The following is a 229,640-nucleotide window of genomic DNA, read 5'->3' as shown; positions in this document are numbered from 1 at the left end:
CACTGGCGAAAGAGAGTGTTGTCAGTAAAATAGTCAGAATAAGCGATGCTGTCGTTTTCATAAAACCTCATAATGTAGATGATAATAATTATCAGTTACATTATCACAGCCGGTCAGAGTTGCAACAACATTTTAAATAGGTTGCCGGCGATTAAGCCGGCTGATGTCTGATATGAGCTCAAAAACACGGGGGCTGTAGCAAATATTATTTGGCCAGCAAATGGTCAATTAATGCCAGATAGGCTTCCAGGCTGTTAATTTCAGCATGTGGAATAATCAGATAGCGACCATTGACTACCAGCGCTGGTACACCACCAATATCGTTGCTTTGCATTTCACTGACGCTAGTTTGCATTTTATTTATCACTTGTTCGCTGTTTTCCGCAATGTCAAAAAAAGTGGTCTGATCAACCTGATGGGTAGTTAAAAACTGTTGTAAATCTACCGGTGTCAGTTGTCGTTTCTCGCTGTACAGTTCAAGCAACGGTTTGGTTAAATGCTCCAGCTCCATTTGTTGCAGGGTATAAAAAATCCGGGCGTCGGTCTGCCAGTGTTTGGCGACAGCGGCATGTTTTCGCACCAGTGTTAATGCCGGCCGGCGTAATAATATTGTCTCCAGTACCGGTTCAAAGCGCTGACAATGCTGGCAACCAAACCAGAAGTATTCGACCAGATACGGCGGTTTGGCCTGTTCGGCATCGACATTCTCAACCAGTTTGTAGTGAACATCCTGTTGAAACTGGATGGCAGTTGATTGGTCAGTTTGCTGCTGTGCTTGTGGCTGATTGTTTGAGTTTTCGGGAGTTGCAGGCTCAGAGCAAGCCGTCAGCAAGCAGCACAGGCTGACAATGGTCAAAAGCTTAACCCTTTTTATTAGTGAGGAAACAAAATTGATATTAGTTAACATACAAGTGTGTTGAATTGGCAATAAAGTAGCGTTATAACAACAGGGCAGCTGTAGCTTGTCAACTGGCGATAACAGATAAGTAAAATGCCGGTGTTTAACTGAGAGCATACTATGGTAAGTGTTAGCCGTTGGTTTGTTGGTGTTGGATTATTGCTGGCTGCAGCGTCAGGCTCGGCGCAACAAGTAAGCCAGCTTAAGGTGGTAACTGAGATATCGCCTCCACACCAAACTATCATCGCTGGTGAGGTCGACGGCTACAGTACCCGGCTGGTAAAAGCGATCTTGTCGCAAGCAGGTATCAGCGCCACCATCGAGATTTATCCGTGGGCCAGGGCTTACAGGATGGCATTACAGCAACCCGATACCCTGATTTATAACATCGCCAGAACGGTCGAACGTGAGTCACAATTTCAATGGATCGGGCCCGTTGCCACCTACCGGCTTGGCTTTGTGAAGTTGGCTCACCGTCAAGATATACAGCTAAAATCACTGACAGAAGCACAGCAATACAGTATTGCTGTACAACGCCATGATGTTGCTGAAACTTTTTTAAAGCAGAATGGTTTTGGTCAGCCAGATCAGCTGGTACTTGCTGCGGATATAACCGAGTCCTGGCAGCTACTGCTGCATGGTAAGGTAGATTTGATTATTGATGATCCGATGGCGTTGGCGGCAATGGCGGCACACTTTGCTATCGAGCCTGCATATGTGAAGTTTGAGTTTGCAATAAAAGAACTGGAGCAGCAGACTTATCTGGCCGCAAACAAAACCATGCCAGCACAAATGGTTAATGCGTTGCAACAGGCACACCAAAAGGTGGCTGACAGCGAGCTTTTTAAAAAGGTTATGCGTTCAGATTTTGATTAACTGACAACAAACCGGCTGGTAGCCAGGCCGTGCAGGGAATCTGGCTACCAGTGTCAGCTTATATTTTTTTGTATTTTATCCGGTGTGGTTCCAGCGCTGCGGCGCCATAAGTGGCTTTAAGCCAGGCTTCATAGTCTGAATAGTTACCTTCAAAAAAGTTTACCTGCCCTTCGTCACGGTAATCCAGAATATGGGTTGCTATCCGGTCCAGAAACCAGCGGTCATGCGAAATTACCATGGCACAGCCAGGGAAGTCGAGCAGGGCATTTTCCAGCGCCCGCAGCGTTTCCACGTCTAAATCGTTGGTAGGTTCATCCAGTAGCAACATATTGCCACCTGCTTTTAACAGCGCTGCCAGATGCACCCGGTTGCGCTCACCACCGGACAATTCGCCGATAAATTTCTGCTGGTCATTGCCTTTGAAATTAAAACGACCAACATAGGCCCGGCTTGGGATCTGAAAATTACCAATTTGCAGCACATCCTGGCCGTTCGAAATTTCCTGCCAGACGGTGTTCTTCGGATCCATACTATCGCGGAACTGATCGACGCTCGCAACCTGCACGGTGTCACCAATTTCAATGCTGCCGCTGTCGGGTTGTTCGCTGCCGGTAATCATTTTGAACAGGGTGGATTTACCGGCACCATTGGGGCCAATAATACCAACAATAGCGCCTTTGGGCACACTAAAGCTCAAATCGTTAATTAACAGCCGGTCGGCAAAAGACTTACGTAAATGACTGACTTCCAGTACCTTATCGCCAAGTCTTGGTCCTGGCGGTATAAATAGCTCATTAGTTTCATTACGTTTCTGAAACTCCTGGCTTTGCAGTTCTTCAAACCGCGCCATCCGCGCCTTACTTTTTGCGTGGCGGCCTTTGGGGTTAGTGCGTACCCACTCCAGCTCCTGTTTAATGGAACGCTGGCGGGCATTTTCTGTTTTTTCTTCCTGTTGCAAGCGGGCCTCTTTCTGCTCCAGCCAGGATGAGTAGTTACCTTCCCATGGAATACCATAGCCACGGTCCAGCTCTAAAATCCAGCCGGCAACATTATCAAGGAAATAACGGTCGTGGGTAATGGCAACCACAGTGCCGGGATAGTCGTGCAAGAAGCGCTCGAGCCAGGCGACTGATTCAGCATCCAGGTGGTTGGTTGGCTCATCCAGCAGCAGCATATCGGGCCGCTCCAGCAACAACCGGCATATTGCTACGCGGCGCCGCTCACCGCCTGACAAATGGCCAATGTTGGCATCCCAGGGAGGCAGACGAAGTGCGTCGGCCGCCCGTTCCAGGGTGTTTTCAAGGTTGTGACCGTCTTTTGCCTGGATCAGGGCTTCCAGTTCACCTTGTTCGCGGGCCAGCGCATCAAAATCAGCATTTTCTTCAGCATATGCAGCGTAAACCTGATCGAGCCGGCTAAAGGCATCTTTCACGTCAGCGACTGCTTCTTCGACAATCTGGCGTACTGTTTTGCTGGTATCCAGCACCGGCTCCTGCGGTAAATAGCCAATTTTGGTGCCGGCCAATGGCCGGGCTTCACCTTCAAATTCGGTATCAACGCCGGCCATAATCCGCAGCAGGGTTGATTTACCGGCGCCGTTTAAACCCAGTACGCCAATTTTGGCTCCCGGGAAAAACGACAATGAAATATCTTTTAAGATGGTTTTTTTCGGCGGGACAACTTTTGACACCCGATGCATCGAATAAATATATTGCGCCATAGTGCTCTTGCTACCAGTTATTGAGGATGACGCAAATTGTACGTTATTTTCATGCATCAGGGAAAGCCGCTGGCTGGCGCAACGATAATGATGGCTTTTTACCCGTTAAATCTGTTCTAATAGCAGCCATTATTAGCGGAAGAAATGCAGGTATGTTATGGCCGAGTTTGAACACGATCCGAGTTATCAGAAATTTGTTGAAGAAGCCAAAACCCATGGTGTGGTCTGGACCCTGGCCGACGGCGAAGATTTACTGGTTGTCGAGTCTGTCGAGTTTGAAGAAACTGATGTGATGCCGTTCTGGTCGAACAAAGCCGATGCACAGGCACATTGTTCTGATGAATGGGCAGACTACAAGCCGGAAGCTATTCCGCTGGACGTGTTTTGTGAAGGTTGGTTAAAAGAAATGTACGAAGATGGCGTATTAATTGGCACTAACTGGGATGAGTCATTAAATGGCCCCGAAGTAGAGCCAAGAGAATTACTGGAATCGTTAGCAAGAGTGCAGTAACTGTACCTTGCTCCCAAAATGCAAGCAGTGAGCTAATAAAGTTTTATTAATTACTAAACTAAAGGTTTTGTTTTGTCGTAAAAGTGTGACATTACCTTAGTTGGATTCAAACTATGTTGTCAGATGAAGCAATTGCAGTGCGCAGCGCACTTGAAGCCCAGGGGTTGGAAACGCCAATGTTGGACAATGGCCTGTCCAGAGATGAAAAGTATCAGAAAATTTCGCAACTGATGACCGAGGTTGTCAGTGCTCTGGGTCTGGACTTAACCGACGACAGTTTAAGTGAAACCCCACACCGCATTGCAAAAATGTACGTTGACGAAATTTTTGGCGGTCTTAACTACAAGAACTTTCCAAAAATTGCCCTTATAGAAAATAAAATGCAGGTTCGGGAAATGGTTAAGGTAAAAGATATCAGCTTTACCAGCACCTGTGAGCACCATTTTGTGACTATTGATGGCAATGCAACCGTAGCATACATTCCGCAGGGCAGAATCATTGGCTTGTCAAAAATCAACCGTATTGTCCGGTTTTTTGCTCAGCGCCCACAAGTGCAGGAACGGCTAACCCAGCAAATTTTACTGGCGCTGCAAACTTTACTGCAGACGAATGATGTAGCAGTGACCATGGAAGCCGTTCATTACTGCGTAAAATCGCGGGGTGTGATGGATATGAATTCTAAAACCCAGACCACAGCACTTGGCGGTATTTTTAAGGATGACGGCCGTACCCGCGCTGAGTTTTTAGCCCGCTACTAGCAGATAATTCCGGCTCGCCAGTAACAGCAAATGGTAACAAAATCAGAAAAGGTGCTTCGGCACCTTTTTTGTGTCCTCAAACCGGTTACACTGCGCTGGTCCTGTAGCGGATGACGTTAGTCATCCAGCTCCCAGTCATCAAGCAACTGACGCAAGCGTTTTTGCTCCATTAAATCATCAATTCGCCGGCGTGCTTCGTACTTTTGTTTTGCCTTACTGTCTTTACTGACCTCTTTACGCAGTTCGATGTCAGTCGCCAGATCGTCTTCTTCTACTTCAGGGTTAACAGCTAACAACATAGACAATACCTCCGTTTTTTTGCCTATTTACCGTTATTTCGCCAGATACGACAGTGAATTTTTTTTAATTTTACGATAAAAAAATTTTACTTAAGATCAATGTGTAATTCAGCTGCCGCCAGTAACGGTTGAAAAACTTGTTTGCGTGGCGAAACGCCCTGCTTGCTTATGACAATATTTTCAATAAAATCAATTACCTTTTCTTGAAGTCGGACTTTGTTAAGTCGGTTAATTCGGGCAATACCTCCCGGGCTCATTACATTAACTTCAATCAGCTTACCGTTGATAACATCAATACCGGCAAAAAATAAGCCGTCCCGTGCCAGCTTCGGGCCAATATGGGCGCATAGCTTTTTTTCTTGTTCTGTTAGCTGATGTTTTACCACAGTGCCACCGGCATGGACATTGGATCGCATATCGTCTGCTGGTGGAATGCGTCGCATCGCGCCGATGGCTTTGCCGTTTAACATCAGGATCCGAATATCACCAAGCTCAGCCCCCTCAACATATTCCTGTAGGATAACGTAGTTGCCTTTATCACCATCACCAATATAAAAATCCAGCAATGAGCGGGCGCTTTGCACTGCTGATTTTTCCATGACGATAACGCCTTTACCGCCATAGCCATTAAGCGGTTTTAAAATCATTTTGTCGTTGGCGGATTCTGCCAAGACCCGGGCCAGGTAATCTTTGTTTTTAGAGACATGAGTGACCGGAATAAACTCGTTGGCCGGGTCGTGCAGGGAGGCGGTATACATTTTATTATTGGCGATTCGAATGCCATCTAAATCATTCATGATAAAAGTATCTTCCCGCACGGAGTCGAGAAAATTCAGCACAATCGGATCAAGTGGTGGATTCAGCCTGACAAAAATGGCATCGAAGGCAGCTAATGGCAGTTTTTGCTGGTTAAATTCTACTTTCTGGTAAAAGCTGGCGATATTGCTGGAGATTTTCTGACCTTTTATCACGACTTTACAAAAGGCCATTGCAATACTATCCCGCACCGTCAGATTGTTAGCGTGGGTAATGGCTACGCTGTGGCCACGGCTTACTGCCTCATGGATCATCCGGATGGTGCTGTCACCATCCGGCATCACTTTTTCCCACGGGTACATCAGAAAACAAATACGCATGCATTACTCATTTAATGGATTGTGTGCTAAGCATAAAGGGCTCGTACAAAAAAGGAAGGGCAGAATTGTGCGGCTGCATCCATTTAATAAATTCGCTCGTAGTTTAAAAAGAACAAAAACAAGGAATTTGACATGGAAACATCGCAACAACAATTGTTGGAGTGGCTTTACGCTACAGCCAATGGTAATCGCTCCGCCTTTGAAAAATTATATCAGGCTTGTTCAGGAAAGCTATTTTCAGTATCACTGCACCTGCTGCGCCGGCACGACTGGGCCGAGGACGTGCTGCAGGATGCCTTTGTCAGGATCTGGCATAACGCGGCAGATTACCATGCAGATAAAGGTACGGTGATGACCTGGATGATTAGCATTACCCGCTACCGGGCGCTTGATTTGTTAAAGTCGCGTCGGATTAAAGCTGAACATATTGACGTGACTGATGATTTAACGGCAGAGATAAAGCCGGGGGAGGTACTGGGCTTAACCAGGGAAAAGGTTAAGTTAGATGAATGTATGGAGGCGCTGGTACCAGAGCAGCGTCAGTCTATTCAGCTGGCTTACTTAAACGGCCTGAGCCATCACGAAATTACCGAGCATACCGGCTCGCCGCTCGGCACCGTAAAAAGCTGGATCCGTCGTGGTTTAACCCAGTTAAAGAGGTGCCTTGAAGGATGAACTATTTACTACAACAAAGGCTGGATGCGCTGGCAGTTAACTTTGTGTTGGGCGGGATGCGTGGCAAGGCAAGAATGCGATTTCAACGGTTAATTGCTACCAACAGTCAGGTACGCAGCACTGTATGGCGTTGGGAGCAGCATTTAAATCCACTGGCTGCCTCGTTACCCGCTACTTCTCCACGAGCTGAGGTATGGCAGAACATCCAGCGCCGTTTAGGCTGGCTGGCCCAGGAGCCTGTGGTCAGTCGCAGTAGCAGGCCGCTTTGGTTTAGTCTGGCAGCGGCAGCCTGTGTAATGCTGGCAGTAATATTTTTGCAGCCAATCTCAACCGCACCGGTGAAAACTGAAGTGGCGATTATTCAAACCGCTGAAGCCAAAGCGCTGTGGCTGGTATCACGGCAGGAGCAGCAGCTGGTATTAAAGGCGACGGCAGCGGTAACTGCAGCCACTGAAAATGATTATCAGCTCTGGATGTTGCCGGCGGATGGTCAGCCACCTGTGTCACTTGGCATTTTACCACAGCAAGGCGAAACAACAGTGCAATGGCCTTCCGCAGCATTGGGTATTGATATCGCCGCACTGGCAGTGAGCTTCGAGCCGCGGGGAGGCTCGCCTACCGGCCTGCCAACCGGGCCGGTGTTATTCACTGCTGAGATTATCGCAATCTGATTTCAGATATCGTCTGTTAACGTAAAAAACCGCTGCGGCGGTTTTTTTTTGCGTTTTTTTTAATTAGCTGCATCCACTAACAATGCTGAGTCGTTACTGGGTTGCAACTTCAATTAAAAAAGGATCCAGGTTATGCAACGTTCAATGTTATTTGTGGCGGTTACATCAGCCCTAAGTGCGGCAATTATTGTCAGTGATGTGCAGGCATCAAGCCACCGTGAAGCGCCCAGTATTACCCGCTCACCAACGGTGGATGCGACTGATTTTTATATTTTTAACAGTTACGAAACGGGCCGTGAAGGTTATGTCACGCTTATCGCCAATTATATTCCTTTGCAGGATGCGTATGGCGGGCCAAATTATTTTGCGATGGACCCATCAGCAGTGTACAGCATTCATATTGACAATGATGGCGACGCAATGCCGAACATGAGTTTTAACTTCCGCTTTAAAAACTCTCTGGCCAATGAAGGTGCCGGTGTTGAATTACCAATTGGGCCAGAAGGTAATCAACGGATGGTGGCGGTACCGCTGAAAAATGTGGGCGGTATCAGCAGTGGCAGCAGTGCTGCGCTTAATTTTATCGAAAATTATACGGTAGAGCTGACAAGCGGCAGCAGTAGCAACATGTTAATGCCGGGGGATGGTGCGATGCACTTCACCAAGCCTTATGACTTTGTTGGTACAAAAACCTTTACCAGCGCCACTGAGTATCAGGCTTATGCTGACCAGTATGTCTATGATGTTACGATGCCTGGCTGTGAAACCTCAGCCCGGATCTTTGTTGGCCAACGCAAAGACCCTTTTGTGGTAAACCTTGGTGAAACCTTTGATTTGGTAAATTACGTACCGGTTGAAGGTGATAGTGCACCGGGTGCTGGCGATGGCGGCGGCTTTCCGGGTGGTATTACCCAAAGCAGTGCGAATGATGACTTGCGTGATAAAAACGTTACGTCTCTGGCAGTTGAAGTACCTGCAAGCTGCATTACCGGTAGTGGCAATGGTGTAGTGGGCGCCTGGACAACAGCCAGCTTACCTCAGGCCCGAATTTTAAATCCTAATGCGACGTTTGAACGGCCGGAAGTGGCTGGCGGTGCCCTTGTTCAGGTTTCACGGTTGAGCAACCCGCTGGTCAATGAACTGGTAATCGGTTTGGCCGATAAAGATAAATTTAACAGCAGTAAACCTTCAGCTGATGGCCAGTTTGCTGATTACGTAACTCATCCCAGCCTGCCTGCACTGTTAAATATTCTGTTCAGAGATGCGGTAAATAGTACGCTAGGTACTGACATACAAGATTTGGCACCGTCAAACTTTCCACGTCTGGATTTAGTCAATGCATTCCTGACGGGGGTTGCAGGTGTTAATCAGTTAGCAACGGTAACGCCATCAGAAATGTTGCGGCTAAATACTGCAATTCCGGCCAAACCAGCAGCTATGCAATCGCCATTTGGTGTCGCTGGTAATGATCTGGCTGGGTTCCCTAACGGTCGTCGTCCGGGCGACGATGTAGTGGATATTGCACTACGGGTAGTAATGGGTGCACTGTGTCATGACATTCCGGTTAATGGCATACCGACCAACCTCGGTTACTGTATGCCTGAGGACGCACCCGTAGGTAATGTTCCCTTCACTGACGGTGCACCGTTAAATGCCTCTATGCTGAACAGTGAGTTTCCCTATTTATTGACCCCATTGGCAGGTTCACCTAATTAAGGAGGTCGACATGAAAAGCATAATATTGAAAACAGCGGTGACATTAGCTGTTATGACCGGCTTATCAGCCTGTAACAGTAGCAGCGATGATGAACCAAATTCGCCGCCACAGTTTCAGGGAACCAGTTTTGTCACTGAAACGGATGTAGCTATTTCCGATAGACTGACTGCAAGTGATCCTGACGGTGATCAGATAAGTTTTAATTTGTTGTCAGAAGCCGTCAGTGGCTCAGTGGTACTGCAGCGTAATGGTGATTTTGTTTACACACCGCCTGCGGAATTTACCGGTACTGATAGTTTCAGGGTACAAATTACCGACGGTAAAAACTTCGTTGAAAGCATGGTAAGTATCGATATACAGGTGGCGGTAGTCTCATTTCTGAATTACAGCCGTTCTGCGTTTGCTCAGGAAGCTGATGCTGCGCCGTTACCGGTTAATGGTCGTGAGTTTACTATGGATGCCATGTCTGAAGCTGATTATGCCGATCTGCTGCAAGGCTTATAACAGGAAATAAAGCGGGGCGGTTAACGTCCCTTTTTTAACCAGTCTATGAAAAAATACTTTGTTTTTTTTGCGTTTATGCTTTGCCTGCACGTGCAGGCAAACGTGTATCAGCCGGCGGCGACTGATAAATTAGCATTAGCCGCACCATTGCCATTAACCGCTGAAATGGCAGAGTTTACCTCATTGTTAGCTAATGAACCTGACCAAAACACGGTTCTGGAACTCAGTGCTTTGTACTTACAGGGGGCACGTAAACCGGGATTTGATGCCTGGTTCCACGAAGCTGAGCAATTACTTGATAGCCTGAATAAACCATATACCGGTTTGCTTCAATATCAATTGTTGATAGCCGATATTCAGCAGCAGCAGCATCAGTTCCAGGCTGCGCTTAAAACGTTGGATGCGGTTTTTAAAAAAGAGCCACAACATGTCACGGCCAGCCTGATGGCAGCAAGAATTTATCTTGCAATAGCCGAGCATGACGCTGCGCAACAAGCGTGTGCAAGGTTATGGCAGCAAGATTTATTTTTATTGTCCGTTTGCAGTTATGAAGTTGCCGGGCGTAAAGGTAACTGGGCAACCAGTTATCCGGCGCTGCTGAACCTTTTTAAACGTCAGGCTACCATGCCATTAGCCATTGAAATATGGGTTAGGGGTATTTTAGCTGAGCAGGCTGAACAATTGGGCAAAATTGAGGTTGCGCAGCAGTGGCTATCCCCGGTTTTGTCGCAAGCGCCAACCAGTTTGTGGCTGAAATGGGCTGATTTAAGCCTGCAGCTCGGAGACGCCGCCCTGGTGTTCGATAAGTTGGCAGCTTTGCAGCAGAATTTTGGCATAGCTGACAGCTTGCTGGTCAGGCTTGTCAGGGCCGGGCAGCAATTAACCTTGGCGCATGACAACGCTCAGGCGCTCACTTTTGCTACTGAGCTGACGCAGCGGGTTGCGGTTCGGGTAGCCCGTGGTGACAGCGATCATGCCGCTGATCTGGCGCATTATTTTTTACATATTGAACCGGATGCCGCAGCGGCATTGTATTGGGCGAAACTGAACTATCAAAGTGCTAAAGAGCCTGACGACCTTGCGCTGTTGGAGCAAAGCATCCGGGCACTGGCAAAAGCAAATCAAATAACGGAAGCGGATAAATGAAAAACAGTAAGCTGATAGCAGCTATAGCCTGCCTGACCGTATCACTACATGTGTGCGCCCATAAATTCAGTACCGCTTACATGGATGTGAAAGTGGTTAACAGTCAGCCGGTTTTACTGTGGAAAGTGGCGCTACATGATCTGGCTCAGGCCAGGCTGATTACCGCAGATAACAGCCACCAGGTGTCCTGGCAGCAGGTGATAGACAGTGCACCGGCGCTTAACACCTATTTAAATGAACATCTGGCCTTCAGCAGTGCTGGTTCGCCTTGTCTGCTTGAGCCAGCACCGGCCGGTAACTGGCAGTTACAGCAACTTCAGCGTGATCATTATTTAGTGCTTGCTGTTACGGTGAATTGTGACAGTGCCACCGATTGGCAAGTCAGTTACCGGGCATTATTTGCCAGTGAACCCAGCCATAAACTGTTGTTGTCATGGCAGGTACCCGGAGAGGCAGCCAATGGCGTGCTCTCTGCTGACTCAGACACCTTTCCGCTAAACTAAAATTTAAGTAACAGGATAATCCATGAACAACTATCGATACCGCCTGCTTGCCAGCGCCTTCGTTTTAGGCTGCTTACCGGTGGGGCTTGCAGCAGATCCGCTGTCGGCTCATATGATGGAGCAAATTACGATTAAGGGCCGGCAAACCGATTTACTCGGCCAGGCAAGTTCTGCCTCCGAAGGCGTAATTGGTGACGCAGAGATAAGTGACCGCCCATTACTTCGCACTGGCGAAGTGCTGGAGTTCATTCCTGGTATGGTGGTAACTCAGCATAGCGGTAGTGGTAAAGCAAACCAGTATTTTCTGAGGGGCTTTAATCTTGATCATGGCACCGACTTCAGCACCAGTATCGATGGCATGCCAATTAATATGCGAAGCCATGGTCATGGCCAGGGCTATACCGATTTAAGTTTTATTATGCCTGAGCTGATCAGTCAGATTGCTTATCAAAAAGGAGCTTATCAGGCGTACGATGGTGATTTTTCCGCTGCAGGTTCAGCCCGGTTCAGTATTCAGAACCGTACACCCACAGATATAATGCTCAGTGTTGGCCAGGACAATTTTCGTCGGTTAATGGCTAAAGGCAGCAGTAAACAGGGCAACGGCAACGTGCTGCTGGCAGGTGAGCTGCAGGAATATGACGGCCCCTGGACGGACATTAAAGAAGATGTTCAGAAGGTAAATGCTTTGGCGCGTTACAGCCAGCCATTGGGTATTGGACAGCTTTCGGTAACGGCAATGGCATACGATAACAGCTGGAACGCCGCTGATCAGATCCCTGGCCGTGCTGTGGCCAGCGGTCAGATTGCCAGACTGGGTTCACTTGATACCACCGTCGGCGGCCAGAGTAGTCGCTACAGTTTGTCGACAAGCTGGTACAGCGATGCCTGGCAGGCGAATGCTTATCTGATTGATTCTGAGATGGATTTATGGTCTAACTTCACCTATTTTCTGACAGATCCGGTTAATGGCGATCAGTTTCAACAAGTCGACAAACGGCAGATTTTCGGTGGTCAGTTAAGCCATCACTGGCATCACCGGGTTGGTCAGTTTGCTATAGAGCATGTTGTTGGTGTGCAGTTACGTTATGACGATATTGGTGAGGTAGGGCTTTACAACACTCGTGCCCGGCAACGTTTAAATACTGTGCGAAGCGATATGGTTGAGCAGGGTTCTGTGGGTGTTTTCAGCCAGTCAGATATTCAGCTTAATGCCGACTGGACTGCACATCTGGGTTTGCGTTACGACTATATGGATGCGTCCGTCGACAGTGCGTTAACAACAGCCAACTCTGGCAATGCGTCTGACGATATTCTGTCGCTGAAGGCAGGTATCAGTTATCAGTTTTCGCCAAACTGGCAGGCGTATCTTAATACCGGTCAGGGTTTTCATTCAAATGATGCCCGTGGCGCTACCACAGTTGCCGATCCGCTTACCCTGGAAGCAGTAGAGCCGGTCGATTTACTGGTAAAATCTGACGGTGCAGAACTTGGCTTACGCTTTTTTGATTACACTGCTTTTAATGCCTCCCTGGCAATCTGGTATCTTGAGCTTGATTCTGAGCTACTTTACGTTGGCGATGCCGGTACAAATGAGCCGAACAGGGGCAGTAAACGTTTTGGCGTTGAACTGGCTGCCTATTACTGGCTGGGCAGCAACTGGAGTTTGGATGCTGAGTTGGCCCTGACCCGTTCCCGTTTTACCGGCAACGTGGAGGGTGAGGGCAATTATGTGGATGGCTCACTGCCACTGGTAGCCAGCATGGGGTTAATTTATAAAGCAAACCGTCCCTGGCAAGCCAGTCTAAGGTTGCGGCATTTTGGTAAACGAACGTTAGATAGCTTCAATGAACAACGCTCTGCCGCAACCACGGTGCTGAATGCAGGGTATCAATATGCCTGGCGACAGTGGCAGTTTGGCGTTGATTTGTTAAATCTGCTCGATAGCAATGATAACGACATTGACTACTTTTACGCCTCGCGCCTGCCGGGTGAACCAGCAGAGGGCATCGAAGACCGCCATTCTCACCCATTAGAACCCAGAACACTGCGCCTGAAACTGACTTATCGTTTTTAATCGCACGCTGTTACTGTGACACAGATCGGTTTAGGCTAAGCTTACGTAACAGCTTAGCGTATATGCCAACATGTCTTCGGAGAATGAAAATGAATAAATGGTTAGGTGCCGCTGCGTTAGCAGGCTCGTTAATGTCCACTTCTGTGCTGGCTAACCAGTGTGGTGAAATACTGGGCCATGCTATGCAACAGCTAAATACCCGTGAAACGGTCGATTTGTGTGAACAGTATCAGGGTAAAACGGTACTGGTCGTCAATACTGCCAGTAAATGTGGCTTTACCAAGCAGTTTGAAGGGTTGGAAGCGTTATACCAGAAGTATCAGGATAAAGGCTTAGTGGTGCTGGGTTTCCCGTCTGACAGTTTTAAGCAGGAATATGATGATGCTGAAAAAACAGCAGAAGTTTGTTATCTGACTTATGGCGTTAAGTTTCCGATGTTTACCACTACCAAAGTAAAAGGTGATGAGGCGAACCCGGTATTTAAAGCGTTAATTGCCAAAACCGGTGAAACCCCGTCCTGGAATTTTAATAAGTATCTGGTAAGTAGCGATGAGCAGACAGTTAAGCATTTTGGCAGCCGCACCGCACCGGATGACAAAGATTTTATTGCTGAATTGGAAAAGATGCTGTCTGCGAACAACAGTAGTGAAAGTACAGTTAAATCTGGTGAATAATTGCATAACCAGAGGGGCAGCTGCGGCTAGAACCTCGATTTGGACATCACAGAGTGTCTGAGTGAGCGCGTAAGCGCGAGCGAGTTGCTGTGATGGGCCAAAGCGAGTGTTGTAGCTAAAGCAGCTGACCTTGCACCAGCCGCAGTTGCCTAATCAATTCTTGCGGTTAATTTGTGGCATAAAAACTTTGTACGTTTTTTGAAATCCACCTTCTTATTTATTTGCTTCAAACGCATGGTCGACTGTGGTTGGCTTGGCTTCAGCTGCGCTGCGGGCCAGAACGTCACAACGTTCATTCTCTGGGTGGCCGGCATGGCCTTTCACCCAGTGCCAGTTTACAGTATGTCTTGCTGCAGCTGCGTCTAACCGTTGCCATAAATCCTGATTTTTAACCGGCTGCTTCTGGCTGGTTTTCCAGTTATTGCGTTTCCAACCTGCCAGCCATTGCATTATACCCAGCCTCACGTACTGACTGTCAGTGGTTAAATCGACCTGGCAGGCGGATTTTAAACTCTCCAGGGCAATAATAGCGGCCAGCAGTTCCATCCGGTTATTGGTGGTAAGACGATAGCCGCCACTGAGCTCTTTGCGATGCTGGTTGTACACCAAAATAGCGCCGTAACCGCCGGGCCCGGGGTTACCGAGACAGGAGCCGTCGGTATAGATCGCAACACTTTTCTGCATAAAGCCTTTCCTCGAACCAAAACGGCGTATAATCTAACGTAATTGCAGTAAAAAGCGAAATCTATCATGGCAAAGCGACAAATCATTCTGGATACCGAAACCACCGGTATTAATCCGCGGGAAGGGCACCGTATTATCGAAATTGGTTGTGTAGAACTGGTAAACCGACGTTTTACCGGCAATAACTACCATGTTTATATTAACCCTGAACGGGAAATTGAAGCTGAAGCGATTGCAGTACATGGCATTACCAATGAGCGTCTGGCAAATGAGCCCAAGTTTCGGGATATAGCCAAAAGCTTCTTTGACTACATTCAGGGCGCAGAGCTGGTTATTCATAATGCCGCGTTCGACGTGGGTTTTATCGACCATGAATTTGCCAGACTTCGACCCGCATTGCCGCCGGTGCATGAGTATTGTGCGGTACTCGATACCCTTAAACTAGCGCGGGAGCTGCACCCGGGACAGAAAAACAATCTGGATGCATTGTGCCGTCGTTACGATATTAATAACAGTCATCGGACCTTACACGGTGCTTTACTGGATGCTGAAATCCTGGCCGATGTTTATTTGCTGATGACAGGTGGCCAGGTCAGTTTAAATCTGGCAGCAGAGCAGGAACAGGGGGAAGCCGGAGACAATGAGCAGACAACCTTGATCCGCAGCAACAAATTAAAGGTTATCAGGGCATCTGCCGATGAACTTCAGGCCCATGAAAGCCGGTTAGATTTGGTTCAGAAAAAAGGAGGAAGTTGCCTGTGGCGAACCTAAGGGGTCAATGGTGGTGTGTAGTGCTCATTGCAGCCATGCTCTGGCCTGCAATGGTACAGGCTCGTCAGGACAGCGAGCCTGCAGAACAGGCGTTAACCGCTGAGCAGGCCAGCGATCAGGCCGAAGGTTTTGCCCTGCTGGGCGATTTACCTACTAAAAATCAGATCCCCTTTTTCGAAAATCGCTTTCGGATCGACAGCGAAGTTGAAACCATTACATTACTTTTGTTTCGTCGCCCGGGCAGCGCCTCAGTGGTGTTGGTCAGGCCCGATGGCAGTAAGTTGCATTTTAATACCGCAGAAGAAAATCAGATACGCTGGCATGATGCCGCCACCTACGACTTAATAGAAATTAATAACCCTATGGCCGGGCCGTGGCAAGCTATTGGCCGGATCCTGCCAGAAAGCCGGATTATGGTGCTTACTGATATTAAACTTGACGTTGACCCACTGCCAGCCAATCTGATGGTAGGGGAAACCGTCAAAGTCACTGCACGGCTATTAAATGGCGATACAACGGTAAATGCCCGTGATTTTCGGGAAGTGCTAACGCTGGAAGTCATTTTCATCAGCACAAATAATGCAGAGTTTGATAATTTTGGCCGCGGTATTATTCAGGTAGCCACGTTCAGAGATGATGGCCGCGGTTTTGATGAGCGGGCCCGCGACGGTATTTTTACCGGTGAGTTCAAACTTGACTTTGTTGCGGGGCAATGGACCCCCAAATATATTGTCCGTACAGCACTCTATACCCGGGAAATTGAGCAAGAGCCCCTTATTTTAAAGCCGGCACCAATTAACCCGGAAGTTGTTATGGCAGCAACTGAAGCTGACAGCCATCAGGTAATATTTAATTTAACGGAGCCGGGTGTAGATGCGGCAAGTTTGCTTATCCAGGGACGAATTCGATATCCGGATGGCAGTGTTGACCAGTACGCATTGAATGCCGAGGCAAACCCTGATAATACCCTGGTTGTGCTAAATAAAGGGTTTGGTAGTTATATTCTTGAGACTGCGGTGTTTGGCAACTGGCAGGATGGTCGCGAGTTTATGTTAACAATGCCGGAATTAAGTTTTGTGGTAAATCAGCAAACATTTGCCGCGCCCGAACTGGAGCAGTTACCAGAACAAATGCGTGCTGACCTAAGCCCTGTTGAACCCGAAGTTGATCCGGGATTTCCATGGGCACTGGTTATTGGTATTAATGTGTTTATTCTGATCACAGGAAGCCTTGCCATCTGGTTTATTATGAGTGGTAAAAAGCCGGCTGCTTTGCTGTTTTGGCGGAACAAAACAGTTGCTGCAACTGGCAGTGTCAAGCCATCTGCTGCGGCTGCTGGTAGTACCAAAAATGAGCCTGCGCAGACAAAAGCACAAAAAAACAACGATCTGGATGATATTCTGGATCTTTCCCTGCCGGATGATTAAGGAATAGCCAAAAGCGACAAAAAAGAAGTTGACGGGCTATGGCCTTATCCGTATCATTCCCGCCGCACCAGACGATACCCAAATGAAATTGTCTGGTGTAATTAGCGCGGAGCGGTAGTTCAGTCGGTTAGAATACCGGCCTGTCACGCCGGGGGTCGCGGGTTCGAGTCCCGTCCGCTCCGCCAATTTTGTTGCTTCTTCGGAGCGGTAGTTCAGTCGGTTAGAATACCGGCCTGTCACGCCGGGGGTCGCGGGTTCGAGTCCCGTCCGCTCCGCCAATTTTGTTGCTTCTTCGGAGCGGTAGTTCAGTCGGTTAGAATACCGGCCTGTCACGCCGGGGGTCGCGGGTTCGAGTCCCGTCCGCTCCGCCATATATTCCTTCTTCAAATAACACCAGCTCAGATTACATCAGCTCAAATTCAAATAAAGCAATATGTTGGCAGTGTTCAGCATTATCATTTAGTGCCGGCTGCTGCGGGACAAATTGGCGGTAGGGTCAACCGAAAGCTGGTGCCAACCCCTGGGGTTGAATCGACGCTTATAGCACCTCCGAGGGTACTGGCTACCAGGTTATAGACAATTGCCAGCCCCAGCCCACTACCACCATTACTTCTTTTGGTGGTATAAAACGGTTCAAAAATCCGTTTCTGCTCTGCTTTGGCAATACCTTTGCCATTATCCCGCACGGTTAATTGTACTTTTCCCTGTTGCTGTTGTTCGATCAAAAACTCTACTTCATTGGCATTTTTATTTTGGTCAAAGGCGTGGACACAGGCATTAATAACAAGATTAGTAATAACCTGGGCAATAGCACCGGGATAAGTAGTAATGTTGACCGGCTGATGGCACTGAATAATATGATTGACATCGTATGCTTTGGTATAAGGTTTAAGCGTTGACACTAAAGTATGGATATAATCTGCCAGGTTAATTGTCTGAATATCATAGCTGGATTGATCAACCGCGGTTTTTTTAAAGTTAACAACCAGTTCAGCCGAACGGTTAAGGGTGCGTTCTATCACTGCATGACTATCGCGCAGTGCTGCTATGGTCGTTTCCAGTTTGCTTCGGCTTAACGTATTACTTTCCAGCAATTTCTGTAATTTATCTGTTAGTTCAACACAGTGAGAGTTAGCCGTAATGGCAATACCCAGCGGAGTATTAACCTCATGGGCAACCCCTGCAACCAGTGTTCCTAATGACGCCATTTTTTCAGATTCAACCAGCTGCGCCTGAGTTTGCTGCAGTTCACTAATGTGCTTTTCCAATTGCTCCGTACGCTCAACTACCCGGCGTTCAAGTTGCTGATTTAACTGCTCCAGTTGCTGCTGATATTGTTTTTTCTGACTGGCCGTCAGCGCTCTGCCGTAAAGATCGGCAAGGGCTGCAACAAAATGTGTTTCGTCGTCAGTCCAATGTTTTATGGTTTCTTTTTGTTCGCAGCAAATAATGCCGATCATTTCGCCACCGAAGCGGATAGGTACATCCAGCATAGACACTATATTAGCTGGAATAAGATAGCTTTCAGTGAATTCAGCTGTGGCAGGGTGGTTGCATGCGTCGCTGGCGCGGATCACCCGTTGATGGTCAAGTGCACTGAAATAAGCCGGTAAGTCGCGACGGTGAAAGGTGGCCTTTTCCGTGCTTAGCGGTAAATCCTTGTCCAGCAGTTGCTCACAGGTAATGAGGTTGCGTTTATCATCGAAACACCACAAGCTTACCCGGGCTATGGCTAAACCATTTAAACAGGCTTGCAATAACAGCAGCTCGGCAGCCTGACTGTCACCACTATCCAGTACCGGGCTTAATGAAACGTGGAGCAGAATATTTTCAAGCGTTGTATCCACATCAACCAACTCTGGGTTAGGGCAGATTAACCTGCCTGTTATGTTCATCGCATTTAGCTTATTGTTTACTATAGCAATGAATTTAACAGGAGACGAACAATCAGCCGCAGATCAGGATTTTTGCTGACGTTTGTTGATGGGTATCTTGCCTGCGATAAACCAGCCGAGCACCATCATGGCGACGAAACCTGCGGTGCCAGTGCTGGCAGCTGGCAGAGCAGCAATGGCTGGCCCCGGACAATAGCCAGTTAACCCCCAGCCGACACCAAAAATAGCAGCGCCGGCCAATAAAGAACGGTCCAGATGTTGTTTCGTCGGTAAATAGAAATTCTTGTCAAATAAAGGGGTGCTTTTGTTCAACACCAACCGGTAGCCCAGAGTATAAACCAACAGGGCTGCCGCCATTACCAGCGCCAGGCTCGGATCCCAGTTACCGCTAACGTCCAGAAAGCTCAAGACTTTTTGTGGGTCTATCATTTTGGAAACAGCAATTCCAGCAGAGATCAACATGCCTGACAACAGGGCAAAGAAAAGATGCATAAATAACCTCAAACGTTAAAACAAACTGGCTACAATTACGCCAGTAGTCATAAACATCATGGTTGCGACAATAGAACGCGGCGAAAAGCGGCCGATCCCGCAAATACCATGGCCGGAAGTACAACCACTACCCCAGGCAGTGCCAAGCCCGACTAGTAAACCTGCAATCAGGGTGCGACTGTTCAGATCCGGTGTACTGAAACTGAAATCATTTATCACAAGCGCAACCAGTAGCGGGCCGAGTAGCAACCCTGCCACGAAGGCCAGCCGCCAGCTTCGCCCCTCGCGTTGGAAAATTGCCAGGCTGACAATACCTGAGATACCAGCTATCCGCCCCAGGGTGACCAGCAGCAACAAGGTTCCCAACCCAATCAGACTTCCGCCTAGCAATGCCGAAAATGGTGTAAAGTTATCCATTTTTTATCTCTATTTTGATTCTGTAGTTTGTATTGCAAAGTTTGCAGCATGCCAGTCCTGCATACCACCCGCTACCGAGTAAACCTTAGTAAAGCCCATGCGCTGCAATGACTCTGCTGCCAGAGCGGAGCGGCCGCCGGATCGGCAAATCAGAAATAATGGAGCACTGGCCAACTGTTCTAAAGCAACATCTGCAGCGCAGCCACTGGCGGCGACAGCCGGATGATTGGCCAGTTGCATTTCCAATACCCCTCTTGGGTAGTTTATTGCACCAAAAATATGGCCCTGACTAAACTCTGCCGGTTCCCGTACATCAATAAGCCTTGGTTCCGGATGCTGATTTAAATAGGCTGCAAGATCAGTAACACTAACCTCTCTGACAGCCGCTCTGGCTTCTGCTATCAATTGTTGCGATGTTTTCATCCTGTGCTCCTTAACCCCTATTTTGCCAGTTTAAAAAACGGATTGCGTGATAACGACGATAGCCATTAGCGCTAAAAATATAGCAAAGCCCCGCTGTAGTTTTTCTTTGGGTAAGCGCCGGCCAACCCAGCCACCGAGATAACTGCCTGCAATACCGGCGATTGTCATTAACGCAATAACTGGCCAGTCAAATTGCAGTCCCTGACTACTAAACACCAGGTAATATTTAGCAAAACCAACAAAGGATTTCATGGCAATTATAAGTAAGCTGGTAGCGACACTGACAGCAATCGGTAAGCCTGCCAACAGCACTAACGCTGGAACAATTAAAAAGCCACCACCAACCCCGACAAAACCGGTAATGGCACCTACCAGCAAACCATCAGCTATCACCTTGGTTTTGTTAAAATCAGGCAGACTTATCATGTCCTGCAATTTACTGCGCCACATAAATACTGCTGCAACAATCATAAGCAACGCAAAAACCAATAATTGCCAGCGGCTGTCGATAAGGGTACCTGCCCAGGCTCCGCCGTAGGTACCAAGCATGCCCGGCACACCAAACCAGAGCACATGGCGCCAGCTAATCAGCCTTTTCATGCCATTGTGAACAGAGCCAAATAAACTGATACCTGCGACAATTAACAAGGAAGAGGCAATGGCTAATTCAGCAGACATACCAAGCAGGTACAGCAATACCGGCACTGTCAGAATAGAGCCGCCTGAGCCAAACAGGCCAAGGCTCAAACCAATAATTACTGCCCCAACAAATGCCAGCACCGCGCCTCCAGATATATCTAAAAGGAATAAGCTTATAACTCGATTTATTCTAAGGTGTTTTCAGTAAGCTGGCAATTAAAATTTAGAATAAACTAATTTAAATTTGTGCAGTATCAAATTTATATATCGGGTATAACAACAGGGCTTGGAAAATAAAGGTAGCTAACGAAACAGACTGTGTTTAGCAAGCACGCATAAACACAGTCCTAAAAGGGGGCAAATAAACTATCAGGAAATTTTTTGCTGGATCTCAGCGACAACAGAGGCAATATCAAGCATCACTTTTTCCCCTGTGCGCCTGTTCTTATATTCAACCTGCTGGTTATCAAGATTCCGTTCACCTATCACGATAGTATGCGGTACGCCAATCAGTTCCATATCGGCAAACATAACGCCCGGGCGCTCCCGGCGATCATCAAATAATACTTCAATGCCGGCAGCTGATAACTGCTGGTAGAGTTGTTCGGTAACTTCAGCAATACGAACTGATTTATGCATATTCATCGGGATCAGGGCTAGCTGAAAAGGGGCAATAGCATCTGGCCAGATAATACCGTTTTCATCATGGTTTTGTTCAATTGCCGCGGCGACAATGCGCGATACACCGACACCATAGCAACCCATGGTCATAATTTGATGCTTGCCATCTTCGTTCAACACGCCGGCTTTCAGTGCTTTAGAATATTTTTCACCCAGTTGAAAAATATGACCAACTTCAATCCCACGTTTAATGATCAGATTACCAAAACCACAAGGGCTCGGGTCGCCGGCCACAATATTACGGATATCTGCTACCTGATACTGCGTAATATCCCGCTCCCAGTTGGCACCGGCAAAATGAAAACCATCCTTATTTGCTCCTACTACAAAGTCAGCAAGATGGGCAGCACTGCGATCAGCGATAATTCTGATTTGTAAGCCAACAGGTCCTACTGAACCCGGGCCTGCCTTACACAGTGTGCGGATCTGCTCCTCTGAAGCAAATTGCAGGGGGCTGGCAACACCATCAAGTTTTTCGGCTTTAAGTTCATTTAACTCATGGTCACCACGAAGTACTAAAGCAATGAGCTGTTGCACGCCTTTTTCGTCAGGTTCAGCCAGTACAAATAACGTTTTGGCAATAGTTGCTTCTGCAACATTGAGTAGCGCAGCTACCTCCGCCACAGTGCCTGCGTCAGGAGTAGCAACTTCGGTTAGTGCTGATGCCGGTGCCGCCCTGTCGCCTTTAGGTGCCAGTGCTTCAGCCATTTCGATGTTCGCAGCGTAATCACTGCTGTCTGAGAAAGCGATAGCGTCCTCGCCAGACTCGGCCAGTACATGAAATTCGTGGGAAACACTGCCGCCAATAGCGCCACTGTCTGCCTGCACGGGCCGGTAATCCAGCCCTAACCGGTTAAAGATATTGCAATAAGCACTGTACATCGCGTCATAGGTTTGTTGCAGGCTTTGCTGGCTCAGGTGGAAAGAGTACGCATCTTTCATAATAAATTCGCGGGCGCGCATTACGCCAAAACGCGGCCGGCGTTCGTCGCGGAATTTAGTTTGAATTTGATACAAATTCAACGGTAATTGCTTGTAGCTGGTAATTTCCCGGCGAACCAGATCGGTGATCACTTCTTCATGAGTCGGCCCCAGCACATAGTCACGCTGATGGCGGTCCTGAAAACGCAGAAGCTCCGCGTCCATACTGAACCAGCGACCAGATTCCTGCCACAACTCAGCAGGTTGCACCATTGGCAGCAGCACTTCGATAGCGCCCGCTTTATTCATTTCCTGGCGAACAATCTCTTCAACTTTACGAAGCACCCTTACACCAGTAGGCAGATAGCTGAACATACCCGTGCCTAAGCGACGGATCATGCCGGCGCGAAGCATCAGTTTATGGCTGATTATTTCAGCGTCAGAGGGGGTTTCTTTTACTGTAGATAATAAATACTGGCTGGTGCGCATACCGCTCTCAGAAAATAGTCAGAAAATTGCCGTCATTCTAGCAAGTCATTTACTCTGGCAGAAGTTGAATCTGATGTTTTATTGGCTTATTTGTTACCTTTTGCTCTGGCAGCATGCCGCCAAGGGTATAAAATTCGCCATTTAATTCCAGCAATGTCCGGGCGTCCATCACCGGGACACTGTCTGCCGCCGTTCGCCATTGTTTTGTGGCAACAGAATATATCCAAACGCTGTTATCCGGGCTGACAACCTGGCCATTGAAGCTTATTCCGTTGTAATGATAGGGAAGTTTACTGCCGCCGGTAAAAATAATTACCTGCTCGCCGTTCAGTTCCGTCCCTGCTGCTGCCATTCTGAAACGGGCTTCGCCGGTGGGGTGCGGCACCGGTTGCCAGCTTATTTCGTTCGGATTGCTGGTGATTGTTCCCAACCAGCACGCGGGTTCACTGACAAAGTTGCGGGGTTTCGCCGGCGGGTACTCGATAGCGACGCCATCACATACCAGTAACTTATTGTCGATAATACCGCCAGATAAACCAAATACCGGTTTGCCCGGGAAAGGCGTCGCCTGGGTCCAGCGCTGGGTAAAATTATCAAACAGTTGTACCAGATTAACGTTGCCATGGTCACTCCAGCCACTGACCAGATAGATATAGCGATTCTGATAGGGCAGGGCAACGGCATCATCAACCGGCACGGGTATGTCGTTGATCCGGGTATAACGCCGGGTTACCGGGTCCAGCCGATAGCTGTCGGTGGCCGTTTGCCTGGTGCCATCAGCATTGACGGTAAAGCCGCCAAAAATGAAAAAATTATTGTTCAGTGCAACAGCACTGGCCGCTGCGCGACCAGTAAATCGTTGCTTGCTGGGTACCACAGGCAATTCAGACCAACCAAATTCTCCCAGGGTGTGCATCCATATTTTATTGTGTAAATCAGCGCTTTGCTTGCCAGGGCCAATGCCCATTGCACTGATAATATAAGTTTTTCCGCGCACTGTAGTGCTGGCAACACTATTGTTGCTAACGGGTTCGGGTAGCTCCGGTATCGCTATGCTACTGGCTGCAGCCATCAGTAAACTAAGGTAGCTGAGAGATTTCAGTAACATGATTGTGTTCTCCATTGACAGTCCATTTAATATTAAACTGGTACAACGACATACCATAGTGTTGTTCAGTTGTACGCTGTTTTTTATAAGATGGTCTAGGGTCTTGTTTCAGTACTTTTTCAATCAGTATCGCCAGATCAGGATAAGCCGTTTGCGCCTGACAAAAATCCATTGCATGTTCGCTAAAGCTCACCGTCATCATGGTTTGTGGCGCACTGTCGGCAAATCCCCCTGACGCGTTTGGCAGCGCATCAGCATAGGGTAAATAAGGTTTAATGTCTAAAATAGGCGTACCATCCAGCAAATCTATACCGCTCAACTCCAGTATCAGTTTGTCTTGCTGACGGTAAACCTTTTCCAGTTTTACGACAGACAGGCCAATTGGATTGGGCCGGAATGTTGCCCGGGTGGCAAAAACACCTTTGCGGGCGTTGCCACCCAGCCGTGGCGGCCTGACCAGAGGCGACCAGCCCTTGTCCGCGGTTTCATGAAATACAAACACCAGCCATAAATGGCTGAAACTTTCGATCCCCCTGATGATGTCATTTTCGGCATAGGGGGGCACAAGTATTAATTTGCCTCTGGCTTCAGGGATGAGCCCGGGCTGTCGTGGGATAGCAAATTTTTGTTTATATGGCGACTCAATCGTGCCAACAACATTAAACTGAAAAGCATTCATTAATAACAATACGCAGCGAGCTTTGATAAAGGAGCATTATGCAGTTGCAGTAACGAAACAACAAGCGGTAGTATAGCCGTCTGAATAGCTTTGACGCTATACGTATGTTAGGCCAGACTGGCGTTGCCCATGTTAATTTAAGAGTATGAGATGGAACGAAAAACCCTGTTAACAGAATGCCCTGATTCGAAAGGACTGATCGCCCAGATAACGAATATTTGCTATAAGCATCAACTGAATATTGTCCGCAATACTGAATATGTCGATCCGGTAACCGGGCAGTTTTACATGCGAACTGTTCTGGAAGGCGTATTTAATGATACCACCTTACTATTTGATTTAGACCGGGCGTTGCCAACCGGCAGTCGCCGTAGTTTATTAAGTGAAGGTGCCAAGCGGGTGGTAGTGCTGGTTACCCGGGAGGCACATTGTCTGGGTGATATTCTAATGAAAGTGTTCGATGGTTCACTGGCGTTAGATATTGCAGCAATAGTAGGCAACTACGCTGAGCTTAGTGCTTTGGCTGACAAATTTGCAATCCCATACCACCATATAAGCCATCACGGAGTAAGCAGAACCGATCATGAACAGCAAATTTTGGCGACAATAGCGCCTTATCAACCCGATTATCTGGTGTTGGCTAAGTTTATGCGGATTTTAAGTGCCGACTTTGTTGCCCATTATCGCAATCGGATTATTAATATTCATCACAGTTTTTTACCTGCATTTATTGGGGCTAACCCATATCAGCAGGCGTTTGAGCGCGGTGTGAAAATTATTGGTGCGACCGCTCATTTCGTGAATGAACAACTCGATGAAGGCCCGATAATTGAACAGATGGTGCGTACGGTGGACCATAATTTCAGTGCTGCTGACATGGCTAAGGCGGGCCGGGATGTTGAAAAAGCAGCGTTAAGCCGCGCGTTGCAACTGGTGGTAGAAAACCGGGTACTGGTACATGGCAATAAAACCGTAGTGTTATAAGCAGGGTTTTACTTTAAGCAGATTATCTTTAATACTTCAGCCATATTCTTAGCGTGCTTAAACGGGATAATTGTAATGAAAGTATTAGTTTTTATATGTTGCCTGTTTACAGGTTTTGCTCTGGCAGCCGAAGATAACCCAACTTTACACCCAAAACTGGAAGTATTCCGGCCGTATCTGGGCCAGTATTGGCAGGGCAATCTCGCTGAGCCCGGCAGTGACAAGCAAGTTATTGACCGCTCGCACTGGTTCCGGGCACTGAACGGCCAGGCAATTAAAACGGTACACTCAATAAACCATGGCGAATATGGTGGTGAGTCATTTATATTCTGGGACGATGCAAAAAACAGTCTGGCGTATTATTATTTCACCACTGCTGGTTTTTATACTTACGGCACCATGCAATTTAATCCGCAAAGCGGTGAAATTACCGCGCTGGAGAGCGTCGAAAATAATCAGAACGGCATCACTCAGGTAAAATCACTTAGCAAAATAATGCCAGACGGCAGTTTACAGGTCCGTTCCAGTTATTTGCAGAATAACAAATGGGTTGAAGGCCACAGCGCTGTCTATCAACCCGTTGCTCCGCAGGAAATTATATTTAAATAATGATCAACACGGCCTAGTTGTCGAGCGGATCCATTGCATATATATCGTCTATTTTATCGGCGCAGGAGTGACTGACCCTTAAGTCTTTCACCCTGCCATTTCGCAAACTGTAAACCCAACCGTGAATGGCCAGTGGCTGACCCCGCTCCCAGGCTTCCTGGACAAAACTGGTATGACACAAATTACGAACCTGCTCGATGACATTGAGTTCAATCAGCCGGTTCAGGCGTTCATTGTCATCTTCGAAGCTGTCCACTTCTTCCCGGTGCATCGCATAGACGTCTTTAACGTTTCTCAGCCAGTTATCAACAAAGCCTACCCGCTGCTTCATCATAGCTGCTTTTACACCGCCGCAACCATAATGTCCTACCACCAGGATATGTTTTACTTTCAGAACGTCAATTGCATACTGTAAAACAGATAAACAGTTCATATCTGAATGTAATACCAGGTTGGCAACGTTACGGTGAACAAAGAGCTCGCCAGGCAACAGCCCGACAATTTCATTGGCCGGTACTCTGCTGTCTGAACAGCCAATCCACAAGTATTCAGGGGTTTGCTGCTCAGACAATTGCTTAAAAAAGCCCGGTTGTTCGCGTTCTATCCGATCGGCCCAGTTTTTATTGTTGATAAAGAGTTCTTTAAATTTTGGCATAACACTTATCCTGAAAAAAGTCGCGTTAAGATAGCTGATTCTACCTTAATTATGAGCACCGACCAGCCCGATTCCAGTCATATAATTAATGGTGCAGCTGTTATCGATGTAAATATTCCGGGTGACGTTTGCTGGCAAAGCTGGCTATACTAAGCTTAGCTAACTATTTTATTCTTATGGAAAGTATCGCAAGGAGTAGCAATGATCCCGGTTATTTTATCTGGTGGGTCGGGTACCCGGCTCTGGCCATTGTCCCGCGCAAAAAAGCCCAAACAATTTTTGTCCCTGGTTAACGAAAAAAGTATGCTGCAAAATACCCTGCTCCGGTTAAAGGGTATCGAGCAGCTCGCACCGCCATTGGTGGTATGCAACGAAGACCATCGTTTTATGGTGGCTGAACAGTTGCGTGAGTTACAAATCAGTAACGCAGGTATTTTGCTGGAGCCGGTGGGTAGAAACACCGCACCTGCTATCGCCATCGCCGCAATTCAGGCACTTCAGACAGAACAAGATCCGGTACTGCTGGTATTGGCTGCTGATCATGTTATTCAGGACATTCCCGCGTTTCAGCAGGCTGTTGCTGAGGCAATGGTGGCTGCCACAGCGGGTAAATTGGTAACTTTTGGTATTGTACCAGTGAGTGCCCATACCGGTTATGGTTATATTCGACACAATACCAATAGTATTGCAGATATGCCAAATACGTTTGCGGTAACCGAATTTAAAGAAAAACCAGACAAAAGTATGGCAGAGCACTATCTTGCATCTGGAGAATATTGCTGGAACAGCGGCATGTTTATGTTTAAAGCCAGTAGTTTATTGGCAGAACTCGAAAAATTTGCGCCGGATATTGTTAAGGCATGCCGGTTAGCGGTGAGTGAAGCAAGCCAGGATCTGGATTTTGTCCGGGTAGACAAAACTGCGTTTAGCACCAGCCCGGCCGATTCCCTTGATTATGCCGTGTTAGAAAAATCCGACAACACGGTGATGGTACCACTGAATGCTGGCTGGAGTGATGTTGGCAGTTACGATGCGCTATGGGAAGTGATGGCAAAAGATGCTCAGGGCAATGCCTGTCGTGGTGATGTGATGTTAGAAGCAACCTACAACAGTTATGTTAACGCCGAAGAAAAGCTGGTAGCAGTTATTGGCTTAGACAATGTTATTGTGGTTGAAACCAAAGACGCTGTGTTGGTTGCAGATAAAAATGATATTCAGCAGGTAAAAAACATTGTGCAGCGGTTACAAAGCTATGGCCGAACCGAGGTTGATTTGCATCGCGAGGTTTTCCGGCCGTGGGGTAAATATGATTCGGTCGATCAGGGAACCCGTTATCAGGTTAAACATATTACGGTTAAACCCGGCGCTAAACTGTCTGTTCAGAAACATCATCACCGGGCGGAGCACTGGGTTGTGGTCAGTGGCACTGCGCTGGTAAGAAACGGCGATGAAGAGTTTATGGTAACCGAAAATGAATCAACCTTTATTCCAATTGGTGTGGTTCACTCGTTAGAAAACCCCGGTAAAATCCCGTTGGAACTTATTGAAGTTCAGTCAGGCAGTTATCTGGGGGAGGATGATATTGTGCGTTATGCTGATAAATATGGCCGGGGGTAAGATGGCTATTTTATCCTGCTTTAAAGCTTACGATATCCGGGGAAAATTGGGTGAAGAGCTGAACGAACAAATTGCCTACAGCATTGGCCGGGCCTTCGCCAGAATTATAAAACCGGCTAGGGTAGCGGTGGGGGCTGATATCCGCCTTAGTTCTGAATCTCTGAAGCTGGCGCTGACACTGGGCTTGCTGACAGAAGGTGTAGACGTGCTTGATTTGGGCATGACTGGCACCGAAGAGGTTTACTTTGCTGCACAATACCTGGCAGTAGACGGGGCAATTGAAGTAACAGCCAGTCATAATCCGATAGATTATAACGGTATGAAACTGGTTCGTGCTCAGTCGCGACCCATTAGTGGTGATACCGGTTTATTTGCGATCCGCGATGAAGCACAGCGACTGCAGGCAGAGTTATTTTTGCCGTCAGCTTTAGCAGACTTGGCTAACCAAAGTAATACGATGACTGCAAATGACACCTGGCAGTATGGTAAGGCCAGCTATAAAAAACAAAGTATTCTTCAACCTTACATTACGCATTTGCTGAGTTATATCAACAGCGCCAATATTAAACCGTTAAATCTGGTTGTTAATGCGGGTAATGGTGCGGCCGGTCATGTAATTGATGCGCTTGAGCAAGCCTTTATACAGCATAAAATACCGATAAATTTTATTAAGATTAATCATCAACCTGATGGTCATTTCCCCAACGGGATCCCTAACCCGTTGTTAGTTGAAAACCGGCAAATGACAGCTGATGCCGTGCGTCATTGTCAAGCCGATTTTGGTATCGCCTGGGATGGCGATTTCGACCGTTGTTTTTTGTTTGATGAGCAGGGGAATTTTATAGAAGGCTATTATATTGTTGGTATTCTGGCTGCCGCTTTTCTGCAAAAAGAGCCGGGGGCAAAGATCATTCATGACCCCCGCTTATACTGGAATACAGAGGCGGTATGCCAACAACACAATGGTAAAGCTGTTTGCAGCAAAACAGGCCATGCTTTTATAAAAGAAAGAATGCGTTCTGAAGATGCTATTTATGGCGGTGAAATGAGTGCACATCATTACTTCCGCGATTTTGCATACTGTGACAGCGGAATGATTCCATGGCTGCTTGTTGCTGAATTATTATCTTTATCAGGTAAAAAGTTATCGCAGTTGGTTCAGAAAATGATTGCTGACTATCCCTCCTCCGGTGAATTAAACTTCAGTATTGGCCAACCTAAACAGGTGATTGCTAAATTAGCAGAACACTATGCTAGTCGGGCTGTGGCTGTAGATGATACGGATGGTTTAAGTATGGACTTTGGAACATGGCGTTTCAATCTTCGCGTTTCAAATACAGAAAATGTTGTCAGATTAAATGTTGAAACAAGAGGAGATTCAACATTAATGGAACAGAAAACAGCTGAAATAAAGTTATTCTTAACTGAGGCTGAATAGAATAAGTTATTTTATTTTATATCTTTCTGTTAAAACTCTGCGTCGCTTTATTTAATCAGTTAAATTGCTTATCCTTTGTTAAATTTTTATACACAGGAGAGAATTATGTCTTTATTGTTAGATAAAAAAGAGCTAAAGAAAGCAGCTAAAGAGCTGACACTGGTTAAACTGACAGATGTTATTGAAACATTGAATGGTGTGCTGGCAGAGCGGCAGCAGGAAGTTGAATTAATTGCCAGGCTTGAGCAGTTAGCTAAAGCTCAGGGTTATACAATGGAGCAATTAGGATATAGGCAAAGCAGTGATGTTGTTGTTGCTGAAAGTACAGATAGCGCCAGCTCCAGACGGCCCGTGAAGCCAAAGTTTAAAACGATAAATAAAGATAGCCAGTTTTTTTATGTTGAGAATGGTCAGTTGCAGTTGCTGCGTACTCATACGATGAAGAAAGGTTTGCAGCAACGTGGTATTCAGGTTGTGCCGCTGGCTAAGGTTGATAAAAAGTTTGCCAAAGATATCGACAAACTCATTGCTGAGGCAACAGCGCAGGCAATTAGCAATTTTAATAACAAAGTGGCTATCTGGAATGAGTGGGCAGTGGCTAACGGCGGTGAGATCCTGGAAAAACGCTGAAGAAGTTAGTGATAAAACCGGCGATAATGCCGGTTTTATCATGGAAAATTACCAGATTCGCTGGTTATCTATTTTGGTTGTGCATCAAGTGACTTACCATTTTCAGACTTACTGGCATCAGACATTAAATATAAATATAACCCCATCAATTCTTCTGGTGTTTTCAGGTTCATTGGATCTTCACCCGGATATGCTTTGGCTCGCATTGCGGTGCGGGTGGCACCCGGGTTAATGCAATTCACTCTGACTGACGTACCGGCGTACTCGTCGGCCATAACCTGCATTAGTCCCTCTGTCGCAAACTTTGATACTGCATAAGGTCCCCAATATGCGCGGCCGGTGCGGCCAACGCCTGATGAGGTGAAGACAACTGAAGCCGCAGGTGCTTTTTTTAAAACCGGCATTAAGGCCTGAGTCATCAACATAGCGCTGGTAACATTAATTTGCATAATGTCCTGCCAACTGGCCAGATTGATATGTTCAAACGGGCTAAGTACGCCAAGTAAACCGGCATTATGCAGTACACCATCCAGTTTGCCGAATTCCCGCTCAATGGTTGTTGCCATATCTTTATAATGGCTGGCTGTTGCGCCTTTTAAATCTAATGGCACAATGGCCGGCTCAGGAGCACCTGCAGCAACAATTTCATCATACACTGCCTCAAGCTTTTTTACTGTTCGCCCAAGCAGGATAACTGTTGCACCATAACGGGCAAAAGTCAGCGCGGCACAACGGCCAATGCCGTCGCCAGCACCGGTAACTAAAATAACTTTACTCTGCAGTGACCCGGCCGGGATAGGGTAGTTATTCATAAAATCTAACCTGTTAGCATTGAAAAACGGCGCAAGCATACGCTTAAAACAACTATTTTGCATCTTTCTTACTGCCAACCGTATTTTTACGCTAGCGATCTGACAGACTTTGAGTTAACTTTAACTGGTCGTAGCTGTTCGGAGAGAACAGCCACTTTAAACTAAAAAGAATTCGTAATAAGCAAAGCAAGGTTTTGCTTTGCAATAAAAAAATAAGTGTTAAGGACGGGGAGACATTATGAAAAAGCTTGCTATTAGTATCGCTGTTGCGGCAGCGGTCGGCCTGGCTGGTTGCGGTGATTCTTTAGAAGATATAAAACAGGAAGTTGCTGATCAGGGGCCAGTAGTTCCAGCATCAAGAGTGATATTTGACCCGACAGCAGGTCGGGTTTCAGTGCCAAACGACTTACTATTTCAGGGCACAACAGATGGCACTTTAACGCTTGATGGTGGTGCAAATCCGGATTATACCAATCCGCAAACTGCGCTTGGTGCATTGGACGGTTGGTCTACCCAGAACCCTTTTGCCATTGATCTTAGTTTTGCGCCTGGGGTTAGTTTAGATGCTGATTCAGCCCAAACGCCGGGTGCTGTCAGAGTGTTTAAAGCCCTGATGGGCGATCCGATGTCGCCAGAAGCATCCTGTACGGCAGTGCCTCGCGGTGCAGCATGCCAGATAACTGAAGAGTTGGTATTCGGCCAGGACTTTGTCACTGCAGCCCGCGGCAACAGTGTGGCAGTTATTCCGTTAAAACCATTGGACAGTGCGACAACGTATTTGCTTGCCCTTACCAATGTTTTGCAGGACAGCAATGGCGAATCAGTTAAACCGTCAACGACTTATGAACTGGTAAAGCAGGATATCAATACATTACCACTGGCCAGTGACTCACAGCGTGCACTACAGGGTGTGATTAACAGCTTTGAAAATGTGATGGTCAGAGATGAAGGGGTGAATAAAGATAATATTATTTATACCGCTGCAATTACCACTCAATCAGTGGGTGCTGTACTTTCTACCTTAAAACAGTTAATGGCGTCACCAACGCCAACAGGTTACGGCCCGTCACCTTTGGTTGTTACCAATACTGGTTTAACCGTATCTCAACTGAATCCGGCTTTCGCTGCCAACCCGGCTTTCGCTATTACCCGCTACTACACAGGAACCATGGATCTGCCTTATTACTTAGGTATGCCCAGCGAAGCTAATCCGACTGCGCCATTAAATACCCGTTGGATGGCGCGTTGTGACAGTGGCGCCATTATTGCAGCACTTCCACCAGCAATGAAACCTGAGACGCCGGTTTCTGAAAACGATGGTGCTTGTCAGGCATTTAGTGGTGGTGCGTTACGTGATTTAGGTGTTGACCCGGCCCGGCACTTAACGAAGTTTAATACTATTCCTAAAATTAACGGTTACCAGACGGTTGATGTACAAATGACCGTGCCGGATGAAAATGTTATTACCAAGCCCGCCGCTGGCTGGCCTGTGGTTATTCTGCAGCACGGTATCACCTCGCGTCGCAGTGATATGCTGGCCATTACCGGCACGCTTGCGTCTCAGGGTTTTGCAACTGTGGCAATTGACCATCCGTTACATGGTGATCGGGGCTTTGGTCAGTTAAATGCCAGTAGCGGCAACGCGACCGTATACATGAACCTGAGTAATTTACTGGTTACCCGTGACAATTTACGCCAGAGTATTGCAGATATGCTGGCGTTACGTTTAGCACTGAATTTTGCCCAGGGTGTTGAGTTAGATACCAGCCGGGTACAATTTTTAGGGCACTCACTGGGTGGCATAACGGGTACGTCAATGGTGGCACTGGCAAATACCAGTACCGGCAATGAGATGCTGGATGCACTTTACAGTGTTGAAACGGCAACGCTGGCAATGCCGGGTGGGGCAGTAGCAAACTTCCTGCTTGATTCTGCCGCCTTCGGACCATTAATTAAAGCCAGTGTTATGTTAGGCGCCGGTGGTGCGTTGACTGAGCATTTTGTTACTTATGTAGTGACTAATACTAATTGTGGCGTACCTACAGCTGAAACTGCTGCTACTTACCCGGCATGTGCGGCTCCGGTAGTTAATGCTTATTTAATGACGTTAACTGAGCCTGCCAATGCAGCCCAGCAGGCCCGGGTATCTGCCACACTGAGCCAGTTTGCATTCGCTGCGCAGACAGTAACCGATGCCGGCGACCCTAATAACTATGCTGAACGTATGGTAAACAGTGAAACGCCGGTTTACATGATTGAAGTAGTAGGCAATGCTGACGGTAACCTGCCAGACCAGGTTATTCCAAACGGTTATTTTAATCCGTTGGCTGCATTAGCTGCTGGTAAAATGCCATTAGCTGGTACTGAGCCACTGGCCAGGCTTATAGGCGCTGCAGGTGTACCTGCCAGTGCCGGCGGTATTGCACTGAACGGCGGCAATGCGATTGCCCGGTTCAGCGAGGGTGATCATGGTTCAATTTTGAGCCCTGCAGCCAGTCTGGCGGCAACTCAGGAAATGCAAACCCAGAGCGTCACCTTTTTCCTGAACAGAGGCCAGGGCCTGTTAGTTTCTAACCCTGCGGTATTAGCAAGCGGAAACTAAGCCTTTTAGTGTCATAAAGAGCCCGGCGGCTTCAGGCGCCGGGCTTTTTCTTTTGTATAATCAGGATAAAATACGCTTACTCAAGCAAAAAACAGGAGAGTAACTTTGGCATTTTTAACGGAATACGGCATGTTTCTGGCGAAGGCGGCAACTATTGTGTTCGCGATTGCCATGGTAATAGGCATTATAGTAAATGCCAGCCACAAGCCCAAAGCGAAGAAAGGCAACTTAGAGTTTACCGATCTGAGTAAACATTACCGCCAGCAAACAGAAGAGCTGCAGCAACGCTTAATGGAAAAAAAAGCGTTTAAGCAATGGCAGAAAGCCCGGCAAAAGTCTGAAAACAAGAAAGGGCCTGAACAACCCTGCTTGTTTGTACTTGAATTTAACGGTTCTATGGATGCCAGAGAGACGGAGTCACTGCGGGAGGAGGTAACAGCTGTACTGGCAGTAGCCAAGCCTGAAGATGAAGTTCTGCTGCGCTTAGAAAGTGGTGGTGGCGTGGTGCATGGCTACGGCCTGGCGGCATCACAACTTGACAGGTTTCGTCAGCAGGGCATCCCGTTAACCGTAGCGGTTGATAAAGTGGCTGCCAGTGGTGGCTATATGATGGCCTGTATTGGTAATAAAATTATTGCTGCACCGTTTGCGATATTAGGGTCGATAGGGGTAATAGCCCAATTGCCTAATTTCCATAAATTGCTACAGAAAAACCATGTTGATTTTGAACAGTTTACCGCAGGTGAGTTTAAGCGCACCGTTACGTTATTTGGTGAAAATACCGAGAAAGGCAGGCAAAAATTTCAACAGGAGCTGGAGCAAACCCATGTTTTGTTCAAATCTTTTGTGCAGCAGCACCGGCCGCAGTTGGATGTATCGCGGGTAGCAACCGGTGAGCATTGGTTTGGCTATCAGGCACTTGAATTGCAGCTGGTTGATGAAATTCAGACAAGTGATGACTACCTGATGACTAAAATTGCCGGACACCGGGTATACAAAGTAAATTATCAGCTGAAAAAAGGTCTGGCTGATAAAGTGGGTATTGGCTCAGCAAACGTGTTATTCCACTGGTGGCAAAAGCTGGTGCAACATAGCTGGCAGCGTTAAATTAATTGGCGGTCTGAGTTAAACCTGAAAACAGCAGGCCAATTAGAGCCTGCTGTTTTTTAATCCTGGGTCATCTCAGGTGTCTGAAATCAACACTTTCTTCCTTGACACCGGCAGCAGAATCGTTGAAAACGGCCTGATCAAACTGTTTTTCACTTTTACCAACTATGCAGGACACCATGGCATCACCAGTAACATTGACGGCGGTGCGGGTCATGTCCAGTAGTCTGTCCACCCCGATGATTAACGCTATGCCTTCAACCGGCAGCCCCACCTGTTGTAATACCATAGCCAGCATAATTAAGCCTACCCCCGGCACACCTGCCGTACCTATTGAAGCTAAGGTTGCGGTCAGAATCACCATCAGGTAATCAGCAACGGTAAGGTCAACCAGATACACCTGGGCAATAAACACTGTGGCTACGCCCTGCATGATAGCTGTGCCATCCATATTAATAGTGGCGCCCAGCGGCACGGTAAAAGAAGCAATACTGTTTTTTACCCCCAGCTTTTTGGTCACTGTTTCCATGGTAACCGGCATAGTGGCATTGCTGCTCGACGTGCTGAAACCAAATAAAGCAGCGTCGCGCATTTTACGTAAAAAAATCAGCGGATTTAAACCGGTAATCACTTTTAAGATAACGCTGTAACTTACCAGACCATGGAAAATAAGCACTGCTAACACGACACCAAAGTATTTGGCAAGGCTGACAATGGTTTCAAACCCGAGGGTGGTAAATAACTTTGCCATCAGAAAAAATACGCCGTAGGGCGCCAGATTCATCAAAATCGTTACCAGCTTCATAATGACTTCGCTAAGATCATTAAAAACAGCGGCCAAACGTTCACCTGGTTTACCGCTTAATGCCATTGCAATGCCGAACAATACCGCAAACACGATGATTTGCAGCATGTTGCCCTGAGCCATAGATTCAACCGGATTACTCGGGAAAATATTGATAAATACGTCGGCCAGTGACGGCGCTTCAGAAATATCAAAGTTGGCATCTGACTGACGGTCAACGCCTTTGCCCGGTCCTACCAATAAAGCGGCTGTCATCGCTAAACTAATAGCTACTGCGGTGGTAACCAGATACAAACCTATAGTCTTTCCACCAAGCCTGCCAAGGGTTGAAGTATCAGAAAGTGAGCAGGTGCCACAGACCAAAGAGACAAATACTAACGGCACCACCAGCATCTTTAAACTGGCGATAAAAATCTCGCCGCCTACATGAAAAATTCCATCGACGAAGAAGGCTTTCAGGGGTACTTCGAGGCTAAACAGTGAAAGGACACGCTCCTCCTGACCAGCTAATATTGCTTTGAACAGGAAACCTACTGCTATACCGGCAATCATGCCGATAACAATGCGGGCGGTTAAGCCCAACTTTCTATTATTGCTCATTGTTTTTTATATTTTTTCAGGGCTGAATATGGCTAAGACTATCAGTTTGCAGCGCCATTGGGCAGGCTTGGCAAAAATTTTTTTGAAAATTGCTGTGACGTAGTGATAATTAATGGTTTAAGATGCAATTAACAAAAACTATATATAAAAACAGCTAGGGAGAGTTTTCATGCGAAACATCCGGCAACTACTGGTTGCATTAATGATTACATCGCTGGCCGCCTGCGGCGGCGGCGGTACCTTGGACAACAGCGGCGGTGGCGGCGGTGGTGGTTCAGGTGGCAACACTCCGGTGTTCACGCTTGCTGTTACTCTGACAAATGCAGCTGGCACAGAATCAAATAATTTGTCGCAAGACACGCCTCTGGTTGTTACCGCAACCTTAACCGCAACCAATAATGGCAATGTTGCTAACCGGTTGATCAGTTTTGAAGTGTCTGGTGAAGGGCTTGCTACACTGGGTAACGATGCCGGTTCAGCATCTACCAATGCTGATGGTGTTGCAACGATCCCACTTAATGTGGGTAACCAGTCCGGTGCAGGCCAGGTTACTGCAACCTTTGGTGAAGTTTCTGCCAGTGCAGTATTTAACTCAGCTGGTGATGGCGGCGAGCAGGTTGATAACACTATTGGTAGTGTCCGCTTAATTGCTGACAAATTACAGCTTGGCTCCGGAGCAACTGACAAGGTTGAATTAAGTGCTTTGGTCAGAGATACCAATAATGTGACTTTAGCCGGCATACCGGTTACATTTTCTGCTGACTCCGGCGAAATCAATGTTATTGACACTGTGACAGGTTCCAATGGTATAGCCAAAGCGTCGCTGACAACTGTATCAGACAGCAACAATCGTGAAATTACCGTAGTGGCAAGGGTTCAGCAACAAACTGCTGAGTTGGTAATTGATGTTGCCGGTACTAATCTTCAAATTGCTGCACCGTCAGCAGTAGTGTTAAACGATAGTGCTACTATTGATGTTTTTGTCACTGATTCAAGTGGTAATGGTATTCAGGGCGTTGTACTGGATGTCACTTCAGCATTAGGTAATACCTTAAGTGAAACGAATCCGGAGACCGCAGGTTCGGGTGGCAAAGCATCTTTCAGTTATACCGGTGTAAACAGCGGTGTTGATACCTTGACGGTAACTGCACTGGGTATCTCAAGTAGTGTAGCGTTAAATGTAAGCCCGGATACTTTCGTTTTTGCTCAGGTGAACGGTGAAGAAGACGCTGTAGTGGAAATACCATTAAATACTGCGCAAGGGCTTGGTATTCAGTGGTTAATCGATGAATCTCCGAATGCGGGCGAGACTGTTCATTTTGCGACGTCCAGAGGTATTATTGCTACCTCTATGGCCGGCCTGGCTGATGAAAATGTATCTGTATCGCAAGTAACAGATGCAAGTGGTGAAGCTGAGGTGTTTGTTCAGTCAGAATATGCCGGTTTGGCGACTATAGCGGCTCAGGGTGGCGATGCGCAAAGCAGTGTTAACGCCCAGAAAATAGTTGAATTTGTTGCAACTATGCCAACTAAGGTTGAAGTGCAGGCATTCCCGGCTCAGGTTGGTTTGGGTGAGACTAGTGCGGTCAGAGCGATAGTTCGTGATGAAAATAATAATCCGGTTAAAAACCAGAACGTTGTGTTCACATTGGATAATGCTGCTGGTGGTCAACTTAGCGCGGTTTTAGCTCGTACCAACTCTCAGGGGGTAGCATCAACAGTGTTTACTGCTGACAGTGCTACAGGTGCGGGTGTTGACGGGCTTAATCTGGTTGTCAAAGGTGCGTTGGCCGCTGACGATTCTGTTGTTGGTGAAACTGATATAGCTATCGGTCGCAGAACATTATTTTTCCGTTTTGGTACGGGGAACGTAATTACTAAACCAAACGACAGCACTTATTCAAAAGAATTTTCAGTTATAGTAACTGATAGCTCGGGGAACCCTGTGCCAAATCAACAGTTAAACGTCGCAGTAGTTCCGTTAAGCTATTCAAAAGGTATTTGGGTTAAGTCACCAACACCGCCAGCTGCATTCAAAAACTGGGCTGCTGAGGTCTCAATTACCTGTCCAAATGAAGACGTTAATCTGGATGGTATTCTGGAAATATCTGAAGACACAAACGGTGATGGTCAGATAACTCCCGGTAACCGCGCTACCGTTCCTGCTACAGTCACTGCAGATGACAGCGGCATTGCAGTATTTAGCATTCAGTATCCGCAAGATGTTGGTGCCTGGATGGATGTTCGCCTACAAGTCTCAGGCACAGCATCTGGAACTGAAAATGTTGCTTCGCGCAATTATGGGTTGCCTGTAGCAAGTGAAGACGTTACTACCGAGACATCGCCGCCGCCAAGTAATCCGTTTGGCGTGGTTGGCGACTGTACGACTATTCAGTAGAGTAGACAACGACGTGATATTGCCTGCTATCAAGCAGGCAATAAAAAAACCGCCAGCTGGCGGTTTTTTTATTGCTCTTTCCTTCAGCGCTGGAAGGTATAAACCGAACCTAAGTTTAAAATCTTGGTCAGTTCATCCAGTGCCGTGCGTGATTCAGTTAGCAGCTGTGGATCTGCCAGGTCGGCTTCTGAAATCTGGTCACGATAGTGCTTATCAACCCAGCTGTTGAGGGTAGAGAATAACTGCTCGTTCATCAGCACATGTGGATTCACTGCCTGGCGTTCCTGCTCACTTAATGCCACCCGCAAGCGCAAACAAGCCGGGCCGCCACCGTTACGCATACTCTGTTTTACATCATAATAGTGTACGTGCTTTATCGGTGTGCCGCGACGTGTTAGCTCCGCCAGATAATGACTCACTGCCGGGCTGTCCTGGCATTCAGTTGGCGCTATGATAGCCATTTCGCCATTGGCCAGGGTAATAACCTGAGTATTGAATAAATACGTGTTAATCGCTTCCTGCACTGATACGTCGTTATCATTCACTTCTATCAGGAACAGCTCACTGTCGTTACCAAATTTTCGCTTCAGCTCATCAAGTTTACTTTGGGTATCAACAAAAGCCTGCTGGTGATAAAACAATACATTCTGGTTGCCTACAGCAATTACATCGTTGTGGAACACGCCCTGGTCAATCACATCAGGGTTTTGCTGCATATAGACGACGTGCTCATCACTCAAACCATGTAAGCGCGCCACAGCTTCACAGGCCTCCAGCGTGTGCCGTGCTGGAAAGCGTTTAGGTGCTGCTTTGCTCTGATCGAACGCATAACGACCAAACACAAACAACTCAACGCCTTTTTTGCCGTAGTCGCTGCATAATCTGGTATGATTTGCCGCACCTTCATCGCCAAAATGGTCGTTATCAGGTAAATGCTGGTGATGAGCAAAGTGCGTAGGATCAGCAAACATGGCCTGTAATATTCTGCCGGTAGTCTGAGGCTCAAGTGAACGGTGAAACTTATTGGTTAAGTTTGCCGGAGTGAAATGCACCTTGTTATCCGCAGTATCGGCACTGGGCGATATAGTGGCGGCGTTAGCGGTCCACATGCTGGATGCTGAACACACTGCTCGGAATACCGCGGGTGCCTGTTTTGCCGCAGTGGCAATGATGTCGCTATCTGAACCGGTAAAGCCAAGGCGGCGTAGGGTATACACGTCTGGCCGCTCCTGTGGAGCCAGCACGCCCTGCACTAAACCAAGGTCATGCAGCGCTTTCATTTTTTGCAAACCTTGCTTGGCTGCTTGTTTTGGGCTGGAAGTGTTGTTAGCGTTAGATAAAGAGGCGACATTGCCGACTGACAAGCCGGCATAGTTATGGGTTGGTCCTACCAGACCATCGAAATTTGCTTCAAAGTACTTCATTTTTGCTTTATATCCTTCTGTTGGAAGGGGCACTGTTTTTATTATTGTTGCGGCCGCTTATGTTTTTATATGCTTCATTTTGGAGTTGGCTATCAAATAGCCGCTGGGTCTGTAAAATGGCCCGGATTGCATAATAATGAGTTTATTCACTTGTCACAACTGCGGTTTGCGGATATATGTTAAAAAAGGGCGGCCAAAAGGCGGCTTCAGTTAGGGAAATCAGGTTTTAAGATGGCGAAATCACTGGTAATAGTCGAATCACCGGCAAAAGCAAAGACAATTAATAAATATTTAGGAAACGATTATGTCGTTAAGTCGAGCGTTGGCCACATTCGCGATCTGCCAACCAGCAGTAGCAAAGACAAAGCACGCACTACCGATAAAAGCCTGAGTAAAGAAGAGAAAGATTATAAAGCGCTGGTCGACAGAATGGGAATTGACCCGGCGCATGGCTGGAAAGCCCGCTATGAAATTCTGCCTGGTAAAGAAAAAGTGGTGAAGGAGCTGAAAGCCCTGGCTGATAAAGCTGATACGGTTTATCTGGCAACGGATTTGGACCGTGAAGGAGAAGCTATCGCCTGGCACTTACAGGAAATTATCGGTGGGCAGCCTGAAAAATTTAAGCGGGTTGTTTTTAACGAAATTACCAAATCAGCTATTACTAACGCATTTGTTGAACCAGGTCAGGTCAATGTTGATCAGGTTAACGCCCAGCAGGCCCGCCGCTTTCTGGACCGGGTTGTGGGTTTTATGGTATCGCCTCTGTTATGGAAAAAAGTGGCCAGGGGCTTATCAGCTGGACGCGTTCAGTCTGTCGCTGTGCGCTTAGTGGTAGAGCGGGAACGGGAAATAAAAGCCTTTGTCCCGGAAGAGTACTGGACCCTTGCTGCAGATACCTTAACTGATGATCAACATCCATTGCTGCTGGATGTAGTTCGCGAAAACGGTAAGACGTTTAAACCGGTTGATAAAGAACAGGCCGACAATGCAATAAAACGCTTACAGAATGCCCGTTTTGAAGTGATCGATCGGGAAGACAAGCCCAGCAGCAGTAAACCGCAGGCACCGTTTATTACTTCAACCCTGCAACAGGCTGCCAGTACCCGGTTGGGCTACGGCGTTAAGAAAACCATGATGCTGGCGCAGCGCCTGTATGAGGCAGGTCATATCACCTATATGCGTACCGATTCGACTAACCTCAGTACAGAGGCTGTCAACGCTTGTCGTGACTATATAAATGATAAATTTGGTAAAAAATACCTTACTGCTGAGCCGGTAAGTTACGGCAGTAAGGCTAATGCCCAGGAAGCGCACGAAGCTGTCCGGCCATCAAATGTCACGGTGCTGGCCAGCGATTTAAGCGATATGGAAGCCGATGCCAGAAAACTGTACGAATTAATCTGGCGCCAGTTTGTCGCCTGTCAGATGCCTCCGGCACAGTATGACGTAACAAATATTACGGTTGCTGCCGCAGATTTCGAATTAAAGGCCAAAGGGCGGGTACTGCGGTTTGACGGTTGGACCAGAGTGCAGCCGGCAGTTAAGCGCAAAGGCGAAGAAGACAACGAGCTGCCCGATGTGAAACAAGGTCAGCAATTGCAGCTGCAACAACTAAACAGTGCCCAGCATTTCACAAAGCCGGCCGCCCGCTTTAGTGAGGCAAGTCTGGTTAAAGAGCTGGAAAAGCGGGGCATTGGCAGGCCTTCTACTTATGCAGCTATTATTTCTACTATTCAGGATCGGGGCTATGTCCGGATTGAGAACAAGCGCTTTTATGCTGAAAAAATGGGTGAGATTGTTACCGATCGGCTGGTTGAGAATTTCGATGATTTAATGAATTACGACTTTACTGCCAATATGGAGCTAACCCTGGATGATATTGCCAAAGGGCAAAAACAATGGCGTAAAGAGCTGGATAATTTTTATACCGGTTTTTCCGACAAACTGAAAACGGCTGAGCAGGAACCGGAGCAAGGTGGCATGCGCGCCAACCAGTTTGTTCTAACCGATATCGACTGCCCGAGTTGTGGCCGTAAGATGGGGATCCGTACTGCCTCTACCGGGGTATTTCTGGGCTGTTCTGGCTATAACTTGCCACCGAAAGAGCGTTGCACTACCACGATGAACCTGTTGCCGGGTGATGAAGCGGTAAAAGTAACCGATGAAGACGAGCTTGAAACAGAAGCATTGCGCTCGAAAAAACGCTGTGCTAAATGCGGCACTGCAATGGACAGTTATCTGATTGACGAGCAGCGCAAGCTTCATGTCTGTGGTAACAACCCGGAATGTGATGGCTATGAACTGGAAACCGGCAACTTTAAGATTAAAGGCTATGAAGGGCCGCTAATCGAATGTGATAAGTGCGGTAGCGATATGCAGTTAAAATCGGGCCGCTTTGGTAAATACTTTGGCTGTACCAACAGCGAATGTAAAAATACCCGTAAGCTGTTACGCAATGGTGAAGCGGCACCACCAAAAGAAGATCCGGTACATTTGCCTGAATTAAAGTGCGAGAAATCTGATGCGTATTTTGTACTCAGAGATGGTGCTGCAGGCTTGTTTCTTGCTGCATCTACCTTTCCTAAATCACGGGAAACCAGAGCGCCATTAGTCAGTGAGCTCAAAATGTTCCGAGAACGGATTTCACCTAAGTTTTATTACCTTGCCGATGCTCCGGTAAAAGACAAAGAGGGTAACCCCAGTATTGTGCGCTGGAGCCGCAAAACCAAGCAGCAATATGTCATGACTGAGAAAGACGGCAAAGCAACGGGTTGGGCAGCCTGGTATGAAAACGGTAAATGGTTGGTTTCAACTAAAGATAAGCCGGCTGCAAAATAAACAATGTAGCTAAAAAAATGGCACCGCACGGTGCCATTTTTTTACCATTTTCGTTTGGGCGCAAACAGCTCATCAATATCTTTGTTTTCTTTTTCTTCTTTCTTTTCCCGGTCACGTAAATTGCCGGCTTTAAGTTCAGTGGCAATATCTTCAAGGGTTTGCACCACTTCGGCTTTACGACTGATCACGTATTCATCCTGATGGCTACTGCCATTTAATGAGGTTAGTGCTTTTTCAAAATACTGGCGGGCGGAGCCAAGCATGTTATTACTGCGGGCTTGCTTGCCCCGCTTAATCTGGCTTTCAACATTAATTCTTAATTGCAGGACCTCTAAACGTTTGTCTTCGGCAATGACGGTAGATGTATCAATATTGCCTCTGGCATGTTCACTACGTAAGGTGGTGCGTAATTTCTTAATGCCTCTGATCAACCCGATAAGTTGCTGGTCATTATCAGGCAAAGTAACAGAATCTGTGTTTGCTGCATCAGTATTAACCGGCTCGTTCAGTCGGGTTTCAATTTCCTTCAGCCGTTGCTTCAGCTCTCTGGTTGCCGGGTCCAGCTCTACCATTGCACGCAACGCGAATGCCATGCGTTTTAACAACATGGTGGTGATGGCGGGGGTGAAAGGGACATTAGCGGTGTTGGCCAGCATTTCCTCGGTATCATCAAATAAATGGCGTAGCTTAGTAAATTCAGCACGTTTCAGGCTGGCTATCCGTTCTTTATGTTGTTGCACAACGTTGACGACAACAGCAATAATCACCAGGGCTACAATTAGCGAGATGATAATGGGTAACAACATGCAGACCTCTGACTGGATTCGCTTTTATAAATTATAGTAATCTGATTTGACGACAATGAACAGTTTTCTGGTTGTCAGGGCAACGTTAACCTGAAGCTGCCACCAGTTAGCTCAACACCATTTTGTAAGCTCACCACGCCGCGCTGGTTTTTATTATGATGTGCGTGCGCTATTAATCTGGCAAAAAATATACCAAGCCCGGTATGGCCGTGGCGTAAATCTGGCTTATGCATCTGATTAGCAGCGTTATCTATCATAAAATCCGGAAAGCCAGGGCCATCATCAGCAACAACAACATGCAACTGATTGTCAGCAACCGTTGCACTGATACTAATCTGGGTATTGCTGTATCGCAGAGCATTGGCAATCGCATCGTTCAGAATATTCAGGATCAGGTCGCGGTCGAAAAACCAGCACAAATCATCATCTGCATTTATGGTTACCTTGATGCTGCGCTGTGTTGCATAATACTGATTTTTTAACAGCAGCTCTTCAAATACTTCATTAAGGTAATGCTGATCAATTTGTACCGGTAGTTGTTGTCTGTCCAGCCGATACAAAGACAATAGCTGCAATAAATTGGAATTCAGCCGGTTTGCTTCGTAATTCAGCAATGCCAGTTCTTCCCGGGCATCGTCAGATAACTTAGCACCTTCTGCCTGAATTAACTCGGCCGACTGGATCACCATGCACAGCGAGTTTTTCATATCATGGACACTGCAGGCCAATACGGTAGCAAAGTCAATTTCTGTCGAGTTGATCATAACGGCTCCGGACTGCTAATGGTAAAGTCTGTCATTAGTTTGTTAAGTTTTTTTTGCTACTAATAGTTATAGCATTTCCATTTATAAAAATTAGTTGGAATATCTGACAAGAGGGGTATATTGAACGATGATCATTCTTTACCGGACCTGGGCCAGATGAAATTACAGCAATTGCGTTACATTGTAGAAGTGTTAAATCATAACTTAAATGTGTCAGCAACGGCAGAAAGCCTTTATACCTCGCAACCTGGTATCAGTAAACAGGTGAGAATGCTGGAAGACGAGTTGGGTATTCAGGTATTTGGCCGCAGTGGTAAGCACCTTACCCATGTTACGCCAGCCGGGCGCGATGTAATTGAAATAGCTCAGCAAATTCTGGCAAAGGTCGAGAGTATTAAAGCGGTTGCTAAAGAGCACACCTTACCTGATCAAGGTAAATTAAATATTGCCACTACCCATACTCAGGCGCGCTATGCCTTACCCTCAGTTATCAGCGGCTTTATGCAAAAATACCCTAAAGTATCGTTGCATATGCATCAGGGGTCGCCACAACAAATTTCTGAAGCTGCATCACGCGGCGAAGCTGATTTTGCTATTGCAACCGAAGCACTGCATTTATACGGCGATTTGGTGATGTTGCCCTGCTATCACTGGAACCGTAGCGTTATCGTCAGGCAGGATCATCCTCTGGCCCAACTTGGCCGTAAAATTGCTGTCGAAGATGTGGCCCAGCATCCTATTGTTACTTATGTATTTGGTTTCACCGGCCGCTCTGAGCTGGATCGCGCTTTTGCTGCAAAAGGCCTGGAGCCACGGATTGTATTTACGGCGACTGATGCTGACGTGCTGAAAACTTATGTCAGGCTGGGGCTGGGTGTTGGTGTTATCGCCTCAATGGCAATTGACCCGCAATTAGATAAAGATCTGGTGGCGCTTGATGCAAGGCACTTGTTCGAAGCTTCAACCACTAAAATAGGCTTTCGAAAAGGCGCGTTTTTGCGCACTTACATGTATGACTTTATCCAGCGCTTTGCCCCCCATCTGACTAAAGACGTTGTAGAACGGGCGAATTTGCTGCGAAATCAGGAAGAAGTCGATCGCATGTTTGCCAGCTTTGAGCTGCCGGTTCGTTAAAACGGTTGCTAAGCCAATCCGTCCAATGCTGGATCAAGTTGATTAGCGTAACTTGTATTGAGCCCCTTGCTTAACGTAGTATTTGCCTTGGGTATCATCAGTAGCGATTAGCAATGCCACCAGTTGAATTAATATTATTATTGTTAAGTCCGGTATTTCTTATATGTGTGATACTGGAGTGGCGCTTTGCTGTGCTTAGAAAGCAGAACTGGTACCACTGGCGTGATACGCTGGCAAACGCCATGCTGGCATTGTTGCATCAGGGGGCTGATATGCTGGCGCTTTTGCTGTTAATGCCATTTTTTTACTGGCTATATCAGTATCGTCTGTTCACGATTGAACTGACGGCACTGAACTTGTTGCTGGCATTTATTCTGCAAGACTTTCTGTATTATTGGTTTCATCGTGGTTCTCACCATATTCGCTGGTTATGGGCTTCGCATGTGGCGCATCATAGCTCTCGCTTGATGAACTTCAGTACTGCTTTTCGGCAAAGCCTTACCTATCCGGTGTCGGGTATGTGGGTGTTCTGGCTGCCAATGATTTTAATCGGCTATGAACCCATGCTGGTGTTTGCCGTGGTGGCACTGAATTTAGCGTTTCAGTTTTTTGTGCACACTCAGGCAATTGGCCGGCTTGGTGTGCTGGAAAAGATCTTTAACACTCCGTCGCATCATAGGGTGCATCATGCTTGCAATGATATTTACATTGATCGCAATTTTGCCGGTGTTTTGATTATCTGGGATAAAATCTTTGGTACTTTTGTCTCGGAGCAGGCTGATGAGCCTTGTCGCTACGGCATTACCGACGATTTTAACTCGACCAACCCAATAACCATTACATTTTATGAGTGGCGACTAATGTGGCGCGAAGCTCGCAGCAATGAGCGAAAAATGCCGCTGTGGCAGGTATTGTTAAAAATGCCGGTAAAGTTAACGTCAGAACCGCCCGGAAAAAATGTCTGAATAAGTTTGGGCAGAGCCGCGCAAAAAAGACAATTTGCACTAAGCTTGTAGAACATCATAGCACCACGAGGTGATTTATGAAATCTATCAAGCTTTTACTGTTGTTAGCATTAATGTTAGTCATGGTTTCCTGCAAACCTGTTTCTGAACCAGAAATTGCAACGCCTGCCGAGCCGATAGCGCAGCGAATGTCTGCTGTGCCACCACAGTGTTCACTCACGATGGGGTTTGATGCATGGGAACCCTACCAGTATATGACGGTCGGTAATACTGTCACCGGGCTTGACGTTGAACTGGTAAGGGCGGTAGCCGCTGAAATGCAGTGTGAGCTGAACATTGTCCAGGGCAGCTGGGTTGAATTGCTGGGCCTGCTGCGTGAAGGTGACGTCGACTTTGTGCTGGGTGCATCCATTACAGAAGATCGCCAAACTTTTGCCTATTTTTCTGAGCCATATCGTCAGGAACAATTTTCGCTTTATGTGAGGGCTGAAGATGTTAATCTGCCTGTCGCCAGTGTTCAGGAGTTTATTAAAGCGGGCTACAAACTGGGCATCGTCAATGAGTATTACTACGGCGATGAAATTGCAAACTTGTATGCTTCTGCTGAATCACGTCCACAGTTTGTTGGTGCCATCATCAGTGAAATGAATATGGCAAGATTGCTGGACGAGGAAATTGACGGTTTTCTGGAGGACAGCTTTGTTGCAGCGTCAATACTGAGGCGTAAAGGACTTGATGATTTAATTAAGCCGCATCAGATTACCCTGGGTAATAATGATGTGTACGTAATGTTTAGCAAAGCCTCAGTAGAAGAACAGTTGGTTGCTGAGTTTAACCGTGGATTGGCTACCATTAAACAGAACGGTTTATATCAGCAAATTATGCAACGTTATCAAGACTGATAACAAGGCAGTTTTTACTCAGGGTGAGTTTGTCAGATTAAACTGGCGCTGAAGAATGGCGGCGGTAAAACTCGCTTTCAGATAAAACCCTCTGGGCAGAGTTTGGATGGGCTCGCCTCTGGCGCCGATTGCAGCGGTTAACGCTTTGCTGTCGGCTGCTTTAGGCCTTAGTTGTAATGCTTTGCCATGGGCACCTCTGATCTGATCAATTCCCCCTAGGGTTATTAACTCCATCAGCTCCTCCCAGTCTTGCTGCAATATCTGCATCTCTGCTGCACTGGGTTGCCATAGAAATGCCGACCCGATAACCCTCTCAGCCAATGGTATCTGCCGTTCAGCCAGAATTGGTACCCATAGTACTTGTTGCAGTTTCTGGCAGATCCACGATTGCGACCAGCTTTGGCTGGTAACACCGGTAAGTGGCGCTACACAAACATAGGTGCTTTCCAGCGGTTTACCTTGCTGGTCGATAGGCAGGCTTTTTAATTCAATGCCCAATGCAGGAAAATCGGGTAACGCTTTAGAGCCTGCCTCTGCACCCAACGCCAGTTCAAGCAACTGACCTACCCAACCTTTATCGCGCTTTAAATCAGCCGGCATCTTAACCTTTAACTGGCCAGCCAGCTGGCCAAGTGTCATTCCTGCAATATTGTGGCAACGTTGCAACAGTTGTTCGGTAGTAAGTAAAGGCATAGTGGTCAACGTAGTATTCGCAGTATTAAAAAAGCGGCTTGATCCGCGATTTACCCTAACATTTTTGCAGCTGTTGTGCTGCTTAAAAACGCAGCAAACTAACTTATGCACAGATGTAACATACCTATATAAGCAATTTTTTGCATGTAAGTTATTGTAATTTTGAGGCTTTAGTTGAATTTTGCTAGTCGTAAGTAACTATGCATAGTGATTACTCAACAACCTTTCGCAACTTAACAACAGTTTTATCCACAGAGTCTGTGAAGAAGTTCACATGGTAGTAGTAAACAAAATCATTAATGTGGATAACTTAGATTAGACTGTCTGGATAAGGTGGTTGAAATTCTGTTTGCTGTAACCGCGACTTTGTGAAAGAATCTTTGTTATAGCAGAAATAGACTCGCTTGAGGTTTGTGTGATCGATGCCGAAGGTTTTCGGGCCAATGTCGGCATAGTGATTTGTAACACCCAGGGACAGGTGTTTTGGGCAAAAAGATATGGTCAGCATTCCTGGCAGTATCCACAGGGTGGCATTGATGATGGCGAAACGCCGGAACAGGCCATGTATCGCGAACTGCATGAAGAAGTCGGGCTCCGGCCTGAAGATGTAGAAATAATCAGTGTTACAAAGCATTGGTTGCGCTATAAACTTCCTAAACGGTTAATTCGCAAAGACAGCAATCCTGTGTGTATCGGACAAAAGCAGAAGTGGTTTTTATTGCGTTTGACCTGTCGGGAAGAAGATGTAAATCTGGCTGTAACGTCGCATCCTGAATTTGATAACTGGCGTTGGGTTAGTTATTGGTATCCAGTGCGCCAGGTCGTGGCTTTTAAACGAGAAGTGTATCGAAAAGTCATGCGGGAATTTGCCCCGGTTGCTTTGCCGTTTACCCGTAGAGACGTGAAGAAAAAATATTAAGAAAAATTTAAGTTTGCTAAAACCGACAATACGATGAGGTTCTTATGCTAAGCCAGTTGCGGCGGATTGTTCAGGATGTGGCTCAGGAGCCAGCTCTAGACAATGCGCTGGCTGGCTTGGTTTCAAGTATTAAAACTGCCCTGGCGACTGAATGCTGTTCGGTATATCTGGCAGATTATCAGCAGCAGCATTTTATGCTGATGGCAACAGATGGTTTAAATCAGGATGCGGTAGGTAAAGTTGCTATCGGCTTTTCTGAGGGACTGATTGGCTGGGTTGGTCAGCGGGAAGAACCAATCAACCTTGCTCAGGCCCATCGTCATCCCAGGTTCAGGGTAACCCCTGAAGTTAGTGAAGACCGTTTTTCTGCTTTTCTTGGCTGTCCGATTATTCACCATCGCAAAGTGCTGGGCGTATTAACCATTCAGCAGTCTGCTGAGCGGGTGTTCAGCGAAGACGAAGAATCTTTTCTGGTTACTCTCGGTGCACAACTAGCCTCAGTCCTCGCTAATGCAGAGATGCGGGATGCGGCAAGTCAAAGCCCCTCAACTATGGCCAAATCAGGCCAACTTAGCGGATTGCCCGGAGCGCCAGGCATGGCAATCGGTGAAGCCTATGTGCTGCAGCCGTCCAGTGATTTTGATGCTATTTCCCTGAAAAAGTCTGATGAACCGGAGAAAGAGCTGGCGCTGTTTTACCGGGCTGTAAAGATCACCAAAGCAGAGTTTAACCGTTTGGCAGAAAGGATGGCTGGTCATATTCCTGCCGACGCCCTGGCGATATTCGATGTATATCATCAGCTGCTTGATGCCGCTAGTCTGGGCCAGGAAATTGAACTGCAAATTGCTGAAGGCTGGTGTGCTAAAAGCGCTTTAAAACGGGTAGTAGAAAAGTTTGCCCGTCAATTTGATGATATGGATGACCCCTATCTGCGCGAGCGGGGCACTGATATCCGGGACTTAGGGCAACGGGTGCTGAATAACCTGCTTGATTCTGAGCAGCGCAAAGTAAAATTGCCACAGCAGGTGGTGCTGGTGGCTGATAACGTTACTGCAACCATGTTGGCTGAAGTACCGCGAGAGCAGCTGGTGGCGATAGTCTCGCTCAGGGGCTCGGTGAACTCGCATGCGGCAATTATGGCCAGAGCTCTTGGTATCCCGGCCGTTATGGGAGTGAATGAGCTGCCACTGCTGCACTGGCAGAATCAGCAGGTTATTGTTGATGGCTATGAAGGCCACATTTTGCTTTCACCGGTTGAAGCTATTTGCGCTGAGTATCGCCGGCTTATTAACGAAGACGCAGAACTGTCAGCCAGGTATCAGCAAGAGGTAGCGTTACCGTCACAGTCCGCCTGCGGCAAGCCATTTAAACTGATGGTAAATTGCGGTCTGGCAATCGAATTGGAAACCAGCAATGCAGAATATACTGATGGCGTTGGCCTGTACCGGACTGAGTTTCCATTCATTATGCGTAATCGCTTTCCTACCGAGCAGGAACAGGTTGAGCTTTACCAAAAGGTGCTAAGCGGTTACGCCGATAAAGCCGTTGTCATGCGTACACTGGATGTCGGTGGTGATAAGGCCTTACCTTATTTCAGTATTATCGAAGAGAACCCATTCCTGGGCTGGCGCGGGATCAGACTGACCCTTGATCATCCGGAAATTTTTCTGGTGCAAATCAGGGCAATGTTAAAAGCGAATATAGGGCTGGATAACTTACATATTCTGCTACCCATGATTTCCGATTTAGCTGAAGTTGACGAAGCGATCCGGTTAATCCGACAAGCCAGTTTTGAAGTAAGTGATGAGCTCAATATCGCCCTGCCTAAGCCTAAAATCGGCGTAATGATTGAAGTACCGTCGATTATGTATCAACTGCCTGAACTTGCTGCCCGGGTGGATTTTTGCTCGGTTGGCACCAATGATCTTACCCAGTATTTATTGGCGGTAGATCGAAATAATGCCCGGGTTGCGAACCTTTACGATGCGCTGCATCCTTCGGTGCTGCGTGCCTTGCATCAGCTATCTGAACAAGCCCGGCAATTGCAGTTTCCTATCAGCATATGTGGTGAGCTTGGTGGCGAGCCTGCAGGAGTACTGGTACTGGCGGCAATGGGCTACAGCCGCTTTAGTATGAACAACAGTAATCTGGCGAAAATTAAGTGGCTGTTGCGCCGGGTTAAAGTAGCTGAACTGGAAGCAATATTGCCCGATGTGCTGGCCTGTCAGTCGCCAAAACAAGTGAAGCAGTTGGTGCAGCGTTTTCTTGAGCAAAAGCAGTTGCTTAGCCAGTTAAGAGCCTAAGTTCCTTTGCATTAATTTAACGGTTAAGTTTTTATGTTTATGCTGCCGTATTGATATTGAGATGTCCTTTGTTAACGATACTTCTGGTTTCTGCGCTTATAGGTTGTCTGGCTGGCTTTCTGGCCGGGTTGCTGGGTATTGGTGGTGGGCTGGTTATTGTGCCGGTACTGGTTGTGCTACTACCGGCTTTAGGTGTAGTGGGTATCGATGATGTAATGGTGGTTGCAGTAGCCACCTCACTGGCGTCAATCATTGTTACCTCCGGTTCCTCTATCCGGGCTCACCATAAACGCAGCAACGTAAGCTGGTCATTGGCGGGCACCGTGATGCTGGGGGCAGGAGTGGGCGCGGGGGTAATTGGGCTGGTAGCCCATCATATCAACGGCACTACTTTGCGGATATTTTTTGGAGTAGCCGTTTTTTTTCTGGCACTGCGAATGCTTGGTTCCCGCAGTGTTGTCGGGCGGGCCACGCTGCCGGTAAAACCAATACTGGCTGCTATTGCTGCGTTACTTGGGGCCATCTCCGGCTTGCTTGGGATCGGCGGTGGTGCGCTGGTGGTGCCGGTACTGAATTATTTTTCTGTTGAAATGCGCCGGGCAATAGGATGTGCCGCTGCCAGTGGTATTGCTATTGCTGTGCTTGGCACCCTGGGGTATGTTATTGCCGGCTGGCAGCACTATCAACTGACCGATGGTTTTGTTGGCTATATCTATCTGCCCGCATTAATAGGGATCGTATCTACTTCGGTATTTACTGCAACCTTAGGGGCAGCCATGACTCAGCGCTGGCCGGTGCTGACAATTAAAAGAATTTTTGGTGTATTTCTGATGCTGGTTGCTGCCAGAATGGTATTCAGTTAGCTATTTTGACCGTCATCATGGCGGGTTTTGATTTTTAAAGGATAATAATGACAAGTTCCTATCTCGATTTTCCTGATATTGACCCGGTACTCGTGTCTATTGGGCCCCTATTTGGCTATGGGCCGTTAAATATCCATTGGTACGGGGTGATGTATGCGGTCGCATTTGCTATTGCTTACTGGCTGGCTAACCGGGCCGCGGCTAAACCGGGCTCGGGCTGGAGCAAAGAGCAAGTTAGTGACTTACTGTTTTTCGGCTTTATCGGTGTGATTGTTGGCGGCAGACTGGGTTATGTATTTTTTTATAACTTTGATCAGTTGCTGGCTGAGCCACTTTATCTGTTTAAAACCTGGCAGGGCGGGATGTCTTTTCACGGTGGTTTGCTAGGTGTATTGCTGGCCATGGCCTGGTTTTCCAGACGGCATCAAAAATCTTTTTTAAAGCTGGGTGATTTTGTCGCCCCTTTGATCCCATTGGGGCTGGCAGCAGGCCGGCTGGGTAACTTTATCAATGGCGAGCTATGGGGCCGTACCACAGATGTGCCCTGGGCCATGGTGTTTCCGCATGCGGGCCCCGAGCCACGGCACCCTTCGCAGTTGTATCATGTGGCACTGGAAGGTGTGTTGCTGTTTATTATTATCATGCTTGTCAGGCGCTTAAAGCCCGTTACCGGAACCCTAGGCGGTGTGTTTCTGTTGGGTTACGGAGCCTTTCGCTTTTTTGTCGAGTTTTTCCGTCAGCCTGATGCGCAGCTGCGTGAGTTGGCCGAAGCTGGCATGACAATGGGCCAATGGTTATGTCTGCCAATGATGGCAGCAGGTCTTGGCCTGATCATATATGTAAATAGCAAATCTGCAACGAGTACACAGGAAGCAAAATGAAACAATATCTTGATTTAATGCGCCATGTGCTGGAGCACGGTCACAAAAAGACTGATCGTACCGGCACCGGCACTATTAGTGTGTTCGGCTATCAGATGCGTTTTGATTTACAGCAGGGCTTTCCGTTAATTACCACTAAAAAGTGCCACTTGCGTTCTATTATTCATGAATTGCTGTGGTTTTTAAAAGGTGAAACAAACATAGCTTACCTGCAGGATAATGGCGTTTCAATCTGGAACGAATGGGCAACCGAAAGCGGTGAGCTGGGGCCGGTTTATGGTGCCCAGTGGCGCAGCTGGGCCAGTCATGATGGCCGGGTTATTGATCAGATAAGCCAACTTATCAACGATATTAAACGCACGCCGGACTCGCGACGGTTAATTGTCAGTGCCTGGAACCCTGCAGTGCTGCCTGATACGCAATATTCTCCCAAAGAAAACGCAGCAATGGGTAAACAAGCATTGCCGCCTTGCCATACCTTGTTCCAGTTTTACGTAAATGATGGCCGGTTATCATGTCAGCTGTACCAGCGCAGTGCTGATATTTTTCTTGGCGTACCATTCAACATTGCCAGCTATGCGTTGCTTACTTTGATGGTGGCGCAGGTCTGCGATCTGCAGCCCGGAGATTTCGTGCATACCTTTGGCGATGCCCATTTATATCTGAATCATTTAGAGCAGGTGAATACTCAGTTAGGCCGGGAGCCATACCCGATGCCAACCATGCGGTTAAATCCTGAGATTAAAGATATTTTCGGGTTTAAAATTGAGGACTTTACTCTGGAAAACTATCAGGCACATCCTCACATTAAAGCGCCGGTGGCAATTTAATGACAATTTAGTCATTTCTTTCTGGCCTGGATCTTGCTTTTAATTTGGAAAAAGCAATCAGGCTTGGAAAGAGGTATATATGAATCGGCTTTGCTTGGTTACAGTAAGCCTGTTAACAGTGGCGTTGCTGGCTGGTTGTGTAAACCGGACGGCGCCTGCACAAACCACCACATCAATTTCTGAGTTGAGCTCTCAGCCGCTGGGGTTTTATACCGAACGGCTGGCGAGGCAATTATTTGCCCAGTTAGATGACAGCCCGTTGTGGCTTACCCGGCCTCAGATTGCAGTCAGCAGTTTTCTGCCTGTTACGGCTCTGCATTTAAATGATGCCGGTACAGAGCAACGTGACTTTGCCAATCAGTTAAGTGAAAGTATGCTTGCCCATAGCCGACAGTTTGGCTATGCCGTTTATGAGTATCGGCTGGCCAATGAAGTCATGCTGGCAGAGGGTTATGAACAGGCACTCAGCCGGCAACTGGCTGACATTAGTCGTAAAGGCGAAGCCAATACCCTGCTTACCGGTACCTACACCCTGCAACAGGATGCGGTGATAGTGAATGCACGCCTGATCCATATCCCATCGAAACAGGTGTTGGCTGCCGTGACAGATTATCTGCCGGCAAATGTATTGTGGAGTACCCAGCAAGTTAACAAACGTGGCGCAATGTTTTACCGGCAAAGTCCGGCAGGAGAAAATAAATGAATCGGTTATCAATTTTAGCAATATTGGCAGTTCTGACGGGTTGCGCCGTGCCTGAGCAAACCGTTACCGTAGCCGGTCAACGAGATGAAGCCCAGGACAACCGGGTGCAGCGGATTGAGCATTTACCCAGCTCAGCTGCTCCGGCAAGCCATGAAAAGCAAACCTCTGGGCGTTTACCGTTACTGACAGTCAATGATTACGTTCGCAATCTGGTGCATGAGTTAATGGCTTTGCAACACAATCTGGACAGTGACAGTCAGATTGGTGTAACAGACTTCAGTTATGTTGACTCTTCCCTCGATCAGGGGTCTGTTTTCAGTAATCATCTGAGTGAAGCGATGATTTATGATTTGCACAAATTTGGTGTGCCGGTGCTGGACTATAAAGTTACCGACTATATCCGGGTAACAGAAACCGGTGATTTTGTGTTAAGTCGCAACTATCAGGAACTTTCAGAAGAAGTGGCAATTCGTTATGTGGTAACCGGTACTCTTACTACTCATCAGCAGGGAATATTAGTGAATGCCAGGCTGGTACAAATTGATAACAAACGGGTGGTTTCAGCCGCCCGGACTTTTATTCCCCGTCATATTGTCCAGGCCGTTATTTCCCGTCAGGGCGAACAGGTAATGCGGATTAAATAGTTTTAATATGCCTTTTCAGCAGCTAAAGATAACGCAGTAAACGCCGATATACTAAAACAGACATTTAGTATATCGGGCTTTATTATGATAAAAAAAATTCTCCTGCCTACTTTGTGCGGCATGGTTTTAACGATCAGTGGCTGCAGCATATTTCCTTTTAGCAAGCATGAAACTTCGCAGCAAAACCAACCTTTACAGCAAAGCTCTTATATTATTACCGAACCCGGCTCCGCTGACTGGTCTGCTCAGGCAGACTATGAGCTTCCGTCATATCCTGCCAATAACCGGTTTTACGCCAGTCATAAGCAGCTTGACGACTATGTCGCCCAACTGGCAATGCAGCTTTATCATACAAGTGTTGCGCCAATGAACGATGCCACCGTCGCCGTCGCCGGGTTTGCCGAACTTACTCCCGCCCGCCATCATTTGCATCCGCTGGGCAACGAACTTGCGGAGCGCTTTTTACAGCAGCTTCCCCGCTACGGGCTTACTATGGTTGATCATAAACTGACTGGGGCAATAACACTCACCGCACAAGGTGACGCTGTGTTTAGCAACCGGGCAGGGCAGGTGGTAGCCAACCAGCGAATAGATTACGTATTAAGTGGCACAGTGCAGCATGGCCAGCAAGGCGTGCAGGTAAATGTGCGGATTATGAATTTAAAAAATAAAACCATCCTTGCCAGCGCCAGCCAGTTTATTCCGCAGTTTGTGTTAGAGAATGGCCAGACTGGCTGGTAGGTGTGAATTTAGAATAAAGTGGCTGCCCCAGCAGGAACCGACAAGCCGCTATTTTAGCGGCCTGTGCGGGTTGATCATTCGGCTGTAGTATCATCTGTAGTATCAAAAAGTTTTGCTGGCCGATCATGACTGCAGCGCTGTCAAATCATTGGCGGCTGGCTGGCGCTTCCTGATCCAGTCGTTGATCTGGTCTTCTGACCAGGCAACAGAACGGGGGCCCAGTTTATATGCTGCCGGCGCTTCGCCGCTTTTCACCATAGCATACCAGGTGGTTTTGCTGACAGGCACTTTCTTTAATACTTCAGGTAGCTTTAATAACTGCATAATGTCCTCCTGTTACCGGCCTTGGTTCTGCCGGCCCGCTGGCTGGCGTTGGTTGTTCTGTGCTGGCTGCTGGTACCCGCCTTGTTGTTGGCCATCTTGCTTACCATCAAGCATCTGCAGCTCGTTGGCCACTATCTCAGTGGTGTAACGTTTAATACCTTCTTTGTCGGTCCACTCCCGGTTGCGTAGCTTACCCTCGATATACACCTTGCTGCCTTTGCGCAGGTAGTCTCCGGCGATTTCAGCCAGGCGCTGGTATATAACAACCCGGTGCCATTCGGTTTGCTCTTTTTTCTGGTTGGTGGATTTGTCGGTCCAGCTTTCACTGGTGGCAATAGTCATGTTAGCCACTGCACCGCCTTGCGGCATGTAACGCACTTCAGGATCCGCGCCCAGGTTGCCAATTAAAATTACTTTGTTGATGCCTTTACTCATTTTATTCACCTTAAAAACTTATCACTTAACTGATTTAAGCCGGGCCCAGTCGTGTTCTTTAATTTTTTCGACTATGCCAGCCACTTCGTTCAATGTTTTCAGCGCCCGGGTAAAGTTGCTCAGCTGCACGCCGTTCATTGCCGCTGCAACGGTATCGCTAAGGCCGGTGCATAGATGATCTGTAAGTGCATCCTGCACGTTGTTGCTGGTTATTTTGGTCAGGCTAAACAGTAGCGCTAAACGTTGGCGGCTTTCACCGCCTTGGAGTAGGTATTTCATGGTTTGGCCCACATTTTTCTATCTATCTCTGCTGCAGTATTGGCAAGATCCTTAATTCTAATTATTAGATTGTCTGCATGAGTTTTCCCGCCAGCTGATGACTCTTTAACTGCATATTCGTTAAACAGAAGGCTGCTTTTATCCTCTTTGTTTTCTTCGTAAATTATTTCAACCTCGCCGACTCTTATGGCAATTTTCATGCTGCACCAGCCTTACCTGCATCAGTCAGCTTCCATACATAGTTGTTTTTTGAACTATAGCGCTGGCATTTTTCTACAAAGCCCAATGCCTCCAATTGCTTCATTATTCGCAAGCATTTACTGGTTGGTAATCCATTTTCGTGGGCTATGCCCCACGTTGACCTTTCATTCGCTCCAAAACCCACCAATATTCTTTTTTGTATATAAGTAAGCTGCATACATCACCCCACATGCGGCAGCAGAGGCGGCAGTTTGCCGGTGCGCTGCGCTTCGTTGATTTCAGGTAACAGGCGCTGGCCAACGGTTTCGCCGCCGGGCAGTACCAGATGCGCCATAAACTCTTCTTCAAAGGTGGTTATGCCGGCTTCTACTGCTTCCAGTTTGGCCTTAACTACCAGTGCCAGTGAACGGTACCGCTGGCGGCAGGCTTGGTCCCACTCTTTAAGTGCCGCTGTTTCGCTGCGGTCGCGGCCAGTATCAGTAAGCCAGAATTGCTTATCTGTTTTATCTGGCAGTGGCACGACAATGCGAACTTGCCGGCCGCCCATCACAAACCCGACAGCAACGCTGCCAGGCTTGGTGCCATACATGAACTGGTCAGCGCCGTATTTGGTTAACGTGCGCTCGATTTCCATAACGCTTTGGCTGGTGCCAACTGATGTTTTTTCTGCGTATGCCATTAGTTGCCTGCCTTAGCATTGGCTTCAGCCTTTGCAATCAGTTCTTTTAGTCTTGGCGTAATTTCTGGTAGCGGCATCCATAGCAGCGGTTTTGCTGCATGGTCAAAGCTACAGCCATTCCAGAAATACCAGCCTTCACCAATAGGCGGGTGATCGTCAATGCAATGCCCACCCGACATGTAATGACCAACTAAGCATCGGTGTGGAATGCCCGCGCGTTTTTGAACAAGAAGAATAACTTCTCGGCCATCCTTAGGTGCTGTATCCATAAACTCCCACTTATCATCAGGTAGGGGCTTACGCGCTTTGTCGCCAACAACCGCCGCGGCAGCTGGAAATACAACCATATTCTGGAACAGGCTTGGCCGGCACTTGTCTTTGCCGCTTAATCGGTTGAATACTTTCTCTGTGTTCTCTGCATTACTGCAGCCGATGAAAATATCGCCGTAGGTTCTGTGCCTCATAATGGTGCCAGTGATTTCAGCGCAGCGCTGCTTAGTGGGAACCTTGCCATACGTCATAGGGAAGTCTGTTTGCTTAGCCATCACTCACCACCCTTAGCCTGCTGGCGTAGTTGGTTGGCGTATCGCTCTATATCTTCAACTGAAAAGACAACGCCACGACTAGTCATCCAACCAATTTGTTTAGCGAGCAAATCTTCAACAGCCCTCGCCGCAACTTCTCTATCGTGTTCGGCTAGGTATTGGGCTGGTGTTGACTTGACTTCAATAAAATCAGACAGAAGCTTAGTGCCATAGTCAAAATGGTCTTTGCTCATCTCGCAGCAATTAACAACGAAATTAACAAACTCATAAAACCGCTCAACCTGCGCCATCAGTGCGTCACGCTCAGCCAGTAGCTTTTCATAGCCGCTATCGCTAGGTTTAGCTGCGAGTTTACTTCCAAGTAGTTTTGCTGTGCCGTAGAGCTCATTTAATTCATGAGTCAGCTCCGAATTCTGCCGCGTTAAATCGGCTATGCGCTCGGCTAAGACGGCGTTGCTTTCTGGCGTTAAATCAGCCCGGACATAACGGGTGGCATCTTCTTCGCGCATGCCTTCACCTGGGGCGGGGTCTTCACACCAAAGGGGATCGTGTTCGCCGTCGAATACAGGTACCAGGTATATTTCAGCCGGGTTGTCTTTATGGTTAGTCATTATCAGTGTCCTTTTCCTGCAGTAGCTTTTGTTGCTGTGGGCAGCTTTGTGGCGCCCAGCAGCTGCCGTTATGGTTATTTGTTTCGGTGCCAGCTGGTGCATAACACCAGCCAGAATCCCAGTAAGGACAGCGTTTTTGCTGTAGTTCTGTCATGCTGCTGCCCTCCTGCTTTTAAAGTATCTAACCAGTTCATTGCCCGCCCAGCGGCCCATATCAACAGGCACACCATTACCTATCTGGCGATAAGCTGCAGTATCAGAAACCGGAAATTTAAAGGTGTCAGGCAAGCCCTGCAGCCTTGCGTATTCCCGAACTGAGTAAGGGCGAACACCCATAGGGAAACGCTTATCAGCAATTAACCTGGTGCTTTTGTCTTTGGCATAATGCGCAACGCATGTTGGTGCTATATCACCTTTAGCTGGGTCAGATATAATTGGCAGGTCCCGGTACTGGCCGTTCATTCTGTTGGCAATAGCTGTTGGCAAAGTTACCAGTGGATCAGCTTCTACAATATCGGCCAGGCTAATTGCCCGGGTGTTTTCTGGTGGCCGGATAGCGAACTGGCGGCGGGTGCCAATAATAATTAAACGGTTCCGGCGCTGGGGTAGCCATGTTTCAGCTTTAATGGGGCAAAACACCTGCACGTAATAATCTGGTAGCCGGCACATTGCTTCCATTACAATTGGGAAAGCTTTCATGCCGGGCACGTTCTCTACCAGGTAAGCTTCTGGCCTTGCAATTGCTAAGTGCCGCAATGCATGCAAAAACAATTCATCTCCGGTTCTGGTGCTATGAATATCTGCTATTGGGCTGTACTTGGTGCAAGGGTAAGTAAATGCCATTAAGTCGCAGCTTTCTTGCTCCATAACAAGCTGCTGCGCAATGTCGCACTGAACCAATGTATGATCGTGGTTTGCCCGGTATGTTTGGCATGCGTCTTTATCAAGTTCAAATGCCTGATTTATTATTATGCCGGCCTGCATCAAACCTAAATCCAGCATGCCGACGCCACTGAAATAACTGTTCGCCGTGATCATGCTGCAGCTCCTGCTTTATCGTCCCGTTTTTTATCGCTGATTAGCGTGATAATGTGGTTAGAGGTACGCAGCTTTTGCGTTGGGTCGAGTAGCAGCATCATTTTGCATGACTTGCAAAGGCGTTCATAAAACGCTTCGTCAGCCTCATAACTCATAAAGCCCAGTGCGCTATCAACAATCTGCTTAACTTCGTATGGCCAGTGGTGCGCTTGTTCAGCTTGCTCAGGTTCTGGTGCTGGTTCGGTTTTGCTAATCATGTCCGGATCATCAAAAGCAATGATTGCCGCCTTAACCTGTTTGCTGGTGAATTTGGCTTTTTTGCCAAACATTTTTTCCAGCTGCAGTATTAAATCCAATGCGTCACCGCTAAATGGCAGCTTGCCACTTTCTATCTGGTCTTCCAGTTCGTCCCGGGTGAATTCCAGTGTGATCAGTTCGGGTGCTTTGGTTTGTGTTTCACTTTCAGCAGTCAAAGCTGGTTGAGTCTCACTTTCAGCGGTTTCTGAGTGGCAAGTTTGCTCGCTGCCATTAATATGCACCGAGTTATCAACTTCATTGCCGAATACGTCCCATCCTGGCGCTGCTACTCGAGCAAACATTTCCAGCCTTGGTACGTCACCGCACAATTTAACTATGTCGTCGCGGAATATGGCTGGCTTCTCTGAGTGGGCGCCTACAACTTCATCGCGCACCTGGCGAATGCTGCGGCACTCTGCTTTAGGTTTGCCGCGAGTAGCGATTAAGGCGCACTCAGCACCGGCCCGGGTCCAGTAACCCATACCAAAGTGCGGTATCAGATTGGTGGATAGCTTGCGCCAGATAAACGCATTCATGTTTTTTAGGGTGAAACCCCAGGCCTTTACTAAGTCCAGCGCTTCTTGTGGCTGACTGCTGACGTACCACATAACCAGAACACAATCCTTTTCACACAGTGCCGCAACGTCCAGCGCTTTAAGCTGATCCAGTGACATAACATCGTACTTAGCTGCTGCGCCTGACTTCATACTGCCGCCAGACTTAACGCTGTTGAACTGCCATGGTGGATCTGCGTAGATGATGTTGTATTTTTTGTTCATCATAATTCCTTATGGCCGATTGCTGACGCCGCAACGACTGCAGTCAGTTGCGTAATACTGGTATTCACTCATAAACACACCGCAGCAGCAGCGATAAACAGGCTTGCGTGGTTTTGGTGGTTTATTAAGAGTGAATCCGGCGAAGTCAGCGCAGGCCTGAGGCCGAACATGCGTTGCATCGATGGTTGTGCGAGCAATCGCGGCCATATCGTCGTATGGTTGGATCCGGTAATTAGGGTTAGTGGCAGCCAGCTCGCAGGCTTCTTCCAGTTCAAAGACAGCTGCGTCTTCAAAATCAAAAGTCCGGCCATGGTCGCCAATAAACAGAACATCGTTACCGTCCCAGCGGCCATTAAAAATGACAACGTGCTTATCGCCATCGCGCAGGGTTGGTGACTGGTCCACATTCTGGAAGTCAACGCGCTGGCGGGTTTTAAGGGCAACAAATTCAACTGCTACTGGCAGATCTGTTTCACGACTTTGGTGCTGGCGCAGCGCCCGTTCCTCTGTAAATACTTCAGCCGCTTTAAGGTTGGTGGTGTAACCGCCTTTGATAGCCCAGAACGATGCATTGCTGCCTGTGTTGCTGCGGGTGTCGCGCAGATAGAATAGCTTGCTCATATTGCACCGCCATTCCAGCTGCGCTGCTGTTGAGAATCCCACGCACAAAAGTGCATAAAGTTATCGAAGCTATCGCCATATTCCAGGAACCTTTTGTAACGGGCCTTTGCTGCAGCCTTGCGCTTTGGCAGTTTGCGGATAAAGCCCATTTCGCCGTAGGTAATGCGCCAAGTTGGGTGGCAGTGGCTAATGTGGCCCGGTTCGTCGGCATCAAAGTTAACGCCAATATAGTGGCCACAGTCAGCAGCAATAATGCCAGGCTTACCATTGACCACTACACGGCGGCCAATGTCGGCAGGAACGACATAGTATTGCTTTATGTAGGGGCAACTCATGCTGCCACCTCGGCAGCTTTAGCGGCGTCATAAAGCGCAATAGCGTGAACAAGGGCATAGCAACACCAGGTATACCGTTCAGTGAATACCTTGCAGTCGTTTTCCCAGAAGTCCCAGAAATTCAACCCGCCATCATCTTTCTGATGGTTGTTTAGCGCGGCAACAGCGTGGAACTCGTTTTGATGTGACTCGGCAATAATTTCATCTACCTTGTCTTTTTCTTCCTGAATAAAATCAGGATCAAGACCATCATCTGCCACTGCTTCCAACCAGTCGTTAAGCACTTCGGTAACAGCCCGCTCGAATTCATCGCGACAAAATTTTGTATGACCATCGCTGCGATCGGTCGCTTGCAGCTTTTCAGACCAGTAAGGTTCGTTGATCGTGCCTGGTGTTTTTCGGAAGAAACAAAACATATCTTCAACACGCTCAAATACAAATGTGCCCATGTCGCCGCAATAGCACAGGTAGCCTGGCCATGTGATGATCTCGTAGTGCATTTCAATGGTGCCTGGCTGCTTAACCAGCAGGTGGCGATATAAGCCATCATCTTTGATAGTGGTTAGCTGGTGATTCTTAACGTCTTTAGTGAACTGTTCAAAAGTTAGCTTGCTCATTATTCTGCCCCCAGCGTATAATCTTTGCTGCTATCCCATTCCATCCAGCGCTTGCTAACCTTGGCTCGGCCCTTTTTGTCTTTGGATTGCACCGGGGCTTTAATCATTACCTGCAACTGTTTGGCGCCGGACTTCTCAGCCATTGCGATAAATTCGTCGCATATGGTGGGCTGGCTGAATTCGCCAGATAAAATTACTGGCTTCATTTGCTGCATGTACTTTTCAGTTGCAGCGTTCAGCGCTTCGTCGTATTCAGCCGGAGTAAGCTGGCGCAGTTCTTTGCCCTTACCGGTGGTTTTTTTGGTTAGCTTTATTGCTTTGGCCCGGGCCTTTTTGTAACTAATTCCAAATACTGCAAACATGGTTAAGCCCTCCGGTTCTGGTGCAGGCAAATAACAGCCAGATCAGCTGCCAGCTGGTCCAGCACGTTTACCAGCTGTGGTGCATGGGGTTTGATGATTAACGAAATGCCAGATAAGGCGCGTTGCTTGTCGGCTATATCGTCGATAACAGGGTATTGATCTGGCTGCAGCAGGCCGGCCAGGTTGTCCAATTCTGCGGTAAAGCCACCAACATTGGCGCCTGGCTCTGGCTGTTCTGGCATATCCAGTTCGATAACTTCTTCATCCGGATCCGGTAAATCTGTTGGCTGCTGGGTTTCAGCCGCTGCCGCTGCTGTTTCACCGTCGGTGGCTTTGTTAGCCAGTGCCAGTAAGCTTTCATTGGCTGGCTGTGCATCTTTCAGCGTTTTGTACATGCCGTTTGGCTGTTTGCGTAACAGGCCGCGCTGTAATGCATCGGCCAGCAGCTGGTGTACAACTGCATCGGTAACGGCCAGATGCTTTTTCATGGCGCGAATGCTTTTAGCTTCGGTTTTGCAGTAAGCCATCATTTTTAATAGCTGGCTGCAGGGTTCGCCTGGTGATGACATTTTTAATGCTGCGTTAGTAGTTGCAGGCATGGTTAGCACTCCTGTTCGTTAATTGATAAAACCAGCTTCAGGCCAGCCGGGCTGAATTGATAACGGCCCTCGTGGTGCTGCAGCAGGCCAAGCTGGCGCAGTTCGTTAGCCAGGGCAGGGCCTTTGCCTTTTTCTGCTACTCCGTTAATTTCAAACTGCATTGGGTGCATTAAGGTGCAGCCGTCGCGGTTAAAAGCGCGGTGCCATTCGTACGCCACAGCCATGCCGGCTTTTTGTGCCGGGGTTAGTGTTTCGTAGCGGCTTACCAGCTCATAACCCACAGTGCGGTTTTTGATAACCAGCGGTATGGCTGATGCCTGGCGTATTTGTGCGGCCTGGGTAAGTGAATTGGCGATCATCGTGTAGCCTCCTGTTGGTGCTGCAGGTAGTTAATGCGACCTGCTACAGCACGCTGCAGGTATTCGTGAACGCTGGTTGCACCGCCGTGGCTGATCATCATGGCAATTTCTTGCTCAGTGATACTTTCTGCCAGGCGCTGCAGTTCGGTAATGGCGCTGGGTTGGTTCATGGCCGGCCCCAGGTGAACGCAGCAACAAACAACAGAGCGGCGATAACAGCCAGTGCCCAGATAAAGCGGTTGCTGTTGGTGGCTGTAGTGCGCTGGTTGATGTAGTCGGTTAGTGGCTTCATGATTGGTACTCAAAGTTCATATATTGGATAATATGAACCAAAGGTACACGATTGTAAAGTACCAAAAGTACATTTTATTTGATTTAGTGGTCTAGCTTTGGAATTGTGGTTGAAAGAAGGTTAAAACAGGTGGTGCGGATTCACGGTTATTTACGTTTTATTCTGGGAGGATTGAATTATCTATTTGCCGTAAATAGGTGTGAGCTTGTAAGGAGCGCTTTGGGTGAGTTTAAGCTGCTTCGGCTGAAATTATACGTTGTGCTGCTTCTTCGGCTGTAAAAGCTGGCACCACTCTTAATTGCTGTTTATCTCCGGTTTCTTCCAATTCTACAAACGCTTCGTTAAGCCTTCCTATCTCACGTTCTGAATAAGCTGGGTCGTTATCCTTTGGCCGGTAAAGTATCAGTTCATAGCTTGTGATGTTTTTAAACAGTTGGTTTTCGTTATGCTCGCGCAGAGTTTCTAAATCCCACAGCTTGGCTTTGGCTGTTTTAACTAAACCAGATATACCATGCCCAGGAATGATACGGCCAAGTTGTGCCGCCAGATGTCTGCCAACAAAGTCGAACCGGGTGTGTCCTTTACTGGTTAACTTTAACTGCCGGTTAAAGGCATCTACCAATGATGGTTTAATCAAGGTAGTGGCTTCTTTTACCATTGTGGCCCAGCGGTCGGTATTGGGTGAATCATCAGCAACGCTGTCATCGGCTGCGGTAAAGTCACTCATTGCTGATAGAAAGGCATGGTTTCTGGCAACAGTTCGAACCATCATAGTTAAGTCAGTTACATGGCCAGTGGTCACCTCGCCCAAGTTCACGCCGGGTATTGGTGATATCCAATCTGAAAAGTTCTTCTCTGATGCTGTAAAATTTCTAAGGCTACCTAATGCCATACCAACCAGGTTTATAAACTTAGGGGCTGCTGCACCCAACATACAGGCGGCCGCATCTTCTTTAATGGTTTGTATAACAACATTATCACCATCTTCGCCGTAAGCAACAACGCCAACACACACCCGTTCGCCAGAACCTACAATAGGCTCGATATAAACAGGGCAAGCTTTTGCGCTGTATTGAGGTAGGGCAGGAAAATGCTGTTCACTAATTTGCATTAGAATAGCTCTTGTTGGTCACTGTGCCTGGCAATTAGGGCTGGCATTGAGTTTATACGTGATACCAGAGATATTAGCTTACTTTGCGCTTCTGCAACACAACCTAATTCGGAACAGCGTGATGCTAGTAGTACTTTGGTAGTATCAACTTCCTGATACTTTACCAATTCACCAACCATTGTTTTCTTAAGCTGGGCTATGCCAATTTCCTGATATATGCCTTTAATAATGTCTGCCAATATATTTTGAAATGGTTCTGCCGGGTCATCTGCAGTTCTGGTTGTCCAAAGCGCCCGGCCGTGGTCAATAAGGTGCCACTGGTTGCCACCATCCCACAGAAAGTTACCAGTGTTTCTATCTGAGTTGCCTATCCATTCATCAAAAACTGCTGATTCATGCAACTGTCTCCATGTTACCAGCGCAGCTAATAATTCTTTTTGTTGTGATTTGTCCGCTAGCGATAGGTGCCTTTTGAAGGATGGCATTTCTGCATCTTCACTACCAAGTAGGTATTTAGCATTTAGCAGGTTTTGCGGATCCCTAACTACATAAGTTTGTAAAACGGGCAAGCCAATCACAGAGCCAACAGTGGTGCATAGGCATTCTGCAATTAATTCCTGGTATGTGACTTCTTTAAGATAAAGCCTGGCGTCACCATTATTGGTAACAGCGTCACCTAACCAAAGGGGGCATATATTACCCAAGTTAGTTATTTTTCTGGGGGTTGTATAAAGTGTAGCAAAACCTATTTGCAACAAAGGCTAATCCTTTTTGGCCAGTCTGTCTGCTATCGCTTTCAGCAGTTTTATGTCGTCTTCTGTAAGCCTGCCTTGCGCGGCCGCTTCTGCGATTTTTTCCAATTCAATTTGCGATCGGGGCGTAGCCTTAGTTAGTAGTGCTTCCAACGACGCGGGAATATCTTCATTAACCATGTCAGCTTGAGCATACTGGTTGGTCATTTGACCATTGCCAAATAGCAGCCATTCCGATCGAACTCCTGTATGCGCCGAAATTTTTTCAACTTTCTCACGCCGGGGAACTGATTCACCATTAAGCCATTTGTTTGCGGCTTTGACGGTTACATCAGTGAAAGAAGCAAGCCACTGGCCGGCGCCGTGGCGCTTAATTCCAGCCCTCTCCACTGCTTTTAATAAACGATCGCTGAAGTCTTTCAAGATGCTAATTCACTGTGAACTGATAATTCATTGTGCAATTCACTTGCAGAAAAGTCAGTTCATACTTAAAATGTACCAAAAGTACATTAAAGGGTATGAGAAGAACTGATGCAAAACCATGTGCAAAGTGACTTACCGAACAGCTTGGGGGTGATTGTTGATTGCGTGCCGGACAAAGTACGTGGCGCAGCAAAAGCCTGTGATGTAAGTGTAAGGGCGGTTTACAAGTGGCTTTCAGCTGGCCGGTTACCGCGAACTGATTACACAGGCGAGACCGAGTACGCCCAGAAACTGGCTGATGCAACAGGTGGTAGATACTCAGCATCTCAAATCCTTTTATGCAGTAAAAATAACGTTGATAAAGGATAGCAGCCCCATGAGCAATAACACGTTAAAGCAAAATACCATTCCACAGTGCCCGCAGGATGCGGCTTATATGCTGGGCAAACGCCATAACGTTAGCGACTTAGCGCGAAAGCTTGGTGTTAGCCCTAATGTGCTGGGTAACAAGCTGAACCCGGATCAGGAGTTTCACAAACTTACCCTGGGTGAAGCAGTGGCCATTACCGAACTGGCAGACGACAACGGCATTTTAGACGCCTGGTCGCACTTGCGGGGTGGGGTATTTGTAAAGCTGCCAGAGGCGGTTTGCTGTGACGAAGAACTGAGCGACCAGTTGATGCGGGTAAGCGAGGAACTGGGCAGCGCCATGGCTGAATTACGCCGCGCACGGGAAGATGGGGTAATTGACCCAATGGAGTTTGAGCGAATTAAAGCCCGGATAATGACCACGGTTACAGAAGCGCTGGCACTTAAAACGGTGGTGCATGGTCAGGTTCGTGACCTACCGCGCCATACCAGCACTGTAATAAGTAAGGCCTGAGCATGATTGAACTTACTTACACGCAAGCCGCTTTAATTGCCCTGGCATGGGCGTTCTTCTTGTCCGGTAAGTTTACCGGCAGCCGCCGGATGCAATCGGGTTTTGCCATGCGCCTGGTTAATACCGTTACCAAAACCATCGTTATTTTCTTTTATTGCTACTTCCCGTTTTTAGCGCTGGCCGCCTGGGGCTGGTTTAGTGAATTTATGGGGTATTTATAGCCGCTTCGGCGGCTGCAGTTTATTGATCTGGCGCTCCTGTGGAAAGCCCACCCCCAACCAATTGTACCAAGCGGGGCTCCAGATCAATGCGCTGCAGTAAAGCGCAGATAAGCAGCATGGGTGCTGCAATGTGTCCCGGCCACTGGGTTAAGTGGCAGCTCTGAATGAAACTTAGCGCGGAGCAGGCCATTGGCAGCGCGTAGTTCGGTGTGGCAAGCCGTTAATTCATAAGTTAGCCGCAATGATGAAGTGAAAAGCAGCGCAGGAAAGTATACGAACCCAAATAAGGCCTGCGCCCTTTTGAGGGTTCAGCCCGGCCACTGGGTTAAGTGGCAACGAATACCTGAGAGCCGCCCTTCGGGAATCCTAATACTGGAGCACTATCCGGTTGAATGGTAGGCAAATTTGATAGTGCTTATCAGCGTGAATCGCTGCACCCGGCGCCAATAGAGCGTCCCTGTAAGATGGTAAGCAGGGCTTTATTCGCATGCTGATTGCCCACAGGGTCTTGGTGGGGCGCAACAGTCAGCAGCCGAATGCAGTGAAGCCTGTAGCCAGGCAGTGTGATAAGCGTGAAAGCGTGTCGTACTAGTTAAGTTGCGTTGGTTGGCATGAAGCTGACCGGATGGGCCAATTTGCCCTGACGTGTAAGCGCACACCCGACGGGGTAGCCGGAGTTAGCGAACCGGCCGCTGCAGACTTATTTATGGAGTTAACAATGAAAAATTTAATTAACCAAAAAATAAAAGTATTAAACCCGCTACCAGAAGCACCGTCCTTGGATAGGAGGTTATCTTGTGCGGCTTACATCTCGGCAAGAGGTGCTCTTGCGGCTGGGATTTCAACAAAAAAACCGTTGATGTTTCCTTATAAGGAATTTACCGAAAATGACGTGGAGAACGTGGCGGCCCAATTGCTTACGCGTCTCCATATTGAGTTGCTAAAAGTATTGCCTCCTGAGGCGATTCAGCGGATTTCGACAGAGTTAGACGAATACCTGTCTTTAGCGCTTGGTGACTTATAACGTAGTAATAATTTCCATCGCCGGGCTCTATTACATCGCCGGCATTAACAGGAGTATCTGAACGGTAGTTTTTTATGTTGCTGTCTTGATTATCCCGAAGGTAATGCAGTCGGTATTTATACATAAAAGCCCCTTTTAGATAAAGAAAAGCCCGCTGTATCAGAGCGGGCCGCGGTAACCAACTGATAGGAGTTAATCACCGATGAAAAGTTTAAACAATAACCAGCCAGTCAGCAACAGGAATTAGTATGGCCAGATCAAGAAATATTAAGCCAGCGTTATTCCTGAATGATGATCTGGCAGAACGCAACTGCCCATTAGGCCGCCTGTTGTTTATTGGCCTGTGGACCCTGGCAGACTATAAGGGCGAACTGGAATGGCGTGCCGGTAAGATAAAGGCACAGCTTTTACCGTATGACGAGTGCGATATTAAACAACTCGCGATTAATCTGGATAAATCTGGATTTATACGGTTCTACTCGGACGGCGATAAAGTTCTGCTAAACATACCTAATTTTGAGAAACACCAGAACCCGCATAAGAATGAAAAGGCCGGTGGCAGTGATATACCGCCATACACTGAAACTATGCGCCAAGCTATTGATTTAACAACACTCACGATTAATCGCGATTTATCTGGATTAATACCAGAGCAAGACGGAACTGCTCCGGCTGATTCCCTCTTACTGATTCCTGATTCCCTTATCCCTGATCCCTCAAAAGATATTCGCACCGCTGAAGCGGATGCTGCCAAACCTGAACGAGCAAAAGCGGCTAAGGATCTGGATTACAGCAAATGGCCGTCAATGCCAAGTGACCAGGTAATGAAAGACTGGATAACTCTGCGCAAAGACAAAAAGATGCGTGTAACACAAACCGTTGTTGACCAGTTTGCTGACCAACTGAAATTAGCGTCTCAAGCTGGGTTCACCGTTGATGAATGTTTGGCACTAGCCATCAAAAAGGGCTGGGCCGGGTTCGAATACGAATGGATGGTTAACGCCAGAGCAAGCCCCAGCAAGCGAACTAGTAAACCGCACAGCTTTGAAGATCAAAATTATCAGCCGGGGGTTTTATGAATTTTGTAAGCAATATGCCAGAACAGGCAGAACAACTGCAGTGCGCTAAGCACGGCACGTATGAAACACGCTACACCCAGATGATGGGCCGTTACCTGATGAACGACCAGTGCCCGAAATGCGTGGCCGATGCCAACGCTGCAGCAAGGTTGCAGGAACAGGCCGAGCAGAAGCGCCAGAGTGCTGAACTGCTGCGCCGCCAGCGGCTGGATGCCGGTGTTAGCCTGCGCAACTGCGCCGTTAAGTTTGAAGATTACTTTCCGGCCGACAAAGACCAGGCTGCCAACCTGAAAGTGGTGCAGGACTTTACCGCCAACATTGCCGAGGGTGGCCGCGGCAATATCGTTATGTGTGGTGGTGTGGGTACCGGTAAAACCATGCTGGCCTGTGCTGCTGTGAATGCGCTGCTTAGCAAGGGCAAGCGCTGCCGGATTATTAAGCTCATTGACTTGATCCGTGAGCTTAAAGACACCTGGCGCCGTGGCGCTGAAACCAACGAAATTAAGCTGATTAAGCACTATTCCAACATCGATTTACTGGTGCTGGATGAAGTTGGTCTGCAGTTCGATAGCGACACCGAAAAGCTGTTTATTTTTGATGTTATCGACGGCCGGTACCAGAACATGCTGCCAACCATCCTGATCAGCAATTTGGATATCACAGGCGTTAAGCAGGCCATTGGCGAAAGGGTTGTTGACCGGTTGCGGGAAGATGGCGGCAAGGTGCTGGCGTTCCGTGGTGATAGCCAGCGCAAGCCATTTGACGGCGTTAGCAGTGGCGTTGTGGTGTCTTAATGGCGAATAAAGACGAATACCAACGCCGCTTGAAAGCGGCATTAAAAGAACTGGCAGCAGCACGGGCGGCATTGCTTCCAGTTCCTGCTGATGGTGATAAAGCCCCGTTTACGTTTTCTGATGAAATGGCGGATAAGTTGTTGTCGACCATCATCACTGTAATGGATTACCACAACGTGGTTGACCATATAAATCTGAACACTGAGGTGCATGTTTAATGGCAATCAGGGCTTTGGCTATTAACGACAAAGCAATTAAAGATTTAGCGGAAGATCTGGCTGTAACAGAGCTGCGTGATTTACGCAGCCGTGTTCAGCTTAGGTTTTATGCATGCCGAACCAGAGCAACCTGGTACTTAGTGCGTTATGAAAATGGTAAGCGGTTGAGGGATAAGATTGGTTCTTGGCCTGAGCTTAAGACTAAGGATGCTATGGCGTTAGTGCCGGTTCTTCTTAGCCGTATTGGTAATGGCGATAAACTTCATATAAGTGAATTTAAAACCGTTGGTGACATGCTCAACTGGTATTTGGCGCGCTTAGATGCAGAGCAGGTTAAAAGCCAAAGCCGCCGCAAAGGTGTTGCCAGCGCTATTAAAAAGCACCTGATGCCACGCCTGCAAAATATATTACTTTGTGATGTAAAGAAAATTACTATCGATGAACGATTAATGCTACCGCTGCAAAATGCCTCTCTTAGAACCTCAACAATTAAACAGTATTTCGCCACTTTAAAGCGCGTTTTTGCCAGTGCAACTGAATTAAGCTTGATCACGGTTAATCCAATGGCATCTATGCGGTTTCGTGATCATGTGCAAAAGCGAATTGAGCCTAAAAAGGGAAAGCTGCAAACAAGTGATGTTGGACGAATTGTTCAGCAGATCATGGCACTTCCGGAAAAGGTTAAGCACCTGCTGCTTTTAATGCTGTTATTTGCTACCCGTATTGGTGAGACACGTCAGCTGCGCTGGAACTACATTGACTTTGATGCAGGCCAAATTGTTATCCCTGGCCGCATTACTAAAACCGGCGTTACACACATTTTGCCATTAACTGGTTACGCAAAGAGTGTGCTTATCAATTACAAGCAGCAAGCCAGTGGCCCTTATCTTTTTGGCGGTAACCAGCCTATTTCATCGAGCGAGGCATACAAGCTTGTCAGGTCAGTATCTGGCCGCAAATGGAGTGCACACGACTTACGTAAGGTTGCCAGAAGTTGCTGGACAGAGCTTGCCATTGATTACTGGGTAGCAGAACGATTACTGAACCATGCGCAAAGAGGCCTTGATTTGGTGTATATCAACGCTGATTCAATGGCATTAAAAAGTGATGCGTTAGAGCGCTATCACCTATGGGTTATCGAGAGATTAACGACAGCCAGCCAAGCGCCAATGGAAGATGCGCAGATTTAGTTAAAAGCCAGATTTGGCGGCACTTGTAAGGGTTATTTAGCGTTTTCCAACATGGAACACGCCAATAAGCAAAAGGGGCAATAAATGAGCAAAGAACAGCAGCAAAATAAAGATGATAAATGCTTGGATAGCGAGGATGGTTCGACAGGTTGCAATATCTACCCATTTTGTGTTTGCAGTGGTCCAGAGCTTTGCCTGATGAATTGTTCCCTACTACCAGAGCCAAAACAAAACGGCGGGTATCCAACTGAACGTTGCGAGCAGGTGAAGCAAGAGCAGGCCGGTCAGTCGATGTTTATACACCGTGATGTTTTTGACCAGGTTGGCAAGCCTCCAGTCGATAGCTCAGGAAAGCCAAACCTGCATCAGTTGATAACAGAGCAGAACCCAGAGCGGCGAACCGAGCAACGACCGGCAAAGGATGAATCGATTTCAGCTTTAGACTGGGAGCTTGTCCAGGCGCTTTGTCACATTAATAACGCCATGGCCCTAACCGATAACCGCCGCGGCCATTTGCTGCAGACGGCCCTTAATATCGTTAAAGGGGTTAAGGAATCGTGATTGAGGTTCTTATTCTGCGCTTCCAGACAGCTGGGCATTATGCATGGCCATGGTGGGAAGCTGATGGCATAACGATTAGGCAAATTGGTGGCTACGTTGTTGTTGGCGCCGAACTTCGCCTGGCTACGATGTTGGAGTTCTGATGATTATTAATCTTTTGAAATATTTATTCAGACATCGCCACAGATTTAACACAACGCATGTTAACCGCTGGCAGCATCCAACAAGGCAGCGGTGTAAATGCGGGCTGGTTAGAGAAATAAAGATTTCGGCTGATAGCGATTTAATGTGCTTTTGGAGTTATTCAGATGGCACTGCAGGGCCCTTTTGTGTATTAGGCGAACAAGACTGGGGTAACCACTGATGCTAATTATTGGGATTGATCCGGACCTAACCGCCAGCGGTGTTGGAATATTAAGGAAATAAATATGGGCGTACATGAAAACATTGGTTTTAGTGATTTCCCTGATCAAAGTCAAACATCAGGTAAGGCTGTTGAAGTCTGCTTCAACTATGACAGTTCAAAAATATTGCCTGGTACATGTGTTAGGGATGATTTGGAAGAACCGTTTATGACGATTATTAAACTTGACGATGGCCGTCATGTTTTAAGTACTGAATGCCAGTTCAGGGTCGTTGGTCCATGCTTCTGATTATCGGCATTGATCCGGACCTAACGGCCAGCGGTGTTGCTGTGATAACGCCGGATAAGCGCATTGTTGAAATGCAGCGGGTTAAGTTCAGCCAGTTGGTCGACTACATGCAGCTGCAGGCCATTAAAGCAGATGGGCAGATCCTGATTAAAATGGAAGACCCGAACATGATAGCCCCGACATTCCCCAGGGCGTTACCCAAAGCCATGAACCGCCAGGCAGTAAACAACCGGATCAGCCAGAACGTGGGACAGGTTAAAGCGGTGGCCACGCTGATACTGGAAGTGCTAAAGGCAGCTGGTTACAGCGTGACACCTTGCCGGCCATTGGTTGGTGGCTATAAAACACGCTGTAAAAAAGATGCTGCTTACTTTAACCAGCTGACTGGCTGGGATAAGCGCAGTAATGAAGATTGCCGGGATGCGGCACTGATAGCATTGTTTGGGGGTTGAATGACAGCACTGCAGCAACCTGATCTAATGACCGGTGGCTTTATACTCAAAGTAAACCGTAAGCGCATTGGCTTTACGCAGGAACAGGTAGCTGCAATGATGGACATGAATCTTAAAACTTATCAGCGCTGGGAACGTGACAACACGGAGCCGTCATTCGGTGAGGTTATGGCCATTTGCGAATGTGTGTTTAAAGTTGAATTGTTGGATGCGATAGTAGTGGCTCAGGAGGCAAAAGGTGGATATTAGAGAGTTACACAAACAGCTTATAAGCTGGGGTAAGTTCTGGGCCGCTAAAGAATCGCTGCAGGGCTATGCCAGCACCAGCGTTACTGAGCGCTGCTGCCAGGTGCTAAGAACAGGCATCTGGGCCAGTTCGGATAAACACCTGTTTAATCACCAGGCTGATAACTTATATGTTCCTGACTGGATAGCCGGCATCGATCGTTGCATGACTGAGTTGCCACCAGCACAACGGATGGTGATCAATCGCCGCTATATAAAGCAGGCGAAGTTAAACAGCACCGAACGCATTGCGCTATGGCATGCACAAGCGCAAATGTTATCGGTTTACTGATTTAAAGCCTGATTATTTGCACATTTTTAGAATTATTTTATAAATAGGACATTTATGTCCTGTTTTCTGCCATTGAAAACGGCTATTTTTAGCTAAGCTTGCGAGAGCTGTAACTTTCCCCGGTTACGAAAAGCGCACTCAGAACCCCCGGTCCTCAGCCTGGGGTTTTTTATTTGTTTCATTCCAATTTCAGCCCCGATTATCTGGGGCTATTTTTTTGGTGAAAGAATGAAAAACGTTGCTGCCAAACTATCAGCGCTGGGCCTTTCGGCTGCGATGGCATTAACTGGCGGCGCGATTGCTGTGCATGAAGGTTATGTGCCAGGTACTTATGTGGATCCGGTTGGCATTGTTACTGCCTGTTTTGGCCACGTTAACCCAGCCCTTAAGCCAGACCAGCAGCTTTCAGACGATGAGTGTTTACGCTTACTGGCTGATGATCTGGTAAAGCATAATAACCAGCTGCTTGCTGCGGTGCGGGTGCCACTGACAGAGCAAGAGCATGCAGCTTACCTTTCGTTTATATACAACGTAGGTGCCGGCAACTTCCGCAGCAGCACACTGTTGCGCCATCTTAACGCGGGCTTCAGGGTTGAAGCATGCGAACAATTATCACGCTGGGTTTATGCCAAAGGTATTAAGTTACCCGGCCTGGTAACACGCCGCGCCCATGAGCGCGATCTATGTCTACAGGGAGCAATCCATGTTCAAAAGTAAAATCTTAATGGCTATTGGCGCTGCCTTGATGGTTGCGTTCTCAGTGATGGCGGTGCAGTTGTATGATGCCAATACTGATAAGAAAGAGCTAACCACTCAGGTTACTAACCTGCATGCCATCGTTGCTACCAAGCAAGCTGAAGTAACAACCCTGGCTGATGCAGTTGAAGTGGCCAACACAACCAACAAACAACTACTGGCCGAACGTGAGGTAGTAGCCGCAGTGCGCGCACAGGCTAAAGCGAATGAGGCTCGATTACGAACCGAGCTAAAGGAGCTTAATGCCAAGGTCGATGAACTGAGGGTATCAAGCAATGATCATGTTAAAGAATGGGCTAATACTGTTGTGCCTACTGATGCTTTGCGCTTGCTCAAGTATGCAGCCCAGGGTGGAGACGCGGACAGTAACAGTAACCGAAGTACGGACGCTGACGCCGCCGCCGGACTTACTGCAAAGCTGTCTACCCGACACCACTTTTAGAGTAGTAACCAACGCTGACGGTATCGATTACAGCAACTGGCTAGAGTCGATGCTGCAGCAATGTGATAGCCAGATTAAGTTAATCAAACAGTGGGCTACCGAAAGCGGGGGCCAATGACTATGAACACAATAGCGATTAGGCCGATGTCAAATACCACAACAGCATTCACCTATGTTAGTGCTGTTGGCACAGCTATAGGTGGATGGCTCACTATATCCAATGCGGCTTTACTTATTGGTGTGATGGTTACTATTGCTCTGGGCTATATACAGTGGCAGGTGTGGTACAACCGCAAGTGCCAGGACGCAGAGCGGCACGAGTGGGAACGCCGCCGGCATGAGCTGGAGCTTAAGGCCCTGATCAGCAGCGCGGTGCCGATGCAACTGGTCAACCAGTCGGAGGCAGGGGACCCTGCCGATCCAAAGCCGCCCCAGGGGGGCGCAGAAGCGCGGTGAAACAATTTTTTTCGGTATTTCAATGTGATCCACCACAGGTGGTGTGATCTTCAGTATTCACAAGGGCTGGCCAGTTGTGCGAGTTGTACATTCCCAGCAACAAATTAGATAACAAGATGATCACTATGGCATGGGTACATTGCACAACATCGATGACGCCTACGCCTGGTCAATTAGCCGGATTGCCGAAGCGTTTGGTTTAGACCGGCGCACCGTATCGGCAAAAATTAAGGCGGCTCATATAGAGCCCACTGGTGTTCGCAAAGGGCACCCGACTTACCATCTGTCTGATATTGGCCCTGCCTTGTTTGGCAGCCAGGTTACCGACTTACCGCCGGCCTTTATGGATCCGGCAAGCATGTTGCCGAAAGACCGCAAAGACTGGTACCAGTCCGAGCGTGAACGGCTGAAGCTTGAAACTGAGCTTAAAGAATTAGTACCGGCCGCTGATGTAGCCCGCGGCTATGCCGACCTGGTTAAAGCGGTAGTTAACCCGCTGGACAGCCTGATAGACGAACTGGAATCAAAAGTAGGTTTGTCGGGTGAAGCGTTAGACCGTGTGCAGATAATTATCGACGGCCTGCGTGAAGAAATGTATTTCAACGCTATTAAAGGCGGCGCAGAACTGGAACTGGACGAAAGCGACGATGAATAGCGCAGGTGATGCACAGCGTATTAAGCGCGATATTGCCAGCCTGCTTAAACCGCCGATCCGCATGTCCGTTACCGAAGCCATACAAGAGTATGTGCGGGTAAAGCTACCCAGCGGGAACTGGGGCAAGTGGGATATTGAAACCACGCCCTATATGCGCGAACCGCTCGACATGCTAACTAGCCGTAAGTATCGCGGTTTGATATTCGTCGGGCCAGCCCGAACCGGCAAAAGCCAGGCGTTAATTGATGGCTTTGTTGGTTACGATGTTAAGTGCGACCCCAGCGACATGCTGGTTGTGCAAATAACCAAAGAGAAAGCTGCCGAGTTCAGCAAAAAACGCATCGGCCCGATGCTGGAGAATTCGCCGGACCTGTTGCCGCTATTAAGCCCCCGCGGGCACGACAACAACCTGCACGATAAAGTATTAAGGGCCGGCAACTACCTGAAGATGGCCTGGCCGGCCAAATCAATATTCGCAAGTTCAGAATGGCGGCGGGTATTAATAACAGATTATGACCGAAGCGCTACCCTGCTCGATGTAGAGGGTGAAGGCAGCGGCTTCGACCTGGCACTTAAGCGAACCCAAACATACCGCAGTCGCGGCATGGCAGTAGCTGAAAGCAGCCCGGGTTATGAAATACTGGATCCGGACTGGGAGCCAGACCCGGCAACGCCGCATCTGTTCCCGCCAACCGTTGGTATAGGTGCGCTTTATAACCTTGGCGACAGGCGTGTGCTGTACTGGCCATGCCCCAGCTGTGGTGAGTTCTTCCCGGCAAACTGGGAGTACCTGCGCTGGGACACAACAGAAAAAGATATACGCAAAGCCAGCCGCACGGTTACCTGCTGTTGCCCGCATTGTGGCGATAGCGAAATAACCCAGCTGGCTAAGCAGCCTATGCTGATGGCTTCGCGCTGGGTGCCGGAGAACTGTAGTATATCCGGCGGCGGCATAATCACCGGCAAGCCGATAGACACCGATTTTGTCAGCTACTGGATGCAGGGCCCCGCGGCCAGCTTCCAAAGCTGGGAACAGCTGGTATACAACTATTTATCAGCGGTAAAAGATTACGAGGCCACTGGTAGCCAGGAAAAGCTTAAAACCACGATCAACACCGATCAGGGCAGGGCATACAGCTACCAGAAGTCAGACAGAAAACGCAGCGCCGACAGGCTGGCCGAACGGGCCGAAGTAACAACCAAACGCCACGTACCAAACGGCGTGTTATTTCTGGTGGCCTGTGTCGATGTGCAGGCCGGTAAAGACCGCCGCTTTGTTGTGCAGGTGCATGGCAACAGCCAGCACGAACGCTGGTTAATCGACCGTTACAACATAAAGCTGTCAGCCCGGGTAAAAGATGAAAACGCCACCGAGCCAACCGAGCGCTATCACCAGATAGACCCGGCAGGTTATCCAGAAGACTGGCAGCAGCTCAGCCGGTTAATACTGGATCGCGGTTACCCGCTTGACGATGAAAGCGGCCGCGAAATGCATGTCCATTTAATGGTATGCGACCACGGCGGTGAAGACGGCGTTTCGAACAACGCTTACAGCTACTACCGCAAGCTGCGCACTGAAAACCGCCACCACAAACTAATGCTGGTAAAAGGCGGCAGTAAAACGCAGCCCGACATGGTGAAAATAAGCCGGCCCGACAACACCAAGCGGGCCGATCGCAAAGCCGACGCAAAAGGCGATGTGCCACTGCACATACTTGCCACCAACAAATTAAAAGACAACGTAAGTAACAAGCTGGAACGCGACACCGCCGGTGCCGGCTTTGTGCACTTCCCTGACTGGCTGGGCAAATGGTTCTACGACGAACTAACAGCCGAAAGCCGAGACGAACAAGGCCACTGGGACAGAGCAAACAAAAAGCGCCCGAATGAAGCGTTCGACTTGCTTTGCTACAACGAAGCAGCGCAATACCAGCTTAAAACACATACACCTAAATTCTGGCAGTCACCGCTGCGCTGGGCACAGCCGTGGGACACAAACATAAACGTTTATCACCCCGAAGACCAAAACAGGGCGCCAGCGGCTAAAGCAGCCCAGGCTGCGCCCCGGCAACGGCGTGTAAGGTACAGGTCCTAATGTATAGCGAAGCACAACTTAAAGCGCTGAAAGAAGCGTACGCCAGCGGCGCGACAACTGTAAGGCTGTCCAGTGGTGATCAAATCAGCTATCGCTCATTGCAGGAAATGAAAGAAATAATTCGCACAATGGAAGTAAGCCTGGCAACTAACAAACCACGGCGCCGCATGGGTTATACAATGCGCGTTAATAAAGGGCTATAACGAATGGCAGCGCGTAAATCAGTTATAGTCGGCATGAACGGCCAGCCGCTAATGATGGCAAACAGCGCTTACGATGGCGCCAGTCATGGCCGCCGCATGGGTGGCGTTTACGCCCCGGGCTCTGGCATTAACACTAACCTGAATTACGCGCTTACCACATTGCGCAACCGCAGTCGCGCTGGCCATCGCAACATGCCATTGCTGCGCAGCGGTATTGAAAAGAAAGTTACCAACGAAATCGGCATAGGCATAACGCCCCGGTCCAAGTGCGAAAACGTTGATCTGCGCAAAACCATTAATGCGCTTTGGGATGAAAGCTGCTTTCAGTTCGACCCCGAAGGCAACTTAGACGTTTACGGCATGCAAGCCCAAATATCCCGCGCCCGCCGCATCAGTGGCGAGTGTTTTATCAGGGCCCGTTACCGCAGTTCGTCAGCCGATTTACTGGTACCTATCCAGTTTCAGGTATTAGAGGCCGACTTTGTACCGCTGGATTTTAACGACACCCTAAGCAACGGTAACCGCATTATTGCCGGTATCGAGTTTAACCGCCGCGGTCAGCGCGTGGCTTACCACATGTACCGCGAACACCCGGGCGAAATGTACAACTATCAGGCGTCACTGGCTAACCTGGTACGGGTACCGGCCAGCGAAGTAGCACACCACTTTAACCCGCTGCACCCCGGCCAGATCCGGGGCGAACCCGACAGCGCCGCCAGCCTGGTTAAAGCGCAAACATTCGACAGCTACGACGATGCCGAACTGGTACGCAAGCAAACCCGCGCCCCGTTTACCGGTGCGATATATCGCGATGCCTTAGACGCCAACGACGCTGATAACTGGGCATTCGACCCAATAAGTGGCGACCCGCTTGGAGGTGAAAGCGGTTTTGGAAACGCTAAGGCAGAGCCTGGAACAATTTTTGAACTGCTAGACGGCGAGAAAATTGAAATGTTTAAAGGCGACGACACCGGCCAGGGCTATGCCGATTTTATGCGCTGGCAGTCACTCATGCAGGCAGCAGGCATGGATATGCCTTATGAGCTGCTAACCGGCGACTGGGAAAAGGTAAACGACAGGCTGGTTCGGGCAGTGTTAAACGAATTCCGCCGCCGCATACAAATGGACCAGTGGCATCTGATGATCCCACAGGTAATGCGCTGGATGCGCTGGCACTGGTTAAACCGTGCTGTGCTGGCTGGCCGCTTAAACCTGCCAGGCTATGCAACCAAAATGCGCGACTACCACCAGCACACATGGTGTCCCCATGGCTGGCCGTACATTAACCCGAATATCGACGTTGAAGCCAAGATCAACGCCATAGATGCCGATCTGGTAGCACATGAAGACGTAGTGGCCGAAAACGGCGACGACTTAACCGACATTCAAGCCCGCAATAAAGTCGCCCGCGACAACCGGGGCGAGCGTACCCCAAAGCAACGGCAAAAGGACAAAGACAATGAGTAAACTGCATCTGCTGGCTGCCAGCATGATAAACCAACCGTTGCTGATGGAAATTAGTCACGCTAAAAGCTTTATTGCTGATCTACGTCAGCGCATTGTTTCAAGCGACACTGAGCAAGAGCTACACGACAAAGAAAAACAAGTTGCCGATTCCAGCAGGTACCACCCGGTTACCGGCAGTTATCGTTTTTACGATATCCACCACAGCGTTGCGGTTATCAGTATTCGTGGCGCATTGGCCCACAAACAAGGCTGGTACAGCTGGTTAATGGGTTACAACATTATTAGCTATGCCTTAGAGCAAGCCATTACTGATCCAGACGTTAAAGGCGTTTACCTCGATATGCACACCCCGGGCGGCACCGTTATGGGCGCGTTCGATTGTGCCGACCTGGTTAAACGGGCTAGCCTAATCAAACCGGTGTGGGCCATCGCGAACGACATGAACTGCAGCGCCGGCCAGCTAATCGCATCAGCAGCCAGCCGCCGCCTGGTAACGCAAACCGGCATTGTTGGCAGCATTGGCGTAGTAGCAGGCCACACCAGTTACGAGCAATATCTTAAAGATATGGGCTTAGAAATTACCTTATTGCATTCAGGCAGCCGCAAAGTAGACGGTAACCCCTACCAGAACCTGCCGAAAGACGTTGCCGATCGCTGGCAGGCAGAGTTGGATGAAACCCGTAACAAATTTGCCAGCAAAGTATCTGGCTATACCGGTATGTCACTGCAAAGCATTCTTAACACCGAGGCCGCCACTTACGAAGGTCAGAAAGCGGTTGATGTCGGTTTAGCTGATGAACTGGTACACAGCGCTGATGGTATCGGCATCATGGCCGAATTCGTCAAAAACCTAAGTACCACCATTACTACAGGAACTGTAAAAATGAGCAATAAAGAAAATAGCCAACAGGCTGAAAGTAGCAAAGCGCCAGAAGCTGCAGCAGTTGAAGTAAACCAGCCAGAAGCAGCCGCAACTACTGAACCAGTTGTGCAAGTTGAACAAACCGCAACAGCCGATCTGGTTATCGAGCTTTGCGAACAGGCCGGCATGCAAGACCAAATTGCCAACCTGGTAAAAGCTAAGTTAACCGAAGCTGGCGTTAAGGCCCGCTTAACCACCCTAAGTGGCGTGCGCGACACCTTAGCCGCAGCCAATCTGGGCCACTTGTTTGCCGACGTATCAGCAAAGCTGGATAACCCCGCTGAAATGCTGCAGGTAGCGTTAACCGCTGCCACTGCCCACGGTGAAGACCGCGAAGTAAACAGCAGCAAACAGGTTGTAACCGAAGCGGCCGTTAAACAGCCAGACACCAAAAAAGCCTATTCAGATCCGTCGCGCCTGTAAGGTGCAACTTTACTAACCTGCCCATCAGGGCTTATTTACCATGCCCGCAGGGGCTACGAGGACACCGCAATGTCAAATGTACAAGTACAGCTGCCCCGCGCCGGGCAGTATATTAAATCCGAAGTTGGCTCTATCAGCCGCGACACCATTGTTTTTACTGGTGCAGTATTTCAGCCAGGTGAACCATTTGGTGTAGTAGCAGGTGAAGCTGTAAAGCTTAACTTTGCAGCCGATACCGGCGCAGAACTGGCCAAGGGCATTACGTATGCCTATGTCGATGCTACCGATGCTGACGTAAAAGGCGTGTATACATCGCGCTTAACCGAAGTAAACATGCAGGAACTTATCTGGCCAGCAGGCGCTACAGACTTACAAAAAGCCGGTGCAGTAGCTGAACTGGCTAAATCTCATGTGGTCGTTCGCGGCTAATTATTCACTAACAACCATATTCAACTGAACAACCCGCTATTAGCGGGTTTTTTTATTGCAAAAATCCGCTAATCAAGGAATTACAGTATGAACTTACAACAGTTTATGGCCGATCAACACTTTCAGGTGTCTAGCCTGACAGCGGCAATTAACGAAGCGCAATCAGCGCCAACCCTGCTGGCTAGCCTGCAGTTGTTTGCCGAATCAGGCATTAACACCACCACGTTCCAATTGGAATATGATGGCGAAGTATTAAGCCTGGTAATGCCGGGTGAGCGTGGCGAATCAGTACAGGGCCAGCGCAAAGCCAAGCGTAAGAAAATTACGTTAAGCACGGTGCACCTGCCAGTACCGCTTAACATTAAAGCAGATGAAATCACCAACACCCGGGCATTCGGTACGCAATCTGAAGTTGAATCAATTCAGATGGTCGTTAACAAGCACTTGTTGCATGCGCGTAACCGCTTAGTAGCCACCCGCGAACTAATGCGCGCAGGTGCTATTACCGGCAAAGTGTTAGACGGCAATGGCGATGAACTGGTAAATCTGGATGCAGTATTCGGCATTACTAACACACCAGTTGAGTACACGCCCGCTACCAAAAATGCTAAAGCACTGCTAACCGCTGCAAAAACACTGGCCCGCAAAAAGCTGGGTCAGGCAACTGTCCAGCGCTGGATGTTAATGTGTGGCCCTGCGTTCTTCGATGCGTATAGCCAGGCAGACGATGTAACCAAAGGCCTGCAGAATAAGAATGGCAACAGTAACGACCTGGTAAACGACATGACAGATGGCCTGTCGTTCCACAACGTTACGGCGTTCGCCTACGACGCTAGTGTAATTGGCGCTAATGGTACCGAAGTGCCATTTATACCAACCGACATGGCTTACCTTATCCCAATGGCGCCAGGCTTATTAATGGGCCATAACGCCCCGGCTGATTACGTTGAAACCGTAGGTACTCTGGGCTTGCCGTTCTACGCAAAAACAGAACTGGCTGATCTGGGCAAAGGTATTCGTGGTGAAGCGCAATCTAACCCGTTCTACTTCTGCACCCGGCCAGAAGCAATTCGCCGGTTCGTGTTGGCGTAAGGGCTTAGCGTGTCACGCTTTGCTCCATTTGCGGCGCTCGTTAAGGGCGTCGTTCTTAAGCAGTTTGGCGAGCAAATGGACTTGTTCGCCGCCACTAAAACAGAATTCATCAAAAGCACCTATGGCGTGTTTTTGAACAGAGTGCAGGAAGCTGATCAGTTTGAAATCACGGCATTAAATGCCGATGTGAAAATAGTAAAACTGGATATAGCCGTTGCATCCCTTATTAAAATTAACAACTGGTTGCGTGACAAAAACGGCAACTGGTACCGGTTTGATCAGCCCGCCGATGTAAGCACAGTTGCCCGCGGCGCCAAAACCGACAGCAACTTTGTGTACTGGTACCTGAAATGAGCAACACCGTACCCGACGCCATAAGCTGGTTAAGCAACATGCCAAAGGCTGCAGAACGCGCCCTGGCCGAAACGCTTAACCAGGCGGCAACGGCTACCCGCAGCAGGGCTATTGACGAAATTGGTCGGCAGTTAAACCTGCCTCGCAGTTACATCAGCGAAAACATTGCAGTAAGAAGCCGGGCTAACCCGCAAAAATTAGAAGTGATCATATCGGCAGAAAGCCGCGGCATTTTGCTAAACCGCTTCGACGGCCAGCAAATTACCACAGACGGCAAAAACGCCGGTGTATCAGTACAGGTAAAAGCAGGCGGGCCACGCAAAACCATAAAGCGTGGCTTTTTTATGCGCCTTAAAAACGGCGTTACCGGCTTGGCCATGCGAACTGGTAAAGGCAAAGGCGCTATTGAGGTGCTACACGGGCCATCAGTAAGCCAGGCATGGCAATCAGTGCGCGACGATGTAGAGCCCACACCCGACGAATTATTTAACGCATTCATTGAGCGATTTAACCCATGAGCGAAACTGCCCAGGCCACTTTAGTTGAAGATGAAGCCATCGCCAGGCTTAAGTCTGCTTTTGAAACAGAGCAGGTGCCAGGCGTAGTAAAGAAAGGCTGGCCTGCAATTTATAGCCGTGACAACACATTATGGCCGTTAGTGTGTATTGCACCCGCTATCAGCCAACCTGCTTACCATTCGTCTAATGTAACGCTGGAAGACTCAACCAGCTTTCATATTCAGATAATCGACGTTGAAGGTGACGAACCAGAAACATTAAGCGACCGGATGAAAACTTATCTGTTAATTGCCCGGCGCGCTCTATTTAAACCCGTTACTCCACAAGGCGAGCCAGACCGCTTTGCTAAGTGGGGCACGCTTCTTACCTCAACACCAACAGAGGGTAGAGAAGCCAGATTTATCGAGCCTGAACCCGGCCAGCCATATGCTGGCCTTTCTATTGTGCTGACCACAAATTTTAGTCAGAACCTTTAAACCGGAGATTCAACCATGCCAGAGAAAATTACGGAAACCTTTAAAGGTTCCGCCATCCTTTATTACAAAGGCCGGGATTTGGGCAACTGCTCATCTGCCGAAATTACTTATGAAGTCGACACTCAGGTAGTACAAAACTATCGCGGGGGTGGCGGTAACTTTGACGCCGACGACAACATAACCGCTGTTAACGTATCAGTCGGTATGACAACCTTGAACATTGCCAATACTGCATTGCTAAATGCCGCATCAGTTACAATGCGTGAAGGTTCATCAGCAACCGGTGAGCCGCTAACGGTTACTGCGTATGATCGGCTTATTGATGTAGAGTTTATGATTGATGTAAACGCTACAGTAACTGTTACTGATGATACGGATCCTACGCCGGTAGAAATTCCGCGCATTGATCCAGACGATGGCACAGTTAACTACATCGTAAGTGCGGCTGGTATTATTGTGCCACCAACCAGCATGATCGCAGAGTCTGATGTAATACTGGTTACCTACTCTGTACCAGCGTCTTATTTGTTGGAAGCTCTGGTAACCTTCGGTGAAGAAGGTCCGCTTGTTATCGACGGCCTTAATGACCGCAATGGTAAGCGCCGCCTAATTCGCTGCCATCGTTGGAAGCCGTCACCAACCGGTGTTAGTGCCATTACTACAGAATTTGCAGACGTTACGGTTGCAGGCCAATTACTGGCAGACAATACCAAAGGCATCGGCAAATCTAAGTTCTGGCAAGCGGTGATGACCTAACAGTAAAAGCTATGTAATTAAGCCCTGCTGTGTAACAGCAGCAGGGTTTCACGTTTCCTTACCCCTGTTTATTGTTTATAGTAAAAGGGTACAGTAAATAACGGTAAGGAAAACCCATGAAATACCTATTAGCCAGCGCGTTGCTATTAGCATTTACCGCACAGGCGCAGGTGTACAAGTGCGAAAGCAACGGCCAAACCACCTATAGCCAGGTGCCTTGTGGTGATGATGCCGAAGCGGTAACTATCGACGTGGTTAACCCGGCGTCTGCTGATGCCGCCGCTCCGGCCCAAAACGCTGCAACAATAAAGGCAAGTGAAACGCTCGACAGGATCGGCGTTAACATTAAAAAACGTGATCTGGACGCAAAAATAAAACGGCTTGAACGCCAGGCAGAAAGGCAGGCCAGACAGCGCGACGCTGAGGTAGCGAAGATCAATAGCGAAAAAGGCCGTTACGTGCAGAATTTATACGGCGTACTGCACGAAGATAAAATTAACTCAGCGATTGTAGCGGCAACAACCATCTGGAATACCAGAATAGATGCCACCAACCAAGAGTTAGAAAAGGCCCGGGCCGAATACAACAAACTGTAGAACCCATTTAATAAGACAAACCCGCTTCGGCGGGTTTTTTATTGCCCGCAAAAAGGTGCTGAATGTCAATTAAGCAAAAATTCATTGATCTGGTTATCCGGGGTAAGGACTTATTCAGCCCATCGGCCAATAAGGCAACGGAAGAACTCAGATCACTGCAGGCTGAAAGCCGTGAAGCATCTACCGAACTTAAGCAACTGGAGAAAACCCAGGCTGATTTAGCGCGGGCCCGTGGTTTAGAGTTATACGCAGAACAGGCCGAAAAAGCCCTTGCTGGCGCCCGGGCAGAAGTAACCCGGCTTGCCCGTGAAATGGACTCTGGCGGTAAAGCCACTAAAGAGCAATCAGAAAACCTATCGGCTGCCCGGCGCTCTGCCAACCAGCTGCAAACCGAATACAACAAACTTACCAGCCAGCTAACCCGCAGCAAAACCGAGCTAAAGCAAAACGGCATCGACACCCGCAACCTGGCTTCTGAACAAAACCGCCTGCAAAACGAGGTTAAGCAAAGCACAGAACAACTGCTGGCTAAGCGCAGCCGCCTTGCACAATTACGCGCTGAACTAAACAACGCCACTAAATCTACCGGCGCTTTCGGCTCGTCGCTTGGCGGATTAACCAGCCGGCTACTGGCATTTGCTGGTGCTTATGTTGGCTTGCAGGGTATTAAAACCGCCATTACCGACATATTTACTGCGGGCGATCAGTTCGACCGTTTGAAAATTCAGTTAACTGGCGTAATGGGCAGCATCGAGGCCGGCGAGCAGGCCAGCGCCTGGATTGAAGAATTTGCCAGGAAAACCCCGCTGCAGCTAACCGAGGTTACCGAGTCTTTTGTAAGGCTTAAGAACTTTGGTCTGGATCCGATGGACGGAACCATGCAGGCCATTATCGATCAGTCTGAAAAACTGGGTGGCGGCTACGAACGGGTAAGAGGCATATCTTTAGCGCTTGGCCAGGCGTGGGCAAAGCAAAAGCTGCAGGGCGAAGAAATACTGCAGTTAATTGAACGTGGCGTGCCTGTTTGGCAGTTGCTGGAAAACGTAACCGGCAAAAATACCTCTGAACTGCAGAAATTAAGCAGCGCTGGCCAGCTGGGCCGCGATGTAATGAAACAGCTGATAGACGAAATTGGCCGGGCTGCAGAGGGGCAAGCCCAGAAGGGCATGCAAACCATGACAGGTTTGGTGTCTAACCTGCGAGACAATATTACCCGCTTTTATGTGCTGATCTCGCAATCAGGCGCCATGGACGCGCTGAAAGAACAGCTTAACGCCGTTAACCAGCAGTTCGAGCGAATGGCAGCAGACGGCACCCTTAAAGCGGCCGCAGATAAAATAGCCGAGTTTATCGGCTCTGCTGTTAAAACTACCGGCGAAGGCCTAAACGGCATGCTCGCTAACATTAGCGGCTTCATCAGTACAATCAGTTTTATTACCAACACCATTAAAATTCTGTTTAATGGCCTTTCATCGGCCATGTTCTTAACAGCATCTGCCTTTACCAAGTTTATTTCCCTTATGCTTAAGTCGTGGGGAACGCTGGCCGATTTTGTGGGCGCTAATAACATAGCCGAGAGTCTTGCGCAGCAGGCCGGCGCAATTAATGCGGTATCTGATGCGTATTTTAAGCAGTTCGAGCAAGACGCAGCCGACATTAAAACAGCATGGGATGGCATTACCAATGCCGTTGCCGCATCCAGCAATGCTGTTACTAAAACCGTAGTAGATAACGCCGCCAAACAGGCCGCTGCCAACGACTATGTAACCCAGCGCGAGCAAGCCCGTATTGAGCAGCAGGCCAAGCTGCAGCAAGCCATTGCCGCATCTGGCATTGTTACCCTGGACAGCCTGCGCAGTATTGAAGAAACCGCCCGCACATCATACGAAGCAATTAAAGAAGCGGCCGACGCAGGTCAGTTATCAGCATACGAAGTAGAGCAGGCCTATGTCGCGTGGGCTGAAGCATCATTAAAAGTAACCGAAGCCACCAAAGGCGTAGTGCCGGAAGTAATGCGGTTAGAAGCTGCAGAGCTGGGTCTGGGCTTGGCACTTGATGACCTGATTAAAAAGCAGGGTTTATCTGTTGAGTTTTCCGACGCCCAGGGCCGCAGTGTTAGTGTGCTGCGTAAAGAAATAGACAAAACACTGCTGGCTGTTAGCCGCTATCAGGACATTTTAGAAAGTAGTACCTCTACCACTGAGCAAAAACGGATTGCAACTGAGGGCTTACTCGAGGCACAAAACAGGCTGCAGCTGCAACAGCAGGCCTTGCAACAAGTGCAGGAGCTTAGCAACAAAACATACTTTGCCGTTAAGCAAGCCTTAGAAACAGCAAAGCGTGAGGCGGATCGGTTAACTAATTCATACGAAGCTGGTGCTATCAGTGCGTCGAATTACAACGAGCAGCTAAACCGCCAGCTAATACTTATTCAGGCCCTGCAGGGGTTAATGGGTGGCGCTGGCGACCAAACTGAACAGCATGGTGATCAGCAACAACAAACTGGGCAGCAAGTAGAAAACACAACTGAATCTGTTGAACGGCAATCCGTTGCATTGCAGAACCTATCTGATGATGCCGACGAAGCCAAAAAGTACACCAGTTTACTGGCCGAAGCCCAGAAAGCCCTGCAAACGGAATTTGATTTAACCGAGAAGTCTACCGGCGATCTTAACAAGCGCATGGACGAGCTTACCGGTTACATAAGAATTAACCAGCGTGTTACCAGCATGTGGTGGGTAGAGCTGGCCCGGGCCAGCAACGAAGCCTTTACCCGCGAAAAGCAAATAATCAGCGAAACGCTGACTATGCGCAAATACATCGAGCAGGTAGAAAGCGGCACAATAACCATGCGCCAGCTTAATGCCATTAGCCACCAGATGAACATACAGTTCAGCAGGCTTGGGGCTAACGAGCTGGAACCACTGCGCCGTGCTATTACCGACGCCGAGCAGCGCTTACTTAGTTTCCGCGATGGCCTGCAAGGCACTGTGCAGGGCCTGCAAGATGAAATAGACCGCCTTAACAACAACCAGGCCGCGATAGAGAAGCGCAGGTACGAAGCACAAGTTGCAGAACTGCAGGCGAAACTGAAGCAGGCGCAGGAATCTGGCGATCAGCAATCAGTTGCTGCAGCGAAAGAAGCATTACGGCTGGCTAAAGAAATATACCAAATTAAAACCAACCAGTTTAAAGCCGAAAAGCAAGCCAGCGGGCAGAGCGCTAACCAGTCAACAGCCCCAATAGCACGGCCAGCCACTGAATCACCAGGCATTGCCCCTGGCAGTGCACTTAATAACAGCAGTAGCCAACCAAGCGGCAACAGTGGCCCGGTTAAAACCGTGCGCCTGGTACTGGATATTGGCGGTAACAGCTTTGGGGCAGACATGGAAAATAACGAAGCAACCCGCTTTTTGTCGCAGGTAGAACGCGCCCGGAGTACATCATTATGATCATCGACACCATTGAAGTTGCCGACGATTTTGAGCGCACCGACGCCTACTACACCGGCTTTGTAGCCAGTAAAGAATATGTCGGCAGCGGGGCTATGTTAATTGAACTGGCCCAGCAACAAGCCGGCGAACCCATAACCCTGAATAGCGGCAATTTCTGGATCAAAAAATCGGTGGTTGATGCATTACTGGCGCATGCCAGGTTAGGTCTGGAAAGCTTCAGCATAACACTGCCAGATACCACCGTTAAAACTGTTATGTGGGATTACGAAAGCGGAGATCCGGTTAGCGCCCAGCCGCTACGCCGCGAAACCTACCCCACGGCCAACAGCAACATGGTTAACGTGCAACTTAAATTTATTACTGTTTAAAAGGGCTCAGCATGCTACGCAGCGACTTAAAAATATTTAAATCTGAACGCATGACCCAGAACGCTGACGCCGGCGGCCAGCGCACTGCTAACGAAGTGCTAAACGGCCAGCTGAATGAAGTGTTTGGTAATATCAGCGATATTGATCACGCCCAGTCAGCTGTTGATATTGTAAAAGTATACCCGTCAGTAAGCACAGCAACCACCGAACTGCTGCAAGACGGCCATCTTATGGTAAACGAGCCCCCGATTGATCCGCTGGTAAACGTAATGCTGGTGCAATCAAGTGCAATTAACGATGGCAGCGACCGGGCAGAAATTGTAAACGCCATTGAAAGCAGCTTAGTGGCCAGCCTTACGCTGCGCCGCGGCATGTCGGAAATGATAGCCGGCCAAGACCAGTTAAACGCACTGGATTTACAGCAAGGTGCGGCAGACGCAGGTGAGCAATCCATAATTACACTGCGTACTGGCGCCATTTACGTGATCAGCGTTGAATATACCGGAAGCGAAGATGCCAACTGGCCAAGGTTTCAGCACTTTTTTAAAGTAACCGATATTGGTGCTACCGCTATAACTATTGCTCCACCACTGCCATTGCCAGCGCCTGGTCGCGGCCGCACAATAAACGGTCAGACCCGCTGCACCGTATTGCGTGACGTCACAACCGGCGCCGGGGTTACTTACCACGGAGTAACAACATTAACCACAGATGCGACAGGAACTACCTTAGAAGTTGTTAATACTGGTGGCAGGGTTACACCGCAAATAACCGAAGCAACAGAGCGGCTGGCAAACAAACCGTTTGAAGCCGAAAGCGGCTTAATACGTAAACAGGTAAATATCCCTGCGGTTGGTGTTTCTTATAGCCTGGAAGTACCAGATGCATTTCCAAGCCCCGACTTTGAAGTGCAGTATATATCCGTCGGGAAAAGCTATGTCCAGCGCTTTAATAATGCCAGCGTTACCGATGGCCAGCTGGATTTCTCATTAACCCGCATGCCAGATGCGGGAACAAACGTACAGGTGTTGTATTTAAGTACAAACCGCTACTCTGCTTACACATTTCCCGATGCAATACCGGCTGGCTACACCCTGCAGCCCCTAACTATTTCTGGCAGCGCCTTAAGGACTTCCGATAGTGAGCGCTACACCTTGCAGCAGGATCCGGATGACCCGAGCCGGTTTGAAGTAAGAATATCCAGCTCTATAACAGGCACTACAGTAACACTGGCCGTAATAATTGATCTGGTTGACGGCACGCCAACCTATTACAACGGCTACAGCGAACTGGAATACACCGCATTACTGGAAAACGACGCAGCGGCGGGCGAGTCTGCCACCACCGCTGAATTTGTATTGCCATTTAACCAGGTGCTGGCAGATACTTTTTACATTGCGGTTCAGCGTGTAAGCGGCGGGCTACTAACCGCTAGTGGTGACACCGCCGGCGATGTTACCGGCACAAGCGTAAGCGGTACTATTGTCGGTAACGTCGTAACACTGAGTTTTTCAGAACCAGTAAAACTAAGCACGCTGCAGTACAACATCGATGAAGTTGTAGAACTGGTGCCGCCAGTAAGCCTGTACGGCATTAATCCACTGCGCCTACCGAACGGTGGCGCTATTGATTACTTCCGGCCATTTGGTGTTATCGCCGTGGCAAATAATCAGTATGCGCAGTATCCAAGTTTAAGCCCGGCACAAACTATTGCCCGCCGGCCCAACAGCTTTATTGATATTGTCGACAGCGAAGGCGTAAGCCTGTGGCACCCACTTAATGAAAACTACGCATACGACAAAGACACCGGCGAAGTAACCATTGTTGCTGTTAGTGGCTTTACGCCCCCGTTTGAGTTAATCGACACGCTTAGCGAGCTGGCCCTGGTTACAGGTGTAGAGCAAAACCAGTTAAAAATTGCCAGCCCATTGCAGGGTACTTTTGTTGCCGGCAGCATAGTAAGCAGTGTGCAGCAGCTTGGTGATTTACAGGCACGGGTAACCAATAGCTTTGACCAGGAAACATGGAACGGCAGTTTTATCGACAGCATACAGGGCAACCCTGCAACGGCTAACTACAACAGCATAAGTTACCCAGTAGAGCTTGAGAACCAAAGCGCCATTAACGAGCGCTGGGCTATCCATTTTATTGGCACAACGTCATTCCGCTGCATTGGCGAAAACGTGGGCCAGGTTGCCACTGGCGATACGCTTAACGACTTTGCACCCATTAACCCGGCAACCAACCAGCCTTACTTTATTATTCGGGAATTAGGCTGGGGCGGTGGTTGGCAACCAGGTAATGTGCTTCGTTTCAATACCGTAGCGGCCAGCCGGCCAGCTGTATTGTTGCGCTCAGTTGCTGCTGGCCATAGCGCCATAGAACAAGACTCAATCCGGCTGCACTTCCGTGGCAATGCTCAGTAACCCTTACTGCATGAAGAATTCAGGAGTAATAAATGGCACAGCCAGTAACAGTATTTAGATGGGATGATCCGGGTGCGCCGCAGTTGGTAGACGGTAAACCAAGTGAAATAATTAATATCTTAACTAAATGTTTGGTAGACGGTTATGGTACCCAGTTGCCACTGGGGTGGACCCGGCCATTTTATGATCCTGTAAATCAGGCGGCGGCATTCCGCAATAATGTTGCGGCAGGCGGGAGTGGAGGTTACACAAAGATTTACAGTAACGATAACTCGGATGCTAACCACGCTTTAATGCGTATCACACATGCCGTGTCAATGACTGATATAAGCACTTTAGTAAAGCAAGGTTGGACACATGCATTTGCCACTATAAATGCTACTGGTGATAATAGAATGGATAAGTGGGCCTTAATTGGTACAGCTACCGCATTTTATTTTTTCATTAGTCGAAATGCAGCGCCTATGGGTGAAAACGCTAACAGTTATTATAACCCCACCATTTTTGTTGGTGATTTCTTTTCAAGAATTCCAAATGACACAGGTAGATTCATCACCATTGCCACAACCGGATCTGCCGGAGATACTACAAATGCATCATCTTTTACTCAAACTCTTGATTTTTGGAGTTCTCAACCACCCGGCACCTCTCAGTCATTAATAAAAATATACAATGCAGACAATGCAGCCGCCTTTTCTAGCTACACTATTAAACTTTCTGGTATTAATGGCGGTTCTAGCGGTGACGTTGGTTTTGCTGGGGAGCCTTTAGGTGAGCATGCTCTTGTCAATGTTATGATTTTTATGCTCAGCAGTTCCACTGCAGATGGTAGCAAAGATATTAATGGCGTTGTTTTAGCTAACAGTGTTGTTTCACCATTATTTAGAGGAGTTCTGCCCGGGTTTTACGATTCATTTGCTATGGGTTACAGATTAGAACCATGGCCAAAAATTATAGGTATTAATGGTGATGATTATTGGCTTTTAAGAAATTCTCATAGAGGCCCATGCCATTTAATGATAAAGCTGGGGGAGTGGAATGATCCTTTCTCTGGTAGCTGAAATCCGCCCGGGAGCAAATAATCAGGGTTTGATTGAACTTGATTTTGACCCTGCTGCAGAACGTTACGCTGTGATGGATCGAGGTGATTTAACTCAACTATGGCATGGTGTAGTACCACCAACCAACCCGGCTAAAATAATCGTGCCGTATAAATACACTTTCGATTACAACTTGATGGTGCTGATCATCGACGATGCCGGGGAACCACTGCATTACGTCACTGGCAATGACAAAGTGCAGGCGCAGCTGGTAGACGCCCGCTTAGTAACGCTTAATCCATGACTGCAGCACTATGACAGCAATAACACTCAGGTTTCAGTACCGGGCATATAATACAACCAGCCCGGTAATACTGAGGTTTGGCATTGCACCGCCGGCTGTTATTCTGGAACCGAACCTTATAATGGCGTTTTCGGCACCTTATAGCCGCAGGGCAGGTTTAATTAATCGGGCGTTCAAAACCAGCTGGGCCAGTGGCGATATTACTAAAGCTGTAAACGTGCGTTGGTCCTCTAACCCGGTAACCATAAAGCTGGTTTACTCAACGTGGCAAAGCTCGCCCCGGCTGGTTACTCAGCAAGCTGGGGTTGATTGGTCCAGTAACTGGCCGATTGTGGATCAACACTTATCGGTTAACTGGGGTGGCTACCAGCTGCTTATAACGCAAGCTGAAACCAGCTGGGAAAACTGGCCCATTGTAAGCCAGCAGCTGCAAACAACCTGGTTGCCAACACTGCCGCTTTACGCAATGCAAACCGCCCAGCACTGGCGGCACACTGCAATAACAGAGCAGTTTATTGATGTATTTTACAACTACAAGCCCGACCTGATCCGGGGCTACACGCTGCCCTATGGCCCCAGGCCACCAAGCTATATTTGCAGCAACGACGCCCGGCCAACCCGTGGCAAAATAACCCTGCGGTTTTACAACCCAGGCGAGAACACCAGCGGGCCGGTTACGCTGCGCTTTAGCAATGCTAACAACCCGATTATTTGTGTGCTGGACAATGGCGGCGGGCTTATCTGGCCAATGCCAGACCTACCCACAATCGACATAACCAAACCGATAACGCCGCCCCGGCGCAGGAGCTACATTATGCAGCCAGCGTTACGCTGCTATCGCGTAAGTGATAATCAGGAAGTAAATATAATTAGCGCCAGCTATGGCATAAGCCGCAGCCAGTGGGGCGCCAATATTAGTTTGGTATGTGGCAGTAAAGGCGATAAGGATCTGCTGTTTGCCCCAGGCCCGCAGGAATTTAAGCTGGTTATTAACGGCTATGAATTTTTTGGCCTCGCAGAAGATGCCAGCGTAAGCAGTCGCTTCGGTAAAAACACTTATACCGTTACCGGCCGCAGCAACATAGCAGAGTTAGCTGCGCCCAATGCCGCCCCGCGTTCTTACAGTAACGCCACAGCAAAAGGTATTGCAGCACTGGTAACCGATGAATTAGGTGCCTCTGGCTGGTCGCTTGACTATGGCCCGGCGCAGTTCAATGTGCCAGCCGGCGTGTTTAGCTACCAGAATAAAACACCCATTGAAGCCATAGCCCAAATTGCTGCCGCCGTTGGCGCTATGATCTACACCGACGGCGCCACCAAAACGCTATACATAGCACCGCTATGGCCGGTAACACCCTGGGCAATAGACAGCGCTACGCCAGATATTGCAGTGCACGACGATGTAATACTGCAATACAGCAGCCAGCCGGCAAAATCGCCGCTATTTAATAAAATTATTGTGCGGGGCGAACAGCAAGGAAATTCAGTAGGCGTTCGGCGAACCGGTACCGCCGGCGATAAGCTGGCGCCAGAAGTAGTTGAAGCACTGATCACCGCTGAATTAGCAGCCCGCCAGCGCGGCACAGCTGAACTGGCTGAGTCCGGAAATAAAGACTCAATTACACTGGTGCTGCCAATAATGGATTTGCTACCGCCATGCCAGCCCGGGTTAATACTCGGTGTTACCTGGCAAACCAATGTATTTAAAGCGCTGGTCGACAGCCTGCAAATAAGCGCCCAGCGCAGCCCGGATGGCAAACTAACCGTGCGCCAAAACGTAGGGATGCTGCGAAGCTATGAATAATTACCGGCGTTTACTCAGTATTACCACAGGCCCGCAGCGCACAGTTGCAACAGTTACCAGTCACAACGCCGACGGTACCAGTACCGTGCAGCTGTTAAGTGGCGCTTTTATAAACGTACTGGGCCAAGACGTAGCCGTAACAAGCCAGGCTTACATAGAGGGCGGGCGAATTATCGGCCAGGCAGCAAACTTGCCTTACAGCGAAATAGAAATTTAACCACAACGCAAACCATTAAATACCAAACCAAGGCCATCAATCGATGGCCTTTTTTATTTTCAGGAGCAACACCCATGCTAAATAACGCAGGTAAATCACGCGCAATAAACGCCGCAAACACGCTGGCACTGTTTTCAACTAACCCCGGCGTTGGTGATACTGCTGCTGGCACCGAGCTTTCAGATGCACCCTATGCCCGCCAAGCTGCGGTGTTTAACGCCGGTGTTGATAATGAAGGTGTATCAGAAGCCCTGTTAAATGCTGATGTGGTTTTTGATCTGCACCTTACAAACAACCAGAACGTGCAGTTTATTGGCTTGTTTGAAGATACCACCTACCTCGGTTACATAGTACCAAGCGCCCCACGTAACTTTACTGGCGAAGCCAGCCCAACGCGCAGCTTCACCGTTAAAGCCACCACCACCAAAATTACGGCCGCTAACCAGGCGTAACGTTATCAACGGGGCATGCCATGGCCGATCAACTGCCGGTTATCTATGGGCGCAGCAATACCAGGGCTATTAGCTTAATCATTCAGGCAAAGACAGTTTGCTGGTGGTCGCACATTGGCAGCCCAACACCCGGCAGAACGGTGCTTGAGGCAGTGGGTGGCATAGGTGTAGTTGAAACCCCATGGCATGACTTTTTAAACCGCTACGACCAGGTAATAACCGGCTGGATTTACTGCCGCGATTTAGCTGAGGCATACCGGTTTATGTACGACAAGAAAGGTGCGCTTTACGACAAAAAAGCCATTAAAGGCATTTTGATCGGCCGGGCCTGGGATGACTTAGCAGCCTGGCACTGCAGCGAACTTATCGGCGGTGCAACTCACATCTGGCCACTGGCCGGCATAAGCCAGATATGGCCGAAGCACCTTTTGAAATTAACGCACGACATTAAGCGAATTAAATAAATGGCTGATGATTTTTACACAGTTAATGCGCAGGGTAGGGTTGCGGCAGGGCGGTTTTTGCTGAGCGTTATTCAGCAAGCAGTTGCAAACATGCCTGAAAATAGCTGGTACAAAGTGCCCTTGAATACTGCTTTTAACACATCATGGGTTGAGCCTGAATTGCGGCCTCCATATTTAGCAGGCAAAGCATCACCTGATGCGCTGATAAGGGCCTGGGGCGGCTTTGCTTATGATGCCCGCAGAAAGAAAATTATATTATGTGGAGGTGGGCACGCTAACACATCAGATAATACAATTTACGAGTTTGATTTAGATTTAGGTGAGTGGTCGTTTGCTTACTTACCGTCTGATTATGTGACACTAGGCACTGGCCTATATACACCAATTTGCGGTGGCTTCCGGCAGCCATGTTCAAGCCATGTTTATGATAATAATATTTACCTGCCGATACTGAATAAGTTCTGCACCTTCGGCGGCGCTCAGCACGGCGATGGCGGCGAGCTTAAGCTGTATGACCCTGATAACGGGTATGCTTATCTGCGCCGTGCCGGAGCTTACTTACTGGACTTATCACAAGCCGGCCAGAACCTAGTAGCCGGTGGTACTGGTGATAACCCTAAAACCGGCGCTTATGCTGGCGTAGATTTACCGGGTGCAAATGCATGGCAGTTACGCGACTGGTACGGAATTGGACAGGCTTCTGTTTTTGGTTCATCAGTTCAATCAAGGATGGGCTGTACCGCTTACCGTGAGGAAGGCGGGTTCGATGTTGTTTATGTCGTTAAGCTATCAAGCGGTGCAAAATCCCTATTCCGGGTTGAGTTTCATGAAGATCCTGCTGATGACGTTATAACAAAGGTTGGCAGGGCGTGGAATGGCGCTAACGGCGAACTGCCAGGAGGTCTTGATTATCAACGAAACTTATTTGTAATGTGCAATAGCGGTACCTCAGCTGCATTTGTGTTTTGGGATCTGGATTATGCTAGCCCGACAAACAATGATAACCGCGTTCTTTATTCCAATATTACCGGTGATATTACGGATTACCTGAACGACGTCCACAACGACAAGATGGCTATTGATTACGATCAGCAGCTTGGCAAGTTTGTGTTGTGGGGCAACGGCGGCACTCTTTATTACCTCACTCCGCCACCTGGCAAGCCTACGCCAACAACAGGTTGGTACATTGAAAAGGTTGAACCTGCTGGTTTGTCGGTGCCGTTAACAGCATCCGAGTTATCAGCTGATGGTGGCAGCGGTGTTGGCATTTTCGGTAAGTGGGAATATGCACCGGATTTGAATTGCTTTATCGGACTACAGCATTCGCAAAATGGCGATGTATGGATTTATAAGCCATTAGCGGCTTAGGGGGTAATAATGGCTTTATTTTTTGACGGCGTAAACCAGTATGCAACTGTTACCAATGCAGCGATGAATCTGGATAATGGCGCTATTGGTATTAAGTATAAGTTCGAGTCAAAAGCCTCAGACTTTCATTACTTAATAAGCACAGGTGCGCTAAGCGCTACAAATACAAACATTTTCTATACTGCCAGCGCGAACGAAATATCTATCAATAGAAATGGCACTTACTCTACAAAAGTAACGATGCCAGCTGATTTTGCTGATGGCTCAACAGAATATTTATTACTGCTGGAAAAAGACACGGCCAACCTTTACTTTTGGTACTGCAAAGCTGGTGGCACTGCTGTACGCACATATATCGGCAGCTTGGTTGGCGGCAACGCAACACTTGGACAATCTCAAACGTGGTACTTCATGTCGCGCGGCGATATCAGCGCGGATAGATTCTCCAAAGGTACTTTAAGTCAGGTTGTAAAACTTGATGAAATTTCTGTCGGAACCCTCAGTTCGGCTTTTGTTGAGGCGTTAGCAAACGGCACTGTTGCCAACACTGCTGATGTTACATATCGTATTGTATTCCCGCTTGACGAAGGAACAGGCACAACAGCAACAGACGATATAATTGGCGCTACTTTAACAACCTTTAATAACCCATCCTGGACAGGTGCGCCAACAGTAACCCCAATATCATTCACTGGCACAATACCAAACCAGGCATTTACCGCTGGCGATGTTGTTGACGTCGATTTGGCGGCAGGGCGCTATTCAGGTACTGAAACCCCATTCACTTACTCTAACGTTGGTACTGCACTTACTGGCACTGGCTTATCTATTACCAGCGCAGGCCGGTTACAAGGTACAGCTACAGAGGCTGCTGTTACTGGCGTCATAATGCGCGGCACTGATACAGCCACTAACACTGCAAACAGTAATGCGTTTAACGTAACGGTTAATGCTGCTGCTCAGGTGCCACAAGGTACAGTTACCATCGGAACAATAACCGTTACTGATACAACAGCAACAGTACCATTCAGCTATGACGGTAGCGACCAGACAGGTTTTGAATTCAGGTTTGATGGCGGATCAGCACTGACCGTGCCGACTAATCCGCTTGAGTTTTCAAGCCTTACTCCTGAAACACCCTACACCGTAGAGGTCCGGGCAGTTAATGCCACCGGCCCCGGCGCGTGGTCAGCTGTTGGCAACTTCACGACTGATGCAACTCCGGTTGTTACTGCCACATTTGTAAGTGAGCCACTAAAAGACACCACTGGCGAACTAAATAGCTTGCTGGCAAATGAACCACTGGATTACGTTGCGCTATATGACCCGGTAACACACGGTCTGGTTCTGGTTGCAACGGGCCTGAGCACAGATGCAAACGGTCAGTTTACAGTAACCGATGCAGCATTAACTGCGGCTGTTAATTATAAAGCTGATTGGAAATTAACCAGTCAGGCTATGGGGCGCATGCCTGCTAAGGCTGCCGTATGAGCTGGTATAGCGGTGGTGAGTTAGTCGCAAGTGGCTGGACGAGCAGCAACTACGCTGGCCTGGGTGTACCGTTTAATGAGCTGCCCACAACCGGCGAGAACGGCGGCAGCCCGCTATTAAACGATGGTGGTGTTGCTGGTTACGAAGTGCGCTGGGAACTTATCAGTGTCAGCGGGTTAACAGTTGACGAATTCAATGAAGATGGCTCTTTTGCATCAACCGGCACCGGATCTTTTGTTTATCGTAGCTATGTTAACGGTGCGTCAGTTGGTGACTTTACGGTAACAGCAGAGCCTGTGACAAACGAACAAACGGCTGAAACCGGAGGTAGTGCTGGTGTTGTAAGAGCTACAGTCGCCACTTCGCAGGCAGTTAACGATCAAATTTTTGACACTGCTGGCAGCGTCGCAGTAATTCGCAACACTGCAGCAACCAGCGAATCAGTAAACAACCAGGCTTTTAATACATCCGGTATTGCAGCCCAAATAAGGGATGTGTCTGCTGAAACAGAATCATTAAACGCGCAATCGTTTAGCTCTGGCGGCGTTGTTTCAACGGTTCGTGGTGTAGTAGCAGTAACCGACTATATCGATGATCAAATTAACGAGCAGCTGCACGAATCAGGTGGCGTAGTTGGCCGGGTTACCGCCAGCCAGGCTGTAGTTACCTTTATCGAGATCCAAAACCACGAGGCAAGCGGATCAGCAGCTCAGATCCGCAGCGTTGTCGCTATTACTGAATCAATTAACGAATTTACCAACGCTCAGGAACATGTAAGCGGCGGCAGCACTGAGCGCATAGTAAATGCTGTGGCCATGAGCGAATGGCTGCAAGCGCAGGATTTTGAAACCGGCGGCGTGGTGCGGGTGTTACGTAACGGCGTGGCCACAACAGAGTACATAGGCGACAGCATCATTACAGAACTACGCCATACCGGCTTAACCGGCATGGTAGTAAAACAAAACCTAAGCGGCCAGCTTGTTAGCGGCAAACTATCAGCGAAAAGGGTATAACAATGGAAATAGTAGCATTCAAAGGCCGCGACAACGCAGAACGGGTTGCATTCTATAAAGACGGCGAGCCCTACAACTTAACTGGTGCTGGTGCCACCGGCGCAGAGTTCGAAGCCGGCGGATCCCGCATCCCTGCAAACATAACCGGCGATAACAACCATGAAGTAGAGTTTCAGCCAGGTAACTTAAACGCCAGGCCAGCTGGCTACTATGGAAAAGTAATTATTTTTACCGCAGCAAAACCGAAAGGCGTGGTAATAGCAGGCCCGGGTATGGAAGTGGAAATATTGCTAACGCTGCATCCCTAAAGCCCTGAAAAAGCTTATACAGTGCACTACTGTATTTTTATAAAATTTTGATAATATTTTTATACAAGTAAAGCCTAAACAAAAACAGCGCCGATAAGGCGCTGCTTTTATTAGAATTTTTGGTGCGTCCTAGTGGACTCGAACCACCGACCCCTACCATGTCAATATAGTGCCTGTGCTCGAGTAAACAATTGTTGGATTAACCTGGCATTCTCATTAGTGGCATTGGTATACCAATGCAGTGCGCCACCCAGTAAACCAGCATGATACTGAAGCCTACAGCTAAGGTAGTAAAAATTCTGGTTATTACAGCCTGCACATTAAATTTCTTGTTTGCTCTTAAAAATCTGGCATCAGCATCCAGTGCTTTTTCCCAATGATTTAAAGCCAGTATGTACTTCTGCTTTACTTCTCTATAACTTTGGCTTTTATTGGATGCGTTAGCTTTAAAATACGCGACCAATTCAGATGCAGATTTTTTATCGCTGTTATCATGACGATCAGTTTCAATCAAATCGATCATTGCCTGGGTTAACACATCCTCATACTCTTTGGCGCTTACTAAATGCTTTTTTGCACCCCAACTTTCAATCTGCTTTTCAATTGTTGCTTTATGCTCTTGTGCCATTGTTCGCTCCCTAAACTACCTTAAGCCCTTTCTTGCCACCCATAACCATCTTGCCGGTGGCCGCTTCTTCTATGTGATCACTCCACCATTCCATAAGCTTACGCCGGCGTTCCAAATAAGTTGCCCGGTTATATGCCGATCGCACCTGGTTCCTGTCCTGGTGCGCTAACGCGGCTTCAATAATGTCCGCATCAAAACCCCGCTCATTAAGCGTGGTGCTGGCCAGTGCACGTAAGCCGTGCGAAACCAATACGCCAGCATAACCCATGCGTTGCAGTGCCCTGTTAGCGGTTTCTGAGTGGGTAGGTTGGCCCGGGTTATGTTCGCTTGGGAATAAGTATTCTGACCGGCCGCTTATTGGTTTTATAAAATCCAGTAGCGCCATGGTTTGTGGTGTTAGCGGCACCTGGTGTTCGCGCTTTTGCTTCATCCGTTCTGGCGGTATGGTCCACAGCATTTGCTGTAAATCTATTTCATCCCAGCGGGCCTGTGCCGCTTCCGATGGCCGAACCATAGTGTGCAACTGCCATTCAATTAAGCAGCGGGTCATTACCCGTATCTGGGCGAAGCTTAGCGCCTTCATTAACTCCGGCAACTGCTCCGGCTTAATGGTTGGCATCTTGGTTGGTTTCTTACTGGCGAACGCAGCCTTAATGCCGGCCAACGGATTGTGCTTCAATATGCCGGTATTTACGCACCAGGTCATAAGCTCGTTCAGTCGCTGGCATAGCCGGGTAATGGTTTCACTGCGGCCAGCTGCGTCCAGGGGCGATAGTACGTCGATAACATCGGGCGCGGTTAAGTCACCAACCGGGCAGTGGCCAAGCTTGGGGAATAGATGCGTTTCAAACGATCGGCTAATGTTCAGTGAGTGCCTTTCAGAAACTGATGTAAATTTGACGGCAAACCATTTTTCAGCCACGTTTTTAAGTGTGGTGCTAACTTCACGCCGCCGCCTGCCAGCTTGATCATCAATCCACTTTTGCGGGTCAACGTCTTTTTCTAATAGTTCACGGTATTCAGAACGCAGCTTTCTGGCCTGAGCCAATGAGGTTTCAGGATAAGATCCGATTTTAATGTAATTTGTTTTGCCAATGTGCGGTCGCTTGTATCGGAATAGCCAGCTTTTACTGCCAGCCTTAGTGATCCGAAGTTCTAAACCGTCGCCATCGTACAGCGAATAAAGCTTATCTTTTGGCTTCGCTGAGCGTACTTCCGTGTCGCTTAATGGGTTTGTTTTTATTGCCATTTTTAGCCTTATGATACTACAGCTTTGCACTACAGAGGGCTGTAGTATCATCCGTAGTATCAAAAATCGTGGTTCCCGTTGAACTATATTGAACTAACTTGAACCACAAGATCAACTGTAAGCCTTATTTTTATTGGCTTTGCTGAACCTTATCAAACCTTGCCGAACCACTCTGAACGCCTTGGTGGCTGCCCCAGCAGGAATCGAACCTGCAACTGCCCCTTAGGAGGGGGCCGTTATATCCATTTAACTATAGGGCAAGTAAGCAGTGAATAACGCGCGAAAGTTTAACAGAATAAATGGTTTAAGTGAATGCTAAAACGCTTTACCGCTTTAATGTCTGTTGTATCTTTTACGTCCGCTAAATGGCTGAGTTATTTATGCTTATTAAATCCCCGATTTGTAAATGACTTAACAGGGTAGGGCTGCTGGCACTGGCCCAGGCATTATCGGTGCTGACCTCGGTAATCTTCAGCGTTACCGGGCTTTTATGCAGTTTTTCCAGGCCATCTTTGCCGGCAAAGCGCTGAATTTGCATTACTGTTACACTGTCACCCAATTGCAAGCCCTGGCGGCTGCCTTTGTTAATAGCAATTTGGTGCTGATCAATATGGCTTACCTGAGCCAGCAAGCCTTGGCATTGGGTATATTGTTGTACGTCCTTTGCTACAGCTTTCAGTATGGTATCAATTTTCTGGCCGAATGGTTGTTGCCAGAATTGCTGGCTGTGACTACCTGCCACTGATAATTCGTTGTTCCACAGAGCCTGTGTACGATATTGCTGCTGAAATACCCGTTGTTGGTTAAACACGTCATACAGAGAGACATCAAGCGCAAAATAACGTTCAAAGCGCTCATCCTGCCAAAAACGACTGGTACGCTTGCCCAGTGATAAATCAGTGATCTGGCTCACCAGCACGAACTGCTGACCGTCGCTGAATAACTGACGATTAATACTGTCTGTCATCAATGCCGGCTGGATGCTGTAGTCAACCGTGCTGACATCGACAGCCGGGCTGTAATCCTGCAAATGACGGGATAACTGTGCTGTAGCATTTTTGTCCAGCTCAAATAACTGACCATGAACCGCATCGCGCCGGGCGCCAAGTTCAACCTGGGCCAGCAACAAAGGTTTCTTTTGCTGGATTCCACTGCAGCTTTGCTGCTGCGATAAAATTTCGGCTTGCAGGGTGACAGTAACAAAGTCGCCGCCAATGTTTTCACGTAATAACCGTATTTCCCTGATCTCTGAGCTGCTATCCAGGCTAAGCTGATGTTGCTGCATTACTCCGGCAACAAGCTGTTGCTGACTGGTAACCCTGACACCGGCAAATAATGCCGCACGTTCCAGCGCATCAGCAATTGCCGCTTGTTTAGCAGCGGAAACATCACCTTGCTCTATTGCCGCCTGGCCTGTCATTTCGTACCAGTTAGCACTGACAGGTGCGGTTAACAGCATCAAGCAGCAGGTACTGGCTATAATTTGTAGTTTCATAAATCGCCAACAAATAAGTGGAAAGTGCCATCAATACTATTAGTTAAAGCAAAAACTGTGCCTTTGCGATATGTACTGATGAAATAAGCGTCTGACGTCGACATATCCGGAAAGGCAACACCTGCAAAATAAGGTGGCGCAAAATTTGCTAGATAGAATAGAGCGTTTGTAAACCCGGTTTAAGTTCTGACGATGGATGCCTTATGATGAAACGAGTCTTTATCACACTTTCAGCACTGTTTCTTTGCAGTTGCAGCCAGATATTTGATAAGCATATTGAGTATGCTGCGGTAAAGCCGGACGCATTTCCGTTACTGAGTGCGGTGGGTATGGCGCCTATTTCATTACAACCTGGCGAGTCAGACAGTCAGAAAATATTGCTGGCAATGCGGGCTTCAAAACTGGAAGCTTATCGTGAGCTAGCTGAACAAGTATACGGTCAAAGAATTGACAGCCGTAATAGCGTCAGCTCAATGGTAGCGGGTAATGATCAGTTTGGCACGTCTGTGCAAGGTATAATTCGTGGTGCACGAGTCGTAAAAACCTACGCGATAGACGATGCTTACATTACGGAGTTAGAGCTGGACTTTGAACAGGTATATCATTTATACCAGAATGTTTACCCGCGTCAGAAAATAAAAAGCATCCATTATTACTAATCTGGCCGCAAGCAGGCAAAAGCATAAAAAAACCAACTTTTATTCAGGCTTTGATGCCTTTACCCATATTGTCAACCGTGGGTTTGCCTTTGTTGGTATAGGTTAAACCGGATTTCCCTCTGGCAGACAACAACTCTGTTTTGAGACGTTGCAAAGTAAGCTGGCTTTGCTCCAGCGTCAGCTGATTAACGTCATTTTGCTGTTTGCAATCAGTTAATACGGCATCAAGATTGCTGATGCTCTGTTCAAACCAGCTTTGCTCGCGCGCTGACTGCAATAAATCACTAGATGCAATAGTAGAGTCGGTTGTCTGAATTTCGTTTAGCAGGTGTTGTTTTTCGCTGGTAATGCGGGTAATGGTGTCTATATCACGGGCGGCTATTGCGGCAAGTTCTTGCCGCAATAGCAACAGCAGCGCTTTAAGTTGCGCTTGCTGTTGTTCGAGCAGGGAGTTTAGAGGTTCAAACTGGCTGTTCATCATTATTTATTAAACAAATCACCTTCGAACTGCATAATCCGGCGGGCAAGTTGTTCAACGTTTATCTTGTATTTGCCTTCGGCAATTGCTTGCTTAATTTTTTCAACCTTTTCCTGATCAACACCACTGGCTGCATTGGCTTTTTCCTGCAACTTGGTAAATTGCTTAGCCTGCGGTGTTATAGATACTGAATCCTGACGCTGGGCAGCACCTTGCTGGGTTGCCTGTTGCGTAGCATTCTGCTGCACAGCAGTTTGCTGCCGCTGTACATTCTGATCAACCTTGTCATTCTTTACCTGAGATGCATTCTGCAGGTTATTGATATTTATCGCCATGATAGAACCTCTTTACCTTAAACCAGTTCCCTATGTTCAGGTTAACGGCTGAGCTTTAAAAAACTTTAATTTATTTTTTAAAATTTAACTCTTACCTGATTAACAGCAACCACTTCTGTCTGAATTTTCCTGCCAGACTGCTGATTTTGTACTGTTATGGTATCACCCAGGGTGCCATCCTGCTCTGCAATACCGCTGGCTGATACACTAAGCCCACTGTTATCAATCAGTATTGTAACAACATCTCCGCGGCAGACAAGGCAAAGATCCTGCATTGTAACAAGCTGACCATTGTTAAGCGAGCGTTTGCTGCGGGCGCCAACTATCTGACGCGGGTCACTAACCAGATTACCCCGGACAAACCGACGCGCTTTATCTTCTATTTGTAACATATCGGCGGTTATCACCGTTCCTGTAGCAATATTTTGGCGGATTGTTACCACTGCAATCACTTCAGTGACTTTGACTGGTAAATACAGCTGCCAGGATCCTGGTTGGCTGCAACTTATATTAACGGTGAACTGGCGGCCATTGCTATTGTAAGGTCGGTTGAATACTGGCTTATCGGTACAAATTTTATCGCCAATCCTGCTATCCAGTGGCGTCACATCCAGTTCGATGGAACTGTCAGGCGTTATATCAAGCTCACTTTTGAGCCATTGTTCTGTCATTTCAGTAAGTTGCTCAGGGCTGTACTGATGCAAGCCGGCCTGATTTGCCAACGTCAGATTACTGATAAAAAATAATAAGATAAAAAGTGCCGGATAAAATTTATCGTACTTGATCATATGGTTTCAGCTATGCTTTATTGGCTAACAGTTATACTATTGCCGGATAATTAAATTATATTAAAGTCAGGGCGCTGGATCAGATTTACCGGTAAGGTGCCCGAAACAGTCTACTTTGGCTGCGTCAAAGTGTTACCGCCACAGACGTTGCTGCAATAATAGCGCCAGAATGTTGTAACAGGAGTGGCTTATGGCCAGCATTTTAGATTCCGTCAATCAGCGTACTCAGCTCGTCGGTCAGAACCGGCTGGAGTTACTGCTGTTTAAACTGAATGGCCAGCAGCGCTACGGTATTAATGTTTTCAAAGTTCGAGAAGTATTGCAGTGCCCAGCGTTAACGGCGATCCCCCGGCGGAATAAGTATGTTCGGGGTATTGCACATGTCCGGGGCCAGACAATCTCTGTTATCGACCTCAGTCTGGCGACTGGAGGGCAGCCGGTAGCAGATCTCAGTACTGCTTTTATTATCATTGCTGAATATAACCGTTCGGTGCAGGGTTTTCTGGTTAGTTCAGTTGAGCGAATTATTAATATTAACTGGGAAGCGATTATGCCGCCGCCAAAAGGCACGGGCGGCAAGCAAAGTTATCTGACTGCAGTAACAGAAATAGACAAAGAGCTGGTTGAGATCCTGGACGTAGAGAAAATTCTGGAAGAAATTTCGCCGTCGCCGACAACAATAAGCACTGAGGTGGATACGGCAACCATCAGCAGCGATCTCGGTGATCGGCTGATTTTGATTGCTGACGACTCTACCGTGGCGCGTAATCAGGTTAAAAGAGCGCTGGAAGGGCTTGGGGTGAAAATGCATCTGGTAAACAATGGCCGTGAAGCATTGACGTACTTACAACAGGTAGCAAAATCCTGTCAGAATTCAGTCACTGAAAAAATTGGCTTACTGATTTCTGATATTGAAATGCCCGAGATGGATGGTTATACCCTCACCGCCGAGATAAGGCTTGATCCGCAACTTAAAAACCTGCATGTTATTTTGCATACGTCGTTAAGCGGTGTATTTAATCAGCAAATGGTTAAAAAAGTCGGGGCTAATGACTTTATCGCAAAATTTAATCCGGATGAACTGGCCGAGTCGGTACAAAAGTGGCTGCAAGCAAAATAAGTGCTAAGGGCGAGTAGTGACCAATAAAGAGCTACAGGAAGGCGAATACAAACTGTTTCGGGATTTTCTCGAGCAACAGTGCGGTATTGTACTGGGTGACAACAAACAATATCTGGTAAAAAGTCGCCTGGGCCCACTGATGCACCGGTTTAATATTGCCACGTTATCTGAACTGGTCAGTAAAACCTTAAGCCCCTTTGAACGGCAACTTCGCTCTGCTGTTATTGATGCAATGACCACAAATGAAACCTTATGGTTTCGTGATACTTATCCATATGAGCTATTAAAGAAACAAATTTTGCCGGAGCTGGAAAAAACTTGCCGCAATCTGAAAATCTGGTCGGCTGCCAGCTCTTCTGGTCAGGAGCCTTACTCTATTGCCATGACTGGCCTGGAATACCAGCAAAGCCGGCCTGGCGCATTCAGTTTAGGCGTAAGTATTCTGGGTACTGATATTTCTAATACCATGCTGGAGCATTGTCAACGTGCCGAATATGATGCATTGGCGTTATCCAGAGGCTTATCACCAGAGCGGCGCAGCAAGTTTTTTGAAGACAGTGGTAACGGCATGATGCGGGTAAAAGACTTTGCCCGGAAAAACGTGAGCTTTCGCCACTTAAACCTGCTTGACAGCTACACCTTGCTTGGCAAATTTGATGTGATCTTTTGTCGCAATGTGCTTATTTACTTTTCCCCTGATGTAAAAGCGAAAATCATTAAACAGTTTGCTCAGTCATTAAACCCCAGAGGATACTTATTTCTGGGCGCATCTGAATCTATCTCCAGCGTTAACAATGATTTTGAAATGTTACGCTGTAACCCCGGCATTATTTACCGTAAAAAGGTTTAACCGCCGCTGCTGAAAAATTGGCCTGTGTTTTGCATTTGAATTGCCATAGTTCGAAAGAGGTGGCAAAAAAATGGCAATCAGTTTTGAAAAAGCATTTGGCATGCATCCCCATGCTTTATTAATTCGTGAGAAACGTTCTGAAGTGTTGGCCGAGAATATTGCCAATGCTGACACGCCTGGCTACAAAGCAAAAGATGTTGATTTTCAGCAAGCATTGCAGTTGGCAAAGTCGCGACAGGGACAAAACGCCAGCCGAACTCATGAACAACACTTTCATATCGCCTCCACCATGGTTAAAGACACCTTGTTCCGCCATCCGGATCAACCAGACACCGGTGACGGTAATAGTGTGGATATTCATCGTGAACGTAATGCGGTCATGCAAAATAACCTGGAGTACCAGGCAAGCTTAACCTTTCTTAATAGCCGGATCTCAGGGTTGAAAAAAGCTCTTACCGGTACGGGTCAATAATTATGAGCATCTCAAAAGTATTTGATATCTCCGGAAGTGGTATGACTGCGCAGTCGGTTCGGATGAATACCACCGCCAGTAACATTGCTAATGCAAACAGCGTCAGCAGCAGTATTGATGAAACATACCGGGGACGTCATCCGGTATTTGCAGCAGAGCTATCAGAGGCACGGCGACAGCAGGGCGATAGTGCCGGCGTTAAAGTGCTGGGCATTGTGGAGTCTGATGCACCTTTAAATGTTGAGTATGCGCCCAACCACCCGTTGGCTGACGAAAATGGCTACATCTATAAGCCAAATGTCAACATTATGGAGGAGATGGCGAATATGATTTCTGCCTCCCGCTCATACGAAACTAATGTGCAGACAGCTGATGCTGCCAAACAAATGATCATGCGTACCCTGCGAATGGGCCAGAGTTAATAAGGAATAGCTGATGAGTACTATTAACACCAACCAGGCCCTGGATGGCATGTATTGGGATAACGGCAATAAAGTGCCGGAAAAAAATAACGGCGCACTGACTCAGTCTGACTTTTTTGCGTTGTTAACCCAGCAACTGGCCTATCAGGATCCGACAAAACCGGTAGAAAATGATCAGATGATTGCTCAGATGACCAATTTTACCATGGCTGACGGTATTGGTTCGCTGAATGAGAGCTTTAAAGGGCTGTCGGAAAGTATGACATCGAATCAGGCACTGCAGGCGTCATCGCTGGTGGGACGTACAGTACTCACCCAATCAGATGAGCTGGTATTTACCGGCGAAACCTTATCCCGGGGCCATATTAATCTGGACAGGCCTGCCGACAATATGCGGGTACGGATTGAAAAGGCCAATGGTGAGCTGGTAACGAATTTTGATGTCAGTAACCCGTCACTGGGTAAAAACGAATTTGTCTGGGATGGCACAGACGCCAATGGTGAGCCGATGCCACCTGGTGTTTACAAAATTAAAGTTGAAGCCAGTTTTAACGGCAAGAATGAGTCAGTACCGGTAAACGTGTTTACGCCGGTATCCAGTGTAAGTCTGGCTGGCAATGGCAAAGGAATTACTCTTAATCTGGTGGGATTAGGGGCAGTAAAATTAACTGATGTTCTGGAAGTTTCTTACGGTTAAGCAACCGTTTAAGGTGAGGTGATTTATGAGTTTTCAAATAGCATTAAGCGGCCTGGCGGCAGCCCAGAAAGATCTGGATACCACGGCAAACAACATTGCCAACGTTAACACCACGGGTTTTAAAGAATCCCGTGCAGAGTTCGCTGATGTTTACGCGACATCTATTTTCTCTTCGGGGCGCACCAAAGTAGGTGATGGTGTGACGACCTCAACCGTGGCGCAACAGTTTAACCAGGGCTCGTTGCAATTTACCAACAACTCACTGGATTTAGCGATTACCGGTGAGGGATTTTTTGCGACAACACCTGATCTGCAATCTCAGGATTTAACTTACACCCGGGCGGGTGCTTTTAAACTAAATAAAGATAATTTTATAGTTGATAATCGCGGCAACTTTTTGCAGGGCTTTAATGTTGACCCGGTTACCGGAGAAAACAGTTCAGTAAGTTTAAGTACCTCATCGCCTATTGCCATTCCGACTTCTGCCGGTGCACCGCGTGAAACCAATAATGTGTTCCTTAGTATGAATGTCGATTCCAGAGCATTGGAGACGGCCAGTCTGGCGTTTGACCCTACCGATCGGGCAACGTATAACCATTCCACCTCAGTGACTGTTTACGATAGTCTGGGTGAATCGCATATTCTCACTACTTATTTCAGAAAGGTAGATACGACTGCGCCTGCGCCTTCACAGTGGGAAACGTATGTGGTTTGGGATGATAATACCGCCGCACCACCTGCCGCTGGCTCGTGGATCCAAGGGGATGATATTTTCTTCGATTCAAGTGGTAATTTTATTACTCCGCCTATTCCGGAAATACGTTTGCCTGCAGCAACGTTAAACGACCCGCTTAATGGTTATTTAACCAATGGCGCTCAGTATGCCAATGACGTGGTAGTTAACTTTCGGGATGCCTCAGGAACCCGCACCCCAACTCAATACGCATCAGGCTTTGATGTTAATAACTTAAGCCAGGATGGTACAACGGTGGGCAGCCTGACCGGGGTTGATATTGACTCTTTTGGCCGGGTACTGGCTACTTACAGTAACGGCGATTCTTCATACCTGGCCCAGGTAACACTGGTTCGCTTTGCGAATGTGCAGGGCCTTAAGCAAGTTGGTAACACGTCCTGGAAGCAAAGTTTAACCTCAGGCGAGCCAATAGGCGGCCAGGGCAATACCGGTACCTTCGGTGCGATTAATGCGTCAGCGTTGGAGCAATCTAACGTTAACCTGACCACTGAGCTAGTTGATCTTATCAGTGCGCAGCGTAACTTCCAGGCTAACTCGAGAGCGCTGGAAGTCAACAGCACTCTGCAACAGACAGTGCTGCAGATCCGTTAAGTTAAGCGAGCTTAAACTTTGGATAAAACACCACCTTCGGGTGGTGTTTTTTTAACTGTGCTACTGACTATATCTTAACTGGCATCAAAGTTGCTTCACAGTTAGCAGTCGCAGCAGAAACCTTTAACGGAGCGCGTTATGGACCATTTGTTATATATCGCCATGAGTGGTGCCAAAGAAAATATGCATGGCATCAGCGTGCGGGCTAATAACCTGGCTAACAGCAATACCGTTGGCTTTAAATCTGATTTTGAGCAGGCCCGTGCCATGCAGGCCTTTGGTGAAGGACTGCCGTCCCGGGTGTTTGCTATGACAGAACAGCCAGGTCAAAACTTTGACGCAGGCCCGGTCATTATGTCTGAGCGCGAACTTGATATTGCTATTCAGGGCGATGGCTGGTTTGCAGTGCAGGACGCCGATGGCAATGAAGCTTATACCCGTGCCGGTAATTTACAGTTGAGTCCTACCGGGATGCTGGAAACAGCCAATGGCCGGGCAGTAATAGGTGATGGCGGCCCGATCCAATTGCCGGTACCGCTGGCAAAATTAGAAATTGGCCAGGACGGTACGATTAGTGCTTTACCGCAGGGAGCGCCAGCGAATGCATTAGAAGAAGTCGGCCGGATTAAATTGGTAAACCCGGTGTATGCCGATCTTACCAAAGGCACTGATGGCTTGTTCCGACGCAAAGATGGCCAGTTAGCTGTTGCAGATATTAATGTCAGTCTGCTGCATGGCGCCTATGAGGGCAGCAACGTGAATGCGGTAGGTGAAATGACCCATATGATTAGCCTGCAACGCCAGTTTGAGCTGCAGGTAAAGATGATGAAAAGTGCCGAAGAAATGGATCGTCAGCAAAATGCGTTGCTGCGGATCATGGGCTAGTAAACTGATTAATGGGCGAGAGCCCCGGGAGGTAGCAGATGCATCCAGCTCTGTGGATAAGTAAAACCGGTTTAGACGCCAAGCAGCGTGATATTTCGGTTATTTCGAATAACCTTGCCAATGCCAGTACGGTCGGCTTTAAGAAAAGCCGGGCAGTGTTTGAAGATTTGTTGTATCAGAACGTTAATCAGCCAGGGGGGCGCTCTTCGCAGAATTCTGAATTGCCCAATGGTTTAATGATTGGTGCCGGTACCAAGGTGGTGGCAACCCAGAAAAACTTTACTCAGGGCAATATGATTACCACGGAAAACAGTCTGGATATGATGATTCAGGGCCATGGTTTTTTTGAAGTACTGATGCCCGATGGCACGATTTCTTATACCCGAAATGGTCAGTTCACGGTTGATGGCGACGGTAACCTGGTGACCTCAGGAGCGGGTTTTCAGGTGCAACCTAATATCGTTATTCCACCTGATGCTACCAGCATCACGGTATCACAGGACGGTGAAGTATCAGTACGTCTTGCCGGACAGGTCGACAATGCGGTACTGGGCCAGTTAACGGTTACTAATTTTATTAATCCGGCAGGTTTAGAGCCGACGGGCCAGAATTTATTTAAAGAAACCGCAGTTAGTGGTGATCCGGTGCAGGGAATTCCGGGCCTAGAGGGGTTGGGTATTATTGTTCAGGGCTCTCTGGAAACCTCGAATGTTAATGTGACAGAAGAGCTGGTCAGTCTGATTGAATCGCAACGCGTTTATGAGATGAACTCAAAAGTTATTTCCTCGGTTGATCAGATGCTGGGTTTTGCAATTCAGCAATTATAAGCGGAGGCCTTATGCGTACTTTATTGTCAGTGCTATCAGCGGTATTGGTTGCGTCATTGTTATCGGCTTGCGCTTCTACAGAGCAGCCGTTTGCTGATGACCCTTATTATTCACCAATTCCACCGGAGCCTGCACCACGTCCGGTACTGAAAACGGGCTCATTGTTTGCACAGCATCACTCCAACAGCCTTTACTCTGACAATAAAGCCAGGCATGAGGGCGATATTATTACGGTAGTGCTGCGTGAGCGCACGCAAGCATCTAAGCAGGCAAAAACTGAAACTGAGAAAGACAGTAGCGTCACTATCGACCCGATGGTTGGGTTGGCGGGCCGTGCCGTTTCAGTAGCTGGTAATGTATTACAGTTTGGCGCCAACTCCACCTCGGAGTTTACTGGTGATGCTAAAGCTGATCAGAGTAACAGTCTGGTGGGTGATATTTCAGTTAACGTGCTGCAGGTCATGGCCAATGGTAATTTAGTTATTCGCGGCGAAAAATGGTTAACCCTGAATACTGGTAAAGAGTATATCCGGTTAACCGGTATTATCCGGCCCCAGGACGTTGATGTGAACAACACAGTTGAGTCGAATAAAATTGCTAATGCCCGCATTGAATACAGTGGCACCGGCGCTCACCATTATGGCCAGTCACCGGGTTGGTTAAGCCGGTTTTTCAACGGGCCGTTGTGGCCTTTTTAAGAAAGTGGCCTTTTTAAACTTATTGCAGTGGTCATTGCAGGAGAAATAGCATGGTTCGGATAAAACGGCTAGGGTTGATGCTGATAGCATTGCTGATGCTACCAGCGCAGGCTGCACGAATTAAAGACGTGGCCGATATTGATGGGGTTCGTTCAAACCAACTGGTTGGTTATGGCCTGGTAGTGGGTTTGCCGGGTACCGGTGAGCAAAGCCCGTTTACCGAGCAAAGCTTTAGGACCATGCTGGCTAATTTTGGTATTAATATGCCGGCAGGGCAGCGCAGCCAGATAAAAAATGTGGCGGCAGTAGCAGTACATGCTGAACTCCCGGCCTTTGCCAAGCCTGGCCAGACGATAGATATTACCGTCTCATCTGTGGGCAGTGCCAAAAGCCTGCGCGGTGGTACTTTATTGCAAACCTTTCTGACTGGTTTGGATGGCAATGTCTATGCTATTGCTCAAGGCAGCCTGATTGTCAGTGGCCTGGGTGCTGAAGGCCTTGATGGTTCGCGCATTCTTGTCAACACGCCAACGGTAGGGCGTATTCCAAACGGTGCCATGGTAGAGCGGGAAGTTATTTCACCTTTTGGTAATGGCGATTTTATTACCTTTAATTTGAAAAGAGCTGACTTTACCACCTCAAAAAGGCTGGCCGAGGTGATTAATCAGTTTATTGGTCCTGACACTGCCTATTCACAGGATGCCAGTTCAGTGCAGGTGAGGGCGCCACGCGACATGTCGCAACGTGTGTCTTATTTATCAACCCTGGAGAACTTAGAGTTTGCACCGGCCGATCACTCGGCAAAAATTATTATTAATTCGCGTACCGGCACCATTGTTATCGGTAAAGATGTTAGGTTATTTCCGGCTGCAGTAACGCATGGTGGTTTAACCGTAACCATTGCTGAAAACCCGCAGGTAGTGCAACCCAATCCGTTTGGCGAAGGGGTAACCGCAATAGAAGAAAACAGCATTATTGACGTTAGCCGGGAAGACTCGCGGATGTTTAAATTTGATCCGGGTGTCACCCTTGATGATTTGGTGCGAACAGTGAACGCAGTAGGTGCAGCGCCTGGTGATTTAATGGCGATATTAGAAGCATTAAAAGAGGCTGGCGCAATTCATGGCGAGCTGGTGGTGATTTAAGATGAGCCTGACGAAAACCCAAGTTTCTTACCATGATGTCAATAGCTTGCAGAATATTAAAACTGCAGCTAAAACTGACGAAAAAGCGGGTTTACGCCAGGCAGCTGAGCAATTTGAAGCTATTTTTATGAGCATGCTGCTAAGCAGTATGCGTAAAGCCAATTCGGCATTTGAAGCCGAAGGTATGATGAACAGTCAGACCACTGAGTTTTATCGCGACATGCATGATAGTCAGTTAGCGACTGATTTAGCGCAGAAAGGCGCACTGGGGCTGGCTGACCTGCTGGTTGCTCAGCTTGATCCAACCGCTGGACTTAATCGTGCTAAACCCGACAACGAGCTTAACATGCCGGGTGCAATAAATTTGAACCCTTTACCGGCACGACCAGACAACAGCAAAGCGTTAAACCGCAGCGAATTTAGCACCGGAGTAAGACAAACCTTACAGGCAATTGCCGATTTGCCAGCTGGCATGCCAGCCGCAGCCAAGCACAATGCTGCTTCTCAGAAGGCTGAAGTTGATATAAAACAGCCAACCGACTGGCAGATTAACTCTCCACAGGATTTTGTCCGTAAACTGTTACCGGCGGCACAGCAAGCTGCGAAAGCACTGGGCTTGGATCCGATGGCAATGATTGCGCAGGCAGCCCTGGAAACCGGCTGGGGCCAACGAATGATTAAAACGGCAAAAGGCGAAAACAGCTTTAACTTGTTTGGCATTAAAGCCCATAACAATTGGCAGGGTGAGAGCGCAGTAGTGGATACCCTTGAGTTTCGGGGCGGCATTGCGCAAAAAGAACAGGCCCGGTTCCGCTCATACGCATCACCAGAACAAAGCCTGCAGGATTATGCCAGTTTTATCAGTGACAATCCCCGTTATCAGCAGGCTTTGCAGGTAACGGCAGAGCCTGCGGCATATTTTAATGAATTACAGACAGCGGGTTACGCCACTGACCCTGAATACGCTAAAAAAATTATGGCCGTATATCAAAGCCCTACCTTTGATGAGGTGCGCGCCGAGTTAAATGCGGCTCAAGATTTTAACACCGGCGCCGATGAATAACATGTTAGCCACCCGACGTGGCAACGGAGCAACCTATGTCAGATAACTTACTTAGAATTGGTACTTCAGCCGTATTGGCTAATTCTACTTTGCTGAATACCACAAGTAACAATATCGCCAATATCAATACCCCGGGCTATGTCAGGCAGCGCACTGAATTTGAAGCTGAGCAGCTGGGCCTGGGTGTTGGCAGAGGCACGACAGAAAGGTTGGTTAGCGAATTTACTTTGAAACAATTACGTCGTGATACGTCAAACTATTCGTTTGCTCAGCAATATGTTTCAGAAGCAAATCGGGTGGATGCGTTGTTTTCCAACCCGGCCAACAGTATAGCTACCGGCGTCAACGATTTATTTAAGCAATTTCAAATTGCTAATAATGAACCCGCTACCCTGGCCAACCGGCAACTTATTATTGGTAGCTCACAGGCGTTGCTTGACAAGTTTTCAACATTATCCAGCCTGGTGTTGGATCAAGAAAATTTTGTAAACCAACAACTGGATATTTATACCAGTGAAACAAATGGTTACATCAAGCAAATTGCAGATCTAAATCTGGAGATTGCCTCATTCGGTACCGGAGCCAGCCGCCCGGTACCGCTGGACCTGCTGGATAAACGCGATTTTGCCATTCAGAAATTGGCTGAAATGGTTGAGATTAAAACGCTTGATTCGGCAAATGGTGAAAAACTGGTTTTTTTAGGTACCGGTCAGTCTTTGGTTGTCGAGCGCGGGCAGTTTAATCTGATGACGTTGCGTGGTGATCCTGATCCAACGCAGCGCGAGCTAAAACTGCAATTATCAGCACGTTCCAATATAGAGCGTGATATTGATATTGAGGCTGTAGGCGGCAAAATTGGCGGTTTGCTCGAGTTCAGAGAAGAGATTCTTATTCCTACTCAAAACCGGCTGGGCCAGTTGGCTTTGTCGATGACCGACGCGATAAACAGCCAGAACCGCCTGGGTATGAATTTAAATGGTGAGATAGGGGGCGATTTATTCACCTTGCCTGTTAGCGAAGGTTTCGATTTTGCGTCTAATACCGGCACTGGTTTTGTTACTGTTGCCATTGAACCCGGTAAAGGCAATAGTTTGCCACCTAACGATTTTTTACTGACTGTAACCGCAGCCGATGAAATAACACTGCAGGCGCTTGACGCTCAGGGCAATGTTATAGTGGGTTCTGACAAAGTCGTTAGCGGTTTAACCTTTCCGGTGACGATAAACTCAGCAGATGCTGCTGATGATCTTTATGGTTTGGAAATCACGATTGATGGTGCCCCTGCGGTTGGTGATCAGTTTGAGCTGAAACCGTTAAGCGCTGCCTCGCGTACCTTGCAGCTGGCCACCACCAGGCCAGAGGATGTCGCGTTAGCCTCGCCTGTACGGACAGAGTTTACTGTTGCTAACCTGGGTAATGCGCAGGTAGAAGGCTTAACGGTAACTGACACTACTCCGGCAACCTTACCGGATTATGGCTTTGATACACCGTCAGGGTTAATTAATGGTCCCTGGACTATGACCTATACTGGTGGTGATACTTTTGAAATCGTTGATAATCTGGGTAACCCGGTGGCAACGGCAACCTTTGGCTCAAATCAATATCAGGATGTGTTTGCTCAGGCGGGCGTGGATGTCGGCTTTGATTTTTCAGTAACCGGGGTGCCGGCGGTAGGTGATACATTCAGTATAAGCTTCAATACTGGTGGTTTTAATGATAATCGCAATGGTCTGGCTTTGTCGGCACTACAAACGGATAAAACAACCCGCTTGAATCCGTTGTCAGCACCGGACAGTGCCAATGCCGTTAATTTCAATCAGTCTTATGCAGAGATGGTCAGCTTAATTGGCGAGCGAACCAGCCAGGCCCGTAATAACGAGGCTGCAAGTAAAGCTTTACTGGATCAAACTACTGCCTGGTATGAATCATTGTCGGGGGTAAGTCTGGATGAAGAAGCATCCAATTTAGTCCGATTTCAGCAAACCTATGCGGCGGCAGCTAAGATTATTTCGACATCACAAACCGTTTTTGACACCTTGTTGGCATCGGTGAGGTAGTAATGAGATTATCATTTAATATGAAGTTTAATGCTGGCTTGGACGGCATTTTAAATACTCAGCAAAAGATGAACCGGGCGCAGGATCAATTGACCAAGCAAACCCGGATCCTAACCCCTGCCGATGACCCTGCTGCCTCAGCTAAAGTGCTGGGCCTGGATCAGAATCTGGAGCAAGTTGAGCAGTTTCAGAATAATAGTGTGCTGTTGAAAAATAACCTGGCACTGGAAGAAACCGTGTTAACCAATATGCGCACTTCTATCGACCGTGCTAGGGTGCTGGCAATTGCCTCTGGGAATGGAGCTTACACCGATAGTGACAAGCAAGCCGTAGCGCAGGAACTGAAAAATATTCAGGTAGAATTACTGGATTTGATGAATACCCGCAATGCTGAAGGCGGCTACATTTTTTCGGGATATCAGGACAAAACACAAAGCTACACGTTTAATGCTGCGACGGGTATTTATGAGTTTCAGGGCGATGATGGCCAGAAAGCACTTCAAATATCACCCACCATCGCCTTGCCAGGCAATGACAGTGGTAAGTCAGTATTTGAAAACGTTGATGCCAGACTAAAAACCACGCCGGCGGCGATCGTGTCCGGCGGCGCTACGGCAGCCACAGTGTCGGTCACCAACCAAAGCCGGTTTGATACATTCTATAAACAAACTTACGACAGCCTGACACCCGCTAACAATGATTTTAATGTTGTTCTGACTGCACCATCGAATTATGAGATCCAGCGAAACGGTGCGTCTTTGGTACCCCCGGTAACAGGCACTTTTGTGCCCGACTCGCCCATTCAGTTTAATGGTTTAACCATAGAAATCAGCGGAGCAGCAGCAGTGCCCGGCCAGGTAGATTTTTCACTGCAGCCACCAGAGAAGAAAAATATTCTGACCACCATTGGTGAATTTATTACTGCACTTGAAGACCCTACACTATCGATATTTGAGTTTGGCGAAGCAATCAGTGATACCCTGACTCAGGTAACCTCAGCGTCATCAAAGATCGACAGCACTTTATCGACAATCGGTGGCCGGGTTAATGTGCTGGACAGTGTGTTTGGTACCAATGAAGATTTAACCATTAATAATAAGTCTTATCGTGCCGATCTTGCCGAAGTGGATTATGCAGCAGCCATAACCGAAATAACAAAGCAGGAAATAGCGCTCGAAGCCATCTCAGCAACCTTTACTAAGGTGTCTGGCGTTAGTTTGTTTGACTATATCCGTTAATCCCTTATCTGATGCCTGGCACTGGCCAGGCAAAATAATTTAAAAAATAATTCAAGTTATCCAAATTCGCACCGATAAATAAGTATCAGGCAGATAAATCAGGTTTTAAAGGCCGATTTATCACAAGTTACAGAATATCGGGAGCATTATCATGGCTTTATACGTAAACACTAATACTTCATCGTTAAATGCCCAGCGCCAGCTGTTTAATTCAGGTAACGCTCTGGATACGGCTTTTAAACGCTTATCTTCCGGTTTTCGGATTAACAGTGCGGCGGATGATGCTGCCGGTCTGCAAATCAGTAACCGCTTAACCAGCCAGATCAATGGTCTTGACCAGGCCGCCCGTAACGCAAACGACGGTATTTCACTGGCACAGGTAGCAGAAGGTGCGATGGATGAGATCACTAACTCATTGCAGCGTATCCGTACCCTGGCTATTCAGTCGCAAAATGGTATTAACAGCTCATCAGATCGGGCAGCCCTGCAAAAAGAAGTGGCTCAGTTAAAGCTGGAAATCAGCCGAATTGCAGGCAATACCCAATTTGGTACACAAAACCTGCTGGCTGGTGGTTTTTCTGCCACTTTCCTGGTGGGGGCGAATGCCGGGCAGAATATTGATATCCGGCTGTCACGGGCTGCGGGCTACGGTACCTCATCACTGGGTCTGGCGGCTTTGTCAGTGTCTACTGTTGGCGGTGCGTCAGCGGCTCTGGCATTAATAGACAGTGCCATAGGCGTTATTGATGGTACCCGGGCAGATTTAGGTGCCATTCAGAACCGCTTCCAGGCCACAATTCGGAATTTAACTAACATTTCAGAGAATGTCGCCGGCGCGCGTAGTCGGATCCGGGATACCGACTTTGCAAAAGAAACGGCCGAGTTAACCCGGACCCAGATCCTGCAACAAACCAGTACCACAGTATTGGCGCAGGCCAATCAGCGGCCGCAGGCAGCATTAAGTTTATTGCAGGGCTAATTTTGCCAATGCGTACAAAGCCACCTTACGGTGGCTTTTTTATTTTTGTGGGTTATTTATTAATATTTTAATGAAACTGCTATTTTTAAATAAAAGCTAAAGTTTATCTATTATTTTCCGATATATATGCAACACGAAGTGACAGTTATCTATCTATTATCGGTCGTAGCTGTCAGTGTTTAAATTACTATCAGGAGAGTAATCATGGCTTTATATGTCAACACTAATACATCATCACTAAATGCCCAGCGGCAGTTGTTTAATTCAGGTAACGCTCTGGATACGGCTTTTAAACGCTTATCTTCCGGTTTTCGGATTAACAGTGCAGCAGATGACGCCGCTGGCCTGCAAATATCTAACCGTTTAACCAGCCAGGTTAATGGTTTGGATCAGGCGGCGCGTAACGCTAACGATGGTATTTCGCTGGCTCAGGTAGCAGAGGGAGCGATGGATGAGATCACCAACTCACTGCAGCGGATCCGCACCCTGGCCATTCAATCACAAAATGGTATCAATAGCTCAGCTGACCGTGCTGCTTTGCAAAAAGAAGTGGCCCAGTTAAAACTGGAAATGAGCCGGGTAGCTTCTACCACGCAGTTTGGGGTGCAGAATTTATTATCAGGTGGTTTTTCTGCAACCTTTCTGGTAGGGGCAAACGCAGGCCAGAACATTAATATTCAGTTGTCACGCGCTGGTGGTTATGGCACATCATCATTAGGCTTAGCTGATTTGTCAGTCTCAACGGTAGGTGGTGCCTCTGCCGCATTAGCGCTGATAGACAGTGCTATCGGTATTATCGACGGTACCCGGGCTGATTTAGGTGCTATCCAGAACCGGTTTCAGGCAACGATTCGTAACCTGACCAACATCTCTGAAAATGTCTCTGGCGCCCGCAGCCGGATCCGTGATACTGACTTCGCTAAAGAAACGGCCGAGTTAACCCGTACTCAGATCCTACAGCAAACCAGTACTACCGTATTAGCCCAGGCTAATCAGCGGCCTCAGGCAGCCCTAAGCTTACTGCAGTAAAACCGACCGCCGGGATAATCTCCCGGCCGCTCAAGGCTTTTACATAGGAGCAGTAATATGGCACTAGTTGTCAATAGCAACCAGTCGTCACTGGCCTCTCAGCGGTTGCTGGCAAATGCGACAGCTGGTTTATCAACCAGTTTTGAACGGCTTGCTTCTGGTCTGCGGATAAACCGGGCGGCAGATGACGCTGCTGGTCTGGTTATCTCCAATGTGCTGACCAGTCAGGTAAATGGTCTGGATCAGGCAGTGCGTAACGCAAACGATGCAATATCATTAGTGCAGGTTACTGAAGGCGGTATGGATGAAATTCAAACCAGCCTGCAACGCTTGCGAGTACTGGCCATCCAATCAGAAAATGGTATTAACAGTGCAAGCGAAATAAGTGCATTACAGCAGGAGTTTGATCAGCTTACTTCCGCTATTCAGAATATAGCCGATAACACTGAGTTTGGAGGCATTAAGTTGCTTGACGGTTCAGTGCCTGCAGCGGTATTCCAGATTGGCGCTAATGCCGGTCAGAAAATCAGCATTGATTTAGCCACGGGCTATGGCAGTGACGCAACTGGTTTAGATATTGCAGATATTGAACTTGGTACTGATGATATAGCAGATACCCTGCAGCGCCTGGATGATGCACTGGTAACAGTAGACAGTGCCAGAACTGATTTGGGCGCATGGCAGAATGTGTTGGAAACAACTATTCGCAATCTGAGCAACATCAGTGAAAACGTATCAGCGTCTCGTGGCAGAATACGTGATACCGACTACGCCAAAGAGACTACTGAATTAACCAGGACGCAAATTATTCAGCAAAGCAGTACCTCGGTGTTAGCTCAGGCGAATCAGCGACCACAGGCTGCACTCAGTGTGCTGAGTGGTTAAATGATTTTTGAAACGTCGTTATACTACTAAGCCATTCAGAGCGTTCTCTGAGTGGCTTTCTCTTTTCTACCACCGTAATTAAGGTTAGTGGTTTGCCGTTATTAGTGGCAAATCTGAATGCCAGATAAAAAAATAAAAAAATTTAATTATTTTCCTAAAGTTCTTAAGAGTGCTGCCGATAGCCTGATTAAGCCAAGTTGCAGCTTGGCTCAGATAGCGGAATATCCGTCTTATTAATTGTAGTCTGACGTAGCGTTGCTACTGATGATTAAGGAGTGACTCATGGCTTTATATGTCAATACTAATACCTCGTCGCTGAATGCGCAGCGGCAGTTATTTAACTCAGGTAATGCCCTGGATACAGCGTTTAAACGTCTGTCTTCAGGTTTTCGGATCAACAGTGCTGCTGATGATGCTGCGGGCCTTCAGATCAGTAACCGGCTAACCAGTCAGGTAAATGGCCTTGACCAGGCTGCACGTAATGCTAACGATGGTATTTCGGTTGCTCAGGTAGCTGAAGGTGCAATGGATGAAATTACTAACTCATTGCAACGTATCCGTACTCTGGCAATTCAGGCCCAGAACGGTATCAATAGTTCAACTGACCGCGCGGCGCTGCAAAAAGAAGTGACTGCGTTAAAACTGGAAATGAGCCGTATTGCATCGGATACCCAGTTTGGTACGCAGAACCTGTTAAACGGCACTTACTCAGCATCGTTTTTGGTTGGTGCTAACGCTGGTCAGAACATCAGTATTGCCTTGTCGCGCTCTGGTGGTTATGGCACGTCAGCTCTGGGTCTTGCTGATCTGTCTATTTCAACTGTTGGTGGCGCATCAGCGGCATTAGCATTAATTGACAGTGCTATCGGTATTATCGACGGTACCCGTGCTGATTTAGGTGCTATCCAGAACCGCTTCCAGTCTACTATCCGTAACTTAACCAATATTTCTGAAAACGTATCAGGCGCCCGTAGCCGGATCCGTGATACAGATTTTGCTAAGGAAACGGCAGAACTGACCCGGCAGCAGATCCTGCAGCAAACCAGTACAACAGTATTGGCGCAGGCGAATCAGCGGCCACAGGCAGCTTTATCGTTATTGGGTTAAACTAATACGCGTGGCGGTGAGAAGCTGGTCTAAAGTTCTCACCCTGCGCGCCGATAAGGAGTCTGACAATGAGCACAATTAATGCATCTGTCAATACAAACAGTGCTTCTGTTAATGCAAACAGTGCTTCTGTAGCAACGATGCCGGCTACTACTGACAGAATATTGACGCCAGTAGCAGCCCCGGTCGAGACAGCAAGGCCGGTTACGCAGGTGAGCAGAACTGAATTACAACAAGCTGTTGATGTAGTAAATCAGGCCGTTGCCCTGGAGCAGCGTTCGCTCAGTTTTTCAATTGATGATCTGTCGGGTCGTTCAGTCATTAAAGTGGTAGACTTTGAGACAGATGAGCTGATAAAGCAAATTCCAACCGAAGAACTGTTGAAAGTTGCGCAGGATATTAAACGGTTGCAGGACGAAATGGGGCAGTCTATCGGCCTGTTAATTGATAACAAAGTATAGAGGTGAAATATGTCTGGTATTAATTTCCTGGGTTCAGCATCAGGTTTGCCATTGGAAGAGTTGGTATCGACTCTGGTAAAAGTTGAGCGGGATACCAAACTGGGACGGATAAATACCACCAAAAAGACATTAGACACCTCTTTGTCTGGTGTAGGGCAGTTAAAATCCGCCCTCTCAGCTTTTCAGGACGCCATTAAAAAGCTGTCGGGCAATACATTAAACGCCAGAACGGCTACTGTTATTCAACCCACTGAAAACAAAACATATATTGAAGCATCGGCATCAAATACCGCTGCAGCCGCTAATTTTGATATCAAAGTTAATCAACTCGCTTCGGGCAGTCGGCTGGAAAGTGCTGATGCCAGTTTTGCGGCGGCCAGTGATGTCATTTCCACTACTGATGGTACGCTGACATTTGCAGCCAATGGCAAAAGTTTTGATGTTGAAGTTACAGCCGGCATGACATTAAATGAATTGCGTCAGCAAATTAATGCTAACAGCGATAACTTTGGCGTCAATGCTAACATTATTAATGCCGGTGGTGCTGTGGGTACCAAGCTGGTATTGACATCGGACGAAACCGGTTTAGGTAATGATTTGGTTATCAGCAACAATAATGCTGAGCTTGATGCTATTTCAACAATACCTACCGGCGCTACTGCCGGCTTAAGTGTTAGCCAGGCGGCGCAGGACGCTATTATTGAAGTAGATGGTATTGTAGCAACCAATAGCAGTAATACTTTTACCAATGTTATTCAGGATGTGACATTAACGGTTAAAGCCGTAACGCCTGATGGTAACAATGCTGCGGTGAATATAGCTACTGACAATGCATCAGCTGAAGAAAATATCCAGAATTTTATTAACAATTACAACGTGTTGGTTGACCAGGTTGCTGCACTGACCAAAAAGCGTACCCTTGGAGCAGATGGTAAAACCGTTACTGCAGAAGGTGGTGCGTTGGCAACCGATCAAATGCCTAAAAATATTATGAGCCAGTTACGGGGCTTGCTTGGTAATGTTGTCAACGGCGCTGATGACTCATTATCAACCTTATATGCGTTGGGTATTACTTTTCAGGAAGACGGTAAACTGCAAATTTCTGCCAGCTCAGAGTTTGGTGGTGATTCAGGCCGCACGCGTTTTGACCGCGCACTCAATGAGAACTATGACGGGGTGGCTGCATTCTTTGGCGGTGAAACCGGCTTAGCCACTACTCTGGACGGATTTCTAAAAGAATTTACCCAAAGTGGCGGCATTATTGCCAGCAAAGAGAACTCTATAAAAACACAAATTGATAAAAACACTAAAGATTTAGACGCAGCTAACCGATATATAGCTAGTTTCGAGCAAACATTACGTAGTCGCTACACTGCATTGGATGCGTTGCTAGGTTCAATGCAGAATATGGCGTCGACCGTGACAGCACAACTGTCCAGCTTGCCCGGCTTTGGCACCAACAAATCGAATTAGTGGAGAGCAATATGAGTTACGGAATTAAAGCGTATAAAGCCGTCGGTATAAAAGATGATTTAGCGGTTGCTGATCCGCATCGCGTTATTCAGTTACTGATGCTCGGTGCGCTTGAAAATATGGCAAAAGCAAAAGGCTGTATTGAACGTAAAGATTACGCCGGCAAGTCAGCTGCATTGTCAAAAGCGATGACGATTATTGCAGCACTGCAAAATTCACTGGATATGGACGCCGGCGAGATTTCAGATAACCTTTTTGCACTGTATGACTTTATGCAAAATCACCTGATCCTGGCCAGCCGCGAAAAAAGTATTGCTAAAATAGATGATGTGCTGGAACTGCTGGTAACGATTAAAGGTGCCTGGGATCAAATCCCGGTGCATGCCAGGCAGGAAGGGTACGAAATGCAGGCCCAGAAGCAACAGCGAACCGCCTGATGTCTGAACTACAACAGCGAATAGAGTCTGCAGCGAAATTAAGGCTGCAGGCGGAACAGCTGGTAGCAGATCCCGCCTATTCTACTGAAGAACTTAGCCAGTTGTTGCAACAGTTACAGCAACTATTGCAACTGCCAGCAGTTGAACCTACTGCAGATTTTGCCGCTTATTTACAGGATAACCTTGACTGGCTGCAGGCTTTAATGGCAAAAATGGCGTCAGAAAAAGAGGCGATTGCGACCAGTATGCTGGAACTCCAACGGGGGAAAAAAGCGAAGCGCAGTTACGGCCAGAACAATTAACCCGCCATCGGGATTTGCCATGCTTAAATATATTAATTATCAGGTCACTGAAGACGCTCACCAGCAGCAAAATATTGAACAGGCATTATCAGCACATATTCAGCAGCAATTTACCTCTAACCTACAGGCATTTAAGCATTATATGCCATCGGTAGTACCACTGATAGAACAACATCACGTGCAGCAATACTCAGTTTTTGCGACCGCGGCAGCTGAACTTAATATTGTTGATTTTGCAACGGGCAGGGTGTGGTATTCCGAACAGCCACAGCTGGAAGTTCAGCAGGAAGTCGAGACATTCTGTAACGCCGCGCCATATCTTATGGTTGAATCAACTACCGCAGTTGGTCAGGCTTGGAGTTCTGAAGCGTTGCCGGTAAAAGCTGAGGCCGTGCTGATGTTTGGTCTGGGGTTTGGTTTTCAGTTAACTGAGCTGCTGCAAAATTGCCGGGTAAAATATCTGGTATTGTACGAACCCGATTTGGATGTATTATTTTGCTCGATTCAGAATTTTGATTGGCAAGCTTTATTTGAACTGGCCGAAGCGACCGGCACTCAGTTATTTCTGCAACTTGGCAACGATGGTCAAACCATTACCGAGGATTTAGCTGAGCTTCTCCCGCTGCTGCACAGTGATCGTATTTATATTTATCGACATCGTTTCCACCCAATGCTGGATGAAGTGATTCAGTCACTATGGCAGCACAATGGCAAACTGCACCAGTTTGCCGCCAGTAACCAGAATATTCTGCCGTCCGAAAGCTTTTACGATTATGTTGCTGAACGAAACGCAGGAGTGATTGGTAATTTCCCTGTAACAGCGACGGATGGTGATGAGCAACAATATCAGCGTAACTTGCAGGCGCTGGAAAAGTTTTACCCAGCCGTTTTTAAGGCAATTCAGCAACACAGCAGCAGACACTGGCAGTTAGTTACCGATCATCAGCAGCATATCAATTTATGGCATCCCGGGCGTAATGCGTTGTTTCATTATGATTTGGAACAGGAAGCTGCTGGCCTTGTTCAGTATTTTATTCATCATCCTTACAAAGATGATGTATTGCTTGGTCAACAATCGTTAGGCAAGTTGAAGCACTATATTCACTTTTCACATGTTAATCAGGTGCAACCCCTAATCAGTCAGCAGCTGGAGCAGCAAAGCGTTTTAACAGATGAAGTGGACTCATTAATTATTTTTGGGGTTGGTCTTGGCCGGCATATAGAGCTGCTTACTGAACAGCGGAAAATTAAAAATCTGTATATTTGCGAGCCTAATCTGGATTTTTTTGCAGCAAGCCTTCGGGTAACTGACTGGGCAAGTATTATTGAGCGGGCCGACCAGCAGCAATGTCGGATATACCTTAACCTGGGCGGTGATGGCTCAACTTATTTTTATGATCTAATGGCGCAGTTTTATCAGGTTGGCGCTTACTCGATTGCCAATACCTATATGCTCAGTTCATATTTTAATCACAGTATGCAAAAGTCTATCAGTGACTTACGCTCTGAGCTTCGGGTGGTACTGGCACTTGGTGAATATTTTGACCATGCCAGATACGGTGTCGCTCATACCTACAATAGCCTGGCAAAACAGCATAAATTCCTGAAGCAGGACAGTAGCATTTATCGTGATTTACCCGTGCTTGATTTGCCAGTTTTTATTATAGGTAACGGCCCAAGCCTGGATAACTGTATTGATTATTTAAAAGAATACCGCGACAGGGTAATTCTAATCAGTTGTGGCACTGCACTGTCTTCATTGCATAAGCAGGGTATCAAGCCAGATTTTCATGCTGAGGTTGAACAAAACCGGTCTACTTATTACTGGATAAATCAGGTAAATGCCCCTGACTATCTGAAAGATATTTATTTGCTTAGTGTGAATGGTATTCACCCTGATACCGCGCAGATGTTTAAAGATGTGTTGCTGTGCTTTAAAGACGGCGAATCCTCTACTTTCATGTTTCAGCAAGGACTGAAGAAAAAAGGTCAGCAAATCGCCTCATTAAGCTATGCCTATCCAACAGTCTCTAATTTGGTAATGAACTTTGTTCTTCGTCTTGGGAGTAAAGCACTTTATTTGTTCGGCGTGGATCTGGGGTACATTGATATTAGGTATCATCACTCGCAATCATCTGCTTATTATCGGCCTGATGGCAGTGAAGTGTATAACTATCAGCAAGCGCATGGTGGTGGTATTCCCGCTAAAGGTAACTTTTTACCAATGGTGTTTACTAAGCGTGAATTTGAGGTTTCCCGGAAACTACTTGAACAGGCTATCCAAAAAGCAGGCCGCAAGCTGGAAATTTATAATTGCAGCAACGGTGCTTATATCAGTGGTGCTGTGCCATTGCAGCCGGCAAATATTTTATTGGGTAATGAGATAGTAAATAAGCCAGCGCTGTTCAACGAACTGATTAAACGTGCATTTTACACGCCTGATCCTACATACGCGGATGATATTTTTAATGCTCTGGATTTAGCGCTGTTTTCACAAACTATAGAGAAGTGGCTGGCTTTATTCGACGATGAAATTACTGACAGTAAATCCGCAAGGGAATTCGTTGAAAAACAATGGGTTTTACTCCGTTCAACAGTAAAAATGCCGGCTGATCCAACTTTCTGTCTGCTTTATGGAAGTACCAATTATTTTGGTGGGGTGCTGACAAAACTTGCATCCTGTATCAGCCCGGAATCGCCGAAAATTCTGGAAACTTTCCACAAAGTAAAAGCAATCTGGCGGGATTATCTGGTGGCAGCCAGTAACGACTTTATCGACAAACCGCTAAAGTTTGATGACGTTAACGTAGAAAACTTGTTTAAGGCAAAAGCAAAGGCGTGAGTCACTGCACAAGCAATGCAGTGACGTTCGCTATGTTCAGGTAACTTTTGGGTCAGCGGTGCACAATGGCAGCGCGATTATAGTTTGTTGGTGAGTTAGCCAGCTTTTTCTATGTAAGTAGGAATATGGGAACATGATAGTTTCTTCAATTTAAGTTTATGTTCAGCTACGAATTCATCAACTGCAAGGGTTTCGCCTTCAACCGTACCATAATCATCGAAAATAATCAGTCCACCAGGAACAACATGCTTGTAAAGTAAATCCAGGGCCAGCTTACTTGGTGCGTATACGTCTACGTCAATATGCAGCAATGCCAGGCGTAGCTCAGGATGCTGGCTGATGTAATCAGGCAATGTTTCCATAATATCGCCAGCAATCAACTGTGTATTAACTATACCTTTGTAATCAAGGCATTGTTGAAGTTCTGCCTGACTAATGCCATTGCCTGCGATTGATTCAAATTTGGCGATAAAAGCTAAATCAGTTGCGGCTTGCTCATCGGGGGTGGGAAAGCGTCCAAAAGCATCAAAGCCAATAATAGCACGTGAGTTTGCGGCCTCAAGCATATCTCTGAATGTTGCAAATCTAAGTAAAGATGCCCCTTTAAAAACGCCCAGCTCAAGCACTGCGCCAGGTAGCCCGGTAATTTTTTTATATAGCTCGTAGTGAGCCACTAATTTCTGCAAACGCTTCTGTTCCGATGTAAGGTAAAAACCATTTTCATAGTCAAAAGCAAGGTCAGTGTCGAAGTTGAAAAGTTTCATGATGTTTACCTGTTAATCAGAATTGGTATTTTTCCAGTAACTCAAGTGCTTGCCAAAAGCCTTCACCTTCATTTTTATGGCCTTGCCAGATCTCAGGAATAAAAGATGCGGCAGGGGATAACTGCTTTAATTGCTTAGCCAGTTCAGCAAAGTCGATTTCACCTTCACCAATTTGTAAGCCCTCGCCATCTACATTTTCGGCATCCACGATATGGATATGGGCAGTAAAAGGGGCTACCTGCTGAATAAATTGACTAAACGACGCCTTCGATAAGTTACAGGCTAGCTTTGAATGGGAGATATCTAAACATATCCTCATTTGATGTTGTTGGCAAAATTGGACAATATCTGCGGCATCCATAAACAGATTATGGAAACGCTGACCACCAAAGTGCCAGGGGTAGGGCGGCATCGTTTGGGGAATAATTTCTACCCCTTCGGTATCCAGTTGGCGCAGAGCATCGGCGATAAGTTGGTATTTTTCCTGACGGTGCTGGGTTGGCATAAAACCGTCTAACGTGAAGCCTCCGGCATTTATTATTATCAGGGGGCGTTTAGCACGATGGAAATATTGTTGTAATTTCAGGGTCGTATTTATAACGCGCTGTAATTCCTCAATGGAACGTTGTCGATAAACGGGGTCTTCTGCGCAAAGATCCATAATATGATCACCGGCAAACAGTTCAGGGCTGTGCACGACAAAATTCATGTCGTAGCCGTCAGCGTTCAGAAATGCTGCGGGGGCAAGCTCCAAATCTTTATAACTAAAATGGAATTCTACCAGGTCAAAATTAGATTTTCCGACCATGGTAGCAAAATCATGATAGCGTACCGGAACACCGAAAGGGCGGTTAAAACTGTAGTGTCTTGCCTGTATTTGCACGTCGTTTAAGTCTGATGGATAAAAGAAATCGCCGGGCTCGACATCTCGCTGCACTGTTTTGCCGACCAGTTGACTTTTCATATAAGGCGCCAGCCCTTTGCCCGGACTTCTGGTGTCGATGTCGCTTGCGCTTATCACATCGCCTGGTTTCAATGCCCGGGTGCAAACCAGACTTTTGGCCAGCACTTCCCGGTTCATCATTTCACCCTGGGTTACTTTACGGGTGTCTGACGAACCCAATGCCTGCTCAATTTCTCTGATGCTCTGAGTCATCAGTTTAAACTCGTCCGGCAGCAAACTTACCCGGTGATCATTGCCTTCCATATTCCTGTCAAGGGTAAAATGCTTTTCAATTACCTTAGCCCCCAGCGATACAGCCGACACTGCAACAGCAATACCTCTTTCGTGACCCGAGTAACCAACAAGGCCGTTATGCGCCAGCTCTCTCAGGCGATTTAAATAGCGTAGATTAACATCTTTAAAAGGCGCGGGATAAGTTGAATTACAGTGCAGAAGCACAAACTGACTACCGAAGCGTTTCAATAGTGTGACGGCTTCTTTAATTTCAGCTTCGGTAGACATACCAGTAGAGCAGAGCAATGGTTTTCTGGTTTTTGCCAGCTTTTCAAGCAATTCATGATTCGTCAGATCGGCAGAGGCCACTTTGTAAGCCGGCATTCCATATTTCTCCAGTGCTTCCAGACTGTTGGCATCCCATGGTGTGCACAGTGGGATGATGTTTCGCTGTTTACAATAATCAAAGACCTCATACATTTGCGCTGTTGATAACTGAAACCGGGCAAGTAAATCCAGCGTGTACTCTGCGCCTAAATCCTCTCCCTGCGCGCCGCTACCTGACTTACGGTACATACTGTCCATGTGCCTTAACTGAAATTTAGCGCAATCAGCACCGGCAGCTACGGCTTCGTCAACTAAGCGTTTAGCCAGGGTGATGTCGCCATTATGGTTGTTTCCGATTTCAGCAATTACGAACACGTTGCTGTCGTCAGAAATAATAAAATCAGCGATCTGAATATGATGTGTTTTACGGGAGGCAATACCAACTAACCGGCTTTGTTTGTCAAGTAACGGCACATACTCTATGCGACTGGAGAATAGCTGCTCAATCTCCGCCGGTGCTGAGTCATCCAAAGCATATACAAAACTGCTGTTAAAGGCATCAGCAACTGGTTGCGTAAGGTCGAGTTTGTTGGTTTGCAGTAACCACCGACGCAGATCTCCGTCGGTTAATATGCCTTCGAGAACACCATTTTGTGCGAGGACAAAGACAATCCCAGATTTATTGCTGCTTATTTTCTGTAAAGCATGGCTTAGCTCATCGTCTGTAAACACGATATAACGGGCAATATTCCGTTCAATAATCATAAGCCGCTCTCCTGCATCAGCGTTGATACTATAGTTAAATCGGTGAGTGAATCGATCTCCCAGGACTCTTGTTCCTGCATACAAAACATGGCTATTTTCCCACCTAACCGGTTTTTGAATTGTTGGAGAATTGCTGATTTAGTCAGGTAAATTGAGCCGTTCTCGCGATACTGCTTATCTTGTGGCTTAATATCCTGGCGGCGCGGGCGGTGCATAAAATCATATTGTGCTTCTGGCTGAAGTGGGTGTTTCCAGAAGAAAGCATGACTTTCACACACTGAAACCAGTGAATCAGCGCCTTGCTGCTCAAAGCAGGTAATTGCATTAGCTAAACTGTCTGGTAAACGCAGTGGTGAAGTGGGTTGCAATAATACTATTACTTCATCTTCAGCGCCGGTAAGCCAATGTTGTTGCACATGCAGCATCACCGCTTCGGTTGATGTGCAGTCTTCTGCCAGCGCTGCAGGCCGCAGTGCCGGAACCTCAGCACCTGCAGCCCTTGCTATTTCAGCAATTTTTTCTGAATCGGTTGATACCAGCACCCGGCTTATCGCCGGACAGGCTTTCGCCTGTTTGATACTCCAGGTGATCAGAGGTTGGCCATTGACCAGTCGTATGTTCTTATCCGGGATCCCTTTTGAGCCGCCTCGTGCCGGAATTAATGCGATGTACTTCAATCTGCTAATCTCCTGGTTGCTACAGCTATTAAAGTATCTGTTTGATCGCGGCTTGCCAGAAACTGCTCATATGCCAGTTGCAATGCAGATGCTGCTGAGTCAAACGGTGTAGCAGTAAAACCTGTTGGTTTCTGCTGCAAACACCATTGCAGGTGATTCCAAACCGGGTAACGTTGCACTGCAATAATGTGCTGGAGGTGCCAGCCAGATTGTTCAAGTACATATTGTAAAGATGCTCTGGTATGTAAAATTAAATGTTCAGACCAGAACGTAAAGCTTTTAAAGGCAGCGGGACCATGTTGCAGTAACCAGTCTCCGGCGTGCGGAACCTCTACCAGTAAAGTGGCATTTTCCGTCGCAAAGCTGCTTAATTGCTGCAATATGTTTGCCGGATCTGCCAGATGCTCCATTACATGAAACATACTGACCACTTGCGGCCTGAATGCACTGACATCAGCCAGTGAACTGCTGACATTGTAACCGTCGTTACTCAGTGCTTCGCAATTACTGCTGTTCAACTCAACTCCAAGGTGGCCGGCGCTTAAGCGGCTGTCTTCTCTTAGCTGATAGCCTGGCCCGCAGCCAAAATCTAACCAGCGTTTTCCAGCAATGAAGGGTTTCAACAAGGCAGATCGTCGTTCTGTATCTATCACATCCATATCATTGCGGGGAATGGCGCTGGAAGGAACAACTTTTTTGCTGTAATAGTCTTCCGCTTTACCCTGATAGTGCGGGTCCAGATAAATCAGTTTGCTATTAGGATCCTGAAACACACTGATTTTTTCATCCCGGCAGCTATCTGCCAGTAACAGAGACTTTTCTGACGAAATAAAACCGCCCTGACGCATAAGCTGGAAAACCGGTTTACTTTGCATCATCACCCCTTTTGTTATTGGTGGATATTCAGGCTTGTTGTGCCATCATCAGATAAATTGGTGATAGTCTGCTTTAACCAGCCCCAGATTATTATCAACCGGTGTTGCATCCACAACTTCAACTCCCATTGACTGTGCCGTTCGTACTGCATGTAATATGCCAGTTTGCTGGCGCAACTCGAGGTTTTTGCCAGTACTCTCGTCTATTACTAAGTCTGTGTTTTTATAGTAATCTTTATGAAAGTGATAGTTTTTAGTCGCCAGTTTGCTGTAGTTATTATCTACCCCCAAAATCACAATCCGTTTAGCCCCCATATAAGTTGCAAAAAGGATCATTGGGCAGATAATAGTATTGCCACTGAAAAAGCCTGTGTCGGCTGGGTTCAGATCAGCCAATTCGGTTTGATAACTTACCGGGTAAAATAAGGTGTTGTTAATACCTTGCATCCGCTCTGCCAGATGTGAGACGGCCAGTATTGGCACAGTCAGAGATTCGATTATTGGCTGCCAGGCATCGACACAAATACTGTCTATTAAAAAATAATAATCGGGTCGGAATTCAGTTCGCAATAAGATGCCATTACCCGCCATAAAGATGCCATCTTTTAGTTGCTCGGGTGGGGTAGCATTAATACTCGGACCATTACCGATAACAAAGAAAGTTTCCCCTTTATGTTTGTTTTTCAATGCAGCCAGTGCATGCTTATCTGTCGGGTCGAATCGGGGTTCGGTACACATTGTCTGACCATCTGGTACTGCAAAAATGGCGCCGTTGTAGCCGTTATCTTCCAGTATTTTTTGCTGGCTTTGCGGCAATGCCATTGAGCCGAGAAAAATAGCATTTAAAGCAGCCAGTTGTTCATCTGCAGGTTTAATAACCGGTAAATCATCCAATTTAGACGAGCTGCAATTTGAGGAAATAAAGGTTATTTTATTGAAGCCCTGCTGCTTTAACTCACTAGCGATATAGCGGGCAAAAGAGTGATCGCCGAAAATACCTAACGACATTGATAACGTCAGCTGGTCGGCGCAATTGTGCAGCCAGGAGGCTATTCGCTGCTGCGTTTCCCGGAAAATTGTTGATTGTTCACTCATGTTAAGCCGTACTCCCTGCATCCACGGTGATCACGGTGCCCGTTACTGCACCGGCTTGCTCACTTAGCAAATACAGCACAGCCGCTGCCGCATCGTCCGGGGTCGCCAGCCGGCCCAAAGGGCTGCGCCGTTTAATGCTTTCCAGCTTGTCACCTTGTAAGCTACTCGTCATCTCTGTTTGCATATAACCCGGTGCCACGCAGTTTACTGTGATGCCGGCTTTACCCACTTCTCTTGCTAATGATTTACTAAACCCTTCCAGCGCCGCTTTGCTGGCAGCGTATACGCTCAGGCCATTAAAGCCGGTACGGGCGATAATCGACGAAATATTGACGATCCTGCCGCTTTGATTCAGCAACATCGGTCGCAGCAGGTATTTACTAAGCAAGATTGGTGCCTGCACGTTGATATTAAGTAAACTACCAATCTCACTGTTATGCATGGTTGCCAATACACCATCATAACCCACAGCAGCGTTGTTAATGAGCGCGTAAGGACGGCCAAATGCCTTAACAATACGACTGCACAGTGCCGGTATCTCAGCTAGTTCAGCCAGGTCAGCGGCCATAAAATGCAACGCAGGCTGTTGCTGTTGTAGCTGTTGCAAATCCTGGCTGTGGGTTCTGGCCAGCGCCAGCACCGCATAACCGGTTTGCAATAACTGGCGGCAAATGGCCAGGCCTAAACCACGACTGGCACCGCTAACCACCACTAGTTTTCTCATTAGACTATCCTTACCTGTTTACCACTGCCGGCCAGCGGTAAAGCCGCTACCACCTGGATTTTAAACGGGATCTGGTGGCGCTGTAGCTGCTGCTGACAATGCGCTTTTACCCGGCCAATCAGTTCTTCAGGAACAGTATCTGGCTCTGCAACCAGCTCAGCCATCACCAACTGGCCCAAAATGCTGCTGCTTTTGCCATATACCCGGCAGGCTGCTACGCCGGGTACCTGCAGTACAACCTGTTCAACCTGCTCCGGATGTACCTTATTGCCACCAACGTTGATGACCCCACTGGCCCGGCCCAGAAACAAGACGCGTTCTGGGGTTAACTCAACCAGATCTTCGGTATCCAGAAAGCCTGCAGCATCCACTCTGGTCGCTAACTCTGGCCCAAACAAAGCTGAATTTTTCAGCCAGAGATGGTGTTTTGCATCCACTTTAAACTGCAAATCATAATAACCCTGCTCCAGATAGTCTCTGGGGAAACCTGCCTTGCCATCGTTTACCGCAAAGGCTACGCCCGCTTCAGTAGAAGCATAAATGTGGCGAAGTTGTGCTGTTGGATAAAGCTGGCTCAGCCGGTTTAATAATGGCTGGTCGGCAATCTCACCACCAAGAGTCAGCTGCTGTAATTGAAGTGCCGTGGCCTTGCCGCTAAACAGAAATTGCCGCCAAAGTGACGGGGTAGCTGACAGCGCTGTTACGTTGCCCTCAACCAGAGTATCAAACCGCTGTTCAATATCGCCGTCACTGGCATCGATAAGGCAGGCTCCTGAGATCAGGCTCTGCAACACAACTTGTAAACCGGCAAAACGGAAGGGTTGATATACTAACCCCCAGCATAGTGTGTTGCCGGATGCGCGGGTGCTCACCGTTTTAGTCAGTTGTTGCAGGCTATGTCCTATCCATTTTGGGGTCCCGGTGGTACCTGATGTTGCAAGATACCAACGGCTATCAACAGGAAGGCGCTGATCTGTCATGGTTTCAGATGCAATGAATAGCATGCCTGCAGGAGCCACATTATGATCTGGCAGTAAATATAACGCCGAACAAAATCCATCATATGCCAGCAGGCTGCAGATAAAATCGGCAATGTCCCGATAGCGTATATTTACTGCTTGCTGTTGTAAATTAGCAGCTTGCCGGCGTTTTGCCAGTGCCAGCTGCTGCAGTTGCCGATAACTGACTGTCACTAACGGGGCAGTAGCTGTCTGGCGATATTTTAACGCAGGCGAATCGCCGGGGTGGCGCTCCATTAGCGCCAGCAGACTACCGCTCATTTAGCCTCCGGCATATTTAAGCTGATATTGCTGGTATATGCTGACAAATTCGGCAAAAGTGCGGGGGTAAACGGCGATTTCCATTTCACTGAAAGGGTCAAAACCTAATTCTTCTTCCAACTGAGCAACCAGCATGGCAAACCCCAGTGAGTCGAGGCCACTTTGTAGTAGCACAGTATCATCGGTAACTGGCTCGATCAGTTGGCAATTTGCCAACTCTGCTACTTGCTGCAGGCAGTTTCTGATCTGATGGTGTAAATCTGTTTTGGTCATTAGCTAGTCCTGAAAGTCAATAAATTCGGCAGCTGCACTAATTTGTTTAGGTAATTTTGCCAGAATTTGGCTGCGCTTAGCCCGCCAGTCTGCGGTTTTATACTGAAATACTTTAACGCAGTGTTCGCTATGCTGTGCCTCAGACGTGGCTGATTGCCCCCCACAAGGTTTATCCTCACAGCCCTGATAACCAAATAAGCGATGCATATTTATCACGCTTTGATTAAAAGATAGCACCTCAGCATGCAGAAAACTGATCCCTGGCTTAGCTGCAGCGTAATCCAGTGCAGCAATTTCCAGCATTAAGCCACTGCCAGGCCAGACATCAGTTTCGCCGAGGTAACAACCCCACTCAAGGCCACAATCGCCAACAGGATCAAAGTATAGCGCGCCTATAGGGCGCTCATTCTGACGGAAAATATAAAAGGTTTTACCCGAGTCGGGTAGTTGCGCAAACCAGGCCTGATGCTCAGGCCAGCTTATCTCTTTACTATTATGCATATTCTGGCGAATACTGGGCTGGTTGCGCCAATGCCAGAGTTGGGCGAGTTCGGCTTGCTGCAATCGGCTGAATGTGCTGCGCGGATACACTTTGTTGCTTAAATTTGGGCTCATAGCGCCAGCCTGATTTCGCGTTCAACCATAAATGCCTCAGCGGCGGTCAGGCCTACGTTACTGCCGCGCCACTGCTGGCGCAGACTAATAGCCTGTAATGAGCGACTGTGTGGCCAGGGCCTTAGTTCAGCGGCATAACATTGCAATGCTTCATTAACCTGCTGCAGTACTGAACTGATATCCACAAATAGCTGGGGACGAAATGGTGCTTCCTGCTGCGCTGACCACTCTGTGCTGCTAGGCACCTCAAAACAACAGATACGGCGTACACTCTGGCCTGGCTGGGGCCGGCATGCGGTAAGCACGGCCTGATAGGTTAGTCGGTGGTCAATATTTAAATCGCCACCAAAATGGGTGTAAACAAGCTCTGGTTGCAACGGCTGTAAGGCTTTTTCTAATGCCTGGTTAACTGATAGCAGTGGCACACTGTCCATCGCATTGTCAGCAAAATCTAAAAACCGGACAGACTGCACGCCCAATATGCCAGCTGCGGCATGAGCTGCTTTTTTACGGCTGGCCAACTGCGGAGTTTGCGCGGATCTGGACTTTTCCCCGTCAGCCATAAATATCACGTGCACCCTGTCACCAGCGGCGCTATGCAGGGCAATAGTACCGGCACAGCCCAGCACTTCATCGTCAGGGTGTGCTGCCACAACTACGACTGTTTTCACACTTGCTCTCCACCTGATGAACTGGCCGGCAAAAATCGGACATTCGCCGAAAGCTGACCATCATTATCGAGGGCAGCGGCACTAAATTCCAGCCGCCAACCGTTATATTCAATATAGGCCGCCGGGTAACCTTCGCCATCCAGCATCCGGATAAAGTCGTATAGCCTGGCCGCAGTCATGCCCTCCGGCAACTTACTTTGCGCCGGACTACGCCGGTCAAAATACGTTGCATCACCCTGCTGTGGCAGGGCGGAAAGTTGCTGGCTGATGATCTGACTAATCAGCTGGTAAACCAGAGGTGCAGCGCGTTGGAAAATGTCGGTTGCCGTACCAGCCAGTGATAACGGTAGTTTGCCAAATATCGGGCCTGCATCCAAATGTTCTGTCATTTGTAATGCAGTCAGTTTTGTCTCTGTCGCACCGCTTAAAATAAGATTTTGTAACGGGCTGCCACCTCTGCCAAAGGGCAGATCTGTCATATGAAAGCATACACAGCAATAGCGACCGGTAATGTCAGCAGGTACCTTCCAGTTCCAGTGAGGAAAAAAAATATAAGTGGGCTTTAACTCAGCTAAATAGTCACGGGTCAGTTGCTCCCGGCTGGTAATCAGTTGCCAGTTTCCAGGTAAGTCAGCCGTATATTTCTGAAAAGCTTCAATATTCCAGCTTTTCACTGTTGCTACCAGATACGTTGCCACGCTAAGCATTGCCTTTGGTTAAATGATCCCAGCTCAGGGGGGTGCCTTTTGTCAGCGGTTGACTGGCGGGCCGGCCCAAAAACAACGGCAGATATTTAGGCGCCAGGCCATGGCCCGGACGCACCGAGCGCAGGTTAGTTTCGGTAAATACCTCGCCAGCCCGGATATCTTCCGCAATATACAATGAGCGCCGGTATTTACGTGAAGCCTGTTCACTTGCTGTGCCGCCATATGTCACCTGACCCAGGGCAACAGCGGCCCGTTTACATTCCTGTACCAGTGCCTTGAACTCAGCAGGTTCAAGAGAGAACTCTGCATCAACGCCGCCTTCGCTGCGATCCAGTACAAAATGTTTTTCAATAACGGTGGCACCCAGTACCACACTGGCCACAGCTACCCCAAGGCCTGCCGTGTGATCAGATAAACCAACCTGACAGTCAAACAGAGCGGCTAAATGCGGGATAGTAGCTAAGTTGGCATCAACCGGATCTGCGGGGTAGTGGCTGGTGCATTTTAGTAAGATCAGCTCAGTACAGCCATTGTCTTTAAGGACTTCAACTGATTCAGCCAACTCGGTCTGGGTGGCCATGCCGGTCGACATTATTACTGGCTTACCGGTTTTGGCTACCGCTGCCAGTAACGCATGATCACTGTTTTCAAACGAAGCGATTTTATAGCAGGGGACATTAAGCTGCTCTAAAAAATCTACAGCCGTTAAATCAAAGGGGGTGCTGAATGCCAGCATGCCATGATGCCGGGCCCGCTCAAAAATCGCCTGATGCCAATCCCATGGGGTCATAGCCAATTGGTATAACTGATATAGCGACTGGCCCTGCCAAAGATTGCCCGGATCGTTAATGACAAAGTCGCCATGCCTGATATCAAGCGTCATGCTATCGGCAGTATAGGTTTGAATTTTGATAGCGTCAGCACCACACTCTGCAGCTGCATCCACCATCGCCAATGCTTTATCCAGTGACTGATCATGATTGCCAGACAATTCAGCAATAATAAAAGGCGGTTGCCCGGGGCCAATTCGTTTATTCCCAAGCACAAAATCCGACATAATTAACCTCTTACTAATGTTTTAATGGCGCTGACAACGGCTTGCGTTCCGCCAGTTGCAGGCATTAACGTGGCCGCTTGTGCACTGATACCGTTTAACAGCGCGGGTTGAGTCAGGTAATAGCGCAATTGCTCTGCAAAGTAACCGGCTGACATCTCAGCAGCCTGACCCAACCACACGCAGGCTCCCAGTCTGGCTAAATAGGCTGTGGTCGCCTGCTGATTTTCGGCCACAGTCACTACCAATGCTGGCAGGGCACATTTGCATCTTTCCCAGTGGCTGGCACCGCCGGCACCAAGCATGAGTCGCGCCTGGTACATCAAGCGTGCCATATAATTGCACTGCACATGTAAAGACACCCCGGGTAGCACTGCACAGCTGTGTTCCAGCTCTGAGCGCAATGGATGTGTTGCCCCAATTACAATATCGGCAGTCAGGTCCGGAAACTTTAGCTCGCTAAGCGCTTGCACCGCCATTTTAGTTAAATTAAAGGGGTCTGCCCCGCCAAAAAAAACCAACAAACGGTTTTGCCGTTCGCTGAACAAAGGCGTTTGCCGCTGATAAAACTCCTCGCGCAGCAATACATAGCGGGGCCCAAGCAGTTGCAAGCATTGCTCAGATACCAGCTGTTGATAACGAGACTCAGCATCAGGTAAAAAATTCTGGTCCAGTAATATATCGCAATCATGCCGGCGGTTGGCTAGATCATCAATTACCATGATTTTATGGCAACGCTGCCGGAGCTGCTGGCTATATTCGGCGGCAAGCCTGTAGTGGTCAACAATCAGTAACTGACAATCCTCGTCAATAACCGACAACGACTGCCTGGCATCGCTGACTTCGGTGATACTTGATGCTGCGCTGAGCAAACTGATTTGATAGCCATGCTGCTCAATCAGCGATGCCAGGTGACCGGGCTCTGCCCGGCAGATAAAGTGAATGTTGGCAGTCGTTGTCAAAGAAGTCGCCAGGGCGTTGGCCAGGGTCAGGCAACGCATAACATGGCCAGAGCCAATTTCAACTGACGCATCACAGCGAAAAACCACATTCACCGGGGTGGTTCCTGTTGCAGTAGTTGAAAGAGCAGTTCTGCACGATGCCAGTCTTCACTGGTATCAATGTCCTGTACCAGATGATCCGGTAATATCAGCATTTTGCTGTGGTCGGCAAATATTGCTTTGTTATCAAGCCATGCGGCAGTTCGTCCCCAGTAAAACTGACCGGCGTCGTGAAAAGTGGGGGCTAAATCCTGGGAGCGTTTGCCGATGCTGCTACTATCAAATGGCCTGACACCACTGGCTGTTTGCAGTAGTGCGCGTTGAATAGGAAAAGAAAAGCGGGCAGCGGAAAAAACATAGTTAAGTGCAGGCTCTCTGCTCAACTGCTGCCAGGCCTGTTGCAGCATTACTGCTGACAGTAGTGGGGTGGTCGCGTAAATACAGCAGCAATAGCTGATTTTTGCACCTTGTTGCAGCAGCTGGCTTAACTCATAACGCACCACGGCGCTGGTGCCAGTGTGATCATCAGCCAGCTCTGCCGGGCGGGTGGCAGGTACTTCAGCACCATATTGCCTGGCAATTTCTGCTATCTCGTCGTCATCTGTCGAGACGATGATCCGGTCAAAACAACCGCTTTTTAACGCAGTCTGTATTGGGTAAGCAAGCATCGGCTGGCCACAAAACAGTTTAATATTTTTACGTGGAATACGCTTGCTGCCGCCACGAGCTGGAATTATGGCAACTTTCACGCCAACAACTCTTTCAGTTTATCAGCGATAAATTGCTGTTGTTCGCTGCTTAGCTCCGGAAACATTGGCAGGCTGATGATCCGCTCGTAAAAATCTTCTGCCTGCGGAAAATCGCCCCAGTCGAAGCCCAGTTGTTGATAGTAAGGTTGAGTGTGAATGGGGATGTAATGCACATTTACGCCGATACCGGCAGCACGCAAGCCGTCAAATACGGCTTTACGTCTGGTTTTATCATCCAGTCTGATTATGTATAGGTGCCAGGAACTGATCACAGAGGTATCCGGTTCCGGTAAACCTACAGTAAGGTTTTGTAATAATGTTTGGTATCTGTCTGCCAGTACCTGCCGCTGTTTAATAATTGGCAGTAAGCGCTGGCTCTGGCTGAAGCCCAGGGCGGCCTGTATGTCAGTCATCCGGTAATTTAAACCCAGCTGCAATTGCTGATAATACCAGGCGCCATGGCTGGGCTCTGTCATCAGGTTTTCGTCCCGGCTGATACCATGGCTTCTTAGCAGGCGCATTTTATCAGCAAGTTCAGAACTGTTTGTTAGCGCTGCGCCGCCTTCAGCGGTAGTAATAATTTTTACCGGATGAAAGCTGAATACGGTAATGTCACTGTAGCGACAACAACCAACCGGTTCATCCTGATAGCTGGCACCGACAGCGTGCGATGCATCTTCGATGACCTTAAAACCAAATTCATTTGCCAGATAGTGGATTTGTTGCATATCGCAACTTGCACCGGCCAAATGCACCGGTATCACAACCTGAGGTAAGGTATCGCTGGTGCGGGCTTGCTCAAGCTTTTGCCGCAACTGATCGATTGCCATATTGCCGGTGTCCGGTTCCACATCAACAAAGTCGACACTGGCACCACAGTAACGGGCACAATTAGCAGAGGCGACAAAGCTGACTGGTGAGGTCCAGACTCTGCTGCCCGGCCCGACACCCAGGGCCAGGCAGGCAATATGTAATGCAGAGGTGGCGCTGTTAACCGCGATGGTGTACTGAGCGGTTGTTAAGTCGCAAAGCCGCTGCTCAAAAGCGGGTACTGCTGGTCCCTGGGTTAAAAAGTCACTTTTTAAAACCTCAACAACCGCGTCAATGTCTTGCTGGCTGATATGCTGACGACCATAAGGGATCATTAGGCGTAATCCTGATTAAATTTGCGAATAGTCTCGATATCCATAAAATCAGGATTAGTATCAGACACATATTCGAAATTTACAGCTACTGGCTGCCCTTTTTCGCCGATAGCATTACCACTGAAATCATTGCTGCGGTTAAAAAACTTAATTGCCGGCGCAATAACGAAATGGTCGTTAAATTCGAAAGTATGATATGACATATCGCCAGGACACATCATTTCATGTAGCTTCTCGCCTGGCCGGATACCAACAATTTTAACTGGCAAGTCTGGGGCCATTGCTTTGGCCAGATCCACAATACGGATTGATGGGATTTTAGGTACGAAAATCTCACCGCCGAGCATCCGCTCAAAGTTCTTCAGCACAAAGTCTACGCCTTGCTGCAGGCTGATCCAAAACCTGGTCATTTCAGCATGGGTAACCGGCAGGTGATCATGACCTTTATCGATAAGCTGCTGGAAAAATGGCACAACCGATCCTCTGGAGCCAACCACATTGCCATAGCGGACGACAGAAAATCGGGGCCTGGTACCACCGGAGATATTATTTGCGGCGACAAACAACTTATCTGAAGCAAGCTTAGTTGCGCCGTATAAATTTACCGGATTGGCTGCTTTATCGGTAGATAACGCAATGACTTTTTCAACATTATTATCCAACGCGGCGTTAATCACATTTTCAGCACCGTTTATATTGGTGCGGATACACTCCATTGGGTTATATTCGGCGGCGGGCACCTGTTTTAACGCGGCAGCATGAATAACAAAGTCAACGCCGTGCATGGCTCTGCTCATACGCTGAGCATCGCGAACATCACCAATAAAATAGCGCATGCAGCTCTGATCAAATTTCTGCTGCATTTCATACTGTTTTAATTCATCACGGGAATAAATAATAATTTTTTTAGGCTTATAACGGGCTAGCAGCGTTTCGGTGTACTTATGGCCGAAAGAGCCAGTACCACCAGTAATTAAAATGGTTTTTCCGTTAAACATAGCGTGCCCTCAAACAATTATCTGGCATTGTGCTGCCGTCCTGACTTTAGCACAACGTTCTTAGCATAAACTGCTTCTAGCATAAAGTATGCCCAAAAATGTTTAGTAATACTTTTAGAAAGTTAGCAAGCTTTAATCACTCTGCCTGTTTGTTTTCAGCAAAAGTGGTGCTTTGCTGCCAGATCGACTAAACTATAGCCAATTTCTTCGTTAAAGTGGTACTGCTATGAAACTGAATAATTCAACAGGTTTAAATAGTCTGAATCAGGCTCAGCAGCAACAGGAAAGTCTGCTCAAAAAACTGGCAACGGCTCGCCGGATTAACAGTGCGGCTGACGATGCGGCTGGTTTACAAATTGCTAATCAGCTTAGCAGCAGTATTAATGCGAAAGCGCAGGGTGAACGCAACGTTTACGACGGTGTGTCGCTGGCCCGGGTATACGAGCAAGGTTTGCAGGGTATTAATGACAACCTTGGTGAACTGAACCGGTTAGCTGTAGCTGCTGGCAATGGCATTTATGGTGCACAAGAACGGCAGGCATTGCAGAAAGAAGCTGACAGCTATCTGGCAAACATTCAGCAAACCATTGATAATACTGAGTTTGCTGGTAAGAAATTATTTGGTGCCGATGCCAGTGTGGCTTTTGGAACCGGTAATGGCTCAGTTAATCTCACCACCACTGATGTAGGCGCTGCGTTACAAAACAAAGATGCCTTTAACATTGACTTCAGCTCTCAGGCAGCGGCTGAACAATCATTAACCAGAATAGCAGAATCTATTGAGTTAGTAGGTGGCTTACAGGCCCAGGCCGGCGCGGAGGCCAACCGGTTTGCCAGTGCCGGCAGCAATCTGAATAACCAACAAATTGCTGAATCAGCGGCCCGCAGCCGGATTGAAGATTTAGACTTCGCCAGAGCAACCAGCGAAAAAACTGCTGCAGATATTCTTAGCCAAAGCTCTACCAGCGTCGCCATGCAAGCGCGCGTGCAGCAACAACAAGCGTTAACGCTGTTAAACTGACAGTAGTACAACTGAACGATACCTGATAAACGCTATTTTTTTGACAGCTGTCAAAAAAATAGCGTTTATGGTTGCAAGCTCGTGCCAGCGCAGTACAATGAAATGAAAGCAATAACAATAATGCGGCACAATGGCAGCAAATCCTCCTCTATATATTGTAGACTCACAACAACGTCGCGCGGAGCGATTGGCTACCGTCCTTAGCTTTATCAATGAACCCCATCAAATTGTTAACGATGAAATCCTGCCACAGCAACTAAGCCCTGATGTTCCTGCTGTTGTATTGCTTGGCGCGATAGGTACTAACGAGCATGCTGAATTACTGGTACGTTTTCCCCGATGTGCTTTTTTACTTATTGGTGAGCCGCTGACCCCTATACTGCAATATCCGAATGCGGTGGGCTTGTTAACCGAACCTTTTTCATACAATACCCTTACTCAGTTACTGCGCGATTGCCAGCAATACCATCGTTTGTTACCCGGTCAGCGCCATAGTGAAACCACTGTTAAATTTGATGGGATGGTGGGCCAGACAGAGCCAATGCAAAAAGTCCGGTTTTTAATTCAGCAAGTCGCTAAAACGGATGCCAATGTGTTGGTGCTGGGGCAATCTGGTACCGGCAAAGAAGTTGTCGCCCGCAATATCCATTTATTGTCCAATCGGGCAGCAGGGCCCTTTGTGCCGATTAATTGTGGTGCCATTCCGGCCGAGCTGTTAGAAAGTGAGTTGTTTGGCCATGAAAAAGGCGCTTTTACCGGTGCCATATCTACCCGCAAAGGCCGGTTTGAACTGGCACAGGGCGGTACCTTATTTCTGGATGAAATTGGTGATATGCCGCAACCCATGCAGGTGAAATTATTACGGGTGTTACAGGAGCGGATCTTTGAGCGGGTGGGTGGGAGCCAGACGATTAAAGCCGACGTGCGGATCATTGCTGCTACTCACCGCAACCTTGAGCATATGATCACCGAAGGACAGTTTCGGGAAGATTTATTTTACCGGTTAAATGTTTTTCCAATAGAAACGCCGGCCCTGAGCGAGCGCTGTGACGATTTACCTTTATTGATCCAGGAGCTGCTAAACAGACAAGCAGCGGCGCATCAAGGGCGGATCCGTTTTACGGAGCGAGCGCTGGAAAGTCTGAAACTGCACAGTTGGCCGGGGAATGTGCGGGAACTTGCTAACTTACTGGAACGTATGCTGATCATGTATCCCGACCAGGTAGTGGATGTGGCCGAGTTACCCAATAAATATTGCTATCTGGATGTAGAAAGTTATCAGCCGCAGTACCCGGAAGCGCTATTGGAGCGCGATATGCTTAATGACTTATTTGCCGCAACGGCCGATGATCATGAGGAAGAAATCAGCGGTGGCAGTGCTACTGGCGAAAACTTACCAGCACTGAACGATATTCCGGCTGATGGATTTGATTTGAAAGAGTATCTGGCGCAGCTCGAAATTCAGCTGATATCGAATGCCCTACAGCAGCATGATTATGTTGTCGCCAGGGCTGCTGAGGTGCTTGGGCTGCGCCGGACTACGCTGGTTGAAAAGATGCGCAAATACAGCCTTGGGCGCGACGAATAGCGCTGCTGTCAAGTGTTTGACAGTTTTTCTTATTTTTTTATCAATTAAATCAATGCTCTAACCTTGGCACAATCTCTGCATCGACTTTATCATTTGTAGTAAGGTCAGGTTTGTTATGCCAAATGTCAGCTACGCATCTGCAGAGCGCTCTGCACTGCTGCACAGTCAGTCCTCACATTACCCGCGCGAGCTCAGTCGCATGGTCGGTCAGGCACTGGCGGGCTCAGATAATGCGGCAGATAACCGTTTGCAACATATCCTTAATGTATTGCCAGCAGGCGTTGTGTTGCTAAGCGCCAGAGGCGTTGTGTCGGAAGCTAACCCTGTTGCCACGGCGATGTTAGGCCAGCCGCTGTTAGGTCAACCCTGGCTGGAAGTGATTAACCGCTGCTTTGCACCGCGTAATGATGATGGCCTTGAGGTATCGTTAAAAGATGGCCGCAGGATAAAGCTGGAAATAAGCCCGCTCAGTCCCGAACCTGGTCAGCTAATTGTGTTAACCGATCTGACACAAACCCGGCACTTGCAAAGCCGGCTGGCGCATTTACAACGGTTGTCTACTCTTGGCAAAATGATGGCCACCCTGGCCCATCAGATCCGCACACCCTTGTCGTCAGCCATGTTGTATGCAGAGAATCTTGGCAGCCATCAGCTTACATCTTCTTCCCGCCAGCAATTTCAACAGAAACTGCTGGCCAGGCTGCATGATCTGGAGCAGCAGGTAAATGATATGCTGTTATTTGCCCGTGCAGGCACTGCCCAGGCGGTGCAGCCATTTACATTGCAAAGCCTGCTTAATGAGGTGAATAATGCCGCGGAGACATTGCTGGAGCAGCATCAGGCCCGGCTGACAATCAGCACGCAGGTTCAGGATACCTATTTGCTGGGCAACCTCAGCAGCCTCTCTGGCGCGGTCAATAATCTTATTCAGAATAGTATTCAGGCTCAGAGTAATGGAGCCCATATCCATATTTCGGTGCGCTCAGAAGGCAGCCAGTTACAATTTACCATTACTGACAACGGCCCGGGTATTGCCGCAGAGTTACAACCTCATATCTTTGAGCCATTTTTCAGCCGGCGGCCGCAAGGGAGTGGTCTTGGACTGGCCGTTGTTCAGGCAGTGGTGAACTCACATCAGGGCAATGTGCATTATCAGCATCGCTCCGACTGCGGTGCCTGTTTTGTTATTACCCTGCCTATCCACTTTTCTGAATCAACAAGCCGGCAGACTAATGTGAAAAATGGAGCGAGCAAATGACTACAGCCACCCCAATTCTGATTGTCGAAGATGATGCCGGTTTACGTGAAGCCCTTTGCGATACCCTTAGTCTGGCCAATTATCAGGTGCATAGCGCTGATAGTGCTGAAAGTGCATTGCTGCTGTTAAAAAAGCAGCAGGTACAACTGGTGGTCAGCGATGTGCAAATGGGCGAGGTGTCTGGCTTAACACTCCTTAAAACCTTGCGCCAGCATTATCCGCAATTACCGGTACTGATGATGACGGCCTACGCCAATGTGCAGGATGCCGTTGAAGCCATCCGGCTGGGCGCAGTGGATTATCTGGCGAAACCATTTGCACCTCAGGTGTTACTGAATACCGTCAGCCGCTATGTTTTAGCAAAGCAGGCTGATCCGTTAACCCCGGTGGCAGCGGCACCTGCCAGTAAAGCGTTGCTGGAGCTCACTGCCCGGGTCGCCCGCTCTGATGCCAGTGTAATGATTTCCGGCCCCAGTGGCTCCGGTAAAGAAGTGCTGGCGCGCTATATCCATCAGCAATCTGCCCGCTCGCAGGGGCCATTTGTGGCAATAAACTGTGCCGCCATACCGGAAAACATGCTGGAATCAACCCTGTTTGGTTATGAAAAGGGAGCGTTTACCGGCGCCATCGCCGGTTGCCCAGGCAAGTTTGAACAGGCTCAGCATGGCACCCTGTTACTGGATGAAATAACAGAAATGGATTTAAACCTGCAGGCAAAACTGCTGCGGGTGCTGCAGGAGCGGGAAGTGGAGCGGCTGGGCAGCCGCAAAACGATAAAGCTGGATGTGCGGGTGCTGGCGACCAGCAATCGTAATTTGCAGCAAGCCGTAGCAGAAGGCCAGTTTCGTCAGGATCTGTTTTTCAGACTGAATGTGTTTCCGCTTAACTGGCCGGCCCTTGCCGAAAGGCCAGAGGATATCGCACCGCTGGCGGGGCATCTTATCAGTAAATACTGTCAGCAACAGGGGAGAGCAGTTCTATCCTTAAGCGACAACGCAATAAAACTGCTGGTGCAGCACAACTGGCCTGGCAACGTCAGGGAACTGGATAATGTTATTCAGCGCGCCCTTATTTTATGCCAGGGCAACCAGATTACCCCGGCCGATATTCTGTTATCGGCAGAAGGTAGCACCAGCATCACTCAGGCCGATACGTTATCGTATCAGGCTGATTTACCTGATGGGTTATCAGCCACAGCTGGTACATCTGCAACGTCGCAGCAGGCTGAACCGGACACTGCAGTGCCTGACGACTTTAAAACAGAGCTGCATGAACAAGAGCACCGGATTATTCTGGCAACGTTGAAAGCCTGCGCATATAAGCGCAAAGCAGTTGCTGAAAAGCTTGGCATCAGTGACCGTACGCTGCGTTATAAACTGGCCCGGATGCGCGAATCAGGCATTGAGCTACCCGCCTGAGCTGGCTGAAGCCTGAACCTCCAAAAAGTCGGTTATCCGGCTTTTTTCTATTTAAAAACAGACATATAAATGTGGCATAACTCCTGCTTAGTATCCTTGCAGCCGTTTTTTGGCAATTATTTGACACCCGATTTTTTTCGCAAGGTTAGTTAAGACAGGGTACAGCTATGAACATTAAAGGTCAGGCGTTATACGCCCAAATGCAATCGATGGCCAGCCAGGCCCGCAGTTTGTCGGCCGACATCAAACCTGTTAATCAACTGGCAGAAGTTAATCCCAGCCAGTCTGAGTTCAGTACCTTATTTAAAGACGCATTAAAGACAGTTAACAATGTTCAGGTAGCAGCGGGTGAGCTGAGAACCCGGGTAGAAATGGGCGACCCAAATGTATCGCTGGTAGAGGCGATGATTGCTGCGCAAAAATCGTCATTAGCGTTTGAGGCAACAGTACAGGTACGCAACAAAATGGTAGAAGCGTACAAAGACATTATGTCAATGCCGGTTTAAGGGGTAGCACGTGGCAGATAATCAATCGACAGAGCTGGCAATAAGCCCAAATGACTATAACAGCTCAAATAATTCCGACTCACAGGAGCAGAAATCAGGCTTTCTGGGGGCCATTGGCGGCGTAGACATGATGCGCCAGATTACGCTGATGGTAGCGCTGGTAATCTGTCTGGTTATTGCTGTTTTAATTTTTTTCTGGGCCCGTCAGGCAGAAATGCGGCCACTGGGCACTTACGCCACTCAGGAACTTATTCAAACTCTCGACCATTTAGATGCGCAGCAGGTTAAATATACCCTGGAAGGCAATGTGATCTATGTCGCAGAAGATCAGTACCAGGCGGTTAAGCTTGGCCTGTCAAGGGCCGGTTTAACTCAGGAGCCATCAGCAGGTACTGAGTTTTTGTTGCAGGATAGCGGCTTTGGGGTAAGTCAGCGTCTGGAGATGGAACGCTTAAAACATAGCCGTGAACAACAACTGGCCCGCACTATTGAAGAGTTACAGAGTGTCGCCCGCGCCCGGGTATTGCTGGCTATTCCTAAAGAAAATGTTTTTGCCCGTCAGGCTGCATCGCCTTCAGCCACTGTTCTGGTGACAGCACGCGGTGGTACCATGATCCGTGATAGTGAAGTGGATGCTATCGTCGATTTAGTTGCCTCTGCCGTACAGGGAATGGAACCTGGTAAAGTGACGGTGACCGATCAGAGCGGCCGTTTACTGAACAGTGGTTCGCAGGACGGCAGCGCTGCCCGTTCGCGCCGTGAGCATGAACTGCAGCGGGCGCGGGAAGATGAATACCGTCAGAAAGTCGACTCAATCCTGTTACCAGTGCTGGGCTATGGTAATTACACTGCTCAGGTTGACCTGATGCTGGATTTTACTGCCGTTGAACAAACGCAGAAACGGTTTAATCCCGATTTACCCGCTATTCGCAGCGAAATGACAATTGAAGAGAGCAGCGTCGGCGGCAGTAGTGGCGGTATTCCCGGGGCGTTGTCTAACCAGCCACCGCTTAATTCAAACATTCCGGAGCAAGCTGACGGTGGTAATACCCGGCCGGTGATCCCAGGACGGAATCATAAAGAAGCGACCCGCAACTACGAACTTGACACCACTATCAGTCACACATCACAGCAAAGCGGGGTGATCCGGCGCCTGTCAGTGTCAGTGGCTGTTGACTATGAGCCAGGCCCACCAAATGCCGAAGGTGTTAGCGAACCTCAGCCTCGCACCCAGGAGGCGCTGGCCAATATCCGCCGTTTATTGCAGGGTGGCATTGGTTTTGATGCCCAGCGCGGCGATACCATTGAAGTGATCTCAGTGCCGTTTGTCCGGGAAGAACTGTTTGAAGAAGAAAAGCTGGCATTTTATCAGGAAGAGTGGTTTTTGCGGATCCTGCGTTTAGCGATTGGTGGCATTATTATTCTTGCCCTGATGCTGGGCATTGTCCGGCCGATGCTGAAAAAACTAATCTACCCTGAGCAAACTGATGATGCCTATGATGACAAAGCCCTGAGCAGTGGTTTAGACCTGGGTGATGACACCATAGATATGCTAAATTCAACCTTTGATGAGAACGCAGTAGGGTTTGCACCAGATGGCACGTTAATGCTGCCAGACCTGCATGGCGATGAAGATTTATTGCGGGCGGTTCGGGCGCTGGTTGCCAATGAACCTGAATTATCCTCTCTGGTAGTGAAAAACTGGTTGGCTGAAGATGAATAAAATAGAAGAAAAACCCACTTTTGATGTAGGTAAGCTCGATGGTGTTGAAAAAGCAGCCATTCTGCTGCTTAGCTTATCTGAAGAAGATGCTGCCCAGATTTTAAAACACCTTGAGCCAAAGCAGGTGCAAAAAGTCGGTCTGGCCATGGCACAGATGACGGATTTGAATCAGGCAAAAATTTCTGCCGTGCATCGCTTATTTATCGAACAAATTCAGAACTTCAGTACTATTGGCTTCCAGAGTGAAGAGTTTATCAAGCGAGCGCTGACAGCTGCGCTGGGTGAAGAAAAAGCCGCTAACCTGATTGATCAAATAGTGCTGGGTGGTGGCGCCAAGGGCCTCGATTCCCTGAAATGGATGGACTCTAAACAGGTTGCCAATATTATTCGCAACGAGCATCCGCAAATTCAGACAATTGTATTGTCATATCTGGAGCCGGAGCAATCAGCAGAAATTTTATCGCAATTCTCCGAGAAGGTCAGGCTGGATTTAACCATGCGTATCGCCAATCTGGAAGAAGTGCAACCTGCAGCCTTACAGGAATTAAACGAAATTATGGAAAAACAGTTTGCCGGTCAGGCGGGTACTCAGTCTGCGAAAATGGGTGGCTTAAAAGCAGCGGCCGATATTCTGAATTATCTGGACACCAATATGGAAGGCCAGCTGATGGATTCAATTCGTGAGCATGACGAAGAAATGGCGCAGCAAATTCAGGATCTGATGTTTGTGTTTGAAAACCTGGTTGATGTTGATGATCGTGGCATTCAGGTGTTGTTACGGGAAATTCAGCAGGATGTGTTAATGAAAGCGCTGAAGGGTACCGATGAAAACCTGAAAGAGAAAATTCTGAAAAATATGTCTAAACGGGCAGCTGAGCTGTTGCAGGACGATCTGGAAGCAATGGGGCCTGTTCGGGTCAGCGAGGTGGAAACTGCTCAGAAAGAAATCTTGTCAACTGCGCGCCGCTTATCTGACGCAGGCGAAATTATGCTTGGTGGTGGTGGTGGCGAAGATTTCTTATAAAGAAATTTCCTGTAACAGGCAATGGAATCATCGATGACAAAAAGTGCTTACAACCCTAACCGGCCTTATTCCCCGGACCCTGATTCAGCAGATCAGGTTAAGCACTGGCATACACCAGACTTAACTGCAGATGCCTATCGGGATGATACCCGCACTAATGCCTTGAATATGCATCGGCCGGCTGGCAGAGCAGCCGAGGCTGAAACGGCAGACGAAGCATTAGAAATAAAGCCACTGACCGCCGAAGATATCGAGCAGATGCGCCAGGCAGCGCATGACGAGGGGTTTGCCCAGGGCAAGGAAGAAGGTTTTGCTAAAGGGTACAGCGAAGGGCGTGAGCAGGGCCAGCAGGATGGCTTGAAGCAGGGCCTGGCTGAAGGTAAAAAGCAGGGCTTAGCAGATGGTGCAACAGAGCTGGATGCGCTGCGGGCTGAATTAAGTGTGTTACTGGACCAGTTACAGCAACCGCTGAAGAAGGCAGACAGCCGGGTAGAGCAGGAGTTAGTGCAGTTAAGCCTGGCAATGGCCAAAGCAGTAATAAATGTTGAAGTCGCGACTAATCCAAACGTGATATTACAAGCCATGCAGGAAGCTATCAGCGCCTTGCCTTTGCAAAGCAGTAAACTGGTTATCAAACTTAATCCGGCAGATATCAGCATTATCAAGCGCCATTATAATGACGCTGAATTAACCGAACGTGGCTGGCAGTTGCGCTCAGAGCCACTGGTTGCACAAGGCGGCTGCCTGGTTGATAGTGAAAACTCAAGTGTCGATCGCACTTTAAATCAGCGCATTCAAAGCAGCCTGGAGCATTTTCTGCAATTGGCCGAGGCGGCTGATGACTCAGCCGATAACCTTGTCCCACAACCGCAGGATAACCAATCTGTGGATAGCCAGTCTCAGGATAATCAGTCTGAGGATGACCGGCATGATGACTGAGCAAAGTAGCCTGCTTAATCGTCTGCAACAGCAGCAACAGTATATTCACCCGTCATTACCGGCGGTGTCAGGCCATCTGGTGCGGGTGGTTGGCTTAACCCTGGAGGCAACCGGCTGCCGGGCTGCTATTGGCCAGCCTTGTCTGGTTGAAAGTGCCCGCGGCGCCATTCTGGCTGAAGTGGTTGGTTTTGCCAACGACCGGTTATTTCTGATGCCGCAGGATGATATTGCCGGCGTGGTGCCCGGTGCCCGGGTAACGCCTGTTATCCAATATAAAGGCATTCCGTTAAGCCTCAACTTATTAGGCCGGGTTATAGATGGGGTTGGCAAGCCACTGGACGGGAAAGGTCCCATTAGTGCAACTGAATTCAGTAAAGGCAAAGGAAAACCGATTAACCCGCTATTGCGTCGTCCGGTGAAGCAGCCCCTTGACGTTGGTGTCCGGGCAATTAACAGTATAGTGACGGTTGGCAAAGGCCAGCGAATGGGCTTATTTGCCGGCAGCGGCGTTGGCAAGAGTGTCTTACTCGGTATGATGACCCGCGGCACCTCGGCAGATGTGATAGTGGTTGGGCTGGTTGGTGAACGGGGGCGGGAAGTAAAAGAATTTATCGATGAAATTCTTGGTGAGGAGGGTAAAGCCCGCTCTGTGGTTATTGCGGCGCCTGCAGATGTATCACCGCTAATGCGCTTAAAAGGTTGTGAAACCGCGGTTCAGGTTGCTGAATACTTTCGCGATCAGGGTCTTGATGTATTACTGCTTATCGATTCCATTACCCGCTATGCCCAGGCGCAGCGTGAAATAGCGTTGGCAGTGGGTGAGCCACCCGCCACTAAAGGATATCCACCATCAGTATTCGCCAAATTACCGGCACTGGTAGAGCGGGCGGGTAACGGCACTGGCCATCAGGGGTCGATAACAGCCTTTTACACCGTATTGTCTGAGGGCGACGATTTACAGGACCCGATAGCCGATGCTTCCAGAGCAATTCTGGATGGTCATATAGTACTTTCCCGTACCCTGGCTGACAGTGGCCACTTTCCGGCCATTGATATTGAGAAGTCTATCAGCCGGGTAATGCCTGCCGTAACCAGTAATGAGCATCAGCAACTGGCTCGTACTATAAAACAGTTGTATGCCAGCTATCAGCAAAGCAAAGATTTAATTTCGATTGGTGCCTATGTTCGCGGCAGTGATCCACTGCTGGATCAGGCTATTGGCCTGATGCCAAAAATAAAAGCTTTTTTGCAACAGGGAATGCAGGAAGTTGTGCCTTATGATGACAGTTTAGCGGCCCTTAGCCAGGTTGCACCTGCCCAGCGGATGGCAGGCTGATGGCGGCACATCGTTTTAATTTAATTATAAAAGTGCAACGCGAGCGCGAAGACAATTTGCAGGCACAATTTATTAAAGCACAACAGTATTTCCAGCAGGCCGAACAAAAGTACCAGGGACTGGCAAATTATCGTACTGAGTATATTCAGCAAAGTCAGCGTCAGGGCAGCCAGGGCCTGCAAAGCCGGCAATATAGTCAATACGTTAATTTCATCGGTAAATTAGATCAGGCCCTGATCCAACAGGCCCGGGTGGTTCATCAGGCTAAAGCAGCAGCAGAGCAACGTAAACAGAGCTGGTTAAAAATGCAAACGAAACGCAAGGCATTGGAGTTGCTGGTTGAGCGCTCAGATGCAGCAGCGCAGCAGCAGCTTGAACGTCAGCAACAAAGCCTGAGCGATGAATATGCTGGTCAGCAATTCTACCGCAGACAGCTGACTCAGGAGCAATAATGTTAATTGCGCATAAAACTGGCGCGGTTTTTGTATTAAATCGGTAGTAGCAAACTAAACACTTGCTGATTCGTGTATAAATCGCACAACCAGGAGATCCAGATGAATCCGTTGTTGTCACTTTCTTTTTCCAGCTCAGGCCCCGTGTCAGCAGGTGTCGACCCTGTTTTATCAGACAGTGATGGTTTGCTGGATGAGAGCTCTGGTGCTAAACAGTTCTCAGATATGCTGGATCAGTCTGGTCAACAGCAATCGGCTGGCAGGCAAAGTATTGCCGGTTTCAGTATTGGCATTAAGGGCAAACGAATGGCATCAATGGAGGGACAACCTCTGAACCGGCCTCAGGATGCTATTCCACCGGTTATTGCGCCGCAAGCAGAGCTGTTACTGATTAATGATAACGATGCCGGTACCTTACTTGGCTTTCTGGATTTGGCCAGCCAGACCCGGTTGCAGCTAACTACTGAGTTAGCTGACAAAACCGCCTCAAAAGCAGCAATCCAACCTGAAGCCAGCGCTAGTGATCAATCTGAAAATATAGATGGCAAAAAAATCAACAGCGGTGACTGGTTTATTCTGCCGGTCTATCCAGAAGCCGAAGCGGCCGGAATCACTGTTGCTGCCATCCCGGAAGATGCGGCTAAGCATTCTGAAACAAACGCAACAGCGACTATATCTGAAGCATTGTCAGCTGGTCAAAGCAATGGCAAAACCGTTGCTGAGAGCGTTAGCAAAAATGCAGTGCACAATGCTGAACAACATTTAAGCCAGGCTGATGTTGCCGCCGGGGCAATAGTGGCAGGCTCTGCAGACAAAGCAAAGCAACAGAGTGCTGCCAGCGCCCCGGATGTGCTCGCTCAGCAGATACTGGCCAGTCACGATAATGCTAATGGCGAAAAGTCAGCGCAGGATAATGCAGAAGTTATTGCTGAAACTGATGCTGATAATCTGGCAGTGCAGACAACTGGCCAGGCCCCTGACACATTTACATCTGCCGTGCTGACATCTACTGGGTTAAGTGGTCAGCAAAATGTGTCAGCTCAAACCCAGGCTGAAACGGTTGCCAATACAACTGAAGCTGAGGTTATCGGGCAATTGAATGCCGCTCAACGCGCTTTATCGGCAGAAACAAAACCGGTAACAACGGACAAGACAAGTTCAGAGACTAAGATATTACAGCCGGCAGCAGCAACGTCGTTGCGCAGCGCGCAAACTGAGGCCGTTACCATTTTTGCCGATACAGATAAAACAGCTGCCACAGCTGATGATGCTAAACCTGGCAGTGCTCTGGCCAGTGCCGCGATGGTAGCGGAGTCTCTGTCAGCAAAACAGCAGCAACGAAGCGGCGCAACTGACAGCTTTAATCAGCCTAAACAGACATCGGTTGCCGAGACTGACAGCGGTGCCGCTGTCCCGGGGAGCCGGACCGACACTTCGTTAAATAGTTTTAGCAGCGCCTTCAGTCAGGGCGGGCAAAGCCAGACTGAAGCCGCCATTGCCAGAATGGATGCGGCAATGGTATCTGCCAACCGGCAATCTGCAACCCAGACAGCGGCGCCGGCTGGCAATAAATCAGTAGCCGAGCAATTAAAGCACGTCAATTTACTGGCTGAAAATGCTGCTGGTCAGCTGAAAGAGCGTTTAAACGTGATGGTTCGTCAGAATATTCATGTTGCTGAAATCCGGTTAGACCCTGCGGAACTGGGGCAGATGCAAATCCGGGTAAACCTGCAGCAGGAACAGGCATCAGTACAATTTATTGTGCAACAGCAACATGCTAAAGAATTGTTAGAGCAACAAATGCCCAGATTGCGGGAAATGCTGCAGCAACAAGGCATCCAGCTAGGCGAAGGCCAGGTTCAGCAGCAGCGACAGGGTGATAGTCAGGCCAGTAGCCGGCGTGATGGTAATTCAGGCAATGCCCAGGGGGGCAACGAACAACCAGCTGACGATAAGGCGACAGCCGTGCAGTTAGAGGTTAAGCTTAGTGAACGGATAGTAGATTACTATGCCTGAAGTAAAACTAGCGCGGGCTGAAGTAAGTCTGCTGCATTATCAATACGAATTGGCGCTTGTTTGGCGATATGAGTAAAGCAACAGATTAATAATTTACATTGGTTGCGGCCAATGAGCATAATAGCCTGAAATAACAGAATCAACGGAGTGCAAATGGCAGCGGATGGTGATTTAAAGCTGGCAGAGAGTAAAGGTGGTCTGAAAAAGATCATTATGCTGGCCGGAGCTTTAATAGTAGTACTGGTACTGGGCGCCGGCGCTTATTTTTACTTTCTGGGAAGTAACAGTGCTGAGCCGGCAACGGATGCACAGGCAGCTGTTAGCCAAAATGCTGATGGCAATCCCGTTGGTACCCCCGAGGGTAATGCGTTGTATGTAGCAATGCCCAGGCCTTTTGTGTTTAACGTGCCGGGTTCAGCTCGTGATCGTCTGGTGCAGATTAAAGTACAGCTGCTGGTGCGTGGTAGTAATAATGAAACCATTGCACTTCGGCATATTCCGCTGATTGAAGCGAGTCTGCTGGCTGCGTTCAGCAGTGCAAACGCAGATGAGCTGGTAACAACCACAGGAAAAGATGCGCTGAAAAACAAAGCCCTGAGTGATTTGCAGCAAGCGTTGCTGGAAGTTGCAGGGTCAGTGGTGGTGGAAGAAGTACTTTTCACCAGTTTTGTTATGCAATAAGAGTGAGCTATCGTGACCGATTTATTGTCGCAAGATGAAATTGATGCGCTGTTACACGGTGTCGATGACGTCGAAGAAGAAGAAATAGACGACGGTGGAGATGGCCGGAGCCGGTCTACCATGGAATACGATTTCTCGTCGCAGGATCGTATTGTTCGTGGTCGTATGCCTACTCTGGAAATGGTCAACGAGCGTTTTGCCCGCCATATGCGAATCAGCTTATTTAACATGATGCGCCGTACGGCTGAAGTGTCGATTAATGGCGTACAAATGATCAAGTTTGGTGAATATGTGCACACCTTGTTCGTACCCACCAGTCTGAATATGGTGCGGTTCCGGCCGTTAAAAGGTACCGGTTTAATTACCATGGAAGCACGCTTGGTTTTTATATTGGTCGATAACTTTTTCGGTGGCGACGGCCGCTATCATGCCAAAATTGAGGGGCGTGAATTTACCCCGACTGAGCGGCGTATTATTCAGATGCTGCTGAAACTGATTTTTGAAGATTACAAAGAAGCATGGGCCCCGGTGATGGACGTTTCGTTCGAGTACCTGGATTCAGAAGTTAACCCGGCGATGGCCAATATCGTCAGCCCGACCGAGGTCGTGGTTATAAGCTCATTTCATATTGAACTGGACGGTGGCGGCGGCGATTTTCACGTGGCATTGCCCTATTCAATGCTCGAACCCATTCGTGAGTTACTGGATGCCGGTGTACAAAGCGATAAAGAAGACACTGATTTGCGTTGGAGTAAGGCATTACGTGATGAAATAATGGATGTTAAGGTCGATTTGTCGACCAAAATGCTGGACGTTGATCTGACCCTGAAGGAGGTTATGGATTTAAAAGCCGGCGATATTATTCCGGTTGAAATACCTGATCACATTACAGTGTTAATTGAAGACTTACCAACCTACCGCGCCAAGCTGGGTCGTTCACGTGAGAATGTAGCACTGAAAATTATTGAAAAAATCAGGCGGCCGGAATCGGTGAAGTCCGAACTTCATGTGTTTACCAAAGGTGGCAGACGCCTGGACAGCGATGCAGATATTTCAGAATTAGAAGCCGATCTGAATTTGACAGAGCGGGACAGAGGATAAAACAATGGCAGACGATAAAGATACGATGGATGAATGGGCTGCAGCCATGGCAGAAGCTGAAGGCACAGATGATGCCAAGGCTGTTGATTTGGAAGAGCTCAAAGATGAAAAGTCGAATATCAGCGTTGATGAACAACGCAAACTTGATACCATCCTCGATATTCCGGTTACGATTTCAATGGAAGTGGGGCGGGCAAAAATCAGTATCCGCAATTTATTGCAGCTGAATCAGGGTTCGGTGGTTGAACTGGAGCGGGTGGCCGGTGAGCCGCTGGACGTACTGGTAAACGGTACCCTGATCGCGCACGGCGAAGTGGTTGTGGTGAATGATAAGTTTGGTATTCGCTTAACCGATGTCATTAGCCAGATAGAACGGATTAAAAAGTTACGCTAATGCAGTTATCTATACTTATCCCAGGCCGGATGTTGCGGTCATTGTTGCTGCTGGCGGTAATGGTGGGCGCAGTGCCATCATTTGCCGCGGATTTACAGCAACAGGCGACTGAAGCTGCAGTGCCGGAAACTGAGCAAGCAGTTGATTCAAAAGACAATGCAGAGCCAGCGACTCCCCCACAAGCAGTGTCGCAAGCCGCCACTGCTGATGAAACGGCTACAGAAACTGCCACTCAGTCAACAACGGCTGCGGAGCCACGCCAGGGCATACCTTTTCAACGCCAGGAGCTACCTGCAGAGCGCAATCCGGCCGGTGGCCTTAGCCTGACTAAAATCGCCATTTCTCTGGCGGCAGTGGTATTACTGGTATTTGCCCTTGGCTGGCTATTCAAAAAATTGACATTACGCCTGCCCGGTAGTCAGCACGTTAAAGTTATTTGCTCGGTGCCACTGGGGCAGCGTGAAAGGCTTCTAGTTATTGAAATACAAGGAAAACAGCGGGTGCTGGGTGTGACGCCGCAAAGTATCAATATGCTGTTTGAGTTAGAAAATTCCCTTCCTGAAACAAAGTTGGCATCAGACTTTCATACACAGTTGCAATCATTCCTGAAAAAGTAAGTTTTTATGTTGCGATTGCTGTGTTTGTTGTTGCTGTTAATCAGCCCTGCGGTGCTGGCCGATAACAGTGTATTGCCGGCGTTAACCGTTACGACTAATGATGATGGTACCCAGCAATACAGTGTAACGCTGCAGGTGCTGGCGTTGATGACCATGCTGAGCTTTATTCCGGCCATGGTGATTATGATGACCAGCTTTACCCGGATTATTGTGGTACTGGCTATTTTGCGCCAGGCCATAGGTTTACAGCAAACTCCGTCCAATCAGGTGCTGATCGGTATTACCCTGTTTCTGACATTCTTCATTATGGCGCCGGTATTTAAAACGGTGAATGAACAGGCTATTCAGCCTTATCTGAATGAGTCTATTACCCCGGTGCAGGCGCTGGATGCGGCGATTGCACCGGTAAAGGCGTTTATGCTGCATCAGACGCGAATAAGGGATCTGGATACCTTTGCTCAGATTGCCGGGATTGAAGTGTTGGAGCAGCCGCAGGATTATCCGTTAACCGTCGTTATTCCGGCATTTATTACCAGTGAGTTAAAAACAGCATTTCAGATAGGTTTTATGTTGTTTATTCCGTTTCTGATCATCGATTTGGTGGTCGCCAGTGTGTTGATGGCAATGGGGATGATGATGTTATCGCCAATGATTATATCTTTGCCGTTTAAACTGATGATGTTTGTGCTGGTAGATGGCTGGATTCTGGTTATGGGCACGCTGGCCACAAGTTACGGAGTAGGCACATGAGCCCTGAGGTTTTTGTTGATGTGTTACGCGATGCTTTGTGGATCGTCATTTTGCTGGTAAGCGCCATTATTTTGCCTTCATTGTTTGTCGGGTTAATTGTCGCGGTGTTTCAGGCGGCGACATCCATTAATGAGCAAACCTTAAGTTTTTTGCCAAGGTTAATTGTAACGCTGCTGGCGCTGATTTTTGGCGGCCATTGGTTTGTCCGGGTCATTATGGACTATACCCATGACTTGTTTCTCAGTATTCCAACTGTGGTGAGCTGATGGAGTACCCGCTGGGCATTTTAATGCAGGGTATCGCAGATTTTCTGCTACCGCTGTGCCGGGTTACCGGTATGTTGATGATTATGGCCGGGCTGGGTGCCCGCAATATTCCGATGCGGATTAAAACGGGCCTGGTGGTGATGATTACGCTGGCGGCCATGCCAATGTTGCCCCCGGTTACGCCCCCTGATTTACTGTCCGCTGCAATGTTTGTTGAAGTGTTTTTTCAGATTATGATTGGCTTTGCTCTGGGGTTTATCTCGCAAATGTTTATCACCACCTTTGTGCTGGCGGGCCAGTTGCTGGCCACACAAACTGGTTTAGCATTTGCGTCACTGGCTGACCCCTCCAGTGGCGTTAGTGTGCCGGCAATAGGCCAGTTTTATCTGATTTTAGCCACCTTACTGTTTTTTATTTTCAATGGTCATTTGATCATGATCCAGATGCTGATATTCAGTTTTGAAACCTTACCGATTAATGGCCAGTGGTGGGAAATAAGTAGCTACTGGACCATTGTTGAGTTTGGCGGCTGGATGTTTGCCACTGCGCTGGCGATTGCACTGGCGCCGATAGTCGCAATGCTGGTGGTTAATTTATCGTTCGGGATCATGACCCGGGCCGCGCCACAGTTAAATATCTTCTCAATTGGTTTCCCCATTACCATGTTGTCAGGTTTGCTGATTTTATGGCTGACGCTGGACACCTTTTTATTCCACTACGATAAGCAATGGCAGCATGCAATAGATTACAGCTGCCGGCTTATTGGCTGTTAACGGAGGCTGACCATGGCAGAAGATTCCGGCGCCGAAAAAACCGAACAGCCCACGCCCAAAAAGCTGCAAGACGCAGCGGAAAAGGGCCAGATCGCCCGCTCAAAAGACCTTGGCACGGCTTTTGTGTTGATTGCCAGTGCAGCGGCAATGCTGATGTTTGGCAAAATGTTGGCAGTGGGCGTGTTAACGGTCGGACAGCGTATGATGCATCTGGATCAGAAAGACATGTTTGATACCAATTCGATGTTTACCGCATGGAGCGAGGTCGGCAAAGCGTTGCTGCCACCGCTGGCCGCTATTTTTGCTTTTATACTGGTGGCAGCTTTTGTTGGTAATTGTTTACTGGGTGGCTTTAATTTCAGCTGGCAGGCAGCTGGCCCTAAGCTGAGTAAAATGAGCCCCCTGAAAGGCTTTCAACGGATGTTTGGTTTGCAGGCGTTAGTGGAACTTGGCAAAAGTGTGCTGAAAGTGGCAGTAGTGGTAACCGTGGCGTACTTGCTGCTGAAGTTATTTTTCATGGACATTATGGCGCTGTCGCTGATGAGCGAGCCAAACAATATTGAATCAGCAATGTATATTCTGGCCTGGTTGTTTCTCGGGCTGTGTAGCAGTGTCTCTGTTATTGCCATGGTTGATGCGCCTTATCAGAAATGGAACCATATCAAGCAGCTGAAAATGAGCTTGCAGGAAATAAAAGACGAGCACAAGAACTCAGAGGGTAGCCCGGAAATTAAAGCCCGAATCCGCCGCACCCAGATGCAGATGTCGATGAAACGGATGATGCAGGAAGTACCGACTGCCGATGTCATCGTGACTAACCCCACCCATTTTGCAGTGGCATTAAAATATGATCAGGGTAAATTCCGTGCGCCGGTTGTTGTTGCCAAAGGTGTGGATGAAGTGGCCATGCATATCCGGAAAATTGCCAACGAGCATAAAGTGCCGGTGATTGAGTCGCCAGCGCTGGCCCGTTCAATCTATTACACCACCGAACTGGACCATCCTATTCCAGAGCAGCTGTTTGCGGCGGTTGCTCAGGTGCTGGCGTATGTGTATCAGCTGAAAATGTATAAAAAAGGCAAAGGCAGCAGGCCGAAAACGCTGGCCAGAGAGCTACCTATCCCCGCCGATTACCGCCACTAACTCCAGTCTAAATAAAAAGGGTCAGAGTGATTTTCTGTAACGTTAAATCACTCTGACCCTTTTTATTCCGCTTCGGCTATTTACAGTTATGGAATGGTTTTTGCTGAGACTGTTTAAGCCTCGCGTCAAGCGCCAATAATTTGTTAGGTACGCCATGCAGTTTGTTCAGTATTTCCATAACTTTGATAAATCAAAACTGTCGTTTATGAAAGGGCTTGGCACGCCGCTGCTTATTCTGGCGGCGCTGGCGATGGTGGTGTTACCGTTACCGCCCATTCTGCTGGATACCTTATTTTCCTTTAATATTGCTCTGGCACTGGTGGTGTTGCTGGTCACCATCTATACCCTGCGGCCACTGGATTTTGGTATTTTCCCAAGCGTATTGCTGGTAGCAACTATTATGCGGCTGGCGCTAAACGTGGCCAGCACCAGGGTAGTGTTACTGGAAGGGCACAACGGCGGTGATGCTGCCGGTAAAGTGATTGAAGCATTCGGCTCAGTGGTAATTGGCGGCAACTATGCCGTGGGTATCGTGGTGTTTTTAATCCTGATCATTATCAACTTCGTGGTGGTGACCAAAGGCGCCGGTCGTATTGCTGAGGTGTCCGCCCGTTTTACCCTTGATGCCATGCCCGGCAAACAAATGGCAATTGATGCGGATTTAAACTCCGGCCTGATCACTCAGGATGAGGCGCGAACCCGACGCGAAGAAGTCACCAATGAAGCCGACTTCTACGGCTCAATGGACGGTGCCAGCAAGTTTGTCAAAGGTGATGCCATCGCCGGTATTGTTATTCTGGTGATTAACCTGATTGGCGGCCTGTTTATCGGCATGCTGCAGCATGATTTGAGTTTTGGCGATGCCATGGAAATTTATACATTGCTGACCATAGGTGATGGCCTGGTGGCGCAAATTCCATCACTGTTGCTGTCAATTGGTACCGCTATTATTGTTACCCGTCAGAACAAATCAGGCGATCTGGGCGAACAAATGACAGCGCAGCTAAGTGATAACACCCATGTACTGTTTATCGCCGCGGGCGTGCTGACGTTAATGGGCGTAGTACCTGGCATGCCGCATTTTGCATTTTTAAGTCTGGCGCTATTAGTTGGCGGTACAGCCTGGTTTATCAGGAAAAAAGCAGTACGGGTTCAGGCAGAACTGGTAACAAAAAACACGACACCCACTGCTGATAATCAGGTGCAACCGGTTAAAGAAATTGGCTGGGATGACGTACAGGGGGTCGATACCATCGGTCTGGAAGTGGGTTATCGTCTGATCCCGTTGGTAGATAAAGCCCAGGGCGGCGAGTTACTGAACCGGATCAAAGGCGTGCGCAAAAAACTGTCGCAGGAGCTGGGCTTTCTGGTGCCGCCAGTGCATATCCGGGACAACCTGGATTTAGAACCGAACAGCTACCGGGTTGCCCTGATGGGCGTGACAAGTGGTGAAGGTGAGCTGCGCCATGATAACGAACTGGCGATTAATCCGGGCCAGGTGTTTGGTCAGGTAAAAGGGGTTGCAACCAAAGACCCGGCCTTTGGTCTTGAGGCTGTCTGGATCAGTAAAGATCAACGTGAACATGCGCAAACTCTTGGCTATACCGTGGTCGATGCGGCAACCGTAGTGGCTACTCACCTCAGCCAGATATTAACCAACAATGCGGCCAATTTACTGGGGCATGAAGAAGTGCAGAATCTGCTTGATATGCTGGCCAAACATTCACCGAAACTGGTCGAAGGGCTGGTGCCGGATGTATTGCAGCTGACTACTGTGGTTAAAGTGCTGCAAAATCTGCTACAGGAAGGCGTGCCAATTCGTGACATGCGCACCATAGTGCAGACGCTGGTGGAATATGGCAGTAAAAGTCAGGACGTTGATGTGCTGACCGCTGCCTGCCGGATTTCGCTGCGCCGTTTGATAGTGCAGGAAGTTGTCGGTAGTAAAGCAGAAATTCCGGTGATTACTTTTGCTCCCGAACTTGAGCAAATGTTACATCAGTCTATGCAGGCGGCTGGCAATGATGGCGCCGGGATTGAACCGGGGCTGGCAGACCGTATTCAGCAGTCATTACAAGAGGCGCATCAGAATCAGGAATTAAATGGCGACAGTGCCGTTATGTTAACGTCAGGAATTTTACGCTCAGTCATGGCACGATTCGTGAAATACACTATTCCTGGACTGCGGGTATTGTCCTATCAGGAAATTCCCGATGATAAACAAATTCGAATTGTCAGCGTTATTGGTCAGCAAAACTAGGAGTAACTCATGAAAATTAAACGCTTTGTCGCCAAAGATATGCGTACCGCCTTAACGGAAGTCAAAGAGTTCCTGGGACCTGATGCAATAATCTTATCAAACAAAAAGGTGGCCGAAGGGGTTGAGATTGTCGCCGCCATTGACCCGGAAAGTCAGCCTGGCAAAACAGCAGAAGCAGAAACTGCAACCCCGGCAGTACCTACTCAGCGCCAGCCAGTGCGCAGTGAGCCACGTTTCAGTGCGACAGTTGATGATAGAGAGCCTGTGGCTGACAAGCGCCGCGCAGCAGAGCAGCCAGAAGCACCCGCTGACTCACTGCGTGAATTGCTGGCCCGGCAAATGATTAAACAGCAAGGTCGTGAGCCAGCTGCTGCACCAAATCAGCGCCAGAGCCTTGCTGCAACCCAGCCCGTCACCAAAGCGGCCGCTTTTGAGCGTCAAAGTTCTGGCACAACCCCCGGGGTAGCAGCCAGCCAATGGCAGGAGTTAAGTAAACAGCAGCAACAGCAAAGCCAGGCCATGGCAACCCAGTTTGAAGCCATGCGCAATGAAATGTTGTCAATGCGGCAATTGCTGCAACACCAGGTGTCTGGGTTAATGTGGCAGGATTTAGCCCGGCGCGAACCTGTGCGGGCGCTGGTCATTGAACACCTGCAGCAACTGGGTTTATCTGAACAGGTAGCGGATCAACTTGCTTGCTTTATGCCGGAGGATATTAATGCCAGCGAAGCCTGGGATACCGCCATGGAGTTACTAAGCGGCCAGTTGAACACGACCAATGATGATATATTGCGCCGTGGCGGTATCATTGCGTTGGTCGGGCCAACCGGCGTGGGTAAAACTACAACTGTGGCGAAACTGGCAGCCGGCTTTGCCAAACGCCATGGTGCTGATCAGGTGGCGTTGATTACCACAGATTCATACCGGATTGGTGCCTTTGAGCAACTGGCAACTTATGGCCGGATCATTGGTTGTCCGGTTAAGCAGGCGAAAGACAGTGACGAGCTGGCAATGCTGTTAAATCAGCTGGCACAGCGCAAACTTATTCTGATAGATACGGCGGGGATGAGTCAGCGCGATGTGCGTCTGGCTGAAAAACTTGCCAGTTTAATGCATAATTCACGTGTTAAAATAAAAAGTTATCTGGTATTGTCTGCGACAGCGCAGGCCAGAGTAATGCAGGAGACGGTCGCGCAATTCAAACGGATTTCTCTGGCGGGTTGTATTTTTACTAAACTTGATGAATGCTTAAGTTTAGGTGAAGTAATCAACGTGGCCATTCAAAATGCACTGCCGGTTAGCTATCTGACCAATGGCCAGCGGGTACCTGAAGATATTGTGGTAGCCGACGCCAGCGATTTAGTGCAACGTGCTGAAATTTTACGGCTGACCCACAGCAGTAAAGGACACCAGTGGTACAATGACGATGTGTCCCGAACGGAAGCAGCCTATGCATAGTCACGAATTAATTGACGATCAAGCCAGTGGCCTGAGAAGAATGAATAAGCAGATGGTAAAAGTAATTTCAATAACCGGTGGTAAAGGTGGCGTAGGTAAAACCAACGTCAGTCTTAACCTGGCGATGGCAATGGCCCAACTTGGAAAGAGAGTGTTGGTACTGGATGCTGACCTTGGCCTGGCAAACTGCGATGTAATGTTGGGTTTACGGGTAGAAAAAAACCTTTCGCATGTGTTATCCGGTGAGTGTGAGCTCGATGACGTTATCATAGATGGCCCCTTTGGGATAAAAATTGTTCCTGCGACTTCGGGATCGCAGAATATGACTGAATTATCGCCGGTTGAACACGCCGGGCTTATCCGGGCGTTCAGTGAATTGAAAACGCCGGTTGATGTACTATTGGTGGACACTGCGGCCGGCATCTCTGATATGGTGTTAAGCTTTTCCAGAGCCTCACAGGATGTGGTAGTAGTGGTGTGTGATGAGCCAAGCTCAATTACCGATGCCTATGCCCTGATGAAAATTCTCAGCCGGGATCATGGCGTGGAAAAGTTTAAAATTGTTGCCAATATGGTGCGCAATATGAAAGAAGGTCAGGAACTTTTTGCCAAGCTGAGCCGGGTTACTGACCGTTTTCTGGATGTCAGTCTTGAACTGGTAGCGACGGTGCCATACGATGAAAACGTGCGTAAAGCGGCCCGTAAGCAAAAAGCTTTTATTGATGTTTTTCCAAAATCACCTGCCAGCATGGCAGTGAAAGGTTTAGCGCTCAAAGCGATAAAATGGCCGGTGCCCGCTAATGCGTCAGGTCATCTGGAGTTTTTTCTTGAGCAACTGTTGCAGCCGCATGCTGATCAGGGGGTAGTGTGAACAGTAAACTGGCCGCATATGGTGGTGTTGACCAGATGCAGCAGCTGGTTGAACGCCATGCGCCGTTAGTAAAAAGAATTGCTTATCATTTAATGGCACGTTTACCGGCCAGTGTGCTGGTAGATGATTTAATTCAGTCTGGCATGATAGGTCTGATTGAAGCTGCAAAAAACTTTGATGGAAGTAAAGGCGCCAGCTTTGAAACCTTTGCCGGCATTCGTATCCGGGGCGCTATGCTTGATGAAATGCGCCGTGGTGACTGGACGCCCCGTTCAGTGCATCGCAATGCCCGTTTAATAGCAGATACCATCGCTGAGCTGGAAGCTGAATTCGGGCGTGATATTAAAGACTTTGAAGTTGCTGAAAAACTTGATATATCCCTCGATGAGTACCATCATATGTTAACCGATGTCAGTACTGGCAGAATTATCGGTATTGAAGATCTCGGCGTATCAGAAGATGTACTGGTGACGGCTGAAGATAGGGACGGCGATCAGTTATATGAACAGCAAGCGAATGAAGCGTTTAATAAAGCACTGGTATCTACTATTAGCAGTTTGCCGGAGCGCGAAGCTCTGGTACTCTCACTGTATTACAATGAAGAACTAAATTTAAAAGAAATCGGGGCAGTGCTGGATGTTAGTGAGTCCCGGATAAGTCAGATCCATAGCCAGGCACTTGTGCGCTTAAAAGCCAGAATGCAGGCTTGGGTATAAATTAAAGCAGTTGAGATACCAGGCGTATTATCTCGTCGGAGGGGACTTTGGATAAAAATATGAAAATTCTTGTGGTTGATGACTTCTCAACCATGAGGCGGATAATCAAGAATTTGCTGCGTGACTTAGGCTTCACGAATGTATCGGAAGCAGATGACGGCAGTACTGCTCTTCCTATGTTGCAAAACGGTGATTTTGATTTTGTGGTTACCGACTGGAATATGCCTGGAATGCAAGGTATTGATTTACTGCGTGCGATCCGGGCAGATGCCAAGCTGAAACATATCCCGGTACTGATGGTCACAGCCGAAGCCAAAAAAGAGCAGATTATTGCTGCTGCTCAGGCCGGCGTTAATGGCTACATTGTTAAACCTTTTACCGCCGCCACCCTGCAAGAGAAGCTGGCCAAAGTTTTTGAGCGTTTAGGTTAAGCCGTAACTGACAAGGAGCGACACTATGTCTGACACGACGGCTGCTGATATTACGCTGGAACAAGCTAAAGAGCTGGTGCAGTTACTGGAGATGGGTGAGCAGCAACTGGCTAATAAGCTGGTGCAATCCATCACGGTGCCCGGCTCTTCTGAATTGTTTGCTGAGGTGGGTAAACTTACCCGGCAATTACATGATTCACTTAAGAACTTTCATATTGACCCCTCGCTGAATAATTTGTTGGAAGAGGATATTCCTGACGCTAAAAAGCGGCTCAATCATGTTATTGATATGACAGAGCAAGCCGCAAATAAAACGATGGATGCGGTGGAATCCTGCTTACCGATAGCAGATCAGATTACGCAGCAGCTGAATCAGTTGCTGCCACAGTGGCAGCGTTTGATGCAACGGCAAATTCAGTTAGGTGAGTTCAAACAGCTTTGCCATGGCGTAGATGGTTTTATGCATCAGGCCAGTATTGATTCAGCAACCCTGAATGCACTGCTGACTGACGTGCTGATGGCCCAGGATTATCAGGATTTAACTGGTCAGATTTTACGTCGGGTAATAGAACTGGTGCGTGAGGTAGAAGATAGCCTGATAGGCTTGTTAACTGCATTTGGCCAGACGAATCCTGAGCAACCGGAAGTTAAAGCCAAGCCGGCTAAAGCGAAGGCAAAAGCCGCACACGAGGCTGAGGGGCCGATTATTGATGCAGCGGAGCGTGATGATGTGGTGTCTGGTCAGGACGATGTTGATGATTTACTGTCCAGTTTGGGTTTCTAACAGAGGTGTCTGCGCATGAGCTTTGATATGGATGAAGACATTTTACAAGACTTTCTGGTCGAAGCTGGCGAGATACTGGAGCTATTGCAGGAACAATTGGTAGAGCTGGAAAACAATCCGGATGATGCTAATCTGCTTAACGCCATTTTTCGTGGCTTTCATACTGTAAAAGGTGGTGCTGGCTTTCTGTCGTTGACTGAATTGGTTGATGCCTGCCACGGCGCTGAAAACGTCTTTGATATTCTGCGTACCGGTAAACGCCGGGTTACTCCTGAACTGATGGATGTTATTCTGCAGACGCTTGATGCGATCAATAGCATGTTTGTTGAGGTACAGGCCCGCCAGCCACTTACCCCCGCCAATCCGGCGCTACTCGACGCGTTACATCACTACAGTGAACCGGAAACTGCCGGAGAGGCTGTGCCGGCAGTTGCTGCCGAACCGGAATTGCCGGTGGAACCTGAACCTGTCCCGCAGGAAAGCATTCAAGGTGGTGATATTGACGATATCAGTGAAGCTGAATTTGAAAGAATGCTGGATGAGTTGCATGGCAAAGGTGCGCCCGGGCGGGCCGACACAGCGCCTGCAGCAGCTGTAAGTGCTCAGGAAGATGCTGACAACAGCGATATTACCGATGATGAGTTTGAAGCGATTCTGGACCAGTTACATGGCAAAGGGTCGTTTGTGCCTGACACAAATAAAACAGCCGGAACGGCACCTGCTAAGCCTGCCAGCAAAGCGCCAGCCAGCAGTAGCGATGCCAGTTCAGGCGGTGATGATGAAATTAGCGATGATGAGTTTGAAGCACTACTGGATCAACTACACGGTAAAGGTAAAGCGCCGGTAGAGGCACCTGCACCGGCAGAGCGCAAACCTGCGCCTACCGCAGCGGCTAAACCGGCAGCAGCAGCCAGCACGCCGGCGGCAGCAAAACCTGCAGCTCCAGCGGCCACTGCTGCACCTGCTGCGGCAGCGCAGCCAGCAGACAAAGCGGCAGCTGCTAATGCAGCGCCTGCTGCAGAAACCACTGTAAGGGTTGATACCAAGCGGCTTGACCAGATAATGAACATGGTTGGTGAGCTGGTATTGGTTCGTAACCGGCTGGTTAGTTTATCTACCAGCACCCAGGACGAGGAAATGACCAAAGCCATTTCTAACCTGGATGTTGTAACAGCAGATATTCAGGGTGCGGTAATGAAAACCCGGATGCAGCCAATTAAGAAAGTCTTTGGCCGTTTCCCCAGGGTTGTTCGTGATTTAGCCCGCTCGCTGCAAAAAGATATTAATCTGGTACTGGAAGGTGAGGAAACCGATCTGGATAAGAACCTGGTTGAAGCACTGGCCGATCCATTAGTGCATTTGGTTCGCAACTCGGTTGACCACGGCATTGAAATGCCTGATGTTCGTTTGAAAGCAGGCAAACCAAAAATTGGTTTGGTTAAACTGGCTGCCACTCAGGCCGGCGACCACATATTACTGACTATTCAGGATGATGGTGCCGGCATGGACCCGGAAAAACTGAAAGGTATTGCCATTAAACGCGGTATTCTGGATGTAGACGCCGCAGCCAGAATGTCAGATAACGAAGCCTTTAACCTGATTTTTGCGCCGGGTTTTTCCACCAAAGAGCAAATTTCCGATATATCTGGCCGTGGCGTTGGTATGGATGTGGTGAAAACCAAGATTAGCCAGCTTAATGGTACCGTCCAGATAAACTCAAAGCTTGGCGAAGGCACCTTGCTGGAAATTAAAGTGCCGCTGACTCTGGCAATTCTGCCTACGCTGATGGTGATGGTTGGCAAGCAGACATTTGCTTTGCCGCTGGCTGGCGTTAATGAAATTTTCCATCTGGATCTGGCAAAAACGAACATTGTCGATGGCCAACTGACCATTGTGGTTCGCAACAAAGCTATCCCGTTGTTTTATCTCGAGCACTGGTTGGTAAAAGGCTCCAATAAGCAATTGCGCCGGGAGCAGGGCCATGTAGTTATCGTCCAGATTGGCACTCAGCAGGTGGGCTTTGTAGTTGACTCGCTAATAGGCCAGGAAGAGGTTGTTATTAAGCCGCTGGATGCGCTGCTCCAGGGCACTCCCGGGATGGCGGGAGCGACGATCACCTCGGACGGTGGTATCGCCTTAATTTTGGATGTACCAAACTTACTGAAACACTATGCCAAAAAGTCCAAGATTAAATTTGATCGATTTAATAAGCTGAACGCTTAAGAGAGTGCTGCATGACGATCAGGGTGCTGATTGTAGATGATTCCAGTTTTTTTCGGCGTCGCCTGACGGAAATTCTGAATTCAGATCCGCAGCTGGAGGTAATTGATACTGCCAGTGATGGCAGAGAGGCCGTCACTAAAGCGTTGGCATTGAAGCCAGACGTGATCACGATGGATATTGAGATGCCGGTGCTTGACGGCATCAGCGCGGTGCGGGAAATCCTGCAAAGCCAACGTGTTCCAATCCTGATGTTTTCGTCGCTCACCCATGAAGGTGCAAGGGCAACGTTAGATGCGCTTGAAGCGGGTGCCGTCGATTTCTTACCCAAAAAATTTGAAGATATTGCCCGTGACAAAGAAGAGGCCGGTAGTGTATTGCGGGAGCGGGTAAAAGCCGTCGCCAGAAAGCGGCCTTTGGGGCGTACGACTTTTAGTAGTTCACAATCCGGTAATGCTCAAAGTAGCTCAACAGCCAGTTTATCAGGTCGGTCTGCTGCGCCAGACATCAGCTCCGGCCTTACCCGCGGCGCGCTGGGCAGGCCGCAGCTCAGCGAGCGACTGGGTGCAAATACAGGCCGCACTGGCAATTTTAAAGCCAGTGGTCAGAACTACAAATTAGTGGCAATTGGCACATCTACCGGCGGGCCGGTCGCATTGCAACGGATCCTGACTAACCTTCCCGCTGATTTCCCGTTACCGATAGTCTTAATACAGCATATGCCCGCTGCTTTTACCGGTGCTTTTGCACAGCGGTTAAATACGCTGGCAAAGATTGAAATTAAAGAAGCGGTCGATAATGATGTTTTGCGTGCAGGCGTGGCTTATCTGGCTCCAGGTGGCAAGCAAATGCTGGTAGAGGGTACTGACAGCCAGGCGCGGTTACGGATTAAAGAAGATGATTCGCCGCGCATAACCTTTAAGCCCAGTGTTGATGTTACCTTTGCCACTGCAGCACGGGTATTTCAGGACAAAGTGCTGGCGGTTGTGTTGACTGGTATGGGAGCTGATGGCCGGGAAGGGGCGAGAATGCTCAAACAGGCGGGCTCGCGGATATGGGCTCAGGACGAGGCAAGTTGCGTAGTGTATGGGATGCCTCAGGCGATTGCGGCGGCAGGATTAATGGATCTCGAAGTCAGTTTAAACGAGGTGGCCAGCCGCTTGATAACGGAAGTGAAACATGGATAAACTGGCAATCAGTGGTTTTATACTGGCCGTTCTGGCTGTCGCTGGCGGTTTTATGCTCGAAGGCGGCGCCCTTAGCACCTTGCTGCATTTACCGGCATTTATTATTGTGGTTGGCGGCACCGTTGGGGCCGTAATGCTGCAAACCCCGCTGCCACAATTCCGGCTGGGCCTTAGCATGTTACCCTGGGTCCTCAGACCACAAAGTTTACCAATGCAAAATGCGGTGGAACGCATTGTTAACTGGGGAACCTCTGCCAGAACCAATGGTTTTTTATCATTAGAGTCGGCAGCACTTGAAGAAAGCGATCCGTTTTTACACCGGGGTTTAAATTTACTGGTTGATGGCGTTGAAGCCAAAGTACTGCAAGATACACTTGACGCAGAGCTGACTTTGGAACGGGAACGTCTGCTTCGGGGAGCCCGTATTTTTGAAGCTATGGGCGGCTACAGCCCCACCATTGGTATTGTCGGTGCAGTTTTAGGCCTGATCCAGGCAATGGCAAATATTTCTGAGCCAAAGTTACTCGGGATGGGGGTAGCAACAGCCTTTGTGGCAACAATCTATGGTGTCGGTTTTGCAAATCTGGTGTTTATTCCTGTAGGTAACAAACTTAAAAGCCTTGTTTACCAGCACACCTTATACCATGAGTTGATTGTAGAGGGCCTGGTATCAATCGCTCAGGGTGAAAATCCCCGTAATATCGAGCGCAAGCTCGCCGCGTACAGGCTGAGTTAATCACGATGTACCGGCATAAGCAACAACATCAGAATGACGAGCCCGAGCAACTTGATCGTTGGTTGGTGTCTTATGCGGACTATATGACTTTGATGTTTGCACTGTTTGTCGTGCTTTACGCCATGTCGGTGGTAAAAGATGAAGAATTCAGTGCCCTGGCAGATACCCTGACCAATGTGTTTGAACGGCCAGCTCAGCAAGGCAGTGGTGTCAGCGGCAGCGGGGTGTTGCCTCAGGTTGCACCGCAAAGCGATTTTAGCCGTTATGGCAGCTCGCTGGAGCCGGCACAAGGGCCGGAGCTGGTTGCTGATGCCAGCAAGTTATCAGACGTGCGCGAGCAATTCCTGGGTAGTCCGTTGGTATCGTTGGAAAAAGAGTTAAACCAGGCGCTGGCCAACTTAATAGAACAAGGCGTGGTCGACATTCAACAGGATGAAAACTGGCTTATAATTGAACTGAGCAGTGGTTTATTGTTTGCCAGCGGCAGTGCTACTGCAACCAGTTCTGCCCGTACTTTGCTCAATGAAATTACTCAAATTATTAATCCGATAAACAATTTTATCCGGGTCCGCGGTTATACCGACAATGAGCCAATAAATAACGAATTATTTTCGTCTAACTGGGAGCTATCAGTTGCCAGAGCAACATCAGTGCTGCGGGTGCTGGAAGATCTGGGTACACCCTCACATCGCATGGCGATAGAGGGGTACGGTCAGTATTACGCCGACAGCAGCAATGACACAGCGCAGGGGCGGGCGCAGAACCGCAAAGTTGTAATAGCGCTGTCACGATATGGCTATCTGCCTGATGAGCTGGAGCAGCGGCAGCAGAGTGAAGGTTTACAGCAGCAGTTACAACAGGTTACTCAGGATGATGGCAGTATCAGAGTTATTGCATTGCCAGGTGGTGGGGTAAGAATAACCACCCGTCAGGACAACCCGGATGCAGTAAGCGAACAACAGGAACCCTGAATGTGGTAATTTGGACAATAGCAAATCAGAAAGGTGGTGTTGGTAAAACCACAACTACCGTTACCTTAGGCGGCTTGCTGGCTGAACGGGGTAAACGGGTGTTGCTGGTGGACACCGATCCCCATGCTTCACTGACCTATTACTTTGGTATTGACGCAGAAGAGCTTGAAAACAGTGTTTATGACATTTTTATCCGCGGCAAAGACATTACCCGGGAAGAAATACTGCAGTCGTTGTGTCCGAGCGGGGTAAGCAATCTCGATATTCTGCCCTCCTCGATGGCGCTGGCTACTCTGGACCGTTCTCTGGGAAATAAGGGCGGTATGGGGCTTATCTTAAAAAAAGCACTGCAAAAAGTTAAAACAGAATATGACTATGTATTGCTCGACTGCCCGCCGGTAATGGGCGTTCTAATGGTTAATGCCATTGCCGCCTGTAACCGGATATTAATACCCGTACAAACCGAGTTTCTGGCGCTGAAGGGGCTGGAGCGGATGATCGCGACCATGTCGCTAATGCGCAGTTCGCAGCAAAAAGATTATGCGTTTACTATTATACCTACTATGTACGACAAACGAACCCGGGCATCACTTGAGGCTTATAAAGAGTTAAAAGCCCAGTATCAGGACAAAGTGTGGTCAGCGGTGGTACCGGTAGATACCAAATTCCGTGACGCCAGTGTCGCACAAACACCGCCCAATGTTTTTGCGCCGGCGTCGCGTGGGGTATTTGCGTATAATACTTTGTTAACCTACCTGTTGCAGCTGGCACCGGAGGCGTAATGAGCAGTTTAATTGCCAGTCAGAAAGTAATGCAGCACTATTTGTCGGCATTATTAACTGACGATGGGGCAACAGAAACCAGCCTGGTAGAGGATGCAAAAAAACGCGAGTTAAACCGGCTGCTGGCGCAGGCCAGCCCGGTCGTTGCCGCAGCTGCGCCTGAGGTTGTTGCACCTGTTGCGAACGTTGCGCCAGCGGTTAGTGCTCAGTTAAAAGCCGCTATTGAGGCCAAGGCTGCTGCCGACGTACCGGTGCGGAGCCGTGACGTACCTATTGCCGAGCGATTAAACGCAGCTCCGTTGGCAGAGCCAGCAAGCCTTAGTAAACAAACAGAAAAAAAAGCTTACCGGCAGGGCCGTTTTCAGGCATTGTTCTTTAGTGTTGCCGGTTTAAAACTGGCGGTGCCACTGACAGAACTTGGTGGTATTCATCAACTTGGTGAAGTAAATAGCTTATTTGGCAAACCGGCCTGGTTTAAAGGCGTTATGCTATACCGGCAGCAAAAAATCAGCGTGGTAGACAGTGCGCGCTGGGTGATGCCAGAAAAATATGATCAACAACTGCAGCAAAAGCTAAACTATCAGTATGTTATTATGCTTGGCACAAGCAACTGGGGGCTTTCCTGTGAAACGCTGATTAACACCTTCAGTCTGGAACAGGACGAGGTGAAGTGGCGTGAAACAGATGGCAAAAGGCCCTGGATGGCAGGATTAATTAAAAAGCATATGTGTGCTTTAGTTGATGTCGACGCTATGATTAACTTACTCAATAGCGGCCAGGACATTAATGCCTGAGCAGGCAGCAAATTTTACAGGAGCGGTATATGAGCAATAATCAGGCAAAAGCAGCAGGCAAAAAAGAAAATGCCGATCTGGTACTACAGTGGGTTACGTTTCGCTTACAGGAAGAAACCTACGGTATAAACGTTATGCAGGTACAGGAAGTGCTGCGCTATACCGAAATTGCGCCGGTACCAGGAGCACCGGGTTATGTAATGGGCATCATTAACCTGCGTGGTAATGTAGTGACAGTTATCGATACCAGAGCACGTTTTGGTCTGGCGCCAGGCGATGTTACCGACAACAGCAGAATTGTTATTATTGAAGCGGAGCGTCAGGTTATCGGTATTCTGGTTGACAGTGTGGCAGAGGTGGTTTACCTGAAACAATCAGAAATTGATACTGCCCCAAATGTCGGCACTGACGAAAGTGCGCGCTTTATTCAGGGCGTATCTAACCGTGAAGGCGAACTGCTGATCCTGGTCGATTTAAATAAACTGCTCAATGATGAAGAGTGGGAAGAGATTAACAGCTTATAAGCGGAGTCGGGCTTATGTACCCATGGCTGTTCGGTCAGGCAATTGTGATAGCAGTTTTGCTGGTATTGATAGGCTGGCTATTGTTACGCCAACTCTCTGGTGCTAATGAAAAGCTGGCAATTTTGCAGCAGCAACTGGAACAAAACAGCCAGCAACTTAGTACTGCGCAAAGTGAAACAGAAGAATTACGCGCCGGCATTATTGGTGTTGGGCAACGGGTGCTCAGCCTTGATCAGCGGGTGCTGACGCTGGAGAATGAACTGCAGACAATACAAAGCGCATATAACGAGCTGGCAGAGCAGCAACAAGCGCTGTCATTAACCGATCCGGAAAGTAAAATTTATACCCGAGCCATGAAAATGGTGCAGTTAGGTGCTGATTTAGAAGAAATTATGCGCGAATGCGAACTGCCACGGGCCGAAGCTGAACTATTGTTTAACCTGCATCAGGGCAAATCCTAAAAGTCCTGGTAAAAGAGGCAGAGTGAATAACTTAGTTACTCTGACCCATTTTCAGGTTTTTAAATCAATTCTTTGGTGAATATTTTGCCATTGTTCCGGGAATTTTCCCTGCAGCACATATGAAAATGCGATCAACTCGGCAATAACTATGTACAACTCTTTTGGAATATTATCACCCAACTGCAGTTGGCTTAGCAGCCGGTTTAATTCGTCATCCTGGTGAATTAACACACCATGCTCGCGGGCCAGGGCAATAATATCGTCTGCCAGTTCCCCATGGCCTTTGGCGACAATAGTTGGTGCCGATTTACCATCGTATTTTAACGCGGTAGCACTTTTTGTTTTGCTGTCTTTTGTCATACGCGCACCGTAAGCAGGCTGTTATGGCGGGGGATCAAGCTATCCGGGATTTTCCCCAGCTGACACTGAGCCTGAGTTACTGTTAACCCCTGAGCGGCACAGCGATCTTTTAACAGCGGCAGAAATTTCTGGGCCAGCCGTAGCGCCTGATTATGGTCGGTGTAGAATTGCAGTTGCAAGTCCTGCTCTTGCAGTTTTGCAACCGCCAGTAGGTTACCATATTGCTGTAAATCAAATTTCATTGTCAGCTGCCATTGCTTCTGACCCTTGCTACCTTGCTGCCCTTCAGCTTCCCGCTGCTCCACCAGCAGCTGAGGCATTATGGTCTGGCCTTGTTGCTGCAACGGCAGTTGTAACAGCCATTGTTGCAGCTGGCTTTGGGCATCCAGCGTCGCTAACTGGCTCTGCTGCAACGGGCTGCTTAAGCTTGAAAGCTGGCGCAGTGCAGCAGAGGCTTGGGTATTGTCAAGCTGAGAAACCAGCTGACTTAACCGGTTTGTCGTTGTATTACCGGCTGGCGTTAGCTGCTTCTGACTTAAATGTCCTAACAATAGCTGGATAGCAAGCGCCAGCGTGCCGCCGGTGGTTTGCAGGTTAGGCTGGCTTTGCAGTGGTTGAAATTGCATTAGTGCGGCCAGCTGACTGGCAATTGCTGGTGGTGCCAGCGGCTTGCTGATCTCCGGCAGACTTTGCTGAACCTGACTGAACAGTTGTTGCAGTGGTGCCGGCAGGTTGGGCATGTTGCCTGGTTGCATTAACGGTTGTGATAACAGTGGTAACAGATTACGCCAGGCCTGGGCTTTAATCTCAGTTGAAAGCTGCGCCAACGGCTGCCTGCTAGCTGCTTGACCTGCCGGTTGGCTATCTCTGGTCGTACTGACGGTTTTCTGGTCAGTCGCTGCAGGAGTTGATGCGGGCGATGCTTGCCAGCTGATAGCTCTGTCAGCCTGATTTTGATTAACAACCAGTTGTTGATTCTGGCCAGCCGGTTGCAGTACTAGCTGCCATTGGCCATTTTTCGAAGCAGGTGGCTGCAATTGCACCAGAAGTTGTTGCATCGAACCTGTTGGCTGGCTGGCAGAGGTTCCGGCACTACTGCTGTTTAAGCTGCCAAGGGTAGCAGCCAACTGTGGCGGGATACTGATATTGAGCTGGCCAACACTGATTTTATCGGCAGCAGGCGCAAGGGCATATTTAACCGGAGCCAGCTGGCTGATAAGTGCTTGCAATAACTGCTGTTGACTGGCAGCTGTTATTGACATGGGCCCTGTCTGGGCTATTGCAGGTTGCAAAGACAGTTGCACATTGCCTGTTTGCTGGTGAAAGCTGATAGTAAGCAACACTGACAAACGATGGTTAAGCAGATTGTTGCTATGCGGATTGTTAACAGCCGTTGTTGTTTGCGACCCGGGTATTGGTCTGGTTGACAGTGAGGCAGGCTGCTGAGCAGACTGCGCCAGTTGGTTTACAGCGGCTATTTCTTTTGCCGATAATGTTATTAATGCAGGTTGGGACATCGTTGTTTCAGCAAGTCTTAACTGACCGGTTTTCAGGTCAAGTTGCAGCGGTACGGTGAGGTTGTTCGCCGCAGCTGGTTGATTAGCCAGTTGGGCTGGAGTTGACGGCGCAATAGCTGCGCCAGTTATCTGTTGTGGCAGTTGCCGGGTAAGCCACTGGCTGATAACCGCCGGCAGTTGAGCCTGGTTAAGCACAATACTGCTGGCAGGTACCGGCAAGCTCTGCAGGCTCAGATTAAGCTGATTATTTGCACCCGGGCTTACCCTCACCTGTAACTGGTTACCAAATTGCTGACTAAGCTGCCGGCTTAGCTGTTCCGGCAGGTTGATAACCAACTTGCCCTGCGGGGTCTGGATCTGCAAATGGCTGTTAGCCGACAACATGTTCAGCCGGGCGGTGTAAAGTTCACTGGCTAACAGTTTTAACTCGGCGCCTTTTGCGCCGGCTGGCTGTCCAGCTGTTGCAGCCGGGTTTTGCAGTAATTTGTCCAGATTGATCTGGTTCATATTTCCCCTGATTAATCGATTTAACCGGTGTCGATCTGATTCGTATTCCGGCCACGGTATGCTACTATGCGCCCAATTTTTACAGCAGTTGACACGAGGCCAGTGAACATAACGCAGCCACCAGCAACAGACACTGCAGCGCCCGGCCTGCTCCTTTTACGGGGCGAGGGCTTAAGTTGTATCCGGCAGGACCGGGTACTCTTTTCTCAGCTATCGCTGCAACTACATTCTGGCCAGTTATTGCAGATCCTTGGCAAAAACGGGGCCGGTAAAAGCTCGTTATTACGTATTTTAGCGGGTTTGGCCTCACCCGACGATGGGCAAGTTTTCTATCAGGCTAAGCCATTGGCGCAAAGCTTGCCAGCTTATTGTGGCAACTTATGTTATATCGGTCATCAAAGTGGCGTGCATGAGCAATTAACTGCGCTGGAGAACTTACGCTTCTGGCGTGCAGCATCGGGTTTGAATAACGCAGACGATTGGGCATTACTGGCGCAACTTGGCCTGGCGGGGCTGGAAGATGTGCCATGCCGGATGTTATCAGCGGGTCAGCAACGACGGGTTTCGCTGGCCAGGTTATGGTTAACGCCGGCAAAAATATGGATCCTGGACGAACCTTTTACCGCGTTGGACCAAAGTGCTATTGTCTTGTTACAGCAGCAAATGCTTGATCATCTGAATCAGGGCGGCGCAATTATTCTGACCTCCCATCAAAACCTGACCCTGCAATTTCAGTCACTGGTGCAGCTGGAGCTGGCTTACCGATGGTAAATATGGTGTTTATTCAACGCGAGCTGCGTTTGCTGGCCCGGCAAAAAGCTGACTGGCTTAATCCAATTTTGTTTTTTATTATCGTGCTCAGCTTGTTTCCGCTGGGTGTTGGGCCAGAACCTAATATGCTGCGTATTATTGCTCCGGGTATTGTCTGGATTGCGGCACTGCTTAGTGTGCTGCTGGCGTCAGAGCGCCTGTTTAAAGACGATTATCGAAACGGGGTCATTGAACAGCTGGTAGCGGGGCGACAGAGCCTGTTGGCGTTTGTATTAGCGAAAACTCTGGCCAATTGGTTAAGCACCGGCCTGCCACTGATTTTATTATCGCCTGTTGTTGCGTTGTTACTCGGGCTGCAACAGCCGGCACTGGCGGCAATGGCCCTGACGTTATTGCTGGGCACACCGTTACTAAGTTTGCTGAGTGTGCTTGGCTCGGCACTAACCATGGCGGCCGATAAAGGTGGAATTTTACTGGCGCTGCTGATATTGCCACTGTATATTCCGCTGTTGATTTTTGCCAGCAGCGCAATAGAGGCTGCCAGTATAGGCCTTGGCTATCAGGGGCAATTGGCCATTCTGCTGGCGATGTTATTATTGGCGTTAGCATTGGTGCCAATGGCTGTGACCAGTGCCTTGCGAATTAATGTGAGTTGATATGTTTAAGTGGTTAGATCCGTACGCAAAAAGTGAAACACTTTATCATTTCTGCGGAAAGCTGCTGCCTTATCTGATGGTAAGCGCACTGGCGCTGCTATTGCTTGGCAATATCTGGGGCCTGGCATTTACCCCGGCCGACTATCAGCAGGGAGACAGTTACCGGATAATTCATATTCATGTGCCATCGGCCATTATGTCAATGGGCGCTTACGCGGCGATGGCCAGTGCTGCCTTTGTTGCGCTGGTGTGGCAGATTAAAGTGGCGCACTGGGCGGTGCTGGCTATCGCACCTATCGGTGCCACTTATACCGCTATTGCCCTTATTACAGGTATGGCCTGGGGCAAACCAATGTGGGGAGCCTGGTGGGTATGGGATGCCCGCTTAACCTCGGAACTTATTCTGCTGTTTTTGTATTTAGGAGTTATTGCATTAAACGGTGCCTTCAGTGACCGTCAGGTGGGCGCTAAGGTGTCCAGTTTGCTGGCACTGATTGGTGTAATTAACTTACCGATAATCCACTTCTCGGTGGAATGGTGGAATACCCTGCACCAGGGCGCCACTATTACCAAGTTTGCCCGGCCATCGATTGACCCCAGCATGTTGTGGCCATTGTTAATCAGTATTCTGGCATTTGCAGTTTTGCTAATGGCGTTAACCTGTTTACGGTTGCGTACTGCGATTTTAGTGAACGAGCAGCACCGGCCGTGGGTCAGAAAGTTGGTAGGAGGCTAGCCATGCATTTTCAATCTTTCAGTGAGTTTCTCGCCATGGGCGGCTACGGTTTTTTTGTCTGGCTGTCGTTCGGCCTTACCTACCTGCTGTTAGTGGGCTTAATTGCTGTTAGTGTGTATCAGCAAAGACAATTTAAACAGCAACTAAAAGCGACAATTGCCCGCGAACAACGAGTTAAGCAGTATCAGGAGCATCAAGTCTAATGCAACCAAGACGTAAAAAACGCCTGTTATCTATTTTACTGATTATCAGCCTGATAGCCGGTGCTATTGGCGCGATGCTGTACGCGTTACAGCAGAATATCGATTTATTTTATACTCCAACTCAGCTGGTAGAAGGCTTAGGCAAAGACAAAGTAAAGCCGGTAGTCGGGCAGCGACTGCGGATTGGCGGCATGGTTGTGCCCGGTTCAGTGTCACGCGATGTACAAAGCTTAAAAGTGCGGTTTCAGCTGGTGGATACCGGTCCAACCGTCTGGGTAGAGTACAACGGCATTCTGCCTGACTTGTTCCGTGAAGGGCAAGGCATCGTAGCGCAGGGTACTTTGGTGGCGCCTGATGAGATCCAGGCCAGTGAGGTACTGGCGAAACATGATGAGGAATATATGCCGTCAGAGGTAGCCGAAGCAATGAAAGGGATCCGGCACGTACCGCCGTCACAGGCAACATTTCCGACAGTCGGAGAGGCGTCAGATAATACTGACGAGCAGCCAGCACCAAAACCGGGTTATTAGGGAGCAGGGTGATGATAGCTGAATATGGCCAGCTGGCTTTAACCTTTGCGCTTGTCTTAGCAGTATTGCTGGCAGCAGTGCCGCTCTACGGCAGTTTCAGTGGTAATCAACGTGCTTTGCTGCAAGCGAAACCGCTGGCAATTGGCTTGTTTATATTTTGTTTGCTGGCCAAGCTGGCGCTGGTGCACGCGTTTTTAAACAGTGACTTCACTGTTATTAATGTCGCAACTAACTCCAGCTCTATTTTACCCTGGTATTATCAGATAACAGCCAGCTTTGGCTCGCATGAAGGTTCAATGTTGTTATGGATCCTGATGCTGGCGGGCTGGACCGCGCTGGTGGCCATATTCTCCAAAGGTTTACCGCTGCTAATGCAGGGCCGTATTCTGGGAGTACTGGGGCTGATTAATATTGGCTTTATTGCCTTTTCGCTGTTTATGTCTAACCCCTTTGCCCGCAGTTTACCGTTTTATCCGGTCGAGGGCATGGATTTAAATCCGCTGCTGCAAGATTTTGGCATGATCATCCATCCGCCGCTACTTTACATGGGCTATGTTGGTTTTGCGGTGTCGTTTGCATTTGCTATCGCTGCACTAATTGGTGGTAAGTTTGACAGTACCTGGGCGCGCTGGGCGCGGCCCTGGACATTGGCAGCCTGGTTGTTTTTAACCCTGGGTATTATGTTTGGCAGCTGGTGGGCATATCACGAGCTGGGCTGGGGAGGCTGGTGGTTCTGGGATCCGGTTGAGAACGCATCATTCCTGCCGTGGCTGGTTGGTACCGCACTGATCCATAGTCTGGCGGTAACGGAAAAGCGCGGCACCTTTAAGTCCTGGACGGTGCTGTTGGCGCTTGGTGCATTTTCGTTAAGTCTGGTTGGCGCGTTTTTAGTGCGCTCCGGAGTACTGGTTTCTGTGCATTCCTTTGCTGCTGATCCCGATCGCGGCATATTTTTACTGGTGTTCCTGCTGCTGGTTATCGGCGGCTCACTGGCACTGTATGCCAGCCGGATGAATTCAGTTCGCAGCCAGGCGCGTTATCAGTTGTTTTCCCGTGAAGTGATGTTATGGGGCAACAATGTGTTTTTATTAACCGCCACCCTTGTGGTTTTTTTAGGTACTTTGTTTCCGCTGTTTCACAAAGAACTTGGGCTGGGCACCATTTCAATTGGCGAGCCGTTTTTTAACCAGATGTTTTACTATCTGACCATTCCGTTTGCACTGCTGCTGGGGCTGGGCCCCTGGGTACGCTGGAAACAGCAGCCGGTTAAACCGTTATTGGGCCCCTTAAGTTTAATTGCTGTTGCCAGCCTGGTACTGGCACTGGGTACGCTGGCGGCCATGCAAAGCGTGCAGGCGAATTTAGCCTTGCTGGGCTTGCTGCTGGGGGCCTGGGTTGGCGTTTCGGCATTGTATGAGCTGTATCAGCGGCTGAGCCAGTTTGGCTCGGTAACCAAAGGCGCCTTTAAGCTGCATGCCAGCCACTACGGCATGACCATCGCTCACATTGGTTTTGCGGTATTAGTGGTTGGGGTGGCAATGACCAAAACCTACAGTGTTGAGCGTGACGTGCGGATGCAGGTAAACGACAGCATCAGCCTGGCGGGGTATCAGTTCACCTTACTTGATGTTTATCCGTTAGAAGGCGCCAATTATGGCGGCGAAGCGGCAGAAATAGCAGTTCATAATACGAAAGGCCGGTTAATAAGCCAGCTGCATGCCGAAAAACGTTTTTATACTATTCAGCGTACCGTAATGACTGAGTCTGCCGTGCACGCCAGACTTAGCCGTGATTTATATGTCTCGCTGGGTGAAGCCTTACCCGGCAACGCCTGGGCACTGCGCTTATATGTTAAGCCCTTCGTCCGCTGGATTTGGCTCGGTGGCCTGTTAATGGCATTGGGTGCTGCGGTGGCGTTGCTCGATAAACGCTACCGGCGTACTGGCCCAAAAGTGGCTGCGGCCAACAAAATGGAGGCCACTGATGCGTAAGTTGCTGTTTTATGTACCGCTGGTGCTGTTTCTGGCGTTAGCCCTGTTTTTACTAAGCGGCCTTTTTTCCAATCCAATGGAGCGGGAATCGGCCACGACCGATAAACCGCTACCGGCATTTAATCTGCCTGATTTAATGAACCCGGCTCTGCGCTGGCAGCCAGAGCAATTAAAGGGCGAAACGTTTCTACTGAATGTCTGGGGCACCTGGTGTCCGACCTGTAACGCTGAACTCAGTTATATGACACAGCTGCGCGAGCAAGGCGTTAAAATTATTGGCTTATATTATGTGCTGCCGGTTGATCCGCTGCTTGGCGAAAGCTTCGATCTAGCAGCACTGCAAGCTGATGTCAGTAACAAATTACAACAGCGCGGCAACCCCTACCAGTTTAATATTCTGGATGCTGATCGCAGTTTGTCGCTGGATTTAGGCGTAAGTGGCGCGCCGGAAACCTTTATTATCGATAGCGAAGGTATTGTGCGTGCTCATCATATTGGTGATATCAACCCACAGGTTTGGCGCAATAAACTGGCGCCGCTTTATCAGCAATGGCGTCAACTTGACGGCGGTTCGTCATGAACAAATTTTTTAAAAATAACGTTGTCATGAAAACGCTATATGCTGCAATGACCTTACTGCTGCTAAGCCTGCCACTGCAGGCAACAGAAGAAGTACTGCAGTTTGATAATGAAACTCAGCGCCGTTTATACCTTGAACTGACGTCCGAATTACGTTGTCCGCAATGTCAGAACCAAAATATTGCCGACTCGAATGCGGTGGTGGCAGTAGATATGCGCCAGAAAACTTATGACATGATTATGCAGGGTGATAATCGTGATCAGGTGTTGGATTACATGATTAACCGTTATGGTAACTTTGTCCATTATCAGCCGCCCGTTAATCGTTACACGCTGCTGTTGTGGCTGGCCCCGCTGTTTATGTTGCTTATGCTGCTCGGCATACAGCTGCGCCGGCGCCGCCAACAGGGTGCTGAGCAGGCAGCAGAACATGACGAGCTGTCTACCGACACGGCGCAAGCAGCGACACTGGACGCTGAGCTGGATAAACTGATTGAACAATACCGGAGTAAGAAATGATGTTATGGCCGTTGTTGCTAGCCGCATTGATGATGCTGGCCTTAACCATCATTGTTATCAGCTGGCCCCGCAAAGCCAGTGCTGTCAATAATCAGACGCCATTGCAACTATTTGAAGAACGTTTGCAATTGTTGGCGCTGGCGCGTGACAGTGGTGAGCTGGCCGAGCAGGATTTTGCCAGTGCAGCTGCAGAGTTAAAGCAGCAATTTAATCAGCAACAGCAGGATGCCATCAGCTACCGTCAGCCAGAGCGGCAGTTTGGTTGGCATCTGGGCTTGATAATATTTGTAATAGTCGCCGTGGCTGCAATATACCGGTTTAACGGTCACTACAGCGAGCTGGCCGACTGGCAGCAAGCCAGAGCTGAACTGGCAAGCTACGGTGAGCGCGCTTTGCTGGGAGAGGGCGAGCCGCTCTCCGAGCACGAAACCCGCTTATTTGCGCTGGCGCTGCGCACTAAACTGGCAGAGGAGGGCGACGATGCTATTGCCTGGATGCTATTGGGCCGGATCTGGATGTCGCAGGGGTTAATGGAAGATGCCGTAGAGGCTTTTGAAAAATCACTTAAACTAAGCCCGAACCGGATCCCATTGTTGCTTAATTTCGCCCAGGCATTAATAGTGGTAGGCGGCGATGAAAACCTTGCCAGAGCAGGGCGGGCAGTCGCCAGGATCTTATTAACAGAGCCTGGTAATCTGGATGCCATGTCGCTGATGGCGTTAATTGCTCACGAAAAAGGCGATACTGCAGAGGCAATAAAAGCCTGGAGCTTACTGGCTGAGCAACTTGAGTCAACAGATCCCCGTTACCCGCTGGTATTAGGTAAACTTAGTGAGCTGGGGGTGGACAATACCGACAGCATTGGCCGGCAAATCAGGGTGCGGCTGACAGTCGCACCTGAATTGTCGGCTGAAAATCCGCAAGCCAGTTTATTTTTATTTGCCCGCGCGGTCGATGGGCCAAAGTTACCACTGGCCGTGCAGCGGATCCCACTACCGAGTGGTGAAGTGGAATTACTGCTGAATGAGAATATGGCGATGCAGCCAGACTGGAACCTGAACCAGGCCGAGCAGGTAGTGGTAGTAGCGCGGATGTCGCAAGCAGGTACGGTGGAACAAATGCCTGGCGACCTGCAGGTAGAATCGGAAATTCTTACTTTTAACGATGCAAAAATCAGCGTTACGCTGACTCTGGAACCCTGACATGGCTTTGAATATTTTTAAGCATCGCTTACCACTAATGCTGACCCTGACCGTTACCTTGTTCATTGCCGGTTGTGCCAGCAGGCCTGGCGCAGAGTCAACGTTGGCGCAAACTGTCACCCCTGCAGAGCAACAGACCGGCGACAACGAATATGTGGAAGCGGCTGAAGCCGCAGCGCCAGTCACGCCGGCGTATGTCGATCCGCGCGACCCACTCGAGCGGATAAACCGGCCGTTATGGGATTTTAACTACGATATCCTCGACAAATATCTGTTGCGACCAGCCACCGTTGGCTATATGACCGTTGTGCCCAAACCTGCCCGCCGCGGATTAATTAACGTCGTTGAGAACCTGGGAGAACCCGCCAGCTTTCTCAATGGTTTACTGCAGGGCAAACCCAGCCGTGCCGCTGTAAGTGCCGGACGTTTTCTGGTTAACTCTACCGTTGGTATTTTCGGGCTGTTCGATGTTGCGGCCAAAATAGGGCTGGCTGAGGCAGAAGAAGATTTTAACCAGACCTTAGCGGTTTGGGGGGTTGGCGATGGCGCCTTTCTGATGATCCCAGCCAGAGGGCCTACAACCGTTCGCGGAACCGCCGGAGGTATTGTTGATGGCTTATACTTCCCTCTGGGCTTACTTAACACCCCTTTAACGCTAACCCGGTTTGCAATTGATGCGCTGGACAGCCGCGAGCAGCTGATGAATGTTGAGCAAATGCTGGAAGACTCACTTGACCCTTATTCTTTTGTCAAAGAGTCGTATTATCAGCGGCAGGAATTTAAAATATACGACGGTAATCCACCGCAGCCTGAAGAAGAAGAACTGGATGACGAGCTGCTGGACTATCTGGACGAGTTTCAATGATCAACAGGATGTTGTCTAAGGATTATTATGATTAAAGTACTCAGCGTATTCGGAACCCGCCCCGAAGCGATAAAAATGGCACCGCTGGTTAACTTATTAAAAGACGATAGCGAAATTGACAGCCGGGTGTGTGTAACCGGGCAGCATCGGGAAATGCTGGATCAGGTGCTAAGTTTATTCCAGATAGAGCCAGAGTACGATCTGGCCATAATGAAATCCGGCCAGGACTTGTACGATGTCACCACCAGCATTTTATTGAAAATTAAGCCGGTGCTACGCGACTTTAAACCTGATATCGTACTGGTGCACGGTGATACCAGTACAACCTTTGCAGCGGCACTAGCCTGCTACTATGAAAAGATTGCCGTCGGGCATGTCGAGGCCGGGCTGCGTACCGGTAATATTTACAGCCCATGGCCGGAAGAAGCAAACCGCAAACTAACCGGTGCTATTACCCGCTTGCATTTTGCCCCTACCGACACATCAGCTGCTAATCTGTTGGCCGAAAACGTTGCCGCCACCAGTATTGTGGTTACCGGCAATACCGTTATTGATGCCTTGTTGCAGGTTGTCAGTAAAATAGGCCGGGACGATAAACTTAACAGTGCTTTTGCTAAGCAGTTTCCCTTCGGTCAGCATGGCCGGCGGTTAATTCTGGTTACCGGCCATCGTCGAGAAAGTTTTGGCGGCGGCTTTGAACAAATTTGTGCTGCGCTGGCAGATATCGCCAAAGCGTTTTCTGACTGCGATATCGTTTATCCGGTGCATTTAAACCCCAATGTGCGCGAGCCGGTTTACCGGTTACTAAGCGATGTATCAAATGTGCATCTGATTCCGCCTCAGGATTATCTGCCATTTGTTTACTTAATGAGCAATGCCACCCTGGTACTAACTGATTCGGGTGGTATTCAGGAAGAGGCGCCATCGCTGGGTAAACCAGTGCTGGTTATGCGGGATACCACGGAACGACCAGAAGCAGTAAGTGCTGGTACGGTGAAGCTGGTCGGTACTGACCGGCAAAAAATTGTCGAGCAGGTGAGCCGGCTATTAACCGACAGCGAATACTATCAAAGCATGAGCTTTGCCCATAACCCTTATGGCGATGGTAAAGCCTGCGAGCGTATTGTCACTGCGATTAAACAGCAGCTTGGCGCAGGTAACAGGGAATAAACAGATGTTTAAATCGATTGATTGGCCATGTTATGCTGCACGCCGTGAACATTTGGACCAAGACACCAGCCAAGATGTTAGTGTTATATTAAGGACATAAATACATGGATTTTAGTCAGATTATCGCTGATTCCACGAATAATGGCGCTGCACCCGGCCGGCGCTGGCTGATTACCGGCTGTGCCGGTTTTATTGGCTCGAATCTGCTACAGGCGTTACTTGCGGCGGACCAGCAGGTTACCGGCCTGGATAATTTTGCCACCGGCCATCAGCGTAATTTAGATGAAGTAAAGAACCTGGTAAGTCCAGAGCAGTGGCAGCGCTTTAATTTTATCGAGGGTGATATTCGTAACCCTGAGCATTGCGCTCGGGCAGTAACAGGTGCCGATTATGTGCTGCATCAGGCAGCACTGGGGTCAGTACCACGTTCCCTGGCCGATCCTGTAACCACTAATGAAGTGAATATCAGCGGTTTTTTAAATATGCTGGTGGCAGCACGTGATGAAGGTGTTAAGCGTTTTGTTTATGCCGCGTCTAGTTCTACTTATGGCGACCACCCGGCATTACCTAAGGTGGAAGCCAATATTGGCAAGCCATTATCCCCTTACGCAATTACCAAGTATGTTAACGAGCTTTACGCCGATGTATTCAGCCGCAGCTATGGTTTTCACAGTATCGGCCTGCGCTATTTTAATGTATTTGGCCCAAGGCAGGACCCGAACGGCGCCTATGCTGCAGTGATCCCTAAGTGGACCGCCGCGATGATTGCCGGAGATAAAGTAGTAATAAACGGCGATGGCGAAACCAGTCGCGATTTCTGCTTTGTCGATAACGCAGTGCAGGCTAACTTGCGTGCGGCGCTGGCAGACATTGAGCAAAGTGAAGTGTTTAATGTGGCAGTAGGTGACAGAACTACCCTGAACGAATTATTTCGCGCTATTCAGACAGCACTAGCCAGCAATGGCATTGCTTACCCGCATTGCCCCGAATATGCTGATTTCAGGCCGGGCGATGTCCGGCACTCACAAGCTGATGTCAGTAAAGCGCGGCTGATGCTTGGCTATTTGCCCAGCCACACTATTAACGAAGGTATTGCAGTAGCGATGCCCTGGTATATTGCCCAGCCAGCCCAATAATGGCAAAAGGATACATATGACAGCTTTAACAGATGCAAAACTGGCCATTATTGGCTTAGGTTACGTTGGCCTGCCATTGGCAGTCGAGTTTGGTAAGCACTACCAGACCCTGGGCTTTGATATAAACCAGGCCCGGGTAAGTGAGTTAAAAAGCGGCACTGACCATACACTGGAAGTCAGCAGTGAGGAGCTTGCCAGCGCAGCTAAACTGCAGTTCAGTCATCAGCTTGATGATTTAAAAGCCGCCAATATTTATATTGTAACTGTACCCACACCAATAGATGAGCATCGCCGGCCTGATTTAACCCCATTAATTAAAGCCTCTGAAACTCTTGGCAAGGTGATTACGCCGGGCGACATTGTTATATACGAATCGACGGTATACCCCGGCGCTACTGAAGAAGATTGTATTCCGGTGATTGAGCGGGTGAGCGGCCTGAAATACAACGTCGATTTCTATGCCGGCTACAGCCCGGAGCGGATTAATCCGGGTGACAAAGAGCACCGGGTTACCACCATTAAAAAAGTTACGTCGGGCTCAACACCTGCTATTGCCGCCACAGTTGATGCCTTGTATGCCAGTATTATTACCGCAGGCACCTATCAGGCCAGCAGTATCCGGGTAGCGGAAGCCGCCAAAGTGATTGAAAACACCCAGCGTGATTTAAATATTGCGTTAATAAATGAACTGGCAGTTATCTTTAATAAACTGGGCATTGATACTGAAGAAGTGTTGCTGGCAGCCGGAACCAAGTGGAACTTCCTACCGTTTCGGCCAGGTTTAGTGGGCGGACATTGTATCGGTGTTGATCCTTACTATTTAACCCATAAAGCGCAATCAATTGGTTACCACCCTGAAGTTATTCTGGCCGGGCGGCGGATTAACGACAGTATGGGCCGTTATGTGGTCAGCGAACTGGTTAAAGCCATGGTGAAAAAGCGCATTCATGTCGCCGGTGCCAAAGTGCTGTTAATGGGCCTGACCTTTAAAGAAAACTGCCCGGATATCCGTAATACTAAAGTGATTGATATTGTCAGTGAGCTGAAAGAATACGGCGTTACAGCAGACGTGTACGATCCCTGGGTCGATGCTAAAGAGGCCGAACACGAATACGGTATTACACCGGTTAAACATCCGGCCAATGGCAGTTACGATGCCATTATCCTGGCGGTTGCTCATAAACAGTTTCGTGATATGGGCACCAGTGGTATCAAGGCTCTTGCGAAGCCAGAACACATTATTTATGACCTTAAATATTTGCTACCGGCAGGTGACGCAGACTTAAGGCTGTAAGCATGCATTAAAAGAAGGAGCAGAATGGTTTTAAATCTCTCTGCTCCTTTTTTATTTGGTAAGATAAGTCAGGTTAATGTGTTATCGCCTGAGTATCAGCTTGCAGGTTATCATTGAATGAAAGTAAATAAATTGGCCTTGGCGGGTGCTTTACTGCTGGAAATTAAACATCACCATGACGAGCGTGGCTATTTTGCAGAAACCTATCAGCAAGAAGAGCTAAATGCCGCCGTTGGTTTTGCTGCAGGGTTTGTTCAGGACAACGAGGCTCTGTCTGCGTTTGGGGTGCTGCGCGGCTTGCACTATCAGAGGCCGCCATTTGCCCAAAGTAAACTGGTTAGAGTAATACAGGGCACAGTGTTGGATATTATTGTAGATATTCGTCATGGCAGCCCCACATTTGGACAGCATCTGGCCACCAAGCTCTCTGCTGACAAACCGCAGCAGCTTTTTATCCCCCGTGGTTTTGCGCATGGTTATCTGACACTAACTGCACAGGCGTTACTGCAATACAAAGTCGATAACTATTATCACCCGGCGGCCGATTGTGGTTTAAATTATGCTGACCCGGTTCTGGCTATTGATTGGTTACTACCTAAAGAGCAATTGTTACTATCTAAGAAAGACCAGCAACAACCAGTATTGAGCGAACTTCCGCGGCATTTTACGTTCGAAGATCACGCTGATGGCTAACAGGGTACTGATTCTGGGTGCTTCAGGCCAGCTTGGACAAGCCTTAAAAGCTGAAGTGGCAATGCTTGCGCAACCAACCCGTGAGATCTTTCATTTTATCTCCCGGCCGATACTGGATGTTACTGATAGCATAGCACTTCAGCATTGCCTGCAGCGGTATGCACCAACTGTTATTATTAATGCCTGTGCTTATACTGCAGTCGACAAAGCTGAACAAGAATCAGCGCAGGCGTGGCGGTTAAACCAGCAGTTAGTCACTGAGCTCAGCCTGTACGCAAAAGCCAATGGAGCGGCGCTGCTGCACTTTAGTACTGACTATGTGTTTAATGGTGGGCAAACCCAACCATATATGGAGACCGACAAGCCGGCTCCCCTTAATCAATATGGTAGCAGCAAGCTGGCCGGTGAGCGGGCAATGCTTGAAATTGCTCCTGCCGGATTGATATTGCGGACCAGCTGGTTATATAGCGAATTTGGCCATAATTTTGTTCGCAGTATTGTTAATCAAATTCGCCAGGGCAAACCTTTGCAAGTGGTCAATGACCAAATAGGCAGCCCTACCTATGCCCGCGAGCTTGCTGCACTTTGCCTGAAGCTGATTACTGCGGCGGGTTTTGCTGAGCGTTTTGCCAACCCTGTATTGTTGCACTGTGCTGGTCAGGGCCAGGCAAGCTGGTATCAATTGGCGCAGGAAGTTGCGATATTAACTGACAGCAATCTGACCGTTAGTGCTGTACAAAGCAAACAATGGCCTGCAATAGCAAAGCGGCCGGTATTCAGCGCTTTGTGCAGCAAACAACTGCTTCAACACTCAGGGGTTTGTTTGCCTCCATGGCAGCAAAGTGTAGCAGCTTGTCTGCGTAATATTGCTGAGGTTAAATAGTGATATTGGTCGGGTACCCACGATACTGTTTTTTGGGGTTAGCAGAATATTGTGGCGGCGTAAAAGAAAAGGAACAGAGTAACTGTCTTAAACCAGAAATTCTGTTAGTATTTGCCGCCTGATTACAGCTGGTATGGGCTGAAAACACGGAATTCGCTGTCGGGCACAACGTTTTTTCATTAGTGCATCACAGTGTTTTAACGATAAAAAAGGCTTTAACGGGAGTTTTACGGGTGTATAAAGTAACTAAAACACTTTTGATGTGTTTAATGCTGGCGCTTACAACGGGCAACGTGGCTGCGGTTACGCCGTCACCAGCCATGTTGGAACAGTTAAAGAAACTGCCACGTTCAGAGCAGGAACGGCTGGCCCGTCAATATGGCTACGAGCTACCCGGCTCAACCAGCAACAGAAGTGTCAACGAAAAACCTCAGGATGTTGAAAAACTCCAGCAACCTAACCGAAGATCTGAGGAACAACAACCCGAGCAGAAAGGCGAAAAAAAAGAGCCCGAGCGTTTTGGCCTGAAGTTATTTGACGCTGAAATCAGTACTTTTGCTCCTGTCAGCAATCAGCCCGTACCCGAGAGTTATGTGCTTGGTGCTGATGACCAGCTGCTATTACAGTTATTTGGTAAACAAAGCGACAGCTATACCCTTGATGTATCACGTGACGGCAATATTATGCTACCCGATATTGGTCCGGTTAATGTGGCGGGTTTGAGTTTCAGCACTGCCAGTGAACTTATAGTTGAGCGGATCCGCAGTGCCAATATTGGCTTAAATGCTGCAGTGAGTATGGGGCAGCTTCGTACGATTAATATTTTTGTCGCTGGTGAAGCGAAATACCCTGGGGTATACGCAGTATCAGCTTTAACAACGGTAACTCAGGCCTTATTTGTAGCCGGTGGCGTTTCCGACATTGGCAGCCTGCGTGAAATTGAAGTAAAGCGTGCCGGTGAAACAGTAGCCCGCTTTGACTTATATGATTTATTGCTGCGTGGAGACAGTCGCAACGATGTGCATCTGAAACATGGCGACGTATTATTCATTGCGCCGGTAAAAGCACTCGCTGAAGTGCGCGGTGAAGTAAAGCGACCGGCCATTTATGAAGTAAAGCGTGGTGAAACCCTGGGCGATCTGCTGGCAATGGCTGGCGGGGCTAAAGCAAACGGTTACATAAGTGCTGCAGTACTTGAACGTTATAATGAGCAGCGTCTGCGCGACTTTATTAACGTTGACCTGACTAAACAAGCAGACAACGCAATTGATGCTAAAGCGGGTGATGTCTTGCGAATTGCCGCAAGTTCGCTGCGGGTAGAAAATCAATTAGTTCTGGCTGGCGCGGTGGCGCGTCCGGGCTTCTATGCCTGGCATGACGGTTATCGGGTAACAGATATTATTCGTTCACTTTGGTCTGATTTACTCCTTAGTGCCGATTTGCATTACGCTTTAATAGTGCGCCAGATAAACAGTGCCGGTGATATTGAAGTTATTCAGTTTGATCTGGTTAACGCCCTGGAAAATCCTTCGGGCGCGGACAATGTTCAGCTTAAGCCGCGCGATACCCTGGTTGTGTTTCATCATGTTGATCAATTTTATCAGCGCGAAAAACTTAACCAATATATGCGTGACACTATTCTGGAGCAGTTAGAGTGGCCACCAGAGCAACGCTGGCTGATAGGTGATTTGGCCAGTACAGCGTTTACCGAGATCCAGAAACCTGTTGACCCTGAAGCACCTGAAGTGGTTGTTACCGAAGCTCAAAAGGATACCCAGTTATTATTTATGACTGAGCTTGAACAGCAGGCTTTGTTACAGGCAACCCTGTCTGATGTGCTGGAGCGGATATACACAGATCCTAAAGCGCTGGCATTAAGTTCGCATTTTAGCCGTAAAGAATTACTTTATCCGATACTGCAAAAGTTGCGACAGCAGGCCCGGGCCAATAACAACCTTAAAATAGTTACCGTTGGCGGTGATGTAAAAGTGCCGGGAGAGTATCCGCTTACTGTGGACGCTACGGTAACAGATTTAGTTGCGGCTGCCGGTGGTTTAAATGATTCTGCCTATTTCAACCGGGCCGAGCTTAGCCGCACCAGTGGAATTAATGATCAGCTAAACGGTGTTCGTATTTCTCATGAAACCATTGATTTAGCAGCAATATTTTCAGGTAATGCAGCCGATGTTGCACTACAAAGCCGCGATCGTTTAAATATTTTTGCTACACCGGAATGGAAAACAGACCGTGAAGTTACCCTTTCCGGCGAAGTGCGGTTTCCCGGTGTGTATAAAGTTCGCCAGGGCGAGCGTTTGTCAGATGTGATTCAGCGTGCGGGGGGCTTAACTGATAATGCATTTGCTTTTGGCGCTGTATTTACCCGCGAGCAAATCAGGAAAAAAGAAACGGCTCAAATGGAAAAGTTGCTGGAGCAATTGAAGTCTGATGTAGCAACCCGGGCCTTATCAACCGAGCAAACACAGGCTACCCCGCAAGACTCTATGTTCCTGCTACGTGAATTGGGAAAAATAGAACCGGTCGGCCGTCTGGTTATTAATCTTGAACAAATAGTCGCGCAAAACCCACAGTATGATATGCCGGTTGAAGATAAAGACATGTTATTTGTACCAAGACAAAATCGGGCAATAACCATTGTTGGTGAAGTACAGTATGCGGGCACACATCGGTTTGATGGTTCGGCAAGCGTGCGTAATTACTTAGATTTAGCGGGCGGCTTACGCAAACGTGCCGACAATGACCGGGTATTTATTGTGCGAGCCGACGGTTCAGTTGCATTGCCTGAATCCGGTGGTTGGTTTGGACGCAATAAAACCAATTTGTTACCAGGTGATACTATAGTCGTGCCACTGGACACAGAATATAAAGATAGTCTGACACTTTGGGGACAAATTACCCAGATATTCTATCAGTCTGCGATTGCACTGGCGGCGTTAAACAGCTTTTAAAACTACGGATTAGAAATGAGTACAGAGCAAGTACAAGTAATAGCTGAACACAATGTCGCTAATCAGCATGCCAATACAAATCATCATGATGAAATTGGTCTCAAAGAGCTATTTGCAGCCATTTGGCGGGCTAAGTTCTGGTTGGCTGGGGTATCGTTTCTGGTGGCGGTTTTAACAGCATTTTACAGCCTGACGCTACCAAACATTTATCGTTCTGAAACGTTAGTTTCACCGGTAACGGAAGCAGCAGGCGGAAAATTATCAAGTTTGGCCGGTCAGTTTGGTGGTATCGCTTCTCTTGCCGGCATAAATCTTGGTAGTAAAGACAGCAATAAAACCTCAATCGCGCTGCAAAAGTTAAAGTCGCGGGAATTTTTCTTCAACTTTGCCCAACAATATGATGTGTTGGTACCGTTAATGGCTGCCAAATCCTGGGATCCAGATACTAACAAATTGATATTGGACAGCGATATTTATGACGAGGCTGCCGATAAGTGGGTAAGACAAGTGCGACACCCCCGCCAGGCGAAGCCCAGCCTGTTAGAGGCGCATGAAACATTTCTGGATAATCTTACGGTTAATCAGGATAAAGAAAGTGGCATGATCAAAATTATGTTTGACCATGTATCGCCTGTGATTGCGCGTGATTGGGTAACTGCATTGGTCGCTGCTATTAATAATGAAATGCGTCAGGCAGACATTAATGAAGCGCAGTCAGGTATCGCTTATCTTGAACAGCAAATTGCCCAGACTAAAATAAGTGAAATTCAAACTGTTCTTTATCAGCTGATTGAAGAACAAACAAAAACATTAATGCTGACTAACGTTAAACCTGAATATGTATTTGAGACGATAGACCCGCCGGTTGTTCCTGAATTAAAACTAAAGCCAGCCCGGGCTTTAATGGTGATAGGTTCAGCCGCGCTGGCGGGTATTTTAGGCGTTGGTATTGTTTTAATTCGTTTGGTGTTAAGTAAAGAATAATGAAGATACTTCTTACTGGTGGTGCTGGCTTTATTGGTTCAGCGACTGTGCGCTACATTATCGGCCATTGCCAGGCTAGCGTGGTTAATGTCGACAAGCTTACTTATGCGGGTAATCTCAATTCATTATCGGCAGTGGCAGATAATCCGCGTTATCACTTTGAACAGGTGGATATTTGTAATCGCAGCGAGCTTGAGCGCGTTTTTATTCAACACCAACCCGATTTAGTGATGCACCTGGCTGCTGAAAGCCATGTCGATCGCTCCATCGATGGTCCGGCGGCATTTATCGAAACCAATATCGTTGGTACTTACACCCTGCTGGAAGTGGCGCGCAGTTACTGGAACGGTTTAGATCCCCAGCGTAAAGCGGCTTTTCTTTTTCATCATATTTCAACAGATGAAGTATTTGGCGATTTGGATGGCACTGATGATTTATTCACCGAAACAACGCCTTATGCTCCAAGTAGCCCATACTCAGCCAGTAAGGCCAGCTCTGACCATCTGGTAAGGGCCTGGCATCGCACCTATGGTTTACCAGTTATCATAACTAACTGTTCAAATAACTACGGGCCTTACCATTTCCCCGAAAAATTAATCCCGCTAATTATTCTGAACGCTTTAGCAGGTAAACCACTGCCGGTATACGGCAAAGGTAATCAAATTCGCGACTGGCTGTTTGTGGAAGACCATGCCCGGGCGCTATATAAGGTGGTTACTGAAGGCAAGGTAGGCGAAACCTACAATATTGGCGGCCACAATGAAAAACAGAACATTGAAGTTGTACAAACTTTATGTGCTTTACTGGAAGAGTTAGCTCCGGACAAGCCTGCCGGCGTTGCCCGGTACCAGGACTTAATTACCTATGTTGCAGACCGGCCAGGCCACGATTTGCGCTATGCGATAGATGCCGGCAAAATTGAACAGGAACTGGGCTGGAAGCCACAAGAGAGTTTTGAAAGCGGTTTACGAAAAACCGTGCAGTGGTTTCTGGCCAATAAAAGCTGGTGGCAGGCAGTGCTGGATGGCAGTTACGCGATGCAGCGGTTAGGGCAGGGGAGCTGATTACATGAAAGGCATTATCCTTGCTGGTGGCTCAGGCACCCGGTTATATCCGATAACCCGCGGTGTTTCTAAACAACTGCTGCCGGTATATGACAAACCGATGATCTATTATCCGCTATCGGTGCTTATGCTTGCTGGCATTCGCGACATTTTAGTTATTACTACACCTGAAGATCAGGCCGCGTTTCAACGGCTGCTTGGCGATGGCAGTGATTTTGGCATTAGCCTCAGTTATGCCATTCAACATAGCCCGGATGGACTGGCACAGGCCTTTATTATTGGCGAACAGTTTATTGGTAATGACAGTGTTTGTTTAGTGCTGGGTGACAACATATTCTATGGTCAGAACTTCAGCCCTAAGTTAAAGCAGGCTGCTGCCAGGACAACGGGCGCAACGGTGTTTGGTTATCAGGTGCGGGATCCAGAGAGATTTGGTGTAGTGGAGTTTGACGAAAATCGCAAAGCGATATCGATAGAAGAAAAGCCTGTTAAGCCAAAGTCAAAGTATGCCGTTACCGGTTTATACTTTTATGATAATGATGTGATTAGTATTGCCAAAAATATTGCGCCGTCAGATCGTGGTGAACTGGAAATAACCTGTGTAAATCGCGAGTATCTTAAACGTGGTATGTTGCAGGTGGAAATGCTGGGGCGTGGTTTTGCCTGGTTAGATACCGGGACTTATGACAGCTTACTGGAAGCGTCATCCTTTGTTCAGACGATAGAGCATCGGCAGGGTTTTAAAGTTGCTGTGCTCGAGGAAATTGCCTTTCTCAATGGCTGGCTGAATACGGAAGATATTTCGCGGATTGCCGCTTCTATGGCAAAAAATACGTATGGTCAGTATCTGTCAGAGTTGGTGAAAACAACATGATCCCGGTAAATAAACCTTTTCTGCCCGCTTTTGAAAAATACACCAGATATCTTGAGAAGGTGTATGCCAAAGCATGGCTAACCAATAATGGCCCTATGGTGCAGGAGCTCAAGGTACGACTTGAAGACTACCTTGGCGTCAAAAACCTATTACCTGTTGCCAATGGCACGCTCGCTATGCAATTAGCCTATAAGGTTTTCAGTCTTGAGGGTGAGGCGGTAACAACGCCATTTACGTTTATTGCCAGTAGCAGCAGCTTAGCCTGGGAAGGTATTACCCCCCGATTCGCTGATATTAATCCGAAGAGCTACAACCTTTGCCCGCAAGCCGCAGCTAAATTAATCTCGGCCAACACGTCGGCTATTGTACCAGTACATGTTTACGGTAACCCTTGTGATGTTGATGCCTTTGCTGCGTTGGGCAAACAGCATAATCTGAAAGTTATTTACGATGCGGCTCATGCTTTTGGTATTAAAATTGGTCAGCAAAGTGTATTAAATTTTGGAGATGCCTCGACCTTGAGTTTTCATGCCACCAAGGTTTTTCACAGTGTTGAAGGTGGAGCTGTAATTTTTAAAAACAGCGATGATTATGAACGCGCTGTGTTAATGACAAATTTTGGTATTGATACCAGTACCGGCGGTATTGTTGACAATGGCATTAACACCAAGCTCAGTGAAATGCACGCTGCAATGGGATTGGCCGTGCTGGACAATATAGATGCTATCATGCAGCATCGTGTTGCTCTGTTTGAACAATATCAGCAACAGTTAAATGAGGTTGCAGCCATGCCGCAGTGGCACGGGCAGGCAAATACCAACGGTGCTTACATACCAGTGACTTTTGCTGACGCTGCGCAGTGCAGCAAGGTTTTGGAGCACCTGGCGCAGCAAAAGATCACCGCCCGGCGCTATTTTTCTCCTTCACTTAATACATTAGCGCAATACAGTGCAAACGCTACCGATAGCTGCCCGCTATCTGAATCTCTGGCAACACGTACTTTGTGCTTACCGCTTTACTATGATTTGTCCGCAGAGCAGGTTTCAACAGTGACTAATGCTGTTAAAAAGGCCGTGTATGGCACTGCTGACTGAACAACAACTCCGGACTATAGGCTTTAAAGCGGTAGGGCAGAATGTCCGGATTTCTGACAAGGCGAGTATATATAATGCCGCTAATATCAGCATTGGAGACAACGTCCGGATTGACGATTTTGTTGTATTGTCAGCCGGAGCCGGTGGTATTTCATTAGGCAATCATATTCATATCGCGGTCTATACCAGTCTGATAGGCGCGGGAGCTATTACGATAGGTGACTTTGCCAATTTATCATCCCGGGTATCTGTTTACAGCTCATCTGACGACTACTCAGGTGAAACGATGACTAATCCCTGTGTACCTGACGAGTATAAAAATGTGTTGCATGCTGCTGTAACGTTTGAGAAGCACGTTATTGTCGGTTGTGGCAGCGTTGTTCTGCCAGGTGTGACCTTACATGAAGGTGTTGCAGTTGGCGCTTTAAGCCTTGTTACCAAAACCTGTCAGCCATTTGGTATTTACGCCGGAACCCCTGCACGCTTTGTTAAAGCCCGAAGTCGCGACTTACTGAATTTAGAGCAGGACTATCTTGTTTCTGCCATTTCAGCTAACAAAGGTAAATAATGCCAATGTTCAGAAGGGCTAGCTGGAACTGGTTTAGTCAGCTGTATATCGCTTTTGCCGGCATTGTGATTATTCCGGTGTACATTAAGCATTTTGGCGCAGAAGTGTATGGCCTGATTGCCTTTATGTTGACATTGCAAATGTTAATGTCATTGCTGGATGTCGGTTTCTCAGCCTCATTGTCGCGGGAAACCAGCAGATACAGGGCCCAGGCGACAGATAGTCTCTTTTTTCATTCATTTCTTAGTATTGTTTTAAAAGTATTCCTGTTTGCTGGTGTGATAATCGCGGCAGCGATTTTTTTTGCAGCATCATTTCTGGCGACGCAGTGGCTGGATGTCAACATGCTGGATATCGAAGTGGTTACTTACCTGTTGCAGGTTACAGCGGGCATTATTTTTCTGCGTTGGCTGGCAATTTATTTTCGTTCAGTCATTTTCGGCTATGAAGACATTATATGGCTGGCTAAATTTACGACAGTTGTTGCAACATTACGTTTTGTCGCAGTTGTACCGTTAATTCTGTATTGGGAAATTGATGTTGAAATTTATTTTTATCATCAGTTTGCGGTGCAATTGTTCGAACTGACAGTTTTGGTGTTTCGCAAACGTAAAATTATTCCACCTGTTGCAAACATGAAATTTATAGCAGTATCGGATGCTTCTTTTAAGGCACCAATCAGATTTACCCTGGCGGCAGGTGGCGCTACCATTTTGTGGCTGCTGATTTCACAGGCAGATAAGTTTTTTGCGTCAACTTTCCTCAGTCTGGCTGATTATGGCTATTTTCATGTTGCTGTAATGGCTGCTGGCATGATTACCCTGATTACCGCGCCTCTTGTGCAGGTGATGCAACCGCGAGTGACAACACTGCTGGCAACTGGCAATCACGATGCTGCAATTTCCATTGTCAAAGGCTTGTTCGATTTTATGGCGGTTATTGCACTGTGTACCGTGCTCATTGTCTATGTTTTTGGTTTCAGCCTGTTAACCGCCTGGTATGGTGAGCCGGGGTTTGCAGAACGCACTTTCAACGTGTTTCTTGTGTATAGCATGGCGACCGCAACGCTGGCAGTAAATTCCTGTTCATTTATTATCGACTATGCGTCAGGTAAAATAAGGTTGCGTAACTACTGTAGCCTGGTAATGCTGGTAACGTTGCTGATTGCCTATCCCATTACGTTTTATTATTTTTCTGCAATGGGTGCTGCGTTTACCTGGTTAATTATTAATATAGCGTATTTTATCATTGCTCAGCCGCTACTGCTGGCGCAGCACGATAAAGCTGTTTATTCTGGGGTAGTTCGTAATACAATATTGCCCCGCATGGCTCTCTGTGCAGCTTTGGTATTGCTGTTTTATGCTTTCGACTTACCCGAAAGGTTGCTGGATGTTGCCGGCAGGGCAACTATTTTTCTGCTGGCAGGTTTCAGCTGGTTAATACTTATCGTTATTTTCCTCCTGGCTAAAACCGAGCCAAGAGCATTGTTATTGAACAAAATAAGTGGTTTTTATGAGCGTACCTAAAATTAGCGTGTGTATAGTGACTTATAACCAGGTGAACTATATACAAAAATGTGTTGAGAGTATTTTACAACAACAGGTAAATTGTGATTTCGAAGTCATTGTTGGTGATGATGCCTCAACCGATGGTACCCGTGATGTGTTGCTTCAGCTGCAGCAACAATACCCAACCCAGCTGAAGCTGGTTTTACACGATAAAAATGTCGGCCCCATCAATAACTATTTTTCAGTGCACAACCAGGCTCAGGGCGAATTTGTAAGTCATCTGGATGGCGATGACTATGCGTTGCCCGGTAAATTGCAGGTTTTGAAAGACTTTTTAGAAGAGAATGATGACTGCCGGATAGTTTGGCACCGCATGGTGATTTTGAATGAAAAAGGGCAGACTGCAGTAGGTATGCCGCTGGTACCTTTGAAGCAAAGTACTGGCCTGGACAAGTTTTACCTGAAAGATCTGGCAAAATTTTACAGTATGACGGGTTGTCATTCGGGTAGCATGTATCGCCGGGCAGCCAAGAAGCTAACTGGTTACGATAAGCCGACAATTGATTATTATATAACGTTAACCTTTGTACAAGACGGCGGCTATGCAGCCTACATTGACGAGCCTTATGGCGTGTATCGGTTTTTTAAACAAGATAAAACACTTACCCGTCAAAAAGGTAATATGTATGTGGGGTTGGCCAAACTCGATTTTATCGAACACATGCTTAGTCAGGGGATACCGCTTAATCGCGAATTTGCAGCACAAACACTGTTCGAATTATTTGTGCGCAGTTATTTACGCTATCCACTGAAATGGCGCTTTTTTAAACTTTTCCTCCGCTGCAGAGCTTTACCAAGGTTTTCTGACCTTAAATTACTATGGACAGTGTTTAACAACAGCCGGAATACTTCGAAACAGAAAGCCTTTCTAAAAGGTTATTCCGGCAAGATATAGCCGGTAAAGGATAATAGTTAATGTGCGGATTTGCCGGTATTCTGGCTGAACAACAGACGTTAGCGGTACGGCCTGATTTACTGCAGGCTATGGGCGATAGTATCGTGCATCGGGGGCCTGACGATCAGGGTATTTATACTTCAGCGGATAACACAATTGGTTTGGTGCACCGCCGTCTGGCTATTCTGGATTTATCCGAAGCTGGCCATCAACCTATGGCTTCAGTCGAACAGCGTTACGTTATTGCTTTTAACGGCGAAATATATAATCACCTGACACTAAGGCGTGAACTGGAACAGCAATTTGGTAGCCAATGGCGTGGCCATTCTGATACCGAAACCTTATTAGAAGGGATAAGGTGCTGGGGTATTGAGCAAACCCTGCAGCGCTGTGCCGGAATGTTTGCTTTTGCGTTATGGGATACTGAGCAACAGCGCCTGACTTTAGCCCGTGATCGGGCAGGTGAAAAACCCTTATATTATGGTTTTTGTAACGGGGTATTTTTATTCGGCTCTGAACTTAAAGCACTTAAGCAGCATCCGGCATTTGACAACCGAATTAGTATGCCGTCAGTTGCCTTAATGCTGAGGTATAAATATATTCCGGCGCCTCATACCGTTTATCAGCATATTCAGAAGCTGCCACCAGGTTGCATACTGACATTAAGCGGTAAGGATACATGTCATACAATTGAAATAAACACCTACTGGTCATTTCCTGATGCTGCTCAGCGTACCAGCAGCAACTTGTTCGAAGGTTCTGACCAGGAAGCCGTGGCGGCACTTGAAGCACAACTTAAACTGTCGGTCAGAGAACAAATGCTGGCCGATGTGCCGCTGGGTGCCTTTTTATCTGGTGGCACCGATTCATCGCTAATCGCAGCGTTAATGCAGGCGCAGTCCTCCAAACCAGTAAAAACGTTTACCGTTGGTTTTCATGTACCTGAGTATAACGAAGCGGAGCATGCTAAAGCCGTTGCCACCCATTTAGGCACCGACCACACTGAAGTCTATGTCGATGAGCAAGATGCCTTAAACGTAGTGCCGTCGTTAGCTCACATGTATGATGAGCCACTCGGCGACAGCTCACAAATTCCTACTTACCTGATTGCCAAAGAGGCCAAAAAACACGTTACCGTGGCACTGTCAGGCGATGGCGGTGACGAATTATTTGGCGGCTATAGCCGCTATTTCCGGGCGACAAAATTTGCCCGAAAATTATCAGCGGTACCCACACCAACGTTTAGTTTGCTGAAGAAATGCCAGCCGCTATTTCATGCTGATATCTGGCAGGATCTGGACCATGCTGTTGGCTTGCAGACAAAAGGTACCTTATCTCACTCGTTTGCCAGAGTTGCTGAGCTGGCAGAACTGAGTAATTTTTCCGGTATATACCGGCATGTTGTGTCTAATTCCAAGCACCCGGCCCTACTTCTTAAAAATGTAACCGAACCGGAAAATTTGCTAAGTCATCCGCACCATATATCCAATGTAGATGAGCAGTTTAACTGGATGATGCTGGCTGACAGTCAAAGCTATTTGCCAGATGATGTGCTGGTAAAAGTGGACAGGGCAGCGATGGCCACATCGCTGGAAACCCGGGTGCCCATGCTAGACCATCGATTTATTGAGCTTGCACTACAAATGCCATTACGTCACAAAGTGAGAGACGGCCAGGGCAAATGGGCATTAAAGCAAATTTTATATAAACATGTACCCAGAGGACTACTGGATAGACCTAAAAAAGGGTTCGGTGTCCCTATTGACCATTGGTTAAGGGGGCCTTTAAAAAGCTGGGCTGAGGCACTGTTAGACGAAAGCAGGCTGAAACAACAAGGTTTATTCAATGTGAAACTGGTACGAAAGTATTGGCGTGAGCATTTATCAGGGGCTCGGGATTGGCAGTATTTACTTTGGAATCTGTTGACCTTTCAAAGTTGGCTTGAGCAGCAATAGTCGGGATGTTGAATGAATAATATAACAGCTGATAAAAGTCCGCGTTGTTGCTTTGTCCTTAGTTCACTCACCGGTGGCGGTGCTGAAGGGGTCTGTGTCACCGTAGCCAGTGGCCTGGCCGGGCAGGGGATGGATGTTGAACTTGTAGTCTTAAACATGCAGAGAGCTGTTTACCAGGACAGATTGTCAGAAAAGGTGCGGCAAACCAGCCTTAATGTCAGCAATGCCCGTTATTCTTTTTTACCGCTAATAAAGCACTTAAGAAAAACTAAACCCGATAAAGTAATTGTTTTTAATTATGAGTTGGCAGTGGTCATGGTATTGATAAGGCCATTTTTAGGCTTTGATTTTCAGCTGATTGCCCGAAATATTAATACCATTTCCGCCAGTCTGGATCCAAAATCATCCTCTGTTAAAACACGGGTACTACGCGCATTGCTGCAGCGTTTGTACAGTAAAACTGATCATATTATTAACCAATGTCGGGGTATGAAGCAGGATTTGCTGAATACTATGAACATATCTGAGTCGCGGACCAGTGTAATCTATAACCCGGTAAACCAGCTTGTTGAGCAGCAAGCAGCCAGTTCTTCCAATATTAGTGGTTCCGAATGCGCTTATATATTGTGTATTGGTCGGCTGGAACAGCAAAAAGCCTTTGATTTAGCGATTGAAGCTTTTGCATTGTTCTCGGTAACAAATCCTCAGTATCGTCTGAAAATTGCAGGGCAAGGTGCACTTGAGGCTGAGTTAAAAACCATCGCACAAAGCCTGGGCGTAGCCGGTAAGGTTGATTTTGTTGGCTTCCAGGCAGATACAGTGCAATATTATCGTGATGCAAAGTTTACCTTGCTAACATCGTTATACGAAGGATTTCCCAATGTGCTGGTGGAGTCGATAACGCTGGGAACGCCAGTTGTTTCGGTTAATTGTCCTTCCGGCCCTGATGAAATAGTAGAACATGATATTAATGGCTATCTGGTTAACAGCCGCACGGCTGAATCGGTAGCAGAGGCCATGCAAGCTGCTGCAGTAAAAAGTTGGAATCATCAGCGGATACAGGATACGGCCAAACGATTTTCCCGCCGTAACATTCTTAATACCTGGCGTACATTTCTTTGTGAAAACAAGGTGTAATTGAATGACGGATTCTCAGCTGATTGCAAACTCAGGTACTGTACTATCCGGGTATGATATTTTACATACTGACCATACGGATAATGGCAATGCCACAGCTGTTGTAGTTCGGGGTAATGTGCAATGTTAAGCCTGAGAAAAGATGATTTTACATTACAGAACAACACGCTGGCTGAGGCTACACGTAACTACAAAATTTATTGCTTCATTTTTGCTCTGCTGTACGCGGCAATACTTGCCTCTTTTCCCGTTGATGTATTTCTAGACAGGGAAAATTACTTAACCTTTGCAGAGTTCTCCATCGTTATACTGGCCAGAAATGCTGCAAATGGCGTTTTGGCCGCACTGATGAACGAACCGGTCTGGTTAGGCATTAATATTATTTTAAATTCTGTATTCAGCCCTGAAGCCACTGTCAGAATATTGATTGGTGTGCCAGCATTTACAGTCTGTTATCTGGTGCTCAGATTCAACAGCAAGTTTTTCGTGTTCCTAATCCTTATCGTATTAATGCCGCAGGTAATTAAAAACCATATTATCCACTTGCGGCAGGGCGTAGCGATCGCCATTTTTATGTATGCATGGTTTTGCCAACGTCCACTCCTAAAGTATTTTCTGTATGCGATTGCGCCCTTTGTTCACTCAAGCTTTTTCTTTGTACTGCTGATCTTATTGGTGTCTCATTTGTTGGCAAACTTCCGGTTTGGAGCAGATTTGAGAATACTTACTTATTCTCTGATGGGAGCTGCAGTCGGCGGAACGGTTTTTTCATTAGCTTCGATACTGGGCGCCAGACAAGCTGAGAGCGAGTCTTATGTTCAGTATGAGGTGTCAGGCCTGGGCTTTATCTTTTGGGTTTTCGTTTTGTTTATTTTTGTGATGCAAGGTAAGACTTTTTTAAGAAATAACAGCTTTGTGGTGGGAACCCTGATATTTTATGTATCATGCTACTTTTTACTACCAGTTTCCGGACGAATATTTGAAAGTACCATTGTCTTACTGTTTCTCGCCTCTCTCGCACTAACCCAGTGGCGTAAAATCGCCTTTTACATGTCCTTAATGTTCTACACAATTTTGCTTTGGCTAATGAAATCTCAATTGCCGCTGATGGGCTATGGAGTTACTGATCTATGAAACACGTTATCCACCTGATAACCGGTTTGGGCAATGGCGGCGCAGAGGGCGCGCTATACCGGCTTATTGAAAACGACAAATCGTCTAAACATATTGTTTTTTCCATGACCTCTGGTGGTAAATACGTAGAGAAGCTGCAAAAAATTGGTGTTGAAGTTACCTGTCTTAATATTAAAGGCTTAATCAGCTTTATCAGCGGGCTGTTTGCATTGAGGCGGGCTGAGCGACGGGTCAAGCCTGTGGCCTTTCAATCCTGGATGTATCACGCTGATTTAATGATATCTGTTTATGCATTGCTGTTTTTTAAGAGAAATGTTTTCTGGTCAATACGTCATTCAACATTCGAAAAGGCTGTAACACCATTGTCTATTCGGGTAATAGTAAAAATTTGCGCTTTTTTATCATCTTTTGTTCCACGTAAAATTATCTGTTGTTCTGAGAACGCTAAAGCTATCCATATTGAAAAGGGCTATAAGGGATCTAAGTTTGAATTTGTCGCAAATGGTTATAACTTTGCCAGGCTGACATTTAGTGAGGCAAAGAGATTGGAATTCCGAGCCAGCTTAGGAATGCAGGATAATGATTTTCTGATTGGTAATGTTGCCCGTTGGCATCCTCAAAAAGATCATCAGAGTTTGCTAAGCGCTTTTTCGCAATTCGCAGCGGGTAAAGATAACGTTTATCTTATACTCGTTGGCAGAGACATGACCGGTGATAACGCAACATTGCATAAGCTGATAACTACTTATCAGGTAGAAAAAAAGGTAATACTTTATGGTGAGTCTGACGATATTCCTGGTGTGATGAGCGGTATCGACTTGCATGTTATGTCCAGTTCATATGGCGAAGCCTTTCCTAACGTGGTGGTTGAAGCGATGGCTTGTGAAACGCCTGTTATCGTTACTGACGTGGGTGATGCAGCGGCAATAGTAGGCGAGCATGGTATCGTCACTAAGCCTGAAAATGTTCAGCAGCTAAGTGCAGCAATGGCCCAAATGTTTAAAAAGTCAGCTGATAAAGCCAGCTGGTCAACGTTAGGCAGGGACTCAAAGCTTTGGGTAACACAAGAGTTTGATATCAGTAAAATGATAAACCGCTTCGCTGCAATATGGTCAGGGCCGAATTAATATGGGTATTCAATTATTTTGCAGCGCTGGCAACCAATGTTTATTGATGCTGCAAACCTGGAAGACCCTATGACGGAACTTAAAAAGCGATTGCTGTATATCGTTAACGTAGACTGGTTTTTTATTTCTCACCGGCTACCCATCGCATTGGCAGCGCAACAGGAAGGGTATGATGTTCATCTTGCCTGTAATTTTACTGATAAGGCTGAGTATTTACAGTCGCTCGGTTTTACCTTGCATCAGTTAGACTTGTCGCGAAGCGGTACTGGCATTTTCTCAGAGATATTTGCGTTTCAGGGGATTTTCTCCATGTTACGCAAGGTGAGGCCAGATATAGTTCATCTGGTAACAATTAAACCGGTTATTTATGGTGGCATAGCCAGTCGGTTACTTAGAATAAAACAACGAGTGGCTTCTATTTCCGGGTTAGGATATATTTTTATCGCCAGAGGTCTGCGAGCCAGCCTGCTGCGTTCAGCAGTGTCATTGCTGTATCGCTTTGCTTTACATACCCCAAACACCAAAGTTATTTTTCAGAATCCTGACGATAAACAGCTGTTATTAAAGCAAGGTATTATAGAGCCGTCACAGGTTGTAATGATCCGGGGCTCTGGTGTTAATTTGTCCCAGTATCATGTTGCACCTGAGCCAACAACTATTCCGGTAATTATGCTGGTAGCACGGTTGTTATATGACAAAGGCGTTTTAGAGTTTGTCGAAGCGGCTCGCCAGCTGAAGGCACAAACTATACCCATTCGCATGGTACTGGTCGGAGATACTGATGAAGGCAATCCGAAATCGGTATCTGTGTCCGATATTGCTGGCTGGGTGCAGGAAGGAATAGTTGAACACTGGGGTTATCAGAAAGATATAAATGCCACTATGGCGCAGGCCAACGTGATTGTATTACCTTCTTATCGTGAAGGATTACCCAAAAGTCTTATTGAGGCAGCGGCTTGTGGCCGGGCCGTTATTACCACTGATGTACCTGGTTGTCGTGACGCAATAACGCCAGATGTAACAGGGTTACTGGTGCCGGTTAAAAATGCTTCTGCTATAGCCAGCGCCATTGTAGAACTGGTCAAAAACGAGTCAATGCGCAGGCAAATGGGTGTCGCCAGCAGGCAGCTTGCTGAACAGGCATTTGATATTAACTCTGTTATTTCAACGCATCTGGGCTTGTATCGGGGCAACAAGCCTAAAATGGTATTTGTAGTTAATATTGCGAAGTTTTTCCTGTCGCATTGGTTACCCGAAGCCAAGGAAGCGCAGCGCAGAGGCTACGATGTTCATGTTGCGACAATGGCCGGCCCTGAAATACCTCATATTACTGCAACAGGACTAAGCCATCACGTCATACCGTTAAGCCGCAGTGGTAAGAACGTATTCTCAGAATTTAGATCGTTTTTCTATCTGTTAAAATTGTTTCGCCATCTTCAGCCGGAACTTGTTCATTTGATGACCATTAAGCCGGTTATTTATGGCGGTCTGGCTGCACGATTAACTAATGTGCCTGGGGTATTGGCGGTCGTCACCGGTTTAGGTTACGTTTTTATTCATCATGGCATCAGGGCAATTTTAGTTCGTGGCCTGGTCAGTTTTTTATATAAAAGGGTTTTTGCTCATCCAAATTTACTGGCCGTTTTTGAAAATGACTCTGATATGCAAAGCTTCCTGGCGTCGGATATCGTCGTACCAGAAAAGGCACGGATTATTAATGGCGCCGGGGTTGATCTGGACAGGTACCATGTGGTTCCGGAGCCGGCAGATAGCTTTACCGTAATCTTTGCTGCCCGCTTATTAAAAGACAAAGGTTTTATGGAGTTTGTTGCTGCCGCACGGTTATTGAAGCTGAAGTACCCGGATATCCGTTTTTGGGTGGCCGGTGACACCGATGAAGGTAATCCGGCATCTATTTCCCCAAAGCTTATTCAGCAACTGGAAGATGAGAAACTGGTCGAGTTTCTGGGGTTCAGGGACGACATTCCACAGGTTTTTGCCAAAAGTAATCTGGTTGTATTGCCCTCATACCGGGAAGGTTTACCTAAAGTGTTAATTGAGGCCGCGGCATGTGGCCGGGCAATCATTACCACTGATGTACCAGGTTGCCGGCATGCTATTATCGATGGCGAAACCGGTTTGCTGGTGCCGGTAAAGCAAGTGCAGCCATTGGCTGACGCTATTGAATCTTTATATCTGAATAAAACATTACGTGGTCAGATGGCAGCAAATGGCCGTAAACTCGCCTTGCAAAAATATAACATTGACCATACCGTCTCTGCTTATTTTGAGCTTTATGCTGAACTCACGCCAGAAACAGTAAAAGATTAAATTAAAAACTTATGTTTTGTCGGTGTATTTATTTTTTAAGCCGTGTTGCGTTAAAAATAATTTGGGGTTTCGGTAAATGTGTGGTTTTACAGGCTTTTTTCAAAATAAGGTTTTTCCTGCCAACGCAGAACACATTCTGCAGCAAATGGGTGAGGCGATTCATACCCGAGGGCCAGACAGTTCTGACGTTTGGTTTGACGCTGACGCTGGCATAGGTTTGGCCCATCGTCGTCTGGCGATTATCGATTTGTCAGCAGCGGGTCAGCAGCCTATGCACTCTGCCTGTGGCCGTTATGTTATTGCCTACAACGGCGAGATATACAATCATCTGGATATTCGTGCAGAGCTGGCCGGGTTGCAATCTGATTTAACCTGGTCTGGTCATTCCGATACTGAAACTTTGCTGGCAGCAATAGTCCAATGGGGCGTAAAAGCGGCGTTGCAGCGCTGTGTCGGCATGTTCGCTTTTGCACTTTGGGACAAGCAAACCGAATGTCTGCAGTTAGTTCGGGATCGGCTAGGCGAAAAACCGCTCTATTACGGCTGGCAGAACAACAGTTTTTTATTTGGTTCCGAACTTAAGGCATTGCAAGCTCATCCTGATTTTTCAGCAGAGATCAATCGTGACGCATTGTGCCTGTTATTACGGCATAACTATATTCCTGCGCCCCACTGTATTTACCAGCAATTATTCAAATTACAGCCCGGAACTATTCTGACACTTTCTGCCAGGACACCTAAGATTGATATATCAGCTTATTGGTCTGCACTCGACAGCCGGAATAGCGAAAAATTGCAGTCGCAGTCGGAACAGCAATATCTTGACGAACTGGAGCGGGTATTAACCCTGGCAGTAAAGCGACAAATGATAGCTGATGTACCGTTGGGGGCATTTTTATCTGGCGGGATTGATTCCTCTTTAATTGTCGCCTTAATGCAGCAGCAATCAGACGCGCCCATTCAGACTTTTTCGGTTGGATTTACCCAAAAGCAATATGATGAAGCGGTGTTTGCAAAAGCAGTAGCAAATCACTTAGGAACTAAGCATCGGGAACTGTATGTTTCAGAACAGGATATACTGGATGTTGTGCCCAGGCTGGCGGATATTTACGATGAACCCTTTGCTGATTCCTCTCAGCTACCTACTTTTCTGGTTTGTCAGATGGCGCGCAGCCAGGTAACCGTCGCATTGAGTGGTGATGCCGGCGACGAGCTATTTTGTGGTTATAGCCGGTATTATGCGGCATTAAAATTATGGCAGCGTATCCGGCGTCTGCCATTTTTTCTGCGTCGCGTTGCAGCGAGTACAATTAATAGCGTACCGGTAAACTGGTTAAATGCGTTGACGCCGTTAATTCCAGGCCGTTTTAACATTAAGCTTTTGGGTGATAAGTTGCATAAAGCTGCGCTGTTGCTCAGTGCCGATAGCTTCGATGCCTTATACCTGAAGCTGATATCTCATACTTCAACGCCACAGCAATTTGTCCTGGGAGCGACAGAACCTGATACATTACTACGTCAGGCCAGGGCAACAATTAGTTCGTCGAATCCGCTGGAGCGGGCGATGGCATTTGATACCGTATCATATCTGCCAGACGATATTCTGGTAAAAGTAGACCGGGCAGCAATGGCATGCTCGCTGGAGACCCGAGTGCCAATGCTGGATCATCAGGTTTATGAGTTTGCAGCTAAGACACCGTTAGATCTGAAAGTCAGACATAAAACATCGAAATGGGCGTTGCGTAAGATACTATACCGTTATGTTCCGCCAGACCTGATAGAACGCCCCAAGCAAGGTTTTGCTGTACCCCTCGCCGAATGGCTACGCGGCCCCCTTAAAAGTTGGGCCAGCGATTTGTTGTCGCCATCCTTATTAGCGCAACAAGGCTTTTTTGACGCCTCTCTGGTTGATAAGCTATGGCAGGAGCACCTGACTGGAGTTCGTAACTGGCACGGCATTTTATGGAGTATTTTAATTTTTCAACTGTGGTACCAGAAATATCACTCAAAAGAAACACATTAATCAGGAGCTAAGTTTGCTGTTCACTTGAAACTGAATTTGCGTAAGCACGTTATTATTAATACAGTAGCGCCCTTTTGAACAGAGCATAAAACCAACAGCAGACAGAATAAATGAGTAAACCAAATATTTTAATAACCGGCGCTAACGGCTTTGTCGGCGGTGGAGTATTAGCCAGGGTAGTTAAAGCTGGTTTTAATGCTGTCAGTGTCAGCCGAAAAGTAGCCGCCATGCCAGCTGCGGTTAAACAGTTCCAGATTGCTGCACTGAATAGCGCTACTCCCTGGCAACAGGTAATAACTGACTGTCAGATTGATGTAATTGTTCATGCAGCTGCCAGAGTACACCAGATGGCAGACGACGCCGCCAACCCGCTGGCAGCTTTTCGCGCCGTGAACACTGAAGGCACATTAAACCTGGCGCGTCAGGCAGCAGAGTCAGGGGTAAAACGCTTTATATTTATCAGTTCAGTGAAGGTTAATGGCGAAAAGACCATAACCGGCAAACCATTTTCTGCTGGTCAGCCGGTCTCTCCACAAGATGCGTATGGTTTGTCTAAAGCTGAGGCTGAGCAGCAGTTGATGCAACTGGCAAAAGAAACAAAAATGGAAATCGTCATTATCCGACCGCCGCTGGTCTATGGCTATGGGGTAAAAGCCAATTTTGCGGCAATGCTTAACTTAGCAAAAAAGAATTTGCCGTTACCACTTGGCGCAATAGATAATAGGCGCAGCCTGGTAGCACTTGATAATCTTGTCGATCTTGTTGTGACCTGCATCGACCATCCCAAAGCGGCCAATCAGATATTTTTAGTCAGTGATGATCGGGATGTTTCAACGACCGAATTATTAAAACTGATGACCTGCGCTGCAGGTAAGAAGCCCAGGTTATTGCCGGTGCCAGTCAGCTGGTTGCGGTTAGCAGGTAAACTGACTGGTAAACAGGCGGTAATAGATCGGCTGTGTGGCAATTTACAGCTTGATATTGAGCATACCAAAGCAACCTTGAACTGGACGCCGCCGATTTCGGTGGAAGAGGGGATTAAGCGTTGTTTTATGAATGAGGATCTATGTTAATTCGTTTATTAGATATTATATTTGCTTTTTTCGGCTTGTTGTTTGGTTTGCCGGTGCTGATAATTCTTACAGTTATTGGCTTGTTTGATACCGGCTCGCCGATATTTCGTCAGGTTCGGGTTGGCCGGCATAAAAAGCCTTTTACCCTGGTAAAATTCCGCACTATGCGACCAGACACTGCCCATGTGGCCAGCCATCTGGCCAGTAGCAGCGCCATAACACCTTTTGGTGGCTTTTTACGCCGAACTAAACTGGATGAGTTACCCCAGCTGTGGAACGTATTAAAGGGTGACATGAGCCTGGTTGGGCCAAGGCCATGTTTATTTAACCAGCAGGAATTAATAGACGAACGCGAGCAGCGTGGCGTATTAAATGCCCGGCCCGGTATTACCGGCCTGGCTCAGGTAAATGATATTGATATGTCGACACCTTTATTACTGGCCGAAACCGACGCAAAAATGCTGCAAAACATGACATTGGCTAGCTACTTTAAATTTATCCTGATGACAGTGGCCGGTAAGGGCAGTGGCGACAGGGTTAAAAAAGGTTAATTACAATTGTATCTGGGAATATCTGAATGAATTTTCTTGTCACCGGCGCCGCCGGTTTTATTGGCTCTGCTGTATGTGCACGTTTACTGACTTCGGGTCATACGGTTACCGGTATTGATAACCTTAACGACTATTACGATGTACAACTTAAACGTGACCGTCTTGCTCCTTTACAAACCGAAGCCGGCTTTAATTTTGTCGAGCTGGACCTTGCCGACCGTGAAGGGATTGCTGCGCTGTTTGCCACAGCGCAATTTCAGCGGGTTATTCATCTGGGGGCTCAGGCTGGTGTCAGGTATTCACTGGAAAACCCGATGGCGTATGCCGATAGCAACGTGATAGGTACCCTGACTATACTGGAAGGCTGCCGCCGACATAAAATAGAGCATCTGGTTTATGCTTCATCGAGCTCGGTGTATGGCATGAACAGTAAAATGCCTTTTAGCACCAGCGATCGGGTCGACCACCCGGTATCGTTGTACGCTGCAACCAAAAAAGCCAATGAGCTAATGGCCCATACCTACAGCCATTTGTATGGTATACCGACAACCGGGTTGCGCTTTTTTACCGTTTACGGCCCCTGGGGCCGGCCCGATATGGCACCTTTTTTGTTTACCAAAGCCATTCTGGCTGACCAGCCAATTAAAGTGTTTAATCATGGCCAGATGATGCGCGACTTCACCTATATTGATGACATCGTAGAGGGAATACTGCGCATTCAGGATAAGCCACCTGTCGCTAATCCCCAGTGGCAAAGTAGTGATGCCTCGGCCAGTTTTGCTCCCTATAAAATATTTAATATTGGTAATAACCAGCCAGTAAAACTGATGACCTTTATCGAAGCCATCGAAAAAGCTACCGGCAAAACGGCCATTAAAGAGTATTACCCAATGCAGGATGGTGATGTACCTGCCACCTATGCCGATATTGATGATTTACAAGCCGCAGTAGGGTTTAAACCGGCAATGCCAATAGAGCAGGGCATGCAGCAGTTCGTAAACTGGTATCGCGATTATTATCAATGCTAAGGCCCAGCCGGGTAGTCAGGCCGGCTGGTGCGAGCCTGTTGTTGGGAGTATTAACGTAAAATATGGCCATGCCAGAGCAGTTGCCGCTAGTTACGGTATATATTGCAACCCATAACCGCCCCGGGCTACTGGCGAGGGCGGTTGGCAGCTGTCTGGCGCAAACTTATCCTCATATTGAAATTATTGTGGTGGATGACGGTTCTGCACCGGCGCATGCGCAGCAGAATCAGCAGTTGCTGCAGCAATTCCCAGAAGTAATCTATCGATATTTACCAAAGAGCAGTGGCGCGCCTGTTGCCAGAAATACGGCTATTGAGCTTGCCCGAGGCCAATTTATCACTGGTCTTGATGATGACGACGAGTTTATGCCACAGCGGATCAGTGAATTGGTGCAACAGTGGCATCGCCACCCCGGCTGCGCGTTCTTATGTACCGGTTATACCGTTATTAATGAGCAACAGCGACGGTTCTGTTTTGCCCGGCGCCCCAGAGTCATCAGTTATCAGCAGCTGTTGTTTGCCAATCTGGTCGGTAACCAGATTTTTACCCTGACAAGCTCTTTGCAAACGATTAATGGCTTTGATCCGGACATGCCCAGTTGCCAGGATTATGACACCTGGTTACGGCTCGCTGCGGCCTTTGGTGATGGCTACCGAATTAAAAGTTGCAGCTACATTTTACATCAGGATCATCAGTCGGAACGTATTTCCGGCTCGAGCCGGCGTGAAAGCGGCTACCAATTATTGCTTGAAAAACACCGCAGGTTCATGAATCAGGCGCAACTGGCAAGTCATCAGGTAAATCAGGCAATTTTCAATAACAACGCCTTTCCGTGGCGGGCATTTGTTCGCTTGCCATTGAGTCAGCGTTTGCGGGTGGTTAAAGTCCTTGTTAGCCAAAGACTGGGTAAGCTGGCACTGTTAATTAACAGGGTTATAAGATGAAATCACTGTGTTTTGTTCATCAATCCAAAGCCCAGCTGCCGGAGTTACAGGCTTACACCGATTATTTCCGCCCCCGCTATCACGTGGAGGTCAGCAATCCGGCTGCCGATTTATCTGGCTATGATATTGTCTGGTTTTTTATGGGGTTTTCCCGCTACCAGCCCCAGCCTGGTCAGTTTATCGTCCATGAGTACGCCTCTTTATCAACCCCACCGTTGGCCCGCGTTAAAGATCTGATAAAACGGCAACTTAATGCCACACCTGATTTGCGGGTATTTCAGAATAAAACACAAAGCAGGCTGATGCGTTTTAACGATGCTGTGCCAGAGCGCTTTCGTGATATGGGGATTGCCGGTCATTTTAAGCAGCAGCTTGATGCCGGGAAAAAGTGCGATCTGATCTATGCCGGCTCTATGGATAAAAGCCGCAGGCTGGAACACGCACTGGATGTTGTGTTAAAACTGCGCCCCCATACCAGTATCTGGCTGGTAGGTCAGCCATCCGTCTATTTACAACAGCGATATCAGCGTTATGCCAATGTCCGGTTTATGGGGCCAGTACCTAACAGCCAGATACCCGCTTTGCTGAATCAGGCACGGTTTGGTCTCAATTATCTGCCGGATGTCTATCCTTACCACTTTCAAACCTCGACCAAACTGCTGGAATACGCTGCTTGTGGTTTGCCGGTTATTGGCAATAAAAACAGTTGGGTAACTGACTTTCTGAACCAGCACCCTTTGCAGTATCATGACTTGCAACAGCTTACCGCCTGGCCTCAGCCACAAGCGGCTGATATCAGTGATCAAAGCCGGCAAGCCTGGCGCTGGCAACAACGAATAGCCGATGCCGGTTTTGAAACTATTTTGCCCGGCTAGCGTCTGATGTCTTTTAGTGTAACCTTGCTCAGTCTATGGCCGTACGGTAATATGCCGCAGCATTTACAGTAAGATATTTTCAACACAGGATAATCCATGAAGCTTAAGAAAGTTCGCGGTTTCACGCTGATAGAGCTGTTAATCGTCATTGTTATTGTTGGTTTGCTGGCGTCTTTAGTGGCACCGGAAATGTTCTCAAAAGTGGACTCATCAAGAATTAAAACGGCAAAAGCCCAGATGGAATTACTGGAAACCTCACTCAATACCTACCGTTTAGATATCGGGCGATATCCGACAACGCTGGATGAACTGGTTAAAAGCGATCATAAAAACTGGGATGGCCCTTATTTACCAAAAGAAGTGCCGCTTGACCCCTGGGGCAACCCTTATGTTTATACTAGTGCTACTGAAGGCAGTACCAGTTTTAATCTGATGTCGTACGGCAGGGATGGCCGTGCGGGCGGCGAGGGCGACGACGCGGATATCGTTCATAAATGAGTAATCTTGCTCAGTTGCTGCAGTCGTTTGGTGTCAGTGTTGCTGATGTAGAAAAGGCATCTGCGTTTCAGCGTAAATATGGCGGTCAGCTGGAACACATTCTGGTTAGTATGGGCAGTTTATCTTCAGAAACCCTGCCAGATTTTTACGCTAAGCTTTTGTCGTTGCCTACCCTTAATGATGAACATATCAGCGACTGGACATTACCTGAGCAAGCAAAGACAATGCCGGTGGCCTCATTAACAGAGAAAGGCTGGATGCCTTTCGCTCTTGACGGGACTGAATGGAAATTTGTTACCATTGCCCCGTTGAATAAAGATGCTCAGGAAATCGTCACCGCACTCGGGGTAGATTGCAAACTGGTTATGGCCAGTGCTGAGCAGTTTAATAAGTTAGCTGCGATGAGCCAGCAGCAGGAAGATACCGCACGCTCAGACGAGTTGACCTCGGTGGAAGAGGCCCGCTTGCGGGAGCTGGCGTCAGAGGCGCCTACCGTAAACCTGCTAAATGCTCTGATTACTAAAGCATTGCGCCAGCGCGCCTCAGATATGCACATAGAGCCATCACAAGGTAGGGGCAAAGTGCGGTTCAGGATTGATGGTGTGCTACAGGATATAGATACGATCCCCGCCGCTTTGGTATTGCCAGTGACCACCCGGCTCAAAATCCTCAGTAATATGGATATTGCTGAAAAGCGCAGACCGCAGGATGGCAAAATTGAAATGCGGATTGGTGGTATTGAACTTGATATCCGGGTTTCGGCATTGCCGCTGAATGACGGTGAAAGTGTGGTGATGCGATTTTTACGCAAGGATGCCATCCGTTACGATATGGAAGTGCTTGGTATTGCTGCTGACATTGAACAAAAAATTCTGCAGGACATCAAAACCACGGCGGGTGTGGTGCTGTTGACTGGCCCGACTGGCTCAGGTAAGACAACCAGTTTGTATACCTTTTTAAATAAATTAAACACCCCCGGCGTGAAGATTATTACCCTTGAAGATCCGGTTGAGTACCAGCTTGATGGCATAAATCAGGTGCAGGTGCAGTCCGATATCGGTTTTGATTTTGCCGCAGGTCTGCGTAGTATTGTACGGCAGGATCCAGACATTATTATGCTCGGTGAAATCCGCGATAAAGAAACGGCTGCCATTGCTATGCAGTCGGCATTAACAGGTCATCTGGTTTTTTCTACCGTGCACACTAACGATGCGCCAAGTGCTTACACCCGTTTGCTTGATTTAGGCGTTGAGGAGTTTTTACTCAATGCTGCCCTGGTGTCTATAGTCGCGCAGCGCCTGGTTCGCAGACTGTGCCCTGACTGTGCAATACCAGCAGAAGATGCAACCGCACTTAGCGAGCGTTACCAATTGCAGCAATATGCAACCGCATTAAATCATGGCCAGATAAACCTGTTTCAGGCGGCAGGGTGTGAGCGTTGCAACCATACGGGTTACAAGGGAAGGTTAGCAATAATCGAATACTTGCGATGTACGGATGAAATTAAAGCGATCCCAAAAGATCAGAACTTTATTCAGCTGGCCCGCGCTCAGAACCGGAAGCATGGTGGCAGAACGCTACTTGAAGATGGTTTGCTAAAAGCATTACAAGGCACAACAACAATTGAAGAAGTATTAAGGGTTGCCGGATAATGGCAGTGTTTGAATACAGCGGTTTTGATAAGTCAGGAGCCCGGGTGACGGGCTCAGTTGAGGCTGCTACTGCAGAATCTGCGCAGCAGATCCTCCGCCAGCAGGGGATCTTGTTAAAGTCGGTTGCGCCTGAAAAACCATTGCAAGCTGACGCGATGTTCGGCTCAGGCAGGGTGGATCTGGCTGATATTGAATTTTTAACGGCAGAATTGTCACTGCTGCTTGATTCCGGCCTGAAAATTGATAAAGGCATCGATTTGTTAAAGTCGGCTAATAAGAAACCGGCGTTAGCGAAGTTGCTGAATAAAATCAGTACAGAACTTCGCAGTGGTAAACAGTTATCACAGGTACTTGCCGGCTTTAATGATTTATTTGATCCACTCTATATCAACCTGATAAGTATTGGCGAAAAAACAGGGCGGTTGGCAGCTATTTTCCGGCAATTAGCGGAAGATTTGGCTTTTAAACGTGACTTGCAGAAGAAAATATCCCAGGCATTAACCTATCCTGCGGTAATTCTTTTTGTTTGTGTTGCCTCTGTATTGTTTATCTTTAATTACGTTGTGCCAAATATGGCCACGATGTTTGAAAGACAACAGGATTTACCATTTTACACCGTGATGTTGTTGTCATCTTCAGCCTGGTTGCAGCAATACCAGTTACTGTTGTTCGGCGCAATTGCGCTTAGCATTTTTCTGCTGTTTTACTATCGGAAAAATAAAGTGTTACAGCAGCGCTGGCAATGGCTGGCTATTCGCTTGCCACTGTTTAAGCCGGCCATTTTGCTGGTAGAACGTATCCGCTTTAATGGTGGTCTGGCGATGATGCTTGATGCCGGAGTTGCTATCGATCAGGCGCTGGAGCTGGCAAACGGCAATATCAAACATAGTGAACTGCGAGCTGAAATGCAGATTGCTATTAGTAAAATCAAGCGTGGCGATCAGCTATCAGTGGCATTACGGCAAACCCGTTTATTTCCGGATTTTTTTGCATCTTTGCTCAGTGTCGGTGAGGAAAGTGGCGAGCTGGCGCGGATATTTAAAGAAATAGCCCAGCGCAGTCAGCGCCAGTTTACTGACTGGGTCTCCCGTTTTACCAGTTTACTGGAGCCATTACTTATCCTGGTAATGGGCGGCATCGTCGGCGGGGTGGTGGTTATTATGATGCTGAGCATCACCTCTGCTACCGATGTGGGTTTATAAGCCGTTATGAACTGCAGGCAACCGGCAGGTTTCACGCTTATCGAGTTACTCGTGGTTATTACTATTATGACCACGATGCTGAGCCTGGTGGCACCGCTAATGATAGAACAAGTTGATAAGGCAAAAGCGGCAGCAGAATATCAGCAACTTGAGCAATATCTGGCAGACAGTGCAAAAGTCGCCTTTTTAAAAGGCCAGGCCGTGCGTTTCGGCTTCGATGGCAAACAACTGATCCGTTATGTTGGTGAAGATAAAACAGAGCTGAATTTTGAGTTTTTGTTTTTCCCTCAGCAGGCCCTTATGATTAATGCTAACGGTTATGCAAATGCAACGCATATTAAGGTGTTAAAGAGAAAAACAGAGCAACAGCTTGAGCTGGCGGAGCGGCTGTGAAGCACTGTCGCGGGCTTACGCTGGTTGAAGTATTAATCGCAGCCGTTATTTTGTTCGCTGCGCTGAGTTTAAGCGCGGTGACTATCCAGACGTTGCGCCAAAGCAGTGCTCAGGCCGGCAAAGTAATTAAAACGCTGCAGCCCGCCAGGATGATTGCGCTGACAATTCAGCAGCAAATCCGTACTAACCCACAGGACACGCTGTCTGGTAGCGGTTCACTGGAGAATGTCAGCTTTCAGTGGCAGGCTGTTGTCATCAGAACTGGCTCTGCGCCGCCGCGCTTTGATGCCGGTACTGTGTCCTCCGGCGCCGATTCTATCGAGCGTTTCCGGCTATATCAGGTGGAACTGCAACTGAGTTTCGATGGGCGGACAGAACAATTGCAATTTAAGGAGCTGGCATGGCTGCCTCCGGCTTTTTAAAACGCGGTTTTACCTTAGTGGAGCTGCTGATTGCCATGAGTATTATGCTCGGCATGTTAGTGCTGGCGGCCACCGCATATCAGCTTTACACCGATTCGTGGCGACGTGATCTTTCAAATATTGAACGTGCTTACCAGAATTACCGCAATAATGAATTACTGCTCGATGCCATGCAGGCTATCTTGCCAATGGCGGTAACCGATCAGGGCAACCGGGCTTTTTATTTTCTGGGGCGTGAGGAGGGGTTTACCGCCGTTACTTATTCGCCGATTTTCAATATCGGCTATCCCGCCGTTATCCGGGTATTTAGGGAAGCGAATGCTGATGGCACATTTCAACTGGTATACGAAGAGGCTTCATTGCAGCATACTGTGCTGAAAAGTGCCGATCAAACGCTACCCTTCAACAAACGCCGGATTATATCGACCGATTTATCTGAGCTTAGTTTCAGCTATTATGGCTGGGAAAGCATTGAGGTCAGAATGGCAGCCATGGCTAATATCGATGTTAGTTTAACGGCGCAAGCGCAGTGGTTTGACGAGTATGATGCGCTGAGGCGCCGGTTACATCCGCAAAAAATCAAAATTGTAATGGCTGACTTTACGTTAGAGTTTGCGGTAGCTGATCGTTCACGCTTAAATATTTCCCGTGAAGAATTAGAGAATCCGCTATGAAACACGCTTTCTCATCGCAACGAGGCATAGCGTTAATTCAGGTGTTGCTGCTAAGTGTGTTGCTTAGTGTCATTCTGATGTCGATGAATTATCAGGCCCGCCAGCATATCAGACTGGCAGAGGCCGTGCAGCAATATACTGCTGCGGCCATGGCCCTGCAAAGTGCCGAGGCCGAAATACTGTTCAGTATGTTAAGTCAGCAGCCTTACCAGCTTGAGCAGGGCATTCTGGCTGAGGCGCCTGACTGGAACTTTTATGGCACGCCTTTTATGTTTCACGGCGTTGAGCTGACAATTCACGACACGTCAGGCTTGCTTAACGCTGCGATGCCTAATGAAGCGTTGTTAGCACGTTTTACAGAACAACATGCAGGCTCACAGGCGCTCGGCAACCAAATCGCCGCAGCACTGGCTGACTGGCAGGACCGGGATAATACTCCCCGGCTTGACGGTGCTGAGCAGCCAGATTATTCCAACGTGACGGTACGCAACGGACCATTGCAGTACACTGAAGAGTTATTGTTCATTAAGGGTGTGACACCACAGTTATATGCTCAGTTAGCGCCTTTATTAAGTTTTTTTACCCAGGGCGTAAATGTTAATCAGCAGCCTGAAACATTGTGGCGATTGTACCTGCCAGAGAATCAGGTACAGGAGCTGAGCCGTTTGCGGCGAAGCGGCACGTTAACTGCAGAGTTATTTGAAAGCCTGACTGCGATGTCGATTGATGAATTTAGTCGCTTCAGCTTTGGCCCTGCCTACAGAATAGGCTTCACAGTCAAAAATGCCGATGTTAGACTAAGTCGCGAATTAACATTGCGCTTTATGCCTTATCAGCGGCAACCATTTGATATTTACGAATATCGTTTGCGTAACACTCCCACGGATATGTTGAATGCAGCATCGAATGATTGAGAATTACATTGTCCGGCCTTTACGCTGGTTGTTGCAGAACAATATCAGCTACTGGCATAGCGGGCTGCATCAGTTTCAGTACCGCAACGGCAGATATCAGCTGGTTGCAGCTGCAACTGCAAAGCCGGGCCGGATTATCATTGTCAGCCGGTTACACTATCAGGAATTTGTGCAGCAATATCCGGTGACCCAGTTAACTGAACTGAAACAAGTTCTGAAAACAGAGTTTCAGCATCAGGCCAATGTGCTGCATTTTATTGGTCCGGAAGACGGCCAAAGCCGCACGGTGTGCTCGGTGGTCATTTCTGATGAAATGGTAAAAAATGTCGATTTTAATTGCATTCTGATCCCTGAAACATTGCTGTTATGGCAGGCAATAAAAAACCGTAGCGTTGCGCCGGCGCCTGAAGTGTATCAGGTAACCGCTTTCACCGGCTATTTTTTGAATTGCGCTGCAGCGGTGCCTGTGTCGCAACGCATCAGTAATTTTTGCCCGGATTTCAGTAGTTTTACGCTAAATAATGGCGTGTCTGATGTCGCCCGTTGCGAAGTGGTGCCGGATGACAGGTATGCTGATTATCTGGTTAGCGCACTTGGCAAAACATTACCGTCACTGGCGAAGCTGGCATTATTTAAGCGTAACAAAGTAGCAGGCCGCGCTTTGCCTTTAAAAGCAATGACAGTTGCCGCTAGCGCTGTGGCAGTGATTTATATCGTGGCTGTTGCGGGCTATTATCAGTACGCGATTGATAAGCGTCAGCAGCAGATCAGTCAGTTAGGTACAGACGTAACACATTTGCTTGATTTACAGCAGCAACTTCAAACTACGGCAACTGATGCTGAAATACTGATACAACACCGTGCCGATAAGTTTTATAGTGCGCATTTGTGGCAGGTGCTTATCCCGCTGTTGCAACACGATTCCAGCCTGGCTCTGCAGAATATTACAACTGAAAACAGCCGGATAATATTGCGCGGCCAGGCCAATCAGGCAACGGCGGTACTAACAGCGCTGCAATCTTCAGCACTTATTGAAGAAGCCCGGTTTGATTCATCAGTGCGCCGGCAGCGTGACAAAGACATTTTTGTTATCAGTCTGCTAATGACACAGCAGCCAGTCGCTGCCGGCAGTACTTCAGAGGCTGCTGCTGTAGACTCTGTTGCAAGTCGTGAACAACCGGAGGCTGACCATGCTGCAAAATAAAATCGCGCTGATTAGCCTGGTTGTCGTACTGGTGGTTATAAAATTTGTATTGCTACCCCTGCAGCAGGTACAACAGGCGCAGCAGCAGCAATTAGCCGGCCTGAATAAGCGGCTGGAACGCTCACAGGCGTTGCTTGAACAGAAAGACCTGTTGCAACAGTGGCAGGCCACTCAACAGCAGCAAGTGCAGACATTGCTAAGCCCGTTTCCGGTTGTGGCAGGTTCTGGCCCGTATCGGTTAGCCTTGCAACAGCAATTACAGCAGCTTGCAGCTGAGCATAACGTCTCAGTGACGTTTTTTGATTGGCTCACTGATACTCCGCTTCAGGTATTTAATCTTCATCGGGGCAGAATTTCACTGCGGTTTGAAGGCGATGCCAGCAGGATAATGCAACTGCATTTGGCGCTGGAGCAGCAGTTTCCGCATGCCCTGTTACGAGATATCAGAGCAACCTGGCGCGGCGACCTGAACCGCAGTAGCCGGATTGAATTAAACCTGCTGCTTGAAGTAGATTACCGCTTGTCGGAGGCCGTATGACAAAGCAGAAAGCGGTTGGATTAACCGTCGTTGGCACAGCCTTACTTTGCATGGTTCATTTTGTTAATTCGGTATATATGGCAGGCGATTCCAGTCAGCGTGAACTTAATCAGTCTGCAATATCGCTGGCAGATAACGCTTTACCTTACAATGCTGATACACTGCTGCAGCTGATGGCGGCGTGGGCTCTGCCGGAAGAGCAGGCTGTGGCCACGGACATTGCGGCGGACAACCCATTGGCAGGCTATGATAACACCCGGCTTGGTAATACCAATATTGCACTACTGGCGATATATCAGCTGCAGCAGCCCACTGCAGTGTTAGCCTTACAAACAGATGGTCAACCGGTACAATATGTCCGGTTAATGGCGGGTGAAGAGGTCGGTGACATCCGGCTTAGTGGGGTCAGCCAACGGAACGTTACGATAGTAAGGGGCCCGCAGCAAGTTGAGTTGCGATTATTTAACCCGGTCTCAGCCTCTTCTGAGTATTAAAACAGAGTTTTATTTATCAATGAAAAAAATTAGCAGACTCAGTATATGCATTGCTGCCAGCTTATTTATCGGTGGCTGTGCGACGTCACATGATGACAGTTACAGTGTTAGTTCTTCCCGGATTGCCAGCGGCGATAATTACAGCAGCTCCGACAACAATGAGGCAGAGCAGAACGAAGATCCGGCTGCCGCTAAGGCCAGTGGCTATCAGGCGCTGAAAAGCCTTGATGTTGAGCAGCGCACGCTTAGCAGCCAGCAAGACGCCGCGTTGCGATTGTCTGACAGCAATAAAATTAGTTTTGCGGCGGATAAAATGCCGACAGAGCAGTTTATTCATGCGGTTATGGGCGACATGCTAAAGCTGAATTATGTTATTACTGACGGCATCAGCACATTAAGTCAGCCGCAGAGTCTGCATTTGCAACAGCCTGTTTCCAGCAGGGAGTTATTTCTGTTAACGGCGCAATTATTAGATAGCAGTAACATCGCGATTTCATTGCGCGAAGACACCTATTTTATTCACCCGAAAACCCAGAATAATGCTTCAACGGTGTTAGGTATTGGCCGCGCCTACCAGGATGTACCGCAGGTTGTTGGGCAGATTATGCAAATTGTACCAATAAAGTATGGTATTAATATCAGCCTGGAAAGAACGCTACGCGAGCTAATCAACGCCAAAATCACCCCTGATTTTGAAAAAAACATGCTGTTTATTACTGCCGAACGAAATGAAATATTGCGTGCGCTGGATTTAATTCAGCTATTGGATATGCCAGCTAACCGTGGCCGTAATGTTGGTATTTTGCGTTTGACTTATCTGTCAGCGGAAGAGTTTATTGAGCAGGTGAATCGCTTGTTGGCCTCAGAGGGTATACCCGCTGACACCGGCCCAAACCCGAAAACTAACATTTCGATGGTGCCACTGGATCAGATTGGTGCCGTGGCATTATTTGCCAGTGAGCCTTTTTATCTGGACAGAGTAAATTACTGGGCAAAACAGCTTGATAAACCCAGCGAAGGCGCCCAGAAACGCTACTATATATTCCATCCCCGTTTTGCCAGGGCCAGTGATCTGGGCGCTTCTATTGCACCACTTATAGGCCAGACTGTATCTTCTGGTAACCGTCAAGGTAATCAGAGCCGTGATACCGCCAGTGCATTTGATGGCGCCACTGATACCGGCTCACGCAATCAGCAGCAGGGTATGGGCACAGCTGGACGTCAGGCATCGGTAACGGTAAGTAATGAAAATATGACCATGACGGTGGATGAGCGCTCAAATACCATCATTTTTTATACGTCGGGCATTCAGTATCAAACTCTGCTGCCGATGATCCGCCGGTTAGACATTATGCCTAAACAAATTCTGCTGGAAGCGACCATCGCCGAGGTAACCCTGACCGATGAATTGTCAATGGGGCTGGAGTTTGCTATTCAGAATGGTAATTTTGGCTATGGCACCAAGGGTGCTTTTGGCGTACAGGAATTCGGCGGTTTAAGTTTATCGTATCTGGATGTTGGCAAAGAGTTTCTGGCGAACTTACGGGCTTCGAAAACCAACGTCAATGTGTTATCAAACCCCAGCCTGGTGGTGCGTGACGGCGTTAGTGCCAATATTAATGTCGGCACAGATGTGCCTACAGTGGGCAGCACTTCGGTGAACCCGGGCACTGAAACCGAAACCACCACAGTAGAGTACCGGAAAACCGGGGTCAGAATGACAGTAACCCCGACCATTAATGCTCAGGGATTAGTGGTACTGCAAATTGATCAAAGCATTTCAAACACTACTGATGGTGGCACGCTCGCGGGCAGCCCGGCAATTTTTGAACGTAGTCTGAAAACCGAAGTGCTGGCGCAAAGTGGCCAAACCATAATGCTGGGTGGCTTGATTTCAGAAAACACAAATAAATCAACCAGTAAGGTGCCTTTTTTTGGTGACTTGCCTGGCATAGGCGCCTTATTTCGCAGTCAGAAAGACAGTGTAACCAAAACCGAACTGGTTATCCTGATTACCCCCCGGGTAATAGATCAACCAGAGCATTGGCAGCAAATTCGCCATAAACTGGATACCGGACTGCAAAACCTGAAAATTATCGAGTGAAAATTAAGTTGTAAAAACAACTTAACGTAAAATAACTAAAAGTTTTGCGTTGACAAACGCTGTTTCGGTTATAGAATGCTAGGAAGAATTTGGGTCGACCCACTTTCTTACTAAAACAAGAAACAAAGGCACGACGCCGATGTGTTTCAATTTCATGAAATTGGAGATAGTTCTAATGAAGACTACTTTTAAAAAGACGTTACTGGCCGTTGCAGTTGCTGGTTTCTCTGTAAATGCAGTAGCTGCAGTCAACATCGTTGACGACAGCACTGCAGTTGCGTTCTCAACTGAGCGCTTATCAAACACCGCAACTACAGTAACTATTCCACGTGAAAACCTGGAAGTAACTTTAGGCGCTGAATACGCTGTTGGCGATATCATCACCTTTACTTTCTCTAACGATGCTATCGCAGCTTCTCAGTTCAAAAGCACTATCACTACTTCAGATACTCTGAATGCTGATGGTACTCCGGCTGCTAACGTTGCTGGTTCGCCAGTTACTTTAGGTCTGTTAAGCTCAACTGCTACCTCTGTTACTTACCGTGTAACTGAAGTATCAACAGCGACTACTACTGTTGGTCAGAAGTTCACTATCGCTGCTGGTGCAACTTTCGCTGCTAATGCTGCTAAGTTACAATCTGGAAGCGGCTTAACCGTTACTTATGCAGCGCAAACTTCTAGTGGCGTAACTATTGATGCTGGCACCAAGTCATCATTCAAATTAGTTTACACTGCTTCTGAGTTCTCTACTGCTGTAACTACACTTGATGCTATTATCGATGTGAACGACAGCCGTTTAAGCTTCACTGGTGCTACTTTCCAGGATGCTTTAGGTGTAACTGTTTCTCAGAACCCTACCTTTGATCCAGATGGCACTGGCCCTATGGCTCCTGTTGCCTTCCTGGCTCCGGTAACTTACGTTTCTTCTAAGTACGTAGTTAACGGTGATTTCTCTTGGGTTACTGATACCAGCTCTACTACTGCTGGCGTTCAGGCTCCTGCTTCTGCTGTTGCGATCACTGGTTGTACCGGTGCAACTGATGGCGCTACTGGTGTTACGTTCACTGCTACCAGCATGACCTTCACCTGTACTGATGCCCCTGCTACTGCAGTAACTGCTACCTTCGACGTTCGTCAGGGTGGTGCTAAGGCCCCTGCAGCTCTGAATGCAAGTACTTACACTGTAACCAATACCATCAATTACAACACTGGTACTGCTCAGACTCTGGAAATTGGTCCTAAATCTGCTGGTGCCTGGACTCTGAACGGTTCACAGGTTCGCGTACCTTATATGGTAGTTGGCGGTGGTCGTTTCGGTATTATTGCTAACGTAACCAACCACGGCTCTAAGTCTGGTAACATCACGTTAGACGTATTTGCTGAAGACGGTACTACAATCGCTTCTAACTATGCTGCTGGTACTTCAGCACCAGGTTCAGTAACTTCAGTTGCTGGTGCCTTAAATGCTGCGTTATCTGCTGCTGGTGTAAGCACTACTTCTCCGGTTAAGTTCTCTTTCCAGATTACTACTAACGTACCAGAGAACGATGTAATCGTTTACGCTGCATACACTGATAACACTACTTCAGAGCGTGCAATCGTTAACAACGATTCTAAAGTACAAACTAAGTAATTTTTCTTAGTATTAAAAAAGCGGGCTTTAGCCCGCTTTTTTTTTGATAAATTTCTTAAAAAAACAAATTAATCTGTTTTTTTTTGCAGCATTCTTCTTTGTTCCGGCGTATACTACAAGAGCTATACAGCTAAAACCGAATTCATTGAAATGAAACACTTTTAAGCCCAATACCTATTGGGCTTTTTTTTGCGTGACGATTTAAAAACTTTTTAGTGAACGTTACCGTGTTAGTTTATGCCGAGCTTGCTGGTTTGTTGTTATCCGTTCAGGTCAATAATACTGACTGTTCCGATTGGCAGCCAAGCCTGACGGATTGTTAATATAATTTTTTCATTTTTGATGAAGACAACAAGTGGGCCTGATTAAAAAACTTTTTTATGCCCGTGCTGCTGCTATGCTGGGCGATAAGCTGATAAAGCTAGCCGCTGGAGCCGTGCTTACCGTATTCGTTGCCCGTATGCTGGGTGCCAGTGAGCTGGGTGTATACTCTATTGTAATGGCATGGAGCGCATTTTTAGTTCCCATTTCCAGCCTTGGCCTGAATAATATTGTTGTGCGGCAGATGGTAAAGCACGACAACGGCCATACAGCTATGACAATGCTCTACAGCGCAGTGACCTTGCGCCTGGTGTTGGGGCTGATTGCTGGCAGCCTGATGCTGCTGGCGTTTTTTTTACTGTACCCTGATATGTTTAGCGGTAACACTGCTGTTGCCATCGCAGTATTGTTCTTGCTGCAGGCATTTATCGGCTTTTTGTTGTTTGAGTTTTATCTTAATTTTCAAGGCACGTTTCGCAGTACTGCGTACGCCAAAGCGGTTATCTCTCTTTTAAGCTTCGCTATTAAACTGGTGCTGCTTTATTATGGTTTTGGTATCGCCAGCTTGTTACTGCTGACTGGTATTGAATTTTTTGTTGTGGGTA

At 48.0% G+C, this 229,640-nt stretch carries 244 protein-coding genes and 4 tRNA genes (2 of these 248 only partly in view); 180 read left to right on the top strand and 68 right to left on the bottom strand.

Going from position 1 to position 229,640, the window contains the following annotated elements:
- Together KQY15_RS02780 and KQY15_RS02775 are read right to left on the bottom strand one after the other, a co-directional pair.
- Positions 1–61 carry the 5' portion of a DUF6746 family protein gene (locus KQY15_RS02780; protein ID WP_217666988.1) on the bottom strand. It extends 314 nt beyond the left edge of the window, so 61 of the gene's 375 nt are visible here — the first part of the coding sequence; the start codon lies at positions 59–61; its stop codon lies beyond the left edge, outside the window.
- Between the two features lie 144 nt (positions 62–205).
- Positions 206–856 (bottom strand): thioredoxin domain-containing protein, encoded by a 651-nt coding sequence (locus KQY15_RS02775; RefSeq protein ID WP_217666987.1) that lies wholly within the window; start codon positions 854–856, stop codon positions 206–208.
- 162 nt (positions 857–1,018) lie between these two features.
- Between KQY15_RS02775 and KQY15_RS02770 the strand changes: the two genes are divergently transcribed.
- Positions 1,019–1,774, top strand: coding sequence for a substrate-binding periplasmic protein (locus KQY15_RS02770; protein WP_217666986.1), 756 nt, complete (start codon positions 1,019–1,021; stop codon positions 1,772–1,774).
- Between the two features lie 58 nt (positions 1,775–1,832).
- Here KQY15_RS02770 and ettA read toward each other — a convergent pair whose 3' ends face one another.
- Positions 1,833–3,494 carry an energy-dependent translational throttle protein EttA gene (gene ettA / locus KQY15_RS02765; RefSeq protein ID WP_217666985.1) on the bottom strand — a complete coding sequence of 554 codons (1,662 nt, stop codon included), beginning with the start codon at positions 3,492–3,494 and terminating at the stop codon, positions 1,833–1,835.
- Positions 3,495–3,651: 157 nt separating this feature from the next.
- Here ettA and KQY15_RS02760 point away from each other — a divergent pair, with 157 nt between their 5' ends.
- Entirely contained in the window at positions 3,652–4,005 is a 354-nt protein-coding gene (locus KQY15_RS02760; RefSeq protein WP_217666984.1) for a DUF2750 domain-containing protein, read from the top strand.
- A 113-nt stretch (positions 4,006–4,118) separates the two neighbouring features.
- Entirely contained in the window at positions 4,119–4,763 is a 645-nt protein-coding gene (folE, locus tag KQY15_RS02755; protein ID WP_217666983.1) for a GTP cyclohydrolase I FolE, read from the top strand.
- Between the two features lie 116 nt (positions 4,764–4,879).
- Here the strand turns inward: folE and KQY15_RS02750 are convergent, their stop codons facing one another.
- Together KQY15_RS02750 and KQY15_RS02745 are read right to left on the bottom strand one after the other, a co-directional pair.
- The gene (locus KQY15_RS02750) at positions 4,880–5,062 is read right to left on the bottom strand and encodes a PA3496 family putative envelope integrity protein (RefSeq protein ID WP_217666982.1); all 183 of its coding nucleotides are present in this window, start codon (positions 5,060–5,062) and stop codon (positions 4,880–4,882) included.
- Positions 5,063–5,148: 86 nt separating this feature from the next.
- The gene (locus tag KQY15_RS02745) at positions 5,149–6,198 is read right to left on the bottom strand and encodes a glutathione synthetase (RefSeq protein ID WP_217666981.1); all 1,050 of its coding nucleotides are present in this window, start codon (positions 6,196–6,198) and stop codon (positions 5,149–5,151) included.
- A gap of 132 nt (positions 6,199–6,330) precedes the next feature.
- On the opposite strand from KQY15_RS02745, the gene KQY15_RS02740 reads away from it, so the two are divergent.
- The 8 genes from KQY15_RS02740 to KQY15_RS02705 all read left to right on the top strand — a co-directional run bounded on the left by KQY15_RS02740 (position 6,331) and on the right by KQY15_RS02705 (position 14,165).
- Positions 6,331–6,873, top strand: a complete 543-nt coding sequence (locus tag KQY15_RS02740) for a sigma-70 family RNA polymerase sigma factor (RefSeq protein ID WP_217666980.1) — start codon at positions 6,331–6,333, stop codon at positions 6,871–6,873.
- A complete protein-coding gene (locus KQY15_RS02735; RefSeq protein ID WP_217666978.1) occupies positions 6,870–7,544 on the top strand; it encodes an anti-sigma factor in 675 nt (224 codons plus the stop codon). The genes KQY15_RS02740 and KQY15_RS02735 overlap by 4 nt, the downstream gene beginning before the upstream one ends.
- A gap of 132 nt (positions 7,545–7,676) precedes the next feature.
- Positions 7,677–9,260 (top strand): DUF4331 domain-containing protein, encoded by a 1,584-nt coding sequence (locus KQY15_RS02730; protein ID WP_217666976.1) that lies wholly within the window; start codon positions 7,677–7,679, stop codon positions 9,258–9,260.
- Between the two features lie 10 nt (positions 9,261–9,270).
- On the top strand, positions 9,271–9,765 hold the full coding sequence (locus tag KQY15_RS02725) for an Ig-like domain-containing protein (protein ID WP_217666974.1): 495 nt from the start codon (positions 9,271–9,273) through the stop codon (positions 9,763–9,765).
- A 45-nt stretch (positions 9,766–9,810) separates the two neighbouring features.
- Positions 9,811–10,911, top strand: a complete 1,101-nt coding sequence (locus KQY15_RS02720) for a tetratricopeptide repeat protein (protein ID WP_217666972.1) — start codon at positions 9,811–9,813, stop codon at positions 10,909–10,911.
- Positions 10,908–11,414 carry a hypothetical protein gene (locus KQY15_RS02715; protein ID WP_217666970.1) on the top strand — a complete coding sequence of 169 codons (507 nt, stop codon included), beginning with the start codon at positions 10,908–10,910 and terminating at the stop codon, positions 11,412–11,414. The genes KQY15_RS02720 and KQY15_RS02715 overlap by 4 nt, the downstream gene beginning before the upstream one ends.
- A 22-nt stretch (positions 11,415–11,436) precedes the next feature.
- Positions 11,437–13,491, top strand: coding sequence for a TonB-dependent receptor (locus KQY15_RS02710; RefSeq protein ID WP_217666968.1), 2,055 nt, complete (start codon positions 11,437–11,439; stop codon positions 13,489–13,491).
- 89 nt (positions 13,492–13,580) lie between these two features.
- The gene (locus KQY15_RS02705) at positions 13,581–14,165 is read left to right on the top strand and encodes a glutathione peroxidase (RefSeq protein ID WP_254795392.1); all 585 of its coding nucleotides are present in this window, start codon (positions 13,581–13,583) and stop codon (positions 14,163–14,165) included.
- A 213-nt stretch (positions 14,166–14,378) separates the two neighbouring features.
- On the opposite strand, the gene rnhA is transcribed toward KQY15_RS02705, so the two are convergent.
- On the bottom strand, positions 14,379–14,849 hold the full coding sequence (gene rnhA, locus KQY15_RS02700; RefSeq protein WP_217666964.1) for a ribonuclease HI: 471 nt from the start codon (positions 14,847–14,849) through the stop codon (positions 14,379–14,381).
- Between the two features lie 66 nt (positions 14,850–14,915).
- On the opposite strand from rnhA, the gene dnaQ reads away from it, so the two are divergent.
- From dnaQ to KQY15_RS02675, 5 genes are all read left to right on the top strand, one after another.
- The gene (gene dnaQ, locus KQY15_RS02695) at positions 14,916–15,620 is read left to right on the top strand and encodes a DNA polymerase III subunit epsilon (protein WP_217666962.1); all 705 of its coding nucleotides are present in this window, start codon (positions 14,916–14,918) and stop codon (positions 15,618–15,620) included.
- Entirely contained in the window at positions 15,608–17,047 is a 1,440-nt protein-coding gene (locus KQY15_RS02690; protein ID WP_217666960.1) for a TIGR03503 family protein, read from the top strand. Before dnaQ ends, KQY15_RS02690 begins: the two co-directional genes overlap by 13 nt.
- Positions 17,048–17,155: 108 nt before the next feature.
- Positions 17,156–17,232, top strand: a tRNA-Asp gene (locus tag KQY15_RS02685).
- Between the two features lie 16 nt (positions 17,233–17,248).
- Positions 17,249–17,325: transfer RNA gene (locus tag KQY15_RS02680), tRNA-Asp, on the top strand.
- Between the two features lie 16 nt (positions 17,326–17,341).
- Positions 17,342–17,418: transfer RNA gene (locus KQY15_RS02675), tRNA-Asp, on the top strand.
- A gap of 84 nt (positions 17,419–17,502) precedes the next feature.
- Here KQY15_RS02675 and KQY15_RS02670 read toward each other — a convergent pair.
- From KQY15_RS02670 to tsaA, 8 genes are all read right to left on the bottom strand, one after another.
- Complete coding sequence (locus tag KQY15_RS02670) at positions 17,503–18,894, bottom strand: sensor histidine kinase (RefSeq protein WP_217666958.1); 1,392 nt, start codon at positions 18,892–18,894, stop codon at positions 17,503–17,505.
- A 111-nt stretch (positions 18,895–19,005) separates the two neighbouring features.
- The gene (locus KQY15_RS02665) at positions 19,006–19,434 is read right to left on the bottom strand and encodes a DUF6691 family protein (protein WP_217666956.1); all 429 of its coding nucleotides are present in this window, start codon (positions 19,432–19,434) and stop codon (positions 19,006–19,008) included.
- A 15-nt stretch (positions 19,435–19,449) separates the two neighbouring features.
- On the bottom strand, positions 19,450–19,851 hold the full coding sequence (locus KQY15_RS02660) for a YeeE/YedE family protein (RefSeq protein WP_217666954.1): 402 nt from the start codon (positions 19,849–19,851) through the stop codon (positions 19,450–19,452).
- A gap of 9 nt (positions 19,852–19,860) precedes the next feature.
- Complete coding sequence (locus KQY15_RS02655) at positions 19,861–20,274, bottom strand: rhodanese-like domain-containing protein (RefSeq protein ID WP_217666952.1); 414 nt, start codon at positions 20,272–20,274, stop codon at positions 19,861–19,863.
- A 30-nt stretch (positions 20,275–20,304) separates the two neighbouring features.
- Entirely contained in the window at positions 20,305–21,054 is a 750-nt protein-coding gene (locus KQY15_RS02650; protein WP_217666950.1) for a sulfite exporter TauE/SafE family protein, read from the bottom strand.
- 228 nt (positions 21,055–21,282) lie between these two features.
- The gene (locus KQY15_RS02645; RefSeq protein ID WP_217666949.1) at positions 21,283–23,004 is read right to left on the bottom strand and encodes a proline--tRNA ligase; all 1,722 of its coding nucleotides are present in this window, start codon (positions 23,002–23,004) and stop codon (positions 21,283–21,285) included.
- A gap of 49 nt (positions 23,005–23,053) precedes the next feature.
- Complete coding sequence (locus KQY15_RS02640; RefSeq protein WP_217666948.1) at positions 23,054–24,112, bottom strand: Kelch repeat-containing protein; 1,059 nt, start codon at positions 24,110–24,112, stop codon at positions 23,054–23,056.
- On the bottom strand, positions 24,084–24,791 hold the full coding sequence (gene tsaA / locus KQY15_RS02635) for a tRNA (N6-threonylcarbamoyladenosine(37)-N6)-methyltransferase TrmO (RefSeq protein WP_217666947.1): 708 nt from the start codon (positions 24,789–24,791) through the stop codon (positions 24,084–24,086). The genes KQY15_RS02640 and tsaA overlap by 29 nt, the downstream gene beginning before the upstream one ends.
- Positions 24,792–24,941: 150 nt before the next feature.
- Here tsaA and purU point away from each other — a divergent pair, with 150 nt between their 5' ends.
- Both purU and KQY15_RS02625 read left to right on the top strand, forming a co-directional pair.
- Positions 24,942–25,775 carry a formyltetrahydrofolate deformylase gene (gene purU, locus KQY15_RS02630; protein ID WP_217666946.1) on the top strand — a complete coding sequence of 278 codons (834 nt, stop codon included), beginning with the start codon at positions 24,942–24,944 and terminating at the stop codon, positions 25,773–25,775.
- Positions 25,776–25,850: 75 nt separating this feature from the next.
- Positions 25,851–26,384, top strand: a complete 534-nt coding sequence (locus KQY15_RS02625; RefSeq protein ID WP_217666945.1) for a hypothetical protein — start codon at positions 25,851–25,853, stop codon at positions 26,382–26,384.
- A 13-nt stretch (positions 26,385–26,397) separates the two neighbouring features.
- Here KQY15_RS02625 and can read toward each other — a convergent pair whose 3' ends face one another.
- Positions 26,398–27,039, bottom strand: a complete 642-nt coding sequence (gene can, locus KQY15_RS02620) for a carbonate dehydratase (RefSeq protein WP_217666944.1) — start codon at positions 27,037–27,039, stop codon at positions 26,398–26,400.
- 201 nt (positions 27,040–27,240) lie between these two features.
- Between can and KQY15_RS02615 the strand changes: the two genes are divergently transcribed.
- The 3 genes from KQY15_RS02615 (at position 27,241) to KQY15_RS02605 (ending at position 30,724) form a co-directional block, all read left to right on the top strand.
- Positions 27,241–28,656: a mannose-1-phosphate guanylyltransferase/mannose-6-phosphate isomerase gene (locus KQY15_RS02615; protein WP_217666942.1), complete on the top strand. Its 1,416-nt coding sequence runs from the start codon at positions 27,241–27,243 to the stop codon at positions 28,654–28,656.
- A complete protein-coding gene (locus KQY15_RS02610) occupies positions 28,616–30,094 on the top strand; it encodes a phosphohexomutase domain-containing protein (protein ID WP_308160216.1) in 1,479 nt (492 codons plus the stop codon). The genes KQY15_RS02615 and KQY15_RS02610 overlap by 41 nt, the downstream gene beginning before the upstream one ends.
- 105 nt (positions 30,095–30,199) lie before the next feature.
- Entirely contained in the window at positions 30,200–30,724 is a 525-nt protein-coding gene (locus KQY15_RS02605) for an H-NS family histone-like protein (protein ID WP_217666938.1), read from the top strand.
- Between the two features lie 68 nt (positions 30,725–30,792).
- Here KQY15_RS02605 and KQY15_RS02600 read toward each other — a convergent pair whose 3' ends face one another.
- Entirely contained in the window at positions 30,793–31,536 is a 744-nt protein-coding gene (locus KQY15_RS02600) for a YciK family oxidoreductase (protein ID WP_217666936.1), read from the bottom strand.
- A gap of 238 nt (positions 31,537–31,774) precedes the next feature.
- Here KQY15_RS02600 and KQY15_RS02595 point away from each other — a divergent pair, with 238 nt between their 5' ends.
- Positions 31,775–34,138 (top strand): VolA/Pla-1 family phospholipase, encoded by a 2,364-nt coding sequence (locus tag KQY15_RS02595; RefSeq protein ID WP_217666934.1) that lies wholly within the window; start codon positions 31,775–31,777, stop codon positions 34,136–34,138.
- 105 nt (positions 34,139–34,243) lie between these two features.
- Positions 34,244–35,245, top strand: coding sequence for a protease SohB (gene sohB / locus KQY15_RS02590; protein WP_217666932.1), 1,002 nt, complete (start codon positions 34,244–34,246; stop codon positions 35,243–35,245).
- A gap of 70 nt (positions 35,246–35,315) precedes the next feature.
- On the opposite strand, the gene KQY15_RS02585 is transcribed toward sohB, so the two are convergent.
- Positions 35,316–36,650, bottom strand: a complete 1,335-nt coding sequence (locus KQY15_RS02585; RefSeq protein WP_217666930.1) for a dicarboxylate/amino acid:cation symporter — start codon at positions 36,648–36,650, stop codon at positions 35,316–35,318.
- Positions 36,651–36,819: 169 nt separating this feature from the next.
- On the opposite strand from KQY15_RS02585, the gene KQY15_RS02580 reads away from it, so the two are divergent.
- Positions 36,820–39,048: an Ig-like domain-containing protein gene (locus tag KQY15_RS02580; protein ID WP_217666928.1), complete on the top strand. Its 2,229-nt coding sequence runs from the start codon at positions 36,820–36,822 to the stop codon at positions 39,046–39,048.
- Positions 39,049–39,131: 83 nt separating this feature from the next.
- Here KQY15_RS02580 and astB read toward each other — a convergent pair whose 3' ends face one another.
- Positions 39,132–40,472 carry an N-succinylarginine dihydrolase gene (gene astB / locus KQY15_RS02575; protein WP_217666926.1) on the bottom strand — a complete coding sequence of 447 codons (1,341 nt, stop codon included), beginning with the start codon at positions 40,470–40,472 and terminating at the stop codon, positions 39,132–39,134.
- Between the two features lie 231 nt (positions 40,473–40,703).
- Between astB and topA the strand changes: the two genes are divergently transcribed.
- The gene (topA, locus tag KQY15_RS02570) at positions 40,704–43,310 is read left to right on the top strand and encodes a type I DNA topoisomerase (protein WP_217666924.1); all 2,607 of its coding nucleotides are present in this window, start codon (positions 40,704–40,706) and stop codon (positions 43,308–43,310) included.
- 41 nt (positions 43,311–43,351) lie between these two features.
- On the opposite strand, the gene KQY15_RS02565 is transcribed toward topA, so the two are convergent.
- Entirely contained in the window at positions 43,352–44,116 is a 765-nt protein-coding gene (locus KQY15_RS02565; RefSeq protein WP_217666922.1) for a hypothetical protein, read from the bottom strand.
- A gap of 74 nt (positions 44,117–44,190) precedes the next feature.
- Positions 44,191–44,880, bottom strand: coding sequence for a sensor histidine kinase (locus KQY15_RS02560; RefSeq protein ID WP_217666920.1), 690 nt, complete (start codon positions 44,878–44,880; stop codon positions 44,191–44,193).
- 156 nt (positions 44,881–45,036) lie between these two features.
- Here KQY15_RS02560 and cysB point away from each other — a divergent pair, with 156 nt between their 5' ends.
- The 3 genes from cysB to KQY15_RS02545 all read left to right on the top strand — a co-directional run bounded on the left by cysB (position 45,037) and on the right by KQY15_RS02545 (position 47,881).
- Positions 45,037–46,014 carry an HTH-type transcriptional regulator CysB gene (gene cysB, locus KQY15_RS02555; RefSeq protein WP_217667651.1) on the top strand — a complete coding sequence of 326 codons (978 nt, stop codon included), beginning with the start codon at positions 45,037–45,039 and terminating at the stop codon, positions 46,012–46,014.
- A 113-nt stretch (positions 46,015–46,127) separates the two neighbouring features.
- Positions 46,128–46,979: a sterol desaturase family protein gene (locus KQY15_RS02550; protein ID WP_217666918.1), complete on the top strand. Its 852-nt coding sequence runs from the start codon at positions 46,128–46,130 to the stop codon at positions 46,977–46,979.
- A gap of 77 nt (positions 46,980–47,056) precedes the next feature.
- Positions 47,057–47,881: a substrate-binding periplasmic protein gene (locus KQY15_RS02545; protein ID WP_254795390.1), complete on the top strand. Its 825-nt coding sequence runs from the start codon at positions 47,057–47,059 to the stop codon at positions 47,879–47,881.
- An 18-nt stretch (positions 47,882–47,899) separates the two neighbouring features.
- On the opposite strand, the gene mutH is transcribed toward KQY15_RS02545, so the two are convergent.
- Entirely contained in the window at positions 47,900–48,574 is a 675-nt protein-coding gene (gene mutH / locus KQY15_RS02540) for a DNA mismatch repair endonuclease MutH (RefSeq protein ID WP_217666916.1), read from the bottom strand.
- A 415-nt stretch (positions 48,575–48,989) separates the two neighbouring features.
- Here mutH and rppH point away from each other — a divergent pair, with 415 nt between their 5' ends.
- The 8 genes from rppH to KQY15_RS02500 all read left to right on the top strand — a co-directional run bounded on the left by rppH (position 48,990) and on the right by KQY15_RS02500 (position 56,458).
- Complete coding sequence (rppH, locus tag KQY15_RS02535) at positions 48,990–49,493, top strand: RNA pyrophosphohydrolase (RefSeq protein ID WP_019676950.1); 504 nt, start codon at positions 48,990–48,992, stop codon at positions 49,491–49,493.
- A 44-nt stretch (positions 49,494–49,537) separates the two neighbouring features.
- Positions 49,538–51,796, top strand: coding sequence for a phosphoenolpyruvate--protein phosphotransferase (gene ptsP / locus KQY15_RS02530; protein ID WP_217666914.1), 2,259 nt, complete (start codon positions 49,538–49,540; stop codon positions 51,794–51,796).
- Between the two features lie 68 nt (positions 51,797–51,864).
- A complete protein-coding gene (locus KQY15_RS02525; protein ID WP_217666913.1) occupies positions 51,865–52,659 on the top strand; it encodes a sulfite exporter TauE/SafE family protein in 795 nt (264 codons plus the stop codon).
- A gap of 47 nt (positions 52,660–52,706) precedes the next feature.
- Positions 52,707–53,540, top strand: coding sequence for a prolipoprotein diacylglyceryl transferase (lgt, locus tag KQY15_RS02520; protein WP_217666911.1), 834 nt, complete (start codon positions 52,707–52,709; stop codon positions 53,538–53,540).
- Positions 53,537–54,370, top strand: coding sequence for a thymidylate synthase (locus KQY15_RS02515; protein ID WP_217666909.1), 834 nt, complete (start codon positions 53,537–53,539; stop codon positions 54,368–54,370). The genes lgt and KQY15_RS02515 overlap by 4 nt, the downstream gene beginning before the upstream one ends.
- A gap of 79 nt (positions 54,371–54,449) precedes the next feature.
- Entirely contained in the window at positions 54,450–55,073 is a 624-nt protein-coding gene (locus tag KQY15_RS02510) for a FlgO family outer membrane protein (RefSeq protein WP_217666907.1), read from the top strand.
- A complete protein-coding gene (locus tag KQY15_RS02505; protein ID WP_217666905.1) occupies positions 55,070–55,717 on the top strand; it encodes a FlgO family outer membrane protein in 648 nt (215 codons plus the stop codon). Before KQY15_RS02510 ends, KQY15_RS02505 begins: the two co-directional genes overlap by 4 nt.
- Positions 55,718–55,801: 84 nt before the next feature.
- Positions 55,802–56,458, top strand: coding sequence for a FlgO family outer membrane protein (locus KQY15_RS02500; RefSeq protein ID WP_217666903.1), 657 nt, complete (start codon positions 55,802–55,804; stop codon positions 56,456–56,458).
- A gap of 123 nt (positions 56,459–56,581) precedes the next feature.
- Here KQY15_RS02500 and KQY15_RS02495 read toward each other — a convergent pair whose 3' ends face one another.
- The 22 genes from KQY15_RS02495 to KQY15_RS02395 all read right to left on the bottom strand — a co-directional run bounded on the left by KQY15_RS02495 (position 56,582) and on the right by KQY15_RS02395 (position 67,117).
- The gene (locus KQY15_RS02495) at positions 56,582–56,782 is read right to left on the bottom strand and encodes a helix-turn-helix transcriptional regulator (protein WP_217666901.1); all 201 of its coding nucleotides are present in this window, start codon (positions 56,780–56,782) and stop codon (positions 56,582–56,584) included.
- Between the two features lie 12 nt (positions 56,783–56,794).
- Positions 56,795–57,217, bottom strand: coding sequence for a single-stranded DNA-binding protein (ssb, locus tag KQY15_RS02490; RefSeq protein ID WP_217666899.1), 423 nt, complete (start codon positions 57,215–57,217; stop codon positions 56,795–56,797).
- Between the two features lie 21 nt (positions 57,218–57,238).
- Positions 57,239–57,496, bottom strand: coding sequence for a PapB/FocB family fimbrial expression transcriptional regulator (locus tag KQY15_RS02485; protein ID WP_217666897.1), 258 nt, complete (start codon positions 57,494–57,496; stop codon positions 57,239–57,241).
- Positions 57,493–57,696: a hypothetical protein gene (locus tag KQY15_RS02480; protein WP_217666895.1), complete on the bottom strand. Its 204-nt coding sequence runs from the start codon at positions 57,694–57,696 to the stop codon at positions 57,493–57,495. Before KQY15_RS02480 ends, KQY15_RS02485 begins: the two co-directional genes overlap by 4 nt.
- Positions 57,693–57,914 (bottom strand): hypothetical protein, encoded by a 222-nt coding sequence (locus KQY15_RS02475; protein ID WP_217666893.1) that lies wholly within the window; start codon positions 57,912–57,914, stop codon positions 57,693–57,695. Before KQY15_RS02475 ends, KQY15_RS02480 begins: the two co-directional genes overlap by 4 nt.
- 3 nt (positions 57,915–57,917) lie before the next feature.
- Positions 57,918–58,376, bottom strand: coding sequence for a hypothetical protein (locus tag KQY15_RS02470; RefSeq protein WP_217666891.1), 459 nt, complete (start codon positions 58,374–58,376; stop codon positions 57,918–57,920).
- Positions 58,376–58,921, bottom strand: coding sequence for a hypothetical protein (locus tag KQY15_RS02465; protein WP_217666890.1), 546 nt, complete (start codon positions 58,919–58,921; stop codon positions 58,376–58,378). Before KQY15_RS02465 ends, KQY15_RS02470 begins: the two co-directional genes overlap by 1 nt.
- Entirely contained in the window at positions 58,921–59,532 is a 612-nt protein-coding gene (locus KQY15_RS02460; protein WP_217666888.1) for a hypothetical protein, read from the bottom strand. Before KQY15_RS02460 ends, KQY15_RS02465 begins: the two co-directional genes overlap by 1 nt.
- Positions 59,525–59,686: a hypothetical protein gene (locus KQY15_RS02455; RefSeq protein WP_217666886.1), complete on the bottom strand. Its 162-nt coding sequence runs from the start codon at positions 59,684–59,686 to the stop codon at positions 59,525–59,527. Before KQY15_RS02455 ends, KQY15_RS02460 begins: the two co-directional genes overlap by 8 nt.
- On the bottom strand, positions 59,683–60,570 hold the full coding sequence (locus KQY15_RS02450) for a DNA cytosine methyltransferase (RefSeq protein ID WP_217666884.1): 888 nt from the start codon (positions 60,568–60,570) through the stop codon (positions 59,683–59,685). Before KQY15_RS02450 ends, KQY15_RS02455 begins: the two co-directional genes overlap by 4 nt.
- Positions 60,567–61,646, bottom strand: a complete 1,080-nt coding sequence (locus KQY15_RS02445; protein WP_217666882.1) for an MT-A70 family methyltransferase — start codon at positions 61,644–61,646, stop codon at positions 60,567–60,569. Before KQY15_RS02445 ends, KQY15_RS02450 begins: the two co-directional genes overlap by 4 nt.
- Before the next feature lie 9 nt (positions 61,647–61,655).
- On the bottom strand, positions 61,656–62,267 hold the full coding sequence (locus tag KQY15_RS02440) for a hypothetical protein (RefSeq protein WP_217666880.1): 612 nt from the start codon (positions 62,265–62,267) through the stop codon (positions 61,656–61,658).
- Positions 62,264–62,602: a hypothetical protein gene (locus KQY15_RS02435; protein ID WP_217666878.1), complete on the bottom strand. Its 339-nt coding sequence runs from the start codon at positions 62,600–62,602 to the stop codon at positions 62,264–62,266. Before KQY15_RS02435 ends, KQY15_RS02440 begins: the two co-directional genes overlap by 4 nt.
- Positions 62,599–63,219, bottom strand: a complete 621-nt coding sequence (locus tag KQY15_RS02430) for a hypothetical protein (protein WP_217666876.1) — start codon at positions 63,217–63,219, stop codon at positions 62,599–62,601. Before KQY15_RS02430 ends, KQY15_RS02435 begins: the two co-directional genes overlap by 4 nt.
- The gene (locus KQY15_RS02425) at positions 63,219–63,581 is read right to left on the bottom strand and encodes a hypothetical protein (protein WP_217666874.1); all 363 of its coding nucleotides are present in this window, start codon (positions 63,579–63,581) and stop codon (positions 63,219–63,221) included. Before KQY15_RS02425 ends, KQY15_RS02430 begins: the two co-directional genes overlap by 1 nt.
- Before the next feature lie 2 nt (positions 63,582–63,583).
- The gene (locus KQY15_RS02420; RefSeq protein ID WP_217666872.1) at positions 63,584–64,180 is read right to left on the bottom strand and encodes a hypothetical protein; all 597 of its coding nucleotides are present in this window, start codon (positions 64,178–64,180) and stop codon (positions 63,584–63,586) included.
- Positions 64,181–64,182: 2 nt separating this feature from the next.
- On the bottom strand, positions 64,183–64,539 hold the full coding sequence (locus tag KQY15_RS02415) for a hypothetical protein (protein WP_217666870.1): 357 nt from the start codon (positions 64,537–64,539) through the stop codon (positions 64,183–64,185).
- On the bottom strand, positions 64,536–64,709 hold the full coding sequence (locus KQY15_RS02410) for a hypothetical protein (protein WP_217666868.1): 174 nt from the start codon (positions 64,707–64,709) through the stop codon (positions 64,536–64,538). Before KQY15_RS02410 ends, KQY15_RS02415 begins: the two co-directional genes overlap by 4 nt.
- Positions 64,706–64,831, bottom strand: a complete 126-nt coding sequence (locus KQY15_RS19140) for a hypothetical protein (RefSeq protein ID WP_302850288.1) — start codon at positions 64,829–64,831, stop codon at positions 64,706–64,708. The genes KQY15_RS02410 and KQY15_RS19140 overlap by 4 nt, the downstream gene beginning before the upstream one ends.
- A 229-nt stretch (positions 64,832–65,060) precedes the next feature.
- Positions 65,061–65,942 (bottom strand): hypothetical protein, encoded by an 882-nt coding sequence (locus KQY15_RS02405; protein ID WP_217666866.1) that lies wholly within the window; start codon positions 65,940–65,942, stop codon positions 65,061–65,063.
- Positions 65,942–66,700: a HipA family kinase gene (locus tag KQY15_RS02400; RefSeq protein WP_217666864.1), complete on the bottom strand. Its 759-nt coding sequence runs from the start codon at positions 66,698–66,700 to the stop codon at positions 65,942–65,944. Before KQY15_RS02400 ends, KQY15_RS02405 begins: the two co-directional genes overlap by 1 nt.
- Positions 66,701–66,703: 3 nt before the next feature.
- Positions 66,704–67,117 (bottom strand): hypothetical protein, encoded by a 414-nt coding sequence (locus KQY15_RS02395; RefSeq protein WP_217666862.1) that lies wholly within the window; start codon positions 67,115–67,117, stop codon positions 66,704–66,706.
- A gap of 376 nt (positions 67,118–67,493) precedes the next feature.
- Between KQY15_RS02395 and KQY15_RS02390 the strand changes: the two genes are divergently transcribed.
- From KQY15_RS02390 to KQY15_RS02195, 41 genes are all read left to right on the top strand, one after another.
- Positions 67,494–68,000 carry a phage regulatory CII family protein gene (locus KQY15_RS02390; RefSeq protein ID WP_217666860.1) on the top strand — a complete coding sequence of 169 codons (507 nt, stop codon included), beginning with the start codon at positions 67,494–67,496 and terminating at the stop codon, positions 67,998–68,000.
- A gap of 2 nt (positions 68,001–68,002) precedes the next feature.
- Entirely contained in the window at positions 68,003–68,221 is a 219-nt protein-coding gene (locus KQY15_RS02385) for a hypothetical protein (protein WP_217666858.1), read from the top strand.
- Positions 68,222–68,939: 718 nt separating this feature from the next.
- Positions 68,940–69,245, top strand: coding sequence for a hypothetical protein (locus KQY15_RS02380; protein ID WP_217666856.1), 306 nt, complete (start codon positions 68,940–68,942; stop codon positions 69,243–69,245).
- A 248-nt stretch (positions 69,246–69,493) separates the two neighbouring features.
- Positions 69,494–70,324 (top strand): phage replication initiator YdaU family protein, encoded by an 831-nt coding sequence (locus KQY15_RS02375; RefSeq protein ID WP_217666855.1) that lies wholly within the window; start codon positions 69,494–69,496, stop codon positions 70,322–70,324.
- A complete protein-coding gene (locus KQY15_RS02370; RefSeq protein WP_217666853.1) occupies positions 70,321–71,118 on the top strand; it encodes an ATP-binding protein in 798 nt (265 codons plus the stop codon). Before KQY15_RS02375 ends, KQY15_RS02370 begins: the two co-directional genes overlap by 4 nt.
- Positions 71,118–71,336, top strand: a complete 219-nt coding sequence (locus tag KQY15_RS02365; protein ID WP_217666851.1) for a hypothetical protein — start codon at positions 71,118–71,120, stop codon at positions 71,334–71,336. Before KQY15_RS02370 ends, KQY15_RS02365 begins: the two co-directional genes overlap by 1 nt.
- Positions 71,337–71,476: 140 nt before the next feature.
- A complete protein-coding gene (locus KQY15_RS19215) occupies positions 71,477–72,526 on the top strand; it encodes a tyrosine-type recombinase/integrase (protein WP_217666849.1) in 1,050 nt (349 codons plus the stop codon).
- Between the two features lie 84 nt (positions 72,527–72,610).
- Positions 72,611–73,087 carry a hypothetical protein gene (locus tag KQY15_RS02355; protein ID WP_217666847.1) on the top strand — a complete coding sequence of 159 codons (477 nt, stop codon included), beginning with the start codon at positions 72,611–72,613 and terminating at the stop codon, positions 73,085–73,087.
- A gap of 428 nt (positions 73,088–73,515) precedes the next feature.
- Positions 73,516–73,740 (top strand): hypothetical protein, encoded by a 225-nt coding sequence (locus tag KQY15_RS02350; RefSeq protein ID WP_217666845.1) that lies wholly within the window; start codon positions 73,516–73,518, stop codon positions 73,738–73,740.
- The gene (locus KQY15_RS02345) at positions 73,731–74,192 is read left to right on the top strand and encodes a RuvC family protein (protein WP_217666844.1); all 462 of its coding nucleotides are present in this window, start codon (positions 73,731–73,733) and stop codon (positions 74,190–74,192) included. The genes KQY15_RS02350 and KQY15_RS02345 overlap by 10 nt, the downstream gene beginning before the upstream one ends.
- The gene (locus KQY15_RS02340) at positions 74,193–74,441 is read left to right on the top strand and encodes a helix-turn-helix domain-containing protein (protein ID WP_217666842.1); all 249 of its coding nucleotides are present in this window, start codon (positions 74,193–74,195) and stop codon (positions 74,439–74,441) included.
- Positions 74,431–74,769, top strand: a complete 339-nt coding sequence (locus KQY15_RS02335) for a hypothetical protein (protein WP_217666840.1) — start codon at positions 74,431–74,433, stop codon at positions 74,767–74,769. The genes KQY15_RS02340 and KQY15_RS02335 overlap by 11 nt, the downstream gene beginning before the upstream one ends.
- 228 nt (positions 74,770–74,997) lie before the next feature.
- Positions 74,998–75,486 (top strand): lysozyme, encoded by a 489-nt coding sequence (locus KQY15_RS02330; RefSeq protein ID WP_217666838.1) that lies wholly within the window; start codon positions 74,998–75,000, stop codon positions 75,484–75,486.
- Entirely contained in the window at positions 75,473–75,967 is a 495-nt protein-coding gene (locus tag KQY15_RS18975) for a hypothetical protein (protein WP_254795389.1), read from the top strand. Before KQY15_RS02330 ends, KQY15_RS18975 begins: the two co-directional genes overlap by 14 nt.
- Positions 75,864–76,085, top strand: a complete 222-nt coding sequence (gene lysC / locus KQY15_RS19275; protein ID WP_372449307.1) for an Rz1-like lysis system protein LysC — start codon at positions 75,864–75,866, stop codon at positions 76,083–76,085. The genes KQY15_RS18975 and lysC overlap by 104 nt, the downstream gene beginning before the upstream one ends.
- Positions 76,082–76,423 carry a phage holin family protein gene (locus KQY15_RS02320; RefSeq protein WP_217666834.1) on the top strand — a complete coding sequence of 114 codons (342 nt, stop codon included), beginning with the start codon at positions 76,082–76,084 and terminating at the stop codon, positions 76,421–76,423. Before lysC ends, KQY15_RS02320 begins: the two co-directional genes overlap by 4 nt.
- A 130-nt stretch (positions 76,424–76,553) precedes the next feature.
- Positions 76,554–77,078 (top strand): DUF1441 family protein, encoded by a 525-nt coding sequence (locus KQY15_RS02315; RefSeq protein ID WP_217666832.1) that lies wholly within the window; start codon positions 76,554–76,556, stop codon positions 77,076–77,078.
- On the top strand, positions 77,071–79,173 hold the full coding sequence (locus KQY15_RS02310; RefSeq protein ID WP_217666830.1) for a phage terminase large subunit family protein: 2,103 nt from the start codon (positions 77,071–77,073) through the stop codon (positions 79,171–79,173). The genes KQY15_RS02315 and KQY15_RS02310 overlap by 8 nt, the downstream gene beginning before the upstream one ends.
- Positions 79,173–79,376, top strand: coding sequence for a phage head-tail joining protein (locus KQY15_RS02305; RefSeq protein ID WP_217666828.1), 204 nt, complete (start codon positions 79,173–79,175; stop codon positions 79,374–79,376). The genes KQY15_RS02310 and KQY15_RS02305 overlap by 1 nt, the downstream gene beginning before the upstream one ends.
- A 3-nt stretch (positions 79,377–79,379) precedes the next feature.
- On the top strand, positions 79,380–80,843 hold the full coding sequence (locus KQY15_RS02300) for a phage portal protein (RefSeq protein ID WP_217666826.1): 1,464 nt from the start codon (positions 79,380–79,382) through the stop codon (positions 80,841–80,843).
- Complete coding sequence (locus KQY15_RS02295) at positions 80,836–82,188, top strand: S49 family peptidase (RefSeq protein ID WP_217666824.1); 1,353 nt, start codon at positions 80,836–80,838, stop codon at positions 82,186–82,188. Before KQY15_RS02300 ends, KQY15_RS02295 begins: the two co-directional genes overlap by 8 nt.
- Positions 82,189–82,257: 69 nt before the next feature.
- The gene (locus KQY15_RS02290) at positions 82,258–82,617 is read left to right on the top strand and encodes a head decoration protein (protein WP_217666822.1); all 360 of its coding nucleotides are present in this window, start codon (positions 82,258–82,260) and stop codon (positions 82,615–82,617) included.
- Positions 82,618–82,704: 87 nt separating this feature from the next.
- Entirely contained in the window at positions 82,705–83,709 is a 1,005-nt protein-coding gene (locus KQY15_RS02285) for a major capsid protein (protein WP_217666820.1), read from the top strand.
- 9 nt (positions 83,710–83,718) lie between these two features.
- Complete coding sequence (locus KQY15_RS02280) at positions 83,719–84,063, top strand: hypothetical protein (RefSeq protein ID WP_217666818.1); 345 nt, start codon at positions 83,719–83,721, stop codon at positions 84,061–84,063.
- Positions 84,060–84,581 (top strand): phage tail protein, encoded by a 522-nt coding sequence (locus KQY15_RS02275; RefSeq protein ID WP_217666816.1) that lies wholly within the window; start codon positions 84,060–84,062, stop codon positions 84,579–84,581. The genes KQY15_RS02280 and KQY15_RS02275 overlap by 4 nt, the downstream gene beginning before the upstream one ends.
- Positions 84,578–85,057 carry a hypothetical protein gene (locus tag KQY15_RS02270; RefSeq protein ID WP_217666814.1) on the top strand — a complete coding sequence of 160 codons (480 nt, stop codon included), beginning with the start codon at positions 84,578–84,580 and terminating at the stop codon, positions 85,055–85,057. The genes KQY15_RS02275 and KQY15_RS02270 overlap by 4 nt, the downstream gene beginning before the upstream one ends.
- A 15-nt stretch (positions 85,058–85,072) precedes the next feature.
- Positions 85,073–85,813: a phage tail tube protein gene (locus KQY15_RS02265; protein ID WP_217666813.1), complete on the top strand. Its 741-nt coding sequence runs from the start codon at positions 85,073–85,075 to the stop codon at positions 85,811–85,813.
- 116 nt (positions 85,814–85,929) lie between these two features.
- The gene (locus tag KQY15_RS02260) at positions 85,930–86,409 is read left to right on the top strand and encodes a DUF4124 domain-containing protein (protein ID WP_217666812.1); all 480 of its coding nucleotides are present in this window, start codon (positions 85,930–85,932) and stop codon (positions 86,407–86,409) included.
- Between the two features lie 62 nt (positions 86,410–86,471).
- Positions 86,472–89,861 (top strand): tape measure protein, encoded by a 3,390-nt coding sequence (locus KQY15_RS02255; protein ID WP_217666811.1) that lies wholly within the window; start codon positions 86,472–86,474, stop codon positions 89,859–89,861.
- Complete coding sequence (locus tag KQY15_RS02250) at positions 89,858–90,232, top strand: hypothetical protein (RefSeq protein WP_217666810.1); 375 nt, start codon at positions 89,858–89,860, stop codon at positions 90,230–90,232. The genes KQY15_RS02255 and KQY15_RS02250 overlap by 4 nt, the downstream gene beginning before the upstream one ends.
- An 11-nt stretch (positions 90,233–90,243) precedes the next feature.
- The gene (locus tag KQY15_RS02245; RefSeq protein ID WP_217666809.1) at positions 90,244–92,658 is read left to right on the top strand and encodes a hypothetical protein; all 2,415 of its coding nucleotides are present in this window, start codon (positions 90,244–90,246) and stop codon (positions 92,656–92,658) included.
- Positions 92,659–92,690: 32 nt separating this feature from the next.
- On the top strand, positions 92,691–93,719 hold the full coding sequence (locus KQY15_RS02240) for a hypothetical protein (protein ID WP_217666808.1): 1,029 nt from the start codon (positions 92,691–92,693) through the stop codon (positions 93,717–93,719).
- Positions 93,697–94,002 (top strand): hypothetical protein, encoded by a 306-nt coding sequence (locus KQY15_RS02235; protein WP_217666806.1) that lies wholly within the window; start codon positions 93,697–93,699, stop codon positions 94,000–94,002. Before KQY15_RS02240 ends, KQY15_RS02235 begins: the two co-directional genes overlap by 23 nt.
- 10 nt (positions 94,003–94,012) lie before the next feature.
- Complete coding sequence (locus tag KQY15_RS02230) at positions 94,013–95,806, top strand: hypothetical protein (RefSeq protein WP_217666804.1); 1,794 nt, start codon at positions 94,013–94,015, stop codon at positions 95,804–95,806.
- Positions 95,799–96,023, top strand: coding sequence for a hypothetical protein (locus tag KQY15_RS02225; RefSeq protein ID WP_217666803.1), 225 nt, complete (start codon positions 95,799–95,801; stop codon positions 96,021–96,023). Before KQY15_RS02230 ends, KQY15_RS02225 begins: the two co-directional genes overlap by 8 nt.
- Before the next feature lie 74 nt (positions 96,024–96,097).
- Positions 96,098–96,475: a phage tail fiber protein gene (locus tag KQY15_RS02220; RefSeq protein WP_217666801.1), complete on the top strand. Its 378-nt coding sequence runs from the start codon at positions 96,098–96,100 to the stop codon at positions 96,473–96,475.
- A 20-nt stretch (positions 96,476–96,495) separates the two neighbouring features.
- Entirely contained in the window at positions 96,496–96,939 is a 444-nt protein-coding gene (locus KQY15_RS02215) for a hypothetical protein (protein ID WP_217666799.1), read from the top strand.
- A 90-nt stretch (positions 96,940–97,029) separates the two neighbouring features.
- Positions 97,030–98,307 carry a hypothetical protein gene (locus tag KQY15_RS02210; protein WP_217666797.1) on the top strand — a complete coding sequence of 426 codons (1,278 nt, stop codon included), beginning with the start codon at positions 97,030–97,032 and terminating at the stop codon, positions 98,305–98,307.
- Between the two features lie 9 nt (positions 98,308–98,316).
- On the top strand, positions 98,317–99,798 hold the full coding sequence (locus KQY15_RS02205; RefSeq protein ID WP_217666795.1) for a fibronectin type III domain-containing protein: 1,482 nt from the start codon (positions 98,317–98,319) through the stop codon (positions 99,796–99,798).
- Positions 99,795–100,811, top strand: coding sequence for a hypothetical protein (locus tag KQY15_RS02200; protein ID WP_217666793.1), 1,017 nt, complete (start codon positions 99,795–99,797; stop codon positions 100,809–100,811). The genes KQY15_RS02205 and KQY15_RS02200 overlap by 4 nt, the downstream gene beginning before the upstream one ends.
- 2 nt (positions 100,812–100,813) lie before the next feature.
- Positions 100,814–101,119, top strand: a complete 306-nt coding sequence (locus KQY15_RS02195) for a hypothetical protein (protein WP_217666791.1) — start codon at positions 100,814–100,816, stop codon at positions 101,117–101,119.
- Positions 101,120–101,318: 199 nt separating this feature from the next.
- Here KQY15_RS02195 and KQY15_RS02190 read toward each other — a convergent pair whose 3' ends face one another.
- The 4 genes from KQY15_RS02190 to KQY15_RS02175 form a co-directional block, all read right to left on the bottom strand.
- On the bottom strand, positions 101,319–101,747 hold the full coding sequence (locus tag KQY15_RS02190) for a hypothetical protein (protein ID WP_217666789.1): 429 nt from the start codon (positions 101,745–101,747) through the stop codon (positions 101,319–101,321).
- Positions 101,748–101,757: 10 nt separating this feature from the next.
- Complete coding sequence (locus KQY15_RS02185; protein WP_217666787.1) at positions 101,758–102,996, bottom strand: integrase domain-containing protein; 1,239 nt, start codon at positions 102,994–102,996, stop codon at positions 101,758–101,760.
- Positions 102,997–103,181: 185 nt separating this feature from the next.
- Positions 103,182–103,256 (bottom strand) — tRNA-Arg (locus tag KQY15_RS02180).
- Positions 103,257–103,357: 101 nt separating this feature from the next.
- A complete protein-coding gene (locus KQY15_RS02175) occupies positions 103,358–104,491 on the bottom strand; it encodes a flagellar assembly protein T N-terminal domain-containing protein (protein ID WP_254795388.1) in 1,134 nt (377 codons plus the stop codon).
- A 203-nt stretch (positions 104,492–104,694) separates the two neighbouring features.
- Between KQY15_RS02175 and KQY15_RS02170 the strand changes: the two genes are divergently transcribed.
- Positions 104,695–105,150, top strand: coding sequence for an LPP20 family lipoprotein (locus KQY15_RS02170; protein WP_217666786.1), 456 nt, complete (start codon positions 104,695–104,697; stop codon positions 105,148–105,150).
- A gap of 43 nt (positions 105,151–105,193) precedes the next feature.
- Here the strand turns inward: KQY15_RS02170 and flgN are convergent, their stop codons facing one another.
- The 3 genes from flgN to flgA all read right to left on the bottom strand — a co-directional run bounded on the left by flgN (position 105,194) and on the right by flgA (position 106,751).
- A complete protein-coding gene (gene flgN / locus KQY15_RS02165; RefSeq protein WP_217666785.1) occupies positions 105,194–105,628 on the bottom strand; it encodes a flagellar export chaperone FlgN in 435 nt (144 codons plus the stop codon).
- 2 nt (positions 105,629–105,630) lie between these two features.
- Entirely contained in the window at positions 105,631–105,963 is a 333-nt protein-coding gene (flgM, locus tag KQY15_RS02160; protein ID WP_217666784.1) for a flagellar biosynthesis anti-sigma factor FlgM, read from the bottom strand.
- A gap of 77 nt (positions 105,964–106,040) precedes the next feature.
- Entirely contained in the window at positions 106,041–106,751 is a 711-nt protein-coding gene (flgA, locus tag KQY15_RS02155; protein WP_217666783.1) for a flagellar basal body P-ring formation chaperone FlgA, read from the bottom strand.
- A 190-nt stretch (positions 106,752–106,941) separates the two neighbouring features.
- Here flgA and KQY15_RS02150 point away from each other — a divergent pair, with 190 nt between their 5' ends.
- The 22 genes from KQY15_RS02150 (at position 106,942) to KQY15_RS02045 (ending at position 129,085) form a co-directional block, all read left to right on the top strand.
- The gene (locus KQY15_RS02150) at positions 106,942–107,871 is read left to right on the top strand and encodes a chemotaxis protein CheV (RefSeq protein WP_217666782.1); all 930 of its coding nucleotides are present in this window, start codon (positions 106,942–106,944) and stop codon (positions 107,869–107,871) included.
- 16 nt (positions 107,872–107,887) lie between these two features.
- A complete protein-coding gene (locus KQY15_RS02145) occupies positions 107,888–108,721 on the top strand; it encodes a CheR family methyltransferase (RefSeq protein ID WP_217666780.1) in 834 nt (277 codons plus the stop codon).
- A gap of 70 nt (positions 108,722–108,791) precedes the next feature.
- Positions 108,792–109,193 (top strand): flagellar basal body rod protein FlgB, encoded by a 402-nt coding sequence (gene flgB / locus KQY15_RS02140; protein ID WP_217666778.1) that lies wholly within the window; start codon positions 108,792–108,794, stop codon positions 109,191–109,193.
- A 2-nt stretch (positions 109,194–109,195) separates the two neighbouring features.
- Positions 109,196–109,615 (top strand): flagellar basal body rod protein FlgC, encoded by a 420-nt coding sequence (gene flgC / locus KQY15_RS02135; protein WP_217666776.1) that lies wholly within the window; start codon positions 109,196–109,198, stop codon positions 109,613–109,615.
- 13 nt (positions 109,616–109,628) lie between these two features.
- The gene (locus tag KQY15_RS02130; RefSeq protein WP_217666774.1) at positions 109,629–110,312 is read left to right on the top strand and encodes a flagellar hook assembly protein FlgD; all 684 of its coding nucleotides are present in this window, start codon (positions 109,629–109,631) and stop codon (positions 110,310–110,312) included.
- 25 nt (positions 110,313–110,337) lie between these two features.
- Entirely contained in the window at positions 110,338–111,657 is a 1,320-nt protein-coding gene (flgE, locus tag KQY15_RS02125) for a flagellar hook protein FlgE (protein WP_217666772.1), read from the top strand.
- Between the two features lie 138 nt (positions 111,658–111,795).
- Positions 111,796–112,542, top strand: a complete 747-nt coding sequence (gene flgF / locus KQY15_RS02120; RefSeq protein WP_217666770.1) for a flagellar basal-body rod protein FlgF — start codon at positions 111,796–111,798, stop codon at positions 112,540–112,542.
- Positions 112,543–112,580: 38 nt separating this feature from the next.
- Positions 112,581–113,369, top strand: coding sequence for a flagellar basal-body rod protein FlgG (flgG, locus tag KQY15_RS02115; RefSeq protein ID WP_217666768.1), 789 nt, complete (start codon positions 112,581–112,583; stop codon positions 113,367–113,369).
- A gap of 11 nt (positions 113,370–113,380) precedes the next feature.
- Complete coding sequence (gene flgH, locus KQY15_RS02110; RefSeq protein WP_217666766.1) at positions 113,381–114,067, top strand: flagellar basal body L-ring protein FlgH; 687 nt, start codon at positions 113,381–113,383, stop codon at positions 114,065–114,067.
- 77 nt (positions 114,068–114,144) lie between these two features.
- Positions 114,145–115,212, top strand: coding sequence for a flagellar basal body P-ring protein FlgI (locus KQY15_RS02105; protein ID WP_254795420.1), 1,068 nt, complete (start codon positions 114,145–114,147; stop codon positions 115,210–115,212).
- A 1-nt stretch (position 115,213) separates the two neighbouring features.
- The gene (gene flgJ, locus KQY15_RS02100; RefSeq protein WP_217666761.1) at positions 115,214–116,275 is read left to right on the top strand and encodes a flagellar assembly peptidoglycan hydrolase FlgJ; all 1,062 of its coding nucleotides are present in this window, start codon (positions 115,214–115,216) and stop codon (positions 116,273–116,275) included.
- Between the two features lie 35 nt (positions 116,276–116,310).
- On the top strand, positions 116,311–118,332 hold the full coding sequence (gene flgK, locus KQY15_RS02095) for a flagellar hook-associated protein FlgK (protein WP_217666759.1): 2,022 nt from the start codon (positions 116,311–116,313) through the stop codon (positions 118,330–118,332).
- 2 nt (positions 118,333–118,334) lie between these two features.
- Positions 118,335–119,570, top strand: coding sequence for a flagellar hook-associated protein FlgL (flgL, locus tag KQY15_RS02090; protein ID WP_217666757.1), 1,236 nt, complete (start codon positions 118,335–118,337; stop codon positions 119,568–119,570).
- Between the two features lie 151 nt (positions 119,571–119,721).
- A complete protein-coding gene (locus KQY15_RS02085; protein WP_217666755.1) occupies positions 119,722–120,549 on the top strand; it encodes a flagellin N-terminal helical domain-containing protein in 828 nt (275 codons plus the stop codon).
- A 204-nt stretch (positions 120,550–120,753) separates the two neighbouring features.
- The gene (locus tag KQY15_RS02080; RefSeq protein WP_217666753.1) at positions 120,754–121,578 is read left to right on the top strand and encodes a flagellin N-terminal helical domain-containing protein; all 825 of its coding nucleotides are present in this window, start codon (positions 120,754–120,756) and stop codon (positions 121,576–121,578) included.
- 57 nt (positions 121,579–121,635) lie between these two features.
- On the top strand, positions 121,636–122,463 hold the full coding sequence (locus KQY15_RS02075) for a flagellin N-terminal helical domain-containing protein (RefSeq protein ID WP_217666751.1): 828 nt from the start codon (positions 121,636–121,638) through the stop codon (positions 122,461–122,463).
- A gap of 282 nt (positions 122,464–122,745) precedes the next feature.
- On the top strand, positions 122,746–123,570 hold the full coding sequence (locus KQY15_RS02070; protein WP_217666749.1) for a flagellin N-terminal helical domain-containing protein: 825 nt from the start codon (positions 122,746–122,748) through the stop codon (positions 123,568–123,570).
- A 68-nt stretch (positions 123,571–123,638) separates the two neighbouring features.
- Positions 123,639–124,031, top strand: coding sequence for a flagellar protein FlaG (locus tag KQY15_RS02065; RefSeq protein ID WP_217666747.1), 393 nt, complete (start codon positions 123,639–123,641; stop codon positions 124,029–124,031).
- 9 nt (positions 124,032–124,040) lie between these two features.
- Entirely contained in the window at positions 124,041–125,504 is a 1,464-nt protein-coding gene (gene fliD, locus KQY15_RS02060) for a flagellar filament capping protein FliD (RefSeq protein WP_217666745.1), read from the top strand.
- Between the two features lie 11 nt (positions 125,505–125,515).
- The gene (fliS, locus tag KQY15_RS02055) at positions 125,516–125,941 is read left to right on the top strand and encodes a flagellar export chaperone FliS (protein WP_217666743.1); all 426 of its coding nucleotides are present in this window, start codon (positions 125,516–125,518) and stop codon (positions 125,939–125,941) included.
- Positions 125,941–126,243 (top strand): hypothetical protein, encoded by a 303-nt coding sequence (locus tag KQY15_RS02050; protein WP_217666741.1) that lies wholly within the window; start codon positions 125,941–125,943, stop codon positions 126,241–126,243. Before fliS ends, KQY15_RS02050 begins: the two co-directional genes overlap by 1 nt.
- Before the next feature lie 19 nt (positions 126,244–126,262).
- Positions 126,263–129,085 (top strand): motility associated factor glycosyltransferase family protein, encoded by a 2,823-nt coding sequence (locus KQY15_RS02045; RefSeq protein ID WP_217666739.1) that lies wholly within the window; start codon positions 126,263–126,265, stop codon positions 129,083–129,085.
- Between the two features lie 95 nt (positions 129,086–129,180).
- On the opposite strand, the gene KQY15_RS02040 is transcribed toward KQY15_RS02045, so the two are convergent.
- From KQY15_RS02040 to pseB, 16 genes are read right to left on the bottom strand one after another with little or no spacing between them, the layout of a single operon-like run.
- Positions 129,181–129,849: a TylF/MycF/NovP-related O-methyltransferase gene (locus KQY15_RS02040; protein ID WP_217666737.1), complete on the bottom strand. Its 669-nt coding sequence runs from the start codon at positions 129,847–129,849 to the stop codon at positions 129,181–129,183.
- A 16-nt stretch (positions 129,850–129,865) separates the two neighbouring features.
- On the bottom strand, positions 129,866–132,118 hold the full coding sequence (locus KQY15_RS02035) for an N-acetylneuraminate synthase family protein (protein ID WP_217666735.1): 2,253 nt from the start codon (positions 132,116–132,118) through the stop codon (positions 129,866–129,868).
- Positions 132,115–132,795 carry an acylneuraminate cytidylyltransferase family protein gene (locus KQY15_RS02030; RefSeq protein WP_217666733.1) on the bottom strand — a complete coding sequence of 227 codons (681 nt, stop codon included), beginning with the start codon at positions 132,793–132,795 and terminating at the stop codon, positions 132,115–132,117. Before KQY15_RS02030 ends, KQY15_RS02035 begins: the two co-directional genes overlap by 4 nt.
- Positions 132,792–133,670 carry a class I SAM-dependent methyltransferase gene (locus KQY15_RS02025; RefSeq protein WP_217666731.1) on the bottom strand — a complete coding sequence of 293 codons (879 nt, stop codon included), beginning with the start codon at positions 133,668–133,670 and terminating at the stop codon, positions 132,792–132,794. Before KQY15_RS02025 ends, KQY15_RS02030 begins: the two co-directional genes overlap by 4 nt.
- Positions 133,671–133,718: 48 nt before the next feature.
- Positions 133,719–134,765, bottom strand: a complete 1,047-nt coding sequence (locus KQY15_RS02020) for a 6-hydroxymethylpterin diphosphokinase MptE-like protein (RefSeq protein ID WP_217666729.1) — start codon at positions 134,763–134,765, stop codon at positions 133,719–133,721.
- A 1-nt stretch (position 134,766) separates the two neighbouring features.
- Entirely contained in the window at positions 134,767–135,489 is a 723-nt protein-coding gene (locus tag KQY15_RS02015; RefSeq protein WP_217666727.1) for an SDR family NAD(P)-dependent oxidoreductase, read from the bottom strand.
- Positions 135,489–136,769: an AMP-binding protein gene (locus KQY15_RS02010; RefSeq protein ID WP_217666725.1), complete on the bottom strand. Its 1,281-nt coding sequence runs from the start codon at positions 136,767–136,769 to the stop codon at positions 135,489–135,491. Before KQY15_RS02010 ends, KQY15_RS02015 begins: the two co-directional genes overlap by 1 nt.
- Positions 136,770–137,042, bottom strand: a complete 273-nt coding sequence (locus tag KQY15_RS02005) for an acyl carrier protein (RefSeq protein WP_217666723.1) — start codon at positions 137,040–137,042, stop codon at positions 136,770–136,772. It lies immediately after the preceding gene.
- Positions 137,043–137,045: 3 nt separating this feature from the next.
- Complete coding sequence (gene pseH, locus KQY15_RS02000) at positions 137,046–137,657, bottom strand: UDP-4-amino-4,6-dideoxy-N-acetyl-beta-L-altrosamine N-acetyltransferase (RefSeq protein WP_217666721.1); 612 nt, start codon at positions 137,655–137,657, stop codon at positions 137,046–137,048.
- Positions 137,654–138,328, bottom strand: coding sequence for a PIG-L deacetylase family protein (locus KQY15_RS01995; RefSeq protein WP_217666719.1), 675 nt, complete (start codon positions 138,326–138,328; stop codon positions 137,654–137,656). Before KQY15_RS01995 ends, pseH begins: the two co-directional genes overlap by 4 nt.
- Positions 138,325–139,026, bottom strand: a complete 702-nt coding sequence (locus tag KQY15_RS01990; RefSeq protein ID WP_217666717.1) for a formyl transferase — start codon at positions 139,024–139,026, stop codon at positions 138,325–138,327. Before KQY15_RS01990 ends, KQY15_RS01995 begins: the two co-directional genes overlap by 4 nt.
- Before the next feature lies 1 nt (position 139,027).
- Positions 139,028–140,092: a pseudaminic acid synthase gene (gene pseI, locus KQY15_RS01985; protein WP_217666715.1), complete on the bottom strand. Its 1,065-nt coding sequence runs from the start codon at positions 140,090–140,092 to the stop codon at positions 139,028–139,030.
- A gap of 2 nt (positions 140,093–140,094) precedes the next feature.
- Positions 140,095–141,144, bottom strand: a complete 1,050-nt coding sequence (pseG, locus tag KQY15_RS01980; protein WP_217666713.1) for a UDP-2,4-diacetamido-2,4,6-trideoxy-beta-L-altropyranose hydrolase — start codon at positions 141,142–141,144, stop codon at positions 140,095–140,097.
- Positions 141,141–141,839, bottom strand: a complete 699-nt coding sequence (gene pseF / locus KQY15_RS01975) for a pseudaminic acid cytidylyltransferase (protein ID WP_217666712.1) — start codon at positions 141,837–141,839, stop codon at positions 141,141–141,143. The genes pseG and pseF overlap by 4 nt, the downstream gene beginning before the upstream one ends.
- Positions 141,836–142,984: a UDP-4-amino-4,6-dideoxy-N-acetyl-beta-L-altrosamine transaminase gene (pseC, locus tag KQY15_RS01970; RefSeq protein ID WP_217666711.1), complete on the bottom strand. Its 1,149-nt coding sequence runs from the start codon at positions 142,982–142,984 to the stop codon at positions 141,836–141,838. The genes pseF and pseC overlap by 4 nt, the downstream gene beginning before the upstream one ends.
- The gene (gene pseB, locus KQY15_RS01965) at positions 142,984–143,982 is read right to left on the bottom strand and encodes a UDP-N-acetylglucosamine 4,6-dehydratase (inverting) (RefSeq protein WP_217666710.1); all 999 of its coding nucleotides are present in this window, start codon (positions 143,980–143,982) and stop codon (positions 142,984–142,986) included. Before pseB ends, pseC begins: the two co-directional genes overlap by 1 nt.
- A 226-nt stretch (positions 143,983–144,208) precedes the next feature.
- Between pseB and KQY15_RS01960 the strand changes: the two genes are divergently transcribed.
- From KQY15_RS01960 to KQY15_RS01800, 33 genes are all read left to right on the top strand, one after another.
- Positions 144,209–145,003 (top strand): flagellin, encoded by a 795-nt coding sequence (locus KQY15_RS01960; RefSeq protein ID WP_217666709.1) that lies wholly within the window; start codon positions 144,209–144,211, stop codon positions 145,001–145,003.
- A gap of 130 nt (positions 145,004–145,133) precedes the next feature.
- Positions 145,134–146,591 carry a sigma-54 dependent transcriptional regulator gene (locus KQY15_RS01955; RefSeq protein ID WP_217666708.1) on the top strand — a complete coding sequence of 486 codons (1,458 nt, stop codon included), beginning with the start codon at positions 145,134–145,136 and terminating at the stop codon, positions 146,589–146,591.
- Between the two features lie 115 nt (positions 146,592–146,706).
- Positions 146,707–147,849: a sensor histidine kinase gene (locus KQY15_RS01950; RefSeq protein WP_217666707.1), complete on the top strand. Its 1,143-nt coding sequence runs from the start codon at positions 146,707–146,709 to the stop codon at positions 147,847–147,849.
- On the top strand, positions 147,846–149,267 hold the full coding sequence (locus KQY15_RS01945; protein WP_217666705.1) for a sigma-54-dependent transcriptional regulator: 1,422 nt from the start codon (positions 147,846–147,848) through the stop codon (positions 149,265–149,267). Before KQY15_RS01950 ends, KQY15_RS01945 begins: the two co-directional genes overlap by 4 nt.
- A 167-nt stretch (positions 149,268–149,434) precedes the next feature.
- Positions 149,435–149,773: a flagellar hook-basal body complex protein FliE gene (gene fliE / locus KQY15_RS01940; RefSeq protein ID WP_217666703.1), complete on the top strand. Its 339-nt coding sequence runs from the start codon at positions 149,435–149,437 to the stop codon at positions 149,771–149,773.
- Positions 149,774–149,783: 10 nt separating this feature from the next.
- A complete protein-coding gene (fliF, locus tag KQY15_RS01935) occupies positions 149,784–151,496 on the top strand; it encodes a flagellar basal-body MS-ring/collar protein FliF (RefSeq protein ID WP_217666701.1) in 1,713 nt (570 codons plus the stop codon).
- Complete coding sequence (gene fliG / locus KQY15_RS01930) at positions 151,489–152,520, top strand: flagellar motor switch protein FliG (RefSeq protein ID WP_217666699.1); 1,032 nt, start codon at positions 151,489–151,491, stop codon at positions 152,518–152,520. The genes fliF and fliG overlap by 8 nt, the downstream gene beginning before the upstream one ends.
- Before the next feature lie 33 nt (positions 152,521–152,553).
- Complete coding sequence (fliH, locus tag KQY15_RS01925) at positions 152,554–153,459, top strand: flagellar assembly protein FliH (protein ID WP_217666698.1); 906 nt, start codon at positions 152,554–152,556, stop codon at positions 153,457–153,459.
- Complete coding sequence (gene fliI, locus KQY15_RS01920) at positions 153,452–154,795, top strand: flagellar protein export ATPase FliI (RefSeq protein WP_217667645.1); 1,344 nt, start codon at positions 153,452–153,454, stop codon at positions 154,793–154,795. Before fliH ends, fliI begins: the two co-directional genes overlap by 8 nt.
- Complete coding sequence (gene fliJ / locus KQY15_RS01915) at positions 154,795–155,247, top strand: flagellar export protein FliJ (RefSeq protein WP_217666697.1); 453 nt, start codon at positions 154,795–154,797, stop codon at positions 155,245–155,247. Before fliI ends, fliJ begins: the two co-directional genes overlap by 1 nt.
- A gap of 102 nt (positions 155,248–155,349) precedes the next feature.
- A complete protein-coding gene (locus KQY15_RS01910; protein ID WP_217666696.1) occupies positions 155,350–157,263 on the top strand; it encodes a flagellar hook-length control protein FliK in 1,914 nt (637 codons plus the stop codon).
- A gap of 153 nt (positions 157,264–157,416) precedes the next feature.
- Positions 157,417–157,944, top strand: coding sequence for a flagellar basal body-associated protein FliL (gene fliL / locus KQY15_RS01905; RefSeq protein ID WP_217666695.1), 528 nt, complete (start codon positions 157,417–157,419; stop codon positions 157,942–157,944).
- Positions 157,945–157,956: 12 nt separating this feature from the next.
- The gene (gene fliM, locus KQY15_RS01900; RefSeq protein WP_217666694.1) at positions 157,957–159,045 is read left to right on the top strand and encodes a flagellar motor switch protein FliM; all 1,089 of its coding nucleotides are present in this window, start codon (positions 157,957–157,959) and stop codon (positions 159,043–159,045) included.
- Between the two features lie 4 nt (positions 159,046–159,049).
- A complete protein-coding gene (fliN, locus tag KQY15_RS01895) occupies positions 159,050–159,439 on the top strand; it encodes a flagellar motor switch protein FliN (RefSeq protein WP_217666693.1) in 390 nt (129 codons plus the stop codon).
- Complete coding sequence (gene fliO / locus KQY15_RS01890) at positions 159,439–160,056, top strand: flagellar biosynthetic protein FliO (RefSeq protein WP_254795387.1); 618 nt, start codon at positions 159,439–159,441, stop codon at positions 160,054–160,056. Before fliN ends, fliO begins: the two co-directional genes overlap by 1 nt.
- A 6-nt stretch (positions 160,057–160,062) precedes the next feature.
- Complete coding sequence (gene fliP / locus KQY15_RS01885; protein WP_217666692.1) at positions 160,063–160,806, top strand: flagellar type III secretion system pore protein FliP; 744 nt, start codon at positions 160,063–160,065, stop codon at positions 160,804–160,806.
- The gene (gene fliQ, locus KQY15_RS01880; protein WP_217666691.1) at positions 160,803–161,072 is read left to right on the top strand and encodes a flagellar biosynthesis protein FliQ; all 270 of its coding nucleotides are present in this window, start codon (positions 160,803–160,805) and stop codon (positions 161,070–161,072) included. Before fliP ends, fliQ begins: the two co-directional genes overlap by 4 nt.
- Entirely contained in the window at positions 161,072–161,845 is a 774-nt protein-coding gene (gene fliR, locus KQY15_RS01875) for a flagellar biosynthetic protein FliR (protein ID WP_217666690.1), read from the top strand. Before fliQ ends, fliR begins: the two co-directional genes overlap by 1 nt.
- Positions 161,846–161,857: 12 nt before the next feature.
- Positions 161,858–162,988, top strand: a complete 1,131-nt coding sequence (gene flhB / locus KQY15_RS01870) for a flagellar biosynthesis protein FlhB (protein WP_217666689.1) — start codon at positions 161,858–161,860, stop codon at positions 162,986–162,988.
- A 154-nt stretch (positions 162,989–163,142) separates the two neighbouring features.
- Positions 163,143–165,248: a flagellar biosynthesis protein FlhA gene (gene flhA / locus KQY15_RS01865; RefSeq protein WP_217666688.1), complete on the top strand. Its 2,106-nt coding sequence runs from the start codon at positions 163,143–163,145 to the stop codon at positions 165,246–165,248.
- Positions 165,249–165,257: 9 nt separating this feature from the next.
- Entirely contained in the window at positions 165,258–166,706 is a 1,449-nt protein-coding gene (gene flhF, locus KQY15_RS01860; RefSeq protein ID WP_217666687.1) for a flagellar biosynthesis GTPase FlhF, read from the top strand.
- Positions 166,699–167,577: a MinD/ParA family protein gene (locus tag KQY15_RS01855; RefSeq protein WP_443627103.1), complete on the top strand. Its 879-nt coding sequence runs from the start codon at positions 166,699–166,701 to the stop codon at positions 167,575–167,577. Before flhF ends, KQY15_RS01855 begins: the two co-directional genes overlap by 8 nt.
- A complete protein-coding gene (locus tag KQY15_RS01850; RefSeq protein WP_217666686.1) occupies positions 167,574–168,293 on the top strand; it encodes an RNA polymerase sigma factor FliA in 720 nt (239 codons plus the stop codon). The genes KQY15_RS01855 and KQY15_RS01850 overlap by 4 nt, the downstream gene beginning before the upstream one ends.
- 59 nt (positions 168,294–168,352) lie before the next feature.
- Positions 168,353–168,724, top strand: coding sequence for a chemotaxis response regulator CheY (cheY, locus tag KQY15_RS01845; RefSeq protein ID WP_008898490.1), 372 nt, complete (start codon positions 168,353–168,355; stop codon positions 168,722–168,724).
- 25 nt (positions 168,725–168,749) lie between these two features.
- Positions 168,750–169,508 carry a protein phosphatase CheZ gene (locus KQY15_RS01840; protein WP_217666685.1) on the top strand — a complete coding sequence of 253 codons (759 nt, stop codon included), beginning with the start codon at positions 168,750–168,752 and terminating at the stop codon, positions 169,506–169,508.
- A 15-nt stretch (positions 169,509–169,523) separates the two neighbouring features.
- Positions 169,524–171,731, top strand: coding sequence for a chemotaxis protein CheA (locus KQY15_RS01835; RefSeq protein WP_217666684.1), 2,208 nt, complete (start codon positions 169,524–169,526; stop codon positions 171,729–171,731).
- Between the two features lie 11 nt (positions 171,732–171,742).
- Positions 171,743–172,915: a protein-glutamate methylesterase/protein-glutamine glutaminase gene (locus tag KQY15_RS01830; RefSeq protein ID WP_217666683.1), complete on the top strand. Its 1,173-nt coding sequence runs from the start codon at positions 171,743–171,745 to the stop codon at positions 172,913–172,915.
- Complete coding sequence (locus KQY15_RS01825; protein ID WP_217666682.1) at positions 172,908–173,651, top strand: flagellar motor protein; 744 nt, start codon at positions 172,908–172,910, stop codon at positions 173,649–173,651. The genes KQY15_RS01830 and KQY15_RS01825 overlap by 8 nt, the downstream gene beginning before the upstream one ends.
- A gap of 5 nt (positions 173,652–173,656) precedes the next feature.
- Positions 173,657–174,622, top strand: coding sequence for a flagellar motor protein MotB (locus tag KQY15_RS01820; protein WP_217666681.1), 966 nt, complete (start codon positions 173,657–173,659; stop codon positions 174,620–174,622).
- 2 nt (positions 174,623–174,624) lie between these two features.
- Positions 174,625–175,404, top strand: a complete 780-nt coding sequence (locus KQY15_RS01815) for a ParA family protein (RefSeq protein WP_217666680.1) — start codon at positions 174,625–174,627, stop codon at positions 175,402–175,404.
- On the top strand, positions 175,404–176,198 hold the full coding sequence (locus tag KQY15_RS01810; RefSeq protein ID WP_217666679.1) for a chemotaxis protein CheW: 795 nt from the start codon (positions 175,404–175,406) through the stop codon (positions 176,196–176,198). Before KQY15_RS01815 ends, KQY15_RS01810 begins: the two co-directional genes overlap by 1 nt.
- A 29-nt stretch (positions 176,199–176,227) precedes the next feature.
- Positions 176,228–176,722, top strand: a complete 495-nt coding sequence (locus tag KQY15_RS01805) for a chemotaxis protein CheW (protein WP_217666678.1) — start codon at positions 176,228–176,230, stop codon at positions 176,720–176,722.
- A gap of 14 nt (positions 176,723–176,736) precedes the next feature.
- Complete coding sequence (locus tag KQY15_RS01800; RefSeq protein WP_217666677.1) at positions 176,737–177,183, top strand: DUF2802 domain-containing protein; 447 nt, start codon at positions 176,737–176,739, stop codon at positions 177,181–177,183.
- Between the two features lie 51 nt (positions 177,184–177,234).
- Here the strand turns inward: KQY15_RS01800 and KQY15_RS01795 are convergent, their stop codons facing one another.
- Entirely contained in the window at positions 177,235–177,543 is a 309-nt protein-coding gene (locus KQY15_RS01795) for an EscU/YscU/HrcU family type III secretion system export apparatus switch protein (RefSeq protein ID WP_217666676.1), read from the bottom strand.
- Positions 177,540–179,567 (bottom strand): flagellar hook-length control protein FliK, encoded by a 2,028-nt coding sequence (fliK, locus tag KQY15_RS01790; RefSeq protein WP_217666675.1) that lies wholly within the window; start codon positions 179,565–179,567, stop codon positions 177,540–177,542. Before fliK ends, KQY15_RS01795 begins: the two co-directional genes overlap by 4 nt.
- A gap of 102 nt (positions 179,568–179,669) precedes the next feature.
- Here fliK and ccmA point away from each other — a divergent pair, with 102 nt between their 5' ends.
- From ccmA to KQY15_RS01555, 47 genes are all read left to right on the top strand, one after another.
- Complete coding sequence (gene ccmA / locus KQY15_RS01785; protein WP_217666674.1) at positions 179,670–180,338, top strand: cytochrome c biogenesis heme-transporting ATPase CcmA; 669 nt, start codon at positions 179,670–179,672, stop codon at positions 180,336–180,338.
- Entirely contained in the window at positions 180,332–180,994 is a 663-nt protein-coding gene (gene ccmB / locus KQY15_RS01780) for a heme exporter protein CcmB (protein ID WP_217666673.1), read from the top strand. Before ccmA ends, ccmB begins: the two co-directional genes overlap by 7 nt.
- A gap of 1 nt (position 180,995) precedes the next feature.
- A complete protein-coding gene (locus KQY15_RS01775) occupies positions 180,996–181,730 on the top strand; it encodes a heme ABC transporter permease (protein WP_217666672.1) in 735 nt (244 codons plus the stop codon).
- 2 nt (positions 181,731–181,732) lie between these two features.
- Complete coding sequence (gene ccmD / locus KQY15_RS01770; protein WP_217666671.1) at positions 181,733–181,933, top strand: heme exporter protein CcmD; 201 nt, start codon at positions 181,733–181,735, stop codon at positions 181,931–181,933.
- The gene (gene ccmE / locus KQY15_RS01765) at positions 181,933–182,463 is read left to right on the top strand and encodes a cytochrome c maturation protein CcmE (protein ID WP_217666670.1); all 531 of its coding nucleotides are present in this window, start codon (positions 181,933–181,935) and stop codon (positions 182,461–182,463) included. Before ccmD ends, ccmE begins: the two co-directional genes overlap by 1 nt.
- A gap of 11 nt (positions 182,464–182,474) precedes the next feature.
- A complete protein-coding gene (locus tag KQY15_RS01760) occupies positions 182,475–184,454 on the top strand; it encodes a heme lyase CcmF/NrfE family subunit (protein ID WP_217666669.1) in 1,980 nt (659 codons plus the stop codon).
- Positions 184,447–185,034 (top strand): DsbE family thiol:disulfide interchange protein, encoded by a 588-nt coding sequence (locus KQY15_RS01755; protein WP_217666668.1) that lies wholly within the window; start codon positions 184,447–184,449, stop codon positions 185,032–185,034. The genes KQY15_RS01760 and KQY15_RS01755 overlap by 8 nt, the downstream gene beginning before the upstream one ends.
- Positions 185,031–185,552, top strand: coding sequence for a cytochrome c-type biogenesis protein (locus KQY15_RS01750; protein WP_254795386.1), 522 nt, complete (start codon positions 185,031–185,033; stop codon positions 185,550–185,552). The genes KQY15_RS01755 and KQY15_RS01750 overlap by 4 nt, the downstream gene beginning before the upstream one ends.
- The gene (gene ccmI, locus KQY15_RS01745; RefSeq protein ID WP_217666667.1) at positions 185,549–186,754 is read left to right on the top strand and encodes a c-type cytochrome biogenesis protein CcmI; all 1,206 of its coding nucleotides are present in this window, start codon (positions 185,549–185,551) and stop codon (positions 186,752–186,754) included. Before KQY15_RS01750 ends, ccmI begins: the two co-directional genes overlap by 4 nt.
- Before the next feature lies 1 nt (position 186,755).
- Positions 186,756–187,619 carry an MlaA family lipoprotein gene (locus tag KQY15_RS01740; RefSeq protein WP_217666666.1) on the top strand — a complete coding sequence of 288 codons (864 nt, stop codon included), beginning with the start codon at positions 186,756–186,758 and terminating at the stop codon, positions 187,617–187,619.
- Between the two features lie 27 nt (positions 187,620–187,646).
- Complete coding sequence (gene wecB, locus KQY15_RS01735; RefSeq protein WP_217666665.1) at positions 187,647–188,789, top strand: non-hydrolyzing UDP-N-acetylglucosamine 2-epimerase; 1,143 nt, start codon at positions 187,647–187,649, stop codon at positions 188,787–188,789.
- 104 nt (positions 188,790–188,893) lie between these two features.
- Positions 188,894–189,925 carry an SDR family oxidoreductase gene (locus KQY15_RS01730; RefSeq protein ID WP_217666664.1) on the top strand — a complete coding sequence of 344 codons (1,032 nt, stop codon included), beginning with the start codon at positions 188,894–188,896 and terminating at the stop codon, positions 189,923–189,925.
- 16 nt (positions 189,926–189,941) lie between these two features.
- A complete protein-coding gene (tviB, locus tag KQY15_RS01725; RefSeq protein WP_217666663.1) occupies positions 189,942–191,219 on the top strand; it encodes a Vi polysaccharide biosynthesis UDP-N-acetylglucosamine C-6 dehydrogenase TviB in 1,278 nt (425 codons plus the stop codon).
- A 117-nt stretch (positions 191,220–191,336) separates the two neighbouring features.
- Positions 191,337–191,912, top strand: a complete 576-nt coding sequence (rfbC, locus tag KQY15_RS01720) for a dTDP-4-dehydrorhamnose 3,5-epimerase (protein ID WP_217666662.1) — start codon at positions 191,337–191,339, stop codon at positions 191,910–191,912.
- A complete protein-coding gene (gene rfbD / locus KQY15_RS01715) occupies positions 191,905–192,795 on the top strand; it encodes a dTDP-4-dehydrorhamnose reductase (RefSeq protein WP_217666661.1) in 891 nt (296 codons plus the stop codon). Before rfbC ends, rfbD begins: the two co-directional genes overlap by 8 nt.
- A 233-nt stretch (positions 192,796–193,028) precedes the next feature.
- Entirely contained in the window at positions 193,029–195,761 is a 2,733-nt protein-coding gene (locus KQY15_RS01710; protein WP_308160215.1) for an SLBB domain-containing protein, read from the top strand.
- A 15-nt stretch (positions 195,762–195,776) separates the two neighbouring features.
- Positions 195,777–196,745, top strand: a complete 969-nt coding sequence (locus tag KQY15_RS01705; RefSeq protein ID WP_217666660.1) for a Wzz/FepE/Etk N-terminal domain-containing protein — start codon at positions 195,777–195,779, stop codon at positions 196,743–196,745.
- Positions 196,745–197,809 carry a dTDP-glucose 4,6-dehydratase gene (gene rfbB, locus KQY15_RS01700; RefSeq protein ID WP_254795385.1) on the top strand — a complete coding sequence of 355 codons (1,065 nt, stop codon included), beginning with the start codon at positions 196,745–196,747 and terminating at the stop codon, positions 197,807–197,809. Before KQY15_RS01705 ends, rfbB begins: the two co-directional genes overlap by 1 nt.
- A 4-nt stretch (positions 197,810–197,813) precedes the next feature.
- Positions 197,814–198,683: a glucose-1-phosphate thymidylyltransferase RfbA gene (rfbA, locus tag KQY15_RS01695; RefSeq protein WP_217666659.1), complete on the top strand. Its 870-nt coding sequence runs from the start codon at positions 197,814–197,816 to the stop codon at positions 198,681–198,683.
- A complete protein-coding gene (locus KQY15_RS01690) occupies positions 198,680–199,777 on the top strand; it encodes a DegT/DnrJ/EryC1/StrS family aminotransferase (RefSeq protein WP_217666658.1) in 1,098 nt (365 codons plus the stop codon). The genes rfbA and KQY15_RS01690 overlap by 4 nt, the downstream gene beginning before the upstream one ends.
- A complete protein-coding gene (locus KQY15_RS01685) occupies positions 199,761–200,345 on the top strand; it encodes an acyltransferase (protein WP_217666657.1) in 585 nt (194 codons plus the stop codon). The genes KQY15_RS01690 and KQY15_RS01685 overlap by 17 nt, the downstream gene beginning before the upstream one ends.
- A gap of 5 nt (positions 200,346–200,350) precedes the next feature.
- The gene (locus KQY15_RS01680; RefSeq protein WP_217666656.1) at positions 200,351–201,871 is read left to right on the top strand and encodes a lipopolysaccharide biosynthesis protein; all 1,521 of its coding nucleotides are present in this window, start codon (positions 200,351–200,353) and stop codon (positions 201,869–201,871) included.
- Positions 201,858–202,808, top strand: a complete 951-nt coding sequence (locus KQY15_RS01675) for a glycosyltransferase family 2 protein (protein ID WP_217666655.1) — start codon at positions 201,858–201,860, stop codon at positions 202,806–202,808. The genes KQY15_RS01680 and KQY15_RS01675 overlap by 14 nt, the downstream gene beginning before the upstream one ends.
- 20 nt (positions 202,809–202,828) lie before the next feature.
- On the top strand, positions 202,829–204,763 hold the full coding sequence (gene asnB, locus KQY15_RS01670; RefSeq protein WP_217666654.1) for an asparagine synthase (glutamine-hydrolyzing): 1,935 nt from the start codon (positions 202,829–202,831) through the stop codon (positions 204,761–204,763).
- Positions 204,764–204,775: 12 nt separating this feature from the next.
- A complete protein-coding gene (locus tag KQY15_RS01665; RefSeq protein WP_217666653.1) occupies positions 204,776–205,900 on the top strand; it encodes a glycosyltransferase in 1,125 nt (374 codons plus the stop codon).
- A 123-nt stretch (positions 205,901–206,023) separates the two neighbouring features.
- Positions 206,024–207,034: an EpsG family protein gene (locus KQY15_RS01660; RefSeq protein ID WP_217666652.1), complete on the top strand. Its 1,011-nt coding sequence runs from the start codon at positions 206,024–206,026 to the stop codon at positions 207,032–207,034.
- On the top strand, positions 207,031–208,161 hold the full coding sequence (locus KQY15_RS01655) for a glycosyltransferase (RefSeq protein WP_217666651.1): 1,131 nt from the start codon (positions 207,031–207,033) through the stop codon (positions 208,159–208,161). The genes KQY15_RS01660 and KQY15_RS01655 overlap by 4 nt, the downstream gene beginning before the upstream one ends.
- A 69-nt stretch (positions 208,162–208,230) precedes the next feature.
- Positions 208,231–210,492, top strand: a complete 2,262-nt coding sequence (locus KQY15_RS01650) for a glycosyltransferase family 4 protein (RefSeq protein ID WP_217666650.1) — start codon at positions 208,231–208,233, stop codon at positions 210,490–210,492.
- A 76-nt stretch (positions 210,493–210,568) separates the two neighbouring features.
- Positions 210,569–212,515, top strand: a complete 1,947-nt coding sequence (asnB, locus tag KQY15_RS01645) for an asparagine synthase (glutamine-hydrolyzing) (protein WP_217666649.1) — start codon at positions 210,569–210,571, stop codon at positions 212,513–212,515.
- Between the two features lie 110 nt (positions 212,516–212,625).
- The gene (locus KQY15_RS01640; protein WP_217666648.1) at positions 212,626–213,588 is read left to right on the top strand and encodes a UDP-glucose 4-epimerase family protein; all 963 of its coding nucleotides are present in this window, start codon (positions 212,626–212,628) and stop codon (positions 213,586–213,588) included.
- On the top strand, positions 213,582–214,139 hold the full coding sequence (locus KQY15_RS01635) for a sugar transferase (protein WP_217666647.1): 558 nt from the start codon (positions 213,582–213,584) through the stop codon (positions 214,137–214,139). The genes KQY15_RS01640 and KQY15_RS01635 overlap by 7 nt, the downstream gene beginning before the upstream one ends.
- A 26-nt stretch (positions 214,140–214,165) precedes the next feature.
- Positions 214,166–215,167: an NAD-dependent epimerase gene (locus tag KQY15_RS01630; protein ID WP_217666646.1), complete on the top strand. Its 1,002-nt coding sequence runs from the start codon at positions 214,166–214,168 to the stop codon at positions 215,165–215,167.
- A gap of 62 nt (positions 215,168–215,229) precedes the next feature.
- The gene (locus KQY15_RS01625) at positions 215,230–216,111 is read left to right on the top strand and encodes a glycosyltransferase (RefSeq protein ID WP_217666645.1); all 882 of its coding nucleotides are present in this window, start codon (positions 215,230–215,232) and stop codon (positions 216,109–216,111) included.
- Entirely contained in the window at positions 216,108–216,986 is an 879-nt protein-coding gene (locus KQY15_RS01620) for a glycosyltransferase family protein (protein WP_217666644.1), read from the top strand. The genes KQY15_RS01625 and KQY15_RS01620 overlap by 4 nt, the downstream gene beginning before the upstream one ends.
- 96 nt (positions 216,987–217,082) lie before the next feature.
- On the top strand, positions 217,083–217,484 hold the full coding sequence (gene gspG / locus KQY15_RS01615; RefSeq protein WP_217666643.1) for a type II secretion system major pseudopilin GspG: 402 nt from the start codon (positions 217,083–217,085) through the stop codon (positions 217,482–217,484).
- Complete coding sequence (locus KQY15_RS01610; RefSeq protein ID WP_217666642.1) at positions 217,481–219,136, top strand: GspE/PulE family protein; 1,656 nt, start codon at positions 217,481–217,483, stop codon at positions 219,134–219,136. The genes gspG and KQY15_RS01610 overlap by 4 nt, the downstream gene beginning before the upstream one ends.
- On the top strand, positions 219,136–220,338 hold the full coding sequence (locus KQY15_RS01605) for a type II secretion system F family protein (protein WP_217666641.1): 1,203 nt from the start codon (positions 219,136–219,138) through the stop codon (positions 220,336–220,338). Before KQY15_RS01610 ends, KQY15_RS01605 begins: the two co-directional genes overlap by 1 nt.
- A 6-nt stretch (positions 220,339–220,344) precedes the next feature.
- Entirely contained in the window at positions 220,345–220,731 is a 387-nt protein-coding gene (locus tag KQY15_RS01600) for a type II secretion system protein (RefSeq protein WP_217666640.1), read from the top strand.
- Complete coding sequence (locus tag KQY15_RS01595) at positions 220,728–221,153, top strand: type IV pilus modification PilV family protein (RefSeq protein ID WP_217666639.1); 426 nt, start codon at positions 220,728–220,730, stop codon at positions 221,151–221,153. The genes KQY15_RS01600 and KQY15_RS01595 overlap by 4 nt, the downstream gene beginning before the upstream one ends.
- Entirely contained in the window at positions 221,132–221,827 is a 696-nt protein-coding gene (locus KQY15_RS01590; RefSeq protein ID WP_217666638.1) for a type II secretion system protein, read from the top strand. The genes KQY15_RS01595 and KQY15_RS01590 overlap by 22 nt, the downstream gene beginning before the upstream one ends.
- Positions 221,824–222,741, top strand: a complete 918-nt coding sequence (locus KQY15_RS01585) for a type II secretion system minor pseudopilin (RefSeq protein WP_217666637.1) — start codon at positions 221,824–221,826, stop codon at positions 222,739–222,741. The genes KQY15_RS01590 and KQY15_RS01585 overlap by 4 nt, the downstream gene beginning before the upstream one ends.
- Entirely contained in the window at positions 222,722–223,945 is a 1,224-nt protein-coding gene (locus KQY15_RS01580; protein WP_217666636.1) for a hypothetical protein, read from the top strand. Before KQY15_RS01585 ends, KQY15_RS01580 begins: the two co-directional genes overlap by 20 nt.
- Positions 223,932–224,483 (top strand): hypothetical protein, encoded by a 552-nt coding sequence (locus tag KQY15_RS01575; protein ID WP_217666635.1) that lies wholly within the window; start codon positions 223,932–223,934, stop codon positions 224,481–224,483. The genes KQY15_RS01580 and KQY15_RS01575 overlap by 14 nt, the downstream gene beginning before the upstream one ends.
- Positions 224,480–224,977, top strand: a complete 498-nt coding sequence (locus tag KQY15_RS01570) for a hypothetical protein (protein WP_217666634.1) — start codon at positions 224,480–224,482, stop codon at positions 224,975–224,977. Before KQY15_RS01575 ends, KQY15_RS01570 begins: the two co-directional genes overlap by 4 nt.
- Positions 224,978–224,996: 19 nt before the next feature.
- Positions 224,997–227,081: a secretin GspD/PilQ domain-containing protein gene (locus KQY15_RS01565; protein WP_217666633.1), complete on the top strand. Its 2,085-nt coding sequence runs from the start codon at positions 224,997–224,999 to the stop codon at positions 227,079–227,081.
- Positions 227,082–227,256: 175 nt separating this feature from the next.
- Complete coding sequence (locus KQY15_RS01560; RefSeq protein WP_217666632.1) at positions 227,257–228,714, top strand: Slr4 family S-layer protein; 1,458 nt, start codon at positions 227,257–227,259, stop codon at positions 228,712–228,714.
- Positions 228,715–229,069: 355 nt separating this feature from the next.
- Positions 229,070–229,640 carry the 5' end (the start) of a flippase gene (locus KQY15_RS01555; RefSeq protein WP_308160214.1) on the top strand. 752 nt of this gene lie beyond the right edge of the window, so the window shows 571 of its 1,323 coding nt (coding positions 1–571); the start codon lies at positions 229,070–229,072; its stop codon lies off the right edge, out of view.

Origin of the sequence: Arsukibacterium indicum (assembly GCF_019100565.1) — a bacterium.
Taxonomy (GTDB): domain Bacteria; phylum Pseudomonadota; class Gammaproteobacteria; order Enterobacterales; family Alteromonadaceae; genus Alishewanella; species Alishewanella indicum.
This window is presented reverse-complemented; position numbering and strand designations above follow the sequence as displayed.

Coding starts and splice junctions, on each gene's coding strand:
- ccmI (WP_217666667.1), top strand. CDS start 185,549: ATGATGTTATGGCCGTTGTTGCTAGCCGCATTGATGATGCTGGCCTTA.
- KQY15_RS02480 (WP_217666895.1), bottom strand. CDS start 57,696: ATGAAAATTGCCATAAGAGTCGGCGAGGTTGAAATAATTTACGAAGAA.
- KQY15_RS01960 (WP_217666709.1), top strand. CDS start 144,209: ATGAAACTGAATAATTCAACAGGTTTAAATAGTCTGAATCAGGCTCAG.
- KQY15_RS02610 (WP_308160216.1), top strand. CDS start 28,616: ATGATATTGTGCGTTATGCTGATAAATATGGCCGGGGGTAAGATGGCT.
- KQY15_RS01590 (WP_217666638.1), top strand. CDS start 221,132: ATGGCTGCCTCCGGCTTTTTAAAACGCGGTTTTACCTTAGTGGAGCTG.
- KQY15_RS02545 (WP_254795390.1), top strand. CDS start 47,057: ATGAAATCTATCAAGCTTTTACTGTTGTTAGCATTAATGTTAGTCATG.
- tviB (WP_217666663.1), top strand. CDS start 189,942: ATGACAGCTTTAACAGATGCAAAACTGGCCATTATTGGCTTAGGTTAC.
- KQY15_RS02195 (WP_217666791.1), top strand. CDS start 100,814: ATGGAAATAGTAGCATTCAAAGGCCGCGACAACGCAGAACGGGTTGCA.
- KQY15_RS01665 (WP_217666653.1), top strand. CDS start 204,776: ATGAATAATATAACAGCTGATAAAAGTCCGCGTTGTTGCTTTGTCCTT.
- flgB (WP_217666778.1), top strand. CDS start 108,792: ATGGCAATCAGTTTTGAAAAAGCATTTGGCATGCATCCCCATGCTTTA.
- KQY15_RS02170 (WP_217666786.1), top strand. CDS start 104,695: ATGATGAAACGAGTCTTTATCACACTTTCAGCACTGTTTCTTTGCAGT.
- asnB (WP_217666654.1), top strand. CDS start 202,829: ATGTGCGGATTTGCCGGTATTCTGGCTGAACAACAGACGTTAGCGGTA.
- KQY15_RS01675 (WP_217666655.1), top strand. CDS start 201,858: ATGAGCGTACCTAAAATTAGCGTGTGTATAGTGACTTATAACCAGGTG.
- KQY15_RS02300 (WP_217666826.1), top strand. CDS start 79,380: ATGGCAGCGCGTAAATCAGTTATAGTCGGCATGAACGGCCAGCCGCTA.
- ptsP (WP_217666914.1), top strand. CDS start 49,538: ATGCTAAGCCAGTTGCGGCGGATTGTTCAGGATGTGGCTCAGGAGCCA.
- KQY15_RS01630 (WP_217666646.1), top strand. CDS start 214,166: ATGAATTTTCTTGTCACCGGCGCCGCCGGTTTTATTGGCTCTGCTGTA.
- KQY15_RS02565 (WP_217666922.1), bottom strand. CDS start 44,116: ATGTTGTTACCCATTATCATCTCGCTAATTGTAGCCCTGGTGATTATT.
- KQY15_RS02435 (WP_217666878.1), bottom strand. CDS start 62,602: ATGAGTTGCCCCTACATAAAGCAATACTATGTCGTTCCTGCCGACATT.
- KQY15_RS02295 (WP_217666824.1), top strand. CDS start 80,836: ATGAGTAAACTGCATCTGCTGGCTGCCAGCATGATAAACCAACCGTTG.
- KQY15_RS02045 (WP_217666739.1), top strand. CDS start 126,263: ATGCTTAAATATATTAATTATCAGGTCACTGAAGACGCTCACCAGCAG.
- KQY15_RS02350 (WP_217666845.1), top strand. CDS start 73,516: ATGGGCGTACATGAAAACATTGGTTTTAGTGATTTCCCTGATCAAAGT.
- flhA (WP_217666688.1), top strand. CDS start 163,143: ATGCAGTTTGTTCAGTATTTCCATAACTTTGATAAATCAAAACTGTCG.
- purU (WP_217666946.1), top strand. CDS start 24,942: ATGGAACGAAAAACCCTGTTAACAGAATGCCCTGATTCGAAAGGACTG.
- KQY15_RS02760 (WP_217666984.1), top strand. CDS start 3,652: ATGGCCGAGTTTGAACACGATCCGAGTTATCAGAAATTTGTTGAAGAA.
- KQY15_RS02740 (WP_217666980.1), top strand. CDS start 6,331: ATGGAAACATCGCAACAACAATTGTTGGAGTGGCTTTACGCTACAGCC.
- KQY15_RS01575 (WP_217666635.1), top strand. CDS start 223,932: ATGCTGCAAAATAAAATCGCGCTGATTAGCCTGGTTGTCGTACTGGTG.
- KQY15_RS01680 (WP_217666656.1), top strand. CDS start 200,351: ATGTTCAGAAGGGCTAGCTGGAACTGGTTTAGTCAGCTGTATATCGCT.
- KQY15_RS02705 (WP_254795392.1), top strand. CDS start 13,581: ATGAATAAATGGTTAGGTGCCGCTGCGTTAGCAGGCTCGTTAATGTCC.
- KQY15_RS02235 (WP_217666806.1), top strand. CDS start 93,697: ATGATCCTTTCTCTGGTAGCTGAAATCCGCCCGGGAGCAAATAATCAG.
- KQY15_RS02315 (WP_217666832.1), top strand. CDS start 76,554: ATGGGTACATTGCACAACATCGATGACGCCTACGCCTGGTCAATTAGC.
- KQY15_RS01625 (WP_217666645.1), top strand. CDS start 215,230: ATGGCCATGCCAGAGCAGTTGCCGCTAGTTACGGTATATATTGCAACC.
- KQY15_RS01810 (WP_217666679.1), top strand. CDS start 175,404: ATGAGCAGTTTAATTGCCAGTCAGAAAGTAATGCAGCACTATTTGTCG.
- KQY15_RS02425 (WP_217666874.1), bottom strand. CDS start 63,581: ATGTTTGCAGTATTTGGAATTAGTTACAAAAAGGCCCGGGCCAAAGCA.
- KQY15_RS02190 (WP_217666789.1), bottom strand. CDS start 101,747: ATGGCACAAGAGCATAAAGCAACAATTGAAAAGCAGATTGAAAGTTGG.
- KQY15_RS02460 (WP_217666888.1), bottom strand. CDS start 59,532: ATGACTAACCATAAAGACAACCCGGCTGAAATATACCTGGTACCTGTA.
- flgG (WP_217666768.1), top strand. CDS start 112,581: ATGCATCCAGCTCTGTGGATAAGTAAAACCGGTTTAGACGCCAAGCAG.
- flhF (WP_217666687.1), top strand. CDS start 165,258: ATGAAAATTAAACGCTTTGTCGCCAAAGATATGCGTACCGCCTTAACG.
- KQY15_RS02355 (WP_217666847.1), top strand. CDS start 72,611: ATGAGCAAAGAACAGCAGCAAAATAAAGATGATAAATGCTTGGATAGC.
- KQY15_RS02225 (WP_217666803.1), top strand. CDS start 95,799: ATGAATAATTACCGGCGTTTACTCAGTATTACCACAGGCCCGCAGCGC.
- KQY15_RS02380 (WP_217666856.1), top strand. CDS start 68,940: ATGAAAAATTTAATTAACCAAAAAATAAAAGTATTAAACCCGCTACCA.
- KQY15_RS01620 (WP_217666644.1), top strand. CDS start 216,108: ATGAAATCACTGTGTTTTGTTCATCAATCCAAAGCCCAGCTGCCGGAG.
- KQY15_RS02345 (WP_217666844.1), top strand. CDS start 73,731: ATGCTTCTGATTATCGGCATTGATCCGGACCTAACGGCCAGCGGTGTT.
- KQY15_RS02385 (WP_217666858.1), top strand. CDS start 68,003: ATGATTGAACTTACTTACACGCAAGCCGCTTTAATTGCCCTGGCATGG.
- KQY15_RS02550 (WP_217666918.1), top strand. CDS start 46,128: ATGCCACCAGTTGAATTAATATTATTATTGTTAAGTCCGGTATTTCTT.
- KQY15_RS02215 (WP_217666799.1), top strand. CDS start 96,496: ATGGCCGATCAACTGCCGGTTATCTATGGGCGCAGCAATACCAGGGCT.
- KQY15_RS01705 (WP_217666660.1), top strand. CDS start 195,777: ATGAGTACAGAGCAAGTACAAGTAATAGCTGAACACAATGTCGCTAAT.
- KQY15_RS01570 (WP_217666634.1), top strand. CDS start 224,480: ATGACAAAGCAGAAAGCGGTTGGATTAACCGTCGTTGGCACAGCCTTA.
- KQY15_RS02420 (WP_217666872.1), bottom strand. CDS start 64,180: ATGCCTGCAACTACTAACGCAGCATTAAAAATGTCATCACCAGGCGAA.
- KQY15_RS02710 (WP_217666968.1), top strand. CDS start 11,437: ATGAACAACTATCGATACCGCCTGCTTGCCAGCGCCTTCGTTTTAGGC.
- KQY15_RS02240 (WP_217666808.1), top strand. CDS start 92,691: ATGGCACAGCCAGTAACAGTATTTAGATGGGATGATCCGGGTGCGCCG.
- KQY15_RS02020 (WP_217666729.1), bottom strand. CDS start 134,765: ATGAGTGAACAATCAACAATTTTCCGGGAAACGCAGCAGCGAATAGCC.
- fliQ (WP_217666691.1), top strand. CDS start 160,803: ATGAGCCCTGAGGTTTTTGTTGATGTGTTACGCGATGCTTTGTGGATC.
- KQY15_RS01660 (WP_217666652.1), top strand. CDS start 206,024: ATGTTAAGCCTGAGAAAAGATGATTTTACATTACAGAACAACACGCTG.
- KQY15_RS02470 (WP_217666891.1), bottom strand. CDS start 58,376: ATGGCATACGCAGAAAAAACATCAGTTGGCACCAGCCAAAGCGTTATG.
- KQY15_RS02285 (WP_217666820.1), top strand. CDS start 82,705: ATGAACTTACAACAGTTTATGGCCGATCAACACTTTCAGGTGTCTAGC.
- KQY15_RS02450 (WP_217666884.1), bottom strand. CDS start 60,570: ATGATCACGGCGAACAGTTATTTCAGTGGCGTCGGCATGCTGGATTTA.
- KQY15_RS02015 (WP_217666727.1), bottom strand. CDS start 135,489: ATGAGAAAACTAGTGGTGGTTAGCGGTGCCAGTCGTGGTTTAGGCCTG.
- KQY15_RS02720 (WP_217666972.1), top strand. CDS start 9,811: ATGAAAAAATACTTTGTTTTTTTTGCGTTTATGCTTTGCCTGCACGTG.
- folE (WP_217666983.1), top strand. CDS start 4,119: ATGTTGTCAGATGAAGCAATTGCAGTGCGCAGCGCACTTGAAGCCCAG.
- KQY15_RS01635 (WP_217666647.1), top strand. CDS start 213,582: ATGTTAATTCGTTTATTAGATATTATATTTGCTTTTTTCGGCTTGTTG.
- KQY15_RS02440 (WP_217666880.1), bottom strand. CDS start 62,267: ATGAGCAAGCTATTCTATCTGCGCGACACCCGCAGCAACACAGGCAGC.
- KQY15_RS02205 (WP_217666795.1), top strand. CDS start 98,317: ATGGCTTTATTTTTTGACGGCGTAAACCAGTATGCAACTGTTACCAAT.
- KQY15_RS01565 (WP_217666633.1), top strand. CDS start 224,997: ATGAAAAAAATTAGCAGACTCAGTATATGCATTGCTGCCAGCTTATTT.
- KQY15_RS01950 (WP_217666707.1), top strand. CDS start 146,707: ATGCCAAATGTCAGCTACGCATCTGCAGAGCGCTCTGCACTGCTGCAC.
- rfbB (WP_254795385.1), top strand. CDS start 196,745: ATGAAGATACTTCTTACTGGTGGTGCTGGCTTTATTGGTTCAGCGACT.
- fliS (WP_217666743.1), top strand. CDS start 125,516: ATGAGTTACGGAATTAAAGCGTATAAAGCCGTCGGTATAAAAGATGAT.
- fliP (WP_217666692.1), top strand. CDS start 160,063: ATGTTGCGATTGCTGTGTTTGTTGTTGCTGTTAATCAGCCCTGCGGTG.
- KQY15_RS02075 (WP_217666751.1), top strand. CDS start 121,636: ATGGCACTAGTTGTCAATAGCAACCAGTCGTCACTGGCCTCTCAGCGG.
- KQY15_RS01955 (WP_217666708.1), top strand. CDS start 145,134: ATGGCAGCAAATCCTCCTCTATATATTGTAGACTCACAACAACGTCGC.
- cysB (WP_217667651.1), top strand. CDS start 45,037: ATGAAATTACAGCAATTGCGTTACATTGTAGAAGTGTTAAATCATAAC.
- KQY15_RS02210 (WP_217666797.1), top strand. CDS start 97,030: ATGCCTGAAAATAGCTGGTACAAAGTGCCCTTGAATACTGCTTTTAAC.
- KQY15_RS02655 (WP_217666952.1), bottom strand. CDS start 20,274: ATGAAAACATCGCAACAATTGATAGCAGAAGCCAGAGCGGCTGTCAGA.
- KQY15_RS02405 (WP_217666866.1), bottom strand. CDS start 65,942: ATGCAAATTAGTGAACAGCATTTTCCTGCCCTACCTCAATACAGCGCA.
- KQY15_RS02730 (WP_217666976.1), top strand. CDS start 7,677: ATGCAACGTTCAATGTTATTTGTGGCGGTTACATCAGCCCTAAGTGCG.
- KQY15_RS18975 (WP_254795389.1), top strand. CDS start 75,473: ATGTTCAAAAGTAAAATCTTAATGGCTATTGGCGCTGCCTTGATGGTT.
- can (WP_217666944.1), bottom strand. CDS start 27,039: ATGCCAAAATTTAAAGAACTCTTTATCAACAATAAAAACTGGGCCGAT.
- cheY (WP_008898490.1), top strand. CDS start 168,353: ATGAAAATTCTTGTGGTTGATGACTTCTCAACCATGAGGCGGATAATC.
- ssb (WP_217666899.1), bottom strand. CDS start 57,217: ATGAGTAAAGGCATCAACAAAGTAATTTTAATTGGCAACCTGGGCGCG.
- fliH (WP_217666698.1), top strand. CDS start 152,554: ATGACAAAAAGTGCTTACAACCCTAACCGGCCTTATTCCCCGGACCCT.
- rfbA (WP_217666659.1), top strand. CDS start 197,814: ATGAAAGGCATTATCCTTGCTGGTGGCTCAGGCACCCGGTTATATCCG.
- flgF (WP_217666770.1), top strand. CDS start 111,796: ATGGACCATTTGTTATATATCGCCATGAGTGGTGCCAAAGAAAATATG.
- KQY15_RS01690 (WP_217666658.1), top strand. CDS start 198,680: ATGATCCCGGTAAATAAACCTTTTCTGCCCGCTTTTGAAAAATACACC.
- fliE (WP_217666703.1), top strand. CDS start 149,435: ATGAACATTAAAGGTCAGGCGTTATACGCCCAAATGCAATCGATGGCC.
- lgt (WP_217666911.1), top strand. CDS start 52,707: ATGACAAGTTCCTATCTCGATTTTCCTGATATTGACCCGGTACTCGTG.
- KQY15_RS01740 (WP_217666666.1), top strand. CDS start 186,756: ATGGCTTTGAATATTTTTAAGCATCGCTTACCACTAATGCTGACCCTG.
- pseH (WP_217666721.1), bottom strand. CDS start 137,657: ATGAGCCCAAATTTAAGCAACAAAGTGTATCCGCGCAGCACATTCAGC.
- KQY15_RS01910 (WP_217666696.1), top strand. CDS start 155,350: ATGAATCCGTTGTTGTCACTTTCTTTTTCCAGCTCAGGCCCCGTGTCA.
- KQY15_RS02745 (WP_217666981.1), bottom strand. CDS start 6,198: ATGCGTATTTGTTTTCTGATGTACCCGTGGGAAAAAGTGATGCCGGAT.
- pseC (WP_217666711.1), bottom strand. CDS start 142,984: ATGATCCCTTATGGTCGTCAGCATATCAGCCAGCAAGACATTGACGCG.
- KQY15_RS02220 (WP_217666801.1), top strand. CDS start 96,098: ATGCTAAATAACGCAGGTAAATCACGCGCAATAAACGCCGCAAACACG.
- KQY15_RS02605 (WP_217666938.1), top strand. CDS start 30,200: ATGTCTTTATTGTTAGATAAAAAAGAGCTAAAGAAAGCAGCTAAAGAG.
- KQY15_RS02595 (WP_217666934.1), top strand. CDS start 31,775: ATGAAAAAGCTTGCTATTAGTATCGCTGTTGCGGCAGCGGTCGGCCTG.
- rfbD (WP_217666661.1), top strand. CDS start 191,905: ATGGCTAACAGGGTACTGATTCTGGGTGCTTCAGGCCAGCTTGGACAA.
- KQY15_RS01830 (WP_217666683.1), top strand. CDS start 171,743: ATGACGATCAGGGTGCTGATTGTAGATGATTCCAGTTTTTTTCGGCGT.
- KQY15_RS02725 (WP_217666974.1), top strand. CDS start 9,271: ATGAAAAGCATAATATTGAAAACAGCGGTGACATTAGCTGTTATGACC.
- fliN (WP_217666693.1), top strand. CDS start 159,050: ATGGCAGACGATAAAGATACGATGGATGAATGGGCTGCAGCCATGGCA.
- KQY15_RS02735 (WP_217666978.1), top strand. CDS start 6,870: ATGAACTATTTACTACAACAAAGGCTGGATGCGCTGGCAGTTAACTTT.
- KQY15_RS02275 (WP_217666816.1), top strand. CDS start 84,060: ATGAGCAACACCGTACCCGACGCCATAAGCTGGTTAAGCAACATGCCA.
- KQY15_RS02625 (WP_217666945.1), top strand. CDS start 25,851: ATGAAAGTATTAGTTTTTATATGTTGCCTGTTTACAGGTTTTGCTCTG.
- KQY15_RS01855 (WP_443627103.1), top strand. CDS start 166,699: ATGCATAGTCACGAATTAATTGACGATCAAGCCAGTGGCCTGAGAAGA.
- KQY15_RS01795 (WP_217666676.1), bottom strand. CDS start 177,543: ATGACAAAAGACAGCAAAACAAAAAGTGCTACCGCGTTAAAATACGAT.
- KQY15_RS01610 (WP_217666642.1), top strand. CDS start 217,481: ATGAGTAATCTTGCTCAGTTGCTGCAGTCGTTTGGTGTCAGTGTTGCT.
- flgA (WP_217666783.1), bottom strand. CDS start 106,751: ATGATCAAGTACGATAAATTTTATCCGGCACTTTTTATCTTATTATTT.
- KQY15_RS02320 (WP_217666834.1), top strand. CDS start 76,082: ATGACTATGAACACAATAGCGATTAGGCCGATGTCAAATACCACAACA.
- KQY15_RS01605 (WP_217666641.1), top strand. CDS start 219,136: ATGGCAGTGTTTGAATACAGCGGTTTTGATAAGTCAGGAGCCCGGGTG.
- flgM (WP_217666784.1), bottom strand. CDS start 105,963: ATGGCGATAAATATCAATAACCTGCAGAATGCATCTCAGGTAAAGAAT.
- KQY15_RS02660 (WP_217666954.1), bottom strand. CDS start 19,851: ATGGATAACTTTACACCATTTTCGGCATTGCTAGGCGGAAGTCTGATT.
- KQY15_RS02255 (WP_217666811.1), top strand. CDS start 86,472: ATGTCAATTAAGCAAAAATTCATTGATCTGGTTATCCGGGGTAAGGAC.
- KQY15_RS02025 (WP_217666731.1), bottom strand. CDS start 133,670: ATGCAAAGTAAACCGGTTTTCCAGCTTATGCGTCAGGGCGGTTTTATT.
- KQY15_RS02515 (WP_217666909.1), top strand. CDS start 53,537: ATGAAACAATATCTTGATTTAATGCGCCATGTGCTGGAGCACGGTCAC.
- lysC (WP_372449307.1), top strand. CDS start 75,864: ATGCAGCCCAGGGTGGAGACGCGGACAGTAACAGTAACCGAAGTACGG.
- KQY15_RS01820 (WP_217666681.1), top strand. CDS start 173,657: ATGTACCGGCATAAGCAACAACATCAGAATGACGAGCCCGAGCAACTT.
- asnB (WP_217666649.1), top strand. CDS start 210,569: ATGTGTGGTTTTACAGGCTTTTTTCAAAATAAGGTTTTTCCTGCCAAC.
- KQY15_RS02230 (WP_217666804.1), top strand. CDS start 94,013: ATGACAGCAATAACACTCAGGTTTCAGTACCGGGCATATAATACAACC.
- KQY15_RS02415 (WP_217666870.1), bottom strand. CDS start 64,539: ATGATCGCCAATTCACTTACCCAGGCCGCACAAATACGCCAGGCATCA.
- KQY15_RS01840 (WP_217666685.1), top strand. CDS start 168,750: ATGTCTGACACGACGGCTGCTGATATTACGCTGGAACAAGCTAAAGAG.
- KQY15_RS02330 (WP_217666838.1), top strand. CDS start 74,998: ATGAAAAACGTTGCTGCCAAACTATCAGCGCTGGGCCTTTCGGCTGCG.
- KQY15_RS01800 (WP_217666677.1), top strand. CDS start 176,737: ATGTACCCATGGCTGTTCGGTCAGGCAATTGTGATAGCAGTTTTGCTG.
- flgL (WP_217666757.1), top strand. CDS start 118,335: ATGAGATTATCATTTAATATGAAGTTTAATGCTGGCTTGGACGGCATT.
- flgH (WP_217666766.1), top strand. CDS start 113,381: ATGCGTACTTTATTGTCAGTGCTATCAGCGGTATTGGTTGCGTCATTG.
- tsaA (WP_217666947.1), bottom strand. CDS start 24,791: ATGAATGCTTTTCAGTTTAATGTTGTTGGCACGATTGAGTCGCCATAT.
- KQY15_RS02340 (WP_217666842.1), top strand. CDS start 74,193: ATGACAGCACTGCAGCAACCTGATCTAATGACCGGTGGCTTTATACTC.
- fliK (WP_217666675.1), bottom strand. CDS start 179,567: ATGAACCAGATCAATCTGGACAAATTACTGCAAAACCCGGCTGCAACA.
- KQY15_RS02290 (WP_217666822.1), top strand. CDS start 82,258: ATGTCAAATGTACAAGTACAGCTGCCCCGCGCCGGGCAGTATATTAAA.
- KQY15_RS02375 (WP_217666855.1), top strand. CDS start 69,494: ATGGCCAGATCAAGAAATATTAAGCCAGCGTTATTCCTGAATGATGAT.
- KQY15_RS02050 (WP_217666741.1), top strand. CDS start 125,941: ATGTCTGAACTACAACAGCGAATAGAGTCTGCAGCGAAATTAAGGCTG.
- KQY15_RS02010 (WP_217666725.1), bottom strand. CDS start 136,769: ATGAGCGGTAGTCTGCTGGCGCTAATGGAGCGCCACCCCGGCGATTCG.
- KQY15_RS02005 (WP_217666723.1), bottom strand. CDS start 137,042: ATGACCAAAACAGATTTACACCATCAGATCAGAAACTGCCTGCAGCAA.
- pseB (WP_217666710.1), bottom strand. CDS start 143,982: ATGTTTAACGGAAAAACCATTTTAATTACTGGTGGTACTGGCTCTTTC.
- KQY15_RS02080 (WP_217666753.1), top strand. CDS start 120,754: ATGGCTTTATATGTCAACACTAATACATCATCACTAAATGCCCAGCGG.
- KQY15_RS01835 (WP_217666684.1), top strand. CDS start 169,524: ATGAGCTTTGATATGGATGAAGACATTTTACAAGACTTTCTGGTCGAA.
- KQY15_RS01600 (WP_217666640.1), top strand. CDS start 220,345: ATGAACTGCAGGCAACCGGCAGGTTTCACGCTTATCGAGTTACTCGTG.
- flgE (WP_217666772.1), top strand. CDS start 110,338: ATGAGTTTTCAAATAGCATTAAGCGGCCTGGCGGCAGCCCAGAAAGAT.
- KQY15_RS01580 (WP_217666636.1), top strand. CDS start 222,722: ATGCAGCATCGAATGATTGAGAATTACATTGTCCGGCCTTTACGCTGG.
- fliR (WP_217666690.1), top strand. CDS start 161,072: ATGGAGTACCCGCTGGGCATTTTAATGCAGGGTATCGCAGATTTTCTG.
- ccmB (WP_217666673.1), top strand. CDS start 180,332: ATGGTAAATATGGTGTTTATTCAACGCGAGCTGCGTTTGCTGGCCCGG.
- KQY15_RS02485 (WP_217666897.1), bottom strand. CDS start 57,496: ATGAAATACCTACTCCAAGGCGGTGAAAGCCGCCAACGTTTAGCGCTA.
- ettA (WP_217666985.1), bottom strand. CDS start 3,494: ATGGCGCAATATATTTATTCGATGCATCGGGTGTCAAAAGTTGTCCCG.
- KQY15_RS19140 (WP_302850288.1), bottom strand. CDS start 64,831: ATGAAGCCACTAACCGACTACATCAACCAGCGCACTACAGCCACCAAC.
- KQY15_RS02410 (WP_217666868.1), bottom strand. CDS start 64,709: ATGAACCAACCCAGCGCCATTACCGAACTGCAGCGCCTGGCAGAAAGT.
- KQY15_RS02245 (WP_217666809.1), top strand. CDS start 90,244: ATGCTACGCAGCGACTTAAAAATATTTAAATCTGAACGCATGACCCAG.
- KQY15_RS02560 (WP_217666920.1), bottom strand. CDS start 44,880: ATGATCAACTCGACAGAAATTGACTTTGCTACCGTATTGGCCTGCAGT.
- ccmE (WP_217666670.1), top strand. CDS start 181,933: ATGCAACCAAGACGTAAAAAACGCCTGTTATCTATTTTACTGATTATC.
- flgN (WP_217666785.1), bottom strand. CDS start 105,628: ATGAACAGCCAGTTTGAACCTCTAAACTCCCTGCTCGAACAACAGCAA.
- KQY15_RS01945 (WP_217666705.1), top strand. CDS start 147,846: ATGACTACAGCCACCCCAATTCTGATTGTCGAAGATGATGCCGGTTTA.
- KQY15_RS01750 (WP_254795386.1), top strand. CDS start 185,031: ATGAACAAATTTTTTAAAAATAACGTTGTCATGAAAACGCTATATGCT.
- KQY15_RS02305 (WP_217666828.1), top strand. CDS start 79,173: ATGTATAGCGAAGCACAACTTAAAGCGCTGAAAGAAGCGTACGCCAGC.
- KQY15_RS02260 (WP_217666812.1), top strand. CDS start 85,930: ATGAAATACCTATTAGCCAGCGCGTTGCTATTAGCATTTACCGCACAG.
- KQY15_RS02505 (WP_217666905.1), top strand. CDS start 55,070: ATGAATCGGTTATCAATTTTAGCAATATTGGCAGTTCTGACGGGTTGC.
- flhB (WP_217666689.1), top strand. CDS start 161,858: ATGGCAGAAGATTCCGGCGCCGAAAAAACCGAACAGCCCACGCCCAAA.
- KQY15_RS02365 (WP_217666851.1), top strand. CDS start 71,118: ATGGCGAATAAAGACGAATACCAACGCCGCTTGAAAGCGGCATTAAAA.
- KQY15_RS02750 (WP_217666982.1), bottom strand. CDS start 5,062: ATGTTGTTAGCTGTTAACCCTGAAGTAGAAGAAGACGATCTGGCGACT.
- KQY15_RS01685 (WP_217666657.1), top strand. CDS start 199,761: ATGGCACTGCTGACTGAACAACAACTCCGGACTATAGGCTTTAAAGCG.
- KQY15_RS02065 (WP_217666747.1), top strand. CDS start 123,639: ATGAGCACAATTAATGCATCTGTCAATACAAACAGTGCTTCTGTTAAT.
- KQY15_RS01560 (WP_217666632.1), top strand. CDS start 227,257: ATGAAGACTACTTTTAAAAAGACGTTACTGGCCGTTGCAGTTGCTGGT.
- flgJ (WP_217666761.1), top strand. CDS start 115,214: ATGAGCCTGACGAAAACCCAAGTTTCTTACCATGATGTCAATAGCTTG.
- KQY15_RS01760 (WP_217666669.1), top strand. CDS start 182,475: ATGATAGCTGAATATGGCCAGCTGGCTTTAACCTTTGCGCTTGTCTTA.
- KQY15_RS01640 (WP_217666648.1), top strand. CDS start 212,626: ATGAGTAAACCAAATATTTTAATAACCGGCGCTAACGGCTTTGTCGGC.
- KQY15_RS02200 (WP_217666793.1), top strand. CDS start 99,795: ATGAGCTGGTATAGCGGTGGTGAGTTAGTCGCAAGTGGCTGGACGAGC.
- fliJ (WP_217666697.1), top strand. CDS start 154,795: ATGGCGGCACATCGTTTTAATTTAATTATAAAAGTGCAACGCGAGCGC.
- KQY15_RS02105 (WP_254795420.1), top strand. CDS start 114,145: ATGCTGATAGCATTGCTGATGCTACCAGCGCAGGCTGCACGAATTAAA.
- KQY15_RS02175 (WP_254795388.1), bottom strand. CDS start 104,491: ATGAAACTACAAATTATAGCCAGTACCTGCTGCTTGATGCTGTTAACC.
- KQY15_RS02475 (WP_217666893.1), bottom strand. CDS start 57,914: ATGCAGCTTACTTATATACAAAAAAGAATATTGGTGGGTTTTGGAGCG.
- KQY15_RS01585 (WP_217666637.1), top strand. CDS start 221,824: ATGAAACACGCTTTCTCATCGCAACGAGGCATAGCGTTAATTCAGGTG.
- dnaQ (WP_217666962.1), top strand. CDS start 14,916: ATGGCAAAGCGACAAATCATTCTGGATACCGAAACCACCGGTATTAAT.
- fliO (WP_254795387.1), top strand. CDS start 159,439: ATGCAGTTATCTATACTTATCCCAGGCCGGATGTTGCGGTCATTGTTG.
- KQY15_RS02085 (WP_217666755.1), top strand. CDS start 119,722: ATGGCTTTATACGTAAACACTAATACTTCATCGTTAAATGCCCAGCGC.
- fliL (WP_217666695.1), top strand. CDS start 157,417: ATGGCAGCGGATGGTGATTTAAAGCTGGCAGAGAGTAAAGGTGGTCTG.
- KQY15_RS02665 (WP_217666956.1), bottom strand. CDS start 19,434: ATGCATCTTTTCTTTGCCCTGTTGTCAGGCATGTTGATCTCTGCTGGA.
- KQY15_RS02270 (WP_217666814.1), top strand. CDS start 84,578: ATGAGCGAAACTGCCCAGGCCACTTTAGTTGAAGATGAAGCCATCGCC.
- KQY15_RS02615 (WP_217666942.1), top strand. CDS start 27,241: ATGATCCCGGTTATTTTATCTGGTGGGTCGGGTACCCGGCTCTGGCCA.
- astB (WP_217666926.1), bottom strand. CDS start 40,472: ATGAAGTACTTTGAAGCAAATTTCGATGGTCTGGTAGGACCAACCCAT.
- flgK (WP_217666759.1), top strand. CDS start 116,311: ATGTCAGATAACTTACTTAGAATTGGTACTTCAGCCGTATTGGCTAAT.
- KQY15_RS02035 (WP_217666735.1), bottom strand. CDS start 132,118: ATGATTATTGAACGGAATATTGCCCGTTATATCGTGTTTACAGACGAT.
- KQY15_RS02070 (WP_217666749.1), top strand. CDS start 122,746: ATGGCTTTATATGTCAATACTAATACCTCGTCGCTGAATGCGCAGCGG.
- KQY15_RS01655 (WP_217666651.1), top strand. CDS start 207,031: ATGAAACACGTTATCCACCTGATAACCGGTTTGGGCAATGGCGGCGCA.
- fliG (WP_217666699.1), top strand. CDS start 151,489: ATGAATAAAATAGAAGAAAAACCCACTTTTGATGTAGGTAAGCTCGAT.
- KQY15_RS02310 (WP_217666830.1), top strand. CDS start 77,071: ATGAATAGCGCAGGTGATGCACAGCGTATTAAGCGCGATATTGCCAGC.
- flgC (WP_217666776.1), top strand. CDS start 109,196: ATGAGCATCTCAAAAGTATTTGATATCTCCGGAAGTGGTATGACTGCG.
- KQY15_RS01650 (WP_217666650.1), top strand. CDS start 208,231: ATGACGGAACTTAAAAAGCGATTGCTGTATATCGTTAACGTAGACTGG.
- KQY15_RS01805 (WP_217666678.1), top strand. CDS start 176,228: ATGAGCAATAATCAGGCAAAAGCAGCAGGCAAAAAAGAAAATGCCGAT.
- topA (WP_217666924.1), top strand. CDS start 40,704: ATGGCGAAATCACTGGTAATAGTCGAATCACCGGCAAAAGCAAAGACA.
- KQY15_RS02715 (WP_217666970.1), top strand. CDS start 10,908: ATGAAAAACAGTAAGCTGATAGCAGCTATAGCCTGCCTGACCGTATCA.
- KQY15_RS01775 (WP_217666672.1), top strand. CDS start 180,996: ATGTTTAAGTGGTTAGATCCGTACGCAAAAAGTGAAACACTTTATCAT.
- ccmD (WP_217666671.1), top strand. CDS start 181,733: ATGCATTTTCAATCTTTCAGTGAGTTTCTCGCCATGGGCGGCTACGGT.
- KQY15_RS02185 (WP_217666787.1), bottom strand. CDS start 102,996: ATGGCAATAAAAACAAACCCATTAAGCGACACGGAAGTACGCTCAGCG.
- fliD (WP_217666745.1), top strand. CDS start 124,041: ATGTCTGGTATTAATTTCCTGGGTTCAGCATCAGGTTTGCCATTGGAA.
- KQY15_RS02040 (WP_217666737.1), bottom strand. CDS start 129,849: ATGAAACTTTTCAACTTCGACACTGACCTTGCTTTTGACTATGAAAAT.
- KQY15_RS02585 (WP_217666930.1), bottom strand. CDS start 36,650: ATGAGCAATAATAGAAAGTTGGGCTTAACCGCCCGCATTGTTATCGGC.
- KQY15_RS02250 (WP_217666810.1), top strand. CDS start 89,858: ATGATCATCGACACCATTGAAGTTGCCGACGATTTTGAGCGCACCGAC.
- KQY15_RS02510 (WP_217666907.1), top strand. CDS start 54,450: ATGAATCGGCTTTGCTTGGTTACAGTAAGCCTGTTAACAGTGGCGTTG.
- KQY15_RS02455 (WP_217666886.1), bottom strand. CDS start 59,686: ATGACAGAACTACAGCAAAAACGCTGTCCTTACTGGGATTCTGGCTGG.
- KQY15_RS01755 (WP_217666668.1), top strand. CDS start 184,447: ATGCGTAAGTTGCTGTTTTATGTACCGCTGGTGCTGTTTCTGGCGTTA.
- KQY15_RS02465 (WP_217666890.1), bottom strand. CDS start 58,921: ATGGCTAAGCAAACAGACTTCCCTATGACGTATGGCAAGGTTCCCACT.
- KQY15_RS02370 (WP_217666853.1), top strand. CDS start 70,321: ATGAATTTTGTAAGCAATATGCCAGAACAGGCAGAACAACTGCAGTGC.
- KQY15_RS01730 (WP_217666664.1), top strand. CDS start 188,894: ATGGATTTTAGTCAGATTATCGCTGATTCCACGAATAATGGCGCTGCA.
- KQY15_RS02600 (WP_217666936.1), bottom strand. CDS start 31,536: ATGAATAACTACCCTATCCCGGCCGGGTCACTGCAGAGTAAAGTTATT.
- KQY15_RS02430 (WP_217666876.1), bottom strand. CDS start 63,219: ATGAGCAAGCTAACTTTTGAACAGTTCACTAAAGACGTTAAGAATCAC.
- KQY15_RS02150 (WP_217666782.1), top strand. CDS start 106,942: ATGGCCAGCATTTTAGATTCCGTCAATCAGCGTACTCAGCTCGTCGGT.
- pseI (WP_217666715.1), bottom strand. CDS start 140,092: ATGTCGGATTTTGTGCTTGGGAATAAACGAATTGGCCCCGGGCAACCG.
- gspG (WP_217666643.1), top strand. CDS start 217,083: ATGAAGCTTAAGAAAGTTCGCGGTTTCACGCTGATAGAGCTGTTAATC.
- KQY15_RS02265 (WP_217666813.1), top strand. CDS start 85,073: ATGCCAGAGAAAATTACGGAAACCTTTAAAGGTTCCGCCATCCTTTAT.
- KQY15_RS02445 (WP_217666882.1), bottom strand. CDS start 61,646: ATGAACAAAAAATACAACATCATCTACGCAGATCCACCATGGCAGTTC.
- KQY15_RS02500 (WP_217666903.1), top strand. CDS start 55,802: ATGATAAAAAAAATTCTCCTGCCTACTTTGTGCGGCATGGTTTTAACG.
- mutH (WP_217666916.1), bottom strand. CDS start 48,574: ATGCCTTTACTTACTACCGAACAACTGTTGCAACGTTGCCACAATATT.
- KQY15_RS02640 (WP_217666948.1), bottom strand. CDS start 24,112: ATGTTACTGAAATCTCTCAGCTACCTTAGTTTACTGATGGCTGCAGCC.
- KQY15_RS02770 (WP_217666986.1), top strand. CDS start 1,019: ATGGTAAGTGTTAGCCGTTGGTTTGTTGGTGTTGGATTATTGCTGGCT.
- KQY15_RS02390 (WP_217666860.1), top strand. CDS start 67,494: ATGAGCAATAACACGTTAAAGCAAAATACCATTCCACAGTGCCCGCAG.
- KQY15_RS02580 (WP_217666928.1), top strand. CDS start 36,820: ATGCGAAACATCCGGCAACTACTGGTTGCATTAATGATTACATCGCTG.
- rnhA (WP_217666964.1), bottom strand. CDS start 14,849: ATGCAGAAAAGTGTTGCGATCTATACCGACGGCTCCTGTCTCGGTAAC.
- KQY15_RS02495 (WP_217666901.1), bottom strand. CDS start 56,782: ATGCAGTTATTAAAGCTACCTGAAGTATTAAAGAAAGTGCCTGTCAGC.
- wecB (WP_217666665.1), top strand. CDS start 187,647: ATGATTAAAGTACTCAGCGTATTCGGAACCCGCCCCGAAGCGATAAAA.
- KQY15_RS02130 (WP_217666774.1), top strand. CDS start 109,629: ATGAGTACTATTAACACCAACCAGGCCCTGGATGGCATGTATTGGGAT.
- KQY15_RS01825 (WP_217666682.1), top strand. CDS start 172,908: ATGGATAAACTGGCAATCAGTGGTTTTATACTGGCCGTTCTGGCTGTC.
- rfbC (WP_217666662.1), top strand. CDS start 191,337: ATGAAAGTAAATAAATTGGCCTTGGCGGGTGCTTTACTGCTGGAAATT.
- KQY15_RS02645 (WP_217666949.1), bottom strand. CDS start 23,004: ATGCGCACCAGCCAGTATTTATTATCTACAGTAAAAGAAACCCCCTCT.
- fliI (WP_217667645.1), top strand. CDS start 153,452: ATGACTGAGCAAAGTAGCCTGCTTAATCGTCTGCAACAGCAGCAACAG.